The sequence below is a fragment of the Neptunomonas qingdaonensis genome, assembly GCF_900113275.1.
GTDB lineage: Bacteria > Pseudomonadota > Gammaproteobacteria > Pseudomonadales > Balneatricaceae > Neptunomonas > Neptunomonas qingdaonensis.
In genome coordinates, this window is record NZ_FOOU01000004.1 from 57,672 (window position 1) to 288,357 (window position 230,686).

Below are 230,686 nucleotides of genomic sequence, written 5' to 3' on the forward strand. Positions count from 1 at the left end.
GAGAAGTTGATTGAGAAGTTGATTGAGAAGCTGATTGAGAGATCGGTTCAAATACCCCCGGATCCTGTTTTACCTGTATACGAGTCAACAGTTCCTTGCTTTTCTCAAACCCGGCAGCAACACCTGATTCCGACAACTCCTGCGCTTTACGATAATTCTGCGGAACTCCCATTCCATAGTAATATAACTCTGCAAGACGATGATTTGCATAAAGATTTCCTCCGTCAGCGGCACGTTTAAACAGAACAGCACTGCGGGCGGCATCGGTATCCACCAGCAAAATACCCAAGGCTAACTCAGCATCATGACTGCCATTATTTGCGGCGCGATTTAACCATGCCAGGCCAGCTGATATATTTCTCTGATTACCTTTACCTTCTAATAAAAATAAAGCTATTTTAAGCTGCGCTTCAGGGCTATTTTGCATAGCTGCATTACAATACCACTCAAAAGCCTGGCCATTATCCTGGCTGACACCTTCACCAAACTCATAATTTTGACCTAAACGCATGCTAGCAACCGAACCAACAGACGCGATAATGCTCATGCTGTTATCAGCACGACAACTCAATGGTTTGGTTTGATCAGAAGCCGTTGATAAATTACTGGAGCACGCCATCAGCGCGCTGAACAAGAGAACACTCGTTTTGAATGATGACTGCACTGCGTTCTATTCCATTTCCACTCGAATACTCGGAGAAAAACTTATATGCGCCAATCCTACAGCGAGACGATTTACAAGGCTACAACCGTTAGAGCAAAAGCGCATAAGTAATTCCTTATATTAACAGTTAAGGACAGAATAGGCTGAAACACAATGTCACACAGCGCCTTAGCCTTAAAAAAACTCTCCGGCCATACTCAAAAACGGCTGAATAAATAACTGATTTTGCGTAGAATAGTGTCAGATTTTTTTACTATAGAGTACGAGCTGAGATTTATGGAAAAGCGCATTGCTATTATCGGAACTTCATTTAGGTTTCCTGGCTCGCCGGACAACACCTTATGGGAGAACCTTTTAGACAACAAGGATTTGGTCACCCATGTAGAAGATGGCCGCTGGTCTTTTGATGCGTATCAGCACCCTGACAAGAAACACCCAGGCACCAGTTACACATTTGCAGCAGGATCTATCGGTGATGTCTCCGGCTTTGATGCAGGTTTTTTTGGTATTTCTCCGCGTGAAGCAGCCCTTATCGACCCTCAACAAAGAATCCTGCTTGAACTTGCGTGGGAAGCAATCGAAAGCACAGGAAAGGCTCCCTCAAGCTTAAGAGGCAGTGACTGCGGCGTTTTTATCGGCATTTCCGGATCAGACTACGCCTATCGTTTCGCTGAAGATCTGACAATTGGCGATTCCTCTATCTCGACGGGTAACACTTCCAGTATTGCCGCCAACCGTATTTCATATCAATTTGACCTGCATGGCCCAAGTTTAGCTATAGATACCGCATGTTCTTCATCGATGGTTGCGTTTCATCAGGCATGCCAGGCTATTCGCACCGGTGAAATACAACAAGCACTGACCGGCGGCATATGTCTGCATCTTCACCCATATGGTTTCATCGCTTTTGCCAAGGCGACGATGTTGTCACCTACAGGCAGATGTCAGGTTTTTGATGAAGCCGGTGATGGTTATGTTCGATCAGAAGGCGGCGGCCTTTTCTTTATTAAAGATTATGACGCAGCTATCCGCGATGGTGACACAGTACTGGCGATCGTAGCCGCTTCAGCGGTTAACACGGATGGCTACAAATCAGGACTAACCCTACCAAATCCTGATGCTCAGGCAAGCCTACTGGAAGCTACTTATAGAAAAGCTGGCGTTTCCGCCGATCAGATTGATTATCTTGAAGCACACGGTACCGGCACGGCTGTTGGCGACCCAATCGAAACCCGCGCCATCAGCAACGCGCTAGGCAAACACCGCAGTACACCACTGCCTATTGGTTCTGTAAAAAGTAATGTGGGACACATGGAAACGGCCTCAGGGGTGGCGGGCCTGGCCAAAGCGCTATATTCATTACAGCATCGTATGGTTCCGGCGACTATCAGCATGAAAAACCCCAACCCTAATATCCATTTTGATGAATGGAATATCCGGGTTGTCACGCAGAACATGCCATTACCGCAAACCGGCACACTGACGATTGGTGTCAATTCATTTGGTTTTGGTGGTGCTAACGCACACGTTATTTTACAGACGCCGCCACCATTAGCGGTAAGCAAACCTGATGAGTCTTTACTTGAAAACGATCGTTCATTGCCATTAATTATAAGCGGCCGTGATATCCAGGCACTGCACAGTAGCGTTAAACAGACGATTTTACTGTTGGAATCAACAGACACCACATTTTATGATCTGGCCTATCACTACTTTTTCCGCAAAGAGCGCCACCCTATTGCACATGCCATCTGGGCAGATAGTAAAGAAACCGCACTGGCTAAGTTACAATCATTGCTAACAGAAGAAACGCCCGCTATCCATCTGGACAAACCGAAATCTGATATCTCATTTGTCTATTCAGGTAATGGCTGCCAATGGGAAACCATGGGACGTACATTACTGGACTCTTCAGCTGTTTTCCGCGATACCATTAAAACAATCGATGCCATTTTCGAACCACTGGCTGGTTTTTCACTACACGACGAACTGGCTGGAAAGAATGGAAGCAACCGTTTCTCGCAAACAGAAATTGCACAACCTGCCTTATTCGCTCTTCAGGTAGGCTTAACAGAGATATTCAAAGCCCAGCATATTTTACCCAAAGTAGTCACGGGCCATAGTGTCGGCGAAGTCGCTGCTGCCTGGGCGTGTGGCGCACTGACACTCACTGATGCCATTCATGTTATTTACTATCGCAGTAAATATCAGGGGCTGACAGCGGGACGCGGGCAAATGACCGCCGTTGGTTTAGATGCTGACACCACGTTAGCTTTGATAAATGAGCATCAACTTGACCGTATAGAACTGGCCGGCATCAATAGTTATCGGGGCGTCACGGTTGCTGGCGATCCCGAACAACTATCACTGTTAGAAGCAGCACTCAAAGCACAAGGTGCTTTTGTCCGTCGCTTGCCGCTCAACTATGCCTTTCATAGCTCTGCTATGGATAGCATTGAAAGCCAAGTAACGGACAGCCTCGCCTCTATTCAGGCGGGTAACAGCACCCTTCCCTTCTTTTCAACGGTAACCGGCGCTGAGCTTTCAGGCACAGAATTAAATGCACGCTACTGGTGGGACAACATCAGAAAACCCGTACAGTTCCAGCCCGCTATCGATGCACTTATCTCACAAGGCATCACAACTTTTATCGAAATCGCGGCGCACCCGGTCCTTAAAAGTTATCTGAATGATGAGTTGAAAAATACCGGACATGAAGGTTTAGTACTCGCAACCGTCACTAAAAATAACGACTCTCTTAAAAATATAGAGAGAACATCAGCCAACGTTATTCTGGCAGCATCGCCGAATCAGGCGACTGAAATAGCACAACTGTTTCCTGTCACCGGAACCCCGGTGAGTCTTCCTGCTTACCCCTGGCAGAGAGAACGCTTCTGGCATAAGACAACGGCTGAAGCCAGCGGCATGCTAACCCGCGATTTACAACACCCATTGCTCGGGTATCCCGTAAAACAGATCGACAACACCTGGGAAAACACACTCGATACCGGTGCTCATCCCTGGCTGACAGATCATGCGGTAGGCGATAACATTGTGTTTCCCGGTGCAGGATTCGCCGAAGTCATGTTTGCTGCTATTCATTTAACCACCAGCAAATCAAACACGCCAAAAACGGTTATCGAGCTTGAAGAGTTTGAGATTAAAACCCCGCTATTACTGGATGATAATAGCTGTAAAAAAATCCGAACCACGTTAAACCCTGAGACGGGACAAATAACCATAAAGAGCCGCGAATATGTGACAGGCGAAACCTGGACACCCAATGCAAGCGGCCGCTACCTTAAAGCCCCAACTGAATTACATCTGTCAGAACAGGCGCCGACTTTACCGGATAGCGATGCAGACTTCACTCTGGACACACATCTTGCGTTAAACAAGGCAGCAGGCCTGAATTACGGCCCGGCTTTTCAGAGCATAAGCCATGGTTGGGTCAGCCCCTCTGAAGTACTGGCCGTGTTCGTGCCACAGCAACACCCTGAATACACCCTGCACCCGGGACAACTCGACTGTGCGTTCCAGCTGATCATCCACTTCCTTAAAGATCAGTTGGCAACCCATCAGGGGATTGCCTATGTGCCAACCAAAATTGGCCGTATATTTGTACGCAGTGGCAAATATAAATTACATACCGCCAAAGCCTGTTTGCAAAAGCGTTCTCCGCATTCAATTACCGCTTCTTTTTCTTTGTTTGATGAAAATGGCTTACAGATTGCGGCTCTTGAGGAAGCACGCTTTCGAGCAGTGCGTGTTAACAAAAGCGCAGCTCAGCGTGTCGACTTTCTTGATTATCAGCTTACAGCAGTGCCTGATCGGGCATCCAATCCTGTTATACAGGCGGATATAACAACGCTGTTTAGCAAAACACTGAGTGAAGCGTCATCGGCCAAATCGCAACAATACATGCAGGAAATAGAGCCTCTGTTTGAAGCATTGATCAGCGCTTTTGTCTATGAGACGCTCAGCAAGCTTGAACAAGAAAACAACTTAACATCGGCCTATAAAGAACAGCTAAGCCTTTCACACCCTGAAGCCGCCCACCTGTTTGCTTATATCATCCATTACGCGCTTGAGCGCGACATGATCACAGCCACAGATAACGCCTGGCAAGTGATAACGCAAAACGATGACGACATCATACCCTCTGATGTTATCTGGCAAATGATGGCACGTGATTACCCTGATTATTTTTTCATCACCCAGACACTGGGTCGTTTTGGCTTGCACCTTGAGTCATTACTGAATGCGCAGCAGACAACAGAACAGTTAGGCTTTGGCATCGAAACCTATAGTCAGTTATTAGAAGCACGCCATAACTCATTGATTACAAATCATATTAGCGAACAGTTATCCTCACTGATTGAAGCACAAACCAATCAGCATCCAGGCCAACGCATTCGTATTCTTGAAGCGGCTATTGATGCGCCCGAGTTTGCGCGACAAATCTGCAGTAAACTGAACTTTACGCGCAATGACTATACCTTTTGCAGCCTGAACCAGGATGCTATTGAAAAAGCAGAACACCTGCAGGAAGATTATCCCCTGCTCAACACTCAACAGCTATTGGATTTAGAGGCCGACACCTGCCTGCAGCATCAAATCGTTATTATTAACCTGAATGGTGCCTGCCAAAATAATCTTGGAATCTTCATGCGACACCTCGACATGGTGATGGCCGATAACGCTTTAGTATTGCTGATCGCGCCGACGCCGGCAGACTGGATTAATGTGCTTATGTCGGGCACTGCACACTGGTGGCCTGAACAAAATCGTCCGCAACACAGCGCGACAGAATGGACTGAAATCTTTTCCGAATTCGGCTTACAAAACCTGCAGGTAATTGAAAGTTATAATGATACGCCCGTCAGTGTCATGGCGGGTCAGGCGCCAAGTAAAGCAAAAGCCACAACCACAGCAGCAGCGCAGTCATGGCTAATTATGCATGACGAAGCGACGCCAGAGTGGCTGAACAGCACAGAAGCACACTTTGCTGAAGAAAAAATATCAGCTCAGCGCTACAGCAGCTCAACAAGTTCACTGCTGACAACAGACGAGTCTGATCTACAGTCCTTATGGGATGAAAAGCAACATGACAACATTCTGTTTCTGTCAGGACTGCAGCCACAAAGCTGTTTCGAAGAACTGACGGCCAGATGCAAAGCATTAAATAAGCTATTCAATGCCGCCGAAAGAAGTAGCAACCCCGTAACACTATGGGTGGTGACTTACGGCGTAGCCAATACGTATCTTTGCGACGATCCCAATGCGCAATTTGATGAGCGCCTAACCGCTGACGATGCAGCCTTATGGGGCTTCGCCCGCACTCTGATGAATGAAGCAACACACGTTGAAATCCGCCTGATTGATATTGCTTCACTCGCCGGGTCAGAGGCTATTCTAAAAACGCTTCAGGCGGAGCTCCTTAGCCCTAGCGTCGAAGCAGAGCTGTTTATTGATCAACTGGGGCGTCGTTATGCACCACGACTGAGAAAAGGCAAACTGATTAGTGATGACGACAACCGCTTAGCGGACACGTCAAAACACGACTTTTATCTGGGATTTGAATTACCGGGTCAGTTAAAAAATCTGCACTGGTTCACAAAACCCACACCACAGTTATCCGCTGCGGACATTCGGGTTGATGTGAAAGCCACCGGACTTAACTTCCGCGATATTATGTATACGCTCGGGTTACTCTCCGATGAAGCTATCGAAAATGGCTTCGCAGGACCAACACTTGGCTTTGAGTTTGCTGGCAGAGTCACGGAAGTCGGCAATGACGTACAAGATTACGCCATAGGTGACTTAGTCGTTGGTTTCGGGCCGGCCAGTTTCAGTAATTCGGTTATTACCCAAAGCAGTGCTATTGCGCATATACCGCAAGGGATAAGCTTTGAAGCCGCGGCAACTATCCCGAGTACGTTCTTTACCGTTTACTATGCGATGCACCATCTGGCACGTGTGGAGCCAGGAGAAAAAGTTCTGATCCACGGTGCTGCCGGAGGTGTGGGGATCGCCGCTATTCAGATCGCCCAATGGCTGGGTGCCGAGATCTATGCAACCGTTGGCTCTGATAGCAAGCGCGACTTCCTACGGATGATGGGCGTCAAGCATATCTACGATTCACGTTCTCTGACCTTCGCCGAAGAGATCTTGCTGGTAACCGAAGAGCGCGGCGTTGATGTCGTGCTCAACTCACTGGCAGGCGAAGCGATCAATCAGAACTTTCGGGTACTGAAACCTTTTGGCCGCTTTCTGGAGCTGGGTAAACGTGATTTCTATGAAAATACACACATAGGTTTACGTCCTTTCCGTAACAACATTAGCTATTTCGGTATTGATGCCGATCAGCTGATGCAGGAAAAACCGGTTCTCACCCACCGCTTATTCCAGGAGATGATGCAGCTCTTTAAGGATGGAACACTGTTTCCGCTACCTTACACCCGCTTTGATGCTAACCAAATTGTTGATGCATTCCGTTTCATGCAACAAGCAAAACAAATTGGTAAAATCGTCGTCTCATACGAACAAGAAGTGGTAAGCAAAACACTGAATAAGTCGAAGCCGAATAAACAGCAGCTTTCTTTATCCGGGCAGAGCGCATCAAAACAGGGCTCATCAAAACTGGACTCATCTAACCAAGCCAGCTATCTGGTGACCGGCGGGTTAGGCGGTTTTGGCTTAAAAACAGCGCAATGGTTAGTATCCCGGGGTGCCACACACCTGATACTTATCAGCCGCAGCGGTCCTCACTCCGATGAAGCAAAACAAGCACTGGCCGCCTTTAAAGAGCAAGGTGTAACGGTAATGGCACAAGCCTGTGATGTCAGCAACCGTGATGCATTATCCAGCTTGCTCGCACTCGCCAGCGAACAGATGCCACCGATCAAAGGCGTGGTACATGCCGCTGCTGTGATAGAAGACAGCATCGCAAGCAACTTGAGCGCCGAACAGATTGATCGTGTTCTGACACCTAAAATAGCCGGTGCAAAATGGTTGGATGAACTGACAGATGATCTCGATCTGGAGTTTTTTGTGCTTTACTCCTCCGCCACAACCTTGCTGGGTAACCCTGGACAAAGTAGCTATGTTGCCGCCAACCATTGGCTTGAGGCATTAACAGCTAACCGCAGAAAACGAGGAAAAGTAGCCACCTGCCCTCGTTGGGGCGCGATAGACGATGTCGGTTTCCTTGCCCGTAATGAAAAAATCAAAGATGCGCTGCAAAGTCGTATCGGTGGACATGCCCTTGCATCTGATCTGGCACTGGAAGCACTGGAACAAATGATCATCAACGATGTAGGTAATATGGGTGTGCTTGAGTTTGACTGGGCACCCTTGAAGCGCTTCCTGCCAAGCTCTGACCAGGCAAAATTCCGCGAAATCGCTTTAAGCAGCCATGATAGCGATCACGAAGACGACAACCGCTTAGAGATAACCGAACTGCTGGCCATGAGTGATGCCGAGCTAACTGACACCATTTTAGATCTGCTAAGATCAAAACTAAGCCAGATCCTGATGATTTCAGAAGAAAAGCTGGATATTAACCGCTCGATGTACGACATGGGTCTGGATTCTTTAATGGGTGTCGAGCTGATGTCTGCCATTGAGTCACTCTTAGGTGTCACTATCTCCGTCATGGCGCTGAGTGAAACCCCGACACTGTCAAAATTAAGTGAGCGCCTGGTTGCACAGCTGCGCGGGGAACATCAAGAGAGTGATGATATGACCAAACACATCACCAGCCAACACACGGCTAAGGAAGACCTGCCCGCATGACATCTTTAAATTTGGCAAAAAGCCTTAAGCAAAAACTCATTCAGCAAACGCTGGAGAAAAAGCTAAAGAAAGCTGAGTCTGAAGGCTGGAAGCCTACACCACAACAAACCAGTAGCAGTGCTTTTAATAAGCACTGCCAATTTGATCAGCACCCTGGTTACAAGCAGCTGCAGATAATAAAAAATGGAGCAAAATCATTAGGTGTTCCCAGCCCTTTCTTTAAGATTCATCAAGGCGTTGCGGGAGCCACCAGCATCATTGATGACCAAGAGGTCATCAACTTTGCCAGTTATAACTACCTGAACCTGTCCGGACATCCTGAAGTTAATCAGGCCGCTATCGATGCTATTCATCAATACGGTACGTCGGTCTCCGCCAGCCGAATTGTTTCTGGAGAGCGCCCGATCCATCAGGAATTGGAAGCGGCAATTGCCGCCACCTATGAGGTCGAAGATGCCCTGGTCTACGTTAGCGGGCATGCTACCAACGTTTCAACCATCGGTTATCTTTTCGGCCCTAAAGACCTGATCATTCACGATGAATACATTCATAACAGTTCAGTTGTCGGCTCACAGTTATCAGGTGCGAAACGTATACCCTTTGCTCATAATGATCTGGATGCGCTGGAAAAAATACTGACAGAAAACAGGCATCAATTCGAACAAGTACTGATTGTTGTAGAAGGACTCTACAGTATGGATGGAGACTACCCCGACTTAGCCCGGTTAGTCGACATTAAGCAACAACATCATGCTTTCCTGATGGTCGATGAAGCACACTCATTTGGTGTTCTCGGGGCCAGCGGCAAAGGCCTGCGTGAAGAAGCTCATGTTGCAGGGCAAGATGTCGATATTTGGATGGGCACTTTAAGCAAAACATTATCAGGCTGCGGCGGATATATTGCCGGCAGTTCCGCTCTGATTGAAAATCTGCGCTACCTGTCACCGGGTTTTCTCTATAGCGTTGGTTTACCGGCGCCAACAGCCGCCGCCGCGCTGGCATCACTGCAGATCATTCAGAAAGAACCACAACGAATTCAAAAGCTTAAAAGCATCTCTCAAAGCTTTATCAGACAAGCGAAAGCGATGGGGTTTAACACCGGCGACAGCGTCGGCATGGCGGTTATTCCGATTATCCTGGGCAGCTCGGTAAAAGCAGCCAACGCCTCTGCCGCATTACTGGAAAAAGGCATTAATGTGCAGCCGATACTCTATCCGGCGGTTCCGGAAAGAAGTGCCAGGCTGCGCTTTTTCCTGTCCTCTGAACATACAGAAGAACAGATCAAATTGACGCTAAACACACTCAAAACGCTTCTTTAATACTTTTTGACCAGGCTGAATTCTGCATTGAAACAACGGACCTTCCTCTTTCTTCAAGGCCCGACGAGTCCTTTTTTCTCTCGTCTTGCTGATAAAATCATCTCACAGGATGGCAAGGTCCTGCGGATAAATTTCAATGCCGGAGATTATGTCTACTGGACAAACAAACCTGCCTGGAACTTTCGTGCAGATGCTGCGCAGTTTCCGGAATACCTGGAAGATAAACTCAGCACTCATGCCATTACCGATATCATTATGCTGGGCGATACCCGACCGGTAAACGCACCCGCCATTGCGCTGTCAAAACAATATGGTATCCGTCTGCATATCTTTGAAGAGGGATACTTTCGGCCAAACTGGCTGACAATGGAAGAATATGGCATCAATGGGCACTCGCGTCTGCCAAAAGACCCAGGCTGGTATAGCGAAGTAGGCAAAAACATTCCTGCTTATCAGGATGGCCAAAACGTCAACAATCCAACCTTTATGCTGGCGGCTCATGAGATAGGCTACCATCTGCCCAACCTACTCAATCCCATTTTCTATTCAGGCTATCGTACACACCGTCCGCACATTTCGGGTATTGAGCTGGCAGGCTGGGGATATCGATTTGCCAAGATGCCCTTTTACGAACACAAAGATAAAAAACATATCAACAGGCTGCTTTGCAGCGAGCAGCGCTTCTACATTCTGCCCTTGCAGCTAGACAGCGATAGTCAGATCCAACGCCATTCAGCTTACGGCAATATGGCAGCCGTTATAGAAGAGGTGATGCGCTCATTTGCGCACTTTGCACCGCAAGAGTCGATATTGCTGATAAAAAACCATCCATTGGATACCGGATTTACCGATTTCAGAAAAATCATCTCAGACTTAGAAAAGGAGCTGGGCATTCAGGGAAGGACGATATATCTGGAAAGTGGTCACCTGCCCACGCTGCTGAATCATTGTGAAGGGCTTATCACTGTCAACAGTACCGTCGGTAGCTCTGCATTAATCCACAGTTGCAGAACCCTGACTCTGTCAGATCCTATTTTCAATCTCCCCGGGCTAACGGCACAATGTCCACTGGACCAGTTTTGGCTGGATACAGAAAAACCAGATGGGAAACTGTTCCGGCTATTTCGTAATACCGTGATTCATACGACCCAGATCAATGGTGGATTTTACAGCGCTGCGGGTATAAAAATAGGCATTGATGAAGCCATGAAGCGGCTGAAAATGCCCGTCTGCCCACTGACACAACTATTACAGCAGCATACGCCGGATGCATTACAAAGAAGCCAAACGGCTTAACTGCTGCGTAACTAATGGCACCAGACCTGAAACCTTGATAGCGATGTTCTCTGCAAGTGGTTTCTGCTGATTCTCCGATGTCGTCGTCCAGACAAAGTAATCGGTCAGGCCACTCGGTTCACCTAAGCGGCGATAAACATCAGCCATAATAGGCACATGATCGCCATACCAACACAACACCCCTTCTCGTAAATCAGCTTGCAACTGCTGGCGCAACATCGACGCCATCTGATCAGCATTACTCAGATGTCGCGTATACACCGTCAGATCATCACAGCCCTCAGGTTGCTTTTTATCTTTATAGAATAACTGCTGATCAACAGAATCGGGCTTTTCTAAATGCAGTGGGCCGTGATTCTCCATCGTAATCACGAATATAAACAAGGGCTGTTGGCTTTCCCCAAGCAACTCGCCAACCTTTTCTGCCACCGCGATATCGCCGATATACTGGCCTTGCTTCTGTGAATCAGAAAACGCGTTAATATCAATAAAATGATCAAAACCTAACCGCGGATACAACATATCCCGCATATAAAAACTCGCCTGATACGGATGAATACACACAGTACGGTAGCCCTTCTCTTTTAGCAGATGCGCTAGGGTGTACTGTTCATTTTTCATAAAATAACGATACGGACTAAACTGATGAACACCAAAATGGCTGGCTTCAAGGCCGGTCAAAAAAGCACTTTCAGTTCTGATCGTATTGGCCCCCCATGCCGGCACCGATAAACGGCCGAATTGGGCAGACTCAGAGCAAATATCATCATACTGCGACAGCACATCTGCATTCAGCAGATCGTAGTCCTTACGGGCGTCAAAAAAAGATTCACTCTGCACAACCACCACATTGGCGAGGCGATGCGGCTCTGCTTCACTCTTAAAATTATCTTCCCAGTTAACCGAACGATGTATCGGTTGATGCCTGATGTGCTCGATCCCATAGAGCCACAAAAACGAAACAAGCCCGACCTTCACAAAATCATCTTCAGGCTGTAACGTCATCGGCGTTCGGTTAAGACGGACTCCTATCCACAGCAATGCAGACGCAATAATCATTAACCCTGTAACCATAGTGAGCCAATGGAAAGCGCCAGCTGAATTCAATAAGGAAGGCTCAATAATCATCGCCAACACGATCACAGCGACAAATCCGATAGCCGCCAGAATAGCTTTATAGATACCAAAAAACGGCAGATACAAACGCGGGTGCTTAATAGCATCCGTGAAGTACTCAAAATCATAAATAAGAAACGGCTCGCGCATTGAATGATATTTAGCATTGTTAACCAACACTAATAAAAGCTGAAATGACAACACAATCGATAACGCAAACCAGGGACGCCAGCACAACAACAGCGCTGCACAATAAAGCAGAAGAAAACTACCCAGATGCAAACAAAAGGTATTAAACGGGCGCCGCCAAAAGCAAACGACGGTAGGTTGCAACAGAAACTCCATCGCGAACGTAACGATCAGCCCTGTTAAAATAGGGAAAAGTAATAAAGGCCATAGCAATTCTGCCACCAGGTTCTCAACCGGCATTTACTTACCCACCATTAACTTATAAACCATTAACTTATAAACCATTAACTTATAAACCATGTATTTATCCGCCATGTCCTTATCCAGCATATTCTTAGCCGCCATGCCCTTATCCACCATAGTCTAACCATTTAACAATGCGCTGCGAGATCGCCGCCGGTAAAACCGCCAGCCACCAACAACCGAAATTAAGAGGAAAAGGGAAACTGATACGGGCGCGGTTTTTAGCCACCCCCTGTTTGATGATCCGCGCCGCCTTCTCGGGTGGCCACATAAACGGTTTAGGGCCAGGCATCTCATGGCACATCTGCGATGAGACATAACCCGGCATCACCACCGTCACACCAACGTTATGCGGCGCTAACCACCCCCGAATACCTTCTGCATAGGCTTTAAGTGCGGCCTTACTGGCACTGTAAGTGGGTGTGACCGGCAAGCCATAATAAGCAGCCAGTGAGCTCATTATCACCAGTTGCCCTGAACCTTGATTTTTCATGGCCAGAGCCATGTGATGTACCAGCAGCAAGGTCGATTTAACATTCAAATCCAGTAGCGCATCCATCTGTTGCCATTGCTCGCCCGATTGATCGGCACCGGTATTAATATTCATCCCCGCATTGGCAAATACCAGATCGGGAGCGCCATCAAGCAGCAGTTCATCACACCAGCGGCGTGTCTGTTCAAGATCAGCCAGATCAAAACTTGCCAGCGACACCGTACCACCCAGTGACGTGCACTCATTGCTTAACGCAGAGAGTTGATCGGCTTTACGCCCCTGTAAAATCAAAGAGTGCCCGTCTTTTGCATAAGCGCGCGCCAACGCCCCGCCGATAGAACCCGTTGCACCGGTGATCACAATTCTCATACGGTTCCTATTAATCCTATGCTAATTAATACAGTGCCTATCAATGCCGTTCTTATAAAACAGGTGATTGCGCAAACCCATTTCATAAAATGAGATAAAGATAACGTGTAAGACGCTTACAGCGTGACCACATGCTCACACCCGCGAAGTAAGGTAAGCACTGTTTACGTAACTGAGTCGCTGTTTCAACATCAATAATATTGCCACTTTCCGGATCGATATAAATAGAGTCGACATTTACCTGACCGGGCATCCTCTCATGGATCTCAATTGATAATGGATATAACAAACCACTCCCCAGCCCTTTCAATTGAAGCGAGCCTTGTTGTACCGTTAGCTCTGTTTTATTATCACTGGCGGCCAATACAACTTCATTAACTTTTAAATCGGTAGAAGCGATATTTTTAAGAATATAACCTCGCTCGACCTGGCTGTCTGGCGATGAATCATCTGATAGATTTTGAGCTCGCTTTCTGAATTCAAGCGTTGCGCCAAAACCCAACACGCGTTTCAACATTTTACGCTCAGAAGCGCCTATATTAAGGGCAACCCAATGCCCGCGATACTTTTCCAAATGACGTTTTTGCAGAGCCAACAGCTCAATCGTATCTTCCAACTGACAAGGCTGCCCTGTGTAAGGATTTAGATAGCGGCAATATTGAACATAAACAGCATAAAATACTTGTTCCAATGAACGCGGCTGGCTGCGCCTTTCACAGGTTTGATAGTCTTGTGTTAACCCCCACCCTGCATAATAGGGCATGCCAAAACAATGTACTTTTTTGCCCGCCACGAGTGCCTCAAACCCCATATGACTGGTCACGACATACACATCAGAAACCGCATCAAAAAAAGCCCAGGGATTAACATCCTCAGCAATAAGCGTGCAGTTCATCCGCTGCGCGCACTCTAAAAGATAACCTTTCTTCTTTCCTGCGAGCACATCCGGATGGACTTTAACTAATATCTCTGCATCCGGATGATTATCAACGGCCGTTTCCAGCATTTTTACAAAGGTTTCAGGTGAGCCCTGGCCAAGCTGAACAGAAATATCGCCGTAGGTTTGATCCACCACCAATACAGCAGCACCCGTCTGCAGGCGCGACACGGGATAATCTGGTGCGGCATTATATTTACTCAAACGATGCTGACCTAATCGCTGAATAGCCTGTCGTGATTGCTCTAAGGCAATAGCATCGAGTTGAGATGAAGCCAGGATTAATTCTTCTAAAGCTGAAGGCCGCGAAGCGTCATAATAAATCCCGACAGAGTCGGCAATAAAGCTGTGTTCAAGATGCCCATGTACGCCCAATCCCAGCGAACGTAAAAAACCATCTTCAAGCGCGATATAGGGCAAATCATGTTTTTTAGCAAACTGCCGGGCAGCCGCCGCCGAAGGCTTCATCCCCCAACCTGCGATCGCATCACACTTAACACGCTTACGCATTGCTGGCGGCAAATAGACCAGCTCAGCATCGAGAACTTTATCAAGATGTAAGATACTGGCAATACCGATAGAAAAAGCGCCCACACGTTTCATTCAGGCTAGCCTTGTTTCATACGCAAAGCTCGTTTAAAAAAACGACCTGACTGAGTTAACCAACTGGGGCCGACGGGCTGATCAATATTACTGGCGATCCACTCAAGCGCCTCCTCACAGCTGATCGGCTTTCTTGTCAGTGGGTCGATATAAACAGGATAAAGTAGCAGCGTGCCAGCAACTAAGGCCTCAATACTCAGTTGCCGTGTGCGCCGTTCACACAATAAGCGGTCCTTGGTTACCCCCCAGCCCGCATAAAAAGGTAGCCCATAGGTGACGACATCAACCCCTCGTAATAGCGCTTCAAAACCAGCCAAGGATGTCATGGTATGCAACTCATCTATCTGATCGAATAAATTAGCAATGGAAGAGTCGATCACTTCAAGATCATATAAAGGTTGCGACGTATACAAGCTAGAATCATCCCGACCACCCGCGACAATATCAGGATGAGGTTTATAAATAATAAAAGCGTCTGGATTACTCTGCCGCACAGCCGCTAACAAAGCCGCATTAGTTTGAATATCAGGAGAACCTTTTAAGATAGAGGCATCTGTCTCAATTTGCCCGGGTACCAGTAGGATGCGTTTATCTGTTGGCAGATCTAAAACAGAAGTATTGCCAACGTTATATTTTGAAATCTTTCCGGCAATTAACATCTGCATGACAGTTTCAGCCCTTTCAATGTAGGCTGAGTCAAATTCATGCGTATTCAATATCGTTTCTAAATCAGAGGGTTTAGACGCATCATAATAAATACCTGTAGCATCAAGAACCAAAGATATCGGACGAACCAAATCGACACCCAAACCAACCGAACGCACGAACCCATCCTCCATTTGCCACAATGGCAAATTAAGCTCTGCACAAAAACTTTCAAGCTCAGGAGTAAGACGACTGGACCAGACAATGACGTTTTCTGAAGACAAGCGTTTTCTAGCGGCGAACAATCGTTTGGCAGACAAAAATTTTATCTGAGCATCAGCACCTAAAAAATCCGGAATGAACTTCTTCTTCCAGGAGGAAAAGCCAATAGCGATCCAGTTATCACACTTATTCCCCAAGTCACGCTGACTTCCCAAACCGGACTTGTTTTTCAAAGCACGTTTATTTTCCAAACCAGATTTATTTTCCAAAAGAGTCTTTACCCTTCATTGAATCAAGAATCTCATCACGCCAGTGATGACTCAGCGCAGCACAAGCTACAAAATCAGGGTTGATCAATGTTTCCGGGCGGGTATTGTAGGTAAGTGCTTTTAAAGATGGCAACGCTAAAACTTCTCCTCCGGCAGCGACTAAAACAGCCTGTCCTGCAGCAATATCCCACTCACTGGTTGGCGAAAAGCGAGGATAAAGATCAGCAGCGCCTTCTGCAATTAAACATAACTTGAGCGAGCTACCCACGGGCATGATCTCGGCTTCGGGCAGACATTGCATAAACTGCGCAAAGCGTTCTGTCTGATGTGAGCGGCTACCGACAACACGCCAGCCCTTTTCTGTTACTGGCAGCGTAGCAACCTGAATAGAAACAGGCAGTGCAGAGCCAGTTTGCTTCATAGCACCTTCGCCCACTTCGCCCCAATATATCACATCGGTTACGGGCGCATACACCACACCAAAAACAGGAGCGCCATCACGAATCAATGCGATGTTGACCGTAAACTCACCATTTTTTTTGATGAACTCTTTCGTACCATCTAACGGATCAACCAGCCAGTACTCACTCCAATTCAAGCGTTGTGATTGAACGGCATAATCTGATTCTTCAGATAATACGGGAATATCAGGCGTCAATGAGCCAAGTCCATCAACAATAATATGATGGGCGGCCAAGTCGGCTTCGGTTATTGGGCTAGCATCCGATTTTGCATAAACAGCAAAATCCTTCTTATATATTGCCATTACTGCCTTGCCTGCTTGACGCGTCAATAGCAAAACTTCATCAATAATATGCTGCATAGATAGCCCATTAAAGAATTAAAAATACCTACCTGAACGATACAAAAAAAATATCTCACTCTGAATAAGTGAAGAAAACATACCTTGTTTTCAACGCCATTTGGAACCGTGACAGGCCAGTGTTAAAACTATTAATTTTAATTAATCAGGGAAATTCATTTTTGTATTTAAAAACCAAGAATTTATTTCCCCTAAATCAATGTGGCAATTATCGAAAATCACCTATTTTAACAGGAGTCGCGAATGTAATATCTGCTGTCGCTACCTTCCCAATTACGTTACATAGCTCTTTAGGCGGCAGCCCGAAGCCAGGACGTACACTTTTCACATGCTCAGGTGTGATGGTCTCACCTTTTTTGATATCTTTTACAAAATACAAAGAGCGTCTAAATTGAGCATTACCCACTTCACTCGATTTACGTCCATAGTTCACTTCACCCAACGCCTGCCATGCCGTTTTTGCACCTTTGCACAACTCTTCTAAACCATCGGCTTCAAGCGAAAAGCTATCGTCAGCCCCACCACCCTTGCGGTCTAACGTTACATGCTTTTCGATAATGGATGCGCCCAATACCACTGAGGCAATCGCCGTTGTGTTATCAAGCGTGTGGTCTGAAAGGCCTGTTACTAAACCAAAACGTTCCTGCATATCTATAATGGTTTTAAGATTGTAGTCTTTAGCGGGTGCGGGATAACCGCTCACACAATGCAATATAGCCAGTTCCTTACAACCACCATCCCGCGCGGCCTGTATCGCATCAGCGATCTCTTCAGCATCCGCCATACCGGTTGAGATAATCATGGGTTTGCCCGTAGCCGCCACATATTTAATCAGCGGCAAATCGATCGCTTCAAACGATGCAATCTTGTAGGCAGGCGCACCTAACTCTTCAAGCAGATCGACAGCGGTAAAATCAAAAGGCGAACTAAATATGGTAATACCTACTTCACGCGCGTACTCAAACAGCGGTTTGTGCCACTCCCATGGCATATAGGCACTTTCATACAGTTCATACAATGATTGGCCATCCCATAAACCACCCTTGATCATAAAGTCGGGATTGTTACTCTTCAGGGTTATGGTGTCAGGGCGATATGTTTGCAACTTAACCGCATCAGCACCGCGCTCTTTGGCCATTTTGATGATTTTATAGGCGTTTTCTATATCGCCATTATGGTTCGCGGACATTTCAGCAATGACATAAGGCGCATGGCCAAGGCCTATTTTCCTATTTGCAATTTCAAAAACCATTTCTAACCCTTTTTCCAATGCTGCTTCGTTAAGCCGTAGCAGTAGACATCATAATAATCATTGAGCAAAAAATGATGACGTTTTAATAAGCCTTCTTGCTCAAAACCTAATTTCTCATGAACATGCCGTGAGGCCAGATTATAGGACAGCACTTTACCAATGACCTTATTAGCATTGAGTTCGACAAATGCTTTCTGCAGTGCCAGTTTGAGTAATAATGTGCCACTACCCGCTGGAGAATCAGGTGCACGGTAAAAACCCCACTCTATGTTCGGATTTTCTGGGTCACCGCTTAGATCAAACTGAATGAAGCCACAAATGTCTTTTCCCGTATCTAAAACGTACAGTTTTTTGGCCGGATTATCCTGACACGATATAAACCAACGTTTATGATTTTCTAACGTAATGTTGTCTAGTGAAAACATCCATTTTTTAACATCGCTATGATTTCGCCACGACAACACTAATTCTAAGTCTTTTTCGGATAATGACCGCAGTTTCATGACAAGGCCTTTTCTATCTGACTGATAACGCGCGCCACACCAGATCCATCCGAAATCAGGGCGGCGTTACGACTTAAAGAGATCAGTTTCTCGGGCGTTAGCAATGCCATCAGCGCTTTTATACTAAACGATTCATCCGGCGGATTGGCTAAAATAACCGCTTTACTCTTCACTAACTGTTCAGCGATAAATAACTGGTTACTGGCTAAAACAAACATGAGGGTAGGTACACCTAAAGTACAACGCTCCCAGGTAGAAGCACCAGCAGCGCCCAACGCCACATCACAGTTAGTCAACAAATGTGCCATATTCGAGACATTCGCTAATACTTGTATATTCAAACGTGATTGTGCAACACAACGACTAATATCATCATGCCAGGGTGAAGAAGCGCCCAATACGACGGTGATAGCGAAGTGTTGACTCCCCTCCACATCAGACAACTGCTGGATAATCTCGCGCGTAAAATTATTTTTATCCACGCCGCCCATGCTGATTAAAATATTTTTAAGGGTGGGAGTTTGTCTGCGTAATAAACTGGTTGGGCGCATCGCAGCAAATTCAGGACGAAGTAACCCATAGTCTGTCCCCAACAGTAGCAGCGTTTCTGCAGGCACCTTATTAAGGTATGACTCGGGCTGTCGCATAAAGGACTGATCAAGCAACATATCGCAATCATGTTGTCGGTCAGCGAGGTCATCAATTACTAAGCTCTTTGCACAGAGCGTTTTAACTTTTTTTTCCCACTCCTGATCTAGCGCATAGTGATCAACCACCAGTAAATCAACTTTGTCTGCTTGCTTAACCGCTAACCAGTCTTCAATCACTTGCATAGATTGACGGGCATCGTCAGACTGTGAAACGCCCAACCAGGCAGCATGCGCCAGGCGCCCAACATTAGCGATACCGGTGGCGCTTCCACCTAAACCAGCCACTTCAAAGCCTTGTGACATGATATCGCTTATCAAATTACCGGGGTGATTACGGCATAAAAAAAGAATTTCATAATTTTGTGACTGCAAGGCTTTTGCTACTGTGATACAGCGCATCACGTGACCCGTACCTATCTCGAATGATGCATCCGCACGAAACACAGCTAGCATTTATTCTCAGCCTTTAACACTTTATGCATGAATTCAGCACGTATCCAGTCATCCGGAGTATCAATATCCTGGACCAAGTAATGAGGCAACACATAAGGCGTCGCATGTTCTGAAAAGAGAGGCACATTACTCAAGAAGGCCGATGCTTTACCCCAATAAAACTGACCTGCATCATGATAAGCAGGCTCAAGATCCTGTGACCGCATGGTAAACTTATCGGGCTCAAACATAGCCAAACGGTTTTGAGGCGTGATAGAAACAGCCCGCTGAATTGGAAAAACGTATTCGGTCACACTAAAGCAATACTCAGACCCTGCTGAACACAGTAATTCATAGGCATCCGCCAAACGTTTGCCCGTCACAAACGGTGCTGTTGCATACACACAACACACATCAGTGACACGGATACCTTGTTCTTCGCACCAGTTGATCGCGTGACAGATAACCGGAATGGTCCCGGCATGATCATTTGATAAATCCGCTGGGCGAATAAAAGGAACATCGGCACCGTATTGCCGTGCTACATCGGCTATTTCATGATCATCCGTCGATACCATTACTTTATCAAAGCAGCCCGATTGAAGCGCCGCTTCAATCGAGTAAGCAATAATGGGTTTACCATCAAAGTGCTTTATATTTTTACGGGGTATTCGTTTACTTCCTCCGCGCGCCGGGATGATACACACTTTCATTGCAGCACCAGCCTCAATGCCTCGACGACTTCATCCTGTTGCTCAAATGTCATATCAAAGTAAATCGGAATACTAATCGCTTCATCATAATAGGCTTCAGATAAAGGAAAATCGCCCGATGTAAAGCCAAGCTCTGCGTAATAAGGCTGCCGATGAACAGGAATATAATGCAAATTAACACCAATACCTTTATCTCTTAACGCTGAAAAAACACCTTCATGAGTTTTCCCCAACGCCGTAAAATCGATTTGTATCGGATAAAGGTGCAGCGCGGAATAACTATCAGGTGACTGATAAGGTACGGTTAACGGCAGCGACGCTAACAGCTCGTGATAGCGTTTGGCTAATACTTGGCGTTTAGCTACAAATTCATCCAAGCGGGTCATTTGACTCACACCGAGCGCTGCCTGCATTTCGGTCATGCGATAATTAAAACCGAGACAAATTTGCTCGTAATACCAACCACTGGCCGCCGCCTGTTTCATGAGCTCAGGATTACGGGTAATACCGTGCGACCGGTACAAATCCATTTTGCTGGCCAACTCTGCAGAGTTAGTGGTTGCTACGCCCCCTTCAGCCGTGGTAATAATTTTAACGGGATGAAAACTAAAAACGGTGATATCTGAGTACTGGCAGCCACCCACAGGCTGACCAAGATACTTAGCACCAATGGCATGTGACGCATCTTCAATGATAAAGAAGCCATATTCTACGCTAAGCGCATGAATACGCTGCATGTCACAACACTGGCCCGCTAAATGTACAGGAATAACAACTTTGGGAAGAGTGCCGTCTTTTTTAGCGTTGACTAATTTTGCTTCGAGCTTTACAGGACATAAATTATAGGTAGCAGTGTCGATATCTACAAAATCTACCTGCGCGCCGCAATAGAGCCCACAGTTAGCTGAAGCAACAAAAGTGATAGGAGATGTCCACAAGACATCGCCTTTACCTAACCCCAGTGCCAAACAGGCAATATGCAATGCAGACGTTGCACTATTGACTGCCAACGCGTGTTCAACCTGGCAATAGTCCATTAAGCTTTTTTCAAACAACGGAACCTTCGGCCCTTGTGTTAGAAAATCTGACTGAAGTACTTCAACAACAGCATCAATGTCTGCTTGCGATATATTCTGTTTACCATACGGAATCATTTTTTATACTCACACCGGATCTTGTTCAACAGTCATTTCAAGTAATTCGCTATGTGTTAACCAGTGCGTATTATTACCAGAGTGATACTCAAAGCCTTGAGGCACATCTTTACCTTTTTCGCCCAACCTATTCGTTGTGAAATCCGACTGATGTGCAAATTGGATCGTCGGACAAATCACGTAGTGATCATCAAACTCTAATGTTAAATGGCTATCATCTGCCGGGCACATGATTTCATGTAATTTTTCACCGGGACGAATCCCAACTATTTTCTGAGCAACACCGGGTGCAACAGCACTGGCTAATTCAGTCATATACATGGAAGGAATCTTAGGCACAAAGATTTCGCCACCGTGCATACGTTCAAAGTTTTTCAGGACGAAATTAACACCTTCGCGCAAGGTAATCATGAAGCGGGTCATATCTGCGTGCGTAATCGGTAATTCAGTTGCGCCGTCGGCTAGCAGCTTATTGAAAAAGGGAATAACAGAACCACGCGAACCGACAACATTACCGTAACGCACAACAGAAAAACGTGTGTCTCTTGTGCCAACCTGGTTATTTGCAGCAACAAATAATTTATCGCTTGCCAACTTTGTTGCGCCGTAAAGGTTAATAGGGTTGGCTGCTTTATCCGTCGAGAGCGCAATAACTTTTTTGACGTTGTTAGCGATAGCCGCTTTAATTACGTTCTCTGCACCATGGATGTTAGTCTTGATGCACTCCATAGGATTGTATTCAGCCGCAGGCACTTGCTTCATAGCCGCCGCGTGAATAACGTAATCTACGCCTTCCATCGCCTCGCGTAAGCGCGATTCGTCACGTACATCACCGATAAAGTAACGCATACACGGGTCATTCAGTTTCTGTTGCATATCAAATTGTTTGAGCTCGTCACGTGAAAAAATAATAATCTTTTTTGGTTTATATTTTTCAAGAATAATCTGCGTGTACTTTTTACCGAATGAGCCTGTGCCGCCAGTAATTAAAATTGTTTGATCATTAAACACTTTTTTCTCCATTAAAAAATAATTCTATTAAAATATTTATCGATGACATTCGAATTTTTCTACTATACGAGACGCAATCAATTCCATTTTAGGATCACCATTGACAAGAAAATCAGAAACCTTATCCTCCTGCCATTTAGGTATTCCTATTTTGTCGTTAGTTAATTGCCTTAAAGAGTATTGATTAAGGATTGATATTTCGTCTGTGCCCAAATAAGAAAGCATAAAGGCAGCTTTTTTACGTATTTCCTGATCTGGCAACGGATAATTTGTTGACAATATAAATTCTTTATACTCTGATCTACTTTTTGGGTATATCAAATTGATAGGATAGTCATACTGCCCAAAATAAGAAGTCATTATGACAGGGATACCTTGCGCAGTAAGTTCCAATGCACTTGATCCATTATATAAAATTGCAAGATCCAAATAAGGGGCTAGTGCATGCCCATTAATATCTTTATGCCCTAATAGCAGAACATTTTTCTCTGGTCTGCAATCGATAAGGTCATGAAAACTTTCAACCAGATCAAGGGCAATTTCGGGGCGTAATTCATGGGGGTGCGGCTTGACCAATAGTAAAATATTATCTTGTCCGTTACATATATCAACGGTATGGCTAATCCAATCAGCCATATTACTGTGTGCAGGCCCACCATCAAAAGGAACACAGAGATCTACAGGCACTTTACCAAAAGCACAAACAATTTTAACTCCCCTAGCCTTTTGATCCTTTAAGTATTCAACCAAAGCCAACTCTTTCTCGTTTGAAGAATGACCAACTCTATTTACCTGTATTAAGTCATCAGCTTTTTTTACAAAATCTGCATTATCAAGGTTTTTATCATACCAGGCATCAAATTGATCTTTTCTAGGAAGAAATGGTGCGCGTGTTAGTGGATACAACGTCATATCAGTTACGCACATGGTGTTTGCAAATTTACTGCCCACGTTTGAAAAATATGATTCATATGCAACATTGCAATTAATAAAACCAAGTAGTGGATGATTTTTTGATCTTGAAAAATCTCTGAATACTGAATAAGGAGTTACATGGCTATTGCCTGTAACAAATGTCACAGGCATTTTTTTAGAAATCACAATTTCAGAGAAAATATTCTTACAAACACTAAGACATGTATCAGCACGAAGGATACTATTATTGAATTTCTGAAAAACATCCTTTACTGTAATATCAACATGGTATCGACGAGTAGATGCAGACAACCCCTCATAGAAACCTTGATAATAATTAACCTCATCCACTATAAGCCTTTTATTTTGCCAGTCGACTTCCCATTGATTAGATAGATCTAAAATAGTCCCTTTATCAGTAAGGTTTAGTGGAATCACACCATGGAATTTATCGATAAACTCTAGGCCAGTTCCACTATACTCAGTCATGCCTTGCATTAAATTAACTACTGCATAACCTTTTTTCTTAAGCTCAACCAAGCTTGGTATCATCATAGCTAAAGTATTAAAGCATGATTGTGATGCCAAAAAAACAATACCTTTTGGCATCTTAGGTTGATCAATGGAATTTAGAATTTTGCTACTCGACAGACAAAAATCTAACTTATCCAACTCTAGCTTTAGACTATTTTTTCTTGCTAAAGTGATTGATTTATTATTTAGTCTTATATATTCATCTTTAGAAGCCCTCAGGAGGCCTTCTTCTCTAAGTACTCTCGCATGAAGGCCTGCTATTTTATCAGAACTTCTAATTTCAGGATCTAGACCCAGCAGTAGATCATAATATAACTTTTTATTGAGTGATTCCTTATAGTAAGATAATAAAGTAAATGTCATCATCTCAGACTCATCATCACTTTTGATCCAAGAAAGAATTAAATCTGCAGTTTTGAATCTTTTCTTCTTTATCATAGCATTACAAATTATCAACCAATCCTTTAGCCTACTCTTAAAACCATATAACTCTTTAGATTTATCAGTTGTTTCATCAATACTGATTTTTTCAAAAAACTTACTAACCTCCTTTTCAGCTTCTATAACTTCATCTTGAACTAAGTAATATAATATTTTATTGAACGATGTATCTAAAACATCGGGAAAACGGTTATTCATGCCCTCTAAAAACTTATTAGCAAAAGACAATCTAAGCTGTGTCCGCTCGGGCATATTTCGCTCAGCGCGTGACGGTTTACTTACCATAATTTGAGTAAACGACTTATACAGCCCAACACTAGGCTTCAATAGCGAAACTTTTTTTGCTATATCAGCAATTGACTGATGTACTTCGAAAGGTTCAATATAATCATTTGAAGGTAAGCTTTTTAGTAAATTATTAATTTGCTGATATTGCAAGTTCATGGCGCAGCATGCTACGTAATTATTCAATAACGGAACTATGTTTTTTTCAGTTGCATTAGTAGCTATTATAAAAGAGCTTATACAAGGTATGGGATTTATAACCCTTCCATTTGAGTTCCTTAAAGTTAAGGATAAGCTATAGAAAAATGAATTAAGGAGAGTTGTTTTTTCAGAAATATTTTTTATATTACTTTCAACAAACTTCAAACAATAATTTGTATATTCAATCAGTGCATCATAATTTGCTGTTTTCCCCAACAAAAAACTAATCTGTGGATAATCAACTAATTTAAAATCTATACTAATCAAATCCATTATATCAGACGTTATGGCCTCTGCCGGAAAGTTGGTATTACCAATATAGTGCATTACCTTCAATGGTGTTGATAATACATCTAGAAACTCGATACAAGGACTGAACAACTTATTATTAGTTACTTCCAATATGTTTGTATGCTTCAATACTTCAAAAATAAAATAACTTGCAGTCTCCTCAAATGTACTTTCTTCATCACTCAAAACATGCATATATTTTGGGTATAACAAATACGCACCGGCAAACATCTCTTCTAGAGACAATTGACGATTTCTTCTTTTGATAATCACCTTATCATCTGTGAGCCCCCAATTTGAATAAAAAGGTGCACCTAGAGTTGTCACTTTTTTACCTTTAAACAGTGACTCTAAACCAGCTAAAGATGTAATCGTATAAACATGATCCACTTTATTTATGAGTTCTCTCAGAGTCGTTTTTTCAGGAACGACAACACAGATCTTACTCAATTTGTCGACGTTAGATAAAGATTTCCTATTATTAGCAATGTAGTCAGGATGGGGCTTAAAGTAGATATCAGCTTCGGGAAAATCTTCTCGTGCCTTTTTTACAAGATCTGTATTAAGACGAATTGAAGTTTTTCCATGTTTAATTGAGGCATCCCCTTCTACCTGCCCTATTACCAAAATTGAATACTTATTTGTACGCGAAAACGTATCATTTATATTTTCTGAGTCCACATTATAGTATTTGGTCAGCTCTGCGGCCCGCATTAGAGATAGGCCATGACGTGCTCTTTTCATCAGAGTTTGGTCTGATCTAAAATCATATGTAAGGAGTATATTTTCAAGGTCTGAAGGCTGATTAGCATCGAAATATATCCCTTTTTTATCAATGCATATAGAAGCAGGCTTTGTATGAAGCAATCCTGCGCCTAAAGAACGTAAAAAACCATCTTCAACGGACAGGACCTTGATATTATTTTTTACGAACACGTTCTGTTTATATAACCAAATACGTAGTCCAACGGGTAACTTTCTTGCACCCCACTTAACAAATACCACTTCTTCATCTTTATCGAGCTTTAACAAGAACTCATTAACAACTCTTTCCCAAGAAGCATTACCTAATACATATGCAACTTTATAACCGTCAAAATATTTATGAAAAATATCTCTTTTCCAAGGATTAAAACCTATAAATATAGCAACGGGTTTTTTATCTTCGTTTATCCACTCGTCCCCTTTCAGCTCGACCGGAAAAGTATGCTTTTTCTCAACATTTAAATTTTTAAATATTTTTTTCAATTCTGTAAATTTAAAATTCATTATTTCGCCTTAAAAAACTCACAAACCTATTGATCGATACTTTAATCACGATGATCTTTTATTATTAACATTATCATTTGGACAATGAGTGATAAGAATATTGCAATCAGACCAAAAGTCACCGAGTTATAGATGCGCCTTGGTTCTACTGGATATTCTGGAAATGTAGGGCTTTGCAATACAGAGATCTGCTTTAACTTTCGTGCTGCTTCAATTCTTGTATTCTCTAACGCTGCCAAGGCGCCTGAGTAACTTTCTTTTGCAAACTGCATCTTCAGCTCTAATGATTGATAATCTGCCGATTTAACATTAAGTGCATCGCCCGATTGCTGCGCCATTCTAGCTCTTTCTATTGCAATTTGAGTTTTTATAGCTGCAATTTGGCTATCCATTTTAACTACATCAGGCGATTTACGGCTCTGATAACTCACTAGCGCAGTTCGGTTTGATTGCAGGTTTGATAATTGCCCCTCAAGCCCAGCAACCACAGCACTCAGACTTTCAACTGTGTCGGTCGGTGATATCAAACCATACTTATTTTGATAGTCCAGCAATGCTTGTCTTGCCTTCTCGAAATTTTCGCTTAAAGCCACCACTTGAGCCTCAAGAAAATTAACTTGCTCTGCTGCCAGGCGTTGTCCCATAGCGTTCATATGGCGCTCGCCTTCGCTGAGCAAAAAGTTAGCAATGCCATTCGCTACCATAGGGGTAAAAGCGTTCACTTTTATACGCAGAACATTTGCGTATTCATCTAGCTCAACACTAATTTGCTTCAAATAATATTGGTGCAATTCTTCTAAAGATACATTTTGATCAGCCAGTCTTGATAAAAAATCTATTTTTTTATTAGAAAAATGCTCCCTGAAATCATTGTTTACTTGCACTTTTTTTAACATGTCTACTGATAATAAATAATCACGCAACAACAGCATGTCACCATGACCACCACTTCCGGACAAAATATTACGTACATTCAGCGTTGGTGCACTTATCTGTGGGCTCTCTAAAACAATATTTGTTTGCGAAATATAGCGGTCACTCGCAAACAACATCCAATAACAAGTAACTACAAAAACTGTAATCGTGCAGATAAGCCATACTGGATTTTTTGACATTAACTTTTTCATATACGCCTTAGCTTCTATTTTGTTTTCGATGTACTGCTGTGATAAGCATGGATCGCATCATGAATATCATCAAACCAATAAGTTTTACCTTCATGCAGCCAAAGGCCTGATTGGCATAACTGCTTTAGAATACCTTCTGAGTGAGATACCATGATAAGGCTAGCTTTACCCACTTTATCCTCAAAGGCTTTTTTAGCTTTTTCCTTAAATGCTTTATCACCCACAGCCGTTGCTTCATCCGATAAATACACATCAAAATCAAAAGCGAGTGATAGCCCAAATGCTAAACGACTTCGCATGCCGCTTGAATAAGTTTTGATAGGCTCATCAAAGGCTTTGCCTATTTCCGCGAACTCTTCCACATATTGGGTAATACGAGGAATATCCTTTCCTGCCCCATGGATTCTTGAAACAAATTTGACGTTTTGCCGGCCAGTCATTGATGGCTGAAAACCACCCTTCAAGCCTATAGGCCATGACATAGAACAATTACGTTTTATAGTCCCTTTATCAGGCTCATCCATGCCTCCTAATAACTGTAGCAGTGTCGATTTACCTGCACCATTTCGTCCAACTAAACCTACACTAACACCATGAGGAATATGGAAATTCACATTTTTCAATACCCAGTCACTTCCGTGGTGGTTATGGTAACGCTTATACACATTCTTGACTTCTATCATTGAGCTTTCAACTTCTGGGCGTACCGTAAATGTAATAAAAGCCCTAAACTCATCGATCCTAGAATCCATAAACACAAATAAGCTATGCTAACGCCATGTATTGACTGATAAAGTGGAAAAAAACTTGTTCTTAACAGCTCGATTCCATGCACAATAGGATTCCAAAGCATATAACTTTGTGCTTTATACGATAAAAAATTCAGAGGTAAAATAACTCCTGATACTAACATCAAGGGCATTGATATCATTCGGACAATTCGTCCAACTTCTGGCACCAATGCGGATACAGCAGATAAAACAAGCCCTATGCCTAAACCAAGACACCATAACAAAACCCAATAAAAAATCGCCTTAAGAGCATCTCTAGGTAATAAATCAAGATCTACAAGTAAACCAGTAAAGATAAATAATGAAAAAATAAATGTTTTCAAAATACCTTCGAGATAACATCGAACTAAGACCGGATCTATCGGCTTTACTTGCCTATATGCAAACAGCCCTTTATTAGCATCTATTGCGCCAATAGATCGCATCATATTTTCGCGAAACAAGAAAAACCCAAATAAACCAACAATCATCCAAGGCACAAACTCTGCGCCGAAAATTGTTTTGGTTTTATTGAGTAATACAGTCCTTATTGAAATCATAATAATGATGTAACCAACGGGTTCTGCGATCATCCAAAACCATGCAAAACGGTCAGCTGTAGTACGCGCCAATGCTTCTCGCATGAATAATGCGTACCAAACACTTGTCGTGACTTGCCAAGGAGAGCGGTTTGATAACACTGTAAACGCCCCCTTTATATTAGTTGCGAAATAAACATATGCTAAAAGTCCATGTCATTAACAAACGGACATCTACAAATCTATCGCGACTTTTGCAGCAATAGCCAACTGGTAAATAATCTGCGTCAGGCTGGTAGCCAATTGTAGGTTTTTGGTTGGTACTATTGGCAACACTAGAATCTCATCACCAGGCTGCAGATCCACGTCTGTTGCTTTACGTACTTCGCCATTCAAGCGTACTACCAAGATGTTCTTTTGATCGGCATGCTGAGTAAAGCCACCCGAGCGCTCGATATAATCCATTACATCGTGGCGGCCTTGGAAGACGGTTGCTTGCGGTACTAACACTTCACCACTGATCAGCAGTGAGTCGGACGTTTCCGGAATGGTAATAATGTCGCCATCCTGCAAACGGATATCTGCAACCCTGCCATTGTTGGCAACCACCATCCTGCCGTTCGGCTGAATCAAGGCAGCGCGTTTTACGAAGTTGGATATCAGCTCTGCTTCTTTTACACGAATGGAGGCTTCATCGGGTGTCGATGAGGGAGCGCCCAGATAAGTGGTTTCGAGGCGACGCAGGCTTTCTTGCAGGGAAGCTTTTTGTCGATCAGCAACACTAACGCGCCTGAGAGACACACTGCCCGTGTCTGTTAATGCCTGAGGCACCTGAATGTTATTTAATAGCTCTGTGAGCGATGCATCGTTTGGCAGCGCGTATCGGGAAGGACCGTAGTAGCTACCTTCTACCTGAACAACGATGGTGTCATCTTGCTGGTCGGCGCTAAACAGGACTTCATCCCCATTTTTTAAACGGGCTTTTCCAAAGTCGGACAAGGAATAATATTTTGCCAATAGGCCTGATTCGCGCACACCACGCACCAGCACGTGAGTAATACCCGGTTTAATTCGTGCGTACTGCAGCAGGCTTTTTCCGCTATTCTCATTACTGGTTAGTTCATATTGCAGTTCACGCTCAACATCACCTGCCACGGTGACTGCTGACTGACGTCGCCCGACGACAACGGTATCACCATCGCGAAACTGCACATCAGGTAACTGCCCTTCTTTGAGGAAACGGTACAGGTCGGCGTTGTTCAGGGTTTTGTTATTACGAATGACACGGATGGATCGAAAGCTACCTAATTGGGGATCGATACCACCGGCTTGATCGAGAAAGTATAAAACTGAGTCGTTCGGTGTACCCGCATAACGGCCCGGATTTTTCACTTCTCCGGTAACAAACACAGCGACGGGCTGCACACCTTGCAAGTTGGTATATACATTCACGTTTTCAGGATAAATAGACTGTATCGCCGACTTTACGCGAGCATTCAGGTTTTGCTGAGAAGCCCCCTGTACTTTGACCGGCCCAACCGAAGGAATAAAAATATAGCCTTGAGCATCAACGGGTAAGACACGCTCGATTTCAACAGCCCCCCACAAACGCAGTGTTATCAGGTCGCCCGGTGCAATTTTGTAGTCCGGGTTTAAACCATCGGCACGTACACCACGAAAACCACCTGAGAAAAGATGGCCTCCATAAGGCAGTATTCCAAGCTCTTCTCTGGTTTTAATATGTGGGCCGTAAGTACCGGTTTTCCAGTTGGTGTTGGGCGTATCTACTGCTGTTTCAGGTAGCGGTGCTGCCTGTTCCTGCATGTCCAGCCCACCGGTTCCGGTGTTGATGGAGATAGCCTGCGCCGTTTTAACAGGCAGCGAGCAGAAAATTAATGCCCCTAAGAGACCGAGAACTGAACTCTTTTTTACACTCTGCTTTGTAAAAAAACGAGACGTAGAAATTTTTATTGACCGAGCCGTCGAGTACATAGATTTTCACTTTTCTGATGACATTGAAATCTGATCTAAACAGACCGGATTACTGTGTATTTCCCGCTACCAGCGCGCGCACTTTATACCAACGCTGTTTATCTTGTGTGCAGGCAAGCCCAGTGCGCTTATCAAGCGTACTTTCCACGATGAGCTGGCGGCATTGTGCACCACTGGCAGAATAATAAGGCGCTTTCGCAAACAGGATAATATTGTCACCCCAAGGGCTTTGTGCAAACGAGGAACTAGTATCTGTGACAGAATGATTGAGAAAATCGGCAATCTCTGCTGGGATTAGCTGATCAACTGAAAATGAGGCTGAAGAAGTTTGCGGCTGATTAAGCGAAGAACACGCTGAAACAACGATACTGGCAAATACAATAGCGGCGACTCTAACAGTAACCCTAACGACGCTACACACCTTATTTGATTTCATTAATCGTACTCTTTTTTGCACTCGTTATAGCACTGTATAATTGCACTGAGTGACACTCTAAAATTCATTACCCTAAGACGCGTGCGTATTCTATTACATCAAGTGTAAAAAAACATCCGTTGACTCGGTTCACGAACTAACGTTTGTATGACACAAGCCCACAAAACAGCCAATTTCAGCCATCCGGCTTAGCACCGCTAGATAAAGACAGCATAGACAAGTCACTATTAGGCAAGCGTAAGATAGCATTTTTGGCGCCTTTGAGTTAAACAATAGTTTGAAACGAACGAGTTCATCCCTATTCGTGACTATATGTCATGACTTTCTGAGTAATCTCACTTGACAGCTAACCACGTGAAAGGCAAATTCCCCCTCACGATTATGCGAGTAAGATCCTAATGCCAAAAGTTGGAATGCCTGAAATAAGAAAGCCACAGCTAATTAATGCCACAATGGAAGCTATCAACTCTGTCGGGTTGCATAAAGCCAGTGTCGCGATGATCAGCAGTTATGCGGGCGTGTCTCCGGCGATTATTAATCATTACTTCGGCGGCAAGAATGGTTTGCTGGAAGCGACGATGCGCTCGGTATTACAGCAGCTGTCTCACGGCGTTAAGATCCGCCTACAAGAGATCCCGCAAGATGATGTTGTTGGTCGTATTAAGGCCATTGTTGGCGGGAACTTTGACCCGCGGCAGCTAGAATCCAAAGTCGTTAAAACCTGGCTGGCGTTCTGGTCTTTAGCGATGCATGATCCCGCGCTCTACCGTTTACAGCGGGTCAATGAAAAAAGGCTCCTATCGCACCTGGTGCTCGAACTAAAACAGGTATTACCCCCAGACAGAGCCCTGTTTGTAGCGCAGAGTATCGCCGCGCTTATTGATGGCATCTGGCTTAGAGGTGCATTAACACCCACAGGCATTGATAGCAATTTGGCGCAACGCCTGATTATCGATTACCTGGAGCAACAACTTCCTGCCGACGTTGTTGCCAAGCACAAATCCAGCAAAAATAGATCTGTCAGCAAAAGCCCATAGAATAAGAACCAGGCTAACACCCAGCTCTACTCTGACCTTTTTAATTAAAAATTCGACTGATTCTCAAAAGAAACATCAATTTTTAGTTTACGCCGCATCAAGCGTAAAATGCTTGCCTAGTAACGCATGATAAAAATCTTTGTCTGACAGGATTCCAACCAAGCGCCCGTCTTCTTCAAGCAGTAATGGCAAGCCTGTTTTATATCGAATTTCGATCGCAGATCGCATTGGCACATCCGGCGAAGCGATCACCAGCAAGCCCTCTGCCATCCTTTCTATATCCTCGCCCTCACTCCAATGATGCAGTGGCAGCGCCTCCCCCTGACGACTGGCAGTGGTAATCACACCTTCTGCATTCACATTAACGACTGTGTTGTCATGTGGGTTTAGCACGCATTCGCCATTAACTATCGGCAAGTCACTTACAAGCGTCATCAGTGAACGTCCGCACAAAACATTCAAAGGATTAGTGTGTGCAACAAAATCAGCAACATAAGGGGTCTTTGGATTAAGAACAATATCTTCTGGTTTGCCGTGCTGAATGATTTTGGCGGATTCCATAATCGCTATATGGGTGCCAATTTTGAGCGCTTCGTCCAAGTCATGACTGACGAACAAAATGGTTTTATTCAGGCGCTGCTGAAGCTCAATTAACTCATCCTGCAACTGACTGCGAATCAACGGATCAAGCGCAGAAAAAGGCTCATCCATCAGCAATATATCACTGTCCATGGCGAACGCGCGCGCAAGACCGACACGCTGCTGCATACCTCCCGACAGTTCGTGCGGGAACTTATCCTTCCATTCAGACAAGCCAACCATCTCCAGCTTTTCCATCGCTTTGGCACGGCGCTTCTGCTTACTCATGCCCTTCATGTCCAGACCAAATGCCACGTTATCAACCACGCTCATCCACGGCATCAAGGCAAATTTCTGAAATACCATGGAGATCTTGCTGGTACGCATATGCAACAAAGTGCTGGCATCACAGGTAGCGATATCCACCATTTGGTCGCCATCCTGTACTAATAACTCTCCCCGGCTCACTGCGTTTAAGCCGTTAACCGCACGTAACAGGCTTGACTTGCCCGAGCCAGACAGTCCCATTAATACGCATATTTCACCTTCCTGCACTTCAATTGATGCATTAGCCACACCCACTACATCGCCGGTAGTTTCGATGATTTCCTGCCGACTACTACCCTGATCAAGTAGCGCCAGACTCTGCTCAATATTCTCACCAAACACGACATCTACATTACGAATACTAATTGCCGCCATGATTAACCTTCCTCTTTAGCGCCAGGCGCTTTGCAAATTCGATCCAGAATAATAGCCACCAGAACGATGGCCAGCCCCGCCTCAAAACCCTGAGAAATATTGACCGTATTCAATGCGCGAATAACCGGCTTACCTAAACCGTCTGCACCCACTAGCGCCGCTATGACGACCATGGAAAGAGATAACATGATGCATTGAGTCACACCGGCCATAATATTTGGCATCGCAGCAGGCAACTCAACTTTATATAGCAGTTTGAACGGTGTAGCCCCAAATGCTCTGCCGGCCTCTATAAGATCCTCAGGTACACGGCTAATACCGAGATAGGTCAAACGGATGGGAGCCGCTACCGCAAATATGATCGTTGATATTAAGCCAGGAACGACGCCCAGGCCAAACAAGACAAGTGTCGGAATAAGGTAGACAAAGGTAGGAATTGTCTGCATCAGATCAAGAATCGGCCGCAAAATAGTGTATACCCAAGGCTTATGCGCCGCCAAAATTCCAATAGGAATACCCATAGCAACCGACAGTGTCGTGGCTGCTATAACCAGCACAAAAGTCTCCAGCATCTCCTGCCAATAGCCAAGATTAAGAATCAATAGCAACGCTGTAACCACAAAGATCACCAACGGAATACTGCGATGCAACCACCAGGCAATTGCAGCCGTCATAGCCATTGGTACAAAGGGGGGAAACCACTGGAAAATATCTACCATAGAGATAATCATCCATTCCAAAGAAATGGAAATGGCATCGAAAAAACCCGCTGCATTAAACGTCAGCCAGTCAACAAACGCCTCCATCCAGCTCCCTAGCGGAATTTTGTTTTCAGTAATCCAATTCATGAGTTTGCCTTTTTATAAATAAACGATGTCATCACCACTAAGTTGAGCGAAGCGGTACTTCATAAAACAGAGGAAGATCTGTTGTCGGGCGCTTAATGTGCTGCGCCGACAACAGAAAAACACGAGATCAGAAATCTAAACGTTTACGAACAGCGGCCAAGCCATCACCACCATCTTTGGTTGTCACGCCGTCTAACCAGACATTTAACGTTTCAGGGTTAGACTTCAGCCATGCTGTGGCAGCCGCCTGAGGACTTTTGCCATCATCAAGAATGGCACCCATCACTTCGTTTTCCATTTTGAGCGTAAAAGACAAGTTCTCTAACAAACGCCCTACATTCGGACATTCCTGAGTGTAGTTTTTACGTACATTGGTATAGACATTGGCACCACCGTAGTTAGGACCAAAGAAGTCATCACCTCCTTGTAGGTATTCCATCTCGATATTGGCATTCATCGGATGCGGTGCCCAACCCAGAAAGACAATCCATTGCTCACGTTTGGCAAACCGTGAAACCTGTGAAACCATACCAGCCTCACTCGATTCCACCAGCTTAAAACCCTTCAGGCCAAAAGCATCTTTGTCGATCATATCCTGCATCAGGCGGTTGCCATCATTGCCTGGCTCAATACCGTAAAGGCGACCTTTAAACTTATCTTTGAATTTAGCGATATCAGCAAAGCTTTTTACACCCGCATCATACACATATTTAGGAACTGCCAAGGTGTATTTGGCGCCTTCAAGGTTAGCGCGCACTGTTTCAACGCTGCCTTCTTCACGGTATTTAGCAATATCCGCTTCCATCGTAGGCATCCAGTTACCCAGAAATACGTCGATATCGGCATTGGCGAGAGAGGTGTAAGTCACCGGCACAGATAACAACTGAGTCGTTGCTTTATAGCCCAGCGCTTCCACTACTTCACTGGTTACTGCCGTGGTAGCCGTGATATCAGTCCAACCCACATCGGAGAAACGCACCGTGTCACATTGGCCAGCAAACGCCAGCGATGCGGACAAGCCCATCGCTACAGCTACGCCACGCATTAGATTATGTTTACGGCCAGTTCTGTTGTTTCGAGTTGTCATGAGTATTCACCTTATTTTAGTTTTAAATTCTTTTACGTTTACAGCTTTTACAATTTCTTATTTACTTAATTTCTTGACCTAGCACACGCTTAGCGGCACTTATTTAACCGAACGCTTAGGGCTATTTAACCACACGCTTAGGGCTATTTAATTAACATCACGCTTAGGGCTACCTAAACGCTGTCGCTGCTGCCAATCCGGATCAATCCAGACCTCAACGCCAGCATCGGGCAGGGGCTGTTTACCCAGAATCATATCCGCCGCTTTTTCTGCCACCATAATAGTGGGGGCATTCAAGTTGCCGTTTGGAATAGTCGGAAAAATGGAAGAGTCGACGACGCGTAACGCTTCGATTCCTCTTACCCGACACTGCGTATCTAATACGGCCATAGAGTCCTCATCCGCACCTATTTTGCAGGTACACGAAGGGTGGTATGCACTTTCAACATTTTCTCGCACCCAGCGATCAACCTCTTTATCGTTGACCACCTGCTCTCCTGGCTGAATTTCATCGCCGCGAAAAGGATCCAAAGCAGGCTGCTTCATAATTTCACGCGTTAATCGGATACAGTCACGCCAGTCTTGTTTATCCTGATCAGTGCTAATGTAGTTGAACAGAATACTGGGCTTAGCTTTGGGGTCGGCTGATGTAATCCACACCCGACCACGGCTCTGCGGTTTATTCGGCCCCACATGCACCTGAAATCCATGCCCGTCGATTGCCTTACCACCATCATAGCGCATCGCGGCCGGTAAAAAATGATACTGTATATTGGGCCACTTCAAGCCCTCACGGGATCTGATAAAACCGCAGGATTCAAAATGATTAGTTGCGCCCAAACCATCTTTCAACAACATCCAGCGGGCACCTATCAAGCCTTTGCTTACAAGATTTAACTTGCCATTCAAAGTGATAGGTTGCTTACAGTGATATTGAAAGTAAACCTCTAAATGGTCCTGCAGGTTCTCACCCACTCCCGGCAAATCATGTACAAGCTTAACACCCGCCTCTTCCAGGACTTTGGCAGGTCCCACGCCGGATAGCTGCAACAAATGCGGCGAACCGATAGAGCCTGCCGCTAAAATAACCTCTTTATTCGCGGTCGCATGAATGACACGTCCGCTTTTCTCAGAGCCCATTTTTTCATACTCGATACCCACCGCGCGTTTGCCATCCATGATGACTTTACGTGTAAGCACACCACTAATCAGTGTCAGGTTAGGCCGTTTCATCGCCTCCCGCAGATACGCATTTGACGTGGATGCACGCACCCCTGCTTTCACTGTCATATGCATTGCGCCAAAACCTTCCTGACGGTAACCATTGTAATCATCGGTGGTCGGATAACCCGCATCTTCACCCGCATCAATAAATGCCTGATAAAGCGGATTCAGCTTCATGTCGTTACCATTACAGGTAAACAATGGACCACTACCGCCTCGATAGTCATCACTGCCGTTAACCCATGTTTCTGCTTTCTTGAAGTAAGGCAAACACTGCTGATATCCCCATCCAACGGCACCCTTTTCGCTCCACTCATCAAAGTCGCACGCATGCCCACGAACATACACCATACCATTGATCGAAGAACTACCGCCCAGCACTTTTCCGCGTGGACAATGCATCGAGCGACCATCCAGGTAAGGCTCTCCTTCAGTATGAAATTGCCATGCATACCTGGCGGTATTCATCGGATAAGACAACGCCGTCGGCATCTGAATAAAGATACTTTTATCTGTGCCTCCGGCTTCCAACAATAGCACATTGTGCTGTCCATCTTCTGTCAGTCGGTTAGCCAATACGCAACCGGCGGAGCCTGCGCCAACAATGATGTAGTCATATCGTGTATCAGTGGTCATACTAAATTTCATCTCTCAGGTCGCTGGTTTTCTGGATAACTGATTTTGTGGATAACTGGTTTTGTGGATAAAAAGTGCCGTTCAAACAGGCTAGTTACCAGGGTTTTACTTATAGGGGCAATCGACATCACCCAACTCAACATAAACACTTTTAATCTGTGTATAGTGATTGAGTGTTTCAATACCGTTTTCACGGCCAATACCTGACTGTTTATAACCACCCACCGGCATTTCTGCAGGCGATGCGCCCCAGGTATTAATCCAGCAGATACCCGCTTGAAGCCGGGCAATAACACGATGCGCCCGGGCAAAGTTTGTTGAGAACACACCGGCAGCTAAACCATATTCGGTATCATTAGCGCGACGGATGACTTCCTCTTCATCACTGAAGCACAAGATGGACATCACAGGCCCGAATATTTCCTCTTTAACGTTAGGCATGTCATCCGTACAGTCTGCAAACACGGTAGGTTTAACGAAGTAGCCCTTACCTAAACCACCTTCTACCACTCGCTCACCGCCACATGCCAAACGCGCGCCAGCCGCTTTAGCTGCATCAATAAAACCGAGTACCTTATGCATATGCTCTTCAGAGATCAGTGCGCCAACTTGCGTGTTCAGGTCGGTCGGATCACCAATGATCATGCGCTCAGTGCGCTCAACAACTTTGCTGACAAACTCGTCATAGATGCTGTCATGTACAAACACCCGCGTGCCATTGGTACAGACTTCGCCCTGCGTATAAAAATTGGCTAATAATGCACCGGATACTGCGTTGTCTAATTCTGCATCACCAAACACCAGCAATGGTGATTTACCACCCAGCTCCATCGTGACTTCTTTCAGCGAGCCTGCCGCATCAGCCATTACTTTCTTACCCGTACCGCATTCACCGGTAAAGGAAACCTTGGCTATTTGAGGATGGCGAGAAAGCGCCTGTCCTACGCGATAATCACCTTGCACAACATTAAATACACCATCAGGCAGCCCTGCTTCGGTAAAGATCTCTGCCAGCTTTAAAACACTTAACGGGGTTTCTTCGGAAGGTTTAAAGATCATGCAATTACCCGCGGCCAGCGCAGGACCAGACTTCCACATGGCAATTTGAATCGGGTAGTTCCACGCGCCTATACCGGCACAAATACCCAATGGTTCACGACGGCTGTAGAAAAAATTATTACCGCCTAAGTCCTGCTGCTGGCCATGAAGTGTGGCTGCAAGGCCCGCATAATATTCGATAACGTCAGCGCCGGTGGCAATATCAACACAGTTCGCTTCCTGCAAAGGCTTACCCGTATCCAAAACTTCTAACATAGCGAGCTCATCATTACGCTCACGTAAAATCGCCACAGCACGCAGTAGAATACGCCCTCGCTCAACACCACTCATCGCCGACCAAACAAGAAAACCTGCCTGCGCCGCCTCTACTGCTTTATCAACATCTGCCAGCGACGCTTGCTGAACATCAGCCAACACTTCACCCGTCGCTGGGTTACGTGTAACAAAGCTTTCACCGGAGGTGGCATCCTGATATCGACCATTTATATAAAGAGTGTGCTGCATCTAACTGTACCTGCTGATTTCGTTTCATGACTACCCGGTTGCAACTGCCTGACCGAATATTTAACTGTTTATATCTGATGTGCTGTTCTATTCGCGTATTTCGATCCAGACAGAACACAGTATACGTTGTTATCAGATTTTTTATTGATTGAACGTTTAATTAAAAACAACTTTGACTAAATTTCATTCAGATGTCAAAAAATCACACCTGTCGCAAACAGGAAAATACAAGAAATAAAAACTATTGAAAATAGTGACAAATGAGGAAATTTAGTTAATTTTTGATGCTAAATGCAGATTTTAACAGATTATAAAAAACGATTCTTACTACGAAATGTCGCTTTAAGTTAATATTTATAATGTGAATGCAGGGTGTTTTGACGAGAATAAGAAAAAAATTGTCGTTTTCGGCTAATAAATAACCGCTTCGATATCACTGTCAGTAGACAAAACGCAGGCATATCGATCCTCTACTAGCCTAAAATCCGTTACATCTAGCGGATAACGCTAACAAGCACTCCGGTTTTTAACGCTGGTTATTTTCAAAATACTAACCGGAGCACTTGCTCATTACTACTTTTAAAAACCTCCTCCTGTGCTGAACCCGCCACCACCGCCACTGCGTTTGCTGCTTCGGCCACTGCCTGGAATACGGAAACCACCGCTACCACTGCGTGTACTTGGCCAGCGGAATGTACTGTTACTGTTGGATGTATTTCTTCCCGGCGATCGGCCGCTGATGCCACCACTGCCAAAATCAGGTTGCGCGCCGCCCGCGTCATAACGCTGATTGCGTTTGATCACCCGCCACACATCAGCACCAGCAACGGCACCCTGAACGAACTGAGCCAGGACTGATTTGATCAAGTCTTCATTTCCAAAGCCGGAACGGACATCATCAAAACGGTTATTTTTAAAGTTATGCCGGACGCTTTCCAACTCTTTGAGCTTGGCTATTTTGGCAGAATGTGCCCTGCGTAAATCAACAAGATCATCCTCATTATCTTCGTAATTATCCTGAAACTGCTTTAGCTCCCTGACCAGCTCATCATCGACTGGCGACAACGTGGCCCGCGCAAAGCGCTCAATCTGGTACACATCTTTATGCGCCATTGCGTCACTTAAGCACTGAATACTGCGTTTCATATACTCATCGGCACCGGCAGCAAACACCGCACGCTTTTCGATAGTCTCATTCAGGGCATATTCTATCGCTTCAATCTGGTCATCCTGCGCATCCAGCTTATGCCGCGCCTCATCTAATCGCTCTTCAATAGCAGGTACACCGGCATCGGCCAGCGCTTGTTTCTCCAGGGTTTGTAATTTAACAAATTCGTCTTCGGCTTCTGACTGCACTCTGGCTGCATGTGCCACTAACCTTTTAGGAATCTCCTGCAAATTCCAGTAATTGAGACGGTTGCGCTCATATTTAATCAAACCGGCCACCCACTTATCGAGTGCCCGCGTCAATATACCGCCTTCATAGTCGGGGGTTGCGTAATGCCGACCCCATAAATACATAAACAGCTTATCTTTTTGATAAGGCTCATCCTTGATATCCATATCCGTCTGAGCCCGCTGACTTTTCTGTAGCGCTTCTTCTGCAATGGATTCTGCTTTGCTGGCACGTTCAAATTGTGCCAGATAGGCAGTATCTTGACGCAGCTCAGCTTGAATGCTGGTTTCGTTGTCGGTTAACTCTTGAGAGATAGCATTGGCGATCCGCAATAATGCTGCGCGCTCTTTTTCACAAGACTCAAGCTGCTGCTTCAGGTCAGAGATCTCTACTTCAATCTGCTGAATGTACTGCGCCCTTTGCTGCAAAATATTTTTTGCATCATGATCCGCCGCCGTCAACGCATCCCGCAACTGCCCCGTATCGATCTCTTGCAAACGAACCCGGGCAATCTCATTAATCACTTTTCCCTGCTGACGCAGATTATCGGTCAGATTCTCGGTCAGCCGCGTCAAGTCCTGATCAAGACGATCAATATCATCGCGTACCGTTCTCAAGGCACCGTCGATACTGCTTAAGGCCGTTGAACCACTCCACATCCTACATCCCTCTTTTAATATTTGGCGAATAACAGCGATGCTGATCTTCCACTGGCCATGCTTACCATTGCGTAATGGTGCCGCCATCTTTGATAGCAATGTTATAGCGAGGCAACAGATAACCCGCGGGTTTTTCGCCCACTATATTGCCCTGAATAATGCCATCATCACGTTTATCAGCAGCTACCGCGTTAAAAGTTCGCATATCCACGCGTATACCCCACTTATCCACGTTGCTGCGTTTGCCAGACTCTTCGCTCATCACCGGCAAGGTCAACACCTTGTTACGGGCGTCTATCGCTTCGACAATCAGATAATAGTTACGGGCATTGGTGTTCACATCCGGAATACGCCAAACACCTGACTGTTCGCCCGGACGAGAGACGATACGGATTTTATAATTCACCCGCAGCTGAGCCAGCATGCCTTCCATCTGATCCAATAAGGATTGAGCAACCACAGGCTTATTATTCTGCAAAGCGGCCGCGGCAGAGCTTTGTAACTCCTGGGCTTGCTCCGCTATAACAGGCTGCTTGGCCAGTGCTTTAATTTCCGTATAGGTTTGTTGCAAAGACGTGGGTAACGCCGCAATAGCAAGCTGCTGCGGCCTCTCGTTCAGAAAGTAGTTACCACCATAAAGTACAGAAATCGCCAGCAGCACAACGGCCAGTGGAATTCCCCATTTTTTGCGGCTGACGTAGATGTGCGCCAGTAGCGTAGAAAAGTTTTTCTTGGTTGGATAATACTTAAAACGGTCTTCATCCAGTGCCTTGATGCCCTCTTCCAGAATATGATCCGGAACATCCAGGCCCTGCTCGGTATACATGTCGCGTAAGCGTTGCAAAAGACGTTCGCGTCTACTGTCAGCATCCAGCTCTCGTTCAACCATGCCTTCACGGTGACGCAGTGTATCCACCACATCCATTGCCGCCATGATATCTTCAAGCTTAGCTCTGGGGGCTTTGGTCTCTGGCTGGCTAGCTGTCGTGTCAGCCGAATAAGTATTTTCCATTTTATAACTCACTACTTTTTTTCAACTATTCTTACGAAATAGTCTTAGACGCTGCTTTTATTCACTACTGGCTACACCTATCTCAGTGCAGCTTTAATAGATCTGCTGCTCTTACTTAGCGCGTGTTAACCCTTAGCACGTGATAAATCAGGTAATGGTAAAGATCCACCGCGCTGAATAATCCGGGCTAAACGCTGTTTTCCATCTTCTACTGAGTCACGAATTTCTTCGGCGTTTTTAGTAGAAAGGACACGCATCTCTTCGATAATTTCACGTGAGCGCTCCTGAAAATTCACGACAGAATCAACCAGCTTTTTGACAGACTCGGCACGAATTGTCGGACCATAACCGGCCTTGATAGCGGCCTCCTGCACTTTTCCGCCGATAGAAGCCAGGTCTTCCAGACTTTTGGAGACGCCGTCTTTCATGGCATTGAGTGTTTCAGTACTTTCGTGCAAACCAAACATGCCCGTATAAGAAGCGGTTAAGGCGGTAAATACAGACTCATTGGTGCCAAAAAAGGTGATGGATTGCTTATAAACACGATCTTTAGCGCTATTGGTTTGCATTAAACGCATCATAATAACTTCAGAGGTGTTGTAGCTAACCGTCAGGTTATCCGACAAGTCTTTCGCCACCTGATAACGGTCTTCAGCAAACTGCAGGTTGCGCATACTCTCATCTCGCGCCAACTCAAGTACAGCACGCGCTGAGAGATCATCACCGCTAAATTGTTCAACCGCTTTACCCGCCTGTTCCAGCGCCTGTTTGGCTGTATTCCACAGCGCTTCTGTTTGCTTCAATAGATCAAGCGCATAAATTTCGGACTCTTTGATCGCGCCACGAAAATCCTGGTAGGCATTCAAAATCACTTGTTCGCGTTCAATCTGGTCTTTTGAATCACGCGCGACTTCCAGATAGGTATCTTTAATCTTGTCAAAACGGCTGGCGATATCACCACGCGTTACTTTCATCCACATATTGCTGGCACGCTCAAAGGTATCGACCTTGCCATCTTCAACCTGCTCAACCATTTTTTTCGCATCATCACGAATGCTGTTAAAGGCTTCGGTGATCTCGGCATAGCGTTCGCCAATTTTCATCTGAGACACTTGTTCACGCACAATCTCATTAAAAACAGACGCTTGCGTCAACGTCCTGGCAATCGCCAATGTTTTGGATTCATCAATATCAGAGAGGCGCTCAATCAAAGCGACCACGGGAGCCTCATCAACTTTTTCAGGCATCAGGCCCAAGTCACGAACCTGAGATAATGCTTTATCAAGGTACTTAAAGGTATTATTTGACATGACGACTCCCTATGAAGTTTAAACGAGCTCTTAATTTTAGATGACACTATAGATAAGAAAGATGTAGCGGAGATTAACACGACAGGATTATGTGCATTTAATTTGATGCTGTACGCAGCAAAAACATTAATAGCGAGTGAAAATTCAAACCACCGGGCCTGCTCTACAACATACAGCCCGGTGGTGGCTATTCACTCTCTTTTTCAGGTCTCTTTTTCGTAGTAGGTATAGCCTTGCAGGCTGGTATTGAAGGTATTGATCATTTGCTGACGCTCACGGGCAGTAATCCGCCCTTCACGCACAGCACGCTCGGCGTTGTTACGGTAGCGTAGCTGAATATCCTTAGGATTGAATTCAACGTAGCTCAACACATCGGCGATGGTATCACCGTGAATCTCTTTGACGAACTCAAACCCACCGTCATTATCCAGCCTGACACTGACAACGTTGGTATCACCAAACAGGTTATGCAGGTCGCCCAGCGTTTCCTGATAAGCCCCCACCAAAAACACGCCCAGATAATACTCCTCGCCTTCATTCAGCTTGTGCAAAGGCAAAGTGCTGGTTGGCTCGGGGTCACCAATGAAGCGGTCGATCTTACCATCGCAATCACAGGTAATATCAGCAATAACCGCCTGACGAGTCGGACGTTCATCAAGCCGGTGAATCGGCATAATAGGGAACATCTGGTTGATCGCCCAAACGTCTGGTAACGACTGGAATAAACTAAAGTTTCCGTAATAGATATCTGCTAATGATTCTTTCAGGTTAGCCAGCTCAGCAGGAACACGCTCCATGTCTTCCACCAGCGCAAGAATGCGATGCAGGATATCCAGAAACAGGTTTTCTGCTACCGAACGTGTACGTAAATCAACCGCGCCGCGCTTAAACAACTCGCGTATCTCATGACGGTAAAAGTGCGCATCGTTATAGCATTCCTGAACACGGGCAGGCTTTAAGTAGTCAATAATGCCACGCAATTGGGTTAACTGATTTGGCTCATTGGCGCCCACCGTGCCTAGATTAACCGGCTCAAAATGCGTCGTATCAAGAATATTGAAAAGCAGAATGGAAGAATAAGCGACAGTGGCTCGTCCTGATTCAGTCACGATCGTCGGGTGTGCTATGTTTTGTTCATCTAAGGTTTGCTTCAGTGTTTCAACGACATCTTCACAGTACTCATCCAGCGTATAGTTGCGGCTTTGCTCTCCGGCACAACGCGAACCGGTATAATCCACCGCCAAACCCCCACCCAAGTCGATATGCGTCAGGGCCGCGCCTTCTTTCAATAGATCCGTATAGTAACGGCACGCTTCAATCACGCCGCTACGGATCTCCTGAATACTTGGAATCTGCGAGCCCAAATGGCAATGTAATAACTGTAAGCAATCCAGCATTTTCTCTTGCTTGAGGAGATCAACGACTTCAATTAATTGCGTCGCCGTCAGGCCAAAGACGCTGCGATCACCACTGGTGGAGTTCCAATGACCACTCACCTGAGTATTCATTTTAGCGCGCACACCGATGAGCGGCTTGATGCCCAGCGCACGACTGCGTTCTATAATGATAGGCAGTTCAGTTGTAGTTTCTATAACAAAGTAACACTCAAAGCCCATTTTGACGGCTTGCAAACCAAGATCGACAAACTCCTGATCTTTATAACCATTACATATAATCAGACTGCCCGGCTCTTCCAGCATCGCCAACGCGGCAATAATTTCTGGCTTACTACCCACTTCAAGGCCATGCTGAAAGCGCGCACCAAAACTGGCTATCTCTTCTACAACCTGTGCTTGCTGATTAACCTTGATAGGGTATACACCGCGATACCTACCCTGATAACCCACCTTTTCAATCGCTTCGGAAAAGGCGGTGTTGAGACGGTGAATCTGTGCATCCAGAATATTTTCAATACGAACCAGCGCTGGCATTTTGAGATCGCGCTCATTCATGCCCTCAACGATATCCATCAGTGCTACAGAGCTCTGCTGCGTTTTAGCTGTCACCATGCCTTCAGCAGACAGGCCAAAATAACCATTACCCCAACGCTCAAGGCCGTATAGCTCGACCGATTGTTCCAGATCCCAATCAGCTTGATGAGTCTGATTCAAAGCAATTCTCCAAGATTATCGATAGCCTGTTAAGGCAAAAAATGAGTCAAAATCAAAAAACGCGTCTTAATACCGACTAACGATACATTGACGCGCTGTTGAATCGAAGAATAAACACAATCTCTGTAGAAATCCACTGAGTCAATCTTACTGTCAGATAATAAGTAGCTAAATTAACCAGCCATCAGGATAACAACTCATCAAACTGTGATTTTAATGCCGCCAATTGATTTTCTAATTCAGATACACGCTGCTCCAGCACTTCAATTCGTGAATCACTGTGAACCTCTCGGTCTTGAGGTAATGTGTCCTGAGATGGGATGTTATGTGCCGAATACTCGGCCATATCAATCTCACCACTAAACAGATGCGCATAACGAGATTCGCGTTTACCGGGCTCGCGAGGCAAGCGCACTACATAAGGGCCATTATCAGGTTCACTTAATTGCTGCAGCTGGTTTTCGACCTCATGGACATCGCTAAACGTACACAATCGATTCGTACGGCTACGTAGTTCACCCGGCGTTTGCGGCCCTCGCAACAATAAAGTACAGATAATACCTAACGCCTGCTCACTGAGTTGAAGCTCACTAAATTCAGTATTGCAAAAGCGATGTTTATACTTGACCACCCGGCTGCCAAAGCCGACTTCCTCTTTTATCAAACGTTTTTTAGCTAACTCGTCTAATACGTCCTGCACCTGTGTTTCACTCAGAGCCAGCACCGGGTCCCGGTTGCTTTTTTGATTACAGGCATTGGTAAGAGAGTTGAGAGACAGCGGGTATTGGTCAGGCGTCGTAATCTCTTTTTCGATCAAACAACCAATGACACGGGTTTGGTTCAGGCTTAAGTCCATATCCACAATATTTATCCTCTGCGCACTTAACAATGATGATGTCACGACTAAAGCTTGCGGCAAGCGGGGTGACAAAAGTTTGATATCAAGCACTTGTAATCAATAAACAGTTAATGACTGTCGTCTGAAAATTATCATTTACTTCAGCCCCCTAACAACATTTATATCGGCGTTATTAGCACAAGGCTGTTTCGCACCGCTATGCAGCATTGGGTGGCTCACGCACTATTCAGGGGCTTCATAATTTTGTTCTGATTTTTAAACAGTCATTATTAAATGAATTAAAACATTATTTTTCAGCAACTTAATAATTTAATTTCATTATTGGAATATTTTATGCAGCCCTATGAATACGTTAGAAGAATGCCCGCGCAGGGCAATCTTCCCTGTGGCGATGTGCAGTTGCGTACTATCTATAGAGAGAGGAAGTATTATGGCTTACCTAGTTCCGTCTGAATTTGTAACAAAAATGGTGGATGCCGGCGAATCCAAAGTCCACATGTCGACCCAGGACACGTTGATCAGATCCTATATGGCCGGCGCAATTCTGGCACTTGCCGCCGTCTTTGCAATCACGATTGCCGTTCAAACAGGTGTCTTTTTAATTGGTGCAATGCTCTTCCCTGTAGGTTTTTGTATGTTGTACCTGATGGGATTCGACCTGCTTACCGGCGTATTCGTACTCACCCCTCTGGCTTGGATTGATAAGCGCCCGGGGGTCACCATCAAAGGGATCCTAAGAAACTGGGGGTTAGTGTTTGTCGGCAACTTTGCCGGTGCGTTAACCGTTGCCGTCATGATGGCATTCGTTTTCACCTACGGCTTTAACATTGAACCCGGTGCTGTCGGACAAAAAATTGCCAGCGTCGGTGAAGCGCGTACATTAGGTTATGCGGAGTACGGCATAGCGGGCTGGTTCACTATTTTCATACGCGGCATGCTGTGTAACTGGATGGTGTCGATGGGCGTCGTCGGTGCAATGATTTCTACGTCAGTAAGCGGAAAAGTCATCGCCATGTGGATGCCGATCATGCTCTTCTTCTTTATGGGTTTTGAGCACTCTGTCGTCAATATGTTCCTCTTTCCATCCGGTATCATTATGGGGGGTGACTTCTCAGTAATGGACTACTTCATCTGGAATGAGATCCCAACGGCACTCGGCAACCTGGTAGGTGGTTTGGCATTTACTGGCCTGACGCTATACACAACGCATATTAAAACAGTAAAAAAACGTGTCAGCGCACACGAACTTAATTCACGTCTTGCTTAATTTTCCCTATTAAAGCTTCAGCCAGGTAAATTGGCTGAAGCTTTAGGCAGAAGATATGACACAGCAATTAAAAGTATCCGTTGGCCAGTACTCTGATAAAGGTCGCAAAGAGATCAATCAGGATTTTTACGGATTTTATAAGCCGCCTGAACCACAGCTCAGCACAAAAGGTATCGCTTTTGCGATGGCAGACGGTATTAGTAGTAGCGACGTCAGCCAGATTGCCAGTGAAACCGCCGTTAAATGCTTCCTGGACGATTACTTCTGCACTTCAGATGCCTGGTCTGTCAGACATTCAGCGCACCGCGTCTTAGCAGCGACCAACTCCTGGTTACACACTCAGTCAAACAACAGTCAATTCCGCTTTGATAAAGACAAAGGCTATGTATGCACGCTAAGTGCCATGGTTTTTAAATCGACAACCGCGCATATCTTTCATGTCGGTGATACCCGCATTTACCGCTTACAGAATAACGCATTAGAGCAGCTGACCAAAGATCACCGCTTATGGGTTTCACAGGACAAAAGCTATCTAAGCCGCGCCTTGGGTACAGGTACGGAGCTTGAACTCGACTATCAGTTGATGCCACTCAACTGTGGTGATATTTTTATTCTGGCAACTGATGGTGTTTATGAACATACCGATGCGCGCTGCATTATCAGCGCCATTAAACAAAACTCTAATAACCTTAATGACGCTGCTAAAATCATCGTCAAAACAGCGTTCGATCAAGGCAGTCCGGACAATCTGACCCTGCAAATTATTCGTGTTGATAGCTTACCTCAACTCAATACTAATGAATTACATCAGCAGATTGATGAACTACCGTTTCCGCACATTTTAGAAGCCAGAGAGCAGTTTGACGGCTATACGATTCTACGCGAAGTGCACGCCACCAGCCGCAGTCATGTGTATTTGGCACAAGACTCAGAAACAAACGCCCAGGTCATCATTAAAACGCCCTCTATCGACCTACGCAATGACCCCAAATATTTAGAACGCTTCCTGATGGAAGAATGGATTGCCCGGCGCATCAACAACGCACATGTTTTAAAAGCAGGGTTACAAACGCGCAAGCGTAACTTCATTTACACCGTCACTGAGTTCATTGAAGGACAAACCCTGACTCAATGGCTGATTGATAACCCGCAACCCGACCTTGAGACTATACGCGGGATTGTAGAACAGATCGCAAGAGGTCTGCGTGCCCTGCACCGTATGGAAATACTCCATCAGGACCTGAAGCCGGATAACATCATGATCGACAGCAGCGGCACGGTAAAGATCATAGATTTTGGATCAGCCAGAGTCGCTGGCATAGTTGAAGCCAGCGTAGACGGCGAATACAACGATATACTCGGTACCGCATTATACACAGCACCTGAGTATTTTCTGGGAGAAGGCGGATCACAACGCTCAGATCTTTACTCATTGGCCGTCATCACCTACCACATGATCTCACGAGAATTCCCTTACGGAACCCAGGTAGCAAAAGCAAGAACCGCTGCTTCACAGCGTCGCTTAAGCTATCACTCAGTACTGGATGACGAGCGTGAAACACCGGCCTGGGTAGATGAAACACTCAGGAAAGCCCTTCACCCAAACCCTTACAAACGCTATGAGGAACTATCAGAGTTTTTGTATGATCTGCGCCAGCCCAACAAAGCATTTTTATCAAAAACCCGTCCACCATTGATAGAACGAAGTCCGGTTGCGTTTTGGCAAAGTACCTCACTGATCCTGAGCATCATCATTGTAATTTTACTGATCAAATAAAACAGAATTTTAACACTGCGTAGCTATTGCGTAACGCTACGCCAAGCAAAAAGGTAATTGATATGATAAGCAGTCGTGAAGAAGTAACCCGCATGATTTTATCTGCCAAGGTACTCAAAGATATCAAATGGAGTGACGCGGCAAAAGCGATCAACCTATCGAAAGAGTGGACAACCGCTGCCTGTCTGGGACAGATGACATTTAATAAACCACAAGCCGAAACAGTAGGAGAACTATTTGGATTATCAGATGAAGCGATCGCCTGGTTGCAGGTAGCGCCCTATAAAGGTTCATTACCCACAGCAGTGCCTACGGACCCTTTGATTTATCGCTGGTATGAAGTTGTCAATGTGTATGGCAGCTCGATTAAAGAGTTGATTCATGAAGAATTTGGCGACGGGATTATGAGCGCTATTGATTTTTCGATGGATATACAACGTGAAGAAGATCCAAACGGCGACCGTGTTAACGTGGTTTTATCGGGGAAATTCCTGCCGTATAAAAGCTATTAGTTTTTATGTCAGTGTTAAAAAGTGATCTTAAATCACTTCGTTTGCGTACTTGTTCATTTGTATCCATATAAATTTTTTAAAGCGGATTCCAATGAGTAGCAACAAACACATAGCAATTATTGGCGCCGGACTAGCCGGCGCAACACTGGCGAACAAACTCATGAGCGCTGGCTGCGCCGTAACACTTTATGAAAAAAGCCGAGGCACCGGCGGGCGCATCGCCAGTTGCCGGCTGCAAGATACTTGTACAGATAAGGGGGCAAACAAGGGTGCAAACAAGAGTGCAGATTTAGGTGCGCCGTTTCTCTCCCCTGCTTCTGATGAGTTCCGCCATTGGTTAGCCCAGCAGCCTTGCGTTCGCCAATGGTCTCCCTGCATCTATGATTTTAATGGCGTTGCCTGCGAATCAAATGAAGCAAACAGGCAAAACCACTCACACTTTATTGCCACGCCCCGGCAAAGCGCCCTCACTCGCGAACTGACACAAGGCGCAGATCTTCGTACCTCGGTCCGGGTAGGTCAGCTTTTGCCGGCACGTGATCAAGAGTCAGAAAGTAAACGCCATGAAGCGCAGCAGCAAAACAAACACAGCCAAGTATTACTGTACGATGAACACGGCAAACGCCTGGGTTGTTATGACGCAGCTATAGTCGCAGCACCCGCAAAACAAGCGGCCCCGCTACTGGAAACCGTCCCGCGTTTTATGCGCCAGGCAGAAACCGCAACACCCTCCATCAGCTGGGTGCTGGTATTACATATCAACAGCACACTACCTATAACGGCAGAGCTAATCGAAGGCCAGCATCCAGTATTGTTTCGCTGTATCAAAGACAGCGCTAAACCTGCTAGAGCCAGTACTTCTGGTAACGGTAATAACAGCAATGCAAGCTGCGAAGTATGGGTCCTGGAAGCAACTCCTGAATGGAGTGCGCTTCATCGCGACAGCCAACCCGAGTACGTTGCAGAACAACTCAAACTCGCCTTTTTATCCTTATTGAGCCGCGAATTTAACGCTAACCCCACCATCATGGCTGAACGCGTACATCGATGGCTATATTCGCGCCATACGAATCAAGATTCTGATCAGCAGGTAAGCCCGGGATACCTCTGGGATGCAGATACTCACATAGGCGCGTGTGGTGATTGGCTTGAATCTGGCGATATCGAAGGCGCCTGGTTAAGTGCGAATAAACTAGCCGATCAGGTGATTTCTCAGCTAAATCTCAAATAAATGATAACTACATATCAAGTAGGCCTCATCTATACATCAAAGAGAAATCAGAGCCTCGCTAATCTAAAAGTGCGTTTATTACGTACCAGAGAAATGAGCAAACGATAGCAGCGCAACATTTTACCGGCCTAGAAGGATAAAATTATGATATCTCCTGAAGCAACCGCAGTACGCGACCAACTCATCGAGAAAGGCCTGGAGACACCCACGATTGACACTAATATGTCTCAGCAACAACGCTACGAGCGGATTAAAGGGCTAATGACCGAAGTCCTCAGCACTCTGGGACTTAACTTAGAAGACGATAGCCTGCAAGAAACACCGCACCGGATTGCGAAGATGTACGTTTATGAAGTGTTTTCTGGCCTGGATTACGAAAACTTCCCTGATATTGCCATGATCGACAATAAAATGGGGGTAGAAGAGATGATCAAAGTGCGCGACATCAGCGTGCTCAGCTCGTGCGAACACCACTTTGTCACCATCGACGGTTCTGCAAAAGTGGCTTATATTCCCAATAAAAAGATCATCGGGCTATCAAAGATCAATCGACTAGTACGCTTCTTTAGCCAGCGCCCCCAGGTACAAGAAAGACTCACTCAACAAATTCTAATCGCTCTTCAAATACTTCTGGAGACTGACAATGTCGCTATCTCGATTAATGCGACGCACTACTGTGTGAAGTCCCGTGGTGTGATGGATGTTAATTCACAAACAGAAACAACGGCACTGGGCGGTATTTTTAAAAGTAATGAGCGTACCCGTGCCGAATTCCTCAACTAAGAAAGCAGAGAATTACTCATGACTTTACTGCAGCCAGCAAAACCGATTGTTTTTTATGATGGTAGCTGCCCACTCTGTCGAAAGGAGATTAACCACTACCGACGTATCGACGCCAGGCAAAAAATAGAGTGGCTGGATATCAGCAAAAACGCTGAGCGCTTAAAGGCATATGATATCCAGTATAAATCCGCTATGGCACGCCTGCACAGCATCGATGCAAGCGGTAAGAAGGTAACGGGAGTAGCTGCTTTTCTATTAATCTGGGATAACCTTGACTACTACCGCTATCTTGCCAAAACAGTCCGCATACTGAAGCTACAAAAACCACTCGATTTTGCTTATCAGCGGTTTGCCAAATGGCGAGTTAAGCGCCAATGTGCAGGTCATTGTAAGGGACAAGGCAAAGAAAGCTGCCAAATTCCTCCATCCCGATAAACGTTTTTTTAATCTTAACGCCAACCAACCAACTAACCTTTCACAGCCTTATTATCAATTTTTTTTTGAAAGTAATTAAATAACTACCCTGTTTTCACTTACCTGGGATTGCCGCATAATCACTGCATAACATTCCTGGAGATACACAATGAAAGCAATTGGCTACCTAAAATCATTAGAGATCACTCAAGCAGACTCACTGGTAGATTTTGAACAACCAACCCCCACGCCAACTGGCCGTGATTTGTTGGTAAAGATTGAAGCCATCTCTGTTAATCCGGTGGATACAAAAATCAGAATGAGAGTAGCGCCTGAAAATGGCGAGCACAAAATTCTTGGTTGGGATGCGGTAGGCGAAGTTGTTGACGTAGGCGATGCCGTTTCAATCTATAAAAAAGGCGACAAAGTCTGGTATGCCGGTGACCTAACCCGCCCGGGCACTAACGCTGAATATCATATAGTCGATGAACGCATTGTTGGTCATAAACCAACATCAGTCACTAATGCACAAGCCGCTGCGTTCCCACTTACGGCAATTACTGCATGGGAGCTGTTGTTTGATCGTTTGCAGATTCCACAAAACACAGCAGAAGATACACGTCATCAGCAGCAAATTCTGGTTATTGGTGCAGCCGGTGGCGTCGGTTCTATTTTAGTTCAGCTTGCATCCAAGCTCACTAACGCACTTGTTATTGGTACCGCATCTCGCCCACAAAGCCAACAATGGGTCACAGAGCTAGGCGCTGACCATGTGATCGATCATCGCCAGCCTTTGAGCGAAGAATTAGCGCGCATTGGTGTGTCAAACGTTTCTCATGTCATTGGCCTGAATGCCACTGAGCAACACTTCCCGGAGATTGCCAAAGTCATTGCACCTCAAGGTAAGTTTGCCTTGATTGACGACCCAAGCACGCCACTGGATATCTCTTTATTAAAAATGAAATCCGTGTCGCTACATTGGGAATTTATGTATACCCGCTCTATGTTCGGTACTGATGATATGGGTAAACAAGGTGAACTACTCAACAAGGTCGCTGACTTAATTGATGCGGGTGAAATCAAAACGACCATGGGCCAGCATTATGGCGTCATCAGTGCAGACAACCTGAAACGTGCTCACGCTGATCTGGAAAGCGGCAAAACTATCGGCAAAATTGTCTTAGAAGGCTTTTAAGACTGGCACTGACACTCATACTGACAATGGCCTTGTCCCTCTGATAATTATTGATGGTGAACTTTTTGATGAACACAACTCTGACTATAATCGCTAAAATTGAAGCCAACCCTGATCAGGTTGAACGTGTTAAAGCTGAGCTGGTCAAGCTGATAGAACCTACACGCAAAGAAGCAGGCTGTATCCAGTACGATCTGCATCAGGATAACGAGAACCCTGCTGTTTTCTTGTTTTATGAAAATTGGGAAACTCGTGATCTTTGGTTAGCGCATATGGAAAATGAACACTTAAAAGCATATATGGCAGCCACAGAAGGTGCGGTAGCAAGTTTCGTTTTAAATGAAATGAGCCGTATATAAGCTGACGTTAATCATCAGTTATCTTATTTTATAACTGCGATTATTGGTCGTAATGATGAATAGAAAAGGCCTTCTTTAGAAGGAGGCCTTTATTTCCACCCTTGTGTCCAGCGGTCCGCGTCTTTTAGCTCTTTCCAATCAATCTGAAAAGCCTGCTTATTGATAACGGCTTCTAACACACAACCAATCACTTTTTCCTCTAACTCATCTTCGGTTAGTTCAGTAACTAACTCAGTCACAATAAAGTGCTTCTGCTTATCAATTGGCGCTGTTGCCGTCCATTTAGAAAGCAATAATTTGTTCGCATTAAACCTGTTGATATGACCAGACTGATTCAACTCGCACCCCTTAATAACTTTTTAACCGCTGCTATTTTTGTATTCATCAATACTGCGATTGCGCTCTAATGAATAATCGATGACAGGGGCAGGACGACCACTGTTCTGAGCAAATAAGGGGCCGTCCTGTGATTGCGGCAGCCACCGGGAAATATACTCAGCTTTAGGATCAAACCGATCAGTTTGGCGCATTGGACTAAAAATCCGAAAATATGGCGCAGCATCCGCACCAACAGAAGCACTCCACTGCCAACCTCCCAGATTAGAGGCGAAATCGCCATCAATCAGGTGTTGCATAAAAAAGCGTGCGCCTAAGCGCCAATCCTGACGCAGTAATTTTGTCAGAAAAGAGGCGCTGATCATTCTCACCCGATTATGCATCCAGCCGGTTTCGTGCAGTTGTTTCATGCCGGCATCCACAATATCGAAACCTGTTTCACCGTCACACCAGGCACGAAAACGTTTTTCATCATACTGCCAGCTGATTTTCGCTTCTATCTCCGGTTTAAACGGCTGCCAACGATTCATCCCGGGAAAAGCGACTAACAAATGACGATAGAAATCCCGCCAGATGAGTTCAGTGACCCATTGGCTGTAAAACCAGTCGGGATCTTCTGAGTAGGCCTGCATAGCAGCGATACACTGGCGCGTACTTAGCACACCAACGCTCAGATAAGGTGACAGTGACGACGTTCCGGGTTTTGCTGGAAAGTCGCGTAATTGCTTATAATTATGTGATCGTTCATGCACAAACTGTTGCAAAAGCCGATGCGCATCGTCAGCCCCTGCAGGCCAGAATGCACTGTTCCAGTTGGCACCCATCTGATTTTTATAACCAATATCAACAGGGACTTTGTCACAGTAATTCTCACTGCCATTCTCGGTATAGCTGGCACTCTTAATCACTACATCATCCTGGCGCTTAGGCAGTGCAGCAGGAGAAGGCAACGGCGTAGAGGGTTGCTGAAGATATAACTGACGCCAGGCTTTGCCGAAAGGGGTAAATACTTTATATGCAAAGCCCTGCTGATTGAGCACTGAGCCTGGAGGCAACACCACGTCGCTGTCATAAGTATGACAGCGAATTCCCTGCTGCCTGAACAGATGTTCTACTTGCTGATCACGTTTTTGTTCGTACTCGGGATATTCGCAATTAAAATAAAGGCTACGAACATTAAATTGCTGTGCAAGATTCAACAGCTGCTCTGGCAACTCTTGATTAGTTTCAGCATGAATTATTCTAAGCGGAATATTAAGCGCTGCCAGATCCTGCTTTAACTTTTCCAGATTGGCAAGCCAAAACTGAACTCTGCATTTTGCCTCATCCTGCATTTGCCATTGCGTAGGTGTAATGGCAGCAACGGCAATAACGCCGTGCTCAGCACTATTCTGACAGGCGTGATATAGGGCATGATTGTCTCCGGTACGTAGGTCATTACGAAACCAGACAAGCTTATGAGGCTGCATTGTAAAATATGCTCCGTTTGAGGTTTAAGCTTTTAATCTTAAACCCTGAGTTTAAACGAGACCTTTGCCCGAGCCGAAATTTTGTTTTCTGGCAAGGCAAAAACGCACGGAATAAGGGAGTTTATGTTTATAAATGACCGAATGAGTACGTTTTTAACACCGCCAAAAGACAAAGGAGCAATCGTGCAAAGGTATCTATATGTAGTTTCTTAAACCAAGCTGATGCGGATAAGGATCAAGATACACCTGTGATTGAATATACTCAGAGCCATGGCGTTTCAGGTAGTGCTTAAGTAAGGTCAGTGGGGTAACCAGATTCACTTTATCGGTCCGATAATCTTCAATCGCTTCGACTAAATCCTGTTTGGTTTGTGCGTCAATATCCTGTTTCAGATAGCCCATAATATGCATCAGCACGTTGGTATGGCTTTTACGAGTGGCACGCTTGGTTAAATGCGTCATCAAATCCAGAATATACTTTTCCAGCACGTCTTCCAGCGGCTGCTTTGACGCTTCACCCGCCAGATACTTACCTAACTGCTTGTAACCTTCATAACTGTGCGCCATCAACTGATATTTGTGGCGGCTATGAAACTGAATAACTTTGTGCAGCGTAGGCGCTGGCATCACTTCCTGACGCCAGTTGTAATAGGTAAATACACGGATGATAAAGTTCTCACGCAATACCGCGTCATTCAGGCGAGCTTCCTCTTCTACTGGTAACGCCGGATTATTTTTCATAAACCGAGCGGCATATACGCCGCTGCCAGCGACATTTGGCATCCCATTCTTATGGTAAATTTTAACCCTTTCCATGCCACAGCTAGGTGAGCCTTTCATCAGGATATAACCGCAAAGATCAGTATGCGTGCGGCTAACTTCATCGGCATATTCTTTTAGCTTATCGGTTACATCCAATGTTGGATCTTTCACACCCACCACACGCGGGTCTTCAGCACTACCCACCAAGCGGATAGGCTCGCGCGGTATACTTAAACCAACAGACACTTCAGGACACAGAGGCGTAAACTGAAAACATTCACTCAACACATCCAAACAATATTTTGAGCGCTTATGTCCACCGTCGTAACGAACTTTTTCTCCTAACAAACAAGCACTGATGCCTACAGGGATAGACGGTTTAGTTACAGTATTTTCCATGTAAACTTTCTCCATAAAAGTGCAATTGGCATGATTAAAAACCGGTCATTGGCTGGACAATTTTACCCAGCAAGGTGGAGAACTTAAGTGGTGCATCGGTAGCAATAAGGCAGATACAATCTTCAGAACTGTCCACCAGCGGCTGATGCTGTATTTCGTTATCCAGATCGGCAATATCACCTGCTGTAAAACGCCCTATTTCATCAGTATACGAGCCACGTAAAATTAAAGTAAGTTCATTACCATCATGCGAATGCGGCAACATCGCTTTTCCTGGTGCGATACGTAATAAACGTGATGCACCTCTGCGTTCAGTTTTACATGGCAGGTCATGGTAGTAGACGCCAGGCACTATCCTTTTCCACTCAACGTTTTCCAATGAGTCACCGATATAGTCATCCAGAGGTCGGGGAATATCGCTGTGTGTTGCTAGCCATTGTTTGTTTTTCGCAATTGAAGTTTCTACACGCTTCGCTTCCAGCTGCGTATTCAGGTCGGGCTCCTCATCTAAACAGGCCAGTATTTGCGCTAATGAATCATCACTTACCGGTGCTGGATTGAGACTTTCTAATAGCATGCCACCAATCGCTTCTGAGTCATGAACTCTATCACGACAGACAGGACACATAGAGATATGACAGGCAACAACTAACGCCATTGCCTGAGACATCGAACCAGCGGTGTAGCTCACTAACGTTGCTTCATCCAGGTGATGTTTAATATTCATACATCATCCCTCCACATCATTTTAATTTTTTCCGATGCCAATCGAATTCTTGATTTAACGCTGCCCAACGGTACCCCCAGTCGTTCTGATATGTCGGAATGAGAGCGCCCTTCGTAAAAAGACATATATATCACCTGTGCCTGGTCTTCGGGTAATTGTGAAATCACTTTGGCCATTCGATCAGATGTCACGGCTTGCTCACACACGTCTTGCTCTTCTCCAGGTCCCTCATGTTGCTCTTCATGCCCCCCTTCTTGCCACGCCTCCAATGAATATTCCGGATATTTCTGTTTACGCATCCGGTCAATACTTTGATTTCGGGCCAGGGTGAAAATCCAGGTGCTGGCTGCCGCCTTAGAAGCATTGTACAGATGGGCTTTACGCCAAACAGACAACATAGTTTCTTGCATCAACTCTTCTGCGGTCGTTTCAACCAGTCCCAGGCGAATAATGTAAGCTTTAACTTTCGGTGCAAAATGCCGAAACAGCTTAACGTACAATGCCTTATCTTTTGTTTCAGCCAGGTCTGAAAGCATGCTATTCCAAACCTGTGGACCCTCTGGCTGCTGCATCACCGCTACATTATCCATATCGTCACCTGGTGGTTTGTTTTCCATAATACCCCTTACGATGCATCGCCCTGATTGGATCACTAAAGACACTATTAATTCTGAGATCAAAAATACTATTACCACTAATATAAAGGTAAAAATAAAAATACCCTGCTAAAAAAGTGATCTTTTTTCTATATAGCTACGTAACAATATGTAAATACTTCTCTTATATTATGGATAAACTGATGAACATAGCTGCTATCCGTCCGAAAAAAATTGCTGTCGTCGGTTCTGGAATTTCCGGTCTGAGCTGTGCATGGTTACTCAACAAGACCCACCAGGTGACCTTGTATGAAAAGGATGACCGTTTGGGCGGGCACTCAAATACAGTGTCTTTTGATCTGGAAAAAAATAATGTTGATGTTGATACGGGTTTTATTGTTTTTAACCCAGTGAACTATCCCAATTTGGTTAAATTCTTTGAAACTCTGGACGTGAATACCTGTGAAACTGATATGTCGTTCGCGATCTCGATTAACCAGGGCCAGCTTGAATATTCAGGTACCGGGCTACCCGGCTTATTGGCGCAAAAGCGTAACCTTGTCCGCCCTTCGTTCTGGCGTATGGTTCAGGAGCTGATGCGCTTCTACCGCGAGTCTGAACAGATGATGCAGCAACAGGATCTTGATCAGATAACACTCGGCGACCTTTTACAGCAAAAGGGTTACGGCAAAGAGTTTATTTATAACCATCTGTTACCGATGGGCGCTGCTATCTGGTCAACACCGGTAGACAAGATGCTGAATTACCCTGCCAGCAGTTTTCTGCGCTTTTGTCGCAACCATGGCCTGGTGCAACTAAATGACCGCCCGCAATGGAGTACTGTGATTGGCGGTAGCAAGCAATACGTTAATAAAATTGCGGCACAGCTGGAAGGAAAGATACGCCTTAATAGCCGTATTCATAAAATTATCCGCGACAATAATCAGGTAATCATTGAAGACCTTCACGGTAATCGTGAATACTATGATGATGTGGTACTGGCTTGTCATTCGGATCAGGCGATTGCGTTATTGGATCAACCAAGCGAAGAAGAACAGCGCCTGCTGGGCAATTTTCCTTATCAACGCAACAAAGCCTATCTTCATCTGGACGCCTCTTTAATGCCGAAACGCAAAGCGGTGTGGTCAAGCTGGAACTACATGTCCGAAGGAAAACGCGATCAGTCACAAGAAGTCTCGGTAACCTATTGGATGAACCAACTACAACCCCTGAATACTGACACGCCCGTTTTCGTTTCATTGAACCCGCTTCGCGAACCCAAAGATGGCAGCATTATTCGTAGTTTCTTTTACGATCATCCTGAATTTGGCCGCAAAGCGTTAGACTCCCAAAAGCAACTCTGGGCACTCCAGGGCAAACAAAATACCTGGTTTTGTGGTGCTTACTTCGGTTACGGATTTCATGAAGATGGCCTGCAGTCCGGCCTTGCGGTTGCAGAACAGCTGGGCGGTGTACCCCGTCCCTGGCAGCTTGAGGATAAAAACAGCCGCATTTTTGTAAAAGAGCTTCCTTCACGATCCAGGCCTGGCGGCTCTGTTAAAAGCTCTGACAAGAACAAGGATAAAGCACATGCCTGAGCTCAATTCCTGCCTGTACAAAGGGGTGGTAATGCATCATCGCTTTCGTCCCAGCAAAAACCGCTTCATCTATCGGGTGTTTTGTGTATGTCTTGATCTGGATGAGCTCGCCCAATTAAATAAACAACGTTTCTTTTCGATCAATAGTTTTAATCTGTTTTCATTTCACGAAAAGGATCACGGCTCAGGTAAAAATGACCTGGCTGCCAATATTCGTGCCTTACTCACTGACCGCGGTTTCGCCAGCGCCACGCATAATATACGTCTGCTCTGCTATCCCCGCATTTTGGGTTATACCTTCAACCCGTTAAGTACCTACTTCTGTTACAACAGTGACGCAGAGTTAGAAGTCATACTCTACGAGGTCAGTAATACCTTTGGCTCCCGTCATACTTACCTGCTTGAAGCGAAGCCTGATACTGATCAGGTGCGCCAGCGTTGCGACAAACTGATGTATGTGAGCCCTTTTATGCCGATGCAGACCTCCTATAGTTTTCGTATCCAGCCTCCCAATAAACGAGTAGCCGTGTGTATTCGCCAAACAGAACGGGTGGATAGCGAAGCAGAAACACAACCGATTCTGCATGCCACCTTTACCGGAGAATACTCTGTCCTGAATGATCAATCATTACTCAGCGTGTTCTTTCAATACCCCTTAATGACCTTAAAAGTCATGGCTGGAATCCATTGGGAAGCGCTTAAATTATGGCGTAAAAAATTAACATTACAGCCCCGTGATAGCGGTAAGAGTCATAGCATTAGCTGGCAGGATAAGAGTGGAGTATCCCATTATGAAAGTTTATGAGCCGTCAACAACCTATCTGAATGCAAGCAGTTCTGAGCCTACCTGGTTGGAAAAAAAGTTACTGACAAAACTCCGGATGATGTTGAATCTGGACTGCGGAACATTACACCTGACACTCCCCAGCGGCTTTACCTGCAAGCTCGGTAGCAACCACCCGGAAGCGCATATACGCCTGAACAACTTTCGCCCGCTGCTGCGTCTCTATTTTGGCGGCACCAACGGCTGGTCCGAAAGCTATCTGGCCGGCGAGTGGGACAGTATTGACTTAACAACACTGGTGAAATGGGCTTTAGCCTATGAAGAGGCGCTTACTGATTTATCTAAAGCGAGCTTCTTTACTCAAATACTGCACAATATTTATCACTGGCAAAGAGATAACAGTCGCAAAGGCAGCCGCAAAAATATTGCCGCTCACTATGACCTGGGCAATGACTTCTACAAACACTGGCTGGATCAAAGCATGACGTATTCCGCCGCCTTGTATAATCATCCCGATGAATCATTAGAGCAGGCACAACACAACAAGTATGCCCGTATTCTGGAATTACTCGATGCCAAAGCAGGACAACATGTTGTTGAAATCGGCTGCGGCTGGGGCGGCTTTGCACTGCAAGCCGGACGTGATCACGACCTCAGAGTACATGGCATTACCCTGTCACAAGAACAACTGAAATGGGCGAAAGAGTGTATTGAAAATGAATCGCTTAGTGAGCAGGTTAACCTTAGCCTGACTGACTATCGGGACCTTAATCAGCAATACGATGCGGTCGTCTCTATCGAGATGTTTGAGGCGGTAGGCGAAGCACATTGGGATACCTATTTTCAAACGCTTAAACGTGTACTCAAACCAGGTGGAAACGCCGTTTTACAAGTCATCACCATTGAAGATGAGCGTTTTGATCTGTACCGTAAGCAAGCTGATTTTATACAACGACATGTATTTCCAGGCGGTATGCTGCCTAGCGTTTCCATACTCAAAGATAAAATCAGTGAACACGGCTTTGTTCTGAAAAAACACCAGTTGTTCGGTAAGGATTACGCTCGTACGCTGCGCGAATGGTACAGAGACTTTGAACACAACTGGGAAGATATTCGTCATCAAGGTTTTGATGAAAACTTCTACCGCTTATGGCGCTATTACCTCGCCTACTGTGAGGGGGGGTTTGAACACGGCTCCATTGATGTTGGTTTATATGTACTCTGTCACGCTGATGAAACGCAGCAAAGGTAAGACGCTCTGGGCTTTGCACAGAAGTAGTAGCAAAAAATAGGAGCGGTTTTCACCGCCCCTCTGCTGTTTCTTTCTAGTAGCTCAGGCTTAATCAGGCACTTAGGTATATTAGTGCTAGGTTAAACTTGGCAGCTGTCGACCCAGGCCGTGTGAAAACAGGTATCGCTTTGCATTTCGGCTAATTTTCCGCTGTCACAGCGATCAGGATGACCTTTTAATGACCTATCACGCTCGTCTTTATTTTCTTTCCTAGAATGACTGAATATTTATATCGTTCTATTGAACGCCTAATAAGCGATGGTAAAAAGATTTTTCGGAAGAAAAGAGCACATCACGCTCTCATTGTGTTTATGAATGGAACAATCCCCATGATTTTAATCATGCGTTTCAAGTTACAGGCCAAGACATGCAGACTCATCTCCGTGCTGACATGCTTGAGCGTTTTCATTTGAAAGTGTGTCGATCCCATCCAGGATTTAATGGTGCCAAACGGATGTTCTACTGTAGATCGACGGACGACCATTCGTTCGGGTTCGCGGTCTATTCTGGCTTCGACTTCATCCAATACATCCTCATGTTCCCAGCGCGTGACTCGTCGATACGTGCCCGTTGTGCATTGTTTTTTCATTGAGCAGTTTGGGCAACGTGAAGACGCGTATCTATTAATCGTCTTTCCATGTTCCTGCGTGGTAAAACGCCAGATTAAACGTTCACCTGCCGGACATTCATATTCACCCGCGCTGGCTATCTGTCCCAGATAACGAGCGATGCTTTCATCGATTTGTTCGAGTCGACGCTTTATCTTCGCTTTAGTGAAATTCTTATCCCGCGTATTAACCCCTTTAAACTTACTTCCATCAATAGCCACATACGCGTCGGTAAAGAGATTGAGCTTACGACAGATCTGCACAAACTCACCGCAGACTTTACGAATGCCTTTGCCATTATTTTTTCTGAAGTCGGCGATGGTTTTAAAGTCTGGCGCTAAACGACCCAGCAACCACATTAATTCAACGTTACGGCCCGCTTCTCGCTCAAGACGCCGCGATGATTGGATGCGGTTGAGATAGCCGTAGATAAATAGCTTAAGCATGGTTGAAGGGTGGTAGGAAGGTCTGCCGGTAGCCGCGGGGATGGTTTTAAAACCAAGAACAGGAAGGTCAATTGAATCAACAAATACATCAACGACCCGGACAGGGTTTTCTTCATCAATGTAATCGTCGATACGCTCAGGAAATAAAGTCGCTTGAGAGCGTGCTTCGCCTGTAATGAATCTATTCATGCTGTTACTCTCAGCAAAAATGCCGAATGTCTTATTACTAGTTTAATCGGTCTAATCGAGTTTTCACACAATCTGGACCCCAAGAAGACATACAGGAAAAATGACTGCTACACTCCAAGAAGGGACGAATAGAAGGCTGAAAAGGTTAATTCTGTGTAAGGGGTAGAATTATAAATAATTTTAACCACCTTTCTTTTTTAGGGTGCAATATTAAGATTAATCACAAACTAAACTAAGTGGTAAGTTTTACATGCTGATACCTCAGAATTTTTCAACGCTGATTAAAAGACCAGCACCATTTTTTGCAACAGAATCTTCTATCCGATTCATTGATTAGGAAGACCTTAGCTTGCGTCTGAGGGCGAAAGCCAGGCCGATCATGATATGTGTATCGCGGCAAGGTACGATAGCACCCGCTCCACTTCAACCTTTATCAAAACGGTTAGTGGCTACGTTACAAATATCTTGAGGAAATTGTAGTTTTGACCGTCAACTATCGGCACGCCGGCTCGCCCACCCAGCAATCCACTGGAAGACGTAACCCCGCGGCGCCTCCTCGCCCGCTATCAGATAGTGCAACGTGTAGGGATTGTTCAGTGATGCACGCAGCAATCTTTCGCTGTGTTCGGTGCCACAAAAGAGGATTCCGTCCCCAGGCAGAACGGCCTCTGTGTCTTCCGGCAACATGAGAAGCTCACCGCCACGCCGTATGACCAGTGGAACGCAGGACAAGGTGCCGTCAAGGTCGTTGGGATCGCGTATCAGATCACCGAGCACCAGATCCTGTCCTGCATCGAGAAGTTCCATAGCTGCCGACGCCTCTTCGTGCGCTATGCCGAGCCTCCAGAGATGAGGAGTCCGCTCACCCACCTTGGCTCGCAGTCGACTGACAAGCGCTTCGGTGCGTTGATCCTTGTCGTGCAGAAATTCGATCATCACCTGAATCAGCGGCGAGATCAGGGATTTCAGAATTCGTCTTGCCGTCGTGAGGCTGGACTGGAGAATCAGATCGGCTCGCGCGGCATCGAAGGCAATCTGGTTTTCATGCTGATTTTGACGAGCAACCGTGAATGCGCTCGGGTTCAGATGATTCACACACACGAGGATGCCAAGGTTGTCGGAATCGTTGTCCGTGCCCGCGACGATACCGGCCGCCTGCTCGACACCCGCCTCTCTGAGAGTGTCGTAATCGGCATACCCGCGAATGATACGTCCGGGCGCTACAGATTCCTCGACATCCGGATCAATGATGACCACCTGAATGCCATGACGCACTAGCTGGTGGTGTACTTCCTGTCCCATCCGGCCATAGCCGCACAGTACCCAGACCCCGCAGGGTACCTTCAGTGGATGACCCAAGCGAATGCGGGGTACGCCTACCAGCCAGCTGTTCAGGTTATGCAGCTGTGGAGCCACGATCGCCATGTTGAGCAATTCGGCGAACACGACGAACGGATTCACCACGAGCACGTCGTGCAGGGAATTCAGGTGTTTGCAGTGCCGCTCCGACGTCGAGCGAGAAATGACTTTCACTGCAGGGTTCAAGAGCTTCGCTACAATGGCGATCTGCCGGTTGGTGTCCTCCTCGTTGGTGAGCGCCACCACCGCTTTGCAATCTGGCTGTGTTACCCCGGCGTCGATCAGGTGTCTGGGCACATCCGGGTGGGCGCACAAGCCGAGCATCCTGACCCGGTAGTCGCGCACGGCAAACGCCTTGATGCGTTCGGGGTCGCGATCCAGCAAGGTCGCGCGCAGATGGTGATCGCTGAGCCCACGGGCCAGCAGGCTACCGGTATCGCCGAATCCGCAGATGATGACAAAGGGGTCTGTCAGGTGGCGCACACTTCGGGCGAAGCCTTGCTCGTTCACCGCGCGGGTGAAATGCGGATTCTGCACCAGACGGATGATCGAGCCGATGGCGTACAACCAGGCGATAGCACCTATGTACAGACAGAAGATCGCCCACAACCGTTGCACGTCGTTGAAAGCGTGGGGGATCTCGCCGAAACCGGTCGTGGTCGCCGTATAGGTGAAGAAATAGAACGCGTGGAACAGACTCATGTACTCGGGTTCGCCATCGGCTCCTGTTCCCGGGATCAGTGCCATACCAAGGACGCCGATGGCATAGACGACGATCAGGGCAAACACCGGTTTGCGCATATGGCGCAGGACCACCATGGTGACCCGATCCAGATCCGAGGTTGATGGCACGAGAGTTCGCCTAACGCCGCGACATCAGCGCATCACCGATCAGGATGACTGCCGACACGACGTTCGCCGCCAGCGCGCCGGCGGCCAGCGACACGACGGTCACTGTCGAATCCGCACCCGGTCCGGTTGCCGAGTCGCTATCGGCCACAATCCAGAAGATGCGTGCCGTGATCAGCAACAGGTCGGCCACCAGGCTGGCAGCCAGCAGCAGTGCCCCGATCTGCGAGCGATCGCCAAGTTTCAGTCCCGTCGCAATCAGATTGACGAGTATCGCGATGGTGAGGATCCAGACGTCGTGGTGACTCGGATTGTCGATTTGGCCCACGACAAAGACCAGATTTAAGGTCAGTGCCAGGATGGTGAAAAAACCGAAAACTACCCGTTCGAGATTCATGCCTGGTCCTCGCGGATTGGGTCAAGTCATATTCGCCGTGTGCGAATGTCGGGACTTACAGATCGTATTGTACACTCGGAGTATAAGATGAACAAACGCCCTTTTCCTCACAACTTTACCCTAAATAATCGAAGTACGGCAAGCTGGGTGGCGATGGAGTGAGGAGAGTTGTGCGACTTATTATGCAAGCATTTGTGCGATGAAGTCACAGCTTGCGCAGGCAGTACGGTCGCCATAAACAGTATTGCAATGGCACCGGGTATGTTCACAGATCGATTGTGTAGTTTCATGCTATGTCCTGGCTTTGAGTGGGGCGTGGGTTTCGGTGTCCCGTGCGCTGCAAATCTTACCCAGGCAGAAGCGGTGCTATCCCTGGCTCCTACCTGCTATTCCTTGGTATTTGTTTATCCACATCATCCACATCACCCACATCACCCACATCACCCACATCACCCACATCGTGAGTTGCTATGACTTCATAGTCGGCATCCAGAATGTCGCCCTTACGGTTGCCGGCACCAATCCCGGCCTGGCGCTGCAACCACCAAATTTTAGCACCTATAACGGCTACGAAGGCGACCGCTACCGCCAAGACCACCGCACCGAAAACAAGTATGGCGACGAGCAACACCGCGCTTAGTAACACCGAAACGATGCGGCCGAACCAGCCGATGCGAAATACCTCTGACGAAAATTTATTGCGTGTGTTGTTCATAAAATTGAGTGTCTCCTGTGGCCACTTAACTGACAGCCAAGTCTAACTAAATTCTTCTAGCCGAGACTGTCGGTTTGCCTTGGTAAAAACACCAGTGCAGTTTATTAATTATGTGATAATTTTCTACGTACTTTACGGATAACGGCACCTAACAAAGGCACTTTTTCCATCAATTCTGAACCATCCCAAAAATCATGATGCAAGATTACCTTGCCGCTATCGCTTGCTTCAATCCTACTGACACCCTCAAAGCTAAACGCACCAGTAAAACGGCTGTGTCCATAAAAAGTCCAGTAAATAAAAGCGTCATGATTGTGTTGAACACTACGGTGCACCTGAAAGCGCACAGTAGAAAGCCGCTGGAACATGTCCTGCATAATAGCGACGAAGTCTGCCTGGGTATGAGTGTGATTGAACGGGTCCCTGAAACTAAAAGCTTGTGAGGTAATACTGCGAAGGCTGTCCAGGTTATCACTGCTGAGGTTTTCCAGTACCTCAACATAGTCGGCTAACCAATTATCCATATTCATGCACCTTGTTTAAGGTCCTGTTTAATCGACCTTGTTTAATACGCGCTATTATCGTTCGTTATGTTTTGACGGTTTTCCCTATCAACTTGAAGTACCAACTATAAGGAAGAATACGCAGTAATTTCAAAAAACAGACAAAGCGGCCAGGAAACGCTATTTCAAAACGCTTGCTCAACAGGCCCTTAATAATACTCTCGGCCGCCTCTTCAGGCTCCTGTAGTGCAGGCATTTTAAAATCATTTTTATCGGTCAGCGGAGTACGAACAAAGCCCGGGTTGATGACTTGCAATGTAATATTACTGTCTTTCAGATCCAGCCGAAGTGCTTCACAAAGGTGAATCAACGCCGCCTTACTGGCACCATAAGCCGCTGCTGTCGGCAAACCACGATATCCCGCGACTGAAGCCATCACGGCAACCTGTCCTGAATCATTTTTCAGCATGCGCTTTAGCACCGGATCAAGGCAATTAATGGTTCCCTGAAGGTTGATATCAAACACCCGTTGGCAGCGCTGTGCACTGAATGCCTGAGCTGGAAAAGGATCATGCGTGCCAGCATTCAAAATCACCAGCTCGGGTAAGCCAGCCCCCTTATCCCAGCTTTGCATCACTTCCTCAATTTGTCGTGGATCTGTTATATCCAAAGGCGTTGGCACTATGCTTCCTGGGTAACGCTGGCAGCTATCTTTTAAACGCTCAAGCTCTGAGGTGGTTCGTGACGAGGCATAAACAGTTAATCCATGCTGTACACATAAAATGGCCAGCGCTTCACCAATACCCCGGCCGGCACCCGTAATCCAGACGCTACGCCAGGGTAAATTCCTATTCATACTCATCCGTACCCTCCCACTCAACTCTTTGAGTCTTAACTCTTAGTTTAAACTCTCTCTAAACTCTCTCTAAACTCTCTCTAAACTCTCACTTCAAACTCTCTCTTTAATCTAACTCTAATCTCTTAATCTAAGTTCGGCAGCCCTGAGTTAACGGACGATGAGCTTGCGAAGAAACTTTACGGATATACAGTGTTATTTGCCCTACTTCCAAGCCGAACTTACTCATTTTCGCCCGATTGATCAGATTATTTTCATCCACTAAATACATCCAATCATTCAGGTTAATATTCCAGTACTTACCCTCGACAGGAACCGATAAAACGTAAGACCAATTCAAAGCGTTACCTGCCACTTTCCCTTTCGCTTCACCTACCACATCACCTGCCGTACCTGTGTACTCTTGTCCTGATTTGTTAAGATGCCAGCAGCGGTGTTGCTCTTCACCATCGGCGAAAACAAATTGCTCATCGAGTACCCCTTTATCGCCCTCCCACTGACCAAGAATATCAGCCGTAAAGCGCCGACTGACCTTTCCTTTGAAATCCTGAACAATACCGTAAGCCTCAAGGTGACCATTAAAGAACTCGCTAAGATCCAGCTCGGGCTTAACCTCACTGTACTCATCAATATTGACGGCACAAGCCGATATAAAAGGAATAGAAACCATAAGAGCCACCTTTGCCAGATTTTTAAAATTCAGATCTTTTAATGCTAATAGCTTCATTACTTAACACTCCCTCTGAGTTTCTTTGCCAAATCGGGATAGTTGCTGTTGTCCGAAAGCCAGATCTGAATAAAGGCGTTACTGAATGCCGGGTCTTGAAATGAACCCACCCAGTCCTCGTTATAAAAGAAATGTCCGGTATTTTCATGATCAATCCAAAAGGCAAGCTGGTCTCCTTTGTAAATGTCTGGCCAGACCTGTGACAGCCTGGCCACCCAACGATCCGCTTGATCTGTACGAGCAAATTTTTTAATCTGCTTTTGCGTTTCCTCCAACAAATCACGCTGGCTTATATTACGACGGTAATTAAGCTTAAGGACCAGAGGGCTATTAACACCCGAATAACGACCATCAGGAGAGAGAAGCTCGGCGTCATAAACATCAAACCAAAGAATACTTAGCTCAGCTTCGCCTATACGCTTCCAGTTTTCTGGCAATGTTTGCCCTAAAACCTCAACAGAACAGAGTAATAAAACGAAGAAGATTGATTTTATAAACATAAGCGCTTACTCATTACTTTACTTAACTCAAAAGATATCCAAAGCAACGCCGGGAATAAAAAAGCCCAGACGCTTGCCAGAACAGCAACACTAACAACGGGGGAAAGTGGCAACTCAACCGCACCAAAATGTGCGGCTGACAAGTATGTGATGCTTCCTGCAATGGCCCCGGCTACCGAAGCCACAAGATATTTTTCAGAAAAGAAGCTCAGGCTATGTCTGAGAGTGGAGCAAAAGCCGATCCACAAAAGGATCAACCAGACAGGTGTAATACCCTGGACCTGCTCAAACCTGAACACCCCCGAGAGCGTTAATAAGCAATCGACGCTATACCCTATCAAAGCGGTCGCCAACACGACTGACAGCTCGACAAAAGGTTTGCTAATAACCAGAAAATGCAGCAGTAGAAGCAACAATACCCAAAGTACCGACTCATTACCGCTGAAAATACTCAAAACCCAAATCAGATTGAAACCGATAAAATTGATCCAGATTTTCCACGATAAGCCAAACAACATATTCACCTCAATCTATTACATTGCATACGGATTAACGGTTAAATCAGATCAGTTGAGGTAGATCAGATAAGTCGGATCCATTAATTTGAGTCAGTGAAAATGAATCTATTAGATTAGAACCGCTTAATCAGTTGGGCGCAGAAAGGAAATACATAGACGGGTATGACAGACCAACCGGTATTGGCCTGCCATTTCAGTTAGCTGAATTAATGCTCTGGAGCAGTTTTGTCCTGAGGCTGTTTTACTTTCTTCTGGCTGGCAGAAGAATGTATCAGGTAGTGTATATAGCGCAGCTTTTTCTCAATCACCTCGTTGAAAACAAACGGGTAAGCATCAGGCAGCCCCATACTACGATTAAGTGAATTGAGAATGACTGAGAAACGTACCCACGTCTCAATCATATCCAGCAGTGATGATTTTTTATCAAAGTAGTTGATAGCTTGCGGCAAGCTCAACTCTGTCATATCGGTGCTGTCATCCGAATGGTTATTCGTAGTGATTTGCAAACCAAATGTTTGAGCCGTTTCCAGTGTATCAATCATGTGCATATAGTGTGACCAGGTTTCAGCAAAATCCTCCCAGGGGTGCATACTCGCATATTGAGAAATGAAGTTATCCTGCCAGTTTTCAGGAGCTCCATGCTCATAATGGTGATCCAGCGCGTCCTGATAACTTTCACGCTCATCTCCGAAAAGGGCTCTGAAGCGTTTACATTCTGCAGACTGTCGCGAGACTAGCAACTCCCAATAATAATGGCCTATTTCATGGCGAAAATGCCCAAGGAGAGTGCGGTACCGCTCTCCCATTGCAAGACGCGTCGATGCTCGCGCTACGTCATCGGCCTCTGCAATATTTATAGTGATGTGACCATTATTATGCCCTGTAAAGACCGGCTCATGCCCATCCAAGGGGGTAGCGAAGTGATCATTAACCTGCTTATCGGCCAAAAAATCAAAACTAAGCCCCATTTCCGGATCTTCTTGCTTATCCAGTAACGGCAGATTTAAAGCATCTAATGTCAGGAGTGTGCGCCGCTTAGCCATTTCCAGTTTACGCCAGAGGTTTATATGCCCCGGCACGGATAAGTTCGGTATGTTGTCATTGAAATGACAACTAAAACATAACATTTGATTGGGGAGAACATCTGCCTCAATGCTATCAGTCGGCACCATACCATTACATGCTTGATGAAGACTGTAATTATCACACTGGCGATAGCTTTTGCCGTTAACAGTGGATGTATATATGCCATCAAGCTCTGTCTTATCAAAGCCGATGACTGCTTTTATATCCTGGCAGTATCCCGTCAAACGCCCGCACGTTGTACATTGAGTACTTTCAAAAAATAAAGAACTGGTTACGCCACAAATGCAGCTGAAAAGCTTCATAATTCTTAGATACCCTTTACATTAGCTAATATAGGTTGAGACCTTTGCACGCTTGCTCGGTTGACTTCTGGCGGTGCTAAAAGCGTACTCATTCGATCATTTAAAAACAGTCTTTTATAAATACAAAGCCCCTTATTCCGTGCGTTTTTGCCTTAGCCGAAAACAGAATATCGGCTCGTGCAAAGCTCTCAGGTTAGTTGTTCGTAGATAGTCATATTGGAAATGCCCAACGCTACAAAGCCGCATGCTAAGCACATGAGTGAGGACATCTTAATAAATTACGAGAAGACCACAGTATAAAGAGAAAAGCTGACAATAAGCCAATGCTATTCACTTACGCATTCAGGTTAAAACCTGCTGATCAAAATGTAAGCTCGTCAGTGCATCATTCATGATCTCTTCTCTAAAGAAGGTGCTATTCATTTTCTCTTTTAATCATAGGTTAACTTTTATTTGTACTGTCACTCTGATGGATTTCACACTAAGCTAGCTACGATTTTAATTTTCTAATAGTGGAAGCGTTATGTGGTTCAAAAATTTCATCTTTTATCGGTTTACTGAGCAACGAGACTACACCCAGGAACAACTGGAAACAGCCTTCTCTGAACATCTGTTTGAACCGTGCCGCAGTCAGGAACTGAGCCGCTACGGCTGGGTTGCTCCTCACCCAGCATTGGATCAGCAAACAGTGTTCTCCTCTTCTGGTGCTTTTTTAATCACCGCACAAAAAGAAGAAAAGATAATACCCGCCAACGTTATTAAGAAAAACCTGAATGATAAGGTCGCTCAGATTGAGCACGAACAGGGGCGCAAGGTCTATCGCAAAGAACAACTGCAAATGAAGGATGAGATTATTCTTGATCTGCTTCCTCGCGCTTTCAGTCGCTTTCAACAAACCAGTGCACTGATTTTACCGCGTGCGGGTTTTATTGTTATCGACAGCTCCAGTCATAAAAGTGCAGAAGAGCTACTCAACCTGCTCCGTAACAGCCTGACTACACTACCCGTCGCGCTACCTGAAACGGTGCAATCCCCCGGTGTCGTTATGTCTGAATGGTTACAGCAGACCAGCGCTTTTCCAGCCTTTACCTGCCTGGATGAGTGTGAATTAAAAGATCAGACAGAAGAAGCCGGCGTTATCCGCATTAAAGGGCATGATCTGCATAGCAGCGAAGTGATAGCTCACCTGGAAACCGGTAAGAAAGTCACAAAACTGGCTTTGCAGTGGGATGAAACACTTAGCTTCATCCTACAGGATGATTTGTCGGTTAAGCGTGTAAAACCAACGGATGAGCTGACACAAACGCTAAATGAAGAATCTTCAGAAGACCCATTGGTAAGATTGGACAGTGATATGGCCCGTCTGGCTCTGGAATGCCAGCGCCTTTATCCGCAACTACTGGAAGCTTTTGGCGGTCAGATACAGCGCTGATTCCAAGCGTTAATTTTTAACTGGCATAGATAAAAAAAGAGGGCTTTTTCAATAAAATGCCCTCTTTTTCGTTACTTTAATTAGATAGCTTTGTTAAATAGGTTCGTTAACTAACTACTCTACGGTAGCCGCGTCGCCTACTACGGTTAGCCCTAAACTCGTCCAGGCTTGCATACCGCCACGGTAATATTTGATCTTATCTTCAGGATACCCCACTTCCAGCATTGCTCTGACCATTGCCGGTGTCTGACCACACCAGTATCCATTACAGAACATAGCCAATGTCTTTGCACCACTGAAATCATAAACGCCATCAGACTGCTTGATCACGCCGAAATCATCCAGTGCCCAGTCTCTGTCCTCCGGAACATCCATCATAGTGTAGGGGTAACTTACAGCGCCGGGGATAGTCAGTCGCTCATGCCAACCAATCGTACGAGTATCAACAATCATAATATTTTTATCGTTCTGTGCTTGCATCATATACAGCACAAATTCACGTTCACCAATCGTCTCTACATCGTATGGCTCAAACGGGTGCATCGGTTGTGGCATACCACGATATGTTGTAGCGTATAGTTCCGTAATACGATTTTCCGGATCCTGATTGCGCTTAACTTCCATAGGCTCGCCGTCATGCATCACTTCGAAAGAGAACAGATCCGGCGCAATCATTACTCTGGGCTTCTCATCTGCCGTGACGATAGCAGAAGTCATCAATAATCCTGCAAACACTACCGATGAAATTGTTTTAATAAACATAGTTAACCTGCTTTTTTATTATAAGAATTTATTAATTTAGAATTAGTTAATTTATACACCAGTCAAGTTTGATCTTCCAGAAACAATTGATACGACTTAGGGCGAACAAAATCGCATATAATTGCTTGATAAGATTTCTGGCGTCTGTAGACTCTGGCCATTGCAAAATATTGCTCTTCGTTATGTAAAGTGTATCAATATAAATAGTGTGAAAATATGTACAGTGTAAAAGAGATGTTCTACACATTGCAGGGGGAAGGCGCCCATGCGGGACGGCCAGCTGTCTTTTGTCGTTTTACCGGCTGCAATTTATGGTCTGGACGCGAGCAAGACAGAGCCAGTGCCATCTGTAATTTTTGCGACACTGATTTTATAGGTACAGACGGTCAAAATGGCGGGAAGTTTGCTACGGCTGAATCTCTTGCCAACAAAATCAAAAGTTTCTGGGCAACGCCTGAAGGCACTCCTTATGTTGTCTTTACCGGCGGCGAACCTGCCCTGCAACTCGACAAGGCTTTAGTCATGGCAATGCATGCCGTAGGTTTTGAAATAGCAATAGAAACCAACGGAACCAAACCTCTACCGCGCAATATAGACTGGATTTGTGTTAGCCCAAAATCCACAACAGAGGTCATCATACAAAAAGGCAACGAGCTAAAGCTGGTGTATCCACAAACAGATGCCATGCCTGAAAAATTCAATGCTCTGCAGTTTGACCACTTTTACTTACAACCCATGGATGATCTCATAGATAAACCCGGGCAAACAAACAACACCCAAGATACCATCGCCTACTGCTTGCGCCACCCACAATGGAAACTGAGCCTACAGACGCATAAAATTATCGGCATTGATTAGCTTTCTAATACGACTGCAGCCTGCCTCCAGGACCAATGCCGGTAGGCAATTAATACTAATGCCGGAATCTGCATAAGAACGCCGTACAATAACACCACACCCGACATCTCAGGGTTATGCAATACAGCGCCGGTAATAACCAACGCCAGCCCGGCATTTTGTATACCTGTTTCAATCGCTACCGTCATACACTGCTGTGATGAGAAACTGCAACGCTTAGCAACCCAAGCTCCAGCCAGCATGGCGGTTATCGACAGTAACATGACAGCGGGCCCAACCTGCATCAGCATAGGCGATAACTTATCTTTATTGGCAACAACAATCCCTGTAACAACCACTAGCATAAACAGCAATGAGCTCCATTTAATCAACGGCTGCAACTTGCTGGCAATGCGAGGCATCTTTTTATGCATCCACATACCGAGCAAAACAGGCACGAGTGCGATCGCCAACAATTTCAGCATGGTTTGCACAACAGGAAACGGCATAGGTGACACAGCAGAAAGCCAGTGAGTAAGCGCCCAATAAGAAAGCAGAGGTAATGTAAAAGGAGTCAGAACACTGGCGACCACCGTTAAACTGACCGATAAAGCCGTGTCTGCTTTACACAGGTAGCTAATCATATTGGAGGTTGCCCCACCTGGCGCAAACGTCAGAATCATCAAACCGACGGCATACACGGGTGGTAAGTTCATTAAAGTCACTACCGCATATCCCACTATGGGCAAGCCAACTAATTGCATCAAACTTCCCACAACGACTGCACGAGGTTGTGCCTTTAATACTAAGAAGTCATTCACAGATAATGACAGGCCAATTCCCAACATAATCAGAAACAGTGCAAGCGGTAAAATAATCTGTATATACCCCGTACTTTCCATTAGGAAATCCCTTTTATCGCACACAGAAAAAGCAGTCTAGATTTTTCTGTTACGTCAAACAACCATTTAAAATCTATACCCAATCCTACGCCATATATGGGCTAGAGCAAGGTACACACACATCTTGTGGATAACCCTGTGGATTCCGTAAGAAAAACGTCTTACAGAGCCCATTTAACAAGACTCTACTCATATTGGTTACTTTTTAACCAGCTGTATTTCTGTATATTTTTCAATTAGTTATATAATCATTTCGGGAAAAAATCATTGTTGATCAATATTCACTCTAAAGAAAAAGCAGAAGTTGATATTTTTTTATGTCAAGCCAAGATTGATGAAAAAAATAACTTTTTTCAGGCCTTTTAACTGGCTCGATTCCTTACATCAGGTTACTATGCCGCTGGTTTAAATGATCGGCTTATAACATGTCTATTTCCCCAAACAGAAACAAAGAAGCCCAAAAGGTCACTATCATCGGGGCTATCCTCGATACGCTACTGGGTTTTGCTAAAATCATTATTGGTACAGCAGCAAACTCTAATGCGCTGATTGCTGACGGAATACACTCTTTTTCCGACCTTCTTACCGACTTTATGGTTGTTATCATCTTTCACTTCTCGCACGATGAGCCTGATGATGAACACCCATGGGGACATGCTCGCTTTGAAACCATCGGGACCGTATTTTTAGGTTGTGTACTTATCGCCGTGGCGGGCGCGATGGCGTTTGAAAGCATTCGTGAATTCTGGACCTCTTCTACTATCCCAACGCCGGGATGGCCAGCCTTACTGGTTGCCCTGCTTTCCATACTCAGCAAAGAGTGGATCTTCCGTTACACTCTTGCTGCAGGAAAAAGACTTAAGTCTGACCTGTTGATCGCCAATGCCTGGCACAGCAGAACTGACGCTTTTTCTTCGATTGTTGTGCTGTTCGGTATTCTTGGCGCGATGGCTGGCTATCCGTGGTTAGACATATTAGCCGCGGTTATAGTCGCCGCCTTCGTAGGAAAAATAGGCTGGGATCTGACATGGAACAGCATAAAAGAGTTAGTCGATACTGCATTACCGGAAGAACGTGTTAAAGAACTACAGGAAGTAGTAGAAGAAGTTAACGGTATTATTAATGTGCATCACTTTAAAAGCCGGAATATGGGCAGCAAAAGTCTACTTGAGATGCATATTCAGGTAGCGCCATACTGCAGCGCATCAGAAGGACACTGGATAGGTGATGCCGCTGTCATTAAATTACTGCAGCGCTTCGATGACATTGGCCATGTTATTTTCCACATTGATACATATGATGATGCTGAAGAAAGCTATTGTCGGGTGCTGCCTTTAAGAGAAGAGATAGAAGAAGCGATCGCAGAACACTTGCATCGGTATGCGCCTGATATCAAAGATTACCATGTCACCTTGCATTACCTGCATGACCTGATTGAGATCGAGCTTAAATTTGATCCCAAGAATATAGAGTCTCTGGGAGAGTATTCGGCATCTGCATTAAGTGAGCAGATGAATGAATCAATGCAGTCTCTGCCCTGGTTTTCAAAGCTCACTATCTGGTGTCGATAACAGTTTAGCGGCTGCATCAAGTGCAGCCGTCCTATCTGGGAAATGATAGTTATCAGGTATTAACGTCGCGACCCGCATTCGCTGTAAGATTCTCTCCACCTCAGGCTTGGCACCTACAATCATTACATTCTGTGCGGCCAAATGTGAATCAATAATAACCTCCTCCAATGCCATCGCCGTAGACACATCGATATGCGGCACATTACTAAAGTCCAGCAGTAAGGTCTCATGGCTGGTACAGGCCATCAACTTGTTAGAAATCCCTTTCGCCGCTGCGTAGCTGAGAGGACCATTCAACTGATAGAGTAGAATTCGGCCTGCTGCCGACATGAGTATTTCGCTTTCATGCTCACTTAAAAAGTAATGATCTTTTTTGTCATCCTGTACGATGCGTACAGAATCGAGCTGTGTTTCTGTCAAACGCCGAACTGTGTATATATTAGCGAGAAAAACCCCCACGGCCACCGCCGTAATCAAATCAACGAACACCGTTAACAGCCATACAGAAACCATCAGGAACATGACAAACAATGGCGCATTATGAACCCGTTTTAAAAAACGCCAATCGATAATATCGATACCCACTTTCATCAGAATCCCGGCAAGCACTGCCAGAGGGATATGTGCCGCGAACGAGCCCGCTCCCAATACAATAATCAGTAAAATAATAGCATGCACCATACCTGAGATAGGCGTTTGACCACCCGCCCGTATATTCACTACCGTTCGCATAGTAGCCCCCGCCCCTGGAAGCCCACCAAAAAAACCAGCGACCATATTACCGATCCCCTGACCGATCAGCTCGCGATCCGACTTGTGCTGCTTTTTTGTCATATTATCAGCAACGATAGAGGTCAATAACGAATCAATTGAGCCCAGTGTGGCGAGCATCAGGGATGAAATGACCATTTCTTTCATCAGCCCGATATCGAACTCAGGCCAATGCACGGACGGGAAACCGCTAGGTATCTCGCCAATCACATCCACACCGGCCAATGTAAAAGAAAGAAAAGTACCCAGCAGCATCGCTAAAAGCGCAGGAGGAAAGTATCTGGCAACCGATTTCGGGCAGAAAAAAACAATGACCAAGGTAATGACACCTAACATCAATGCCTTTGGATTAGTTGATTGAATCATATCAGGCAAGTGCTCAATCACAGCTAATACAGTAGGGACACTGGCCGCGCCCAGTAACGGGGCCAATTGCAGCAAGATAATGATGGTTCCTATTCCCGTCATAAAGCCGGATATAACAGGAAAAGGCATCAGGGTGATGAACTGCCCCAAACGGAAAACACCAAATAGAATCTGGAATGCGCCACCGAGCATAACGACCGTAAAAGCCATCGCCGGCCCACTGACGGGATCCAATGCGACAAAATGGGTGAAAATTCCCGCCATTACGACGGTCATAGGCCCGGTTGGCCCTGATACCTGCGAGGGAGTACCACCAAACAAAGCGGCAAATAAACCGACGAAAATAGCGCCATACATGCCCGCAACCGGCCCCGCACCTGAAGAGACACCAAAGGCTAAGGCGAGAGGCAAAGCAACAATAGCCGCTGTTATACCACCGAAAAGATCTCCTTTCAGATTGTTGAAATGTAATCCGTGTGCCCATTGCATATGTGCAATTCCATACAAGAATGGAAACAAAAATTTGTACGGATTATGTCCCATCGTCAAGTATCTTTTAGTAGAGATTCAAGCTCTTACACTGTTCGAACAAAATAACCACGACTCTACTTTCAAACACTTAAAATGAACTATACTCATATCAATATAAAGTTTACTGACTTTTTGCCGAAAAATTTATTCGGTAATAACAACAAAGGCAGCTTAACCAATCGTTTTTATTTCGGCCAAAGCCCGCTATATTAGCGAGCTTTTTAAAATGAATTGCCCGAGAGCATGCTGACGGGCTGGTGCCAGAAAAATTATGTTGAGCAAAGGGAAAGTATGAAATTTTCTGACAATACTACACAATCGGCCGAGTATTTACGCCAAGCTATACCGCTGATGGTTAAGTATAATATTCCACCCAATCCGCTTAATTATGCACTCTGGTATACCTATGTATCTAAAAAAGTACCCAGCCTGAACTATAAAATTGATCAGACATTAGATACTTACGGTACTTGCCCCTCACTGCTGGGTGAACAGTTATTTCGCGAACATGTTATCAGTGATGACCTCACAGACTCTGAAGATACAAAAAAGCAATTATTAGCCTTAACCAATACACTCACCGAGCAAGTTGACCACGCAGCTGAGCACACTTCATATTATGGTTCCGTACTTGAGGACAGCCTTGTCGAATTAAATAATTCCGAAGGTAGCCCTCAACTCTCCAACATCATTAGCCGATTAGCTGAAAATACCGCCTCTATCACTGAATCCACCCACCTTTTTCAACAACAGATCATGGAAGCCCAGGCTGAAATAATCGCACTGAAAGAAGAACTAAAAAGAACCCGGTTAGATGCACGCATGGATCCTTTAACAGGCCTTTTCAATCGACGTGTATTTGATACTGAACTGGAACAGGTGACCGGCTCCAACAATCATGCGAAAGCAACTCTCATCATGATCGATATTGATCATTTCAAAGATTTTAATGATGAATATGGTCATTTAATGGGTGATAAAGTGCTGCAGTATTTCGGTAAACTTCTTAAAGCTGAATGTCAGGAACCCATTCTTCCGGTACGCTTTGGGGGAGAAGAGTTTGCCATCTTATTGATCGGAAAAGAGAAAGAAGAAGCCGCCGTGCTGGCCGAAAACTTACGTAAAAAAATACAAGCGATTCGCATTAAACAGAAAAAATCCGGCAAAGTAATCAGTTCAATTACTGCCTCTTTTGGTATTAGTCAGTGGGTTCAGGCTGAAACGGCGGAACAGATGATTGAGAGAGCGGATCAAGCGCTTTACTTAGCAAAAGAAAGTGGCCGAAATCAGGTTCAAACGGCGGCCTGACAGCCTGACAGGAAAGCAACATCAGAACAGGCCCCGCCGTCAGCCAAGCGTGTTCTGATGAAGAAAATCACGTCTTAATTAAATTTCTGCTATCCGGTACAACACTGAATCATGATATCCGGTAATGACGGCTATCACTCCCGCTAACGACTTATCTACCTCTGGATCGCCTGAATCGACAATCAACGGACGTCCTTGCAAGGCTTCTAATTTTGTTTTTGTCGCAATGACGATGATATTTTCTTTGCCGATCTGCTTAATCAGCTCAGGACTTAATTGCTGATTTCCGCGCCCCAGAATGTGCCCCTGCCCGCCAATAATGGTAATCACCAGTTTGGTCTTGCGCCCTAATGTTTCTTCCAACAGCTGTTGCGCTGTGCAATCACTGCTGATAAGCATGTGATCTTCAATCAAGTCGACACCTAAAAGCGTGTTTTGCAGCCCGAGCTCATCCATAACGGCGTTAACCGTGGATCCCGACCCCATAATATAGCGCGTTAGCGGCTCCATTCGTTCAATCAGATCAGCGGCAATATCAGCTAACACCAGCTCTTCTACCTCTTTACCTCCACTCTTCACATTCTGCAGATAGCGATGCTCTTGCGGAACCAGTAACTCACCATAATACTTAGCACGCACACGCCCTTGCCGAAATGCCTCCTCATCGATATCACGCACTTCTTGCTCACCGAGCGTCACCAGCTCGCCGCGAATCAGCATGGCGACTATTTCGCCGGCCGCCTTAGGCGTGACCGCATAAACACCTGAATGAATTTTAACGCCGGCGGGAATACCTAAAACGGGAAACTGTTCCGGCAGCGCATGGCAAATATTGCGCGCGGTACCATCGCCTCCGGCAAACAAGATCAGATCGACACCTGCGCTATAAAGCGCCTGAGCCGCGCGTTCGGTGTCTTCGGCGGTGGTTTTTCCGCTGGCTATCTCACCCAGCACGGTTGGTTTAAAACCCGCAAAACACGCTGCATCTTCGCCCATTTCAGCCGGGTAGGTGACAATATCGACGGCCAAATCCTTAAGAACTGATAAGGCGGCCAGTGTGCGTAATTGAGCTTTTGGTTCTGCGCCTAAGGCCAGAGCTTTAGACGCTGTGTCGGCACCATCACTTCCCTTTAATGCCACACTGCCGCCCAAACCCGCCAACGGATTGATAAGTAATCCCAGCTTAAAATTACGTGGTTTATTCATCTTCAAGATAGCCCAGTTCTGACAAATACTGCTGATAAACAAAAGCGGTGATTAATAATTGAGTCTCCTCTTCCAACGACTCAAACTCCAAGCCATGCAGCATAACACCGGGCTCAACATTCTCAATAGTACGCAATACCGCCGGCAACAAAATCACCTGATCCATCGCGTTAACCTGAAAGCGTAACGTCAGAAAATATTTATCGCCCACCTGGCCGAGTGCGGATGAGGCATCCACAGAAATACCGCTTAAGCTAATATCCTGAGTATGCAGGATCCTCGGCATCCCCAACTTGGCGGCTTGTACTTCATCCTGATGATCGATTGACACCGCAAGGTTGACAGGGATACGCGGATGCGTCCTGACGCGGTGGTATTCTACCGTCTCAGGATAAGCTAAATGCCAATGAGGGTAAGGGGATGGATTCGCCTTAAGCAGCCGGCTGACAAATGCACAACGCCGATTTCCAGCCATTAACGTTGCCGTTAACCGCGCACCTTCAAGATTCAGCGTATTCACGCTACCTTTGGGTGCAGACAGAATGACACTGCCATTTTCTTTAAAGCCTAATAATTTAAGTGTGAAACGTTTTCTGGGTACCTGAAACTGAACAGACACCGTCTCACCTACCGCCGGCATCAGCGCCTTGAGTGACTTCTCATTTTGCCGGGCACTTAACTTTTTAATCATTAAAACCTCATTACATTTGCACGTCAGCTTACGCTAATTCGACTGTAAATCCGAGATTTTTCAACATATTAGCCTTATCAGTATCACTAATTCCTGACACCGTCATCGATGCAAATTCACGCCTGACCGGGTAGTTTTTTCTTAGCAAATCAAATTGTTGAGGCTGGTCATGACAACTCAGTGTTTTTCGTAGCGCCCTGTCATCCCGAAAAGGGTCATAAACCAGATTCATCAGATCATGAATGGCGACATCATTCGTCACCGCGACGCGATGAATCAATGCTTGCGGAAGGTAATCAGCCAACGGCTTCGGCTGAGCCAGACCGAAAACCTCTGCAAAGCGGCAACGCAACATATGTGTTCCGCGTAATTTACCGTCATAACTATAACCCGCAATATGTGGCGTAGCGATCAGGGTTCTTTCGACTAAGGCCGGCTCTAATCGCGGTTCATTCTCCCATACATCAAGCACCACAGTCAGATCATCGCGCTGCTGAAGACACGCCAGCAGTGCCTGGTTATCTATCACCGGACCACGCCCTGCATTGATCAGCACAGCCCCCGGTTTCAGAGCCATCAACTCTTCTTCTCTAACAAGATGTTGTGTTGGCCATAAACCCTCTTTAACCAACGGCGTGTGCATACAAATAATGTCTGACTGCTGCAATACCGTCTGAAGATCAACGAAACTTTTTTTACCAGACTGCTCTTTAGACTGCTCTTTAGGCTCCCCTGCGCATGGTGCTTCTGAGTGTTGACGCGGAGGATCGTTAATTAACAACTTCACACCCAGCAAACGAAGACGTTCGTAAAGACGCCCGCCGACATTGCCTACACCAATAATGCCGACGGTTAGATCCTTCAATACAGCTTTTCTGTCATGCAGGATGTTATGGATCACCGTCAGTACATACTCAACCACTGCATCAGCATTGCAGCCAGGCGCGTTGAAGAAAGGTATGCCTCTGTCGAGCAGATAGGCCTGATCAACATGATCCGTACCAATCGTCGCAGTCCCGACCATTTTTATTCGTCGTGCATTGTTTAACAGCGCCTGATTCACTTGGGTAATCGAACGCACCAACAGCACATCGGCATCTTCCAGCTGAGCAGCGCTCATCTCCCGACCGGCTACCCGCTGTATCTGGATATGGCTGGCTGATCCCGCCCCAAACATAGACTCCAGTGCAGGAATATTCTCATCTGCGACTATTTTTAGAGGGTTCTTTAACAAGTTATGCTCCCACGCTTTACAAATGCCGAATATTAAGGCTCAATTCGCGCGTTTATAATACATTGAATGGTACTCCATCGTTGATCGTACACTGGCGTAAACATAAAAAATATACGGTGATACGACTCTACCAGGACCTGGTAGGCGACTGGGTCGTTTCACAATGTCGCGGCTGCCTGCAAACCACCCATCGACAAGAATATAGCCAAACCATCCTGGCCTCCTATGCTGAAGCCCGCAGCTTAGTCCTTCTGCTGAACAAACAGCATCGCCAGCAAGGCTATAAAACCTCTGGGGTTACCGAAACCCAGTTAGACTTTCAATTCGATTAAAATTCGACATTCACCTCCCTTTTTACAGGGATTATTGACGCATGACGTAGATTCGCGGCCCACTCTCTTTTATAGTCTTCGCATATGATACAAAAATCCGGAATTTTTTAAGAGAGATGTAATATGAGCAGTTTTGATTTTGGCCCGATGCCTGATAAAGAAGGCTTTTTTGGACAATATGGCGGCCAGATAATTCCTCCTGAACTAAAAGTCATTATGGACGAGATCAACACGGCGTATGAAGAGATTCGTCAGAAGCCTGATTTCCAACAAGAACTACAGATGCTACTGACCGATTTTGTTGGCCGTCCCAGCCCTGTGTATTTTGCACGCCGCCTTTCAGACAAGATTGGCGGCGCCCGAATTTTTCTTAAAAGAGAAGACCTCAACCATACCGGTGCACATAAAATAAATCACTGCTTAGGTGAAGCGCTGCTGGCTAAATTTATGGGTAAAACCAAAGTCATCGCGGAAACCGGTGCAGGTCAGCACGGTGTAGCGTTAGCAACCGCCTGCGCGCTGGTAGGCATACCTTGTGAAATTCATATGGGTCAGGTTGATATCGAGAAAGAACACCCCAATGTCACCAAGATGAAAATTCTGGGATGTACGCTGATACCTGTGACACGCGGAACCGCCACATTAAAAGATGCGGTTGACAGCGCTTTCGAAGAATATCTCAAAGATCCGGTTAACTATATCTATGCTATCGGTTCAGTTGTAGGTCCACACCCCTTCCCTAAAATGGTACGTGACTTTCAAAGCGTAATTGGCCGTGAAGCACGCCAGCAGTTTATGGATAAAGAAGGAAAACTACCCGATTACATCACCGCCTGTGTCGGCGGAGGTTCAAATGCCATGGGGCTGTTTACCGAGTTCCTCAATGATGAAAGCGTCACTATCGTCGGAGTAGAACCTTCCGGAAAAGGCCTGGATACACCCGACCATTCGGCAACGATGGCCAAAGGCACACCGGGTGCGATTCACGGTTTCAAATGCTACGTGCTGCAAGACAGTAACGGAGAACCCTTGCCCGTTCATTCCATCGCATCCGGCCTTGATTACCCTGGTGTTGGCCCACAACACTGCCACCTGAAAGACCTGAACCGTGTTCAATATGAGGTCGCCAGCGATGAAGAATGCCTCGACGCCTTTATGACGTTATCGCGTGTTGAAGGGATTATTCCCGCGCTGGAAAGCGCTCATGCTGTCGCCTGGGCTATGCGCAAAGCGGCGACGCTAACGCCTGATAAAACCATTCTGGTTAATCTATCAGGACGCGGTGATAAGGATGCTGATTACGTTGCGAATAAGTTAGGCTTGTAATCTCAGAACAGAAAATCGCCTCTATCCATATCTGATACCTGTCTGTGAATGTTCCTGTAAATGTTCCTGTGAATGGTCACTGAAAACACAAAAGGCAGTCGAAACTGCCTTTTGTAAACCCAGACCTGATTACCTGTAATCGATATAGGTTTCGTTTTCATGAATAATAGTGGCTATCACTGCACCAACGGTAACAACAACAGACAGCCCCAGGATAATTGCCATCGCTGTTGGGTTATCCGCAAATGTAAAATAAGCTTCTGCCCCTTCCCACGATGTAATTGGACTTGCGTTCATATTATTCTCCTTATGCGGTTACTGTAGAAGTTCTAATGGGAGTTTCAGTAGCAGGAACTGATTCCGGATATGCCTCCAGCGGCACTTCAACAAGATCAAGACCGGCAATTTCAGCTTTAGGAGGAACCCGTAGGAAACCCACTTTAGCCATCACATAAGACAAACCAAATCCAGGCACAAAACCTAACAGAGCCATAACACCAGCGCTCATTAATTGGCCGCTGAATGAAATATCGGGAGCACCCGCAACCACATTCGGGAAGCCACTGAAGATACCCAGAGCGATAAGGCCGATCATGCCACTCACACCATGGACAGCGAATGCGCCCACAGCATCATCAATTTTGAATTTATCCGTGATAATTTTATCAGCCAGAGGCGCGACAACACCGCCGGTAATACCCAGCAAGAAAGCCAATGGTGGATAATATATGTCAAGGCCCGGCGCTGCAGAAACGATTCCCGCCAATCCACCAGACATCATCCAGAAAGGCTGACGAGTGATAAAGTAAGCACCGATAATGCCACCAGAAAAGGCCATCAAGGTGTTAAAGCTCACGGCAGATAAAGTCACCGGTGTACCAAAAATAGTCGTCCACTGAGCACCGCCAGCATAAATGATACAGCCCCCGAGGAAGCCAAAGAAACCTACAATAATAAGCATCAGACCGATAATGGTCATCGGCATACTATGGCCTTTGATCAGAATAGGTGTGCCATCAGGCGCGAATCGACCAATACGTGCACCCAGATTAATGGTGACCCCCAGAGCAAAGAACCCGGCAATCATATGTACACAACCCGCCGCACCGAAGTCATGGAAGCCCCATTCCTTCGTCAGCCAACCATCTGGATGCCAGCCCCACGATGCGCCGAGAATCCAGACACCTGATCCGAGCACAATCGCAAGAATCAGAAATGAACTCATACGGATACGCTCAATAACGGCACCCGAGAAAATAGAGGCGGTGGTGGCAGCAAACAGGACAAATGCCCCCCAGAAGATGCCGGTCGCATTATCAGTTAAATTCGGCCCCATGGAGGTAGACCAGGGCAAACCCGCCACCGCTGCTTCAAAATCAGGCGTGAACCCATTGTACATTGCCAAATAGATCCACCAGCCAAAAAAGAAAAAGGTGGGCACGATAAAGGCAAACGCCAGAATATTTTTAACGCCGGATGCCAGTGCATTTTTTAAACGAGATGCTCCCATCTCATACGCAAGGAAGCCTGCATGAATAATGACCATCAGGCCGGTACACCACCAATAAAACACCTCCATATTGATGGTACCCGTCATCTCAATCAGAGTTTGTAACTCTGCAAGTGTTGGGGCAGTTTGTTCCATAATAGAACCCTCTCAGTTATTAAATTAAAATTTTAAGAAAATACAAAAAACCACTTAATATTTACCTTTAGTAATTTTTATTTCCTATAAGGAAAGCACATCTTGTACCAAAAAAAATAATCTCTTTAATATCAATTGATTACGTTTTGCTAAAAATAACCAGATAAAAAATATGCACTACAGTTGCTCATTGTTCAGAGCGCAGTGTTCATTTACCCCGCACATTAGCCACGTACTCTTATGCGTTCAGGGTCATAAAAAGGAAGCGAGGTGACTGCTGCACCCAATCGTTTTTTATAACCATCCAGTTGGCCTACTTCTAAACGGGTGCCCGGTGCTGCAAAGTCCGGCGCAACCCGACACATCGCAATCGTTTTTTTCATAACAGGGGATACTGTCGCACTGGTAACGACACCCACCGGAAAACGCCCGTTAAACACCTGATCTCCGTGTGCTACAGGTTCATCGCTATCCATAAAAAGCCCGACTAGCTTATGGCGACTTTCCATTGACTGCCTTGCCATTGCCGCACGCCCCATGAAATCTTCTTCTTTGCTTTTCATCGGCACTGTAAAACCGATACCCGCTTCATACGGATTGGTCTCAGGACAAAACTCATGTTCGGCAAAAATAAGTCCTGCTTCGATACGTAACATATCCAACGCGTCAAACCCCAGTGGGGCGATCTCGTAGGGTTGTCCGGCTTCCCATATCGCATCCCATACCATTTCTGCTGTATCAGGATGACACCAGACCTCAAAACCCAGCTCTCCGGTATAGCCTGTGCGCGAGATCATTACAGGGACTCCATCCGGGCCGCCGATACGCCCAATGGTGAAATGAAACCAACGTAATTTTTCCACCTCAGGATGCCATTCAGGTGTCCATATAATGGAAGCGAGTAGTGCCCGGCTGTCTGGCCCCTGCACAGCAAGGTTATGTAACTGATCGCTGGAGTCCCTGACGCTTACCCGATAGTTATGTTTCACGGCCAGGTCACGTAACCATATGCCCGTGTAAGGATCACCGCAGACCCAGCGAAATGCCTGTTCACTCATACGAAACAGAGTGCCGTCGTCAATCATGCCGCCGGTTTCATGGCAAATGGCCGAATAAACAATCTCTCCGACAGACACGCGGCGAACATTTCGTGTAATGGCGAATTGCATGAAAGCTTCAGCATCCGGACCCACCACTTCAAACTTTCGCAAAGGCGTCAGATCCAACATCGCAACACGCTCCCGGCATGCCAGATATTCTGCTCGCGGCCCCCAACCTTCGTATTGAGTGGCTACCCAATAGCCGCGATACTCGGAAAAACGCTGAGTTAATGCAGAAGTACGGCTATGAAATCCTGTTTGTTTTGTCATACGGGAAACCTCCTCAGGTGTGGTGCGATAAGCAATTGAGCGTGGGAACATCTCTTCAGAGGAATAAATGCGAATATGGATATCTGTTGGATTCCATCCATTAGCTGAATCAATATCATCCGGGCAAGCAGACGATACGCAAATCAGATCCCGAGAGGCCCGCAACAGGACATAATCACCCGCCTGAGACCAGGGTTCATCTGCCGCAATAGCGCCACATTCTTCACTGGATGTATTAAAAAAGAAGTTAATCGCAGGCCAACTCCGGCGGGGTGAAACATTATATTTCTGCAATGCCAGATTAAAATTTTCTGTGCAGCTGATATGACCGAAATAGCCATTATCTTCATAATACTTAACATTGCAGGCCAGCAGAAAGCTGTCGTGACAACCTACCGTATCCTGATACACCTCGAGCATAGTTCTCAGGTTTTGATCACTAAAGCGTGAATGTAATCCCGGTTGCGGTAAGCTGTGACCCATTATTGTCCGCGTTGCCGCTGCATCCAGAGTCACCTCCTGCCCGTTGTCCAGTCCGGCTTTATCAAAGGCAATAAAGTCTGAGCACTGCTTACCCTGTACATCAATAATCTGAATCCACTCACCGGCTTTTACTTCATACGTTGTTGCCGTGCTATGCGCAATACGAATATCTTTAACAGGAACAGCAAGGGCTTCAGGTACATCCTCCCAGGCTTTTTTTACACAGAAATGCTCGACACTTAACTCACTGGCCAGTGAGTGCTGTTCAACCCCCATATTCTCACCAGCCGCCACCAAAATGAGCACCATTGGTTGCTTCACCGTCATCGCGGGCAAATCCAATGGAGTGAAATAAACCACTTCCTGTAAGGCATGATCGGGTACTTTCCAATGCTCCAATAACGTTTCTAATCGCTTCCCTGCGACACTGCATTCAGCTATCTGCGCTTTAATAGACACAGATGCTACGGGTACTCCCTCCTCTAATAGTTCAGGAGCACTATTACCCGCCTCATTCAGAACAATAACTTCACACCCCTGTTCACCATCAACAGATTTCACGACCAACTGCTCGCCTGGCTGAAGCTCAAGACGCAACGCACCTTGTCCTGCTATACGATATTGTCTGAGGATAAGATCGTCTTCACCTGCCTTGTTCGCATATCTAACTGTCTTCATGCTCTGTTACCCGATTACTGTTTCTGATTTAAGTACTGCTCAATCAACAGCCATTTTTCGATACAAAAAATAAAACAGCCCGTTTAATTAACATCAATAAGCTTCGAATATTTGGCCTTTTCAAAGTGCACCTCACACATAAAAGCCCATCTTTGGTGCATCAATAGCCGCTGCAATCAGAAAAATAATGCAACCACCAAATATTCCTGATGGTTAATAATATTTACTCGTAGTACTTTTTCAGACAATACACCGATATAGGTATTCCAAAGGAGGTAAAGGTATAAAAACAATATAAGTGGCATACAAAATGCTTTGTTAAGGAGATAAGGGTTGAGAAGCATAAGTGCTAATCAAGCCAGTGAATCAGTCGTAAAAGAAGGAGAGTCCAGTGATAGACAAGTTGAGGTTATGGGGAGGGTTTCTTCCACTACTTTTTTCAAGTAGGCGTAATCATCACGTCTCTTATAAGCCGCCCTCTTCAGATTACTCAGAGATGGCGCTCGACATCGCCATGAGCCCTGATCTTGGCCAAACGCTGCCGGTATTGATCAATTCAATACAAAATGACTTTAAGCGCGCACTTGGTTGTGACCTTTTTTTGCTTTTGCCTGGCACCAGCAATAATGAATTAACGGTTTACCATGCCACATCCGTATCCCCCTTACCGGGCCAGACTAACCAGCTCCGTTATCATTGCAAAGCAAATACTGGTTTTGGGAACAACCCATCAGGTTTGAAGATAACGGCATTTGAAGGCACTATTCATGCTGAACAAATTGCCTTAAGTACGGGCAATCAGCCGGGCTGGCTGATGCTGACATTTCCAAACTCACTGCCCGGCGCTGAGTTTATTCAGCGAAATACCTCTCCCTTAAATAAGTCCCTTAGCCGTGGGCTCATTGCCTGGCAGCAGCAACAGACCCGCATCGAAAAAGCGATTAGCTCAGAGAGACAGGCGCATGCGGCAGAGCTTCACGACTCGATGGCGCAAGTACTTGGGTATATGCGTATGAGAACGGCTAAATTAGCAACCCTTTGCGAAGAGCGCCGTTATGAACCACTCAAGGGATTAGCAGATGATCTCTCTACTCAAGCACATAGCGCCTACCGCCAAACCCGTGAGTTAATCGTTAATTCGCGTCTGTCGATGCAGGGCTGCACCCTTAAAGAAGCTATTTATAAATCCGTACAAGAGTTCGAAGAGCGCTCAGGGATTGTCTTTGAAGTGGATAACCGCACGCTGAACGCGACCCATATCACGTCACCTGATGACTTACAGATTCTATATATCGTTCGGGAAGCACTGAGTAACATCGTTCGCCATTCTCGTGCCAGCCATGCCAGAGTTATTCTGTTACCAGATAAAAATCGATGCTTACTGATTAAAATCCAGGATAACGGAACCGGAATCGCAATCAAACAAGGCCGTCATGATAGTTTTGGCCTGAAAATAATGCAGGAAAGAGCGGATCGTATTAAAGCCCGATTAGCAATATTACCCAGACTGGGAAACGGCACATCAGTCGAGCTTACAGTCCCCTGGAGAGAGTTGAAATGAGCAAGAGCGGTTTACCACGTGTAGTCATTGTCGATGATCACCCACTATTCAGACGGGGGGTTGTAGAGCTATTAAATGAGAGCGATTGTTTTGACGTACTGGCTGACTTTGATACTGCGCAAGCACTGATAGATAACATGCCCGGGTTGCAACCATCACTCGCGCTGATTGATCTTCACATGCCTGACATATCCGGACTTGAACTGCTAAAGACGCTAAAATCAATCGACCAACACTTACCCGTAGTGATTCTTACTGCCTCAGATGACAGCGAAGATCTGCTGGAAGCATTATCCGCTGGTGCTGATGGCTACCTTCGAAAAGATACCCATCCCGATGAAATCATCGACCGACTCCATCAGGTGCAATCGGGACAAGTCGCGATTAATGACTCAGGCGTTACCTTATTAGCCCAACACCTTCGCAACCCCATCGCCAGGCCAGAAAAAGATGAAGCCGATCACAATGACACATTTAATGAGCTCACCGAACGCGAACAACAAACGCTGGAACTGATATCCAAAGGTATGAGCAACAAACTGATCGCCCGGGAACTGGGCATCAGTGATGGCACCGTCAAAGTCTATGTGAAAAATGTTCTGAGAAAACTCAACCTGCACTCTCGTCTTGAACTGGCCGCATGGGCGCACACACAGCATAAGGACAACACTTCGCTGGAGAATGAATAGACATGTTCTTCAAATACTTAAAGATGCTGCGTAACCCAGTAACCAAACCATTTAATTATCTTGAGTTTTTAGATACCCTCAATGATGTAGTGCTACTCATCAATAAAACACAGCAGATAGAATACGTAAATCAATGCTGGAAACAGATCAGCGGCTGCTCAAAACAGCAGACTCAAGGCCGCTATCTGGCGGATTTCATCCACCCTGAAGACAAAACGCTGTGGCAACAGACCATCAGAAAAATAGACCAGCAAAACACCAGCCAGCATATATGGATACGTTTCATTGGCAAAGATAACGAAATACGCTGGTGTGAAATGCGCATTCAATCCATGCACCCTAACCAGTTATTCCCCTTATCAGCCACCCTGTGTGACATTACTCCGCTGGTTCGCAAAGACCAGTTAAAAAATGCCAGCTACAGAAGCCTGTCAGGGTTGGTAAACCGCATACCTGCGATGATTTACCGCTCACGAAACGATAAAAACTGGACGATGGAATATGTCAGTGATGGCTGCCTGGAGCTGAGTGGCTACAGCGCAGAACAACTACTGAACCAGTCACAACTCTCCTTCGGATCGCTGATTCACCCTGAAGATGCGAGTGATGTATGGGCTGAAGTTCAAATAGCCTTAGAAAACATGACTGACTTCGAGCTGACCTATCGCCTCTTCCATGAATCCGGAGATTGTCAGTACGTGCTCGACAAAGGCAAAGGTATTTATTCGGATACCGGCTCAATATTAGGCGTAGAAGGCGTCATTATCGCCGTTCAACCTTTCACCGAGCGTCCACAACTACCCCACTAACCCTTTTGGCTTACCCTTTCCTGGGAATTTATCGAAGCAGCATTGCCCCTTACTGTAGATCAACAGCATTTAATTTTTTCACTGTTTACATCTTCAGTTTAAGGAGAGTCTTATGACACAACGAGTAGCTATCATTGGTGCAGGTCCTAGCGGCCTGGCACAATTACGCGCTTTTCAGTCTGCACAATCTAAAGGCGATGATATACCTGAACTTGTCTGTTTTGAAAAGCAGGATGACTGGGGAGGACTCTGGAACTACACTTGGCGTACCGGGTTAGATGAGCACGGTGAACCCGTGCACGGCAGCATGTACCGCTACTTATGGTCAAACGGCCCCAAAGAATGTCTGGAGTTTGCTGACTACAGTTTTGATGAACACTTTGGAAAACCCATTGCATCTTACCCACCCCGTGAAGTGCTATGGGATTACATCAAAGGACGTGTAGAAAAAGCAGGCGTACGAGATTACATTCGTTTCAGCACACCCGTACGTAATGTCAGTTACGATGACACGACTAAAAAGTTTACCGTAACAGTACACGATCACATTAACGACAGGATTTACAGCGAAGAGTTTGATTACGTCATTACCGCCTCCGGCCACTTCTCCACACCCAGAGTGCCTACGTTTGAAGGCTTCAGCACCTTTGGAGGGCGTATATTACATGCCCATGATTTTCGTGATGCACTGGAATTCAAAGACAAAGATATATTACTGGTGGGCAGCAGTTACTCAGCAGAAGATATCGGGTCACAGTGTTATAAATACGGCGCTCGTAGCCTGACCAGTTGCTACCGGACCGCCCCAATGGGCTTTAAATGGCCAGAGAACTGGGAAGAGAAACCACTACTGCAAAGAGTTGATAGCAACACCGCCTATTTCGCCGACGGCAGCAGCAAAAAAATCGACGCTATTATTCTCTGTACCGGTTATCTTCACCATTTCCCGTTCCTGCCTGAATCACTTTGTCTGAAAACCGATAACCGCTTATGGCCGCTGGACCTTTATAAAGGCGTTGTATGGGAAGACAACCCACAAATGTTTTATCTGGGTATGCAGGATCAGTGGTACACCTTTAACATGTTTGATGCACAGGCATGGTATGTCCGTGACATCATAATGGGTAAAATCAAACTGCCGGCCAGTAAAGAAACGATGACCCAAAATACGCTTGAGTGGCGCGAAAAAGAACTCAAACTTAAAACAGCGGAAGAGATGTTTACCTTCCAGGGTGATTACATTCTGGAACTGATAGAAGCCACCGATTACCCTACGTTTGATATCGAAGGCGTACGAAAGACATTCCTCGAATGGAAACATCATAAAAAAGAAAACATCATGACCTTCCGTGATTACTCTTATCGCTCCTTAATGACTGGCACCATGTCCCCTCCTCACCATACACCGTGGATTGACGCTTTAGACGACTCCCTTGACGCATATCTTGCCGATGAACCCATTCAAAAAGCAGGTTAAAAACAACTAAGGCATCAGCCCCAACACAGAGTTGGGGCCTTTACATGCAGAACCGACAAGCCACTAACCCACAGAAAGTCTTTAAACACTTCGTCATCCGGCTGTAACAGCGATCATATAATTTTTATGTTGAAAATAATAATTCAGACTAAAAAGCAGCCAGCCATTTTGAATTGCACAAAGAAAACTGATCACTACGAATAATATTAAACCTGTTATTTTTTTAAATACTATTATTTTATTAAATAAAACAATGGCTTAAATTCTATCTTATTAGTGGTCGAAGCAATGCCTGAAAAAAATCTGATTTATTTTAAATAAAAATCAAAATGAAAACTAAAGTACATGTTAATTAAATTAACATTGACTGATACCTATATTATAACTGTATAATCTTTTATGTTAATTTAAAATCATGTTTTAAATGTGCTAAATCTCTTTGGAATAATGATAAAGGGGAAGTATGAAAACTATCGACTTAGAACTTTATGGGATCATGAATACAAGTGAAGTTATTCATAACCCCTCCTATGATTTTCTATATGAAGAAGAAACAAAGGCTGATTTAAGCGGCTTTGAAAAGGGATATATTACGCAATTAGGTGCCGTCTCCGTCGACACCGGTACTTTTACGGGAAGGTCTCCAAAAGACAAATACATCGTTAAAGATAAATTAACGACTGATACCGTCTGGTGGTCAGATCAAGGCAAAAATGATAATAAACCTATTTCTAAAAAGGTGTGGAAAGAACTCAAAGAAGTCGCCGCTAAGCAATTATCAGAAAAGCGCCTATTTGTTGTTGACTGCTTTTGTGGAGCAAACATAAACAGCCGGTTGAAAGTTCGTTTTATTACAGAAGTTGCGTGGCAAGCTCATTTCGTAAAAAATATGTTTATTCGACCCAGTGAGGCCGAGCTCATAGGCTTTAATCCTGATTTTGTCGTTTTAAATGCCTCAAAAGGGGTAAATGAGCACTGGAAAGAGCAAGGCCTGAATTCTGAGAACGTCGTTGCATTTAATGTATCCGAAGGTATGCAGATTATTGCTGGTACCTGGTACGGCGGGGAGATGAAAAAAGGCCTGTTCTCTGCCATGAATTACTTATTACCCATCAAGGGAATAGCGTCTATGCACTGCTCGGCTAATGCGGGGGCAGAAGGCGATGTCGCTATATTCTTCGGTTTATCCGGCACCGGAAAAACCACATTATCGACAGACCCCAAAAGATCCCTAATTGGAGATGATGAACATGGATGGGATGACGAGGGCATTTTTAATTTAGAAGGGGGTTGTTACGCTAAAGTAATTGGTTTGGATAAAGACAAAGAACCTGATATTTATGCCGCCATACGAAAAGATGCGTTGCTAGAAAATGTCGTCATCAATGAAGAAGGCGTCATTGATTTCAGTAGTCGCGAGAAAACAGAAAATACACGCGTTTCATATCCTATTTATCATATTGATAACATAGTAAAACCTATATCAAAAGCAGGACATGCGACGAAGGTTATTTTCCTCACAGCGGATGCTTATGGCGTCTTGCCTCCAGTATCGAAGTTAACCCTTGAGCAAGCGATGTATTACTTTTTATCTGGCTACACATCAAAAGTAGCCGGAACAGAGCTGGGTATCCTCGAGCCTGAGCCTACCTTTTCAGCGTGTTTTGGTGCGGCGTTTCTACCATTACACCCTACAAAATATTCTCACGTTCTTGCAGAAAGAATGAAAGCATCAGGTGCAACCGCCTACTTAGTTAATACCGGATGGAATTTAAAAGGAGAGCGTATATCATTAAAAAATACGCGCGCCATTATTGATTCCATTCTAAATAATGAAATAGATACCGCTCCTTGCGAGACTATTCGCCATTTTAACCTATCGGTTCCAACAGAAATAACGGGGGTTCCTGGTCATATTTTGCTCCCACAAAACTCAGCACCCTGTTTTGATAAGTGGGACTCCAGAGCCCGTATTTTAGCTAATCAGTTTATTGATAACTTCAGTCGGTTCTCGGGTACCCGGGAAGGCAGTCTGTTAGCTCAGGCAGGTCCTGTCATATAAGACGTTTGCAGTTGGCTTTTGTCGTGCTTGCCCAGGTTTCCCTGGGCTTTTTTTTACTTGAAGACAACCTCTGCTGAAGAAAAGCCAATTTTTTTCAATGTATCGAAAATACTTTCAAGGTCTGTACTAGTAATGATGGAGTCATCACCGTCGGCAATAATAAATGATAAGTTGTCGTTATCTATAAGCATGATGAACCACTCATTAAGGTTATTCGGACTTCTCCTTACTGTTGCAGAACTAAAAATGCCTTCCTTATATCGCTGAGTTGCCAGATCGATCTTCAATGATTACCCTCCCCCTTTTTTAAGTTTTCCAACGCTGCCGCCAGGGTTGGAAAAGTTATCACACTATTTTTTGCAGGTAAGCCAGCCCTGCTTAGTGTCTTTAATGGCTGCCTTTGCAAGTCGGCCAAGTATATTTGTGTATTATTATTCTCGGATACTTCTATAAATTTACTCAACGCAGCAACGCCGCCAGAATCAAGAATAGAGACGCCGTCAAGATATAGAACCATGCCTTTCTTGCTTTCACACAATAAGGATAATTCACCAAAAACCTTATCAGCAGCAGCGAAAAAAAGAGGCCCTGTTATTTTAAATACACTCCATCCAGCAGGTATGTCGATATCTATCAGTTTACTGCTGTGTGTTATATCACGCACCGTGGTCATTTCGGCTATCTCTTTCATGAAGAGCAAAGACGCTAATATGATTCCTGCTGTTATAGCGAGTACCATGTCAAACAATACTGTCAGAGAAAAGCAGACCAGGAAGACCATTACATCACTTCTTGGGGCTGTTTTAATCAGATGAAAAGCTTTGGGTGCTTCGCTCATATTCCACGCAACAATGATTAATAAAGCAGCCATACTCGCCATGGGTAAAAATGAAAGAACTTTTGAGAGAAATAGGAGAGCAACTAGAACAACCAAGGCATGAATAATAGATGCTATAGGGGTTTTTGCCCCCGATTTCAAATTGGCAGCAGATCTTGCGATAGCCGCGGTAGCTGTAATGCCCCCGAAGAAAGGCGTAATTACATTGCCAATGCCTTGCCCCAACAGTTCGCTATTTGCACTATGCTTTTTCCCTGTCATTCCATCTAATATAACTGCACATAATAACGACTCAATGGCACCCAGCATTGCAATTGCAAACGCGGCGGGCAGCAAGTCTTGCAATAGCTGCCAACTAAAAACTAAAGCAGACTCCCCGGGTTGAACTCTATCCCAAGGCCATTGCAGATCCGGTAGCATCGACGGTATTCCAAAACCTTGCACTCCATTGGGTAAAGTGAAGCTAAATGTAGAGCCTATGGTGGCTACTTCTATACTTGATTGATTGGCCACTAAAGCCATGACACTCCCTATCACTACTGCCGGGAGGTGTGGAGGCACGGGTGTTTTTAAATAGGGCCAGGTTAGCATGACAAGTAACGTGACCGCGCCAACGGATAAGCTCCAAAGGTTATAGTCGGGCAACAGATGAAAAAGCAGATTAACTTTTTCAGTAAAATGTTCCGGCATATCGGCGATATGTAAGCCTAAGAAATCTTTTATTTGCAATGTTGCTATAACAACAGCAATTCCACCCGTAAAGCCCAGAGTCACGGACTCGGGGATATATTCTATGTATCGTCCTAATCTTAGAAAAGCCATTAAGATTAGGATAAATCCAGCAAGAATACTGGCTAGTAGTAATCCGGATAATCCATATTGCTGCACTATTGGGTAGAGTATCACTACAAAAGCAGCCGTAGGCCCTGAAACGCTATATCTGGATCCTCCTGTCAGCGGGATAATAATGCCAGCAATAATGGCGGTATATAAACCATATTCCGGCGCAACTCCGCTCGCAATCGCCAAAGCCATCGCTAAAGGGATTGCAATAATCCCAACAGTAATCCCGGCGAGTAAATCCTGTGAAAATATCTTTAGGCCGTAGGGAGTTTCCGTTAAGGACTCACGCAGAGCATGAAATATGCGTAATGTGAAGAGATGGGATCTATGCGCCATAGTGCTTTCACTCGCTATCTAACATTGTATAATATGTGTATTATCCTCTCATTATAAGTTAATTCAATGTTAATGTGATTAACATAAAATCATTTAGGAGCATCGCTATGGAAAATCGTACCGCAAGGTTGACTCTGCTGATTGATCCCCAAAAAAAGAAGGCTTTTGAAAAGCTGTGTAGTCGTGAAGATGTGACCCCATCACAGAAAGTGAGACAGTTCATTCGTGAGTATATAGAAGAGAACCTTGGGCCTGACTGGAAGGATGATGTTTTCAAAAAAGGTGAGTGAATTCTATGATTTCGACTCACCCCGACGGCAAGTTAGATAATAGAGGGGCCGACAATGGATATTGACTTCTCTACACCATTAAGCAAACAGCTTCAGCCCCGCTACGCCGAAAACAATTAAGGCTATACACGCGATTCTTAGCATGCTGCCCGATTCATCCAGGAACAAAATACCATATGAAGCGAGAACTGCAGTGCCAATGCCGGTCCAGATGGCATAAGCCGTTCCCATCGGTATGGTACGCATAGCCAGGGATAACAAGCCCAGGCTGATGATAATTAAAAGCACACTGATTATTGACGGCCACAACCGAGTGAAGCCATCACTGTATTTAAGCCCTACAGCCCAACAGCATTCAAGTACACCGGCAATACATAGATAAACCCACCCCATGTTCTACTCCCCTTGCATCACCGCAATAACCAAATGAAAACTATCAACCCCATAACAAAAGAAAAGCGATTTGACGACTCAACCGCCAAATCGCATGAAACAGCATCCGTACAAAATCTATAACTTAGCTTTGCAAAAACACCTCTATTGTTAATTCACCGGATCAAATTGTGATAAGTATTCAACAACCATTGGATGAAAACGTGTTAACCCTTTGTATTCCACCAGCGGTGCCGGAAGGGTTTTCATGGCGCGGTGCATTCGCTTTGCCCATTGCGGATTTGTCACCAGATCCTCCAGGCTTATCAGATAAGTGCGAATACTGAACATCAGTGCATTGCTGCGGGGCATACGGTCAAGTACCTGCACCTCCACCCGCAGGTGTACTTTTTCTGCCACATTTTCAGGGGTCACGCTGGTACGCTCATTCCCCCAGGATGGGTAGGTTTCCGGGGAGGTGTCCATTCTTGCATTAATCGTCAGTGTCCAATTTAAACGACGAACCGGACGGCCTACCTGAATCGCGGTTAAATACTTTAATGCCCGCTCAAATATCCCTTCTTCACGCGCCATCGGTACAGGCCCATGCCATTCAGAAAAACTCATACCGGCATCAAATGCTAACGACCAGTCAGCCGGACAAGTGACAATTCCTGCATCCATAAACAGATCAGCGTTTCGTTGATCGAGGATAGCAAAGTCGCCCTGTACCTGACGTCCTATGTATTCCAATGGTGACATCGGTAAAGTACTGCTATCACCAAAAACAAAGTCCTCCTGTATATCGAGTAGCTTGTTGTGCCAATGCCAGTTATCCCCTTGTTTAGTCAGGCTGAAATGCTCTGGATAATCCGCAGATAAAGCGCTCATAACACGCTCTATCATGTCCCAGCAGGCCAGATCCATATGCTTCATACTTAAGCATCGGGCAGGATTTTCTTTAAGAACAATGGCGCGCTCCGCCATTTCTGATAAATAGTGCTCATCGATATCCAGAAACTTCTCAAATACTGAGCCATCTGGCCCTGACATAGCATGCGGTTCTATATTGACCGAATAGCGATATTCGTCTTCGACAAACGGAAACGGAAAACGTGAAATGGCTTCTCTGCTATTGGTATAGGTAAAATCGTCCCGGAAACTTTGTACCGGCTTTGGTGAGATACGCATAAATCATTACTCCTAAATATCTAAGACCAGTCGGTCACTGTGAGCGCGGGAGACACAAGGCATAACACAATCCTGACGGGCTTTTTCATCTACCGATAAGTAGTTATCGCGGTGTTCGATTTCACCCTCGGCTACCGGCGTGGCACATTGCCCACAAACACCACCGCGACATAAATTAGGGACGGCGACTTCAGCCTCTTCCAATGCTTCCAGCAGGCTTTCAGACTCGCCGACCTGCACGGTTTTACCTGTGGACTTCAGCTCTACCGTAAAAGGTTTACCCGGCTTAGGCGCGGCAAATTCTTCAAAATGAATAACGCTGTCCGGCCATCCCAGTTGTTCTGCAACCGATTGAACATCCTTTATCAGGCCTTCTGGGCCACAAATATAAATATGTGTACCTAATGGCCGATCAGCTAAGAGTTCAGAGATATTGCAACGTTGTGCCTGATCAGAATCGTAACTAAAAAATCGCTGCCCCAGTTGCTCGGCCAGCTCCAATTGGTACGCACCCGTTTGTTTACTTCTGAATAGGTAATGTAATTCGAAGTCTGCCTGACGGCGCTGCATCTCTGGCAGGTATGACATAAAAGGGGTAATCCCTACACCCGCCGCTAACAGAATATGTTTTTGGGCATTCCACTGAGGTATAAATAAATTAGCCGGCGGCGAAATCAATAACTCATCGCCCTCTTTTACCTGCTGGTGCATAAAGACAGAACCGCCACGGGAATTATCCTGCAAGCGAACGGCGATACGATAGGCAGACGCATCATGAGAATCACTTAACAGTGAATACGCATTACGATAGATTTTCTGTTCGCCGGGCATCTCAACAACCACATGCGAGCCTGGCGAGAATGGATAGAGGCTGCCTGTCACAGCCGTTAAGGTAAATTCGCGGATCATAGGAGCAACCTGAGCCACCGCTGCCACCCTGACTTTGATTTGATCAGTACTCATTAGATTAGCTCCTGTGGTAATGGCAGATCGTCAGGATCTTCGGCATCTATCTGCACACCCACATAAGCGGCATGCAACCGGGAAAAGTGATCACGCACAAGCAGATTACGCTGACAACCACTACACACAGCGGGAGAATGCGTCACGTCTTCCGTGATGTGGTAACAATGTGTACAAAATAACCGACGCTGACCGGAGACAGGCGCAAACATTTTGATCTGTTCGGCGACCATGCCCGCCTGAGTTGCCACAGAATGCACGTCCCAGATAAACGCTTCAGAACCTAAAACGTATATCGTAGTACTCAGAGGCATCTCTCCCAGCAACTGCGTTAATTTTGCCGTTAACTCTGAATGCGTTACCAGAATGCTGTCGTGATCAATCGTGGAATCGCTTTCTGATACAAGCAGCAGAGTTTTTTTCGAATCATCGACAGATGAATAAAAAATCTGAAACTCTCTTGACGGGTAGCCTTCGCAGATAAACAGATGATGAGCAGATTTATTATTGACAATAACAGGCGAATAAATCGGCCGGTTAGTGGGTGCTTCCAGAGACTCGGGTTGCATAAAAAACGCCTCCTGAAATAAAATTACGCTATGTTAAATAACAGCGATCAGAGCCTTTTATCAGCCCCAAATAAGGATCAAAAAAGAACTAAAAAGGAGCCATAAATATTCCTATTTGTTAATAAATTTTACTACTGATAAATCTCATCACAATACTCTGGAAGACATACACAAAAGTGGGTAACCCACCGGAACAAAGCACAAAAAAAAAACCAATCATCACATCTGATTGGTTTTTAGCTTGTTACCCGGACGGATGTGACCCGATAAACAGACTATTCGATTAACTTATTTAATCCGTAAACCTGCCCTTCATATTCTGCCATTGCATCTAGCAATGCGCCCCACAGATAGGTAGCTGAAGCGCTATCACTCATAATCGAGAAGACTTGTTCACTACCGATGACATGATGAATAATAATCGCATTGACTCGTGCTACGGATGTTTGAGCAATAGCGCCTGGCGGGAAGCACGCTGCACGCAGATCGACACCACACACTTTGGCAAGAATATCCGGGCAATGCTTACCGGTCATCGCAAACCAGGTATGGCTATCCTGACAATAAAGTGGATAACAGCCGTTCTCGGGCAATGCATACCCCTCTACCCGATCACAGACATTCTGTTGAGGATGACTTAACAACCAAAACTCTTTCTGACTCAGGCGTAACACGCATTCACCTTGCGACGTCATAGCAGCCTGATTAGGTGAAGCCGGCACAGGAAAACCCATGCTGTTCACATACTGCTCTGCATTAACGCCTCTGAAACCCGCGCGGGGGACTAGCGAGAGATCAATCAGACCCGGAGCATCCGAATCCTTACCGGTAGATAATGCCAGGACACCACCAGCCACTTGCATAAAGGTGTTATCAACGGATTTTTCACCGCTAAACTGCCGATAAATAAAACTGCGTTGTGAGTAAGACTCAGGTTGAATCGTATGCATCGTTTACATCTCCTGACGACTGTTATCGGGGTCATAAAAAGGTAATGCCACCACTTCAGCCATGACCATTTCACCGTTGTTGACACGAATGGGAAGCTGAAATCCGATATCGGATTGGTTAATACCCGCATATGCCATGCCGATAATGGCATTCGTGGCGGGTGAAAACTCACACGATGTTACGTTGCCACTGATATTTTCACCTTCCAACACAAGATGACCTTCTTCAGGCTTTGTACTGGTCACGGGTAATTTAAAACCCACTAATTTACGCGTTTGTTTCTGAGCCATCACGATATCGACTGAGCGACAACCAATAAAAAATGACTTTTTACGGTTAACCGCCCAGTTAAGCGAAAGTTCTCCGGGATGACTCATCCCATCCGTATCCTGACTGACGATAATATGGCCTTTTTCCAACCTCAACAGGCGCTGGGTCTCAACACCGAAGGGCTTGATATCCAGCGATTTTCCAGCCTCCATCAGAGCGTCCCACAGCGCTTCACCGAAACGCGCTGGCACATGGATTTCGTAACCCAGTTCGCCGACAAATCCAACCCGTAATAGACGCGAAGGGATACCTGCCACAGTGCCTTCCCGATAAGCCAGATAGGGAAATCCTTCGCAGCTTAAATCGATATCGCTGGTCAGTTTTTCAAGCACTTTGCGGGCATCGGGCCCGGCCAGGTTGACAGCGGAAAACGCAGACGTGACATTGGCTATATCAATATCTAAACGCCATTGCGCGTTCCATTTCATCATGTCACGATAAACACGATCGACACCGCCGGTGGTGGCTGTCACATAAAAGTGTTCTTCGTTAATACGACATGCCACACCATCATCTATGACCACACCTTGTTCACTGGTCAATACGGCGTAACGTGTTTTGCCGACCGGCTGCTTAAGAAAGGCAAATGTATAGATACGATTCATAAATTCTGCTGCGTCTGGCCCGCGTATATCGATTCCGCCCAGGGTACTGACATCAATCAATCCCACTTTATTACGCACATGGGTGGCTTCAGCGTGAATGCATTGATCTCTCTCGTCCGGCTTTCCATAAAATGCCGGACGTTGCCAGTTGCCTGCCGGTATCATTTTTGCGCCCAGTTCTAGGTGACGATAATGCATGGCAGTCTGGCGTGAAGGATCAAAAATTCGTCCGGCCACATGTGCCAGTTTCTCAGGGCAATAAGGTGGCCTGGCGGTGGTCACTCCGGTTTCAGTCACAGTTCTGTGTGTCGCTTTAGCCACCAAACGTGCCGTTGGTAAAGCCGAGTGCCGTCCTTGAGAAGGCCCCATTCCTACGGTAGAAAAACGCTTAACCAGCTGCACATCGCGATAGCCTAAACGGGTTGCATTGATAATATCTTTCGCCTGAAGATCTTCATCAAAATCAACAAAGTCTTTGCCTTTTGGATGGCTGAAGATAGGCCATTGATAATTCAGTGTACGCGTGCACTTTACCGGCAGTGCTGTTTCTTCAGTTAAGCCCAGCTGCTGCAGTGCCTTTAATGCCGCAAACCGGCCATCAGCCACAACGGCATCCAGTGAGTTAATGCCATTCACTGAGCCGGCAATATAGAGATGATCCGGTAAGTTGGACAAACTGAATAGCGCTGCGTCATCATCATATTTTAGCTGTCCACCTGCCTGGCAAAGCAACTGATAAGAAGGCATGTATCCGGCCGACATACACAGCAGATCACATTCAATAAGAGTAGATGCCTTATCTACTTCACCCCGTGCAATGATTTTACGAATATCGACTGCACGTATGTGTTTATTTCCCTTGGTAGGCAGGGCCTCATAAACGGTAAAACCAGACTTAACCTGAATGCCCTTTTTTTGCACCGCACTGACCAGTTCCGGGTTATCTGCCCGCTCGCGCATATCAATCACCGCAGCGACCAATACACCCTGCTGATGCAGTTCTATGGCGGTCAGATATCCATCATCATTACCCGTTAATACAACCGCTTGTTCAGCGGGTTTAATAGCATAGAGCTTCATCAGGCGCATTGCTGCACTGCTCATCATGACACCGGGCAAATCGTTATTACGAAATACCACATGCTGCTCAAAAGCGCCGGAGGCCACAATGCACTCTTTTGCGCGCACTTTAAACATCCGCTTGCCTTGTATTATCGGCAAGTAGTTATCCGTAAACCAGGCATTACAGGTTGCATTGAGTAACACGTCAATCCTGCTGTGAGCCTCTACCCTGGCGACCAGGTCAGTGCGCAGTTTATCGGCGACAACACCCTCTTCATCAAAACGGCTATAAGTGAGCGCACCGCCAAGAATAGGTTGCTCCTCCACCAATAAAACACTGGCTCCCGCATCAGCCGCTTCCAGTGCAGCCGCTAAACCGGCGGGACCAGCGCCGACCACCAGCACGTCATGAAACAGATATTTTTTATCGTAATATTCTGGTTGAAAGGTTAAATCCAACTTACCCAAACCCGCTTTTTTGCGGATAAAACCTTCCCATTTATCCCACACGCCCATCGGTTTAAAAAACGACCGGTAATAAAAACCAACCGGCATGAAACGTCCGAAATTACCAAGAATCGCATCACGGTCGTTTTCTAACGTACCGTTATAATTCTGCCCTTCAACCATCATCGCTGAGGTGATTGTTTGTCTGTCGGCAAGAACGTTAGGCTCCCCACCCAACTGAACCAGGGTATTTGCATCCTGGCCTGCCATTGTTAAAGGGCCGCGAGGGCGATGATATTTAAAGGAGCGTGACATCAGCCAATGTTTGTTGGCCAATAAAGCACTGGCTATCGAATCGCCTTCAAAACCTGTAAAGGTTTTCCCTTCAAAGGTAAAACTCACCGGTTTTTCACGGTTGATCAGCAGTCCCATTGGGGCATCTAAGCGCATAAGATAATTCACTTTAACAGCTTCGTTCATACCACAGCCTCCTCTGCTTTTATCGGAAACTCATAGCGTTGATTGAAAATTTCCGATGCATCAAAAGTACGAATGATTTCATCACTGGCGGTATGCCGCTCTGCGATAAACCAATATCCGGAGGGCGCATGCAACCACCACTCCGTGACAATACCGATAGCGTTGTCCGAATAGAAAACATAGTCGGCCCATTCCATATCGCTGCAGGAATTAGGGTCTGGCATCTGACTTACTTCACCACCGTGGACAAACTCACTGATGTTACGTGGCCCGTTTAGCGGGCAATTCATGATTTTCATAACGTTTACCTCGCTTAATGGCTGGCTGCCGTTGCACCCATTTCATTTACCTGACGAAACACATTGAAACGATCCATCGCAAATGGCTTGATCAGCTCAGGAACCTTTCCGCCACTGGCAACTAACTCAGCCATTGTCTTGCCGCAGATAGGTGTCGCTTTAAAGCCCCATGTGCCCCACCCCGCATCCAGGTAGTAATTGTCCACCGGACTCAGCCCCATGATCGGACTGTAATCCGATGTCATATCGGTAATACCTGTCCATTGCCGCATCAGGCGCAGATTGGCCATAAACGGGAACATCTCAATAGCATGGGCTAATAAGCCTTCTTTCAGATCAAGCGTAGAGCGGGTGTTGTACAGTGGATAAGGGTCGGAACCGCCACCAAATACAATTTCTCCACGTCCGGTTTGTTGCACGTAGCAATGCAAGGCTGATGAACTCACCATCTGGTCTAAGAAGGGTTTAACCGGTTGAGTGACCATGGCCTGCAGAGGATAAGTGGTAATCGGCATGCGAAAACCCGCTTTGGCAGCCACTAACGAACTATGCCCGGCTACCGCTTGCACAGCGCATCCACATTGAATGGTACCGCGATTGGTTTTCACGCCCGTGACTTTGCCATTTTCGACAATCACATCGGTCACTTCGGTTAACTGGTGCAATTCAACACCGCGTTGAGTCGCTCCTTTTGCATACCCCCACGCGACTGCATCATGACGTGCCGTTGCGCCATCCATGTGCCACAGCCCTGCTAATACAGGCATGTGCGCAGGGTTCATATTGAGTGTAGGCACCAGTTCTTTTATTTCCGCAGGCCCTATTAATTCGGTGCGACCACCAAAGTGTTTATTCACTTCTGTACGCTGACGAAAGGATCTGACCGTGGCGTCAGTATGGGCAAGCGTAAGCTGACCGCGCTCTGAATACATAATATTGAAATCGAACTCATTTGAGAGCTCTTTAAACAGCTTTACTGATTCACTGTAAAACTTAACCCCTTCAGAAGTAAGATAATTGGACCGGATAACCGCTGTATTTCGTGCGGTATTGCCGCCACCCAGATAGCCTTTTTCTAAAATAGCGACATTGGTAATACCGTGGTATTTGGCCAGGTAATATGCCGTAGCAACGCCATGTCCACCTCCCCCGATAATGACGACGTCATAGCTGGATTTCAGCTCAGATGGCACAGGCAGATCTGCATTTTTTTCAAATGGGTAGTCTTTATTCAGACCATATTTCAATAATGAGAAAGGCATTAACATTTTCTCCTTAACACAGACACCAGCAACCATCTGATGCCGAATTCGCTATTAAAAGTCAGCTTAACCGGCTTCACGTTCCAACTCTCTGGCCAGAACTTGTGAACGCGCTGCTGTCAGGGTATTTTTCATAAGACAGGCAATAGTCATGGGGCCTACACCACCAGGTACGGGTGTAATGGCAGCGGCAATTGGCTCAACCGACGTAAAGTCCACATCGCCTACCAGCCTGCGACGGCCATCGCGCTCAATCGCATTGATACCCACATCAATGACGGTTGCGCCAGGTTTGATCCAACCAGCAGACACAAACTCGGGGCGCCCGATCGCCGCCACCACAATATCGGCTTGTGAACACACGGCTTCGATATTTTTAGTGCGCGAATGCACCATGGTGACGGTACAATTTTCCTGCAGTAGTAGTGCGGCCATGGGTTTACCCACAATGTTTGAACGACCGATCACCACTGCATTTTTGCCACTGAGATCTTCATATACGGTTTTCAGCATGATGATGCAGCCCAGAGGTGTACAAGGCACCAGAGACGCTTCTCCGCAGGCGAGCGCACCCACATTGAGAGGATGAAAACCATCAACATCTTTCTCCGGGCTGATAGCCGAAATAATTTCAGCCTCATTTAAATGAGCCGGCAAAGGAAGCTGCACCAAAATACCGTGAACCATGGGATCTGTGTTCAGCTCATCCACCAGCTTATTTAAGGCTTGCTGACTGCACGTCGCCGCTAAGCGATGCTCAATTGAATTCAGCCCAACTTCTTCAGCACGTTTCACCTTATTTCGCACATAAACCTGACTGGCAGGATCTTCACCTACCAGCACAACGGCCAGACCCGGTTTAATGCCATATGTGATTTGAAATTCAGCAACCTCAGCAGCAGTGTCTTCAATAACCTGCTGAGATATCTGTTTGCCATCAATTAAAAAAGCCATTCTTGTTGTCTCCTATTTGAAAACAACGGTCTTGTTACCATCGAGAAAAACCCGATGATCAACATGCAATTTAACGGCTTTGGCAAGCGCTACAGTTTCCGTGTCACGGCCTACAGCGACTAAAGCATCGGCGTTATAGGTATGATCCACAGGCTGTACTGACTGTTCAATAATCGGACCTTCATCCAGATCAGAGGTGACATAATGCGCGGTTGCACCAATTAGCTTCACACCACGGGTATGTGCCTGATGGTAAGGTTTGGCACCTTTGAAACCCGGAAGGAAAGAGTGATGGATATTAATCGCACGACCACTGAGGGCCTTACACAGTCCATCTGACAAAATTTGCATATAACGCGCCAGCACAATCAGCTCTGTGCCGGTTTCTTTAATAATATCCAGGAGCTCTTTTTCCTGTTCCAGCTTATTCTCTTTGGTCACTGGCAGATAAATAAAGCGAATACCTTCACGCTCAGCCATTGGACGTAAATCTTTGTGGTTTGAAACAATGGCGGTTATTTCCATGTTGAGTTCGCCTTTGTGCAGGCGATACATCAAATTATCCAGGCAGTGATCAAACTTACTCACCATGATCAGCGTTTTGGTGGGCGCTGTGGCCGACACCATTCTCCACTCCATATCAAATAATTCAGAGATGCTGGAAAACTCGCCGCGAAGATCAGAAAGACCATGGCCTCCGGATTCAACATGAAAACGCGCACGCATGAAAAATCGACCGCTTTCGTTATCATCAAATTGCGATAGCTCGCTGATATAACAGCCGCGCTCAGAAAGGAAAGTAGTAACCGCTGCGATAATTCCGCTACCTGCTTCACAACTGGCTTTGAGTATAAATTCTTGTTTATCTGCCGGTATATTCATAGTCGTAGCCCTTAAGGCCTCCTTACAATGGTTTAAAAACACTTACATTTTCGATTTTTAAGTGCAGGAATCCACACGGAGCAAAAACTGCTCCGTGATACGTCTGTTACACTCAGATAGAATTAAATCGTTAGAACTTTTGTCCTGGAACCCAGTTAGTACCGGCCAGAGGAACACGTGCCATCGCCGCTGATTCCACCGTCAGTGCCACAAGATCTTCCGGCTCTAAATTGCGTAAATCATTTTTACCGCAGGCACGCGCCAATGTCTGAGCTTCGAGTGTCAGTACATTCAGGTAGTTAGCTAATTTTCGACCCGCCACTACCGGATCAAGGCGTTTAGACAACTCAGGATCCTGAGTGGATATACCCGCGGGGTCTTTGCCTTCATGATAATCGTCATAGAAACCGGCAGCAGAGCCTATTTTCTTAAACTCTTCATCATACTTAGGGTGATTACAGCCCAGTGCCACCAGTGCGGCGGTACCAATAGCGACCGCATCAGCCCCTAGCGCCATACATTTAGCAACGTCTGCCCCGTTACGGATACCACCAGAAACAATCAGTTGTACCTTACGGTGCATACCCATTTCCTGAAGCGCCTGTACTGCCTGAGGAATAGCCGCTAAGGTTGGAATACCAACGTGTTCAATAAAAACATCCTGTGTCGCCGCTGTACCGCCTTGCATACCATCAACCACAATGACGTCTGCCCCCGCTTTTACAGCAAGTTTCACATCATAATAGGTACGTGTTGCGCCCACTTTAATGTAGATAGGTACCTGCCAATCGGTAATTTCACGTAACTCCTGAATCTTAATCGCCAGATCATCCGGGCCGGTCCAGTCCGGGTGACGACACGCCGAACGCTGATCAACCCCCATGGGCAAGGTACGCATTTTAGCAACACGATCCGTGATTTTCTGGCCGAGTAACATACCCCCTCCGCCAGGTTTAGCGCCCTGCCCCAATACCACTTCAATGGCATCCGCTTTGCGCAAATCATCCGGATTCATTCCGTAACGCGACGGTAAATACTGGTACACAAGCTTAGTAGACTGTCCGCGCTCTTCCGGTGTCATACCTCCGTCGCCCGTTGTCGTGGATGTCCCCATGATCGAGGCACCACGCCCAAGGGCTTCTTTTGCATTGGCTGACAGTGCACCAAAACTCATTCCGGCAATGGTGACCGGGATATCCAGTACAATCGGTTTTTTTGCGTAGCGAGTACCCAGAGTAACCGAGGTATTGCATTTCTCACGGTAACCTTCCAGCGGATAACGCGACATACTCGCGCCTAAAAACAGAAGGTCATCAAAATGTGGTAATTTCCGTTTAGCACCGAAACCGCGAATATCATAAATACCGGTATCAGCAGCGCGACGGATTTCATTCATAGTGGTTCGGTCAAACGTGGCTGACTCGCGCAGGCCGTCTGTTACTTTAATATCTTCACTCATCGTTCGTTCCTCTGTAGATTCGGCCTAGTAAGCAGATGCGTTATCAACTTTAAAGTTATATAACTGGCGTGCAGAACCGTAACGTGTAAAGGCGCTAGGATCTTCATCCACCCCTGCGCGGTTTAACAACGCTGTCAGCTCATCAATATGCTCATCACGCATCTCTTTGGCGATACAATCTGCGCCTAACGATTTCACCGTGCCTTTGACATAAATATGTGTTTCATACAGGGAGTCACCTAATGCATCACCGGCATTACCACAGACCACCAAAGCACCTGCCTGACCCATAAAACAACTCATGTGACCAATATCACCTTTAACGACGATATCTGCACCTTTCATGGAAATACCGCAACGCGCACCGGCATTTCCTTCAATCACTAATAAACCACCATGTGCTGTTGCACCCGCTGCCTGAGAAGCATCACCTTTAACTCTGACCATGCCTGACATCATGTTTTCAGCCACACCCTGGCCAACATTGCCGTGTACAGTGATATGCGCTTTTTTGTTCATTCCTGCGCAGTAATAACCAGCATGACCTTTAATATCTACCGAGATGTTCTGGTCCAGGCCACACGCAATATTGTGCTGCCCTTTAGGGTCTAGAACTTCCCACTCTCGTTCAGTACATTCAATAGCCTGATCATGCAGCGCCTGGTTCAATTCACGTACTGTCTGTCTTTCTAAGTTAATTGTTTTCATAATCCACTCCATTAACCGCGCTTATCGTCGCTACTGCGTTCCCAGATATAAATCGTAGAAGGTTCAGGCTCCCAGACCCTGGCATTCTCAATGCCGGGCAAGGTAGTTAATGCCTGATATTCAGACGCCATGGCAACATAATCATCTGTTTCTGCCATCACCGCCGGTTTACAGGCAATCGGATCACGTACGACTGCAAATCCGTCGCGTGTTCCGATCGTAAACGTGAAGAACCCATCCAGATCTTTTAACGCATATTCCAAAGCTTCGGTTAACGTGTCTCCTTGCTGCAAACGATAGGTCAGATAACCTGCAGCCACTTCGGAATCATTGTCAGTTTCAAATTTTACCCCTTCGCGTTTTAGCTCTTCTCGCAAGCGGTTGTGATTAGACAAGGAGCCGTTATGCACCAAACATAAATCCATTCCCGTTGAGAAAGGATGGCTCCCTTCCATCGTTACGGCCGATTCAGTTGCCATACGCGTATGGCCGATGATGTGACTACCTTTCATACCACGCAGGTTAAATGTCTCGGCGATTTGCGCAGGCAAACCCACTTCCTTTAGAATTTCAATCGACTGGCCAGCACTCAGAATAAGCACATCGCAGGCATTTTCAGCCAGATACGCTTCTGCTATTGCATCTGTCGTGTGCAATTTAAAGACGGCTACTTTAGCGTTCTGAAACCATTCAACACCGATATCCAATTCATCCTGGATTTTCTCGGCCAATGCCTTCCAGTCATAATTTTTTTCAGGATGACGTAATGTCAATTTAATCCAGTCGTCAGCGACTTCGTCACCATAAATTGCAAATCCAGCGCTATCCGGGCCACGGTCAGTCATTGCAATCAGCATGGGCGTAAATAATTCTCCGATCTGACTTTCCAATGCTGGGTTTTTCAAATACAAACCAACAATTCCACACATAAATAACGTCCTCTATACTCTTTTAACGTAAGCCAACGGGCATCAGAAAAATTCTGCGTATTGTTTTAATTCCCAGTCAGATACGTGACGGCTGTAATCGACCCACTCATTGCGTTTAACTTTTATAAACTCACTCACAATCTCTTCGCCTAATAACTCAACAAAAATCTTGTCAGCCTCAAGCGCATCCAATGCTTCATTTAGGTTCTGAGGCAAAATATCGATACCCTGCTCGCTAAGCTCGTCGTCCGTAAGAGCATAAAGATTGACGTTTTTCGGCTCACCGGGATCAAGTTCACGTTCGATTCCATCCAGCCCTGCAGCAATCAATGCGGCATGCACCAGATAGGGGTTACAGCTGGAGTCCGGTAAACGGAATTCAAGCCGTCCATAAGGAATTCGTACCATCGCAGAACGATTATTATCACCATAAGCAATGAAAGCAGGTGCCCAGGTGGCACCGGAAGCAGAACCTCCCACAACAAGGCGTTTATAGGAGTTCACGGTAGGCGCAGCAAAAGCACAGAGAGCTTTGGCGTGATGCAGCAACCCTGCCGTAAAGTGATAAGCCATTTTTGACAGCCCCATGCCATTCACATCGCTGTCATCATTGAAAAGATTTTTTCCAGCTGAATCGGTAATGGAAAGATGAAAATGCATGCCGTTACCCGCAGCCTTGGCCGATGGCTTTGGCATAAAGGAGCACACCATATCCATATCGTTGGCAATTTCACCCGCCGCCATACGAACAAATGTAAAACGGTCTGCCGACTCTAATGCTTCACCGTAGGTATAGTTAATTTCAAACTGACCGTTGGCATCTTCGTGGTCTATCTGATAAACATCGAAGTCAACTTTTTGAAGCGATTCAACTAATGTTTCCAGAAACTCACGTGAACGAGACAAGCCTTTATAGTCATAGCAAGGTTTGGCCAGCACATCACTATCATCCACTGGCGTTAACTCACCTTCGGAAGTACGTTTAAACAAAGAAAATTCAGGTTCCAATCCCGTGTTTAATGTCCAGCCTTTATCAGCCAACAATTTGAGCTGGCGCTTAAGAACTACACGGCTATCGTAAGGATGCGGTGCTCCGTTGACATAACCATCACACACAACACGCGCATATCCGGGCTGCCACGGAACAATAGAAAGTGTTTCCAGATCCCCACGCGCTAAAAAGTCGGGGCCATGAGGTTCCATACCCAATCCACAGACAGCAAACCCGGCAAAGCCTGCTCCTTTTTCTACGACATCCATCAGACAATTCACAGGGACAGACTTGGTTTTTGCAACGCCATGAATATCTACGAATTGCGCGAGAATGTACTTGATATTGTTATCACTGAGAAATGCGGCTATTTCTGGTGGCATTTGTTGCTCTCCTTAAAGTTCATCGAATCAGTGCCAAATTCAAAAAGCACTCATCAATATTTCTTTTCAGTAAAATTATTTACTTTAGGAGAAAGCAAACCGTGTGCCACTTTATTTCCTAGCAGGAATATAATTTTCTTTGAAGTGTAAGTTATTGATATTTATACGACTGGTAAATAATATTTCTTTGTGGGAATATTTAATCATTAGAATATATAAATCAGATCCGACGATCCTTTGCATATAATTGGTGCATACGCCCAAGAAGGGAGCAAAAAAATGACAGATGGAAAGAATGAGAAGTTCAATCTCGATCAATACATAGGTATGAAAGTTAAGAAAGCACGCACACAGGAAGGACTTAAAATTACAGATGTTGCCCGGATTTCAGGGATTAGTCAGGGCATGGTCAGCAAAATTGAAAACGCACAGGTCTCCACCAGTCTTGATACTCTCAGTCGCTTGTGTGTCGCCATTGGCTTACCCATATCACGACTCTTCAGCGATTACGATGTGCCTGATGGTGGCGCTCAATTCACAAAGTCCGGTGAAGGCTTAGAAGTCGTGCGTCGAGGAACAGAAAAGGGGCATACCTATCAACTGCTGACGTATCAACGTGGTGGAAAAAAGAGCTTCGAACCCTTTTTAGTGACAATGGATGATGTCTCAGAAGTATTCCCTACCTTTTCCCATCCGGGTGAAGAGTTTATTCATTTACTCTCTGGAAAATTAACCTACCGGCATGGAAATCATACCTACCAGATGGAAGCGGGAGACAGTTTGACTTTCGATGCTCAGATACCCCATGGGCCAGAAACACTGGAAGAGGTACCCATAAAATTGCTTTCTATTATTAACTACAGTGATGGCGAATAACCCAGATCACCTTAACGCAGACAAAGTTACGCTATCTCTTGCTTGGTAATCTCTGGCTTACAAGAGATAGCGATATATCAACTTTTATATCAACCTTTTGCGGTGCGCTTTTTCTTTTCAGGATCATCGAACGGTAATGAATGCGCAATAGCCGCTACCTGGATACTCCCTTTAACTTCAAGCCGCGCCCCCTGTTCAGCATAGCCAGTATCAAAACGAGCAATTGCCATCGATTTCTGCGTTAGCCTTGAGAACATACCACAGGTAATGACGCCAACCTGTTTTCCATCCGCCCATAAGGTGTCGCCTTCAGCGGCAGCCTCTGCGCCTTCAAGTAATACACCGAAAATTTTGAATCGTTCCTGTCCCTGCATTCGAAAATGCTCATTGGCGCCGCGAAACTCTGTTTTATCTTTAGAGACGGTAAAATCCAATCCGAGCTCCCACAATGTATCACCGGCGGCTTCATTTTCGAACGGGTACATTTCAGAGTTATCGTAGGGGTAGAACAATAGATAACTTTCTACCCTCAACATATCCAATGCTGTAAAGGCACAGGGAATAATACCCATTGATTTGCCTTTTTCCAGAATACTATCCCAGATAAACACCACATCAGCGGCCTTACAGAAAATCTCATATCCCCGCTCGCCGGTATAACCGGTTCGTGAAATCATCACAGGTCGATCAAACAGACGCGTTTGCATATGGTGAAAATAAGGTAGGTCACGAATACCCGGCACATGCTCAGCAAGAAAATCAACCGCAACAGGCCCCTGTAAAGAAATGTCATGCAGGTCATCATCAAACTGAATAACGACTTGGCGTCCTTGTATCGAACGAGTCAGCATTTCATAGCCATTGCCTGCACCAAGCACAACCATAAACGCATTAGGCCCGGTACGGTAAATGACACAGTCATCCACGAATTTACCCATTTCGTTCAAAATTGTTGCGTACACTGACTTTCCCGGATACAACTTCGAGATGTCGCGCGTGGTCGCATATTCCAATAGGCTTTCCGCATGAGGGCCAACGAAATGCACTTTCTTTAAACCCGATACATCCATTAAGCCTGCTTTTGTCCGGATTGCTTCGTGAGCCAGCGACAGATCACTGTCATAGCTCCATGCTGTCCCCATCCCATTCCAGTCTTCTAACTTTGAACCTAATGCCCGATGCCTCTCTGCTAATGCAGAATAACGCCATAAAGTTGCCATATTCAGCTCCTGTATCCTACTTAAAAAAATTACCGATAAGAAATTAATTTTCCTTAAGGGAAAGCAAGTAGTATGCCACTGATACCTGTCATACTTGAGTATGGCGCTTTACTATCTCGTTTGGACCCGATCAAACGCTCCGTTATGGCATAGAGAAGGATGGAAAATGCCCTGCAATCAGGGCTCTGCTGAAAACAAAGTCATTTTCTAATAAACCCATTATTGTCAGAAATAATGGGGACGTCCCAACAGTGTTAATATCTAAGGATTCCCCTCAGCATCATATTGACGCACTTAAATGTACTAACAGCGGCAACAACACTTGAAGCTTGCACCAAATAGACGCACAGCCCCTTTTCTCCCTGACAGTATCAGGCAACCGCTTTCCAATGGCTGGTGACTAGTATTAATCAGCAAAAATAATGTGAGGATTTCTGATATTATTTCTTTCTTTTAATTTCATAGGATTGCGACGCAATGACGACCTCGCCTATAAAAATAATTGCAGGCTATGCGCAGATTGATCAGGACGAAAGTGCTTTACTGCATCGACACCGCGCACAATATCAAACTCGTTTAGACGCTATCCAGCAACTAAAAATAACGCCAACGTTATTAACCATCGATCCTTTATCTACCGATTGGCATAGCGATCAACAACCGAATCACTTTCGCAGTGGCTGCGCGCCTATCATGGCGCTGAAGCAGGCTCAGCTATTAATTGAACAAGGCCATGAAGCGGTTATTATTAGTGGCGACGACCCGGTAAAGAGCGGCTATGGCCGTGAAGAACGCCACCAACTGATGTCTGTTTACGCTGATGATTATTCGATCGCACAGTTATATAACGATCTGGCTAACGAGTTTATTAAGGAGAACCATAGTAACGAACAACAGTTTTTAGCACTTGCAGATGCCCTCTTTACTAACCACAGCCGTAGTCACAAGATCGCTGAGCAAGAGGGGCGTGCGCATTTTCCCGCGCCTGGATCAAAATGGTTTTCTCATGTGACGCCACTCTTTCGTGGCGTTGATTGCGCTAATCCTTTGGTAGATTTTTCAGGTCGCTTGTTATTATGCAGCGAAGCATTAGCGCAAAAAATCAATTGCCATGATGATAACATCGTCAATGTTACGGGCATTGGCTTAGGGCTACTCGATATTGATGAAGTTAAGCAATTATCACTGATTGCCCGATACGAACATTTAACACAGGCTTACCAAACGGCGTGCAAACAAGCCAATCTAGACTTAACGCCCTTGATCACTGACGACAAAGTTTTAATGGAAATTTACACTTGTTACCCTGTGGTACCGCTCGCCTTCCTGATCAGTAGCGGTATAGTCACCTCACTCGATGAAGTGCCCGCATTTTTAGACAAGCACTTACTGACCATTACCGGTGGTATGAATCTGGCGCGCGCGCCGTGGAACAACCCTGCGCTGAATGGCTTAATTGAGATGTACCAGCAACTCATCTCTAGTTCACATCAATACGGGCTAGTACATGGGAACGGCGGCATCGGTTATCGACAGGGTATTGCCATCCTGGAAGCGAACCACCGCTAAGCTTACATATCAGCCAAATATCAACTATTGGCGCTCCTATAACTCCCGTATCACTCCCCTATTGCGGCTCTTATTTTCCGTCTGACTTATCAAGCAGACGGATTACAGACGGATAGCCCCTGTAGAGATTGTAATCATTGTCCTACTGCAGACGATCTTCTGCAGAATAACCTACGGAATCGCTCTTTGATAACGCTTAAGTAAAATGCTCACCCTTTCTACATAGGCTTTGGTTTCAGCAAACGGGGGGATGCCATTATATTTTCTTACCGCACCCGGGCCGGCATTATAGGCAGCGGTTGCTCGTGTTATATCTCCCCGATACATTCCCAGTAGCTCAGCAAGATATTTGGCCCCGCCTTTTATGTTTTCAGCCGCATCTAAGGCATCATTAACCCCCAGCTCTTTGGCGGTTGCAGGCATCAATTGCATCAAACCCTGCGCCCCCTGGCTCGACACTGCTGCCGCATTAAAAGCAGATTCGGCATGCATTACGGCACGAATCAAAGCGGGATCCACAGCATGTTGCTTCGCGCTCTGGCTGACATAAGTTTCAAATGAGGTTAAATTTAAAGGCGTGTTGTGCCAGTTAACCGTCGATCCAGGATTACAGGCAAAGCAGGCAAACTTAAGCGTCGAAAACTGAATACCTTTGCGCGGCTTTTGGTCGGAAAAAGTAAGTACACCGTTCGCTTCCCGGTATTTATAAATGGATTCTGTACTATTCTTTTTACCTGAATAGCGGACTGTCTTGCCTTGTGAGCCAGCACTTACATTGGTGTACTCAACTACGCCATCAGCACGCACGATTTTACGAATACCTTCCGCTGCCCATACACTATCCGACAAACATAAAAGTCCGATGATGAAAGCGACACAATGAGCTTTCTGAGGCACTTTCTTAGCGATACGTTTCAAGAGCCAACCCTTTTCAAACCCAACCAAAGCAAAATAGGAATCACAATTAATTAAACTTAATAAGTGCACCTGATATGGACACCTGATACGTTCACTTAATACCTGATACCTTCTCTTAAGTAGAGTTTAGCCGATAATTTACAATTACCCAGAAATCACTTACACCTTAAGTGCTGTTTCACATTTAATCTCGCGTAAGGCGAAATTTGAATGCACCTGGGAAATACCTTCCAATGGAAATACCTTGTCATTCAGAAAACGGTCATAGGCTTTAATATCGGACACCATCACGCGTAGCACAAAATCAGCATTGCCGGTCACGGCATAACACTGTAATACCTCTTCGCAGACCTTCATTGCCGCTTCAAATGCTTTGGTTTCATCCACTGAATGCCGCAACAATGACACCATCACCAGAACACACAACCCTTGCTCCACCGCATCAGAATCGACAAGCGCCGCATATTTACGGATCACTTTTTTATTCTCTAATGCATTCACCCGCCGCCAGCAGGCTGCCGCTGACAAACCCACCTCATCGGCCAACTGCTGATTACTCATTCGTCCATCCTGCTGGAGGATACGCAAAATATGCCGATCAAAAGCATCCATTAATATAATCCACTATTTGTAATTTATTTTTAATAAGTTAACTATTTACGAAAGAATATTCCATTTTGTTGCATTTTTACACATTAAATAGAAAGCACCTTTCTCCAAAAAACACCTAAACTGATTAAATAACAAACAATAAAAGTAGCCTCCTTATGACTAAGCCAGAACTCCCATCAGAGAAGCCGACCAATAACGCGCCTGCACTAGATAACTACGCACTTAACGACCGCTACACGCGTACGCAGGGACGTGTATTTTTAACCGGTACCCAAGCACTGGTGCGCATTCCACTCGTACAAGCCCAGTTGGACAAAGAGAATGGCCTGAATACCGGTGGTTTTATTAGTGGTTATCGCGGCTCTCCTTTGGGAGGCTATGACCAGGCACTGTGGAGTGCTAAAGCATTATTAGCACAGCATCATATCGAATTTATTCCAGCGATAAATGAAGACCTCGCCGCCACACTGGTACTGGGTTCTCAACAAGTAGAAACCGACCCCGATAAAACCGTCGACGGTGTATTCTCAATCTGGTACGGAAAAGGCCCTGGTGTTGACAGAGCCGGCGATGCGCTAAAGCATGGTAATACCTATGGTAGTTCTCCTCACGGTGGCGTGTTAGTCGTTGCAGGCGATGATCACGGTTGTGTTTCTTCCTCTATGCCACATCAGTCCGACGTTGCTTTTATGGCCTGGTTTATGCCGACCATTAACCCGGCAAGCATTGCAGAGTATGAAGAGTTTGGCTTATGGGGATATGCGTTATCTCGCTTTTCAGGGATGTGGGTAGGCTTTAAAGCGATCTCTGAAACGGTCGAAAGCGCCTCTAGTGTTGAACTCAAACCCTTACCCACATTCAAAATACCGGACGACTTCACAGCTCCCGCCGAAGGTCTGCATTATCGCTGGCCTGACCTCCCTGGCCCACAGCTTGAAACACGAATTGAGCATAAACTCGCTGCCGTACAGGCGTTCGCCAGAGCCAACCCTATTGATAAGAAAATCGTCACGGCTGCTGGTGCTAAACTGGGTATTGTCAGCACCGGCAAGGCACACCTGGACTTAATGGAAGCACTTGAGCTGCTCGGCCTACCTGAACAAAGATTACAAGCGCTGGACATAGAAATTTATAAAATAGGTCTGGTCTGGCCGCTTGAGCGCAAAGGGATTCTCGACTTTGTGCATGGCAAGCAAGAGATTCTGGTTATCGAAGAAAAGCGCGGCATTATCGAGAGTCAGATAAAGGAGGCGATGTCAGAGCCCGACCGCCCTGGCGAGGTACTGATCACCGGCAAGCAAGATGAAAACGGCCAGCCACTCATCCCATATGTAGGGGAGCTGAGCCCTTCTTTACTCGCCTCTTTTCTGGCGGCGCGTTTACAGCGTCTCTTCGATCTCAGTTTTACCAATGAGTTACAGCAGATCAAGGAGTCCGGAGTTACGGTTAAAGATCCTGGTGGCGTGCGTCGTATGCCCTATTTTTGTTCCGGTTGCCCACACAACCGCTCAACCAAAGTGCCTGAAGGCAGTAAAGCACTCGCCGGCATCGGCTGTCACTTTATGGCCTCATGGATGGGACGCAACACCGAGTCGCTGATTCAGATGGGTGGTGAAGGCGTAAACTGGGCGAGTAAATCTCGCTTTACCGGCAACGGGCATATCTTCCAGAATCTGGGCGAAGGCACCTACTTCCACTCCGGCTCGATGGCCATTCGCCAATCGATTGCCGCAGGCTCTAACATCACCTACAAAATTCTCTTTAACGATGCGGTCGCCATGACCGGAGGCCAGCCTGTAGACGGACAAATATCGGTTCCGGCTATCGCACAACAAGTACACTCAGAAGGCGCGAATCGCATTGCCGTGCTTAGCGATCAACCCGAGAAATATAAGGGTCATGAGGGTGAATTCCCCAAAGGTACAAGCTTCTATCACCGCGATGAACTTGATAGCGTGCAGCGTGAGTTACGTGAAATAAAAGGCGTGACGGTTCTCATCTATGATCAAACCTGCGCGGCAGAAAAACGCCGCCTGCGTAAACGAGGCCAATTTCCTGATCCGGCCAAACGCGTCATGATCAATCATCATGTGTGTGAAAGCTGTGGCGACTGTTCCGCACAGTCCAACTGCTTATCCATTGTACCTCGCGTGACTGAAATGGGTGTTAAACGTCAGATCGACCAGTCTTCCTGTAACAAGGACTTCAGTTGTGTTAACGGTTTCTGTCCTAGTTTTGTGACCATCGAAGGCGGCCAACTGCGCAAACCCAAAGGCCTCAGCCCGGATGCTGTCACCGAGCAGCTTGCCAAGATACCCAGCCCGTTAATTCCACCACTGAGCGGGACCTATGACCTGCTGGTCAGTGGTGTCGGGGGCACAGGTGTTGTCACTGTCGGCGCGTTAATCACCATGGCCGCGCATCTTGAAGGCAAGGGCTCCAGCGTGCTCGACTTTATGGGGTTCGCGCAAAAAGGGGGGGCGGTACTCAGCTATGTGCGCGTAGCACCGTCACCGCAGGATATTCATCAGGTACGTACCGATCACGGTCGTGCGGATGCATTAATCGCCTGTGACATGGTGGTCGCCACCTCCGCTAAAGCGCTGGATGTACTCCGTCACAATCACACCAAAGCTGTGGTTAACCTTGCCGAAATGGCGACCGCTGACCACGTCCTTTATCGGGATGCCGATATCGAAAGTAATAAACGTGTAAACCTACTGGCTGATGCTGTAGGTGACAGCCAGTTCTCGACACTGGACGCCAACACGCTTGCGCTTCATTTGTTGGGCGATACGGTTTTCTCAAACGTGATGATGCTGGGTTACGCCTGGCAGAAAGGCCTGATTCCCATCTCTGAAACGGCACTGACTCGCGCTATCGAACTTAACGCGGTAGCGGTCGATAAAAATAAAACCGCCTTCAGTTGGGGACGCTTAGCGGCCAGCATGCCAGACTATGTTACGCAAGCGGCACATCCACAACCCAGTAAAGCCACTGAGACACTTGAGCAGAAAATTCAGCGCTTCGCAGACACACTAAAGGGTTACCAAAGCCAAAAACTCGCGGATCAGTACTTACAGCACATCAATAGTATTCGTCAGTTGGACAAACAACTGAGCGAGCAACGCGGCAACTCGACAAAGAACCTTAACGGTAACAACCACGAACAACTGACCGAGGTTGTCGCAACTCAGCTGTATCGATTGATGGCGACCAAAGATGAGTATGAAGTGGCACGTTTGTACACGGATACTGATTTCCTGCAAGAGGTAGAAAATACCTTTGAAGGTGACTATAAAGTCCACTTTAACTTCGCTCCCCCCATTTTAGGCGGCAAAGTTGTCAATGGGCGACCTGTTAAACGACAATTTGGCCCGTGGATGTTGAAATCCTTGCGAATGCTCGCCAAAATGCGCGGTATACGTCATACAATGCTGGATCCTTTCCGTTTTTCTGCCGATCGAAAACTGGATAGACAACTGCTAGCCAGTTACAAACACCTCATAGCCATGTTGCAAAGCCAGACAACACAACACAACTATGATCTGGCGCTGCAGCTTGCCAACCTTCCAAAAGAGATTCGTGGCTACGGTCCTGTTCGGGAAACAGCAGCAGAGAAAGCGGCACAGCAACACTCTGCATTATTGGCACAGTACCAACAAGCCACTCAAGGCGCAGGAGAATAGTCATGTTCGAACATCTGCACGCATTACCCGCAGACCCCATCCTAAACCTGATGGTTCAGTACCGTAAGGATAACAACCCGCTAAAAGTTGATTTAGGCGTAGGTGTCTATAAAGACGAGCAAGGCCATACTGCTATCATGCAGGCTGTCACCGCAGCGGAAACACACCTGTTGGCAACAGAAACAACCAAAACCTACATCGGCCCTGCCGGTGCAGAAGGTTTTAATTACCATATCAGCCGTTTGCTGCTGGGTAATGATCATAGCGCAATCAAAGATCAGCGCATCACCGTTGCACAAACGCCTGGCGGCTGCGGTGCACTGCGCATGGCCGCAGAGTTCACGGCTAAATGCTCGCCGGAGACAACCGTCTGGGTGAGTGATCCAACATGGGCAAACCATATCCCACTGCTAAAAGGTGCCCGATTAAATATTACGGAATATCCTTATTACGATGGTGAGACAAAAGGTATCCGGTTCGATGACATGTGCAGCGCGTTGGAATCGGCCAAGGCTGGCGATGTCGTATTGTTACACGGCTGCTGCCACAACCCGAGTGGTGCTGACCTTTCAACAGCACAATGGGATGTTATAGCCGAGTTGCTGATGCGTAAAAACCTGATTCCGTTTGTCGATATCGCTTATCAGGGCTTAGGAGATGGCTTGGCTGAAGACGCTTATGGGGTTCGCTTGTTGGCAGACAAAGCCCCCGAAATGCTGATCGCCAGCTCCTGCTCTAAAAACTTTGGCCTGTATCGTGAAAGAACCGGTTCAGTGATTATCATTTCACCTAACCAGCAGCAGGCTGCCGTATCTGCGAGCAATCTTTTCAGTCTCATCCGTGGCCACTACTCGATGCCGCCCGCACATGGGGCTGCCATTGTTGAAACTATTCTGGGTAATGCAGAGCTGACTAAAAGCTGGGATAACGAACTCACAGTGATGCGTAACCGTATCCTGCAATTACGTCATCAACTGGCTCAGGAGATTGCGGCAACAGGCTGCTCGCAAGACTTTAGCTTCATACCCCGGCAAAAAGGGATGTTCTCTTTCTTAGGGATAAACAAAGATCAGGTGGCTCGGCTGCGTGATGAGCATGCCATCTATATGGTGGACTCCAGCCGGATCAATATTGCCGGCTTATCCTCTACGAATCTAGGTTATGTAGCACAATCGTTAAGTAAGGTCCTGAAAGGCTAAGTCCCACAATACTGCCATAGCACAAGCATTGATCAGCCAATAGAAAGGTGAGCAATGCTTGTGCTTGCGACACAATTATTGAATTGCGATTGACCCATAACTAGGTTCGGTTTGCGCTTGAAATAACGCCGTTGCCGAGCGGACAGCGGGGATGACAACCTCTTGATCGATAAGGGGCTGACGAAGCCGATTATTGCGTGTGGTATCCGTCCAGGTACCTTTACGCTCATCCCGTGGCGAAATACCAATATGTTTACGATAGCAACGGCTAAAATGCGGCGTAGAGACAAAGCCACATGCCGTTGATATTTCAACAATCGACAAGTTCGACTGTTTCAGCAACTGCCTGGCACGGTCTAAACGTAACTTTAAATAATAACGCGATGGCGAGCAGTCCAGATGTTTTAAAAACATCCTTTCAAGCTGTCGACGGGAAACCGCCACAAAATTTGCCAACTCATCTAATTCAAATGGTTCTTCAAGATTGGCTTCCATTAATTCAATAATATCGACCAACTTCTGCATCGGCTGACCATTCGTATGCAACTGGCGCAACGAAACACGCTGCTGGTCAAACTCCCCCCGTACCCGGTCACAAATAAACATATCAGACACCGCACCGGATAACTTGCCACCATACTTTAATGCAATGTAGTTGAGAAACATGTCCATGGCGGTTGTCCCGCCAGAAGATGTCATGCGGTTCTTATCGATACTATATAAACGATTATTACAACGTACTTTAGGGTAACGCTCCTGCATAGACGCCAAACATTCCCAATGGATACTGCTTTCATAATTATCGAGTAAACCTGCATGCGCTAAAACATAAGCGCCCGTACAGATCCCCCCCAGCGTATAATTTTTTCGCCCCAACGCGCGTAACCAGCTAACCTGTCGCTGGCTGAAGCTGCGTGTAATATCAACACCGCCAACCACAATGATCATGTCCAAAACCGGAGCGTTAAGAATGGAAAAGTCAGGGGTAAATGAGAGTCCGTCGCTGGCCTTCACCAAGCAACCATCTTCTGAAATCAGCTGCCAACTAAATAGTTCCTCGCCGGATAACTGATTGGCCATTCGTAGCGTCTCAATGGCCGATGCCAACGCAATCATCGTGAAGTTATCGAGTAACAAGAAACCAACACGTGTTAGCGTTTTGCTTTTGATCGCTGGGTTAGATGTCATACCTGAAGCCATTGTAGTGCCCTCATCGAGCTCTTCTGATGCACAGAAAGAGGTCAGTTCTAAATTATAATTATTACCGAAATAACTGTCAGTCCAGTTTTTAAAAGCACCAGAAATAGCCAATTTTCTGAGCACATCCCGCACGGGAGTTACTGCCAATAATATCTCTCAAATGAAATTTAATGCGTCCAAAAACGACGCATATCAGGCATAGATTATCTAAAAGCGACGAATTATTTTTTATTTCATGATGTATATCAAGTTTCCCAGACAAATGATCTGTTTTCTCATCAATCAAAGCCTGAAAAAAAAGGATTCACATCGACTGAATGTCTTAAATAGACACGTATCGGGTTATTAGAGTCATGTAGTAAAACCCCGGGCAGCATAGAGTGAGCAACTGAGGCATTACTCAGCCATAAAAATAACAGGAGTGTATACATGACAAGCCACTTTGATAACCGTGGGGTAGTTTATAAAGGCCCCGGTGAAGTTGCCGTAGAATCCATCGCATTTCCAGAGCTCGCCATTGGCAAAAGAAAGTGTAATCACGGCGTTATTTTACGAGTATTAACAACTAACATCTGTGGTTCTGATCAGCATATGGTACGCGGCAGGACCACTGCTGAAGCCGGCTTAGTCCTGGGCCATGAAATAACCGGACAAATTATTGAGTGCGGCTCAGATGTCGAGTTTCTTCATCCGGGCGATGTCGTTTCTGTTCCTTTCAATATCGCCTGTGGCCGCTGCCGTAACTGCAAAGAAGGCAACACGGGTATCTGCCTTAATGTTAACCCTGCCCGCCCGGGTGCTGCCTATGGTTATGTCGATATGGGTGGCTGGGTCGGAGGCCAGGCAGAATATGTCATGGTCCCCTATGCCGATTTCAATCTACTGAAGTTTCCTGATCCTGAACAAGCCATGGAAAAGATCAAAGACTTAACATTACTCTCTGACATCTTTCCAACAGGCTTCCACGGTTGTGTTACCGCAGGCGTTGGCCCGGGTTCAACCGTTTACATCGCGGGTGCCGGCCCTGTCGGTCTCGCTGCGGCAGCTGCCGCACACTTACTGGGTGCCGCCTGCGTTATTGTTGGCGACATGGTAACAGACCGTCTGAAGCAAGCAGAAAGCTTTGGCTGCGAAACTATCGACCTACGTGAAGAAGGCGATATGGCTGATAAGCTGGAAGTTATTCTGGGTGAACGCGAAGTCGATGCCTTTGTCGACTGCGTTGGTTTTGAAGCACACGCATGTGGATGTAACCACGGCCAGGAAGCCCCCGCAACCGTACTCAACTCCGCTATGCAGATTACCCGTGCAGGCGGGCAAATCGGTATTCCAGGGCTTTATGTGACAGAAGATCCGGGTGCGATGGATGATGCCGCTAAAATTGGCGCACTGAGCATGCGCTTTGGTTTGGGCTGGGCTAAATCTCATTCTTTTCATACCGGCCAATGCCCGGTTATGAAGTATCATCGCCCGTTAATGCAGGCCATTCTTTTTGACAAAGTTAAAATTGCTGATGCCGTTAACGTCCAGATGATTACACTGGATCAGGCACCCGAAGGCTATGCTGACTTTGATGGTGGCGCGGCGAAGAAGTATGTTATTGATCCACATAATAGCGTTAAATCCTAACAGGGCTGCAAAGAGAGAGAGAGAGCAAAACCCCGACAAGATTAGCGGCTGTAGAATCTAAAGCTAGCTAGATTAAACGCATCTTCAAGGGATGCGTTTTTTGTTTGATAAAAAGAAAAAAACTCACGTTAACCAACAAGCTTTACGCAGCAAACTTATCTCAGCTATATCTCAGTTATATCTCAGTTATCGCCACAACTCAGCAATCCGTGTATCCGGGGAATAGTGGTAGGCGACCTGCGCTTGTAGCAATTCCGCTGTGGCAACCGCATCCGTTAGTGCTTCATGCTGTTTGTAAAAGGGTAAATTGTATCGGGCACGGCTGTCGGAAAGGCGGATGGATAGCGGCTTACGCCCGAAGAAACGACAGACAAATGCTTTAACCCCCTTACGATGTAAACGGGCTTCCAGGTCCATCGTATCCACCACCGGAAAACAGATCCCCTCTCCCAGCCTGACTTTGAGCGCGGCATGAAGAAACTCCCGCTCGATGTAACGATAATGGGCAACCACGACACGTCCTGCAAGCGCTGCCAATAACGGCTCCAATACGCGCATCAAATCCGGTGCATTGTTAATAGCCGAGTGAGTAATACCATGAATAACGACTGACTCTGTTGCCAGATGCTGGCGAGGATTCAAAATCCATTGCTTAGCGTCTTTACAGTAAATTCGCTGCAGCGTAAAAGGTACCAAACCGATACTCACAATATCGTCTTCATTTGCATTCAGACCCGTAGTTTCAAAGTCCAACGCGACAAAAGTCACCTCTTTTAATGGCGTATCCGCAGCCACCGCGCCCTGCTCATAAAATGCCCGTATTCGAGTATCTTTGGCCGTTAGCGCTTGCTCCTTAACCCTCTGTGACCAGTCGATAGTGTGCTTTTCTCTGCTTTTGAGACGCGTCATTCTCAACCGCCTCAATAGGGGTAACGAAATTTAAGAAAGCGCTGGCTATTACTCAGCACCTGAAAAGCATCTTTGAGGTTTCGCCGTTCAAATTCAGACAAGTGCTCTGGTTCAATATTATTATCCGCCGTGCGCCCTGCTTCGATATCAATAGCCTGATGGCGGATTCTGACCATCGATATAAACTCCAGCGCATCTTTCAAATCGGAAATACGCCCTTCAGGAAGAATTTTGCTTTTAATAATATCGTCCAGCCTTTCAAAAGAGTTCCTGGCTCTGGAGCCTACTGCCAGTGCATGTACCCGGATAAGGTCGGCTAAGGGTGCTGTGCCACGGCGTTTCAAATTAATGGATTTACGGTGCTGACCATCCTGCTCCATCACAAAGTTTTTAAAGAAACCCAACGGAGGTGTCCGGCTCAATGCATTGCGTGCCAGACTGGCTAAGAAACGTGGCTCATGAGACGCTTTTTGAGCAACAAAAATGTTCAGCTGCTCAGCCCAGTGAGTTTGTCCCCAGACGCCCTCTAAATCAAAAAAGATCGAGCAGTTCAACAAGGCTTCAGGAAGCGGATTATCAATCCAGTCAGCAAAACACGCTTCCCATTCATGTCGGGTTTTTCGCCAACGAGGATTTGTCGCCATAATCCCACCGCTACAGTAACTGAAACCACAGGCCGCCAATCCATCACAGACGAAATGTGCCAACGCTTCAAAATACTCAGCATGCAGCTGCGGATCATACTGATTATCCAAAATCAGTGCGTTATCCTGATCAGTGATGATCAACTGTTCATCCCGCGCCATTGAGCCTAACGCCAGAAAGCAGTAAGGCAAAGGCGGCGGACCGAGATGCTCTTCAGCCAATTCCAATAATCGCTGCTTAACACTACGCCCTATCACTGACATCGCACTACCAATCATATGCGAGTTAGCATCTTCATTAACCAGGCGCACAAAGCAGGAGGAGATCTCTTCAGAGATAAGCTTAAGCTCTTCGACACTGTTCTGACGAAATACCGTACCCACCATATACAAACTGCTTTGCGATTCATAACGGACAATGTCAGAGATAGCAATAACACCCACCGGACGACCCTTATCCAGTATCGGCAGATGGTGCAAATTATAGCGAAGCATACTCAGCATCGCCTCAAACGCATAAGCATCTACATCGAGCGTTACCAGATCGGTCGACATCACCTGATCGATAGTCGCGTCTAAGGGGTATCCTGTTGATACCACCCGCGTTCGTAAATCCCTATCCGTAATAATACCAACCATCTGCTGCTCCTCTCCCTCCTGACTTTCAGCAGTCATGGAAGAGAGGGGTGAAGAGAGCGGTGAAGAAAGGGTTGTAGAAAGTGCTGGCGAAGCGGCATTAACGATCAACAAAGAAGATACACCCTCTTCTGTCATCTTCTCTGCGGCTTGACGAATCGTTGCAGTATTCAAAATACTAACCGGCTCACGAGAGATCAACATAGTCGCCTTCGAGACCATTAAGCTATTCGCGTTTTTATCCGAAGCGGCATGCTGCAAGTTTGAGTGATCATCCATTTCGACAAAATAAGCAAAGGCTTCAAACTCGTCACATAACCTAATAAATACTGATTCAGGAATGAAGTAGATCAGTGAGTCTTCCAGCGCTTTAACCGGCAAACGGATAAGGTTATTCATCAGCAAGCCCATCTGTCCGAACAACCCACCCGCACTGAGTCGATTATACAGATCACCGTTACGCCGATAGATTTCAACCGAACCACTACGAATCATGCACAAATCGTGAACTTCATCACCAAAATTAAAGATATTGCTGTCAGCCCGGTAGTAAGCTATTTCAACCTGCTGAGCAATACTATTAAGCGTCTCTTGCGGTAACCCGCTAAAGGGCTGAAACTGGTTCAGAAATCCAGCAACTTCTATATGCTCTGCTTCCATTATGTTCTCTATAAACGCAGCCGGTTGGGTAGAGTCTTTTTATAATCACCTGGCCAGAACCACATAACTATGAACGACTAAAAAGCATCATTAAAAATCCACTACTACATCACCTTTTGGCACACTACAGCATGACAAGACATACCCAGCGATAACATCCTCATCCGTAATGCCGCCGTTATGCTCCATGGTCACCTCACCGGTTTTCACTAACACTTTACACGTCCCGCAAATCCCCATACCGCACGCTTTAGGAATATGCAGATCCAGCTTAGCCGCTGCTGCATGTACCGTTTCTCCTGGCGCAATTTGTATACTTTTACCCGTAGATGCGAATTCAACACGCACCATATCCGCCTGCACCAGTGCGTCTGTCTCTTCCTGCGCAATCTCGGCCTGCTCTATGGCATCCTCTTTAACATCAACGGGAGTCGCCCCGAACGACTCTTCATGATAACGGCTCATATCGAAGCCATTGCTCTCCAGCAATGCCTTTATCGCTTTCATGTAGGGTGTTGGGCCACAACAAAAAATTTCTCGCTGCATAAAATCCGGAGCGATCATGTTTAATTTTGCCTGATCCAGATAACCCCGATAACCACTCCACGCCTGGCCACGTTCGACCTTTTCACAAATGACATGCAGCGTGAAATTTACAATTCTGGAAGCCATGTGCTCTAGCTCACGCTGAAACACAATATCTTTAGCCGTGCGGGCGCTGTGCACAAATGCCATATCCACATCAGCGTTGGTATCGAAATACCAGCGTGCCATCGACATAACCGGTGTAATACCTACGCCGCCCGAAAGAAACAGCACTTTATTTGCCGGAAAGTCGATGCAGTTAAACTGCCCAACCGGCCCATGCACCGCTAATTCATGCCCTTCCTCCAGATTGTCATGTAACCAATTCGATACCAGTCCACCCGGCGCACGTTTAACGCTGATAGAAAAACTGTAAGGGACAGACGGTGCACTGGAAATCGTATAGGAACGCATCACCTGGCGACCTTCGACTTCCAGTTCAAGCGTGACAAACTGCCCGGGCTTAAAAAAGAACATGACCGGCCGTTCTGCCATAAAACAGAATGTTCTTACATCCCAGGTTTCATCGATCACCTTGACACAACGCACATTGTGACGACCATTCACCCATGTTTGTGTATTAACCGGTATGAATGCATCGGTATTCACCGCTACCGCTGCTGGATTTACCATCGCTTTTCTCACTATTATTCTTCGCATGAATGGAACTCGATCTGTGCATTCTCATGCTTCCTTCCAATACTCATTTAGCCAATAGCGACAAAAACTTGCTTATAGCGACATATATCGTATTTCACTGCTGCCTGAGGTCGATTTATAGATGCTTTCATGTCGTAAATGGTCAAACTACGCGTCCGCCAATATAAGACGATTAACACATCACCAATGCCGCTACGAATGGCAGGGATACTGTGCCAACCGGGCTAACAATTTACGCACACTCTGGTGCTATCGAGGATAAGAACAAATGAACCAGAACGATCTGCTTAATATCACCAGCGCCACTTACGCTGATGCACGGCAGGAAATGGAACAACTGCTGGAAGCGCGCGCGCCTAACTACTCACTTCCACAGCCGTTGTACAATGACCCACAGATGTTCCGCGTAGATATGGAGGAGGTTTTTCAAAAAGAGTGGCTGTTTGTAGGCATGAGCAGTGAAGTGCCTTCAAAAGGCGACTACATAACGCTAGAAATCGGCCAGAATCCGGTACTGATCGTGCGTGACGCAGAAGGTAACATCAACGCATTCCACAATACCTGCCGCCACCGCGGTTCACGAATTTGTACCAAGGAGCGTGGCAAAGCCGCTAATCTGGTGTGCCCCTACCATACATGGACCTACGATCTGAAAGGCAACCTGCTCTTCGCCGGCTCAGATATGGGTGAAAGCTTTGACATGAAGCAGAACGGCTTGAAAAAAGCCCTGTGTAAAACGGCAGGCGGCTTCATTTTTATCAGCCTTGCCGCACAAGCGCCTCAAGGCGATTTTGACGAGTTCCTCGCCACGCTGGATGAGTACATGGAACCGTACGATGTTGAAAACACCAAGTTAGCGGTGGAGTCCAACATGTATGAAAAAGCCAACTGGAAGCTCGTGATAGAAAACAACCGCGAATGCTACCATTGCGCCGCTAACCATCCGGAACTGCTCAACAGCTTACTGGAATGGGATGACACCAACGATCCACGTGCACCGCAAGACTTCGTAGATCACTACAACACGCAAGCGGCAGAGTGGGATGCCGAAGGGATTCCGCATGAGCACCGCAGCTTCGGCCCCGGCAAACGTAACCGTATCGTCCGCATGCCGCTAAAAAAAGGCACCCAGGCCATGACAATGGATGGCTCTGAAGGCTCTAAAAAACTGCTTGGCCGCATCAAAAATCCTCAGCTCGGTTCCATGCGTATTCTGCACCTGCCAAACTCCTGGAATCACATGCAAAGCGACCACTTTGTTGTGTTTCGTGTGCTGCCCATCTCTGCCCAGGAGTCACTGGTAACGACAAAATGGTTTGTCCACAAAGATGCGGTCGAGGGGGTAGACTACGATGTTAAAAAACTACGCCATGTGTGGGATGCAACCAATGATCAGGACCGTGTACTTGGCGAAGAAAATCAACGCGGCATAAACTCCATCGGTTATCAGCCAGGCCCGTACTCAGAAACGTATGAGTTTGCTGTGATCAACTTTCTGGAATGGTACAGCGACACCGTAAGAAAAAATTTGCAGCATAGATAAACTGTTCTGATCTATTAAAGTTGAAAACTAATCAGACAGTTTTCAACTATAAGTGCGAAGCATAAAGTCTGTCAGGACCTTTAATTCCGTCGACGGTAGTTAAAGGTTCTGTTAAAGAGATAATCATTTCATTTAATAAGACAGTCCAAAAAAGGCGATTTGAGCTGCGTGCTCATTGAACCTAAGCAAGCCTTGATCAGGACCTTTATCGCTCAATGACCCTTTTCGGATATTTGCCGCGTACGATTTCTTCTTTCCTAGCGGACATTAAATAGAAATTGGTGAGGCATTTCGATTGAAGATTTGTCGCAATCATAGATTAAGTGTCAAATATCAGTGCTAGATTCAACCTGACAGCTGTCGACCCGAAGCGGTCTTTTTTGCCTAAGCTAGAAGGCAGATAAGGGGTAGATCACAGCCCCTTTATGGTGCTGTGATTTGCAGGTTGAGGATAGTAAGTCGGTTACTGTGGAACGGCCGCATAAACAACAACTTCACATAGCATCTCTTCACGAGCAAGCCCCGCTACAATCATGGCAGCACGATTTGGGTACGGTGCTGTGAAGTATTCGGCATACACTTTATTAAAAATAGGTAGCTGTTCACGAGCCGTGACATAAATTAATACCTGTGTGACATCATCCATCGTCAGTTTAGCGGCTTCAATGGTGTGTTTCAGGTTATCCATGGTTTGGCGAGCCTGAGCCTCGATTCCACCGTCAACTACCTTGCCTTCTGTATTGATGGGGATCTGTGCAGTATAAAACTGATTGTTAGCAATAATGGCCCACTCTAGTGGTGCGGTTGAAGCAAATAGGTCGGTTTTTACGGCTGTTTTCATATTGAGTCACCATGTTTGAATAGTGTGAAAGAGAAGTTATCAAGATCAAAAAAATGCAAAAGAGCCGCCGCTGGGCGGCTCTTGGATTTGGAGTTCTTACAATCCCTGCTCGTCAGCCATTTTTATAGCGATCTGCGGTGCAGTCCACAATGAAGGTAGCAATATCAGGGATACCGGTACGGCCGTAACTACAATGAATGACTGTAGTGCTGAAATACCACCTGATCCTATGGATATGAGTAGCGCAGCAACGACACCCATCATGATGCCCCAGAAGACGCGAACAGAACCTTGCGGATGATCCGTTCCTGTCATTACCATGGAAACGGCATATGTCATGGAGTCTCCTGTTGTGGCAACGAAGATCGTTGTCAGAATCAGGAACAGCACAGATATAAAGAAACCCATTGGCAGTTGTTCAGTAATTGCCAGCAAGGCTGCTGGTAAATTGAAACCGGTGAAGGGTTCAGAAATAACACCAGGGTTTGCTAGTTCAAATGCTAAACCGCTACCACCCACAATGGTGAACCAGAAGCACGTGATAACCGGTGCCACGATAGAGATCAGCAGAATCATTTGACGGATAGTACGGCCACGGGAAATGCGTGCAACGAACATTGCCATCAGCGGGCCATAACCCAGGAACCAGCCCCAAAAGAACACGGTCCACCAATCTAACCAGCCTGGGCTTGCTCGAAAGGTTGCCATTGGGATGAATTTATCTAGATAGATGCCAAAAGAGTGCAGATAGCTATCAATGATGAAGGCCGTTGGGCCAAAAAACAGGATAAATGCCATCAGAGCAACAGCGAGAATCACATTAGCTTTACTGAGTATTTGAATACCACGGGTTACACCACTGACGGCAGACAGTGTGTAGATGGCGATAAGCCCAAGTAGAATGATGATCTGAGTCGTATAGGTATCTGGTATGCCGAAAAGCTTTTCCAGTCCAAAGCTGACTTGCAGTCCAAGAAAACCGATGGGGCCGACGGTACCGGCTACGACGGCGATTACACAGCAAGAGTCGACGATTGCACCAAAAGCTCCTTTCATAACGCGATCACCAAATACCGGGTACAGCAAGGTGCGGGGCTTTAGTGGCAGGCCTTTTTCATAATGCAGGTACATATAAACAATACCTGTCAAGCTGCCGAGAATAGCCCAGGCAAGAAAGCCCCAGTGCATAAAGCTTTGAGCCAGTGCATTGTAGGCGGCTTCTGTCGTGCCTGTTTCACCACCAAATAACGGTGGAGGGGAGGTGAAATGAGCCATTGGCTCAGCGGCTGCCCAGAATACCCCACCACCGGCGAGTAGTGTGCACATGATGATGGAGATCCACTGGAATGTCGACATTTCAGGGGCTTTTAAGCCGCCAAGAACAACCGCACCGGTACGTCCAATAGTCAGGAAAATACCAATGATAAAGGTCAGTAGTAGTAATATCTGCCAAAAGGCACCGAAGTATTTTGTGGATGTGGCAAATGCACTGTTGACCCAGTTCGACATCATATCGATGTCATAGAGTGCTAATACTACAAACAGTACGAGTACACCGCCGCTGATAAGGAATACAGGCATATCAACGCCCGATAGCCATGAGTTTTGGCTGGTTTTTGGCGAATTATTTGCCAAAGAAGCCTGAGTTGTATTACTCATATGAGTCTCCTGATGGATCTCTTATATTTATTGGTTTATCAGGTTATTGATTGATAAAAGGAGTTTGTGCTCTCTTTATTATCAAAGGCCTACATTAATTGGCTTAAGTGCATCATCCAGAAAATTCAGCCAGTTTCGCCCCATAACTTTGGCCACGTCTTCATGGCTAAAACCACGTGCTAACAGTCCATTGGTAATATTTGGGAAGTCTCTGCTGTCTTTGAACCAGGATAATGGTCGAGGCCAGTTGGCATTAGCCTTAGAGCCTTCGCCATAATCCATATCTTTTGACCAGCGGCCGTTTCGCATCCATTCCAAAATCGATAACGGTTGCTCCTGACAAAGATCAGTCCCAATACCGATATGGTCAATCCCCATGAGTTCTGCCGTGCTGGTTACCATGTCGCAAAACTCATTGAGCGTGCAGTCTGGGCCATTTTTCAGGTGAAACGGGTACAAGCTGAAGCCCAATAAGCCACCCGATTCGCCAAGTGCTTTAAGTACCGTATCGGACTTATTGCGTTTGGCTTCATGGAAACTGGTTGGGTTTGCATGTGAGATCACAATCGGACGTTGTGAGATCTCAATAGCTTCCAATGTGCTACGTTCGGCGCTGTGACTCATATCGATAACCATACCGACACGATTCATCTCTTTGATCGCTTGGCGGCCAAAGCGCGTTACGCCGCTATCTTCGGCTTCATAGCAACCGCAGGCCAATAAGCTTTGGTTGTTATAAGTGAGCTGCATAATCATCAGGTTCAGCTCGCGCATTACCTCAATCATGCCAATATCATCTTCGATCGGAGAGCAGTTCTGCGCACCGAACATGATGCCTACTTTGCCCAGTTTTTTAGCGAGGAGGATATCTGCCGCGCTTTTGACCGGCATAATCAGGTCACTGTTCTGTTCGAAGTGGCGATTCCATTCAGCAATACGCAGCAGTGTTTCGCGAATTTGCTCATGGTAAACGATGGTGGCGTGCACCATCGTGACACCACCCTGGTGCAACTGTTCGAAGATTTTACGGCTCCAGTTTGAATACTGAAGACCGTCGATCACAATCAGATCGTTATGCAGTGCATTATTCATGGATCTGCTCCTGGTTAGGCGCGGATGTAAGTTGTTTTTACAACGGTGTAAAATTCTTTCGCATAAGTACCCTGCTCACGCGGGCCAAAGCTTGAGTCTTTACGTCCACCGAATGGCACGTGGTAATCAGTACCTGCGGTTGGCAGGTTGACCATGACACAGCCCGTTTTTGCATTACGTTTGAAGTCAGTTGCGTATTTCAGAGATTCTGTACAGATCCCACCGGTCAAGCCAAAGTTGGTATCGTTCAGCGTGGCTAATGCTTCGGCGTAATCTTTTACTTTGATGACACAAGCGATCGGTGCGAAAGCTTCTTCACGGTTGATCGTCATGGCATTAGTGGTGTTGGTGAACAGCGCCGGCTGCATGTAGTAGCCTTCAGTTTCTTCTGTCAGTACTTCACCGCCATAAACCAAGGTGCCGCCTTCGTTTTTAGCGATCTCTAGATAGCGCAAGTTCTGTTCCATCTGGCGAACATCGGCGACAGCACCAATATTGACACCGGCTTTAAGTGGGTGACCTACCACCAGTTTTTTCATGCGTTCAATCACGGCTGCCACAAAACGATCATGGATACCTTCCGTCACGATTAAGCGTGAAGACGCTGTACACTTCTGACCTGTACCACCGTAAGCACCACCGACAGCGCATTCAACGGCATTATCAAGATCGGCATCATCTAAAACGACCAGTGCGTTTTTGCTGCCCATCTCAAGTTGGCATTTCACTAGGTTTGCCGCTGTCGCTGCTGCCACTTTACGGCCTGTTTCAAGAGAACCAGTGAAAGTGAGGGCGTTGATACCACGAGAGTTGATCATTACATCGCCGACTTCTGCACCAGGGCCCATGACTAGGTTAAATGTACCTGCTGGCAATCCTTGGCGAGCGATGATTTCAGTTAACGCCCATGCGCTTGCCGGAACCTGGTTAGCGGGTTTGAAAACAACCGCATTACCAAACGCTAAGGCTGGAGCAATTTTCCAGGCGCCGGTTGCTGTTGGGAAGTTCCATGGTGTGATAATGCCGACCACACCGACTGGCTCACGACGCGTTTCGATTTCAACACCCGGGCGTACCGAGTCAGCGGTCTCACCCATTTGACGGAGCACTTCGGCGGCATAGTAATGGAAAAACTGACCTGAACGGTACGTTTCGCCCACACCTTCTGCCAGCGTTTTTCCTTCTTCACGTGCGAGCAATTCGCCGAGTTCATCTTTACGTGCAATCAGTTCGTCGCCAATCGCCATCAGAACAGAATAACGTTGTTCTAAACCGCTCTTGGCCCATTCGGCCTGGCCAACAGCAGCGGCTGCAATAGCTGCTTCAGTCTGGGCTTTATCTGCTTGAGCATAGTGACCGATCAGATCGCTAATATCGGCAGGGCTGATGTTTGCCACGTTACCTTTATTACCTTCTACCCATTCACCTGCGATGTAATTTTTAAATACTGAATCAGACATGTTGACCTCCGTTATGTAGTTGGAATGATCATAAAACTTGTGCTGTAATAATAAAAATTAATAAATAATATCTAACAATAAGGTTTTCTTATCATGCTTCCAGAATTAAAAGTGGCGCAGTTACGACACTTCGTTTGGGTAGCCGAGCTAAAAGGGTTTCATGCCGCCGCAGAGAAAGCTCATCGGACTCAACCCGCTATTTCGCTATCTATCCGTGATCTTGAAAACAAGCTGGGTGAAGGGCTGTTTGAAAAGCGTAATGCCAAAACGGCTAAGACTGAATTAACCCCCTTTGGAAAATATTTCCTGCCTAAAGCAAAAGAGTTGATCGCCCATCATGACCGTGTTGCTGAGGATATGATGCTTTTGTCAGAGCATAAAGCAGGACACTTGCGGCTCGCTTCCGTGCCCTCGATTGCCAGTCGGGTGCTGCCCGATATCTTGTTGAAGTTTGTTGCAGATTTGCCCTCTCTACATGTCAGTTTCTTTGATGATAATTCTGATGCAGTATTGAAGATGGTAGAGAATCAACAAGTAGATTTTGGTATTTGTCATCTTTTTCATGAAGAAGATCATAGTGACAAGGTGTTTACGCCTATCTGGGAAGACCGGATTGGTATGGTGTGCCCGAAAGATCACCCGTTGGCTGGAAAGGAAGGTGTCCACTGGAAAGAGCTGAGAAAGCACCGCCTGATTAGTAATGGCACCTCACGGTTATTGGGCGATACCGAGGCACGTCCATTGTTAGGACATTCTCAGTTTTATGTCTCTAATATGATTTCATTAATCGCGATGCTGGAGGCAGGGTTTGGTATAACAACGCTGCCTTGGTACGCGTTTCCTCAGGAAAGTACCACATTACAATTTATACCTTTGATAACGCCTGAAGTAACGCGGCGCATTGGCATTGTTAAATTGAGTAATAAATCTTTGACTCCTCCGGCCCAGGCGCTCGTTGATTTTATCCTTGAGCAGAGTAAAAGTTGATTGTAGTCAGTATTGGTGAATTATTTGATCGATAAGAGTGAGTGAAAAAACAGCCTCTACTACAGGAAAAATAATGCTTTATGCTTGTTTGATAAGTATTGCTTATCAGGTGATATATCCTTTTGATTTGAGTGGTCATGCCTGTTTGGCAGAAGATAAGCTTCTCTTGTGGTAAATCACACACAGATTTATTCCTCAAGGGAGGCTTCCTCTGTCAATAATGATGAAAGACAAAGCCAGCAGAGGGTGACAAGTGTCATGGTTTTGAACACATCTATATTGTCGTTGATTGATACCGGCCTTATGGATAACAGGTGTGAGCACATAAACGAGGATAACAATAATGACAACGCCAGCCGCCATCAACGCTGCCCTTAAGGGTGATAACGCACTGCCCTTACGGCCTATCAATCAGGTGATGAACCTTGAACGATTGGGAGCAATGCATCAGAGCCGATTGAGTTTTATGCGCACATTAGTGCGACGCATTATGCGTGAACGCTGGCAAATTGAACCTGCCCGCTTTGAGCTTGATGCACAGGGTTACGGTACTGTGATATACGAAATTAAAGCACCACATGGTTTATTCAGTTTCGTTTTATTTTCCAGTTATCTGGCCTCGGAAGATCGTAATGATCGTGTTATTGCGACTCAGTGGGACCTTACCATGGCCTTGGTTGATGGCCAGGTCGACGAGATTTATCTTGAAAAACTACGTCAGAATGTGCCTAAACAGGAAGCAGGACGTGTTGACTCTCGAGTGTTCGTTTTGTCGCGTGCCAACCGCAGTGCGCGAAACTTTGATTACGTGGTGAATCAGTTAGCTAAAGGTGAGCAGCCGGATGTCGCCAAAATCGCACAAGTAGGTTATCTGTATCGCACTACCGCTGTTTATGGCAGTGGAAAACTGGGGATGGCGGATTGGGAAAAGGTTTCTACTCGTTACCCCGACTTTGCACGCCCTTTTGCTGCGGAGATGTTTGTTTGCTTAATGTTGCGTAACTTTAGCCTGTTACAGGTAGAGCATATTGCAAAACACAAGTCGCCCGATTCTTTTTTACCGATGCAGCCAAAGGTTAAACGTTTTTTTGGTATCGGTAATTCAACCGGCTTGGGCATGGCACCCTATTTGATCAACCATCCGATCTTGATTAATCAATGGGTTGAGATGCGCGAACTGGCACTGGCGCGTATTCGGGTATTGGGCGGTATCGATCAACATATCTGCGAGCAATTTAAAGAGTTAATGGGTCGCTGCTACGTGCATACAGCAGAAACAGTAACGGAAGATGAGTGGCAGACAGGCAATAACCAGCAAGTTCTTCTAGATATGGATGCCCTTAAAGCGCGCGTCGCTGTTCCCTTCAATAGTTGGGATGAGCTATTGCGCTGGAGTGAGGAGCACTGCTCGTTACAGGGACAGGAGATGATCATCTCTATGATGCTAGAGCTTTATCCTGAACTAGTAGATGACTTAGAGGATTATCATACGGCGGAAGAGTTTTTGGATCTTGATCCACTGATGCCGGTACAGCAGTTAAAAGAGATTATAGAACAGCGTTATAACTGGGCGCTCGCTATCGATTTTAATGCTGATGGCGCCCGCGAAACATTCTGGTATCGCTCAGAAGAGAAAATGGAACCGCGTTTAGGAGGGACTGAACTGGAAGAAGGTAGGAAGAAGCAGATGGCGCTGGGCGTTGGTTATGCTGTGCGTAAATGTTATGACCAGCTATGTGAATATATAGCCGCTTATCCAGAGCATACGACTGCTCGCTTTATGGTAGCTAGACCCAAACTTCGCGGCATAGTACGCAGGATTCAAACTATGAATAAATGTGTATATGGCGATATTCAGGCCAACCTTCTGGATAGAAATGTACTTCCTATGCACTTGTTACGTGCCAAATTAGCCTTTTTCGGGGTGGGCAAGTTTGATCCGAGATCTCGTTTATGGGTACGTAATACGATGTTTCAGGGTGCGCCCTTATTGGAAGATATCGGTAAACCATTTAATGACGACTGGTTTATGCCGTTAGCCCCGACATTAGATGAGCCATCATTAAACGCTTCAAAATCAGAAGCCCCAGCACAGTAGGAGAACGCAATGCATGTATCAATGATAGAGCTAAAAGCGGCTCTGCGACGCTGTTTCGAAGCCAGTGGTTATTTTGTCGGTAATTATGAAGATGCGGCGAATATGATTTTGTGGTTGGAAAAGCACGGACTTAATGGCTTGGGTGAGTTAGAGCGCGCTATTTCGTTCATTCAGCAAGATGCAGATAAGTCGTTAAGTACGGTCATCTATGAAGATAATACATCGGCGATTATCGACAGTCATGGTCGCAGTGCCCTGAACTGTATCGCCGCCTCAGTTGATTTGGCTCACGCAAAAGCCTTGGAATGCGGCATAGCAACGGTGACTGTGCATAACTGTCATAATCGAATGTTTGTACTCAAAGCACTCACAGATTGCGGACGACGCGGTATTAGTGCGGCGGCTTATTGGCAAAATGGTAGCAAGGTGGTCAGTGAGCATACGGTTGCTATCAAAGCGGGTGATCGCTACCCGAGTTATAGCGAGGCAATCACTAACTTAGCGGCTACGGCAGGTGAAAAGCAAGCGCTGACGATTATCTGTAGCTCCCGTGTTGATCTGACAACCTCTTTGCAGCAATCTAAGGGCAACTTTAATAGCCGTTATATAAGCGCATTGCAGGTTGCGATAAATAAAGAGTATAGCGTTGACCATGGTATCGACATCGATGAAACGCTGTGGGCACAGATTAACAAAATTGGTGAAGGTATCTTAGTGGAAAATACTGAGCGCTCCCGTATGGGTGCCGGTGGCAGTTGAGGTTGGCTTTAACAAATTTTTGGCCGGTCAGGTTTATTAATCTGTTATGAGCTACTCCGCATTTGAACTGTTGGCATTGCTGATAGTCATGAGCGGGATCATTCTACAAACGTGGGTAGGTATTGGTTTTGGCTTATTGGCTGCACCGTTACTCTACCTGATTGATCCTGCTTATGTTCCCGTCCCTGCATTAATTTTAGGTTTTAGTCTCTCGCTGTTGTTGGTAGTAAATCAGCGTAAGCTATTATGTTGGCGGCGGGTGCTTCCCGCAATTATTGCGCGCTTTCCCGGTTGTTGGTGTGGTGCGCTTTTGTTAGTGGCTGCGCCAGCATACCTACTCAGTATATTGTTCGGCTGTGTGCTGTTGATGGCCGTAATTCTCTCGTTATATACCTGTAAGATTTCATTAAATCCGGTGAATTTAAGTATAGGTGGTTTTTTTTCGGGGCTTATCGGAACAGTAACCTCAGTGGGTGGGCCTCCTATCGCCTTGGTTTATCAAAGCGTAGATAGAGTCACTGCACGTAATGAACTGGCCGCTTTTTTTCTTATCGGTACGCCGGTCTCAATCCTGTTTTTAGTGTTACAAGGCCGGGTTGATATGAGCAGCTTATTATTGAGTGTAAAAATGTTACCTGGGGTGCTGCTAGGCTTCGGCATTGCGCGTTTTTGTGATGACCGTATCAACCTCTCATCGACTAAGCCGCTACTACTTTTCATCTCAAGTGCGTCAGCTATCATTATTTTATATAAAGGTATCAGTGGTTGGTGGGAAGGTTAGGATGGTTAGGATGGTTAGGAAGGTGACAGTCAACTATAAATGCCGATGGCTAGCAATTTGTCAGCTTGATAGCTGTAGGAGGTAATAATGATTGTTCGTAATAAACCGAATGCATTTCAGCTTTTTTTCATCCTGCGTGGCTCTGTTGTGCCGCTTATTTTCCCACAAATTCTTTTTGTCACTTTGCTGGGCGCAGGGGTTGCGGCCACACAATATTTTTATCCCTCTATATTCCCAAGCTTTACTCTGGCGCCATTCGCACTTCTGGGGGTGGCATTATCTCTCTTTCTTGGATTTCGAAATAACGCCTGCTATGACCGTTGGTGGGAAGCGCGTAAACAATGGGGACAACTTATTGTCGATTCTCGCAGCTTATCACGGCAGGTAGTTTCATATTTTGATGTGCAGTCTGAAGGCGGGGCTGAAGCACAAAAACGCATGATATATCTTACAATTGCGTTTAATCATGCGCTACGCCACCAACTACGACGGTCAGATCCCTGGACAGATATCGAAAAATACCTTGAGCCGGATGATATCGATAAATTGCGCCAATCCAAAAACTTGCCTGATGCCTTATTGCGCTTGATGGGACAAAAGTTAGGAACCTGTCGCCATAAAATTCTTCTTTCCGATTATTTGATACAAAGTATCGATAACCATATAACCTCAATGGCAGGGGTTCAGGCTGCATGTGAGCGTATCCAGAACACTCCTCTGCCGTTTGCCTATATGTTGCTTGTTCAGCGTACAGTCTACCTCTACTGCTTTATTTTACCCTTCGGCATTGTCGCGTCGCTGGGATTATTGACGCCGTTATTTTGCGCTATTGTTGCTTATACATTTTTTGGCCTAGATGCATTGAGTGAAGGACTGGAGGAGCCGTTTGGCCTTTCGGCTAACGATTTAGCATTAACTGCCATGGCGCGTTCTGTTGAGATAAATTTGCTAGAGATCCTCGGCGAATTAGAGTTGCCCGAACCTATCAAACCGACAAACCACCGTCTTGAATAATCCTTTATAAAGATAATGAAAATGGAAAAAAATTAATATTTTCGACCCTTAGTTGGATAGCGATTATGTTCACTGTTGGATCGATATGGGCCTCTTTTCAGGATGACCATATATGACTCCTTTTGGCACAATTAGGTCACTTTCGACCCGAAGTAGGCTGAGTTAAGTAAACTGTCCCCGGAACCCCTGAGTTAAGTAAACTGTCCCCGGAATCCCTGAATTACAGGCATTTTTTCGTGTAGTTAATTAACGCATTGAGAACAACACCTCCTGGAACATTCGGCAAAATACTTAGATAAATAGCCAGAAAAACATCCAGGGTTCAGCTAGAAAAATCTGCAGCTATTCAACCTCAAACAAGCTCATTGAGATAACAGTGGCGGAGCGGCAACGGCTAATGAACCAATGAAGGCACCGAGCTCCTGTTGGTACTGCGGTTGACTCAGCAGAAAGCCACCATTATGGTCACCACGGATTTCAACAAATTGCTTCGGTTCCCTGGCGGCCCTGAATACTTTTTGTCCAAGCCGAAACGGAATGATCTCGTCGTCGGCACTGTGAATGACCAGCACCGGGATCTGAACTTGCCGCAGCCGGGTTGCAGTATCAAACGTGTATCTGGGATAAATGACCCAGTGTAAAATCGGGTACAGCACAGCCGCCATGTCGGCTGCTGAACTAAAGGTCGATTCCAGAATGAGGCCGGCAGGTTTAACCTCGGCGGCGAGTGACGTTGCTACGGCACCACCCAGTGAGCGTCCAAACAGGATAATATCCTGCTGTTCGATTTTCCTCTCCACCGTCAAATAGCGCCAGGCAGAACGAGCATCATTGTAGAGCCCCTTTTCATCAGGTTTACCCTCGCTGGCACCATAGCCCCGATAACTGAGAATAAAAACATTCAGATTGAGTCGATGAAAAATTTCTATGGACTCACGCCGGTGGGAAATATTCCCGGCATTACCGTGGAAAAAGAGTACGGTTTGGCGGGCACCCTGGCGCGGAATATACCAGCCATGCAGGCGCAGACCATCCTCGCTGTTAATCCATACGTCTTCATAATCGAGCTTCCAGTCGGTCGGGGTCTGTTGTAGTTCACGTAGTGGGAAAAAGATCATCGACGCTTGCAGGAAAAACAGGAAAACATTTAACAGGATCACACCGAACAACAGCGGCCATATCAGGCTCAACAGGCGCTGTATCATGCGTTAGAGTCGTCATCTGCGGTAATAAGAGATCGTGACATGGTTTACCCTCCGTTTTGTTACTGTGCACTCCACATGATGGCCTGCAAGTCTCGGCCTTTACGATGGTTTTAATACGTGTGGGGCCTCTCGCTCCAGATCGGGTTCACCCAGATACTGCAATATATTAGTACGAGCGGCATTACGTAACTTCACTGCTGCGTCCCAGTCTGTTCCTGTCGGCATAATTGGCAAGCTGACAGTAATACTCACCGCACCGCGGCGCGGAAACCAGGAACCAGAACGCAGGATGGAACGTGTTCCTCGGATTGTCACTGGCACCACCGGCATAGCGGTTTCGGCAGCGGCGACAAAGGCTCCCATATGAAACGGTAACAAGCCCGGCATACGATCAAGGGTTCCCTCAGGAAAAAACATCAGGGACCTGCCAGAGCGGATTGTATTCACGGTACGCTGGGCATCAGCAACCCCTTGCTGTTTGTCAAACCGCTCCACAAACACGGCACCTATGCGCCGTAGAAACCGGCGCGGAAAAAACTGTTTATCCAGTTCTGCTTTAGCTACAAAGGCAAACTCGGTGGGTAAGGCAGCCGCCAGCACCACCCCGTCCAGATAGCTGGAATGATTGGCGACAATCACACAGGCCTGACCATCTGGCCATTTCTCCAGACCCTCCACTCGTAATGGCACACGCGTCAAGCGAAACAGCAATCGCGCACTTCGGCGCATCACTGTCCAACGAAAGCTAGCACTCGGTAATAGCACGACTAGCAACCATGTGATTGGTGTAAGCAGCCAGAAAATTATTTTCGCGTAGCCCGCATACGCCATATCTCCCAGCCATCGCCTCGCGCTGCGCATGCGCGGCTTCCATGAGCTCAGCGCAAGACGAATAACCTGCCACCATACAGCACGTGGCCGCTCTCCGATCCTACCCTGTTCATAAAGCTCGCGCACTGCGGCACGGCGGATTTTCCCGCTGGACGTTTTCAACACGGTATGCGGTGGTGCCAGCATAGCCTCATCAGGAGGCATATTCAGCAGGTCGGTAGTAACGCTATATACCTGTGCCTGTAAGGATTCCAGCGTATCGGGTTCTTCCTCGCGGGTCTCGGCGATGACGATCAACCGTTCAGTGCCAGAATTGGGATCGGGGGTGCCAAATATAGCCACAGAGCCTTTACGGATGCCGGGAATATCTCCCACTGCCTCTTCCACCTCATAGGGATAGATATTGCGCCCGCCACGGATAATGAGATCCTTAATGCGGCTGGTTAGATAAACATCACCCTCCGCAATATAAGCCAGATCACCGGAGTCCAGCCATTCCCCATCGAAAAGACTCTGGGTTGCATCAGCATTACGTAGATAACCACTGGTAGCGGATGGCCCCCGGAACTCCAGCCGCCCTTCCTGGCGATCCGGAAGCTCACGACCAGCCATATCGACAATACGTATTTGATAACCTGGCAGGGGCTGGCCACAGGCAACAAACTCTAGCGGGTTCGAATCCGATGCAAGCGCCGGGATCGCCTTACCCGAGGAAACAAATGGCTCACGTTGAATACAGTCAATTAACGGCCCGCGATCAAGGGGCGGAAAGGCAAGCCCCACCGCGGCTTCGGCCAGGCCGTACACTGGCGCGAGAGCCCGGGCCCGGAAACCGTAAGGAGCAAAATGTTCAGTAAAACGCCGCAAGGTGTTAGGACTGACCGGCTCGGCACCATTGAAGGCTCGCCGCAGACTGCTTAAATCCAGCCCTTTAAGGTCACTCTCTTCAATCTTGTGCAGACACAATTCATAGGCGAAATTAGGGGCGGCAGTCAAAGTGCCACGGTGCTTGTGGATCGTCCATAACCAGCGCGGCGGATGAATCAGAAATGCTAACGGTGACATCAGCACCAGCGGCATACCGTAATACAGACTTCCTAGCCAACCGCCAATCAGTCCCATATCGTGATAAAGAGGCAGCCAGCTGACGAAGACATCGGTGGAATCTACTTGTACTTCTTCACCCATGGCGCGGATGTTCGCAAGCAGGTTTGCATGGGTCAGTATTACCCCCTTGGGCTGGCCAGTGCTGCCTGAAGTGTATTGCAGAAAAGCAATGTCTTGTGATTGAGGTGTTAGCTCACTATATATGCCGGAGGATGACATCAACTCCTCTGGGGTAACCACCGCGCGCATGGTATCGACCTGTGCCTTGAGCAAACGCGCTACCTTCCTGGCCTCCGCCACAGTGATCAGCAACACCGCCTCTGCATTGGCAAGAATACCCGCATGTCGGCGCAGATGATCCTCAATTTGAGAAGGCCGCAACGGCGGATAGATCGGGACAGGAATACCGCCTGCTAGCAGAATACCGAAAAAGCTAAACAGATAGTCGCGACTCGTTGGTAGCATGATGGCCACGGTTTGCCCGGGCATCAGCCCCCGCGACTGCAAACCAGTGGCCAAAGTGCGCGCACCATCTGCCAGCATCGCGTATGTAATCACCTCCGGCTCATCTTCGTCGCCGTACAGGTAAACATGTGGTCGCTGTGGATGACTAAGAACGTGCCAATCAAGCATCTCCAACAAGGTTTCTGCCGCATGAGGCGTGCCCTCCATCTCCTCCAGTTCAACTGTCGGCTTGGCCGGGCTCGATACTCCCCGTCGTCCTGTTGCTCCTGCAGAAACTAGTGATCGCCACAAGTCGCGAGGAGTCTCGGCGCTCGCCAGCATCTGCTCCGGCAACCTGACGCCAAAGGCACGCTCAAGGCGTTGGAATAATTCGACCCTGGACAAGCTATCAAAGCCCAAGTCACGATCCAGTGCGCTATCCAACGTTATATGCTGGAAATTCTTACGCCGGGAATGTAGCTCAGAAGCCAGTTGGCGTACCTGCTCCAATACGGCTTCGGTGCTCAGTTCAATAGTACAATCCAAGGGTTGTTTAGTCTTTTCTGCCACGTTTACTCCTCTGACACAAATCCTGATGATAGCAACGCCTACCCTATAAGCTTGCCACGCCGTGAATTTGATCCGGAAATACACACGATCAGATTGGATCGTAATAGTGTACTGGTCAAGTCCAACCGTACACTTTTAAAAGAGAGTTTTCATAACGGTATTGCAAACAAAGACGTCCCCGTTACAGAATTTACCGGAAACTTCTCTTCAATTCCTTTTATTGCGCCGCCACCATTTGGTAGAGAAATAGCAGGAATTAGATTATTACTTGGTAATCCTCCCGCAGGAAAACTGATCAGGCGAATATCAGTTTTCAACTTTTATAGATAAGATCAGCACTGTCCAGCGAGCACTACCTAGCTAAATACACGCGCTTATACTTTCTTAGCTAAACACCCCTGCAAAAATAAGTATGCATGCTTTACAGTACTGCGCGCGATGCACCGGCGTAACCTCTTTATCTTTAAAAAAGGTCAATCTCACGGTTTTTCAGCAGGTTTATGGTCTACCGCGTTAATCCATTCTCCTTCTGTGGATTCATCACCCTGACTAATCGCATTAACAACCTCAGAGGCTGATTCCGGGAGTGCTTCTACTACCGCAACGGCCACATTCATAGCATTTTCTGGTGACACCTCTGATAAACGCTGTACCAGCTCTACCGCATCTTCATATTCCAGCGTTTTACCATCGTGCTCTTCATCAAGCTCAATGTCAGCTGTATGTGTATCGTCAGATTTATGCTCATAAATGCTGCTAACTACCTCAGAAGCCACTTCAGCGGCACTACCCGGCACAGCTTCTACCACCGCCACCGCCATATCCAGGGCTTGCTCTGGGGCCGCTTCTGCTAGCCTTGCCACCAATTCAACTGTGTGGTTGTAATCATCTGCTGACTCTTGTGCCCACTCTTGACTGCGCACCTCTTTGCGGGCTTGATACTCTACTCCTGTCAGGCTCCGTTCTGGTGTATCCGATTTTTCTGCAGCGCTGGCTTCTTCATCAGTTTCACCTATATTACTGGCCAGATATTCTTCGGCCACCAGCACAGCAGATTCTGGTATCGCGTCAACCATCGTCACAGCAACATCCAATGCCTGCTCCGGTGCGGCCTGCCACAACTCAGCAGCAATACTGGCAGCGTCTTCTTCACTCGTGTCATTTTCCCGGTCTGCCGGACGAACGGCTTCATGCTCTTCTGCCAATACCTGCGCATAATATTCTGCAACTTCCGCTACCGATTCAGGCGCATATTTAACAGCCACTCGCGCCATCTCTATACGATGATCGGGTAAAGCGCGACCAATTTCTGCCGCGACAGAAACCACTTGCTCTGGATACCACTCAGCTAATTTAGAGACTAATTCATAGGCCAGTTCAGGATGCACGGTAACCACGGCACGGGTAACAGCGAGTATTTGATCGGGTACCGCTTCTTTCATCACTTCGTATAAACGCAGCACGTTTATACCAGGAACTGTCGCCACAGCAGCAGCCACCTCAACGCCGAGCATCGGATTTGCCATCGCTATGGCACGCGCCATTTTAACAGCAGTGGCGGGATCGGTTTCTGCAATGGTTGCTGCTGTTTCTGCTTCTGAACTCAATGCATGCTGATGTTCGACATATTCAGTACGCGGATCAAGTTCAACGGACGCTGTAATAGAAGCACCTTGCATGACAAAGTGCTCCTGTTCATCTACCGGTAGTGCATCACGCACAGCCATGCGATACATAACAAAGCCGCCGAGCAGCAGTTGGATAAATGCCACAAAATAAAAGAGCGACGCATTGCCAAATTTATCCATAGCGATGGAAGCCGTATAGGGGCCAAGGATACCGCCAATCGAGAAGGCCAGAATCATGCTTCCCATAGCCGCAACCATCTGGTTTTGGCGTAACTTGTCAAACGCTTCAGAGATACTCAAAGGATAGGTACAAGCGATAATGCCGCTGGTGATCGCAGTGCCTAAGAATACCGCCCAGAATATCTCCTGAGAGGCGAGTACCGGCACGGCAAAGTCAGCCACTGCCGAGATAAACAGTAGAACCGCTAATACTGAACGACGGTCAAATTTATCCGAGAGATAACCAACAGGAAACTGCAGTAAAAAAGCCCCTAAAATCGCCGTCCCCATATAGAGCGATAACTGAAAAGTAACGATGCCGTAATCTTTCGCGAACACCGGCAACAAGTTAAAAATGGCGGAATAGATCACACCGGAAGCTAAACAGCTAACGACCCCAAGCGGAGAAATTTTATACAATGCAAACAGTGACATTGAGCCAACTTCTGAAATCACTGGACCATTATTGCGACTTAACACCATTGGAATCACCGCAGCACAGAGGAGTATGCCACCAAAAACGAACAGCGCTGAGCCTTCCGGGCTCGCAAAATTCATAAAAAACTGACCAAAAAACAAACCACTTAAAACAACTGCGTTATAAGTCGCTAACACTTTACCGCGTGTTTCTTTTGTCGAACTGTCACTCAACCAGCTTTCCATGGCAGTAAACGCGCAGGCATTACAAAAGCCCAATACAATTCGCATTGCCCCCCACAAAAGCGGGTCTGAATAAAGACTACAAATCAGAATACTCACTGCTCCTAATGCAACACATCCGGCAAACACACGAATATGCGCCGCCCGTCTAATCAGGTTTTTACTATAGATAGCACCCAGTAGCATGCCCACAAAATAGAGCGACAATACCGTACCAATAGTGTTCGTATTGACACCATCTAAGCCCATTCTTACGGGCAATAGGACATTGATCAGGCCATTTCCTAAAAATAGAATAAAGCAACTGATAAAGAGGGAAATAAGTGGTACTAAGGTTGTTCGCACGCGTAAATGCTCTCTAATACACTAAAAAAAGCTATCTGCTATTGTGTAATAAAAGCATATTCAACGCTGCTTTCACTTCGGGTAACAATAGAGATTCTTTCTGTTTAAGTTCATTGATAATCTGATTCAGTTTAGCGGCCGCATCAGGATTAGCGTTAATACAGCGCCAGTCTATAGCCGCCTGCGCACATTGCTCTGATGTCCAATCGCTTTCAACACAAATTCCAATCGATTCTAGTAATCTACAAAAATCTTCCTGATCTACCAGGTCAGCGATCATCATAAAATTGTCTCCTCTGGCAGACCTATCTGGCTTATCACTGATCTGCTGTATGACTAAAAAAACACCTCGTAATACATAAAAAGCCGGCAAAAATGCCGGCTTTATTATCAGGTGTGTGACCTTACCAATTACGGGCTAATTAGTACACTTCACTTTTCAAACCTTTATACAAACTCACACACATAAACAGCAGTATCAGCGTAAACGGTAAGCCCACTGTAATGGCGCCAGCCTGCAATGCAGTGAGTGCTTCAGCACCACCGCCGTATAGCAACACCGCCGCAATCAAGCCCTGTAGTACTGCCCAAAAGACACGCTGTGGCACAGGAGAATCAACCTTACCACCGGCGGTAATAGTATCTATTACCAGCGAACCGGAGTCCGATGAAGTGATAAAGAAGACCAGCACGAGAACAATTGCCAAGAGTGAAGATATTTCAGACAATGGCAGATTTTCCAACATCTGGAACATCGCCAGCGAAACATCACCGACACCTTTTGTTAACTCCCCTACATTGTTCTGAATCTGATCTAACGCACTGCCACCAAAAGCAGCCATCCATACAGCAGATACCAATGTCGGGATAAGCAGTACTGCCGTCAGGAATTCACGCACCGTCCGGCCTTTTGAGATACGCGCAATAAACATTCCTACAAATGGCGACCAGGAGATCCACCAAGCCCAGTAAAACACTGTCCAGCCGTGGTACCAGGTTTCATCTTCGCGCCCTACCCAATTACTCAGTGGAATAATGTTTTCTGCATAGCTGCTTAAAATACCGAAGAAATTACCCAGAAATCCGCTAACAGATCCCGCAACAATGACGAAAAACAACAGACATGCTGCAACCATCATATTGATATTACTGAGAATTTTAACGCCTCCGTCAAGGCCACGCATAACCGAAAATATCGCTATTGCAGATACCAGCACAATGATAATTATCTGCGTAGTAATATTATTCTCTACACCAAACAGAAAGCTTAAGCCCCCAGCTGCCTGGGACGCACCTAAGCCAAGGGATGTAGCCAGACCAAAGATAGTAGCCAGTACCGCTACAATATCAATCACATGACCAATCGGTCCCCATACTCGTTCGCCTAAAAGCGGATAGAATGCAGAACGAATCGTCAAAGGCAAACCTTTGTTATATGCAAAGAACGCTAATGCCAGCGCCACTACACCGTAGATTGCCCATGGATGAAGCCCCCAATGGAACATGGTTGCTCCCATCGCTACGGACGCACCTTCTGGCGTATTCGGTGCTGCATTCAATGGAGTACCGTACCAGTTGGTATAATAAGCGACCGGTTCTGCAACACTCCAGAACATCAGTCCTATCCCCATCCCCGCTGCAAACAGCATGGAGAACCAGGACATCCGGTTAAAATCAGGTGTTGCCGTTTTTCCACCCAGCCTGATTTTGCCGACCGGCAATACAATCAAGGCCAGACAAAATAATACAAAGACATTTCCGCCAATCATAAACAGCCAGTCAAAAGTTTCAATTGACCAGGTACGCGCCCCAACCAACATCTCCTTTGCATTAGCCGGGAAGGCTAAGGCGAGAACAATGAATAACAAAATGATAAATGCACTGGTACCAAATACCGGATTATGGATATCCATACCCATAACTTTTACATTATCTTGTCCCGCCTTGTAATCAGAGGTGTATGCCGCACCTGTCTCCACGTAGGCCGTCGCACTTCGTGCAATTTCGTTCATAGTACTACTCCGCTTTTTTTATTATGTATCATTCAGTGATGACTTTTATTTGAGTTGAGTTGAGCTGAGTTGAGTTGAGTTGAGTTGAGTCCACCGATATCTTACGAAGAGTTATGCTGCGCAGTGTTGCCATTTGCGACAGATCTCATCATTGAGTTGACGTTTTCGATAAAAAAATAAAGGCGTGATACAGACGCTAAAATTTGCATCAGATAAAGGCATTAACAACAGATAAAGGGAATAGGAACAGAAAAAGAGATTAGCGACCTGTAAATGGTCGCTAATAGAAAAGAAGGCATTATAAACGCCTCTTTAACGCAACACGCCCTCTTCCAGTAACAGATCAAAGATAGCCTGTGCCTGTTCAGCAGCAGATTGTTCTTTCATCACTTTGCCTCCCGCTCCCTGGGGCTTAGCCGTGGCGGCTTTCAAGCGAGCGGCGCCTGTTTTTGCTTTAACGACTTTCAAGCGTTTTGGCCGCTTTCGCGCCGGCAACTCACTCCACGCATTACGCACCCCATCCACATCACTCTGCGATACCTTCTGATCCATGAGCGCTCTGCTAGCAGGGCCAAACGCGCTCTGACGTGGTGCTGGTGCAGCATTATCCACACTGGCAATAAACGGCAGGCGTACCGCCAAAGCCCGCCGCTGGCCTCGCGGTAATGCTTGCAGTATTTCGGCAACGCCATTCTTAATCGATACGATATTGGCAATACGCGGCACTACCGGCCACCCCAGTGCTTCACCCAATAGATAAGGCACCATGCCAGAAGACTCACCACTTTCTGCATGTACACCCGTCAAAATAATGTCCGGTGCATGTTTATAAAGGTATTCGCTCAACGGGTTTATCGCATCAGCACTGTCACGCATTTGCAGCACCCGCACCGCCCCCAAACCCATGCCTGCATAGCTACGCAGTGCCGCTTGCTGGGCCTCTAGCTGGGAGTCTCCGGCATGTATAACGGTTAAGTTTTGCTTATCGCCGGTGGCTTCCGCCAGCACCATACCCAACTCAACAGCCCGGCCATCCTGCTCGGCCCGGCGGGCACGCCCGGAAGTCGGGTGTTTACCGATCGAAATCAACGAGACTATTTTCAGGTCCAGTTCCGTTAAGTCCAGGCCTTTGTCATCCAATGCTGTACTCGAATCAGGCTGCATTTTCAGCTTCCTCATTTGTGTCTTTTTTTACGCCGGTTTTTTCACTAATTTTGACGTTATTCTGACCTTGATGTGATTGCTGGCGAAACACCTTGACCAGCTTCAGTAACTCCTGCAGCACCGCCTCACTGTCACCGATCAGACTCAGATCAGCACGTTTCACCATATCGCAGCCAGCGTCCGTATTGATCGTGATGACTTTCTCGCATTGACCTATACCCTGCATATGCTGAATCGCACCGGAGATACCTACCGCCAGATAGACACGTGCCGTCACCCAGGTACCGGAAGCGCCGACTTGACGAAAACGTGGCATATATCCATCATCAACCACCACTCGGCTTGCTCCTTCAGTGGCACCCAATGCTTGCGCCGCCGTATGGAACTGGTCCCAATTTTTAATACCGTTGCCTGCCGATAAGATAAACTCTGCTTCTGCCAGTGGGATCGCATTCGGATCGACCGACACCTGCCCCTTATCTTCTAACAGCAACGAGATAATTGGGGTTGATTTCAACACCACAGGAAGTACTTCATGGCGACTCTCATCAATAGGATTGGCGCACTCTTGCGATAACATCAGCAAGCGTGGGGTTGCCCGTGTTATATCGGTTGAACCACCCGCACCACGGCAAATCGTGGTATCCGTATTTACTTGCCAGACATGCACGGCAGGGCGTATACCCAGACGCGCCGCCAGGCGTGAGCCCAGATCAGAACCGCCATGTACACTGTCAGGAAACAACCAGTATTGCGGTGCAAAACGTGCTTCAACCTGCAGCAGTGCAGCCATCTGTTGCTCGGGGCAGTAGCCCTGATATTCGACACTATCGAGCAACAACAAACGGTCTACCCCTGCCTTATCAAAGTTCTCTTCTTTACATACACCAAAGGCGACCAGCATTACTGCACCTTTTGCACCGATATCGGCCTCAATGGCTCGCGCGAGTTGATGCGCCTGCCCCAACACATCTTTATCATGCGCCGTTAATCGACCACCCACCATATCCGGCACAACAACCAGAGTGAAAGCAGCTTCCGCCACCTGATGCAAAGGTAACAGCGTCACCTGAGTGTTGGTTGTACCGCGACGGCTATTAGTCGCGATCGCATTACCCTTAAGCCGGTCAATTCGCTTGATACCGTTAGGGCCGATAAAACCAAGCGTGTGCGGATTCTTACGTAACAGCCCCGAAGGCCCACGTATCTCTGCCACCTGCCCACCGCTACTAGCAGTCGTATGCAACGGATGTAAGCGGTTACGCGCAATCCTTTCTGCACGCGGATCACGACGAAGCACGTCTGAATAATGAGTATCTGACATTAGTGTCGCTCCTGAACTAATGGCTCAACAAGAGACTCAACCAGAATTTCAGCGATATCTTTCACCTGCGGACGAGGTTCAACGACCCCTTCAAGCATCGCTGTGCATTGCTGACACCCTACCGCTATCAGCTCAGCTCCCGTTGTTTGTACATCGTCCATGCGCATATCGGCAATACGACGTTCTCCCGGAATATCCGTAATCGGCGCACCGCCACCGCCACCACAACATCGTGAACGAAAACCAGAGCGTTCCATCTCAGCAATTTTAATGCCCAGTGAACGCAGTAATTCGCGTGGCGCTTCGTATTCGCCGTTATAACGTCCCAGATAACAAGGGTCGTGGTAGGTTACCGTGCCGCCCTTATAGCTATTCAATTTAAGCTTGCCTGCCTGCACCAACTCATTCAGATAAGTGGTGTGATGCAAGACCTCAATCGTATCGAATAAGCCGTCAGCAAAATCTGCATACTCATTTCGCAGACAGTGATAAGCGTGAGGGTCGGTCGTGACGATACGTTTGAATTTATACTGCCTCAGCGTTGCAATATTTCGCTTTGCCAAACTTTGGAAGGTCGCATCATCACCTAAACGGCGGGCGACATCACCACTGTCCAGCTCTTCATCACCTAATACGGCAAAATCTACATTAGCCGCTTTTAGCAACTTAACAAAGGCGCGCAAAATGCGCTGGCTACGCATATCAAAGGCGCCATCGGATACCCAGAAAACCACATCGGTTTCTTTTACATCACTTAGTAAAGGTAAATTCTGGTCAGCCGCCCAGTTCATGCGGCTGGTTGGTGCATGACCATTAGGATTATCGGTGGCAATCAGGTTATCCAGAACTTCAGCACCTTTATTCGGAGTGCTGCCCTTTTCCATTGTCAGAAAACGACGCATATCGACAATCGCATCAACATGTTCGATCATCATCGGACACTCTTCCACGCACGCACGACACGTAGTGCAAGACCACAGTGTTTCTGGATCAATCAACCCTTCTGTCATCGTCAGCAGTGGGCCACCATTCGCCTGGCCCACATCTTTACCCGGATAAGGACTACCCGCGTATTGAGCATCACTGCCACCGGCCATGCCCACCACCATATCCTGAATTAACTTTTTAGGATTTAACGGCTGCCCGGCAGCAAAAGCAGGACACACGGCCTCACACTTGCCACACTGTACACAGGCATCAAAGCCTAATAACTGATTCCATTTAAAATCTTCAGGCTTTTGTACACCCAGTACTCGCTGATCCAGAGCCACGGGCTTCAGTCCGGTGGAGCGCCCGCCACCAAAACGCTCAGGGCGACGATGAAATGCCAGATGCAGAGCGCCGGCAAAGGCGTGCTTCATCGGCCCACCCCACGTCATACCCAGCAGCATTTCAGACAATCCCATCGCAATAAAAATGCTCAGAACAATCGTCAGAAGCGCCCCCCCGGCACCCTCAGGTAAAACACCCGCAACGGGCAGCGTAAGAATAAAAAAAGCGCCTGAAAATGCCAGTAAGCTTTTTGGCAAACGCATCCACGGGCCTTTCGATAGGCGACTCGGCGGATTCAGTCGACGCTTAAAAACAAACACAGCACCGACAAACATCAACGCCAGCGAAGCCAGCAATGCCCAGCCAAGTACCTGATTATTAATACCCAGCAGGTGTACCAGAATAATCATCAGCAGCGACAACACAAAACCACCACCGGTAGCCGCATGTGTTTTCGACATATATTTGTCACGTTCGACAATATCGTGCAGATCATGCAGATAACGACCCGGCATCGCTATTAAGCCAGCGACAAAATCCACTGATTCAGGCTGACCAGCCCGCCACAGGTTAACTCGGCGTACTGCACCCACGACGGCGAGCAGCAACGCTGTCGCGATAAGTAAGGGGTTTAACCACTCAAAAGCCATAATTCACCCTCATCAGGCAGGTGGATGGGCAGTGAAATCTGCCCTGTTATTATTAGCTTCAACCAGGAGGCTGACCAAGAACAGACTGATCTACTGCGAAATCCGCATTTCGGCCAGGTTTCCCACTCATTTTTGGCAAATAGAACCACTATTATTCGCAAATGACCGGAAAATATGACTCAAAATGAGCATCTCTCGCTACGATCGCTATTCTCGGTCAACCTCCTGGGAAACTATCCATTTCATTAGTGCAATATCAAGTGCAATAGCTCTGATCAGAGGTCCTTGCAGAGACGTAACGCATCATAAATCGCCGCATGTACATTACGTTGTGAAACACAGTCGCCCAGTCGCCACAAGATCATATTGCCCTGTCTCTCTTCAGCTGAGAGGGCTAACACAGGCTGAGACGTGGCAGCAAACAACGCCTCGTTATCTAACTGTCCCTTATTGCAAGATTCCTGCTTGAGTGCGTAATACAGCTCTTCGTTAGGACGGGTGCCGTTTTCAACGACAACCTGATCAACCACCCGCTCCTCTTTCTGGCCGGTATATTCGTTCTCTAGTACAACAACCAGGTTGTCACCTTCGCGATAAACGTTCATCAGCAGCATGTCGGAGGTCATGATCACCTCTTTTTCATACAAATTACGGTAGTAAGTCGGGAAGGTTGTACCACCGATGCCAACACCCGGCTTGATATCATCAGTCACCAGCTCGACTAACGAGCCTTTTGATGCCAGATAGTCTGCTGCCGACATACCGGAGAATTCACAAATGGTGTCGTAGATCAGTACATTTTTACCAGGCTCCACTTTTCCCATAAGAATATCCCAGCTGGAAACACACAGGCCTTCAGCTGCGCCCCATGCCGCTTCCTGATCAATAAACGGACGACCTCCTGTCGCCAGAATACAGACATCGGGTTTAAGCTCATGAATCAGATCCGTATCGGCACTTGTGCCTAACCGAACATCAACACCCAGACGTTCCACTTCCATTGCCAGCCAGCGGGTGATACCTGCCATCTGGTCACGCTGCGGCGCTTTAGCCGCAATCACAATCTGGCCACCCAGCTCTTCTTCTTTTTCAATAAGCGTCACATCATGCCCACGCTCTGCGGCTACACGTGCGGCTTCCAGACCGCCCGGGCCACCCCCGACCACCACGACTTTGCGCTTAATACCAGTTGTTTTTTCAATAACGTGCGGCATTCCCATATGTTCACGAGAGGTTGCAGCGTTCTGAATACAGAGTACATCTAACCCCATATATTGACGGTCAATACAATAGTTAGCGCCGACACACTGACGAATCTGATCAACCTGATCATTCTTTATTTTGGCAATGATATGCGGATCGGCAATGTGCGCCCGTGTCATACCCACAAAATCAACATAACCGGCTTCCAGGATACGTTTCGCCTGATTGGGATCTTTGATGTTCTGCGCATGAATAACCGGTACATTCACTACTTCTTTGATACCGGCCGCCAGATGCAGGAATGGCTCGGGGGGATAGCTCATATTCGGAATAACGTTTGCCAGCGTATTGTGCGTATCGCAACCCGAACCCACCACGCCGAAGAAATCCAGTAAACCGGTATCGTTATAGTACTTAGCGATTTGTTTAAGGTCTTCGTGGCTGAGGCCGTCCGGATGAAATTCATCGCCACACATACGCATACCGACGACAAAGTCACGACCAACTTCTGCACGTACCGCTTTAAGTACTTCGATACCAAAGCGCATACGGTTTTCCAGACTACCGCCCCATTGGTCAGTACGCTTATTGACCCGCGGCGACCAAAACTGATCGATCATATGCTGATGTACTGCAGACAGTTCTACGCCGTCTAAGCCGCCCTCTTTGGCACGACGCGCGGCCTGGGCAAAATCACCAATAATACGCCAGATGTCCTCCTCTTCTATCGTCTTACAGGTAGCACGGTGAACGGGCTCACGAATACCAGAAGGAGACATCAAATTAGGCCAGTCACCACCATCCCAACGCGAACGACGTCCCATATGGGTAATCTGAATCATGATTTTTCCGCCGTGCTTGTGCACCGCGTCAGCCAAGTTCTGAAAATGAGGAATAATACGATCTGTCGATAAGTTAACTGAGCTCCACCAACTCTGCGGGCTGTCGATAGATACCACACTGGAACCACCACAGATTGACAGGCCGCAACCACCCTTGGCTTTTTCTTCGTAGTACTTTACATAGCGTTCAGTCGTCATACCGCCGTCGGTTGCATAAACCTCAGCGTGAGCGGTACTGACGATACGATTACGGATAGTCAGCTTATTAATTTTAAGCGGTTCAAACAGGATATCAAACTGGGACATGATCGGACCCCACCTTTAGATTATTAACCAGTTATCCAATGCTGTTATATCAGCCCGATAAGCGGTTTCGATTTTATGGTTGGTTATAATGGAGTGACTTCAAAGTAGCCGACATCACAGCCATCTTCTGCGGCGCACTGAGTCTGTACCGCTTTAGTGCGTACGGCATAGCCGAGGCTTTCGGCGATCTGATCCATCGCCCCGGCAAACCAGCCCGTGAACATGTAATCAACCTTGCGATTAACTTTGCCGTACTGATAAACGAAGGCAGAGTTTTCCAGGCGAACTGTGGCAGTACCCTTTTCAAGATCCAGTTCTTCAGTAATAAAGAAACCCCAACCGCGTTGAGATAGGCGTTTCATGTAATGCTCGAATACATCCGCACCTGATATACCGTGTTCAGCCGCTTCTTTCTCACACCAGTAATGTGCCGACTTATACCCTGCTTTATAAAGAATATCTGCGTACTTTCCGGCACCAATCTCTTCTTCAATCCCCATGTGATTGTTAACGAAGAAGTGGCGCGGCACATACAACATTGGCAGCGCATCGGTGGTCCATACTCCGGTTTCATCATCGACTAGGATCGGCATTTCTGGTGCATGTACACTCATTCTTTCTAACCTCAAAAATTCTTTTGTTTTAATTATTTTTTATCAAGACACATCGCCAATTTCGGCAACGCCACTCTCATAAACATCACTTTCATAAACAATACTTTCATCAACGTCACTCGGTATTTGAAATCAGGCGCCCCAGACATCTTTAAGCAGCGTCACCCAGTTTTCGCCCATAATCTTGCGCACTTGTGTTTCAGAAAAACCACGACGCAGCAATGCTTCAGTCAGGTTAGGGAACTCGCCAACCGTGCGAATGCCTTCAGGGTTGATAATCTTGCCAAAGCGCGTCAAACGGCGCGCATAGCCTTTATCGTGAGTCAGGTATTCGAAGAAGTTCTGATCCTGACCCTGGGTAAAGTCGGTACCGATACCGATGCTATCTTCACCCACGATGTTGTAGATATACTCAATCGCTTCAACATAATCTTCGATGGTCGAATCAATACCGTTTTTCAGGAAAGGCGCGAACATAGTGACACCGACAAATCCACCGTGATCTGCTATAAACTTCAGCTCGGCGTCCGACTTGTTACGCGGATGATCTTTTAAACCACTGGGCAGACAGTGTGAATACGCCACCCGCTGTTTAGATTCGAGGATAACTTCTTCAGACGTTTTAGCACCCACGTGAGACAAGTCACACAACACGCCCACGCGATTCATTTCAGCAACAATTTCACGACCGAAGCCGGATAAACCGCCATCGCGCTCGTAACAGCCCGTGCCAACTAAATTCTGGGTGTTGTAACACATCTGCACAATTCCAACGCCCAGGTCCTTGAATATCTGCACATAGCCAATTTGGTCTTCAAACGCATTAGCGTTCTGAAATCCCATCATGACGCCGGTTTTACCTTCCTGCTTAGCACGCTTAATATCTGCAGTGGTATGTACTTTGATGAGCAGATCACTGCTGGCTTCAATAAGCTGATTCATCTCGACTACATTGTTTACCGTATTCTGAAAATTTTCCCAGAAAGAGACCGTACAGTTGGCGGCAGTCAGCCCACCTTTTGACATGTCTTCAAAAAGCTCCCGATTCCATTTCGCGCAGATCAGGCCATCAATAATGATGGCATCCCGGTGCAGTTCAGCGGCGTTCATTGTTATTATCCTTTCTATCACGGGTTGGTCGCGTATTTCGCAACCCCCTGATTAATAATCACTCCAACGAAAAATGGGTCAGAGCGAGAGGAGGTTAAAGAACTTACTCTCCCCAACGTTCAGGCCAGTGTAAAATTTAGTGAGGATCGTCAAGACGCTGGAAGCGACTCTCTTGATACCAAAAGCGTCACATCCGCTATGTCGGGGATAGATAAAAGGCAATTGCTGCTGCACCAGGGCCGAATACGCGACTCTGCTACATCAAAGAGTGGAAGGATATAATTTGAAGCGAAATGGAGCCGTTATTTCTTAATTCGCACACTGCCAAAAGTAGACTCTGAACGGGCTTCCAGCAACGCATCATTAGCGATTGAGTCGCGCTTTTTGGCCTTCGATGCTTGCTTGAGGGGTTCTTTCTGTATTCCCTGATCAGGCTGAGCCGACACGTTTTGTATCATCGACTGCTTTTCATTGAGCTTATCGCCAGCCTCCCCGGATATGACAGGCAGGGATATTCCACTTTGCACCTTTTGCTGCGCGCTTTTACGCTTATTACCAGAGCGCTCTTCACTGGGAGGTACACCCATCTGTTCCCGATAACACTTGCTGAAATGCGGCGTAGAGACAAAGCCACACGCCGTCGATATTTCAATAATAGGTAGGTCACTTTGCTTTAGTAACTGGCGTGCACGCAGCAAACGTAATTTCAAATAATACTTAGAGGGTGGACATTGCAGGTATTTTATAAATAAGCGCTCTAACTGGCGTCGTGAAAGACCTGCATAATGTGCCAGTTCATCCATATCAATCAGCTCTTCTATGTTAGCCGCCATCAAACCGACAACTTCGGCCAATTTAGGCTGCATAGCCGCCGAAACATACTGCAGTGGCACTTTTTGCTGGTCTGTTTCACTGCGAATACGATCACAGATAAACATTTCTGAAATTGCAGTAGACAGTAACGCACTATGCTCCTGCTTGATCAGATGCAACATCATATCAAGCGGTGCGTTGCCTCCCGTGGACGTCATACGATCCCGATCAAAGCTAAAAAGACGGTTAGAGCAACAGACTCTGGGAAAAGCTTCCTGTAGTCCTGCTATATATTCCCAGTGCGTACTGCAATCATAACCGTCGAGCAAGCCCGCCTCAGCCAGCACATAAGCGCCGGTGCAAATTGCACCTAAGGTGCAGCCTTTGCGGGCCTGGGACTTGAGCCAGGTAAGCTGAGTTTTGCTGTAAGCACGCGTAACATTAAGCCCCCCGGCGACAATAACGATATCCAGCAAGGCTGCATTTTGCATACTGGAATCAGGGGTTATCTTAATGCCGTCGCTGGCGCTCACCGCCCCGCCATCTTCCGTGAGGGTAACCCACTCATAAAGGGGTTCCCCGCTCAGTTGGTTCGCCATGCGCAAAGGCTCAACAGCCGACGCTAACGATATCATCGTAAAATTATTGAGTAGTAAAAACCCAATTTTTTTAGTTATGAATTCGCTATCACCCTGATTATCACTACTCGAATTATTCATCAACAAATCCAAGCTACAGCGTTAATATGACATTTATCATATCTCGCCAGATTTTTAACAAATCAGCACTCAATCGCATTGACGGCTAACCCACCGCGTGAAGTTTCCTTGTACTTATCCTGCATATCACGGCCGGTATCGCGCATCGTTCGAATCACTTTATCCAATGAGATAAAGTGTTCTCCATCACCGCGTAAGGCCATTTGTGTGGCATTAATTGCTTTCATGGCACCAATCGCATTTCGCTCGATACACGGGACTTGTACCAAGCCTCCCACAGGATCGCAGGTCAATCCCAGATTGTGCTCCAAACCTATTTCAGCGGCATTCTCTACTTGTTCAGGAGTCCCCCCTAATATTTCACACAGGCCTGCTGCGGCCATAGCACAGGCCGAACCAACTTCTCCCTGGCAACCCACTTCGGCGCCGGAAATAGAGGCATTTTTCTTACACAAGGCGCCGATAGCGGCAGCCGCCAGCATAAAATCAACCACCGCATCTTCGCTGGGGTCTTCTGTGAACTCCATGTAATACATCAATACTGCCGGAATAATGCCCGCGGCACCATTGGTTGGAGCGGTCACCATACGGCCACCCGCTGCATTCTCCTCATTCACTGCCAGCGCATAGAGGTTTATCCAATCCATAGCGCTTAAAGTGCTACTTATTACGTTAGGCTGTGTCCCGCGCTGTAACGATTTATGCCAGCTCGCCGCACGACGTCTGACATTTAAACCGCCAGGCAAAACACCCTCGTTGACTAAACCACTGTGGACACAATCCTGCATGGCCTGCCAGATGACTTTTAACCCGGCACGTGTTTCAGCTTCAGTTCGCCAAACTTTTTCATTTTCCATCATCAACTGGCTGATGCTCAGCTTGTTCTGTTTACATAGCGCCAGTAGTTGTACTGCATTATTGAACTCATAGGGCAGCGCAACTTGCGGGACTAAATGCGCATCGGCGGTTGCATCGCTTTCATCAATAACAAAACCACCCCCGACCGAATAGTAAGTGTTTGCATAGAGCAGCGTGCCATCCACCGCTGTCGCAAGCAGTCGCATAGCATTAGGATGATAAGGAAGATTCTCTTCAAGCAGTCTCATATCTCTGGACCAGATAAATTCCACATCATACTGACCCAGCAGGCTTAATCTGTTGGTCTGCTGAAGCGTCGCGACAACAGGGTCGATAATCTTAGGGTCAATAGTAGCGGGACGCTCTCCCATCAATCCAACAATGACCGACTTATCGGTGCCATGACCTATACCCGTTGCGCTGAGTGAGCCGAACAGATCGACACGGATATTATGCACCTTCTCAGCCATACCATGCTGTTGAAGATGATGTGCAAATTCAGCAGCGGCTAGCATCGGGCCAACGGTATGAGAGCTGGAAGGACCTATTCCAATTTTAAAAAGATCAAAAACACTGATAGACATGATGCCTCCGCACAATGTGCGTAATTATTATTCTGATAGACAAGAGATTATATTCTCACTAAAAAATGCCATATGCCAATTTACGACCTGTAGTTTTCTTTGAGCGTTAAAAGAATCATGAAATCAGGTTTTTTATATAGATGGCACTTCGGCTTTACTCAGGCGGGTTATCGTCGCCTGAGTAAAATCATTGTAAACTCGCCATGATATTTTCGTTGGCGAACATTATGCGTGTGAATAAGATGTTAAGTGCTTAGGATAATTGTATCTAATGATGAATATACACAACCGCACAGGCGCAAGCCCCGCTGAAAACCTAAAGAAATAGAAGCTGACAGGGATCAGAATTACCGCCCGGTAACATTATCATCGAGTGGTTAACTTAATCGTATGTTCCTTAGTAACCATGAGTAAAAGAAAAAGCATAACGAATAGGTATGATTTATGACCGGCCATAAAGAGAAACGCAACTTTAGCGCAAAAATGCGAGATGCTAACAGTGCTTTTTTACCTGCGGGCAGCACTCAATCTGAACCCACGCATGTCGGTTTCATTCTGCAAAAGCATTTCTCTATGATGGCTTTCACGGCGGCAGTTGACGCTTTAGTCACAGCCAACCTGGTCAATACCAGCCCACTCTTTAGCTATGAAACACTTGCTGTAGATAGCTCGCCTGTTATCAGTGATCTGGGTATAGAAATTTCTGCCGACTCCATCATTAATGATGCAAGCTCACACAAAAACCTCCCTAAAATACTTATCATTTGTGGCGGCTTTCGTTGTTCAACTGACGCACACCCGGCCCTTAGCATGCTGCTTAAAGAGGCGGCCAAACAAGGCGTTATCATGGGTGGGATATGGAATGGTGCGATCCCGTTAGCTCACGCAGGTCTGCTAGACAATCTAAGCTGTGCCGTCCATCCAGATAACCACGCATTTATGCGCGAGCGGTTTCCTCACGTAACCACCTCCAATCAAGTGTTTGTTCGCGACAACAACCGTCTCAGTTGTGCAGGCCCGGTTAGCGCTTTAGAGATGATGCTTTACCTGATTGGGCAAATACACGGAAAAGCTATCATCAGAGCCATTCGGGAGATTCTAAGCTGCGATCAGATATCAGAAAGCAGTGACATACGTCTCAACCAAGTGATTGACGACCCCTGCCTACCCGAAAAACTGCGTGATCTGATGTCACTCATGGCCGCAAATATTGAAGAACCTATCAGTGCCGATGAATTAAGTGGGCTTGTTGGTATTTCAAGACGTCAAACCGAGCGCTTATTTCAGCATCATCTGGAAACATCACCTAGCCGCTATTATTTGGAGCTTAGAATTACGCATGCTCGCCGTTTGCTGTTACAAACGAATGACTCAATTACCAACATTGCTCTGGCGAGTGGTTTTGTCAGTACCAGCCACTTCAGTAATTGTTACAAAGACTATTTTGGCGTCTCCCCCACGCTTGCCCGCGAAAACCGGTGAGCATTGAAGGCCGCGCAAAATAAAAAGACCAGAAGCCTATACCTCTCGACGAGGTGCTCTGAGCATCGCATCTCAGATCAACAATAGCGCAGGCTTCTGGTATAAAGTGAACAACTCCGGATAAACAACCACTACACCAACAGTGCTTTATAAATAATTCTTTATAAACAGTACCTTATAAGCAGTTCTTTACATTAGTTACTAAGCCCTTAATTACTAAGCCCTTAGTTACTAAAAACGACAGTCCGGCTACCATTGATAAACACACGCTTTTCAATATGATGACGAACCGCATTAAACAGGGTGACACGTTCTATATCCTGCCCCTTGGAGATCAAATCTTCGGGATATTGGGCATGTCCCACCGGTTGAATGCCTTGAGCAATGATAGGGCCTTCATCCAGATCGTTATTTACATAATGCGCCGTGGCACCCACCATTTTCACGCCTTTTTCCCACGCTTGGTGATAAGGACGTGCACCTTTAAACCCCGGTAACAAAGAGTGATGAATATTGATGGCCCAACCATCAAGATGTTCACACAACTTAGGAGATAGCACTTGCATATAGCGAGCCAGCACGACGAGTTCGATATCGTACTCTGACAATAATTTAACTATTTCAGCTTCCTGCTCAGGCTTGGTTTCATTACTGATCGGTAAATGGTGATAGGGAATTCCATGCCATTCAGCCAGTGGTTTAAGGTCTGGATGATTGGAAATAATCAGCGGAATCTCAATATTCAACTGTCCGGTACGGTAGCGATACAACAGATCGTTTAAACAATGATCATATTTTGATACTAAAATGGCGACACGCTGACGATGCTCCGGGCGGGTCAGTTGCCACTGCATATCAAACTCGGCTGCACTGGCGGTAAAATCTGCTTCGAACATCGCCTCAGTGAAGTCACTATTACCCGGCTGAAACTCTACCCGGATAAAAAAACGCTGCGATACTTTGTCATCAAACGAATGTATTTCATCGATATAGTTTTTAGCATTTGCCATATAGCGGGTAACCGCATCAACAGTGCCGACAATACTTGGACAGCTGGCGGTAAATATCCACGGTTTTTGTTTGTTGTTCATAACAATACCTTACTTATATAACCGGCAGTACTTAAATAAAGAACGTAAATAACCGGCATAAAAAAAGTGAAACTGAAGAACTATCCGGGCCTTTCAGCCCGGTCTATTTCAGATCTCAGGCTTTTACTACCAGACCAAATTCACGGCTGACTTCCTGAAGCCAAAGCCAGATGTAGTCAGAAAAGCTGCGTCGAATCACCAGTTCAAAACGCTGCTCTCCCGTGCGGCGGATGATGGCTGAGCTCTTAGCAAACACCGTTGAAACGACTTTACCCACCGGAAACACCGTCGGGTGCAGATCAATCGGTGTGCATCTTTTCAACAGCTCCACCACATCAGCACCGGACAACTCCAACACAGTCGAACCACCACTGCTGTTAACCAGTGAATAGTGACCGCCCATCTCATCGCGGAATCTGGATTCCACATCAAATGCTTCAAGGCCCGGCACTAAGATCAACCATTCATCGGGTGACATCCAGCGCACCGAATAGCTCCCTTTCTCGACGGAGGTGAGTGGCTGCAGTGGCAAAGCCACGCCCAACACGCGTTCTGCCGCGGCTAGCTGATCGGTATTTTCCGGATTAAGACGCAGCGTCAGGTGCCCCAGAAGCTTATGTTCACGCAGTTGAATACCCCCGGCGGCCGCGCCTAACACAGTACCGGCCTTGGCCAAAGATGCCAGGTCCGCATGGTGCAACGGCGATTGCCCCTGTACTTCAGGACCAGGCACCTGATCCATTACGGCCGCTTTCGTCGCTGCCATTTCTGCTGGTGTCATCACATTCATATCAGACATTTTGACGCTCCCCTTTCGGATCCAGGAAGATTGGGCTACAGATTTCAGCTTCAATCACCGTACCGTCAGCTAGCGGGTAATACACCGTCTCACCCATTTTAGTTAAACCGCCTTTGATAAAGCCCATTGCGATAGAGTGACCTAAATGAGCACTCCAATAGCTGGACGTAACATGACCGACCATCGGCATAGGAATCGGGGCTTTAGGATCCAGTACCGCTTGTGCGCCTTCAGGAATCACCACTTTAGGATCTTTGGTCTTGATGCCCACTAACTGCTTACGATTTTCACGGATACAGTCCTGGCGGTTCATACCGCGCTTACCCACATAACTGAACGGCTTTTGATTCGACACACACCAGCCCATTCCCAAATCAAACGGGTGAACCGAACCATCGGTATCCTGACCGGCAATAATGAAGCCTTTTTCAGCGCGCAAAATATGCATGGTTTCCGTGCCGTAGGGTGTCAAATTGTACTGCGCACCCGCTTTGAATAACTGCTTCCATACATGCATTCCGTAGTTAGCCTGTACGTTGATTTCAAACGTCAGCTCACCGGTGAACGAGATCCGAAAGACACGCGCAGGCACCCCTGCTACTGTTATCTGTTTCCAGTCCATGAAGGAGAAGTTTTCGTTCGTCACATCCGCGTCGGTCAGTTCTGATAGCAGCTTACGGCTGTTAGGGCCAGAAATAGTCAGGGTCGACCAGTGATCGGTCACGGTATTGAAATACACTTCCAACTCAGGCCATTCGGTCTGGTGATACAACTCAAGCCATTCCAGCACCCGTGCGGCGCCGCCCGTGGTGGTAGTCATCAAGAAGTGGTTTTCGCCTAAACAAGCCGACACCCCATCATCGAACACCATGCCGTCTTCACCGCACATCAAGCCGTAACGACACTTACCGACGGCTAATTTAGCCCAAGCATTGCTGTAGATACGACCAAGGAATTCACGTGCATCTTTGCCCTGAATATCGATCTTACCCAACGTAGAGGCATCCAGGATACCGACACTCTGACGCACGGCCAGGCATTCACGATCCAGAGACTGCTGCATGTTTTCGCCCGCTTGAGGGAAATACCATGGACGTTTCCATTGGCCGACATCCTCAAACTTAGCGCCGCGCTCTACGTGCCACATGTGCATCGCCGAATAGCGTTTAGGATCAAATAACGCACCGCAATTACGGCCCGCGATGGCACCAAACGAGATCGGCGTATAGTTCGGACGAAAGATCGTCGTGCCGGTTTCCGGAATGGTTTTATTCAGCGCCTTCGCCGCCACCGCCATGCCATTGATATTACCCAGCTTCCCCTGGTCGGTACCAAAGCCCATCGCCGTATAACGCTTCACATGTTCGATCGACTCGAAGCCTTCACGACAGGCCAGCTCAATGCCGGCCGCGGTGACATCGGTCTGATAATCGACAAATTGCTTCGGCGCCTGCGACGTGGGTTTCAAATGCGGGATATGAAACAAGGTCATCGGGGCCCCCTCTTTCACGTCCTCGGCGGTGGGTAATACCACTTCAGCCGCATTCAGGCCGACGTTAGCCACCGCTTCCAGACCGGCGTTCAGACCTTCAAGCAACACCGCACCGGTGTGGTAGCAGCCGTTAATCCCCCCCGCCGTCAGCTGTTTCTGCACCGTCTTTCCGGGTACGAAGCCAACAATCTCATCATTCCAGATGGGACGACTGCCGGTATGGCTGGACAAGTGGATAACCGGACTCCAGCCACCCGATGTTGCCACTGTATCGGCGCCCAGCTTCGTCACAGAACCGGTGACTTTATTGCCATCGGCGCTGATGGTTGCCACCGACACACCGGAGACACGTTTTGAGCCTTGTACCTCAATCACGGCAGAGCCTGTGATAATCTTGATACCGCGTTGACGCGCCGCCTCAATACGCTCACCCACAGGATTCGCACGGGTGTCGACGACGGCCACCACTTTACGCCCGGCATCATGCCAGTCTAACGCGGACTGATAGCCATAATCGTTCGTCGTCGTGACCACCAACGCATTACCCGGCACGACGCCATAACGATTGATGTAGGTAGACACAGCACCGCTGACCATACAACCCGGTACATCGTTGTTTGAGTACACTAATGGACGTTCATGCGCCCCGGTCGCCAGGACAACCCATTTAGCGCGTACGCGGTGCAAACGCTGACGGGCCTGATTAACCGGCGCTATATCGCTGAGGTGATCCGTGCAACGTTCATGGATCGTCACGAAGTTATGGTCGTGGTAACCGTTGACGGTAGAACGCGGTAATAACATGACGTCGTCATAACTACGCAACTCTTTTGTCACCGCATTAACCCAGGCAGACGCCGGCTGACCATCCAGCGTTTCTTTCGTGCTGAGCAGGTTGCCACCAAACTCGTTTTGCTCGTCCGCTAAAATGACACGTGCGCCACTGCGGGCCACCGTCAGTGCCGCGGCTAAACCGGCAGGACCCGCACCGACAATTAAGACGTCACAGTGCTGATTAACGTTGTCATAAAAATCCGGGTCATTTTCCAGAGGCGAACGCCCCATACCCGCCGCTTTACGAATCAAAGACTCATAGGTGTTCCACAGAGACTCGGGGAACATAAACGTCTTGTAGTAAAACCCCGGCGGCATCATTTTGCCACCGACCTTACCGATGATGGACATCACATCCGTATCAACGTTCGGCCAGCCGTTCGTCGCCTGGCTGACGAGTCCATTGAACAGCTCTTGCTGCGTCGCACGTACGTTAGGCACCTGCGTGGCTTCGCTAGCGCCCAGCTGCAAGATGGCATTGGGCTCTTCAGCACCGGCGGCGACAATACCGCGGGGACGGCTGTATTTAAAACTACGGCTAACGACATCGATGCCGTTGGCCAATATAGCAGAGGCCAGAGTATCGCCCTGATAACCTTTATATTGTTTACCGTTGTAGGTAAAGGTTAATGGCTTGGAGCGGTCGATGCGACCCCCACTCTGGAGGCGGTTTGGCTGTGTCATAATTCCGCTCCTGTTACTCAGCGACTACAGATGGCTTTTCGCCAATCTTGTAGACTTCTTTAATGTCGTAGTTCTGGGTATCGCGCGTTATATTGAAAAACTTGCGACAACCGGCGGCATGAACCCACAACTCATGATGAATACCACGTGGGTTTTTACGGAAAAACATATACTCGCCCCACTCTTTATCAGAGCACGCGTCTGGATCTGCGGGTCTGGCGATATGCGCCTGACCGACGGCGTGAAACTCTTCTTCTTCACGATATTCCGCACAATGCGGGCAATAAATATGAAACATGTTAATCAGCCCCTGTTAGTGTGCTACGCCTGCCGCACCGTGCTCATCGATCAGCGCGCCGTCATGGAAGCGGAACATAGAGAATGGTTCAGCCATGGGATGCATCTCGCCGCTGGCCAGGGATGCGGCAAACACGTTGCCTGAACCCGGCGTGGCTTTAAAGCCACCGGTACCCCAACCGCAGTTGAAGAACAGATTCTTGACCGGTGTTTTACTGATAATCGGACAGGCGTCCGGGCATGTATCAACAATACCGCCCCACTGACGGTTCATACGCACGCGGCTAAAAATCGGGAACAACTCCACAATGGCCTGCACGGTATGTTCGATGGTCGGATAAGAACCCCGCTGGCCATAGCCTGTATAGCTATCAATACCGGCACCGATGACTAAGTCACCTTTGTCTGACTGGCTGACATAACCGTGTACGTGGTTAGACATCACCACCGTATCCAGAATCGGCTTGATCGGTTCAGAGACTAACGCCTGCAAAGGGTGCGATTCGAGCGGCAAGTCAAAACCCGCCATCTTCGCGACAACACTGGAGTTACCCGCGACCACAGAACCGACACGGCCGGCTTTAATATCACCGTAACGGTTGGTTTTAACCCCAACAATCGTGCCATCTTCAATAATCAGACCCGTTACTTCGGTTTCCTGAATCAAATCCACACCGTAGGAATCTGCACCACGTGCGAAGCCCCAGGCCACCGCATCATGACGCGCCACACCACCACGCGGCTGCCAGGAGGCGCCCATAATCGGGTAGCGGGTATTATCGGAGCAATCCATGTGCGGCACGATCTCTTTGATCTGCTGTGGATCCAGTACTTCACCGTCAATACCGTTCAGACGGTTAGCATTAACGCGTCGCTCGATATCACGCATGTCTTGTAACGTATGGCCCAGGTTTAACACACCGCGTTGAGAGAACATCACGTTGTAGTTCAGATCCTGAGAGAGACCTTCCCACAATTTCATGGCGTGCTCATATAAGTGAGCCGACTCATCCCACAAGTAATTAGAACGCACAATCGTGGTATTACGCGCCGTATTACCGCCGCCCAAATACCCTTTTTCGATCACGGCCACATTTGTAATGCCGTGCTCTTTGGCGAGATAGTAGGCCGTCGCTAAACCGTGACCACCGCCACCAATAATCACCACATCATATTCTTTCTTTGGCGTAGGGTTACGCCACGTACGCTGCCAGTTCTCATGGTGCGTGAGACTGTGCTTGAGCAGTCCAAAACCTGAATAACGCTGCATATGATCAGCTCCTGTTATTAATCGACAGCCGGTCTATGTTCAACAGCCGGCTGCCTGTATATTCAGTAAAAATTAGCGATATAAACTGGCTTATTTATAAACCGGGTAGTCAGCACACAGCGCTTTCACTTGCTCTTTCACTTCTGCAATCTTGGCGTCCAGGGCTTCAGGCTCGTTCAATACATCCAACAGGTCAGCAATCCAACCGGCCAGCGTACGACACTGCACTTCTTTAAAGCCGCGCGTTGTCACGACAGGGGAGCCGATACGCAGACCCGATGTGACGAACGGAGATTGTGGATCGCCGGGCACGGCGTTTTTGTTGACGGTAATGTTAGCGCGACCCAGCGCGGCATCCGCCGCTTTGCCGGTCAGACCCTGCTTAATCAGGCTGAGTAGAAACAGGTGGTTTTTAGTACCCCCAGAAACGATATCAAAACCACGTTCGATCAGCACTTCAGCCATCGCATTGGCATTTTTAATCACCTGCGCCTGATACGCTTTGAAATCAGGCTCCAAAGCTTCCTTAAACGCGACCGCTTTAGCCGCAATAACATGCATCAGCGGGCCCCCCTGGCCACCCGGGAATACCGCAGAATTCAGTTTTTTCTCCAGTTCGTTATCACGCGAGATAATCAAACCACCGCGAGGGCCACGTAACGTCTTGTGTGTCGTCGTTGTCACGACATCGGCAAAAGGTACCGGGTTTGGATAGAGGCCTGCAGCCACCAGACCGGCCACGTGCGCCATATCAACAAACAGGTAAGCGCCTACTTTGTCAGCGATCTGGCGAAAACGCGCCCAATCCACAATCTGCGAATAAGCCGAGAAACCGGCAACGATCATCTTCGGTTTATGCTCTATCGCCAGACGCTCGACTTCGTCGTAATCGATCTCGCCCGTCGCTTCATGTAAACCGTACTGAACGGCGTTATACATTTTGCCGGAGAAATTGACATGAGAACCATGCGTCAGGTGACCACCGTGAGCCAAGCTCATGCCAAGAATAGTATCGCCCGGCGCGCACAGTGCCATGTAAACGGCAGCGTTTGCCTGTGAACCGGAGTGTGGCTGAACGTTAGCATACGTTGCACCGAACAGCTCTTTAGCACGATCCAGCGCCAGTTGCTCTACCAGGTCAACGTATTCACAGCCGCCGTAGTAACGCTTTTCAGGGTAACCTTCTGCATATTTGTTCGTCAGTACAGAACCTTGCATCTGCATGACACGCGGGCTCGTATAGTTCTCAGAGGCTATCAGTTCGATATGCTCTTCCTGACGTACTTCTTCTTTAACGACCGCCGCCCACAGGACATCGTCGTATCCCTGAACCTGGTCACCTTTACTAAACATCAATACCTCCTACTAAGCCAAACAGCCAAGTCACAAATTGGGTTTTATAATTATTGTTTCCTGCCCGTTATCCGGTTTCAGCAAACGCGGGAGAACATATGACGCTTCGATAACCTGCCGCACAATTCCCAGTACAGCGATAATAGCTGGCGCACAGACGCACACCATGCCCCACTACGCCTTGGGGATGTCTATTTACGACACATAGAATTGAGACTGAACCGAGAACAAATTGACATGAAAGATAAAAAGCAAACGTAAGCTCAGTTGCGTATAATCGACACCAGCCTTTTTAATAAAACAGTTTGATAAAGCAATCTGCTTCAGGACATCGATTTTTAATGAGCGATCAGCCAAAAGATAACCAACAAAAAAACAACCCGCTGCACGGGCTTTCTCTTGAGCAAATAGTCACAGCACTGGAAGAGCACTATGGATGGGAACAACTCGGACAACTGATCAACATTCGCTGCTTTCAGAGTGACCCGAGCATTAAATCAAGCCTGAAGTTTCTGCGTAAAACCCCTTGGGCACGCACCAAGGTTGAAGAGTTATATCTCAAAACACGCTTTCAGACCCTGTAAATAACCGTGCTGTAACAACTCAGTCACTTTCACGGAAGCGGTCATGGCAGTTTTTACACTGTCGGGCAGCACTGCCATAAACAGATCTCAGATCATCTTTATCTTTCGCACCTGCCTGCGCAGCCAATTCGGCTGTAGCCGTAATCAAATCTTGCATATAGGTATCAAAGCGCTCTTTCTGGTACCACATTTCAGGCTTCAGACGTGTCGCTAATTGAGTGTCTTGTGTTTCTGGCAAAAAACCTTCTGCAGGCAATTGCGATAAAGCTGAAACCGCTTCAGCACGCCGCTTAAACTCCAGCGCATCGTATGGGGCCCGCCCCTGAATCATGGCTCCCATTTTTTTAAAGTGCCAACCCATCGCTGTAAAAGCAGCTTGTCGGTATTCGACATAGTCATCAGAGCGGCGATCCTGCGCAGCAGCAAACAGAGGCAAGAGTGTTAAAGCTATACAGGCGATTGATCTTTTCATGTGCACCGTCAATATCATCCGTTATTTTCAATGTAGCTATTAAAAAGTTAGCTAGACAATTAATTACGTCAGTAAGGCCAACGATTGAAACACATCTACCCATTATAAAAAAGCCGCTCAATTGAGCGGCTTGTATTAAAGCACTGATCTTGCTTAATAAGTCGGTATAATTACTGACTTAGCTCAAGCAGCAACTTGTTCAGACGCGTAACATACGCCGCTGGATCTGCCAGATGTCCACCCGCAGCCAGATCGGCCTGATCAAAAATAATCAAAGCAAGTTCGCCAAAGCGATCTTCGTCCGGTTCCTGATCCAGTTTCTGAATCAATGGGTGCTCTGCATTAATTTCAAAGACTGGTTTAGAATCAGGTACAGCCTGACCCGCAGCTTCCATGATCTGACGCATCTGAGCGCCCATATCATAAGCATTCAGTACCAGGCATGCCGGAGATTCCGTCAGACGGTGTGTAACACGCACATCAGAGACCTTCTCTTTTAAACGTTCTTTCAAACGCTCAACCAGACCTTCTGCTTCTTTAGCAGCCTCTTCTTGTGCTTTTTTATCTTCTTCCGTTTCCGTCTCACCCAGTTCCAGCTCACCTTTGGTGACGTTCTGAAGTGACTTACCGTCGTAGTCGAACAGATGGCTCATCATCCACTCATCAACACGCTCGGTCATCAGCAATACTTCGATACCTTTCTTACGGAAGATCTCCAAATGAGGGCTGTTTTTAGCAGTATTGTAATTTTCAGCGACCACATAATAGATCTTCGTCTGACCTTCTTTCATGCGACCGATGTAGTCATCCAGAGAAGTGGTTGGCTCGCTGCTATCCGTGTGAGTGGACGCGAAACGCAACAGCTTCATGATCTTCTCACGGTTGGTGTAATCTTCAGCCGGACCTTCTTTCATCACACTACCAAATGATTTCCAGAAAGTGACATATTTTTCTGGCTCATTTTTCGCCAGCTTAGTCAGCATATCCAGAACACGCTTGGTCAGCGCGGTACGCAGTTTGTCTACGTTCGGGTCTTTCTGCAGAATTTCACGAGAGACGTTCAGTGAGAGGTTATTTGAATCAACCACACCTTTAATAAAACGTAAATATAATGGCAGGAACTGATCAGCCTGATCCATAACAAAGACACGCTGGATGTATAGTTTCAAGCCACGAGGTGCATCACGGTTCCATAAATCGTACGGAGCGGTTTCCGGAACATACAACAAGCTGGTGTATTCCAGATTACCTTCGACACGGTTATGACCAACTGTTAGTGGGTTTCCGAAATCATGTGAAATATGCTTATAGAATTCGCTATATTCCTCTTCAGAAATATCACTTTTATTCAACGTCCACAAAGCTGTAGCGCTGTTCACCGTTTCCAATTCAGGTGCGGCGACCTCTTTGGGTTCTTTTGCAGCTTTAGCTTCTTCACCTTCAACAGGCTCTTCGCTTTCTTCTTCCATGCCCAATGGTGCTTCTTTCAGCATCATGACTGGCATCGCGATATGGTCAGAGTATTTACGAACCAAAGTGCGTAAACGTGAACCGTCGGCAAACTCTTCTTCACCTTCTTTCAGATGCAGAACGATTTGCGTACCACGCGTTTCTTTGTCAATTGTCGCGATGCTGAATTCACCTTCACCGGCAGAACTCCAATGAACACCTTCTGATACCGGTGCACCGGCTGCGCGGGAGAATACATCAACTTTCTCTGCAACAATAAATGCAGAGTAGAAACCTACACCAAACTGACCAATCAACTGATTATCTTGTGCCTGATCACCGGTCAGCTGTCCTAAGAAGCTCGCTGTACCCGATTTAGCAATAGTACCCAGATGCTCTACAACGTCATCGCGGCTCATACCTACGCCGTTATCTTCGATAGTGACGGTTTTTGCTTCCGGATCGAAGCTAACAGTGACTTTCAGATCACCGTCATTTTCATAAAGAGCACCATTTGACAGTGCTTTAAAGCGTAGTTTTTCAGCCGCGTCTGATGCATTGGAGATCAGCTCGCGCAGGAAGATCTCTTTATTAGAGTACAAAGAATGGATCATCAGATTCAGGAGTTGCTTTACTTCCGTCTGAAAACCAAGCGTTTCTTTCTGCGTTTCTGTGCTCATAGATACAGTACCTTATTCTCTTAGAAAAATGATTTTTTCACTTCCTGAGAGATGGGGGCACTGTTTGGCTTTTCAAGGGTATTTTTTAAATGAGACCATTGCAAGATTGCTCCTTTGCCTTCTGGCGGAGTTAAAACGTACTCAGATTATGTCAGCGACGCGAAAGAATCGAGCAGGAAGTGCCCACGCGCAGATGCGATCGGCTGGCTTTTTCTTTCCTGCCAGGCAATGATCGAACAATTGGCAACGCGGCGACCTTGTCGCTCAATAGTACACATGGCAAACGTGTCCCGATCTAATCCTGCCTGCATATAGTCCACCGAGAAATCGATATTTTTTGCTAGTGCAGGCTGCTTAAGTTGTAGTGTCAGCTCAAAAGCTGCCGTCAACTCCATGAAGGACGCGATTACACCACCATGAATCGCCGGAATGGTCGGATTGCCGATATTATTAGGGTTACGGGGTAACCGAAAAATCATCTCTTCGCCAAAACGCTCACATTGCACGCCGATCACACCCGCATAGGGAATCAAGTCGATTACCGGTTGATAATTACCCGAGGCATGCGCTTGATTGACGCGTTGCTGCAACAAACTCATTACACTCTCCCCGCTTCGATTTGCTCTAGACTCAGCTGCGATGCGCTCTCTCTATCGACACCATCAATCATCGCTTTAAAAGCGGCATTCGTATTACCTGCACCGGGACGCATAAAGGTCGAGATAGCATAAGCAACCGGTTTACCCGGGCTTTCCTGATAAACCGTGGCGCGCGTAAACAATACATTCCTGGTTACCCGATAGCACTCCGCATGCGCGTACAAAGGCTGGCTGATTACGGGCGTCGACATATGATCGATACGTAGATCCAGTGTCGGGCATAACTCATATTCTTTCAGCGCCGGTATGGTTGATAAGCTGGACGCGGTATCCACCAGCGTCGTCAGCACACCACCATGCATATAGGTATCGAACGCCGTACTCACGAGTTGATCCTGCACAGGCAAAACAACAGTAACGCTTTTTTCGTCTGCTTTGATTACCTGCAGCTGCAACTTGCGCATATGTGCTAAAGCGCCGATAAAGCGCCGACATCTCTCCAGTATCTGTTCGCTCATCGCTTTTTCTCGGGGTCAGACGACATCTTTAATATATGCAAAGTAGAAGACTTAAATTCACGACGATAGAGTATATATACGATAAAAGTTGCTAAGCCCATAAACAGTATCGGGTTGATAAACCAGCCTAAAACGGCCTGACTAAAATAATAAGTCCGCAAGCCGGTATTAAAATTATTGGCGGCCTTAGATGCCATCTTTGCGATTCTGTCTGCCGTGACTTGCCTCACTTGCTGAGATACCTGCTCTTCAGGTAATGGCGCACCACCGATCATGACAGAAACAAAACCGTATTGGCGTAAACTCCAGGTAAACTTAAAGAAGGCGTAGATGAACAGCACAATTAACAGCAAGATTTTCAGCTCCCACTCTTGTCTGGTAGCCATCACTACAAAAGGAATATCCGCCACCAGATCTATGGCTTTGTCCGTTGAGCCAAGCACTGTCATTAAACCGGCTAAAATCAGCATGGTAGTTGAAGCAAAAAAGGATACACTACGTTCCAGATTAGCGATGGCTGATGTATCAGCAATACGGTTTTCGCGCTCCATAACGCGCCGCATCCATTCTTGACGATACATATGCATTACGCTGACCAGACACGGCGTTGTTAAGCTCTTTCGCTTCACATAAAAAATATATCCACGAAAACAGACCAGAAACCAAGCCAGAGCGGCCAGGTTTAACCAGTTGTGGGTTAAAAATGTCGAAATATCATCCATTAACGTCGTCCAGCGGTTATTTAAGCATTCATTGTAAATGAAGTAACAGGATTCTCAATTGATCTCGACTCCGACTGAAAATATCGGCCTCGGTGCCTTCTACGCAGTATCAACGGCGCTGGTAATGAGCATAGCCGCCGCACTGATCAAATATACTTCAACGCTGGTCAGCATTGAGATCATTGTGGCAGCACAATATATTATCTGCGTCACTTTTATGCTGCCCTGGCTGATGAGCAAAGGTGTTCGCGGCATAAAAACAGATCACCTCAATTTACATATAGTGCGAGCCTTGTGCGGCTGGGCCTGCTTTTATACTTATTATCTGGCCATTGCCCATATCCCGTTGGTAGATGCTGCGTTATTACGCAATGCTGCACCGTTATGCGTACCCTTTTTGATTTTGTGGATACATAAAGTCCATATCGCCTGGGTTCGCTGGATTCCGATAGCCGTCGGTTTTATTGGCATAGGATTCATTTTAAAACCTGACGGAAGCACCTTAAGCATCTGGCACCTGATCGGTTTTGCATCAGCCATTACACTGGCTGGCTCGATTATCAGCACACGGATGCTAACCCGCTCTGAGCCGACCAATCGTGTATTGTTTTATTATTTTGGATTATCTGCCGCCGCCAGCATTCCATTGGCGATCCTTAACTGGCAACCGATCCCTGTTGAGGCATTATTACCCATGCTGTTTATCGGCTTATCGATCTGGCTAACCATGTGGCTGTATACCCAGGCATACCTGTATGCAAAAGCCTCAGTTATCTCACCACTGAGCTATTGTGGTGTAGTGTTTACCGGATTCTGGGGTTGGTTCTTCTGGGATCAGCTACCCGACTGGCTCTCTTTTGCTGGTGTCATTCTGGTGGTAAGCGGAGGAATTGGGTCTGTGATACTCGGTGCAAATACTGAAAAACGTGCAGCCCTTACTAATAAAAGAGAATAAAAAGCCCGCCCTGTTTACAGACGGGCGCTTCGACAGACTCTGTAATCAGGAGTGACTTTTCAGAAACTCTGCATCTAATTTCAGTTCATCATTACTGTTAACGGTAATACCACGTGCCTTCACATTGGCTGCGATCAGTTTCGCTTCATCCAGTGAGTGCATCTGTTCAGTGCCACACTGATATTCATTCAGCTCTGGAATATCACTCTGCGCCTGTACTTTTTCAACATCATTCATCGCCGCTAACCAGGCATCACCCACTGCTTGCTCGGTTGGCTGGCCGATCAAACTCATGTAAAAACCAGTACGACATCCCATCGGAGAGATATCAATAATTTCTACATTCTTGCCGTTCAGATGATCACGCATGAAACCGGCAAACAGATGCTCCAGTGTATGGATTCCACGCTCACTCAAAATTTCTTTATTAGGCAGACAAAAGCGCAAATCAAACACGGTGATCGTATCGCCACTGGGCGTTTGCATCGTCTTTGCGACACGCACAGCCGGAGCATGCATACGTGTATGGTCAACGGTAAAGCTATCTAGCAATGGCATGGACTTTCCTCTTAAACGCAATTAGTCACTCTTAATGAGTCAATTATCCCAATGGAGTGAACCTTTAATCAACCAATAATTAATCAACCAATAATCAACCGCTCATCGATCAAATCAATTTTAAGCAGCTGAAACGAGCTATTTGTTTATCGCTATTAGTCTCCTCAGGATGAACAGCTCAGACTGATACCGCCGGCCCACTCAGGAGGCTCGCCCGCATATCGGGCATATTCTGCTTTATCTTCAAAGGGCTGACGAACCACACTCAACAGTGTATTTACCAGCCGGTAATCGCCGTTATTCGCTTCAAGGATAGCTTCTTCAAGCATATAACTGCGTAACAGATAACAGGGATTCACACAGCGCATCTGCTGTTGTCGAATCGGAAAACTGGATGCTTCCAGTTCTGTTCGGCGCGTGTAAGCCACTAGCCAGTCAGTCACCGCAACCGGGTCCGTAAAATGTCCCAGACACTGATGCAAGCTGGCATCGTTCTCGGCCTGCAGATCACACAGGTCGCGCAAAAAACGGTTCAAATCGATACGTTGCCTGGTTGCCAGCTGGATTAACTGATCTATCAACAGATCATCGCCTTCATGATCTGTCAGCCAACCTAAGCGCGTTTTCATTTGCTGATAATACGCCTGCTGATAAAGAACCTTATACTCATCCAGTGCGGCTACCAACGCCTCACGATCAATCAGGGGTAATAACGCCTGCGCTAAACAGGATAAGTTCCACAACATAATATCGGGCTGACGCTTAAATGCGTAGCGGCCCTCGTGATCCGTATGATTACTGATAAAGTCCGGTTGATACCTATCCATGAACACATAGGGCCCATAATCAAAGGTCTCACCTAAAATAGACATATTATCGCTGTTCATCACGCCATGAACAAAACCGTACGCTTGCCATTTAGCGACCATCTCAATAGAAAGATCACGAATCTGTTTGAACATAGCAAGATAGGCCTGCTCTGCCGATTCTTTATGCGCTGTTTTGCAGGCGGGGAAATAACGATCCAGACAGTAATCGGCCAGTGTTTTAAGCGCTTCGTGTTGTCGGGTGTAATACAGATGTTCAAAGTGACCGAAGCGAATGTGACATTGAGTGACCCGCAGTACCTTGGCACACAGCTCCATCCCTTCGCGCATGGTGTACTCTTCACTACCGACCAAACATAACGCTTGCGTGGTGGGAATATCTAAACCTTGCATCGCGGCACTGATCAGATATTCACGGATGCTGGAACGTAACACTGCCCGGCCATCGCCAAAACGCGAGTAAGCTGTTTTACCTGCGCCTTTCAGGTGCAGATCCCAGCGCTCACCTTTGCTATTGACGACCTCGCCCAGCAACAACCCACGCCCATCGCCAAGATCCGGATTGTATTGGCCAAACTGATGGCCCCCATACTTCATCGCCAGCGGTTCGCTGCCGGGTAAAATATCACCACCACCAAAAAAGCGTGCTAAATCAGAAGGCAGCACCGAGCAGGGATCAAGATCCAATACGCTAGCGACATCCGGGTTAAAACTGATCAAGTGTGCATTTTTTAATCCACGCGGGTTAACCCGATGATAGAAATTAGCCGGAAAATCCAGATAGCCATTTTCCAACGTCAGCTGATTGAATGCTTTTAACATACTTACCTTTTACCCCAGACTATTACTCAGACATACCATAGCATTTTACTCAACTATTCGCATTAGAGAACTCATATCAGGCAACTCACATCAGAGAAGCTAGCTGAAGATATTTGCATCCGAAAACTCGCATCAGCACTGCCTGTGATTACCCATAAAAAAAAGGTAATACGTGTGAGTCTTTATTTTCAAAGGTTTTTACCGCAAACTGATAGAAAATCTATCAAAGTGCCTTATCGATGTTTATTGAATTCTCAGATCTACTCTGGTTCACCCTGATCTGCCTTTGCCTGTGGTATTGGTGGGCGGCACAAAAAGTAAAAGAAGTTGCTCTGACTGCCGCTCGCAAAAGCTGCAAAGAGATGTCGCTGCAATTGCTGGATGAGAGTGTCGGACTCAGAGCACTATGGTTAAAACGTGATGACAACGGCCAACTCAGACTGTGGCGACGCTTTGTGTTTGAGTTCTCATCGACCGGAGAAGACCGTTACCTGGGAAAAGTGATCATGCTGGGGCTGCGAATCACTCAGATAGAATTAGAACCGCATCGACTCAACGAGTAGATGCGGAGCACGCTCAAGGTGCAATATTAGCTATTTGCTTACATCATCCGGATCGGCTGAATCAACGTCAGCCTCTTCAAGCTGAGGATCTTCAACGTCATAAACATTCTCAGCGCCATCGTCATAATCAAATGCGCCTAAAAAAGTCATATACTGATCCTTGCCGACACCGGAAATCTTAAGGCTGTACTCGACTTCAAACAGCAAAATGATCCAACTGACCTCTTCCAGTTTTTTCTTTTTAGCTTTACTCAACAAGGTTTGGATATACGAGGTTGAAAAAGAACACTCACCGGCTGCCACTTCAATATTGACCAGCCCCTCCTCAGTGCCATTGGTTTCTAAGTTTTCTGGCCTGAAATAGTTAAGATTAAAATTTCGCGACCAGGTATTAACCGCACGGCTGTTATTTTTACTGAATGTCTCGTCAAAATAATCATCAGGCACATCAGCATAAGGATGTTGCGACGCCCACACCGACACCTTGTACTTCTTCGTAAAATCGTAACCCTTGTCGGTTTTGCTCTGACTCTTTCTCGCCTGCTTGTCTGTCACACTACCTTCCTACTACTGATTAACTAACAAAACCACTCACTCAAGCAGTCATTAACGCACTGTCGTTTCTTGTGTATCTGTTGGTAAATTATCCGTCAAGCTTACCACTCGCGCCGTTATATACATGGTTAACACCACCGCTGCCGTAAAAGCATACAGTCCAACGCGCATCTCCACACTCGCTATCGCCCCCAGCTTCACCGCTACCACGAGCACCGCCACCACAAACACATCCAACATCGACCACTTACCAAACAGGTGCATCCAGTGTAAATATCTGTCCAGATGTGCTGAAGCCTGCTGCTTAGCACTGAGTAACTGATACAACACCGCCATTTTGAGCAGTGGCAACAGCACACTAAAGCCAGTGATCACCACAAACAGGAAAAACTGCCCCTCTTTTAACAGTCCAAGTGCACCACTCAGGACTGAGAACGTATTTTCCAACAAGACAAATTTCGTCATGGTAATGATCGGCGTGATTAATCCCACGATAAAAATGCCAAAAGTGATCGCCAACAGCATCTGTAAGCGGCGAGTCTGCGTCCGAAAATGATCTGCAATATTGATGTTTACGATCCTTATTTAAAAAGGCTGTTTTTAAAAGCCTGTATTTTCAGCCTCTATCTTTTTGCCTCTACCAGTCTAACGATTGAACAACAGCTCACTGAATGTGGTTAAAACGGTTTTATTTTAACGCTTCACCTCCATGCTAACCAGCGCTGGCAGACAGCAAGCCTTGAGAATTGTTCGCATAACCGTTCTGTTTAATATAAAACAGAAGACTCATGACACATGACAGCGGAGGGAAGATCAAGCATGAGTCATCAACAGCCAATAGTTGACCTACTGGTGATCGGTGGAGGCATCAATGGTGCAGGCATTGCAGCGGATGCGGCTGGCAGGGGCTTGAGTGTAATGCTCTGCGAGATGAACGACCTGGCTTCTGCTACCTCTTCCAGCAGCAGTAAGCTGATTCATGGCGGCCTGCGCTATCTTGAACATTATGAATTTCGCTTAGTGAAGGAGGCGCTGGCCGAACGGGAAGTGTTATTAAAAAAAGCGCCGCATATTATCTGGCCGTTGCGTTTTTTACTGCCTCACCAACCGCACCTTCGTCCCGCCTGGATGATCCGGGCAGGCTTGTTTCTGTATGATCACCTGGCAACACGTACCACACTGGGCGCGTCCACGAGTGTCGATTTTGGAGCAAACAGCCCACTGTTACCTGCGATGACGCAAGGCTTTGAATATTCAGATGGATGGGTCGACGATGCCCGCTTAGTCATATTAAATGCAATGGCTGCTCAGCATGCAGGAGCCAGCATCAAAACCCGTACTCGTTGTGTACATACCTCACGCTCTGACAACCTCTGGGAAGTGACCCTGCAGGATACGTCAAAGGGTAAAAGCGAAATCATACAGGCACGCATGCTGGTCAATGCAACAGGCCCCTGGGTTAGCCGCCTTTTCTCTGATGTCATGCAATTGCCAGCCCCTAAACGGCTGCGTTTAGTCAAGGGAAGTCATATCATTGTGCCGCGACTTCATACAGGGCCGGAAGCTTTTATTCTGCAAAACAAAGATGAGCGAATCGTTTTTGTTATCCCTTTTGAAGAGAAATATTCTTTGATAGGCACGACTGATGTTGAGTATGAGGGTGATCCGGCTACCGTTACCATTAGCCAGGATGAAATTGACTACTTAATCGCAGTAACCAATGATCACTTCAAAAAGCCGTTAACTGCAGCAGATATCATTTGGAGTTATTCGGGGGTTCGCCCACTGCTGGATGACGACACCTCAGACTCTGCTCAGGCAGTAAGCCGCGATTACACATTTGAAATCGATGCACCGGTTAACGGCGCACCCTTATTGTCTGTTTTTGGCGGAAAAATAACGACTTACCGTAAATTAGCGGAAGCCGCTGTCAACCAACTGTGTGCTATCCGCATACGCAGAGACGACGGCGCAAGCTCAGGAGCCGCCTGGACCGCTGATGCAACGCTACCCGGTGGTGACTTCAAAGACCATCCAACACTGTCAAATGAACTTAGATTGCGCTATCCATGGCTACCCGACGGGCTGCGAACCCGTTATGTACGCACCTACGGCACCCTCACCTATACGCTATTAAATAAGGCATCGGCATTAGAAGATCTGGGTACTCGTTTTAGCCCTGATTTATATGCTGTCGAAGTTGATTACTTAATTAAATATGAGTGGGCCGTCACTGTTGACGATATTATCTGGCGTAGAACAAAACTGGGCTTGCGCCTGAGTCAGGCTGCTATCAAACAATTGTCTGAATATCTATCGGAAACAGTGAGCTGTTAATTCCCTATTGTTCAAAAGTTAACAGCCCAAAAGACCATTAACGAACGTTAGCGGGCGTTAACTGGGACAAATGAGACAACGCCGTAAACAACTCAGGGGTCGCCAGCACCAACGCTTGCTCCCGCTGATTCAGATAACTGACCGCCTCACTGACACTGGTCGCTTCACGTATCTTCATAGCCGCTGTCGCCTCAACAGCATCCACTTGTCCGCGAGGACGTGAGGGCATACGGTCAATCAGCGCCAAATGCACGGCATACCAACGCGGATTACTCGCCATCTCGACTAGATCAGGTGAAAAGCTGATCGCCTCTTCATATGCCACTCGGGTGTCGTCCATTGCCTGGCGGATCGCCGGCCTTTGCGCTTCATCAGGTGTGCGGAGTAAACCCCATTTTTTCACCCGGGCGCCAACGGTCCAGGAACTGGTCAACATTGACAAGGGTACTGCTAACAACATCCCGGCAATAGCCGGTGATAACCACGCCAACAGCACCAACGAGTTAAAATAAGCCGCGACGGTTAAAAAGATACCGACAGTCATGTGCCAACGATGTCTATAAATCAATGACTTGAGCGGCAAACTACCATCATCGCGTCGCTGTGGATTCCAGCCAGAGTCATGACCCAGCAGAATCGACATAACAGCACCACTGTGAATCAGCATCATAATCGGAGCAATCAGCGCCGACAGAATCACCTCGAGAATAAAGCTGAGAATCAACCGAAAAAAACCACCCGACTGTCGTCTTAGCGTGCCATTCATAAGATAGGAGATAAATCCCAGCACTTTGGGGGTAAACAAGATAATCATGGTAAAAAAGAACAAGGTTAATGCGCGGGCCGCATCCATCCGAGGCCAGGAAGGGAAGAGGGAAAACTCATCTGTAAAATATTCAGGTCGGATAAATTGTGCTTGCAAGGCCAGCACCAAACCCACCATGATCAGCATTAACCATAACGGTGAAGACAGATACGACATAATACCCGTCAGCAGATGAGTGCGGCTCACCCAGTGTAATCCTTTAGCAGTGACAACGCGGCTGTGCTGTAAATTCCCCTGACACCAGCGACGGTCACGAATAGCCAGATCAATCATCGACGGTGGGCACTCTTCATACGAACCACCCAGATCAGCCGCAATAATCACACTCCAGCCTGCACGACGAATCAATGCGGCTTCTACGAAATCATGACTGAGGATGTGACCACCAAACGGAGGAGCACCTTTAAGATCCGGTAATCCGGCTGCCGACATAAACGCAGTCGTGCGGATAATAGCGTTATGTCCCCAGAAATTACCTTCTTTATCTGTCCACCAGGCAAGACCGGTGCCGACGACCGGGCCATACACCCGGGTGGCAAACTGCTGCAGACGCGCCATTAATGTTGTGCCATTAATGAGTTGCGGAATCGTTTGAATCAAGCCCGCATCAGGATCTGCCTCCATACGACGGGCTAACTCCAGCATCGTACCGGCTTCCATCAGGCTATCGGCATCAAGTACCAGCAGGTGATCATAATGTGCGCCCCATCGCCGGCAAAAGTCAGCAACGTTACCTGCTTTTCTTGCCGTATTCTGTCTGCGACGGCGATAGTAAACATTAACCGTTTTGCCGATACGTTCACGCAGAGCATGAAAGCCCGCTTCTTCGGTTAATGCGATATCAGGATCAGTGGTATCACTAATAACAAACCAGTCAAAAGCCTTGCCCTCTCCGGTTTCGCCAACAGCGCATGCCATTGCTTCAATCGATGCGAATATTCGCTCAGGGGCTTCATTGTAGGTAGGCATCAGTACAGCGGTACGACCATTTAGCGGTATTTTTGAACGCGCCGGCGGAGAGCGACGCTGACCTAGTACATAAAAAAAACCAATGATCGATCCACTAAAGGCAACCGTAATCCAGCTAAAGGTCAAACTGAAAAGCAATAGAACCAGATACTCGACAAAGGTCATCTCACCGACAGCAAGTACCGCCCGCATCTCATTAATGCCCCACACGGACAGCAATAACGCGGACCCTAATACCAGCCAGCGCCGCCATGCATGGGAGTGACAACCATTCGGCTTTACCGGCGAGCGTCGATTCTCCGCACTAAAACTTTGCAAAGATTGGGCGGGCATCTCTCCGGGACGCTCTACTGGCATCCCGGATTCAATCGGCGGCATTGCCGCTGCATGCTGGTGAACCGTTTGGAAGCTTACTTTGTCCACTGATACATCCAGCTTTCCGCCTTCCGTCCATCCGTGAACTCAAGATCCATACGTAATTCAATCAGCTTTTCATCCATGGGATCTAGTTCAAAAGTGACACGATAGCCACCATTAAGCGTATTTTCATTCACCACAATATTTTTTATATCACCGGTAGAGTTTTTAACTTTTGCTGTAGGCTTTTGTATTTCAATGTCTTGCAATGGATTCGGAAAGCGATAATCAATCACAAATAATCGTTTTGGCGTCGGCCCGGTAATGCCTGCCCGCCCGCTACGTGTAGCATCAACTACCGCCTCACCTTGGCCTGCCACAGGTGCAGTCCCCCACACCAAACGGTATGCATAGTGATATTCGGAACCGGCAGGAATAGTATCCTTAGGAGACCAGTAAGCCACAATGTTATCGTGAATTTCTGACTCGGTTGGAATTTCAACCAAAACAACAGCACCTCTCCCCCAGTTGCCCACCGGTTCAACCCATAAGCTTGGGCGGCGCTCATATCGAGCTTCCAGATCCTGAAAGTTATTGAAGTCCCGATTTCGCTGCAACAGACCAAAGCCTAACGGTCCGTTATCCATAAAAGCACTGATCTGCAGTTTTGCCGGATTACCCAGCGGACGCCACAAACGTTCACCACGCCCATTCAGCATTAATAAGCCATCCGAATCATGAACTCGTGGACGGAAATCATCAACCTTGGCTCTTTCATAAGAGGAGAACATGAACATACTGGTGCCCGTGCCCAGCCCTACTTTGTTTAAGTCTTCACGCGGAAAAAGCGTTGCCTCGATGTCCATCACTGTATTTTTGCCCGGGCGCAGAGTAAAACGATAAGCACCTGTTGTACTTGGGCTGTCCAGTAAGGCATAGACCACGATTGAGCTACTGTCTTTAGCGGGTTTTTCAATCCAGAATGCACGAAAAGTCGGGAATTGCTCCCCTTCTGGATCCGCTGTTTTTAATGCTAAGCCGCGTGAAGAAAGGCCGTACGCCTGATTTTTTCCTAATGATCGAAAATAACTAGCGCCCTGAAAGACAGCCATTTCATCAAAATAGTCAGGACGGTTTAACGCGTTATGCAAACGAAACCCAGCAAAACCCACATCTTCAGTCGGTAACGGTTGCTGCATCACTTCACCCGTTGTAAACAGGTCAGGGCTATACTTCAGATGGCGGGATTCGCCCTCCTCAACGATAGCGATCTCAACGGTTTCTTTAAAATAGAAACCACGATGAAACAGCTGCATTTGAAACGGTAATGCCTCATCAGCCCAGATAGAGGAAGCCGGATTAAAACGAATATCCCGATATTCATCATAACTCAGTCCTTGCAGACTGGCAGGCAAAGTCACATCCGGGTCTTTATAGGGTTTTTTAGACAGTTTACGCGCCAGGTCAGCGACCGTATTACGGTTGAATTTACCACTGACAGCGTATTGCACCTCTGGGGTGGCCACAGCTTTCGCTGCAGCAGCGTTGGCTGTCAGAGGCATCATTGATACAACCGCCAGCCCCGGCAATAAAAGGCTTATTGAGGTCAGTTTTTTCCACTGCAAGGAGCTTTTAGCTTTTGATAATAAGGACATATTTAAATTCTTTAGTTATGGCTTAGAGCAAGCAAAAATGATCAATCTAATCAGAAGACAGACCAACTCTGATGAGCAGCACTGACTTTTAACTGTCATCAAATGGCGTCAATTTACACTTATGTTACGTGGATGTAATCATAAATCCACAGATATTAGTCGTATTTCATCCTACGCGAGCCTGACTCAGTAACGATTAAGCGCCGATTAGCCAGCGACTTTTTGTTGGTAATAGTGACCTGAACAAACGAGCCGTATAAAAACTACCGAAAAAGTTAATACTAAATACCAGCAATGTCATCGCCACACTAAACAAAGCACCGCCTGACACACCTCTCCAACCCAGTAGTGGAAAAATATTTGCCATCGCCATCGTAAATAGCGGATGCAGAAAAAAGATCGCAAAACTCAAATCACCGACCTCTTTTAACCAGGCATTTGTTTTTTCACGGCGGGCCAACATCTGACAAATAGCCAGCAAAATAAAGCATAAACCGATCTTTTGGATAAACTGCAGGTCAACACCACGAAATCCAAAAAATGATTTGTGATAATTACCGACCCAAACCCATACATAAGTTTGCAGATACATTGCCCCTGCCACCAGCACAACAGCGATAGTCAGAATCTGCTGATGCTTTTCTTCAAACCAGGGTCTGTGCTGCGAATACAATATCCCCATCAAATAAAAAGGTGTGTAATACAGTAACGACTGTAACACGAAGGCGTTACCATGAGGACGATGCAAAATCACCGCCAACAAGCAGAACAAGAAAAACATAAGTAATTGCCGCCAAACCGGCAGTCGTGAAAAACCAAGATAGAACGGCGATAAGATAAACACCACCATAATAAAAGGGATATACCAGTGAGGAAAAAGCACATAAAAGTTTTTTACTGTATGAAAAATGTTCAGCCCGATTTTATTCAACGGTAAGTCGTCAATCACTCCCCAGCCAAACACGCGAAATGCCAAACCAACAACAGACACAAAGAGAAAAGGCACATAGACATTTTTCAGCTTTTTCACTAGAAACGATTGCAGTTCGAAGTTTTTAGAAAACACCGCATGCAAAAAGAACCCGGAAATAAACACAAAAACAGCGGTGCCACCCCGTACCAGGTTTTCCAATAGAACAGGAAACCCTTTTTCTGAGTTATACACAGAGTGTCCAAGCACGATCAGGATAATGGCCAGCGCACGCAGATAATCAAATTCCAGCAAACGTATTTTCAACTAGATGTCCCGAACAGTATGTATATAAAAGGCAAACAGGAATTCGTGCTTTCAGTATGTGCCAAGATGAGCACCAGTCAGAGGATGACAAACTGTGTACACGATTGAAGTGTTTGTGCGCATATTATGAAACGATTTATATTTCTACGCCACTAGTTGAATAAAAAACATTAGATGCTACTCGCAAGGAACTGTTCGGTCCTCGGCCCAACGACGCAACGCATCAATATTTTCAGACATCACAATAGAGAGCGGTCTGGTTTTGCATAACTCATCCATTAACAGTGATTGTGACAATGCCAACCCTTGAGCGTGTGCGCAATAGTAAGCTGAGATGACTGCCTGCTCAATTTCTGCACCGGAGAACCCTTCACTTGCCTCTACCAAGCGGTAGAAATCATATGATTCTGGCAACTGCTTTTGCCTTTTCAGGTGAATATCAAAAATACTAAAGCGTACTTCCTCATTCGGCAGATCTACAAAAAATATCTCATCGAAACGCCCTTTACGTACTAACTCAGGCGGTAACGCGGTAATATCATTGGCTGTCGCAACAAGAAAAACAGGCGCTTTCTTCTCTGCCATCCAGGTTAACAGCGTCGCCAAAATACGTTTAGCCGGACCACTATCCGCATTGCTACTGTCGATGCCCTTTTCTATTTCATCCAACCATAAAACACAAGGCGACATTACCTCGGCTGTTTTCAACGCATCCCGGAGATTCTTCTCCGTTTCTCCATAATACTTGTTATAAAGCGAACCAAAATCTAATCGCAATAATGGAACCTGCCATGCACCAGCCACTGCTTTAGCTGCCAGACTTTTACCACAGCCTTGAACCCCAAGAAGCAGCACACCTTTGGGCGCAGGCAGATGCGCGACCCGGGCCTCCCCGGTAAAAAAATCCTGACGTTCGTTCAACCATTGCTTGAGCCGCCCAAAACCGGCAATGTCCGAAAACTTTGCAGTGTCATACTCAAAACTCAGATTACCCTGATTGCTCAGCAACTCATATTTGGCCTGAGCAACGTGAGGCATATCACTTAATGAAATAGCACCGTCATCAAAAATAGCGTTACGCGCCAATCGCCGCGCATCCATCCGGGACAACCCCGCAAGGTTGTTGACTAACATACTCAGTGTGGTGTTATCAGTTTGAACTCGTTGGCCACTCTGCTGCGTCCAGTCGCGCGCCTCTTCCCTGATAATCCGCTCCAGCTCTGCGCGCAGCGGTAAAGATATTTCAAGCTTAGCGCTAAGTTTTTTAAGCTCTATCGGGATATCAAATGCATGGCTGAGCAGAATCAAGGTGTGGCCTAAATGATTGAAACTTAGGGCGATATCTTTAAGTAAGCGTACATGCATAGGGTCATCAATAAATGGATGAAAGTCAGCAAGGATATAAACACCGGGAACCTGAACCGATTTTATATGCCCAAGAGCATCGGTGGGTTTGGAAAAAAGTTTCTGAGCTGGCATCGATTGGTCGAGCCGTTCGAACCCTTCCGTCAGACTCCATTTAAAAATCGGGCGCTGCAATACCGCACGCATACCTGCAATCATATCAAGCGTCTGATTTTCTTCATGCGTTTCAATAACGATGATCGGTATCTGTGATTTAATCAGTAGTTCAATCTGATGCTGACTCATTTAACGCTCTCTGCAACTCGCTTAATTATCGGATTTTGCCTCTTTGTTATCTTTTCCACTCTCAGCAAGTGCTGCATCCGGAGTCTGCTCCAGAATCGGTTCCTGATGCTCATTCTGACTATCCAGCGGAGCGCCCCAACACACAATATTATGATAATTGAAGCCTTTTTCAAGCATAGGCTTAATCACTTTGAAATAGGGAGAAACATCAAAATCACGTGGTGTGAATAGGCTTGAGTGGCGGATAAATAACATACGTTCTCTTTGACCAATCTCTTCACCGTATACGACTGAAGGCAATATCGGATAATGAATCGACTGAAAGGCTTCCGCAATTAACGATGAGCAAATAGCACGCGTGGGATCACCGCTGCCAAGTTGCAATAATTTACGTCGCCAGCTTGTCGGCACCGGAGGGGTGGGAAACAGATAACGCGCCAGGTCAAAAATATTTTTACGATCGTACTGATCACCTAAACGAGAAATGAGATAACCAATGACACGCTGTATTTCATTTTCAGACAAACCGACAGGTCTGCAAATACGCGTATGCTGATCATAATAGGTACTCAACGGTACCGCCCTGACCCCTTCAACAATATCCGCCTCTATTAACGTACGAGCCTCCTGGGGCTGATCCATAGAGTCGATGCTCTCGCCAATGTAAACAGCGGCATGAGACCAGGTAGACTGAGTCAGATACTTAATCGCAGTACTCACCCGACTGGTTCCCTCTACCAGCAACACATCGCCTTTTTGGATACAGGAAGCGAGCCTTTCAGGCGAACTGGTCGCAACGAAAGAATCATCATCTCTGGGAGCCGATAAGTAATCCGCAAGAAAAGACCCGATATTCTCTAACATTGGCCGCATTGATAGCTCCACTCACTTCTTCGTCGTATTTAACTTACTCATCTATAACTTGTCGTCTATAACTTGTCCTCTTAATAAAGAGTATAGACACTAGATTTATGTTCAATGACCTTTAGGTTGAACTTTCCGCTGAACTTTACGATAGGATAGATTTCTAATGGATGGAACAGTAAGAGGAATAGATTTATTAATACGATAGATAAAGTGTCTGGCATTATGCGGCATTTAACGTGGTTGATTGCGCTCCTGCTTTTAACCATGTTATTTAATAACTGGCTGGACAAACAACACAACCCCAACTCACTTCTGGTTTCTGCTGCAGGCTTGGACGCAGGCAGCCCTGTTGTGCTCCAACGAAACAGACAAGGACATTATGTTGCATCAGGACTGATAAACGATAACCCGGTGGTTTTTTTACTGGATACCGGCGCAACTGTGATCAGTGTTCCGGAGAATGTTGCGAATGAACTGGGATTAGTTAAAGGGAAAGCGGTCAGAGTTAATACCGCGAACGGGGCTATCTCTGTTTACTCAACACAAATTAACAGTGTCCAGCTTGGAAACATCAAATTGAGAAATGTTGAAGGACACATCAACCCTTACATGACCGGTGGTACCGCCTTGTTAGGCATGAGTTTTCTCAAACATCTTGAATTAAAACAAAGTGGCAATACCTTACAGCTGAAAGCGCCGGGTTAATCACGCCAATTGCAGATAAATATAAGCTCAATGCTTAACGTGTGGGGTCACTCTGTAATAACTCTTTCATGACCCACAAGCCAACCAGAGGCCCCGCCAACATTAGCCAGGCGACGTAATCGCCGATATACGCATATAAGACCGTGGTGAGTGTGATAGAGAAAACTGTCATCAGGAAGCCGATACTGTTCATCAAAGCTAAAGCACTGCCCAAATACTCTTTTGGACAAGAGGCAGCAGCCAGCGCCGAATACTGCGCTGAATCCGCAATAACCGTCATCCCCCATAGTAATAATACAATCAACACTAAGATTATCGGTCCTTGTGCGACAAAAGGCCAAATCAAACAGATAACACCTGATGACAACAACATCAGATAGGCGGTAATCGCACTCCCCCACTCTCGACTCGCCAGCCCGGCGATCAAACACGCAGGCATGCCCACAGCAACAATAATAAACGACAACCAAGGCACCAACGAAAATGACCAGGCCGCCTCTTCAAGTATAGAAAATACAATCACAGGCACGAGTGTCCAAAAAGCATAAAGCTCCCAACAGTGCCCAAAATACGCAATAGCGGCCGCACGAAACGCGGGTATTTTAAACGCCTGTAGCGCTTTACCTCGCATCATGGTTGGCGCGCGCGCGGGTAAATGCTCCCCATCTCCCAACCAATAAATCATCACCGCTGAGATTAATGCAAATACTGATGCACCCAACACAACCCACTGCCAATGAGCGCCATCACTGATACCTCTCATAGCGTGCGGCAAACTGCTGCCCAGTGTTAACATGCCGACTAACCAGCCTAACGCATGACCGGTTTTATTCGGCACCCAACTAACGACGAGCTTCATTCCCAACGGATAAATTCCGGCAAGACTCACGCCGGTCAAAAAACGCCAACACAGAGCAGAAGAAAAGCTGCTTTCTGACCAGAGAAACAATGCATTACATAACGCGCCTAACACAGCACTCGTGGCAAAAACATGACTGGCACGGTATCTGTCAGCAAATCCGCTGAAAGCGATAACAAGCGTTCCGCTGATAAACCCTAACTGAACTGCACTCGTTAAATACCCGAGTTGATCTAACGACAACCCCCAGTCAGACATTAACGCACCCGCAACACCGTTTGGCGTAAACCAAAGTGATGTACCGAGCAACTGAGCGATAACGATTATGCCTAACGGAGCAATCATGTGATAAACCTACAGCAACGAAAACAAACCTGACTAAACGCAAAAAGGCAGCCGAAGCTGCCTTTTATAACCTGAAGACTAACTTACCAGCCAGTTATTTCAGACAGTGCTTTGCCGATATCAGCCAAAGAACGTACTGTTTTAACGCCTGCGTCTTCCAGTGCAGCAAACTTCTCATCAGCAGTACCTTTACCGCCAGAGATGATTGCGCCCGCATGACCCATACGCTTACCTACAGGTGCAGTAACACCCGCAATGTAAGAAACAACAGGCTTAGTCACATTAGCTTTGATGTAAGCAGCCGCTTCTTCTTCAGCAGAACCACCGATCTCACCGATCATTACAATCGCTTCAGTCTGAGGATCGTTCTGGAACATTTCCAGAATATCGATGAAGTTAGCGCCTGGAATCGGGTCACCACCAATACCTACACAAGTAGACTGGCCGAAACCTGCATCCGTAGTCTGCTTAACAGCTTCATACGTCAATGTACCAGAGCGAGAAACGATACCCACTTTGCCTGGCAAATGGATATGACCTGGCATGATGCCGATCTTACATTCACCCGGAGTGATAACACCTGGGCAGTTAGGACCGATAAGGCGAACACCCAGCTCATCACACTTCACTTTACACTGCAGCATATCCATAACAGGAATATGTTCAGTGATACAAACGATCAGTTTGATGCCTGAATTAGCAGCTTCCAGAATAGAGTCTTTACAGAAGGGAGCAGGTACATAGATGACAGACGCGTCTGCACCTGTCACTTCTACTGCTTCTTTAACTGTATTAAATACAGGAAGACCTAAATGCTCAGTACCGCCTTTACCCGGTGTAACACCACCGACCATTTTAGTACCGTAAGCGATCGCTTGCTCAGAGTGGAAAGTACCCTGACCACCGGTGAAACCCTGACAGATAACTTTGGTATCTTTATTAATCAGAATGGACATTATTACTTACCCCCCGCAGCTTTAACTGCTTGCTGAGCAGCATCTGTCAGACTGGTAGCAGCAATGATATCCAAACCAGACTCAGCCAGGCGCTGTGCACCTAACTCAGCATTATTACCTTCTAAACGTACAACAACAGGTACGGTTACACCTACTTCCTTCACGGCACCAATGATACCTTCAGCAATCAGGTCACAACGTACGATACCACCGAAGATATTAACCAAAACGGCTTTAACTTTGTCGTCAGCCAAGATGATTTTAAATGCTTCAGTAACACGTTCTTTAGTTGCACCGCCGCCAACGTCAAGGAAGTTAGCCGGGAAGCCACCGTGTGTAGCAACGATGTCCATTGTTCCCATTGCCAAGCCAGCACCGTTAACCATGCAACCAATAGTACCATCCAGTGCAACATAGTTAAGATCCCAGGTAGCAGCGTGAGCTTCACGAGCATCTTCCTGCGAAGGATCGTGCATTTCCTGAATATCTTTGTGACGATAAACAGCGTTACCATCGATCACAATTTTAGCATCCAGGCAATGCAGGTTACCGGCATCAGTAATAACCAGAGGGTTGATCTCAAGCAAAGCAAGATCTTTCTCTTCAAACATTTTAGCAAGACCCAGGAAGATCTTAGTGAATTGTTTGATCTGATCACCGTTCAAACCTAGCTGAAAAGCCAACTCACGTGCCTGATAAGGCTGCGCACCCGTCAACGGATCAATGGTGGCTTTCAGAATTTTTTCTGGAGTCTCGTGTGCAACTTTCTCAATTTCAACGCCGCCTTCAGTTGAAGCCATGAAAACGATACGACGAGAAGAGCGATCTACAACAGCACCCAGATATAGCTCTTGAGCGATATCAGTACATGTTTCAACAAGAATTTTTGTTACAGGCTGGCCATTAGCATCCGTCTGATAAGTCACCAGATTTTTGCCTAACCAGTGAGCTGCAAATTCTTTTGCCGCTTCTGCTGTTTCAACCAGCTTAACGCCGCCCGCTTTACCGCGACCACCGGCGTGAACCTGAGCTTTAACAACCCATTTATCACCGCCAATTTTATTCACTGCTTCTACTGCAGCTTCCGGAGTGTCTACCGCGTAACCTTTGGATACTGGCAGACCATATTGAGCAAACAGTTGTTTGCCTTGGTACTCGTGAAGATTCATGCTCTAGTCCGTTTGTTGTCTCTGATAAATCTGGATAAGTAGATACCTACCCAGCCCACAGGGCTTACGACAAGCTCTCGCTAATTTGGCCGGGCGTGCACCCGGCCAAAATCATAAAACGTCTGATATGATGAACTAAATTAGCGTTTTTTGCGATTAGCCATATGTATTGCATGGTTGTCTACTGCTAATGCTGCTTCATGCACAGCTTCACTCACAGTTGGGTGAGCAAAGCACATTAACTGCAGATCTTCTGCACTTGAGCAGAATTCCATCGCGATACCACCCTGAGCGATAAGCTCAGATGCGATCGCGCCCACTATATGAACACCCAAAATGCGGTCTGTTTCTTCATCAGCAATGATTTTTACAAAACCATCAGTTGCATTAGAAGCCATTGCACGACCTGAAGCCGCAAATGGGAATTTACCGACCTTGATTTTAACGCCTTCTGCTTTGAGCTCCTGCTCAGTTTTACCCACCCATGCTAATTCAGGGAATGTGTAAATAATGTTAGGGATTACATCATAATTCATAGCCGCTTTATGACCGGCAATGATATCTGCAACCATAACACCTTCTTCTGAAGCTTTATGTGCCAACATGGGTCCACGTACTGAATCACCAATAGCGTATACACCTGGTACACCCGTACGGCAAGATTCATCAACAAAAATAAAGCCACGCTCATCCAGCTTAACGCCGCTATCACCTGCCAACAAACCCTGAGTCTGAGGACGACGACCGACAGCCACAATCAACTTATCAACGACAAGCTCTTGTTCACCAGCGGCATCAGTATATTTAACTTTAACTTCTTTGCCGTCAATGATCTCTGTACCCGTGCAACGTGCGCTCAGCTTGATATCAAGACCTTGCTTACCCAGAAGTTTTTGTGCTTCTTTTGCTACATCTTTATCGCAGAGCGTTAAAAAGCCGTCCATCGCTTCAAGCACTGTCACCTGAGAACCCAGACGCGCCCAGATAGAGCCCATTTCCAAGCCAATTACACCGGCACCGATGACACCTAAACGCTTAGGCGTTTCATCGATATTCAATGCGCCGGCATTATCAAGGATCAAACCTTCAGTCAGTGGCGCTGGTGGAATCTCAACAGGAACCGAACCAGATGCCAAAATAACATTGTCGGCATCATAAATTGTCGCAGTACCGTCAGCAGCCGTAACCTCAACCTGCTTATTAGCCAACAGTTTACCCATACCTGACAAGGTAGTTACGCCGTTCGCTTTAAACAGGCCAGTGATGCCGCCAGTTAGGTTTTTAACAATGGTATCTTTACGCGATACCATTTTTTTAACATCCATCTGTACATCAGATGTCTGAATTCCGTGCACGTCAAAATCATGTGCAGCTTCATGGAATTTATGAGTAGATTCCAATAAGGCTTTGGAAGGTATACAACCTACATTCAAGCATGTACCACCTAAGACAGTAGCACCCTTATTATCAACCCATTTCTCAACACATGCAGTTTTCAGCCCGAGCTGAGCAGCGCGTATTGCAGCAACATATCCACCAGGACCGGCACCGATTACGATTACATCAAATTTTTGTGACATGTGTCTTTCCTATTCTAAAGTTGGTTACAGGGTTGAAATTACACATCAAGTAGAATGCGGGCTGGATCTTCCAGCAAGCTCTTAACAGTAACGAGGAATTGTACCGCCTCTTTACCATCAATCATACGATGGTCGTAAGACAATGCCAGATACATCATTGGCAGAATAACAACTTCACCGTTCACCGCCATTGGACGATCCTGGATTTTATGCATTCCAAGAATAGCTGTCTGAGGCGGGTTAAGAATTGGAGTTGACATCAGGGAGCCGAAAGTACCACCGTTTGTAATAGTGAAGGTACCACCCTGCATATCAGCCATACCCAACTTACCATCACGGCCACGTTTACCGAAATCAGCAATAGTTGCTTCAATATCAGCCAGCCCCATGGCATCAGTATCACGCAATACAGGTACCATCAGACCACGGTCTGTAGATACAGCAACGCCGATATCCTGGTAACCATGATAAACCATGTCATTACCATCGATTGAAGCATTCACTGCAGGGAAACGCTTCAGCGCTTCAGTTACGGCCTTGACGAAGAAAGACATAAAGCCAAGACGCGTACCATTATGGGTTTTCTCGAACAGGTCTTTGTACTGTTTACGCAATTCCATAACGGGTTTCATATTAACTTCGTTATACGTTGTTAACATGGCAGCTGTCTGCTGCGCTTCAACCAGACGTTTAGCAATAGTGGCACGCAGACGCGTCATTGGCACACGCTTCTCAACGCGATCACCTTCAACAACATTAACAGCTACCGCAGCCGGGGCTGCTTTAGCTGGTGCAGGAGCTGAAGTACTAGCTGCTGCAGGAGCACCTGTCTTCATAAAGCCAAGGACGTCTTCCTTAGTGATGCCGCCATTCTTACCCGTACCTGGAATCTGATTTACATCAAGATTATTTTCATCAATCAGCTTACGTGCAGCAGGGCCTACTTTATCAGCGTCACCCGCTTCAGCAGATGCCGTTTCAGCGGCAGGAGCTGCGGCAGAACCAGCCGCGCCAGCTTCAAAAATCGCTATGATTTCGTCGCTAAGGACCGTATCGCCTTCACCTTTAATAATTTCTTTCAGCACACCATCTTGCGGCGCTACAACTTCAAGTACAACTTTATCTGTTTCAATATCTACAATCAGGTCATCAGCAGAACAAGCTTCGCCTGGTTGTTTATGCCAAGTTGCAACGGTACCGTCGGCAACCGATTCAGGAAATGTAGGGGCTTTAATTTCAATGGACATTTCTATTCCTTATATGCTCAAAAAGCTGCCCTTTTATTTGGGGCAGCTTTGTCATTAACCGTTGATTGCTTCGTTTACCAGAGATTCTTGCTGTTCAACATGCACAGAGATATAGCCAACTGCTGGCGCAGCAGATGCAGCACGACCTACACCCTCCAGCGCAAGAGAAGAATCATGCTTATGTAACACATGACGCATATGATGCTGTGTGCAATACCATGCGCCCTGGTTCATAGGCTCTTCCTGGCACCAAACGACAGAATCAAGATTGGTATATTCTTTAATTGTTTCAGCCAGATCTTTTTCAGGGAACGGATACAGCTGTTCTATACGCACGATCGCAACATCGGCTTTTTCAAGCTCTGCACGACGATTGTAAAGATCGTAATAAACCTTGCCGCCACACAGAACCAAACGTTTTACTTTTTTCGGTTCCAGTGTATCTACTTCGCCAATGACGGGCATGAAGGTACCTTCAGCCAGTTCTTCCAAAGTAGATGTAGCCTGTTTATGACGAAGTAAGCTTTTAGGTGACATAACCACCAATGGCTTACGCAGCGGACGTACCACCTGACGACGCAACAGATGGAAAATCTGTGCAGGCGTAGTCGGCGTACATACCTGAATATTATGCTCGGCTGATAATTGCAGGAAACGCTCAAGACGTGCTGAGGAATGCTCAGGGCCCTGACCTTCAAAACCATGCGGCAGCAACAGTGTCAAACCACACAGACGCTGCCACTTATGTTCTCCACTGGTGATGAATTGGTCGATGACAACCTGCGCTCCATTGGCAAAGTCACCAAACTGAGCTTCCCAGATAACCAGCGCATTCGGCATGGTTGTAGCGTAACCATACTCAAACGCCAACACCGCTTCTTCAGACAAATAAGAGTCATGCAAAGTAAGACGTGGCTGATCAACTGACAAATTTTCTAATGGCAGATAAGTTTCCTGCGTTTTCTGATCATGTAATACCGCATGACGATGCGAGAACGTACCGCGCCCAACATCCTGACCTGTTAGTCGAACAGGGTGCCCTTCAGCTAGAATAGTGGCATAAGCCAGTGATTCAGCCATCCCCCAATTCAACTCCATTGCGCCCGCAGCCATACGCTTACGGTCATCATAAATTTTCTGAACCTGACGCTGCACAACAAACCCTTTAGGGGTTTCACAAATCTGCGCGCCAATCTCCTGAAGCAATTTAAGATCAACCCGGGTATCGCATTCAAAAGTCCACTCATGGCCTAAATACGGACGCCAGTCTACAAACAATTCAGAATTTGGCTGATGTACTAACGACTTAACAACGTGCTCACCGTTTTCAAGTAATCGACGATATTCAACTTCTTTTTTCTTACTCTCTTCAGCAGTAATAACGCCTTCATCAATTAACTTCTGAGCATACAACTCACGCGTTGTTTTCTGTTTTTTGATCTGCGCATACATAAGAGGCTGCGTGCCAGATGGCTCATCAGCTTCGTTATGACCACGACGGCGATAGCAGAACAGATCAATAACAACGTCTTTTTTGAATTCATTACGATAATCCAAAGCAACCTGAGTAACAAAACGCACGGCTTCCGGATCATCGCCATTGACATGAAAGATAGGCGCCTGAATCATTTTAGCAACATCAGTTGCATATTCAGTTGAGCGAGAATCTTCTTTTTTGTTGGTGGTAAAACCAACCTGGTTGTTGATCACTATATGGATCGTACCACCAGTTTTGTAGGCGCGAGTCTGAGACATCTGGAATGTCTCCATCACTACACCCTGGCCTGCAAATGCCTGATCACCGTGCAAGTTCACAGGAACAACTGTCGTTCCAACCGGATCATTACGGCGGTCCTGACGAGCACGAACCGAGCCCTCAACAACAGGGGCAGAGATTTCAAGGTGAGATGGGTTAAATGCCATCGCAATATGTACTTCACCACCGCCAGTCATGATATTGGATGAAAAGCCCTGGTGGTATTTCACATCACCCGATGTTTCAAGGGTCTTCTTACCTTCAAACTCACTAAACAGCTCTGCTGGGTTTTTACCGAAAATATTGACCAGGGTATTCAAACGCCCACGGTGAGCCATACCAATAACTACTTCTTTGGCACCTTGCTTACCTGCACGTTGAATCAGCGTATTGAGTGCAACAATCAGTGACTCACCACCCTCTACACCAAAGCGTTTAGCGCCGGCATAACGTGAACCTAAATACTTTTCAAGGCCTTCTGCAGCCGTTAAACGCTCCAGAATCATCCTTTTCTTAGCAACATCAACCTGCGGATGAGAACGCACAGGCTCGATGCGTGACTGAATCCAACGCTTTTCCTGCGTATCAACGATATGCATGTACTCAGCACCTACTGTGGCACAGTAAGTCTTTTTAAGGTCCGCAATAATATCTTTCAGCGGCGCTTCTTCAGGCCCAAAGAACAATGAACCTAGCTGGAATTTAGTATCAAAGTCAGCTTCAGAAAGTTCATGATAACGCAGCTCTAAATCAGGTACGTCTTCACGCTCCATTAACCCTAACGGATCAATTTTCGCTACCTGATGACCACGAACGCGGTAAGCATTGATCATTCGCAATACGCGAATCTGCTTCTGTTCATGCTCCGAAGAAACACTGCCAACAGACGCTGGCTGACTATTACGTTTCTGGTTTTTAGCTAAATAAAGGAAGTGCTCACGCACTGGTGAATGGGGGACATCCAGAGAAATGCTTTCTCCCACTTTTGGCAAGCGGTCGAACTCTTCCCGCCATTCTTGTGGAATGGCATTGGGGTCCATAAGGTAAGTTTCATATAGTTGTTCGATGTAGGAGAGGTTACCACCATATAGGTGAGCATTCTTCCACAGCAACTCCATTACGCCTTCTTGCATTAGTTGTTCACCCTAGCTCGAGAGACTGTCCGCGCTGCCAGATCACACCATTCATCTGACAATTAAATACGCAAATGCCCCTTCTTGTGTTTCCGTTGTCTTAACCCTGCATAACCACCAATATCCTTGGAAATGCGGGCAATATTGTACGCCTTTTAAAACAGGCTTTATATATCAAACAAAGTCCGATTCTACAGAAAATTAAAGCTTTGAAGCATAAGCCTTTCGGCTAAACGGACAAAAAAACGGCACCTGAGGTGCCGTTTATTCTTCTTAGGTCGCTTGCTGGATCAGCATGTTACGAATTTTCCCGATTGCCTTAGTAGGATTCAATCCTTTCGGACAAACATTGACGCAGTTCATGATGCCATGACAGCGGAAAACACTAAACGGATCATCCAACTCCGCCAGACGCTCTCGTGTTGCTGTATCACGACTATCCGCAAGGAATCGATACGCCTGCAACAAACCAGACGGCCCGACGAACTTATCAGGATTCCACCAGAACGAAGGACAAGCCGTTGTACAACATGCACACAAGATGCACTCATACAAACCATCCAACTCTGCGCGCTCTTCAGGCGACTGAAGACGCTCCATCGTCGGCGCTGGCGTGTCGTTAATTAAGAATGGTTTTATTTTCTCGTACTGCTTATAGAACTGAGACATATCCACAACTAAGTCGCGAATAACAGGCAGCCCCGGCAGAGGACGAATAACCAGCTTATCATCTACTACCACCTGAGAAAGCGCAGTAATACAAGCCAGACCATTCTTACCGTTCATATTCATACCGTCAGAACCACACACACCTTCACGGCATGAACGACGGTAACCCAAAGATGTATCCTTCTCTTTCAAAAGATGAAGAACATCCAGCACCATGATGTCTTTACCGCCCGGGATATCAATATGGATATCCTGCATGTAAGGAGCATCATCAGTCTCAGGATTGTAACGATATACGCTTACTAACACTGTAATCTCTCCTTAATAAGTACGGACTTTAGGCGGGAACGCTGGAACAGTCTTGGGCGCAAAGTTAACGGCACGCTTACCAACAGTCTTGTCCTGCGGATAGTAAACTGAATGACACAACCAGTTTTCATCATCGCGTTCTGTAAAATCATTACGAGCATGTGCACCACGAGATTCAGTACGAACCTCTGCAGCTATCGCTGTAGCCTCAGCAACTTCCATCAGATTCTGAAGTTCAAGTGCTTCGATACGCGCCGTATTAAAAGCATTACTCTTATCATCAAGATACAGATTATCAGCTTTTTTACGAATATCAGCCAGCAACGCAAGTCCTTTCTGCATGCTTTCACCGTCACGGAAAACACCGAAGTATAGCTGCATTGTCGCCTGCAGTTCTTTGCGAACCGCAGCCACATCTGCACCCTCAGTTGATCCATTAAGACGATTCAAACGAGCCATTGCACGTTCAAGATCAGCTGCAGACGCATCCTTAACTTCATAGCCTTCACGCATCTGCTTCTCGATCTGAATACCCGCCGCACGACCGAAAACGACCAAATCAAGCAGCGAATTACCACCCAGACGGTTTGCGCCATGAACTGACACACATGCCACTTCACCACAAGCAAACAGACCTTCGATAACGGTATGGCCACCATCCTTATCGGGAGCCAAAGCCTGACCACCGATATTAGTAGCCACACCGCCCATCTGATAATGACAAGTCGGCACAACCGGAATAGGCTCTTTAACAGGATCAGCGTGAGCAAACGTTTTAGACAGCTCACAGATACCAGGCAGACGTGAATGAAGAACCTCTTCACCCAAATGATCAAGCTTCAGATATACGTGATCGCCATCAGGACCACAGCCCCGGCCATCCAGAATTTCAAGAATCATTGAACGCGCGACCACATCACGACCCGCAAGGTCTTTTGCGTTTGGCGCATAACGCTCCATGAAGCGCTCACCGTCTTTATTAATCAGGTAACCGCCTTCACCACGACAACCTTCAGTCACAAGCGTACCTGCGCCTGCGATACCCGTCGGGTGAAACTGCCACATTTCCATGTCCTGCGCAGGTACACCTGCACGCAAGGACATTCCCATACCGTCACCGGTATTGATCAATGCGTTAGTAGTAGAAGCAAAAATACGCCCCGCACCACCGGTTGCAAGAACAGTCGCTTTCGCTTTGATATAAACTGTCTCACCTGTTTCTATGCAGATAGCGATACAACCGACAACAGCACCATCTTCATTTTTAACCAGATCAACAGCATACCACTCGTTAAGAAAAGTCGTACCTGCTTTCAGGTTAGCCTGATAAAGAGTATGCAATAAAGCATGCCCTGTACGGTCAGCCGCAGCACAAGTACGTGCAGCCTGAGTCGGATTATCAGGACCCTTAGACTGGCCACCGAACGGACGCTGGTAGATACGACCCGTTTCAGTACGAGAGAAAGGCAAACCCATATGATCTAATTCAAACACAGCCTGAGGACCAACAGAGCACATATACTCAATTGCGTCCTGGTCACCGATATAATCAGATCCCTTAACTGTGTCATACATATGCCAGCGCCAATCGTCATTCGGATCAGCACTTGCGATTGCACAGGTAATACCACCCTGAGCAGATACTGTGTGTGAGCGTGTTGGAAACACTTTAGTCACACAAGCAGTATCTAACCCAGACTGTGCCAGCTGCAGCGCGGCACGCATGCCCGCACCACCACCGCCTACTACAATCGCGTCAAAAGTTAACGTGCGCAGTTCATTCATCTCTTAGACACCCCACAGAATCTGAATACCCCAAACGACGTAAATAAACGTCAACAAACCACATCCAGCCTGAACAACAAAACGAAGCCCAGTAGGTTTAATGTAATCTGTAGTTACCGACCATAAACCGATCCAGGCATGTGCAGCCATGGATAGTAAAGCCAGCAGGGTGAAGATGCGCATCGAAGTGCACTCAAATAATGATTTCCACTGCATATAATCCATATCTGAATTAAACAGCAGATAACCCATCATGAAGATCGTATAGGCCAGCAATACTACAGCTGTGACTCGCTGGACCATCCAGTCGTATAAGCCACTCCGACCAAAGCTAGTGATACTTGTTACCATACCCAGACTCCTGCCAGTAGAATTGCGACTGCACCAGCGATCAATGTAGCTTTAGCTGCCATTGTTCCACTCTCCAACTCTTCAAGATGTCCGGCATCCATTATCAGATGCTTAACTCCCGCAAGAAGGTGATACAGTAATGCGGATACTAATCCCCATGTAATTAGCCTCGCGAAGAAGCCCTCTTCTAACATGGTAGTTGCTTCGTTAAAGCCAGCTTCAGATTCGAGAGACATTCCTAATGCATATGTCATAAAGAGTGTGCCAAAAAACAACACAACACCAGTAGCACGATGCAATATGGATGTAATCGCAGGAAGTGGCTGCTTGATAGTTCTTAGGTCTAAATTTACAGGTCTTTTTTTGTTCACGGCTCTTATTCACACTTTGCTGCCCATCAAGGGGCAAGGTTGCTAGGTAGTGTTCAGAGAGTAATTCCTCAGACTAAAGTACGCTCAAACACTTAGCTTACACGTACTTCGGAAGGGGATTATAGACAGTTAAAAATCAGAATACAACGCGCCAGGCAAGGCCTTAAGCCTAACGTCTAGTGAGCGTAAATGGTTGTCGTAATTACCTTATACAACTAAAAGGGTATTCTGTCCTTGATCTATTATTGGTAAAAATTACCCTCGATTGCTGCAATGCAGAAAAAGCATTTAGTGTCCAGATTGACAATCTTGAATCAATCTTTATATTGGGCATATCCCAAGCGGACTAAGACTCTGGATATAACCTTGGATACAATCTATATATCACAGAAGTCTAATATAACGAATAAAATGATAGGAGCCTATAATGGCTGATAAAAAAGCACGTTTGACAATCGATGGCGTTGATGAAGTAATTGAACTATCTGTTTATTCCGGCACTCTAGGGCCTGATGTTATTGACGTACGCCCACTGACAGGCCGAGGTCTGTTCACATATGACCCCGGTTTTGTTTCTACTGCAGCTTGTGAGTCCAGCATTACTTATATCGACGGTGATCAAGGCATCTTGTTACATCGTGGTTATCCGATAGAACAACTTGCCAAACACTCCGATTACCTGGAAACGTGTTATTTGCTCTTAAATGGCGAGTTACCCACTGCAGAACAGAAAGAACAATTTGTAAATACCATTAAAAATCACACCATGGTTCATCAACAAATGACCCATTTTTTCAATGGTTTCCGACGTGATGCTCATCCAATGGCCATCATGGTGGCGGTTGTCGGCGCGCTATCTGCCTTTTATCATGACTCACTTGATATTGATGATCCGCACCACCGTGAGGTATGCGCATATCGTCTGATTGCAAAAATGCCTACGATTGCTGCTATGTGTTACAAGTACAGCATTGGCCAGCCATTTCAGTACCCACAAAACGATCTGAACTATGCAGACAACTTCCTGCATATGATGTTTGGCACACCTTGCGCTACTTACGTACCTAATCCAATTCTTTCCAAAGCTATGGATCGCATCTTCCTGTTGCACGCCGATCATGAGCAAAACGCATCAACCTCTACTGTACGTCTTGCTGGTTCATCAGGTGCCAACCCATTTGCCTGTATTGCATCCGGTGTTGCTGCACTTTGGGGGCCTGCTCACGGTGGTGCTAACGAAGCTGTATTACAGATGCTGGAAGAGATCGGCGATGAAGCAAACATCCCTGAGTTCATCCAGCGCGCTAAAGATCCAGATGATGACTTCCGTCTGATGGGCTTCGGACATCGTGTTTATCGCAACTTTGACCCTCGCGCCAAAGTGATGAAACAGGCTTGTGATGAAGTTCTTGCGGAACTAGGCATTGAAAACGATCCTCTACTGAAAATTGCTAAACGCCTTGAGCAGATTGCCTTGGAAGATGAGTATTTCGTACAGCGTAAACTGTATCCGAACGTCGATTTCTACTCAGGTATTATTCTCAAAGCTATTGGCATTCCAACCAACATGTTTACTGTAATCTTCGCCTTGTCTCGTACAATCGGCTGGATTTCTCATTGGAGCGAATTCCACAGCAGCCCGAATAAAATTGGTCGCCCTCGCCAGCTTTACACGGGTCAAAAACAACGCGATTATCCAGAATAATAGCCACACCTATAAAGAAACCCGCTTAAAGGCGGGTTTTTTTTACTTACTTTTTATACTTAGTTAAAGATAATTTAACTAATAATATCTAATCAGCATCTCGCCAATTTATCTCTATTGCTGTCGCCGATCCTACCACCACATACTCCAAACTTGGTGGAATAATGGCAATTGAGGGTGATATTTGCACCCGACCTCCCATAATTTCAGCTTGCAGCTGCGGCATGAGTGGTACTTTAGTCGGATCAGCGTACCCATCAGGCCACAATGGCCAACTGGTTTCAGGGTCATATTTATCATTGGCGCCCAAGGTATGCAGCAACTCATGTGCAGCAATCAAATTGTTCTGACCTTGATATTCTGCATCCGCATAACCGTTCACCAAGCCGATCAAACCTTTTTGCAACCCCAGAGAATGTCGTAACAACTGCTGGTTATTGGGAGAAAAAAATCGCATGTATATTTTGATATCCGGATCAGGCCCACCCCAGTTATCCTGGCGCCATGACCAATAGCGCATCTGCAAACTCCAGACAATATTATCAAACAAACTCGGATTATCTGGTGGTTCTGGAGGATGATTATTCAGTTGAGGAGCCAGCATCACTTCAACAGGTCTTTCAATTGCGACCTGATAACGGCGCGCCTCTTTGATAAAAAAAGACTCAATATCATCAAAATCTGTCTCTTTTAACGTATCGATATAGCCTTGCGTATCCTCCCGCCCATCGGCATTAAGCGGATAAACGACTACCCACAGCGACTTATCCCAATCCGTTGTACGGATTTTTGATAACAATGTATTGAGACTTACCACCAGCAGCAAAATAACCAACAACACCAAGCGGATTGTTTTGTACATTTCTTATACCTTTTCACGTGCCTGGTACGCTGCTGCTATTTTCTGCTACACAAACAAACCTGCGACCAGCATGTAGCGAATGGCCTTACCAAGAGCAATAAACACAATACCTGTAACGACATTTAATTTAAGCCAGCCGGCGACAAAACAAAGCGGATCACCGACGACGGGTAACCAAGACAACAACAGCACACTAGTGCCTGCCTTTTCAACCCAGCGCCTGGCTCGCTGGTGCTTTTCTTTATTCAACAAGCGCAGCGGGTAACGCATCGCCACCAGCCAGCCCAAACCGAACGTAATAACACCGCCCAGCGTATTACCCAGGGTTGCCACACCAATCAATAACCACACTGAAATTTCAGCATCAGTCACCAACCAGGCAAGATATGCCTCCGAGCCCCCTGGTAATAATGTAGAAGAGATCAGACTACTGAAAAACAAGCTGAAGAGCTCGGCCTCCACTAGCGCTCCAACCCCTGACGAACACAACTCAGCACACCAATTTCATACACACCTGCAAGCGCCTCATAGACGGGCTTCAAAGCTTGTCCAAAACGTTGCTGGCAATCAAGAATCACCTGTTGAATATGCTGTAACTCTGCGGCAGGTAACTCCACGACCTCCTCGACGCTTAATTCACCGGCACCAATACCGGCAGCCAAATGGATATAGATGACTTTTACTGAGAGCTTTTGCATTTTAGCTACCTGTTCAATAGTCATACCCGCTTTAAATAAGGCGACCGATTCCTGTCCCTGAAGGTTTTTACTCTGATCAACAGAGGGTTGCTGACAAATAACCTCTAAAAATGCTTCACCATAAAGCTCCAGCTTGCGCTCACCCACTCCGCTGATTTTATGCAGCTGATGACTGGTTGCCGGGCGGTACATCACCATTTCCATCAGTGTTGCATCATGAAAGATCACATAAGGAGGGACATCCTGCTCATCCGCCAAACGTTTACGCAACTGCTTTAATTGCTCCCAGAGCTGACGATCAACCGCATCCAACTGATTCTGAGGGGTTTTGTTCTTCTGATAACCACTACTACGCTCACGCTTATCTTCCCGGAGCAATAAGGTCTCTTCACCTTTGAGTAAAGACCGGCAGCGGTCACTCAGATGCAGCACTCCATAGCCATCAGGATCAACACTCAGATACCCCCTCGCTACCAACTGTCGAAACACAGAGCGCCATTGATTACGGTTTAGCCCAACGCCAATACCCCAGGTCGAAACCTTTTCATGATTCTCCGCTTTAACCTTATCGGTCAGATTACCCAGCAAAACATCGATGACATGATTCACGCCATAGCGTTGTCCTGTGCGGTACACAGAGGACAACGCCTTTCGTGCAGCGTCGGTACCATCCCACTGAGGCACCGGTTCAAGACAGGTATCACAGTTGCCACACGGAGGATGATCATGCTCACCAAAATACCCCAGCAACACCTGTCGACGGCAACTGGTAATTTCACAAAAGCCTAACATCGCTTCAAGCTTCTGACGCTCTATTTGCTTAAATTGCTCTGCCGCCTGCGAGCCTTCGAGCATTTGCCGTAAAAAAATCACATCCTGCAAACCATAAACCATCCAGGCATCAGCGGGCAGACCATCACGCCCTCCTCTACCGGTTTCCTGATAATAGGCTTCAATGCTTTTTGGCAGATCAAGATGTGCGACAAATCGCACATTGGGTTTATCAATCCCCATGCCAAATGCAATGGTTGCTACCACAATAATCGATTCTTCAGTCAGGAAGCGGTGTTGATTGTGGCGTCGTAAATCAGTCGACAACCCGGCATGATAAGGCAATGCGTTAAAACCACGTTCCGCCAACCACCCGGCCGTTTCCTCTACACTTTTACGTGATAGGCAATAAACAATACCAGCATCATTGGGGTGCTCTTGCTTTAAAAAAGACAATAGTTGTTCACGGGCGCGGTTTTTTTGGCTAATCCGGTAGCGGATATTAGGACGGTCAAAGCCCTGAATAAATCTACACGCATCACGTAGCCCTAACCGGTCAACAATTTCTTGCTGAGTGCGGGCATCAGCAGTGGCGGTGAGCGCGATACGCGGCACATCTGGAAAATAATCCGTCAGCGACGCTAACTTTAAATATTCAGGTCTGAAATCATGCCCCCACTGGGAGACACAGTGAGCTTCATCGATCGCAAAAAGTGAAATATTACATTGCTGCAGTAACGCCAGCGTTTTAGGTTGCACTAAGCGCTCTGGCGCAATATAAAGCAGATCCAGTTGCCCATTTAAAAGCGCCTGCTCTACTTCTGTTTGAATAACATAATCTAAGGATGAGTTAAGACAGGCGACCCTGACACCGAGCTGTGATAGCGCGGTGACCTGATCGTACATTAAAGCAATTAAGGGAGAAACAACCAGCGCAGTGCCCTGGCGCAGCAAAGCGGGTAGCTGATAACAAAGCGATTTACCGCCGCCTGTCGGCATAATAACCAGTACATCACGGTTATCCAGCACGCTCTGAATCACCTCTTCCTGAGGCTCGCGGAACTGGTCATAACCAAAGACTTCTTTTAATACATGCAGAGTTTGATTCGTCATCCTGCAATTATCCGGAAAGGCTATACCACTGTCACCCCAAATTATCACTGACTACGCTTTCTTCTCGGAGTAGAATAGCGCAAACCGCCTTTTTTCAGGAAAACCAAACATGCAAAGTAGAACCAATAGTGCTCCGTTATCCGATGATGAACTTGATCGTCTGGAAACTTTTATTTTTTCAGATGTCGTGTCAGAAGATTCTCTTGATCTTATCGGAATACATGGCTTCCTGTGTGCGCTTAATATCAGCCCTGTTCCTGCCGATGAAGAAGAGTGGATGGACGTATTGTTCGACGGTAAGCCCAATTGGATCTCCCCTGAGCAGGAAGCAGAAATAACCTCAATGCTGAATCGCTGGAAAGGTTCAATCTACAGTGACCTGAGCAATGACCGTGAACTTGGCATGCCTTGTGAGCTAACCCTTGAAACCAAAAATGAAGAATCAGAACTGGAAATTTGGGCTCAGGCATTTATGGAAGGCGTCTTCCTCAACGAAGATGAGTGGTTCTCTGAAGGCACAGACAAAGAGGAAGCCGTTGCAGAGTTGATGCTACCGATTATGGTTATTTCCAACCTGTTTGACGAAAAAGAGTTCAAAGAGATTCGTAGAAATAAGATAGCAACTGAGCAGATGGCCAATGAAATACCGGATATTCTGGTTGACCTGTTCCTGCTGTATCACGCACCCGAAAAATAAGTTAGAAAACAGCAGACTATCGGACCTAACACTGATCGAATGCTAGCGACAAAAAAAGCACCCGCGACTCAAAGCCGGGGGTGCTGATTAAAATCGAGGCCCGCTCAAATAATCTTCTCAGATAATCCGCTCAAATATAGTGTCTAGGCACCCTTTTTGTTACACCAGTAAACAAAGTATAAGGAATCGTGCCACAATGACGTGCCACTTCATTGATACTCAGCTGACGCCCCCATAATTCAACTTTTGAACCGATCCCGACTTCAGATAGCCCCGTCAGATCTACTGCACACATATCCATCGAGACACGTCCGATAATCCGTGTTCGCTGACCATTGACGATCACTGGCGTACCCGTTCCTGCAGAACGCGAATAACCATCCCCATAACCGATAGCAACCGTACCCACGCGAGTAGGCTTATCACATACATAAGACGCCGCATAACCCACTGCCTCACCTGCCTGCAGATCGTGAATAGCGATAACCTCGCTTTCCAGCGTCATAGCGGCCACCAACTGATCAGCATTAGCCTGCGCTTCTTCAAAAGGTGACGCGCCATACAGCATCAATCCGGGGCGAATCCAGTCCCGATGCAAAGCAGGCCAGGCCAGCGTTGCAGGTGAGTTAGCAATGCTATGAGGTGCAGTGATACCGTCCGCTGCCTGGTCAAAATAGGCTGCCTGCTGCATGGTATGCGGCTTATCCAGCTCATCAGCACAGGCAAGGTGACTCATCAACACCACATCAGCAACATTATCAGATGCCTGTAAACGCTCATATGCCTGACGATAATCTTTAGCATCAAAACCCAAGCGGTGCATACCGGAATCCAGCTTAAGCCACACATTAACCGGCGTGGCTATTGGCGCCTCTTCCAGCATAGCGATCTGTTCTAAGCGATGAATAGCGGTCCAGAAATTATGCTCTGCAATCAGCAACAGCTCATCTGCTGTGAAAAACCCTTCCAATAATAGAATAGGTTTTTTTACACCACCTGCGCGTAATTCCAGCGCTTCTTCAATACAGGCGACACCAAACGCCGGAACCTCGTGCTCCATGGCTAATGCAACACGTACAGCACCATGCCCATAAGCATCTGCCTTAATCACCGCCACCGCATTTGCATGGGGTGCTAATTTTTTTGCCAAACGATAATTCTGACTGATCGCTGATACATCAATGATCGCCCGTGTTGCCCGCCCCATAGAGAACCCCTTGTGCTTTTATAACGTCAAATTTATTCTGCAATAACCATGATTGATTCAACTTCAATATCGGCATCTTTTGGCAATGCTTTCACGGCAAAAGCGGCACGCGCCGGATATGGCTCATTAAAATAACGCGCCATGACTTCATTAACCTGAGGAAAATATTTCATATCAGACAGGAGAATGGTCAGTTTTACCACATCAGTAAACGAACCACCGGACGCTTCCGTGATCGCTTTCATGTTTTCAAAAACACGTACAGCCTGTGCTTCAAACGACTCTGTCACCATTTCCATGGTTTCAGGATCCAGCGGGATTTGGCCAGAGATGTAGACAGTATTACCTGCTTTAACAGCCTGCGAGTATGTACCGATAGCGGCTGGCGCTTTGTCTGTAGAAATGATGCTGCGATTCATAATAAATTCTCTTCAAAAAAATGATAAAAGGTCGTTTCACTAAATTCGTTCATGACAAGTGACATAACAATAATGGCTCAGGCACTTTTTTTAAACATATCTTTCCATGCCAAGTCCTGACGGATCAATATCCGGCTTACGTCCCGAAATAATATCGCTGACATAACGCGCTGACCCTACCGCCATTGTCCAACCTAATGTTCCGTGCCCGGTATTCAGAAACAGGTTCGGATACTTAGTAGCACCCAACACAGGCGTACCGTCTGGTGTCATAGGTCGTAGCCCTGTCCAGAATTCCGCTTTTTCCAGGTCGCCGCCGCCCGCGAAAAGGTCACCGACGACGAAATCAACATTGTTTCTGCGCTTTGCCTTAAGGCTCATGTCATAACCGGTTAGCTCAGCAGTGCCTCCCACGCGGATACGATCGTTAAAACGAGTGACCGCAATCTTGTAGGTTTCATCCATCACCGTTGAAACCGGCGCACGAGTTTCATCAATAATAGGTAAGGTCAGAGAGTACCCTTTAACAGGATAAACCGGTAATTTAATGCCGACTTTTCCCAGCATAATAGGACTATAACTACCCAGAGCCATCACATAACTATCGGCTTTAAGTACTTCTGAAGCCAACTGTACACCTTGAATTTTACCCGCCTCAAGAATCAAGCCTTTAATATCGGTGTTATACATAAAGGTAACACCTAATTTTTCACACTCTGCTACTAATCCCTGAGTAAATTTAAAACAATCACCGGTTCCGTCACCTGGCAAGCGTAAGCCACCAATAATTTTCTCTTTCACATGCGCCAATGCAGGTTCTGCATCGATGCAACCCTGACGGTCCAGTACTTCATGACGGACACCACATTCTTTAAGTATGGCAACATCGGCTTTTGAAGAAATAACCTGCTTCTCTGTCCGGAAAACCTGCAAGGTTCCACCAAAACGCTGATCATAGTCGATGGATACTTCGTCGTTGAGTTCATTCATACTGTCACGGCTATATTCAGCAATACGTAACATGCGTGATTTGTTGACGCGATAAGCAGATTCCGTGCAGTTGCTCAGCATTTTAGTCATCCATTTAAACAACACTGGGTCCAGCGCTGGCTGAATACGCAAAGGTGCAAGATCCTGCATCATCCATTTTACCGCTTTCAACGGAACACCGGGGGCCGACCAGGGAGAGGAATACCCGGGAGAGATCTGCCCGGCATTTGCGTAGCTGGTTTCTAATGCAGCTGCTGGCTGACGATCAACAACCGTTACTTCATGGCCTGCTTTTGCTAAAAAGTAGGCATTTGTAACACCGATAACACCACTACCTAACACCACTATTTTCATTTTTATTCTCAAAGTTGATACAAGACATAAGACTAGAATAAATGAAATCAACAATAAATTTTTATTGTTTTATTCTTATAAAATAGTTATTTTTACTGATAAAAAACAAATTAACAGAATTTTATAAAATGAAAAAATTAGATAGGATCGATAAAAACATTCTAAGCAGGCTGCAAAAAGACGGCCGTATCTCCTACACCGATCTTGCAGACAAAGTGGGTTTATCCACCACGCCCTGTATCGAGCGGGTAAAGCGCTTAGAAAAGGATGGGTTTATCCAAGGATATCACGCCAGGCTCAATCCGGAAGCACTAGGTTATAACATGCTGGTGTTCGTTGAAATTTCTCTTTCCTACCAATCTCCGGATGCGTTTGAACATTTTAATTTAGCCGTCAACCAGTTGCCCTATATTATGGAATGTCATCTGGTGTCAGGCGATTCAGACTACCTGTTAAAAGCTCGCATCAAAGATATGTCAGAATATCGCGCGTTACTGGGCGATATGCTACTGACGTTACCGGGTGTTAAAAACTCAAAGAGCTATATCGTTATGGAAGAGGTAAAAGAAAAGTTCAGCATTCCAGTTCCCGCATAACGTGCGGCTTAACATCATGGCTCTAACCCTTAAATAGCGTTACGCCTGTAAAAACGTTACGCCTGACATTGCTTTTGAAATTATCATCACGATACAGAATACGGATTTAACCATGAAGCTTGAGCTGTCGCACACTGTTACAGAAATCTCTGCAAATGCCTCAACCATACTAACCACGCTCAGCGGACTCCCCAGGCAACGCATTAAAGATGCCATGGCCAAAGGCGCCGTCTCGCTTAAACGCGGTAAACACACAAAACGAATTCGCCGTATAAATACCGTGGTTAAACCGGGTGACATTTTACAACTTAACTATGATGACAGTGTGCTAGCACTGAAGCCCCCTGTTATCGAGTGCCTTGAAGACCGCCGTAGCTATAGTGTTTGGTTTAAACCGGCAGGCATCATGTCTCAGGGAAACCAGTTTGGCGATCACATGTCGATTTTGCGTATTATAGAAAAGCAGAACGATAACAAACGTGAAGTATTTCCTGTACATCGCCTCGACCGGGAAACCAGCGGACTGATTATCGTGGCTCACAGCAAAAAAATGGCAGCAACCTTATCCTCTTTGTTCCAGACACAACAAATCGAAAAAAGCTATCAGGCCATTGTTTTAGGAAAAACAGAGGAAACCGGCACTATTGACCGCCTCCTGGATAAAAAGAACGCCATCACTCATTTTAAACGACTCAACTTTAACGAAGAAACGAACAATAGCCTGATCGACATTCGCCTTGAAACCGGCAGAACTCACCAAATCCGGCGTCATTGTGACAGTATAGGCCACCCAATTATGGGAGACCCCAGATACGGGACGGGTAATAAAAACCAGCAGGGACTACAACTTGTCGCTTACAAGCTAACCTTTCGCTGTCCGATCAAGCATCAGCAGGTCACCTTCGAGCTACCGGAACCCTTTGCCCAAAACACATAAAGTTACACTTTAAAACCACGTACCAACTCTTTTAACTGATGAGCCATACTCGATAGACTTTGCGCAGAGTTCGCAATCTGACCTGCCGCTGTCGCCACCTCATCGGAGCTATCATCAATCACAGTCAAGTTCTGGCTCACATCCTGAATAACAGCAGCCTGCTCTTCAGACGCTGTCGCTATCTGGCTGGACATATCCATAATGCCATTAACAGCATTGACTATCGATTCCAGAGAGTTCTCGACATTATGTGTACTCTCTACCGTTTCTCGCATCTTGCTATGATTATTTTCAACCAGCGCATAGGCTTCCTCTACCTCACCCTGAAGATCTTGAATAATCGCAGCAATCTCTGCGGTCGACTTCTGCGTGCGATGTGCCAATGTCCTTACTTCATCCGCCACCACCGCAAATCCTCTCCCCTGCTCTCCTGCACGCGCGGCCTCAATTGCCGCATTTAATGCGAGCAAACCGGTTTGATCAGATACATGGTGAATGACTTCTACAACATTGGAGATATTGGTACTACTGTCATGCAGTTTATTGATCAGCTTACTTAACAGACTGACATCATCAGCCAACTGATTTACTGACAGTACTGAAGCGCGCACCACCTCATTGCCTTCATGCGCAATCAGATTGGCTGTATTCGCCTGATCTGCCGTTCTTGCGGTATTCCCGGCAACTTCCTGAACAGCGCTAGACAGCTCTTCAACAGCAGCAGCCACTTGCGTGGTTCGTTCTCGCTGAACGTGTAGTTTCTCAACACTGTGCTCAACAACACCCGTTGTTTCATCGGCGATAGTCACCAGCGTATTGCAACTATCTGACAACTGATGAATGGCACGGGAAAAGTTCTCCAGCGTAGCATTCAAGCCTTCCGCTACTTGTCCCAATTCATCCTGGCTATAGACCTCCACCCGCAAGCGTAAATCATGTTCCTTTTGCACTTTATGCATCACTGTGGATAAAGAGGACACCTGCCGATTCAAGCCTCTGATAATATTAAGCGCGATTAAAGTCACGATCAGCAGTGATGCCACTAGTAACCCTGAGTAGAGCCACAGGGAAAACTGTGCTTGGCCCTGCACATCATTAGCTTCTGAAATAAGATCGTCAGCCAATCTATCTTCCAGCTTTTTAAGTGAATCTATTCGTTTTGTCGCCTCGGCAAACCAATACTTAGATTCGATATTAAAGCCACCACTATCAGCCTTTTCTGACGCAACACCTCTGAGCTTCTCAACCTCTTGCACAACCGCAGAGTTTGAAAAGTCAGTAAATAATGCCAAATGTTTTTCCTGAGCCAGATTCATAAAAATACGGCTATAAGTATTTTGTTCAGTCACCAGAGTAATAAATTTTTCATACATGCCCGGAGCAAACTGATCAGCCGCAAAAGTATTACTTAAAACGGCTCGCTCAATACCGGCTCTCTCTTTCGCCTGTAACAAATGGTAATACGCTAATGATGCCCGTGTCAGATGAACATTTTCGCTAAGATTAGCGGTCAGCGCACCCGCCGATAGTAATTTTACATTTAAGCCTGTGTAGTATTTTAATGCTTCTGATAACGGCATCTGTAAAGAATCAACACGTCCCCTCACATCGTTAATACCTTTTAACTGCCGTGTTACCTCTTGCATCAAGCTGTTAATCGCCGTGTTTTCTACCGCATTCCGGCTGATAAATTCAGCCCATTTCTCTTCTAGCTTTTTAGTCATTACTCTTTGCTGACGTAGCACATCAGAAAACTGCTGACCGCCTGAACCAAGAAAACCAGCAGTGGCACCTCTTTCTTTCTGCAACTCATGCACCAGCGCACTATTGACTGTTACTAATTCCGTATAAACGGATATCTCACCCGTTTGCTGATTTACCGTATAACTATTGATGACTTCTCTTACCAACAAAAGCGTACTGACAAGCACAGGAAATACTATTAATAACAATAGCTTGTATTTAAAACTCAGGTTTTTCATTCAGTTAATTCCTTGATTACTCGATCCCAAGTTCCGCCAATAGTCATCACGAAGATCTATGACCTAGGGTAGAAAAAACAAAGTTATATTATAGTTATATCGTGCTTCTCTATTGCAAAATGCCGGGAGCAACCTTCACAGATAGCAGAAGATAAATAGAAAAAGTGTAGTACATTTACAAAAAATGAATAGAAGATTACGCATATTATTCGTGATCTGAGATCCGCGATTGTGCGTACAAAGCCGTAATACTGCGGTAATAGCTATGCTAGACTTAAAAAACCTCGAACGGACAAATTTGACGTACTAAAATTAACCAAGCACGGTCAATTTAAATAGACTTGATTACGGACAACACTATGAATATCAGCGACGCCATTATTCGTATTACCAATTTAAGGCTGCGTACTTATATCGGGTTCAATCAGGATGAAATGGAAAAACAACAAGATGTGGTCATTAATATAAAAATCCACTATCCCGCCGAAAAAGCTTATCAAACCGACAATGTAAAGGACGCTCTTAACTATAAAGTGATCACTAAAAAGGTCATCAATCATGTAGAAGAGGGGCGTTTTTTGTTACTGGAAAAGCTGGTAGCAGACGTTCTCGACATTTGCACGCAACATGCATGGGTAAAATACGCATCCGTGACTGTCGATAAACCACATGCCCTGCGTTTTGCAGATTCCGTTTCTCTTACACTGGAAAAATACTGTGATTAAGGTAGCACTATGAACGCACCGATTTTGATTACAGGTGTTGGCAAACGTATCGGTTATGCATTAGCAAGGCAGTTATTGCGTTCAGATCAGCCCATAATAGGCACGTACCGTAGCGAATACGAATCTATCACCGAGTTACGCCAGTTGGGCGCAGAACTCTACCCTTGTGATTTTTACGATGATAGCCAAATCCGCTCACTGATCGATACCATTAAAGAGCGACATGCCAGCTTACGCGCTATTGTCCATAATGCCTCTGACTGGTTACCTGATGACAACGCGCTTTCGCCTGCGTCCACGTTACAAAGAATGATGCAGATCCATGTGAGCACACCCTACCAGATCAATCTTGAACTGGCTGACTTACTCAAAGCCGGTTCAGCCGAGTGTAGCGATATCATTCATCTGACCGATTACGTCGTCGAAAAAGGCAGTAAAAAGCATATCGCTTATGCTGCCAGCAAAGCGGCACTCAGCAATATGACGCTGTCTTTTTCAGCCCTGTTCGCCCCTGAAATCAAGGTCAACGCAATCGCGCCCGCGATGATACTTTTCAATCCCGACGATGATGCCGAATACCGCAGCAAAACCCTAAAAAAATCGCTCATGGGGATAGAGCCCGGTGTTCAGGAGATAGTAGACACTGTTAATTACCTGCTCAAAAGCCGCTATGTAACCGGCAGAACATTGCATGTCGATGGCGGCCGACACCTTAAATAGCCTCACCCCTGGGGGCAGCAAGGCATCTAAGAAATCGAGCTTAAACCGGCATTGAGCTTAAAGACGGTAATCCGCGTTAAGGTAAAGAAGCGGAAAGTTCTGCCAATACACAGTCGCCTTCTCTGAAGACAGGCCAGCCATCCCCCACCAATACCGCCTTTATTCCATTTATAGAGGCCAGCATTTTCACGGAAGCAAGCGCTTTAGTTTTATCCTGTAGCTTAGGATCGGGGAGCATACACAGCTTGCCACCCGCATGTGCGCGCACAAGATCGCCGGTTATCAGCGTATCGCCTTCCAGCACAAACGCTAACTCCCCATCAGTTTTTGAACCATCAAGGCTATAAACATCCAACCCTGGTAATAGGTTTTTACCTGCGCTTAACCAGTGCGAGCATTCAATTGGAAAACTATCTTTCTCGGCTTCGGGTCCCCAGATCAGGGCACCCGTTTCATCTGCCAGAGCTTGAGCATTACGCACATGGTCTGAATTAGAAATCAGAATATGGCTCACCTTTCCCAGCGACAAAAGATGTTGCTTATCATGCTCAGTCAGCGGTAACGGATCAAACACAATGCTGCCCTGCTCTGTTACCCAAACATAACTATGAAAATCGATATTTCTATCTTTATCAAAGGCACTCCAGCAATAAAAGTTACTTTTATGAAGTGTTTTCATTATCTATCTCCAGAAACGCGGTCGAATACCAGCGATGGTTGATGACGTTACTTTACTCTTGTCTAACATTTTCTGGCAATTTTCTTTCAACGCACGAAAATTGGTTGAAAAAAAGTAGGTACCATCTCAAAAAGAAAAACCTGATCAAAGCATTCGCCTTATTTACAGTTCCCTATACAATTACTTCTCTGTAATATTTGTTCTTTTTTAACACTTTAATGAGACAGCGTAATGGGCAGAGCCTACCAAAACCGTAAAGAATCCATGGCGAAAACATCGGATAACAAAGCCAAGGTCTACAGTAAATATGGTCGAGAGATTTATGTATGCGCCAAAGCGGGCGGTCTTGATCCGGACGGAAACCTCGCATTACGCGGCTTAATTGAACGCGCTAAAAAAGATCAGGTGCCCAGCCACGTTATTGACAAAGCGATCGACAAAGCGAAAGGCGGCGGCGGTGAAGACTTCTCGCCTGCCCGTTACGAAGGTTTTGGTCCTGGCAACTGCATGGTGATTATCGACTGTCTGACCGACAATCCAAACCGTACTTTTGGTGATGTACGTAATTGCTTCACCAAAACAAAATGCAAAATTGGTACCTCTGGCAGCGTCGCTCACATGTTTGACCACAGCGCTATTCTGGTTTTTAAAGGCGATGACGAAGAAGCCGCATTGGAAGCCCTGATGATGGCCGATGTAGATGTTACCGACATCGAATCAGAAGAGGGAACAATCTCGGTATTTGCACCCCATACCGATTACTTCAAAGCCAAGACCGCCTTAACCGATGCCTTTGGTGAGATCGATTTTGACGTCGCTGAAATTCAGTTCATCCCACAGAACACCGCGCCTGTTAGTGAAGAAGATCTTCCGATGTTTGAGAAGTTCATCAACATGCTGAATGATCTGGATGATGTGCAAAACATCTACCATAGCGCTGAACTGTAATCCTTCTGCCTATACGCAGTTTTGCCCACACTCAGCAAAACTGCGTTTGGGCAAAGCTGATTATGGACAAGCATCTTCAGCTTACTTTATGCCGCTTCCCGATTGACTGCTTATGACTTCTTTCCAGCAGCTTATTATGAGCCACTGAAGCATTAGTCACTGATTATTAACCAGCTACTCTTGTCACACACCCTGCCGATTTATCAGCCCTCATAATTTATTGATTAAAATTTAAGCAGCTTTAACGGCTATCGATGATGTGTATCAAAAGCCACTTACTGCATCCATGCTTATACTGGAAATAGATTTTAAGGGAGCAGACTATGTCTAATCGCATGCCTCACCATCTGCCGCACAAGGTTTCGGATCTTGATGCGCCCTCCCCATCAGCCCATAACAGTGTGTTTCATGTGAAGGGGGTGACGAAGGTGTATCAAATGGGAGAGGTTCAGGTACATGCACTACGTGGCATTGATCTTGATCTTTACGAAGGCGAATTTGCAGTATTGCTGGGAGCATCGGGTAGCGGAAAATCAACGCTGCTAAATATTCTTGGTGGGTTAGACACCCCCACTACGGGGGATGTTTTTTACGGCCAACGCAATCTAACCCGCGCGACTGAAAGCGAGCTAACCGATTACCGGCGCTACCATGTTGGTTTTGTTTTCCAATTTTATAATTTAATACCCAGTCTGACAGCGCGTGAAAATGTCGCTGTTGTGACAGAAATCGCACGCGCACCGATACAACCGGAAGAGGCATTAAAGCTGGTGGGTCTGGGGGATCGGTTAGACCACTTCCCCGCACAACTCTCAGGAGGGGAACAACAGCGCGTTGCTATTGCGCGCGCCATCGCAAAACAACCGGATGTATTGTTATGCGATGAACCGACCGGCGCACTCGACTCTCAAACCGGTATTGTGGTTCTGCAGGCACTGCAACGCGTCAATCAGGAACTGGGAACCACCACCGCTGTAATTACACATAATGCCGGTATTGCGCAGATGGCCAACCGTGTCATCAGTTTAGCCGACGGACTCATCAGCCAGGTACAGGTTAATCAGCACCGTTTAGCGCCGCATGAGCTGACATGGTAAACCACCACACGCTGGCCATATTTAAACAGATAAAAACGGAGAATCTAAACAGCCAGCAACACAGCATCTAAAGAGTTAACAGGTGAGGTTATGCAAAGATGAAAGCACTCGACAAAAAACTATGGCGCGAACTGTGGGGCATGCGTATGCAAGCACTCGCCATTGCCATGGTCATAGTCGGCGGTGTCAGCATTTTCATCATGTCACTCAGCACACTGGACTCATTGTTTGAAACTCGTGAATCCTATTATCGCAACAACCACTTTGCTCACCTGTTTGCATCACTAAAGCGCGCCCCGCTCTCACTAATAAAGAGGATAGAGGAAATACCGGGCGTTGAAAGAGTGGAGCACCGTGTCATCGCTTACGTCAATATTGATGTAGCCGGCTTTGATGATCCAGTTAGTGCTCACCTAATGTCTTTGCCAGAGAACAGCCCTGGGTTATTAAATCAGATCTATTTACGCTCGGGTCGCTTACTGGGGTCGGGTAGCGACAACGAAATACTCCTCAGCGAAGAGTTTGCCCGTGCCCATAAACTGCAATCTGGCGCAAAACTGAGCGCCACCATTAATGGTCGGCGCAAATCACTGACCGTCGTCGGGCACGCACTCTCACCTGAGTATATGTATCAGATTGCTCCCGGCGCCATGTTTCCTGACGCTATGCGCTACGGTATTGTCTGGATGGCCCGCAAACCGCTCGCCAGTGCATACGATATGGAAGGCGCTTTTAATAACGTCGCACTGACCCTGAGCAAAGACAGTAACGAACAAGATGTTATCGACCAGCTTGATGAGCTGTTAAAGCCCTACGGTGGCACCGGTGCCTTTGGCCGCAAAGACCAACTGTCACATCGATTTTTGTCCGAAGAGCTCAAACAACAAAAAACTATCGCCACGGTATTTCCTATCATCTTTTTTGGTGTTGCCGCTTTTCTTTTGAATGTTGTTACCAGTCGTTTAATAAGCCTTGAACGTGAGCAGATCGCCGTTCTCAAGGCTTTTGGCTACAGCAATTTTGCCATAGGCTGGCATTACAGCAAGCTAGTGCTGATGATCGTCAGCATCGGAATTATCGCAGGCATCGGCACAGGCATCTGGATGGGTAAAGGCATGAGCAACATCTATATGCAGCTCTACAGCCTGCCATATTTGATTTATGTGCTCAAACCACAGGTGGTTATTGCCGCCGCGCTCATCAGCATCAGCGTCGCCATTCTCGGCACATTATATGCGCTGCGCACAGCGGCCGCTTTACCGCCAGCCCAAGGTATGCGACCTGAACCACCAGCTATCTATCGCCCTCTTATGATCGAACGCTGGGGGCTGCAACACTGGTTCTCACAACCAACCCGCATGATTATCCGCCATATTGAACGCCGACCGCTTAAGTCATTTTTAACCACATTAGGCATCAGTATGGCGTGTGGCACCATGATGGTTGGCGGTTTTCAGGAAGGTGCTATCAATCACATGGTGGAGGTGCAGTTTGGCATGAGCCAACGTAGCGACCTGACGGCTATTTATACTGAGCCTACCTCTGCAAAATCACTGCATTCGTTACGCAGCTTACCCGGTGTAGAACAGGTAGAGGGCTTTAGAGCCGTACCCGCTAAGCTAACGTTTGAGCACCGCTTTTACCGGACCGGCGTGCAGGGGATTCAGCCAAACGGCGATCTGTTACGCCTGCTCGATAGCCGTTTAGAGCCCATAGATCTACCTGATCAGGGGGTTATTCTGACCGATTATCTGGCAGAACTACTGCATATCAAACCTGGCGACATGCTCAGCATGCAGGTGTTAGAAGGTAACCGCCCAACAGTACAGGCACTCGTGGTTGGCACCGCCAAAGAATATATGGGGGTTAATGTTTATATGCAACAAGACGCCCTCAACCGCCTGTTGAAAGAGGGTAATGCAATATCGGGAGCATGGTTAAAGGTCGATGCCTATTACCAAAAAGAGGTCTATATCGCACTCAAGAACATGCCCCGCATTGCAGGCGTTATCGAACAACGATCAGCTATTGAATCTTTTTATGACACCATGGCCGAGACCATCTTATTTTTTACCTTTATCTCAACGTTACTCGGTTCAAGCATCGCGTTTGGCGTGATCTACAACAGCATGCGTATTGCTTTATCTGAGCGTAACCGTGAGCTCGCCAGCTTACGGGTACTGGGTTTTCGGCGTAGTGAAGTGGCCTACATTCTTCTCGGCGAACTGGGACTATTAACCCTGCTCGCCATCCCACTCGGGTTGCTCATAGGTTATGGCTTGTGTGCTTTTCTGGCCTTTCAGTTCGACAGCGATCTGTACCGCATCCCATTAGTACTTGATCGCGATGTATTTGCCTTCGCCGCACTGGTGGTGATTGTCTCCGCGTTGATTTCTGCCGCCATGATATGGCGTAACTTAGCGCATCTGGATATGGTAGCTGTATTGAAGAGTAAGGAGTAAGCTGATGCGTCCTCTGTTACGAGAGCACCCTGTAGTTGCACTGATCGCTATTCTGGTAACCGGCTTGATCATTTGGGGATTCTGGCCAAAACCAATACTGGTTGACGTCCTCCCGGCCAGATACGCCCCCCTGACCATCACCATTGAAGAAGAAGGGCGTACCCGGGTTATTGACCGCTATGTTATTGCAGCGCCGGTTAATGGCGTAACCTGCCGGCAGCAGCTTAACGTTGGCGATAGCGTTACACAGGGACAAGTCCTCTTAGGCATTACGCCCCTGGAATCGCAAGGCTTGGATCCTCGTAGCCGCGCACAGGCAGAAGCGCGCTTAGCCTCTGCTGAGTCGGCCTTACGCGCCGCTCAGGAACAGGCTCGGGCGTCTGCAGCCACGGCACAGCTAGCCATTCTTGAACGCAACCGCTTACAACCGCTGGCCGATAAAGGCCTGATCTCCCGCGAGATAATAGACAAAGCCTACACGGCGGTACAAACCACGTCTGCGGCAAAACGCTCAGCCGACTTCACAGTAGAAGTTGCAGAATACGATCGTGAAGCAGCCCGCACCATGCTGCAATACTCGGCATCCGGCCAGGATGAATCGCTCAACACAGCAGAGAATACTAACCAAGAAAGAGTACTGGTACGCTCCCCTATCAATGGAAAAATTCTTAAAATCGCACGCCAGTGTGAAGGGCCCGTTGTGACCGGTGAGCCTCTATTGGAAATAGGTGATCCCACTGCCCTGGAAATCGAAGTCGATGTACTGTCAGCCGACGCCGTACGCATAGCACCGGGTATGAAGGTTACATTTGATCGCTGGGGAGGCGAACAGCCGCTCACTGGGGTTGTGCGTATCATTGAACCGACCGGCTCAACTAAAATCTCAGCACTGGGTGTGGAAGAACAGCGCGTATTGATCATTTCTGATTTCACTTCACCTAATGCGCTATGGCAACGCCTCGGCGACGGTTATCGTGTAGAAGCCAGTTTTATCATCTGGCAACAGCAAGAGGTGTTACAAATTCCAACAAGCAGCCTATTTCGTTATCACAACGGTTGGGCCGCGTTTGTTATGCAAGATGGTTATGCCAGACGGCGTGAAATAATCATAGGACAACGGAACGGATTAATGGCTCAGGTACTCAAAGGTATAGAGGCAGGTGAAAAAGTCATCAACCATCCGAGTGATGAGGTGGACGACGGCGTACGAGTAACACCTAGATAAAAAAATAGGTGAAACGCATAGAAACTCGGATTAAACCACCGCCTGTTACCTGTAAAGAGAGCTGTAAAGAGGCTTGTTAAGTATCCATCTCACCGAATCAGGTCTATCCTGAATAGAGTGTAATTGGCATGGGAGGCCATCTGTAACCTGATGCCCCCACAGCCGGTGGGAATAGTGATGTCACATAACAAACTGATAGTATTGATACTATCATTATCATGTCTAGTCTGGCCTTACAGCGTTAAGGCAAAATCATTTGCGGACATCAGCGCTGCAATGGATTTTTATCACACTCTGGAGAGCGCTGGCGAATGGCCTCAGATCCCCCCGGGCCCCTCGCTTCGCGTAAATGATATCCATCCACACATACCTCTGATACGTCAGCAACTCAAATTACTTGGAGACATAGAAGCCAATAGCTTACTGATAGAAAACCCAGAACTGTTAGGAAATCCAGAGCTATTTGATCATGCGCTTTTTCAGGCGCTCTCAGATTTTCAATCCCGCCATGGGGCTGAAGCCGATGGTATTCTTGGTCGTCACTCGCGTCGCTTACTCAACATATCGCCTGCGGAAAGAGCGCAACAAATTATAGTCAATATGGCGCGCCAGCAACGCTTTGGTACCCCTGCTGCGCCACACTATATCCGGGTAAACATTCCAGAGTTCAAACTCAGGTTATATCAGCAGGGCCTCGTCACGCTTGATATGAAAACCATCATAGGCCGTAAAAAACGCCAAACACCCGTGTTTGATACCCTTATCAATACGCTGGTTGTAAATCCCTCCTGGAATGTCCCTAAAAGCATCGCTTTCAAAGATATATTGCCCAAGTGGGCGCTAGACACTAGCTACCTGAGTAAGCACAACTTACAGATTCGCGCTGGCTGGGGGCCAAACAGTCGTGTTATTCCTGCCGATCAAGTGGATCCTGCCAGCCTGTATCAAGGCGCAAATTATCTGCGCTTATATGAACCCCCCAGCGAAAGAAACACACTGGGACAATTCAAATTTTTATCACAAAGCCAATATGCTATCTACCTGCATGACACACCCGCCAAGCAGCTATTCAGCCATACACGACGCGATTTTAGTTCAGGCTGCATCCGTTTAGAAAAGGCACAAGATCTGGCTGATGCGTTATTAACGCTGGCTAACCGACCCGAGCAGGGGCAATTAGACAGGCTAATTCAAACCGATGACACCCTTAATATTCCACTCCGTGAGCCCATTCCGCTGTATGTTGTCTATTGGACAGCCTGGTTAGATGATAACGGCAAGATAAACTTTCGGGATGACATCTATCAGCGTGACATGAGCGATCTGGCAAAGTTTAAAAGTGAAGAAAATCAATTAAGTGCAGTCGATTAAGGCAAAGCAAAGCAAAACATATGGTTAATTAATATACAGACCGGCCGATATTAGGCATAATTGCAGGCTTTAATCCAACATCCATTATTGAGCAGCTGAAGCGAAAAATGCCGAACAAACACAACCGTTCCCATCACCTGTCACGCCGATCTTTCTTACGCCATATCGGTTTATTCACCGCCGGCCTGGCCGTTTCTTCAACGGCGCGAGCGAATATCCAAACACCATCATTTGATAAAACATTGATGTTCCAGAACCTGCATACCGGCGAAGCGCTCAAAACCACCTTCTATTCTGGCGGGGACTATGTAAGCGAAAGCCTGGATAATATTAACTATCTGTTACGTGATCACCGTAATAACCAGATAGGCCAGATGGATCCTCAGCTATTAACACTGCTGCATGACCTGAAAAACGTACTGGATACCACCAATCCTTTCCACGTTATCTCCGGCTATCGCTCACCAGAAACAAACGCCATGCTCAGCCAACGTAGTAATAAAGTGGCTAAAAAAAGCCTGCATATGCAAGGTAAAGCGATTGACATTCGCCTGCCCGGTGTCGATATAAAACACCTACATCAAGCTGCTTTAGAGTTACAAGGGGGTGGCGTTGGCCTCTATACCCGTAGCGACTTTGTACACCTTGATGTAGGACGCGTCAGACAATGGGGAAAGTGATTATAACAATCGTCCACTAACACCCAGTAGCTGCGTCAATACATACCGACACTTCACTCCCCCGGTTTGGGGACGTCCGCCCGGCTAACATTCTTTGATTTAACAATAGCGTTAGCCCAGCAAGAGTCACTGTTGTCAGCTTCTAAACCTTGTTGATCTTCGCCCTGCTGTGGCGTGAAAGATAGCTCAGTCAGCAGTGCAAAGTGATCCGAGCCGATCGGAGGTAAACGCTGAATGGATCGCAAGGTAAAATGTTCACTATGAAAAAGATGGTCTAGCGGCCAACGAACGAACGGCAGGCCGGCATGGAATGTATTGAACATTCCACGCCCCACGCGCGGATCCAACAAACCACTGAGTTTACGAAAAAGCCGCGTGGTCGCAGACCAGGCAACATCATTCAGATCACCCGTGACAATAATCGGTTGGTTGCTGTTTTCAATACTGTGAGCAACCATCACCAACTCAGCATCGCGTTCAGCAGATTCCGGGTTTTCTGTAGGGCTTGGTGGCGCCGGATGCAAAAAATGAACTCGTACGCCATCTCCGCTTTTTAATCGCAATAATGCATGTATTGAGGGGACGTCATCCTCAACTAAAAACTGAATCTCTGCCTCCTCAAGCGGCAATCGGGAATACACATGCATTCCGTAAAGGTTATCCAACGGGCACTTTATACTGTAAGGCATTTCAGACTGCAGCGTATCGAGCTGGTCCTGCCACCATTGATCAGATTCCAGGGTCACCAACACATCGGGAGTGTGCTTTCTGACCAGCGCAATCAGCGCCTTCGCGTTACGATTAGGCGTCAGTACGTTAGATGTAATTATACTAAGATGGCAATCGGCTTTACATTCGTTTGCCGTCAACACCTCCACAGTCCATAACGAGGTGTAAGGCAGAATCCACCATAACTGCCAGGCAAGACAAGACATTGTCAGAGCCAAAAGCACCCATGTTGTTTGATGTCCAGAATCCAGAAATATTAATTCAGCCAGTAACAGTATGATTGCCAGCACCGCGAATTGCATACGCGGAAAGTCCATACCACGAACGAGCCAATGTGGGTGCCGCCATACAGGCAACAAGGTAACCAGAACGAGCAGAAACGTAGCAAAACCTAACGATAACAGCATCTATATCCCTTTCGATTTATGTCACTCAGCCTTAGCATCTGCACCGTGTTCAGATAGTTGCGCACCAAACCAGCGATGTATAGCGGTTAACAAGCGCAGACTGGTTGTTTCAAATGTAATCTGTCCGCCAAGCGGCACATCTGCATATGAAATATTAATATCTGCCCCTGCCGTCTGAAGCTCCTTCAATCCGGGCATCGCCTGCCCATGCAATGCTGCCGGGTCAGAATAATCACCACGTTTAAATTTCTCAGCTTCACGTTTCAGATGCTGCTGAATGAGCGTAATCTGATGAACCGCATCATCATTTCTGCTAATCACTCGCTGTATACCACCCGCTTCGGTCATGTTAAAAATATGAATAGTCTCTGACATATCAAAGGGCATAACAGAATGCGACATGTGATGAACATGCTCTTGCTGAGTTTGTGCAAAACTCAGTGGAATATCCAGAAGAAACATAACCACGACTATTTTTATAAAGTAATTCATAAATCGACCCTGCTCAGATACACCTTAATCAAACTCATGTCGCCAATAACAGCATGAAATCTGGCGCGATAACTGGTGTTAATTGATGTACCGGGAAATAAAAAAAGAGATCAAGATGCCACCGACATGATCTCTCAATCTAAATTCATCAATCTGAATATATTCAGCCATGTTATAGCCCAACATTCAATATGGATCATTTGCACTCATAACGATAGTAAGAACTATCCGTTAAGAAGCGTGCTAGCGACGTGCTTTGAATTATTATCTAGCCAATTAATGATCAGGATCAAACTGTATCGCTTAGCAAAGCCCCCTATCTGCTATAGATAGCCCGCCCAACGGCTGTCATAATTTTTTGCTGAATACTCCCCAGAATTATGCTATTGCTTAACACACTAAAACGTACGTCCCAACCCATGAAACTTCATTAAAAAGGAAACTAAAATGGAATTATTGGAAACGTTGTTTGGTTATATTGGTGATGTGACCTGGGGATGGTCACTGATTCCCTTTCTCGTCATATTAGGCATCTTCTTCACGCTTATTTCCGGACTGGTTCAATTCCAGTTCTTCGGTCGCATGTTTCGTGTGCTGTCATCAGGAGGGCAACCCGAATCAGCTGGTCACATCAGCTCCCGTGAAGCGCTTCTCGTCAGTGTCGGTGGTCGAGTCGGCGGCGGCAACATTGCGGGTGTAGCAGTGGCCATCACATTGGGAGGGCCCGGTGCTGTTTTCTGGATGTGGGCAATCGCTCTGGTGGGCATGGCAACCAGTCTATTTGAGTGCTCACTGGCACAGCTTTTTAAAGAATCACAGAAGGACGGAACGTATCGAGGAGGACCTGCCCGATATATCACTCACGGCTTGGGTCAACAGTTTCGCTGGCTGGCTGTCCTGTACTCTGTCTGTCTGATTGCATCTTTTGCCCTTGGCTTTAACGCCTTTCAGGGCAACACGGTAGCTGCTGCAGCTCAGGATAGCCTGGGTATTGATAGAATGTGGACAGGTATCGGCTTAGCTATCCTGACAGGCTTTATTGTTTTCGGCGGTATCAAACGAATTGCCAAGGTCGCTGATGTAGTCATTCCGGTTATGGCGATCGGCTACATTGGTATGGCATTGATCGTCATCGCCATCAATATTACTGAAATACCAGAAATCATTGCCATGATTGTTAAAAACGCTTTTGGTATTGAGGAAGCGGTGGGTGGTGGAATGGGAGCCGCGGTTGCGCAAGGTCTGAGGCGCGGACTGTTTTCCAATGAGGCAGGACTCGGGTCTGCACCTAACGTCGCGGCGGTAGCCTATGTAAGACATCCTATCAGCCAAGGGATCGTGCAATCATTGTCGGTATTCATTGATACCATCATTATCTGCTCCTGTACGGCGTTTATCATCTTACTGGGAGATGTCTATGTGCCAGGCGCAGAAGACGTTAACGGTGTTGTCCTGACCCAACAGTCCCTCGTATCGCATGTAGGTGAGTGGGCCCAGTATTTTCTCACTTTCGCGATTCTGTTGTTCTCCTTCAGCTCGATAATTTACAATTATTATCTGGGTGAAAATGCCCTCTCCTTCCTGACTAGCAAACCTGTCGCAATTAACGTTCTGCGGGTATGCGTGATGGGACTTGTACTCATCGGAGCAACGGCACCGGCGGCAACTTCCGTGTTCTTTTTCTCCGATCCCATGATGGGGATTCTCGCAATAGTCAACCTGATTGCGCTAACTATGTTGTTCCCCATAGGAATGAGATTACTCAATGATTACAGGAAACAGCTCAAGTCCGGCGTAGAACATCCGGTATTAGATGTAGAGCAATACAGCGACCTTAATATTGATCGGGAATCCTGGAAAGACGTCAAGTAGCATTTAACAGAAACCTTCGGGGGGAGTAACGCAGAGCGAGACCATCCCCCGAAGTTTTCCCGGCAGGGATTACACCCCGGCCTCAGAGCTTCCATTCAGTTAATAACACGCCATAACACGCAGATATCATGACCTGCGCTTACCCAAAAGTAGCAATCTACTTAAATATACCGATACAAGCAGAAACAGATCGTTGCTTTACGCCCGGCTTACAACAATAATCTATATCTGACTACTGTCATAAAGAGAAGTAAGGCATGTCTCCTGAACAACTGCAAAGTCTAATTACCAGTTACGGCCAGCAAATACTAAACGTGCTGGATAAACAAGAAACCTATATCCAGCTCGGTATGATTTTAGCGGTTTACGCTGTCGCCTATATTATCAATAACCAGCTGCGTCGGTATTTCTCTTTTTTAGGTAAAGCCCCGGATCCAGCAAGCACCCCTCCCCACCGTACCCTCTTATTCAAATTAGGGCACTTGCTGTTTCCTCTGTTAGCTATTTTATTACTCCGTATGTCTGTAGATCTGGGGCAAACGGCTTTGCGTGAAGGCTGGCTTCTGGAAACAGCCCTGACGATAGCCCTGCTATTACTCTTTAACTCAGTCATCACGAACTTTGTAAAAAACAGAATTGCAGCACGATTACTCAGGTTCGTCGGTTTTCCTATACTTTTTCTACATCTCACGGGGTTATTAGATCATGTCATTTTGGTGCTTGAGTCCATCTCAATTACCGTAGGCAATATTAACGTTACGGCCTACGGTGTGCTCAGAGTCACATTATTCGGAACGCTACTCTTTTGGATGGGCCGTGCCTCCAACAGCACAGGTAAAGACCTCATTCGCCGACAGGAACAATTAGATTTTCGTACCCGTGAGCTTGCAGCAAAAATATTCGAAGTTGCCGTCTATGTAGTAGTTTTCCTGCTCTTATTACAAGTAATGGGTATTAACCTGACAGCCTTAGCTGTATTGGGCGGCGCAATAGGTGTCGGCTTAGGGTTCGGCTTACAGTCTATTGCCTCTAATTTCATTTCAGGCGTAATCATTCTACTAGACAACTCGCTATCACTCGGCGACTACATTGAAATGGAAGATGGTAAAACCGGTACCGTTCGCGAGCTCAACTTGCGTTCAACCACATTGGAGACCTACGATGGCAAAGACATCATGGTGCCTAATGAAAAATTCATCTCCTCGACGTTTATTAACTGGACAC

190 protein-coding genes (2 of these 190 only partly in view) are annotated in these 230,686 nt (G+C 46.6%); 58 read left to right on the forward strand and 132 right to left on the reverse strand.

From position 1 onward, the window contains the following. Window positions 1-664: the start of an SEL1-like repeat protein gene (locus tag BM099_RS07320; RefSeq protein ID WP_090726279.1), read on the reverse strand. Its footprint begins 923 nt before the window's first position; the window shows 664 of its 1,587 coding nt (coding positions 1-664); it begins with the start codon at window positions 662-664; its stop codon lies off the left edge, out of view. 276 nt (window positions 665-940) lie between these two features. Here BM099_RS07320 and BM099_RS07325 point away from each other — a divergent pair, with 276 nt between their 5' ends. The 3 genes from BM099_RS07325 to BM099_RS07335 are packed head-to-tail and all read left to right on the forward strand — an operon-like array spanning window position 941 to window position 11,076. Then, window positions 941-8,461 carry a type I polyketide synthase gene (locus BM099_RS07325; RefSeq protein WP_090726281.1) on the forward strand — a complete coding sequence of 2,507 codons (7,521 nt, stop codon included), beginning with the start codon at window positions 941-943 and terminating at the stop codon, window positions 8,459-8,461. Then, window positions 8,458-9,780, forward strand: coding sequence for an aminotransferase class I/II-fold pyridoxal phosphate-dependent enzyme (locus BM099_RS07330; protein WP_090726283.1), 1,323 nt, complete (start codon window positions 8,458-8,460; stop codon window positions 9,778-9,780). Before BM099_RS07325 ends, BM099_RS07330 begins: the two co-directional genes overlap by 4 nt. Before the next feature lie 27 nt (window positions 9,781-9,807). Beyond that, window positions 9,808-11,076: a capsule biosynthesis protein gene (locus BM099_RS07335; RefSeq protein WP_090726285.1), complete on the forward strand. Its 1,269-nt coding sequence runs from the start codon at window positions 9,808-9,810 to the stop codon at window positions 11,074-11,076. Here BM099_RS07335 and BM099_RS07340 read toward each other — a convergent pair. The 17 genes from BM099_RS07340 to BM099_RS07420 form a co-directional block, all read right to left on the reverse strand. Further along, window positions 11,053-12,621: an LTA synthase family protein gene (locus BM099_RS07340; protein WP_090726287.1), complete on the reverse strand. Its 1,569-nt coding sequence runs from the start codon at window positions 12,619-12,621 to the stop codon at window positions 11,053-11,055. The two genes, BM099_RS07335 and BM099_RS07340, sit on opposite strands and share 24 nt — an antisense overlap. Before the next feature lie 109 nt (window positions 12,622-12,730). Further along, on the reverse strand, window positions 12,731-13,486 hold the full coding sequence (locus tag BM099_RS07345; RefSeq protein WP_090726288.1) for an SDR family NAD(P)-dependent oxidoreductase: 756 nt from the start codon (window positions 13,484-13,486) through the stop codon (window positions 12,731-12,733). A gap of 82 nt (window positions 13,487-13,568) precedes the next feature. After that, window positions 13,569-15,026, reverse strand: a complete 1,458-nt coding sequence (locus tag BM099_RS07350) for a capsular polysaccharide export protein, LipB/KpsS family (protein WP_090726290.1) — start codon at window positions 15,024-15,026, stop codon at window positions 13,569-13,571. A 5-nt stretch (window positions 15,027-15,031) separates the two neighbouring features. Then, the gene (locus BM099_RS07355; protein WP_090726292.1) at window positions 15,032-16,162 is read right to left on the reverse strand and encodes a capsular polysaccharide export protein, LipB/KpsS family; all 1,131 of its coding nucleotides are present in this window, start codon (window positions 16,160-16,162) and stop codon (window positions 15,032-15,034) included. Then, window positions 16,152-16,985, reverse strand: coding sequence for a 3'(2'),5'-bisphosphate nucleotidase CysQ (cysQ, locus tag BM099_RS07360; protein WP_090726296.1), 834 nt, complete (start codon window positions 16,983-16,985; stop codon window positions 16,152-16,154). The genes BM099_RS07355 and cysQ overlap by 11 nt, the downstream gene beginning before the upstream one ends. A 208-nt stretch (window positions 16,986-17,193) precedes the next feature. Beyond that, window positions 17,194-18,237 (reverse strand): pseudaminic acid synthase, encoded by a 1,044-nt coding sequence (gene pseI / locus BM099_RS07365; protein WP_090726298.1) that lies wholly within the window; start codon window positions 18,235-18,237, stop codon window positions 17,194-17,196. 2 nt (window positions 18,238-18,239) lie between these two features. Further along, window positions 18,240-18,740 (reverse strand): UDP-4-amino-4,6-dideoxy-N-acetyl-beta-L-altrosamine N-acetyltransferase, encoded by a 501-nt coding sequence (pseH, locus tag BM099_RS07370; RefSeq protein WP_090726300.1) that lies wholly within the window; start codon window positions 18,738-18,740, stop codon window positions 18,240-18,242. After that, entirely contained in the window at window positions 18,737-19,843 is a 1,107-nt protein-coding gene (gene pseG / locus BM099_RS07375) for a UDP-2,4-diacetamido-2,4,6-trideoxy-beta-L-altropyranose hydrolase (RefSeq protein ID WP_090726302.1), read from the reverse strand. The genes pseH and pseG overlap by 4 nt, the downstream gene beginning before the upstream one ends. Then, window positions 19,837-20,535 (reverse strand): pseudaminic acid cytidylyltransferase, encoded by a 699-nt coding sequence (gene pseF, locus BM099_RS07380; protein WP_090726304.1) that lies wholly within the window; start codon window positions 20,533-20,535, stop codon window positions 19,837-19,839. The genes pseG and pseF overlap by 7 nt, the downstream gene beginning before the upstream one ends. Further along, a complete protein-coding gene (gene pseC, locus BM099_RS07385) occupies window positions 20,532-21,689 on the reverse strand; it encodes a UDP-4-amino-4,6-dideoxy-N-acetyl-beta-L-altrosamine transaminase (protein ID WP_090726306.1) in 1,158 nt (385 codons plus the stop codon). The genes pseF and pseC overlap by 4 nt, the downstream gene beginning before the upstream one ends. 9 nt (window positions 21,690-21,698) lie before the next feature. After that, window positions 21,699-22,700 carry a UDP-N-acetylglucosamine 4,6-dehydratase (inverting) gene (gene pseB, locus BM099_RS07390; RefSeq protein ID WP_090726797.1) on the reverse strand — a complete coding sequence of 334 codons (1,002 nt, stop codon included), beginning with the start codon at window positions 22,698-22,700 and terminating at the stop codon, window positions 21,699-21,701. 36 nt (window positions 22,701-22,736) lie between these two features. Beyond that, the gene (locus tag BM099_RS07395) at window positions 22,737-26,636 is read right to left on the reverse strand and encodes a capsular polysaccharide export protein, LipB/KpsS family (RefSeq protein WP_090726307.1); all 3,900 of its coding nucleotides are present in this window, start codon (window positions 26,634-26,636) and stop codon (window positions 22,737-22,739) included. A 41-nt stretch (window positions 26,637-26,677) separates the two neighbouring features. Beyond that, complete coding sequence (locus BM099_RS07400; protein ID WP_090726308.1) at window positions 26,678-27,763, reverse strand: KpsE/RkpR family capsule polysaccharide export protein; 1,086 nt, start codon at window positions 27,761-27,763, stop codon at window positions 26,678-26,680. Window positions 27,764-27,777: 14 nt separating this feature from the next. Continuing rightward, window positions 27,778-28,446: an ABC transporter ATP-binding protein gene (locus BM099_RS07405; RefSeq protein WP_090726310.1), complete on the reverse strand. Its 669-nt coding sequence runs from the start codon at window positions 28,444-28,446 to the stop codon at window positions 27,778-27,780. Then, window positions 28,443-29,234 carry an ABC transporter permease gene (locus BM099_RS07410; protein ID WP_244889927.1) on the reverse strand — a complete coding sequence of 264 codons (792 nt, stop codon included), beginning with the start codon at window positions 29,232-29,234 and terminating at the stop codon, window positions 28,443-28,445. The genes BM099_RS07405 and BM099_RS07410 overlap by 4 nt, the downstream gene beginning before the upstream one ends. Window positions 29,235-29,306: 72 nt before the next feature. Then, entirely contained in the window at window positions 29,307-31,064 is a 1,758-nt protein-coding gene (locus tag BM099_RS07415; protein WP_232349058.1) for a polysaccharide biosynthesis/export family protein, read from the reverse strand. Between the two features lie 49 nt (window positions 31,065-31,113). Continuing rightward, window positions 31,114-31,500, reverse strand: a complete 387-nt coding sequence (locus BM099_RS07420; protein WP_090726312.1) for a DVU3141 family protein — start codon at window positions 31,498-31,500, stop codon at window positions 31,114-31,116. A 398-nt stretch (window positions 31,501-31,898) separates the two neighbouring features. Between BM099_RS07420 and betI the strand changes: the two genes are divergently transcribed. After that, a complete protein-coding gene (gene betI, locus BM099_RS07425) occupies window positions 31,899-32,537 on the forward strand; it encodes a transcriptional regulator BetI (RefSeq protein ID WP_090726313.1) in 639 nt (212 codons plus the stop codon). Between the two features lie 87 nt (window positions 32,538-32,624). Here the strand turns inward: betI and choV are convergent, their stop codons facing one another. From choV to BM099_RS07475, 10 genes are all read right to left on the reverse strand, one after another. Then, window positions 32,625-33,818 (reverse strand): choline ABC transporter ATP-binding protein, encoded by a 1,194-nt coding sequence (gene choV / locus BM099_RS07430; protein ID WP_090726315.1) that lies wholly within the window; start codon window positions 33,816-33,818, stop codon window positions 32,625-32,627. Window positions 33,819-33,820: 2 nt separating this feature from the next. After that, on the reverse strand, window positions 33,821-34,666 hold the full coding sequence (gene choW, locus BM099_RS07435; protein ID WP_090726316.1) for a choline ABC transporter permease subunit: 846 nt from the start codon (window positions 34,664-34,666) through the stop codon (window positions 33,821-33,823). Between the two features lie 127 nt (window positions 34,667-34,793). Beyond that, window positions 34,794-35,753, reverse strand: a complete 960-nt coding sequence (locus BM099_RS07440) for a choline ABC transporter substrate-binding protein (RefSeq protein ID WP_090726318.1) — start codon at window positions 35,751-35,753, stop codon at window positions 34,794-34,796. 147 nt (window positions 35,754-35,900) lie between these two features. Beyond that, window positions 35,901-37,613 carry a choline dehydrogenase gene (gene betA, locus BM099_RS07445; RefSeq protein ID WP_090726320.1) on the reverse strand — a complete coding sequence of 571 codons (1,713 nt, stop codon included), beginning with the start codon at window positions 37,611-37,613 and terminating at the stop codon, window positions 35,901-35,903. Between the two features lie 105 nt (window positions 37,614-37,718). Beyond that, window positions 37,719-39,176: a betaine-aldehyde dehydrogenase gene (gene betB, locus BM099_RS07450; protein WP_090726321.1), complete on the reverse strand. Its 1,458-nt coding sequence runs from the start codon at window positions 39,174-39,176 to the stop codon at window positions 37,719-37,721. Between the two features lie 579 nt (window positions 39,177-39,755). Then, window positions 39,756-41,318: a hypothetical protein gene (locus BM099_RS07455; protein WP_143083744.1), complete on the reverse strand. Its 1,563-nt coding sequence runs from the start codon at window positions 41,316-41,318 to the stop codon at window positions 39,756-39,758. Beyond that, the gene (locus tag BM099_RS07460; RefSeq protein ID WP_090726325.1) at window positions 41,293-42,243 is read right to left on the reverse strand and encodes a DUF6384 family protein; all 951 of its coding nucleotides are present in this window, start codon (window positions 42,241-42,243) and stop codon (window positions 41,293-41,295) included. Before BM099_RS07460 ends, BM099_RS07455 begins: the two co-directional genes overlap by 26 nt. 125 nt (window positions 42,244-42,368) lie before the next feature. Then, a complete protein-coding gene (locus BM099_RS07465; protein ID WP_090726327.1) occupies window positions 42,369-43,553 on the reverse strand; it encodes a cell surface protein in 1,185 nt (394 codons plus the stop codon). Between the two features lie 203 nt (window positions 43,554-43,756). Beyond that, window positions 43,757-45,664, reverse strand: coding sequence for a biosynthetic arginine decarboxylase (gene speA, locus BM099_RS07470; RefSeq protein ID WP_090726329.1), 1,908 nt, complete (start codon window positions 45,662-45,664; stop codon window positions 43,757-43,759). Between the two features lie 184 nt (window positions 45,665-45,848). After that, entirely contained in the window at window positions 45,849-46,526 is a 678-nt protein-coding gene (locus tag BM099_RS07475; RefSeq protein WP_177201108.1) for a YceH family protein, read from the reverse strand. Window positions 46,527-46,953: 427 nt separating this feature from the next. On the opposite strand from BM099_RS07475, the gene BM099_RS07480 reads away from it, so the two are divergent. The 8 genes from BM099_RS07480 to BM099_RS07515 all read left to right on the forward strand — a co-directional run bounded on the left by BM099_RS07480 (window position 46,954) and on the right by BM099_RS07515 (window position 54,061). After that, the gene (locus tag BM099_RS07480; protein ID WP_090726331.1) at window positions 46,954-47,790 is read left to right on the forward strand and encodes a formate/nitrite transporter family protein; all 837 of its coding nucleotides are present in this window, start codon (window positions 46,954-46,956) and stop codon (window positions 47,788-47,790) included. Between the two features lie 55 nt (window positions 47,791-47,845). Continuing rightward, complete coding sequence (locus BM099_RS07485; RefSeq protein ID WP_090726333.1) at window positions 47,846-49,567, forward strand: bifunctional protein-serine/threonine kinase/phosphatase; 1,722 nt, start codon at window positions 47,846-47,848, stop codon at window positions 49,565-49,567. A 62-nt stretch (window positions 49,568-49,629) separates the two neighbouring features. Beyond that, window positions 49,630-50,079, forward strand: a complete 450-nt coding sequence (cynS, locus tag BM099_RS07490) for a cyanase (protein ID WP_090726335.1) — start codon at window positions 49,630-49,632, stop codon at window positions 50,077-50,079. Window positions 50,080-50,170: 91 nt separating this feature from the next. Further along, window positions 50,171-51,310: an NAD(P)/FAD-dependent oxidoreductase gene (locus tag BM099_RS07495; protein ID WP_090726337.1), complete on the forward strand. Its 1,140-nt coding sequence runs from the start codon at window positions 50,171-50,173 to the stop codon at window positions 51,308-51,310. A 144-nt stretch (window positions 51,311-51,454) separates the two neighbouring features. After that, entirely contained in the window at window positions 51,455-52,093 is a 639-nt protein-coding gene (gene folE, locus BM099_RS07500; RefSeq protein WP_090726340.1) for a GTP cyclohydrolase I FolE, read from the forward strand. Window positions 52,094-52,111: 18 nt separating this feature from the next. Next, entirely contained in the window at window positions 52,112-52,528 is a 417-nt protein-coding gene (locus BM099_RS07505) for a thiol-disulfide oxidoreductase DCC family protein (protein WP_090726343.1), read from the forward strand. A 148-nt stretch (window positions 52,529-52,676) separates the two neighbouring features. After that, window positions 52,677-53,702, forward strand: coding sequence for a zinc-binding alcohol dehydrogenase family protein (locus BM099_RS07510; protein WP_090726345.1), 1,026 nt, complete (start codon window positions 52,677-52,679; stop codon window positions 53,700-53,702). A gap of 68 nt (window positions 53,703-53,770) precedes the next feature. Further along, window positions 53,771-54,061, forward strand: coding sequence for a putative quinol monooxygenase (locus tag BM099_RS07515; RefSeq protein ID WP_090726347.1), 291 nt, complete (start codon window positions 53,771-53,773; stop codon window positions 54,059-54,061). Window positions 54,062-54,150: 89 nt separating this feature from the next. Here the strand turns inward: BM099_RS07515 and BM099_RS07520 are convergent, their stop codons facing one another. The 5 genes from BM099_RS07520 to BM099_RS07540 all read right to left on the reverse strand — a co-directional run bounded on the left by BM099_RS07520 (window position 54,151) and on the right by BM099_RS07540 (window position 58,371). Continuing rightward, entirely contained in the window at window positions 54,151-54,399 is a 249-nt protein-coding gene (locus BM099_RS07520) for a TIGR02450 family Trp-rich protein (protein ID WP_232349060.1), read from the reverse strand. 21 nt (window positions 54,400-54,420) lie between these two features. Continuing rightward, window positions 54,421-55,866, reverse strand: a complete 1,446-nt coding sequence (locus tag BM099_RS07525) for a cryptochrome/photolyase family protein (RefSeq protein WP_090726349.1) — start codon at window positions 55,864-55,866, stop codon at window positions 54,421-54,423. A 195-nt stretch (window positions 55,867-56,061) separates the two neighbouring features. Next, complete coding sequence (locus BM099_RS07530) at window positions 56,062-57,027, reverse strand: YbgA family protein (protein WP_090726351.1); 966 nt, start codon at window positions 57,025-57,027, stop codon at window positions 56,062-56,064. 34 nt (window positions 57,028-57,061) lie between these two features. Next, on the reverse strand, window positions 57,062-57,754 hold the full coding sequence (locus tag BM099_RS07535) for a ChrR family anti-sigma-E factor (protein ID WP_090726353.1): 693 nt from the start codon (window positions 57,752-57,754) through the stop codon (window positions 57,062-57,064). Then, window positions 57,751-58,371: a sigma-70 family RNA polymerase sigma factor gene (locus BM099_RS07540; RefSeq protein ID WP_090726355.1), complete on the reverse strand. Its 621-nt coding sequence runs from the start codon at window positions 58,369-58,371 to the stop codon at window positions 57,751-57,753. The genes BM099_RS07535 and BM099_RS07540 overlap by 4 nt, the downstream gene beginning before the upstream one ends. Window positions 58,372-58,553: 182 nt before the next feature. Between BM099_RS07540 and BM099_RS07545 the strand changes: the two genes are divergently transcribed. The 3 genes from BM099_RS07545 to BM099_RS07555 are packed head-to-tail and all read left to right on the forward strand — an operon-like array spanning window position 58,554 to window position 61,984. Further along, a complete protein-coding gene (locus BM099_RS07545; RefSeq protein ID WP_177201109.1) occupies window positions 58,554-59,948 on the forward strand; it encodes an NAD(P)/FAD-dependent oxidoreductase in 1,395 nt (464 codons plus the stop codon). Beyond that, entirely contained in the window at window positions 59,941-60,753 is an 813-nt protein-coding gene (locus BM099_RS07550; protein ID WP_090726358.1) for a DUF1365 domain-containing protein, read from the forward strand. The genes BM099_RS07545 and BM099_RS07550 overlap by 8 nt, the downstream gene beginning before the upstream one ends. Next, the gene (locus BM099_RS07555) at window positions 60,740-61,984 is read left to right on the forward strand and encodes an SAM-dependent methyltransferase (protein WP_090726359.1); all 1,245 of its coding nucleotides are present in this window, start codon (window positions 60,740-60,742) and stop codon (window positions 61,982-61,984) included. Before BM099_RS07550 ends, BM099_RS07555 begins: the two co-directional genes overlap by 14 nt. A 331-nt stretch (window positions 61,985-62,315) precedes the next feature. Here the strand turns inward: BM099_RS07555 and BM099_RS07560 are convergent, their stop codons facing one another. The 10 genes from BM099_RS07560 to BM099_RS07605 all read right to left on the reverse strand — a co-directional run bounded on the left by BM099_RS07560 (window position 62,316) and on the right by BM099_RS07605 (window position 71,078). Then, window positions 62,316-63,266 carry a transposase gene (locus BM099_RS07560; protein WP_090726361.1) on the reverse strand — a complete coding sequence of 317 codons (951 nt, stop codon included), beginning with the start codon at window positions 63,264-63,266 and terminating at the stop codon, window positions 62,316-62,318. A 489-nt stretch (window positions 63,267-63,755) separates the two neighbouring features. Beyond that, window positions 63,756-65,477 carry a potassium channel family protein gene (locus tag BM099_RS07565; protein ID WP_090726363.1) on the reverse strand — a complete coding sequence of 574 codons (1,722 nt, stop codon included), beginning with the start codon at window positions 65,475-65,477 and terminating at the stop codon, window positions 63,756-63,758. A 10-nt stretch (window positions 65,478-65,487) separates the two neighbouring features. Beyond that, window positions 65,488-65,871: a DUF6394 family protein gene (locus BM099_RS07570; protein WP_090726364.1), complete on the reverse strand. Its 384-nt coding sequence runs from the start codon at window positions 65,869-65,871 to the stop codon at window positions 65,488-65,490. Between the two features lie 379 nt (window positions 65,872-66,250). Further along, window positions 66,251-66,586, reverse strand: coding sequence for a hypothetical protein (locus BM099_RS20280; RefSeq protein ID WP_143083745.1), 336 nt, complete (start codon window positions 66,584-66,586; stop codon window positions 66,251-66,253). Window positions 66,587-66,690: 104 nt separating this feature from the next. Next, window positions 66,691-67,110 (reverse strand): nuclear transport factor 2 family protein, encoded by a 420-nt coding sequence (locus tag BM099_RS07580; RefSeq protein WP_177201110.1) that lies wholly within the window; start codon window positions 67,108-67,110, stop codon window positions 66,691-66,693. A 64-nt stretch (window positions 67,111-67,174) separates the two neighbouring features. Then, window positions 67,175-67,951 carry an SDR family NAD(P)-dependent oxidoreductase gene (locus tag BM099_RS07585; protein WP_232349061.1) on the reverse strand — a complete coding sequence of 259 codons (777 nt, stop codon included), beginning with the start codon at window positions 67,949-67,951 and terminating at the stop codon, window positions 67,175-67,177. 124 nt (window positions 67,952-68,075) lie between these two features. After that, window positions 68,076-68,672, reverse strand: a complete 597-nt coding sequence (locus tag BM099_RS07590; protein ID WP_177201111.1) for a DUF3833 domain-containing protein — start codon at window positions 68,670-68,672, stop codon at window positions 68,076-68,078. Further along, complete coding sequence (locus BM099_RS07595) at window positions 68,672-69,172, reverse strand: chalcone isomerase family protein (RefSeq protein ID WP_090726370.1); 501 nt, start codon at window positions 69,170-69,172, stop codon at window positions 68,672-68,674. Before BM099_RS07595 ends, BM099_RS07590 begins: the two co-directional genes overlap by 1 nt. After that, window positions 69,163-69,690, reverse strand: coding sequence for a DUF2878 domain-containing protein (locus tag BM099_RS07600; protein ID WP_090726372.1), 528 nt, complete (start codon window positions 69,688-69,690; stop codon window positions 69,163-69,165). Before BM099_RS07600 ends, BM099_RS07595 begins: the two co-directional genes overlap by 10 nt. Before the next feature lie 206 nt (window positions 69,691-69,896). After that, window positions 69,897-71,078 (reverse strand): zinc-binding metallopeptidase family protein, encoded by a 1,182-nt coding sequence (locus BM099_RS07605; RefSeq protein WP_090726374.1) that lies wholly within the window; start codon window positions 71,076-71,078, stop codon window positions 69,897-69,899. Between the two features lie 523 nt (window positions 71,079-71,601). On the opposite strand from BM099_RS07605, the gene rdgC reads away from it, so the two are divergent. Then, window positions 71,602-72,510, forward strand: a complete 909-nt coding sequence (rdgC, locus tag BM099_RS07610) for a recombination-associated protein RdgC (protein WP_090726376.1) — start codon at window positions 71,602-71,604, stop codon at window positions 72,508-72,510. A gap of 114 nt (window positions 72,511-72,624) precedes the next feature. On the opposite strand, the gene BM099_RS07615 is transcribed toward rdgC, so the two are convergent. Beyond that, window positions 72,625-73,272 (reverse strand): rhodanese-like domain-containing protein, encoded by a 648-nt coding sequence (locus BM099_RS07615; RefSeq protein WP_090726378.1) that lies wholly within the window; start codon window positions 73,270-73,272, stop codon window positions 72,625-72,627. Between the two features lie 216 nt (window positions 73,273-73,488). Here BM099_RS07615 and queE point away from each other — a divergent pair, with 216 nt between their 5' ends. Beyond that, window positions 73,489-74,130, forward strand: a complete 642-nt coding sequence (queE, locus tag BM099_RS07620; RefSeq protein WP_090726380.1) for a 7-carboxy-7-deazaguanine synthase — start codon at window positions 73,489-73,491, stop codon at window positions 74,128-74,130. Here the strand turns inward: queE and BM099_RS07625 are convergent. Next, window positions 74,127-75,011, reverse strand: a complete 885-nt coding sequence (locus BM099_RS07625; protein ID WP_090726383.1) for a bile acid:sodium symporter family protein — start codon at window positions 75,009-75,011, stop codon at window positions 74,127-74,129. The two genes, queE and BM099_RS07625, sit on opposite strands and share 4 nt — an antisense overlap. Before the next feature lie 425 nt (window positions 75,012-75,436). Here BM099_RS07625 and BM099_RS07630 point away from each other — a divergent pair, with 425 nt between their 5' ends. Beyond that, entirely contained in the window at window positions 75,437-76,582 is a 1,146-nt protein-coding gene (locus BM099_RS07630; RefSeq protein ID WP_090726385.1) for a cation diffusion facilitator family transporter, read from the forward strand. Here the strand turns inward: BM099_RS07630 and BM099_RS07635 are convergent. Further along, window positions 76,556-78,208, reverse strand: coding sequence for a SulP family inorganic anion transporter (locus tag BM099_RS07635; protein WP_177201112.1), 1,653 nt, complete (start codon window positions 78,206-78,208; stop codon window positions 76,556-76,558). The two genes, BM099_RS07630 and BM099_RS07635, sit on opposite strands and share 27 nt — an antisense overlap. Before the next feature lie 333 nt (window positions 78,209-78,541). On the opposite strand from BM099_RS07635, the gene BM099_RS07640 reads away from it, so the two are divergent. Further along, on the forward strand, window positions 78,542-79,558 hold the full coding sequence (locus BM099_RS07640) for a GGDEF domain-containing protein (RefSeq protein ID WP_090726811.1): 1,017 nt from the start codon (window positions 78,542-78,544) through the stop codon (window positions 79,556-79,558). 78 nt (window positions 79,559-79,636) lie between these two features. On the opposite strand, the gene BM099_RS07645 is transcribed toward BM099_RS07640, so the two are convergent. From BM099_RS07645 to BM099_RS07655, 3 genes are read right to left on the reverse strand one after another with little or no spacing between them, the layout of a single operon-like run. Continuing rightward, window positions 79,637-80,764, reverse strand: a complete 1,128-nt coding sequence (locus tag BM099_RS07645) for an ATP-NAD kinase family protein (RefSeq protein WP_090726389.1) — start codon at window positions 80,762-80,764, stop codon at window positions 79,637-79,639. Next, entirely contained in the window at window positions 80,757-81,455 is a 699-nt protein-coding gene (locus BM099_RS07650) for a flagellar brake protein (RefSeq protein WP_090726390.1), read from the reverse strand. The genes BM099_RS07645 and BM099_RS07650 overlap by 8 nt, the downstream gene beginning before the upstream one ends. 28 nt (window positions 81,456-81,483) lie before the next feature. After that, window positions 81,484-82,689, reverse strand: coding sequence for a 4-phosphoerythronate dehydrogenase (locus tag BM099_RS07655; RefSeq protein WP_232349062.1), 1,206 nt, complete (start codon window positions 82,687-82,689; stop codon window positions 81,484-81,486). Between the two features lie 80 nt (window positions 82,690-82,769). Between BM099_RS07655 and BM099_RS07660 the strand changes: the two genes are divergently transcribed. Continuing rightward, a complete protein-coding gene (locus BM099_RS07660; RefSeq protein WP_090726393.1) occupies window positions 82,770-83,021 on the forward strand; it encodes a hypothetical protein in 252 nt (83 codons plus the stop codon). Window positions 83,022-83,144: 123 nt separating this feature from the next. After that, window positions 83,145-84,347 carry a tryptophan synthase subunit beta gene (gene trpB, locus BM099_RS07665; RefSeq protein WP_090726395.1) on the forward strand — a complete coding sequence of 401 codons (1,203 nt, stop codon included), beginning with the start codon at window positions 83,145-83,147 and terminating at the stop codon, window positions 84,345-84,347. Between the two features lie 129 nt (window positions 84,348-84,476). On the opposite strand, the gene BM099_RS20410 is transcribed toward trpB, so the two are convergent. The 3 genes from BM099_RS20410 to BM099_RS07675 all read right to left on the reverse strand — a co-directional run bounded on the left by BM099_RS20410 (window position 84,477) and on the right by BM099_RS07675 (window position 88,523). Next, window positions 84,477-84,644: a hypothetical protein gene (locus tag BM099_RS20410; protein ID WP_177201113.1), complete on the reverse strand. Its 168-nt coding sequence runs from the start codon at window positions 84,642-84,644 to the stop codon at window positions 84,477-84,479. A 10-nt stretch (window positions 84,645-84,654) separates the two neighbouring features. After that, entirely contained in the window at window positions 84,655-85,992 is a 1,338-nt protein-coding gene (locus BM099_RS07670; RefSeq protein WP_177201114.1) for an ammonium transporter, read from the reverse strand. Window positions 85,993-86,216: 224 nt separating this feature from the next. Beyond that, on the reverse strand, window positions 86,217-88,523 hold the full coding sequence (locus BM099_RS07675; protein ID WP_090726398.1) for a DUF1989 domain-containing protein: 2,307 nt from the start codon (window positions 88,521-88,523) through the stop codon (window positions 86,217-86,219). 391 nt (window positions 88,524-88,914) lie between these two features. On the opposite strand from BM099_RS07675, the gene BM099_RS07680 reads away from it, so the two are divergent. The 5 genes from BM099_RS07680 (at window position 88,915) to pckA (ending at window position 95,121) form a co-directional block, all read left to right on the forward strand. Then, the gene (locus tag BM099_RS07680; protein ID WP_143083746.1) at window positions 88,915-90,084 is read left to right on the forward strand and encodes a sensor histidine kinase; all 1,170 of its coding nucleotides are present in this window, start codon (window positions 88,915-88,917) and stop codon (window positions 90,082-90,084) included. Beyond that, complete coding sequence (locus BM099_RS07685; protein WP_090726402.1) at window positions 90,081-90,773, forward strand: response regulator; 693 nt, start codon at window positions 90,081-90,083, stop codon at window positions 90,771-90,773. The genes BM099_RS07680 and BM099_RS07685 overlap by 4 nt, the downstream gene beginning before the upstream one ends. Before the next feature lie 2 nt (window positions 90,774-90,775). Continuing rightward, a complete protein-coding gene (locus BM099_RS07690) occupies window positions 90,776-91,582 on the forward strand; it encodes a PAS domain-containing protein (protein ID WP_090726405.1) in 807 nt (268 codons plus the stop codon). A gap of 112 nt (window positions 91,583-91,694) precedes the next feature. Then, complete coding sequence (locus BM099_RS07695) at window positions 91,695-93,059, forward strand: NAD(P)-binding domain-containing protein (RefSeq protein ID WP_090726407.1); 1,365 nt, start codon at window positions 91,695-91,697, stop codon at window positions 93,057-93,059. A gap of 463 nt (window positions 93,060-93,522) precedes the next feature. Then, the gene (pckA, locus tag BM099_RS07700; protein WP_090726408.1) at window positions 93,523-95,121 is read left to right on the forward strand and encodes a phosphoenolpyruvate carboxykinase (ATP); all 1,599 of its coding nucleotides are present in this window, start codon (window positions 93,523-93,525) and stop codon (window positions 95,119-95,121) included. A gap of 53 nt (window positions 95,122-95,174) precedes the next feature. Here pckA and BM099_RS07705 read toward each other — a convergent pair whose 3' ends face one another. Next, window positions 95,175-95,408: a hypothetical protein gene (locus BM099_RS07705; RefSeq protein WP_090726410.1), complete on the reverse strand. Its 234-nt coding sequence runs from the start codon at window positions 95,406-95,408 to the stop codon at window positions 95,175-95,177. Then, window positions 95,405-97,138 (reverse strand): C4-dicarboxylic acid transporter DauA, encoded by a 1,734-nt coding sequence (gene dauA / locus BM099_RS07710; RefSeq protein ID WP_090726412.1) that lies wholly within the window; start codon window positions 97,136-97,138, stop codon window positions 95,405-95,407. Before dauA ends, BM099_RS07705 begins: the two co-directional genes overlap by 4 nt. A 107-nt stretch (window positions 97,139-97,245) precedes the next feature. Here dauA and BM099_RS07715 point away from each other — a divergent pair, with 107 nt between their 5' ends. Further along, window positions 97,246-97,428 carry a CopG family transcriptional regulator gene (locus BM099_RS07715; RefSeq protein WP_090726413.1) on the forward strand — a complete coding sequence of 61 codons (183 nt, stop codon included), beginning with the start codon at window positions 97,246-97,248 and terminating at the stop codon, window positions 97,426-97,428. A 78-nt stretch (window positions 97,429-97,506) separates the two neighbouring features. Here BM099_RS07715 and BM099_RS07720 read toward each other — a convergent pair whose 3' ends face one another. The 14 genes from BM099_RS07720 to glnT form a co-directional block, all read right to left on the reverse strand. Then, window positions 97,507-97,821: a DMT family transporter gene (locus BM099_RS07720; protein WP_090726415.1), complete on the reverse strand. Its 315-nt coding sequence runs from the start codon at window positions 97,819-97,821 to the stop codon at window positions 97,507-97,509. Between the two features lie 150 nt (window positions 97,822-97,971). After that, the gene (locus tag BM099_RS07725) at window positions 97,972-98,991 is read right to left on the reverse strand and encodes a heme-dependent oxidative N-demethylase family protein (RefSeq protein ID WP_090726416.1); all 1,020 of its coding nucleotides are present in this window, start codon (window positions 98,989-98,991) and stop codon (window positions 97,972-97,974) included. A gap of 12 nt (window positions 98,992-99,003) precedes the next feature. Next, window positions 99,004-99,954, reverse strand: coding sequence for a PDR/VanB family oxidoreductase (locus BM099_RS07730; RefSeq protein ID WP_090726418.1), 951 nt, complete (start codon window positions 99,952-99,954; stop codon window positions 99,004-99,006). Continuing rightward, the gene (locus BM099_RS20790; RefSeq protein WP_090726420.1) at window positions 99,954-100,523 is read right to left on the reverse strand and encodes a dimethylamine monooxygenase subunit DmmA family protein; all 570 of its coding nucleotides are present in this window, start codon (window positions 100,521-100,523) and stop codon (window positions 99,954-99,956) included. The genes BM099_RS07730 and BM099_RS20790 overlap by 1 nt, the downstream gene beginning before the upstream one ends. A gap of 275 nt (window positions 100,524-100,798) precedes the next feature. After that, complete coding sequence (locus BM099_RS07740; RefSeq protein ID WP_090726423.1) at window positions 100,799-101,473, reverse strand: sarcosine oxidase subunit gamma; 675 nt, start codon at window positions 101,471-101,473, stop codon at window positions 100,799-100,801. 3 nt (window positions 101,474-101,476) lie between these two features. After that, a complete protein-coding gene (locus tag BM099_RS20795) occupies window positions 101,477-104,398 on the reverse strand; it encodes an FAD-dependent oxidoreductase (protein WP_090726424.1) in 2,922 nt (973 codons plus the stop codon). Beyond that, window positions 104,395-104,697 carry a sarcosine oxidase subunit delta gene (locus tag BM099_RS07750; RefSeq protein WP_090726425.1) on the reverse strand — a complete coding sequence of 101 codons (303 nt, stop codon included), beginning with the start codon at window positions 104,695-104,697 and terminating at the stop codon, window positions 104,395-104,397. Before BM099_RS07750 ends, BM099_RS20795 begins: the two co-directional genes overlap by 4 nt. 14 nt (window positions 104,698-104,711) lie before the next feature. Next, window positions 104,712-105,959: an FAD-dependent oxidoreductase gene (locus tag BM099_RS07755; RefSeq protein ID WP_090726427.1), complete on the reverse strand. Its 1,248-nt coding sequence runs from the start codon at window positions 105,957-105,959 to the stop codon at window positions 104,712-104,714. Window positions 105,960-106,025: 66 nt separating this feature from the next. After that, window positions 106,026-106,913 carry a bifunctional methylenetetrahydrofolate dehydrogenase/methenyltetrahydrofolate cyclohydrolase FolD gene (gene folD / locus BM099_RS07760; RefSeq protein ID WP_090726429.1) on the reverse strand — a complete coding sequence of 296 codons (888 nt, stop codon included), beginning with the start codon at window positions 106,911-106,913 and terminating at the stop codon, window positions 106,026-106,028. 12 nt (window positions 106,914-106,925) lie between these two features. Then, on the reverse strand, window positions 106,926-107,795 hold the full coding sequence (purU, locus tag BM099_RS07765; protein WP_090726431.1) for a formyltetrahydrofolate deformylase: 870 nt from the start codon (window positions 107,793-107,795) through the stop codon (window positions 106,926-106,928). Between the two features lie 130 nt (window positions 107,796-107,925). Then, window positions 107,926-109,254, reverse strand: a complete 1,329-nt coding sequence (locus BM099_RS07770) for an FMN-binding glutamate synthase family protein (protein WP_090726433.1) — start codon at window positions 109,252-109,254, stop codon at window positions 107,926-107,928. A 24-nt stretch (window positions 109,255-109,278) separates the two neighbouring features. Then, window positions 109,279-109,962, reverse strand: a complete 684-nt coding sequence (locus BM099_RS07775; protein WP_090726434.1) for a GltB/FmdC/FwdC-like GXGXG domain-containing protein — start codon at window positions 109,960-109,962, stop codon at window positions 109,279-109,281. 11 nt (window positions 109,963-109,973) lie between these two features. Then, on the reverse strand, window positions 109,974-110,891 hold the full coding sequence (locus BM099_RS07780) for a class II glutamine amidotransferase (protein ID WP_090726436.1): 918 nt from the start codon (window positions 110,889-110,891) through the stop codon (window positions 109,974-109,976). 42 nt (window positions 110,892-110,933) lie between these two features. Beyond that, window positions 110,934-112,265: a type III glutamate--ammonia ligase gene (gene glnT / locus BM099_RS07785; protein WP_090726439.1), complete on the reverse strand. Its 1,332-nt coding sequence runs from the start codon at window positions 112,263-112,265 to the stop codon at window positions 110,934-110,936. A gap of 279 nt (window positions 112,266-112,544) precedes the next feature. Here glnT and BM099_RS07790 point away from each other — a divergent pair, with 279 nt between their 5' ends. Further along, entirely contained in the window at window positions 112,545-113,141 is a 597-nt protein-coding gene (locus BM099_RS07790; RefSeq protein WP_090726441.1) for a helix-turn-helix domain-containing protein, read from the forward strand. An 89-nt stretch (window positions 113,142-113,230) separates the two neighbouring features. On the opposite strand, the gene BM099_RS07795 is transcribed toward BM099_RS07790, so the two are convergent. Continuing rightward, on the reverse strand, window positions 113,231-114,361 hold the full coding sequence (locus BM099_RS07795; RefSeq protein ID WP_090726443.1) for an aminomethyl transferase family protein: 1,131 nt from the start codon (window positions 114,359-114,361) through the stop codon (window positions 113,231-113,233). A gap of 477 nt (window positions 114,362-114,838) precedes the next feature. Between BM099_RS07795 and BM099_RS07800 the strand changes: the two genes are divergently transcribed. Next, the gene (locus tag BM099_RS07800; RefSeq protein ID WP_090726445.1) at window positions 114,839-115,930 is read left to right on the forward strand and encodes a hypothetical protein; all 1,092 of its coding nucleotides are present in this window, start codon (window positions 114,839-114,841) and stop codon (window positions 115,928-115,930) included. Between the two features lie 171 nt (window positions 115,931-116,101). On the opposite strand, the gene BM099_RS07805 is transcribed toward BM099_RS07800, so the two are convergent. Together BM099_RS07805 and BM099_RS07810 are read right to left on the reverse strand one after the other, a co-directional pair. Then, window positions 116,102-116,848, reverse strand: coding sequence for a lytic transglycosylase domain-containing protein (locus BM099_RS07805; RefSeq protein ID WP_232349063.1), 747 nt, complete (start codon window positions 116,846-116,848; stop codon window positions 116,102-116,104). Between the two features lie 159 nt (window positions 116,849-117,007). Beyond that, a complete protein-coding gene (locus tag BM099_RS07810; protein ID WP_090726448.1) occupies window positions 117,008-117,460 on the reverse strand; it encodes an Lrp/AsnC family transcriptional regulator in 453 nt (150 codons plus the stop codon). Window positions 117,461-117,615: 155 nt separating this feature from the next. On the opposite strand from BM099_RS07810, the gene BM099_RS07815 reads away from it, so the two are divergent. Together BM099_RS07815 and BM099_RS07820 are read left to right on the forward strand one after the other, a co-directional pair. Then, a complete protein-coding gene (locus BM099_RS07815) occupies window positions 117,616-121,149 on the forward strand; it encodes an indolepyruvate ferredoxin oxidoreductase family protein (RefSeq protein WP_090726450.1) in 3,534 nt (1,177 codons plus the stop codon). A gap of 2 nt (window positions 121,150-121,151) precedes the next feature. After that, window positions 121,152-122,348: an amino acid aminotransferase gene (locus tag BM099_RS07820; protein WP_090726452.1), complete on the forward strand. Its 1,197-nt coding sequence runs from the start codon at window positions 121,152-121,154 to the stop codon at window positions 122,346-122,348. A gap of 75 nt (window positions 122,349-122,423) precedes the next feature. On the opposite strand, the gene gbdR (BM099_RS07825) is transcribed toward BM099_RS07820, so the two are convergent. After that, window positions 122,424-123,548 (reverse strand): choline metabolism transcriptional regulator GbdR, encoded by a 1,125-nt coding sequence (gene gbdR, locus BM099_RS07825; protein ID WP_090726815.1) that lies wholly within the window; start codon window positions 123,546-123,548, stop codon window positions 122,424-122,426. Window positions 123,549-123,977: 429 nt separating this feature from the next. Between gbdR (BM099_RS07825) and fdhA the strand changes: the two genes are divergently transcribed. Continuing rightward, window positions 123,978-125,177: a formaldehyde dehydrogenase, glutathione-independent gene (gene fdhA, locus BM099_RS07830; RefSeq protein WP_090726453.1), complete on the forward strand. Its 1,200-nt coding sequence runs from the start codon at window positions 123,978-123,980 to the stop codon at window positions 125,175-125,177. Between the two features lie 186 nt (window positions 125,178-125,363). Here fdhA and BM099_RS07835 read toward each other — a convergent pair whose 3' ends face one another. From BM099_RS07835 to BM099_RS07845, 3 genes are all read right to left on the reverse strand, one after another. After that, window positions 125,364-126,086 carry a 3'-5' exonuclease gene (locus BM099_RS07835; protein ID WP_090726454.1) on the reverse strand — a complete coding sequence of 241 codons (723 nt, stop codon included), beginning with the start codon at window positions 126,084-126,086 and terminating at the stop codon, window positions 125,364-125,366. An 11-nt stretch (window positions 126,087-126,097) separates the two neighbouring features. Further along, the gene (locus BM099_RS07840; RefSeq protein WP_090726456.1) at window positions 126,098-128,026 is read right to left on the reverse strand and encodes a putative nucleotidyltransferase substrate binding domain-containing protein; all 1,929 of its coding nucleotides are present in this window, start codon (window positions 128,024-128,026) and stop codon (window positions 126,098-126,100) included. Window positions 128,027-128,116: 90 nt separating this feature from the next. Further along, window positions 128,117-129,220: an FAD-binding oxidoreductase gene (locus BM099_RS07845; protein WP_090726817.1), complete on the reverse strand. Its 1,104-nt coding sequence runs from the start codon at window positions 129,218-129,220 to the stop codon at window positions 128,117-128,119. Between the two features lie 319 nt (window positions 129,221-129,539). Between BM099_RS07845 and BM099_RS07850 the strand changes: the two genes are divergently transcribed. After that, window positions 129,540-130,814: an aromatic ring-hydroxylating oxygenase subunit alpha gene (locus tag BM099_RS07850; protein ID WP_090726458.1), complete on the forward strand. Its 1,275-nt coding sequence runs from the start codon at window positions 129,540-129,542 to the stop codon at window positions 130,812-130,814. A 463-nt stretch (window positions 130,815-131,277) separates the two neighbouring features. Here BM099_RS07850 and BM099_RS07855 read toward each other — a convergent pair whose 3' ends face one another. From BM099_RS07855 to BM099_RS07870, 4 genes are all read right to left on the reverse strand, one after another. Further along, complete coding sequence (locus BM099_RS07855; RefSeq protein WP_090726460.1) at window positions 131,278-131,655, reverse strand: RidA family protein; 378 nt, start codon at window positions 131,653-131,655, stop codon at window positions 131,278-131,280. A gap of 96 nt (window positions 131,656-131,751) precedes the next feature. Further along, a complete protein-coding gene (locus BM099_RS07860; protein ID WP_090726462.1) occupies window positions 131,752-133,314 on the reverse strand; it encodes a BCCT family transporter in 1,563 nt (520 codons plus the stop codon). A gap of 81 nt (window positions 133,315-133,395) precedes the next feature. Next, a complete protein-coding gene (locus BM099_RS07865; protein ID WP_177201115.1) occupies window positions 133,396-134,406 on the reverse strand; it encodes a dipeptidase in 1,011 nt (336 codons plus the stop codon). Window positions 134,407-134,420: 14 nt separating this feature from the next. Beyond that, on the reverse strand, window positions 134,421-135,866 hold the full coding sequence (locus BM099_RS07870) for an aldehyde dehydrogenase family protein (RefSeq protein WP_090726464.1): 1,446 nt from the start codon (window positions 135,864-135,866) through the stop codon (window positions 134,421-134,423). A 93-nt stretch (window positions 135,867-135,959) separates the two neighbouring features. Here BM099_RS07870 and BM099_RS07875 point away from each other — a divergent pair, with 93 nt between their 5' ends. From BM099_RS07875 to BM099_RS07895, 5 genes are all read left to right on the forward strand, one after another. Further along, on the forward strand, window positions 135,960-136,853 hold the full coding sequence (locus tag BM099_RS07875; RefSeq protein WP_090726466.1) for a LysR family transcriptional regulator: 894 nt from the start codon (window positions 135,960-135,962) through the stop codon (window positions 136,851-136,853). Window positions 136,854-137,196: 343 nt separating this feature from the next. Then, complete coding sequence (locus BM099_RS07880; RefSeq protein ID WP_090726468.1) at window positions 137,197-138,951, forward strand: hypothetical protein; 1,755 nt, start codon at window positions 137,197-137,199, stop codon at window positions 138,949-138,951. Between the two features lie 9 nt (window positions 138,952-138,960). Further along, complete coding sequence (locus BM099_RS07885; RefSeq protein ID WP_090726470.1) at window positions 138,961-139,710, forward strand: DUF3726 domain-containing protein; 750 nt, start codon at window positions 138,961-138,963, stop codon at window positions 139,708-139,710. Window positions 139,711-139,756: 46 nt separating this feature from the next. Then, window positions 139,757-140,491 (forward strand): sulfite exporter TauE/SafE family protein, encoded by a 735-nt coding sequence (locus BM099_RS07890; RefSeq protein WP_090726473.1) that lies wholly within the window; start codon window positions 139,757-139,759, stop codon window positions 140,489-140,491. A gap of 87 nt (window positions 140,492-140,578) precedes the next feature. Next, window positions 140,579-141,505 (forward strand): bestrophin family protein, encoded by a 927-nt coding sequence (locus BM099_RS07895; RefSeq protein WP_090726475.1) that lies wholly within the window; start codon window positions 140,579-140,581, stop codon window positions 141,503-141,505. 362 nt (window positions 141,506-141,867) lie between these two features. Here the strand turns inward: BM099_RS07895 and BM099_RS07900 are convergent, their stop codons facing one another. The 13 genes from BM099_RS07900 to BM099_RS07960 all read right to left on the reverse strand — a co-directional run bounded on the left by BM099_RS07900 (window position 141,868) and on the right by BM099_RS07960 (window position 161,985). Continuing rightward, window positions 141,868-142,710, reverse strand: coding sequence for an alpha/beta hydrolase (locus tag BM099_RS07900; RefSeq protein WP_090726476.1), 843 nt, complete (start codon window positions 142,708-142,710; stop codon window positions 141,868-141,870). Window positions 142,711-142,809: 99 nt separating this feature from the next. Beyond that, the gene (locus BM099_RS07905; protein ID WP_090726478.1) at window positions 142,810-145,662 is read right to left on the reverse strand and encodes an AMP-binding protein; all 2,853 of its coding nucleotides are present in this window, start codon (window positions 145,660-145,662) and stop codon (window positions 142,810-142,812) included. A gap of 479 nt (window positions 145,663-146,141) precedes the next feature. Next, window positions 146,142-148,514, reverse strand: a complete 2,373-nt coding sequence (locus BM099_RS07910) for an MFS transporter (protein ID WP_090726479.1) — start codon at window positions 148,512-148,514, stop codon at window positions 146,142-146,144. Between the two features lie 31 nt (window positions 148,515-148,545). After that, window positions 148,546-148,797, reverse strand: coding sequence for a hypothetical protein (locus tag BM099_RS07915; protein WP_090726481.1), 252 nt, complete (start codon window positions 148,795-148,797; stop codon window positions 148,546-148,548). A 139-nt stretch (window positions 148,798-148,936) separates the two neighbouring features. After that, window positions 148,937-150,526 carry a BCCT family transporter gene (locus BM099_RS07920; protein ID WP_090726483.1) on the reverse strand — a complete coding sequence of 530 codons (1,590 nt, stop codon included), beginning with the start codon at window positions 150,524-150,526 and terminating at the stop codon, window positions 148,937-148,939. A gap of 312 nt (window positions 150,527-150,838) precedes the next feature. Next, window positions 150,839-151,690, reverse strand: a complete 852-nt coding sequence (gene etfB / locus BM099_RS07925; RefSeq protein ID WP_090726484.1) for an electron transfer flavoprotein subunit beta — start codon at window positions 151,688-151,690, stop codon at window positions 150,839-150,841. Then, window positions 151,680-153,014 (reverse strand): electron transfer flavoprotein subunit alpha, encoded by a 1,335-nt coding sequence (etfA, locus tag BM099_RS07930; protein ID WP_090726485.1) that lies wholly within the window; start codon window positions 153,012-153,014, stop codon window positions 151,680-151,682. Before etfA ends, etfB begins: the two co-directional genes overlap by 11 nt. After that, window positions 153,014-154,936, reverse strand: a complete 1,923-nt coding sequence (locus tag BM099_RS07935) for a (Fe-S)-binding protein (protein ID WP_090726487.1) — start codon at window positions 154,934-154,936, stop codon at window positions 153,014-153,016. The genes etfA and BM099_RS07935 overlap by 1 nt, the downstream gene beginning before the upstream one ends. Before the next feature lie 275 nt (window positions 154,937-155,211). Beyond that, a complete protein-coding gene (gene dgcA / locus BM099_RS07940) occupies window positions 155,212-157,287 on the reverse strand; it encodes a dimethylglycine demethylation protein DgcA (RefSeq protein WP_090726489.1) in 2,076 nt (691 codons plus the stop codon). 83 nt (window positions 157,288-157,370) lie between these two features. Then, window positions 157,371-157,901: a 4-vinyl reductase gene (locus BM099_RS07945; RefSeq protein WP_090726491.1), complete on the reverse strand. Its 531-nt coding sequence runs from the start codon at window positions 157,899-157,901 to the stop codon at window positions 157,371-157,373. 132 nt (window positions 157,902-158,033) lie between these two features. Then, on the reverse strand, window positions 158,034-159,011 hold the full coding sequence (locus BM099_RS07950) for a dipeptidase (RefSeq protein ID WP_090726493.1): 978 nt from the start codon (window positions 159,009-159,011) through the stop codon (window positions 158,034-158,036). 302 nt (window positions 159,012-159,313) lie between these two features. Further along, a complete protein-coding gene (gbdR, locus tag BM099_RS07955) occupies window positions 159,314-160,543 on the reverse strand; it encodes a choline metabolism transcriptional regulator GbdR (protein WP_090726495.1) in 1,230 nt (409 codons plus the stop codon). 62 nt (window positions 160,544-160,605) lie between these two features. Further along, window positions 160,606-161,985 carry an L-serine ammonia-lyase gene (locus tag BM099_RS07960; protein WP_090726497.1) on the reverse strand — a complete coding sequence of 460 codons (1,380 nt, stop codon included), beginning with the start codon at window positions 161,983-161,985 and terminating at the stop codon, window positions 160,606-160,608. A 444-nt stretch (window positions 161,986-162,429) separates the two neighbouring features. Between BM099_RS07960 and BM099_RS07965 the strand changes: the two genes are divergently transcribed. Next, window positions 162,430-163,467, forward strand: a complete 1,038-nt coding sequence (locus BM099_RS07965) for a GlxA family transcriptional regulator (RefSeq protein ID WP_090726500.1) — start codon at window positions 162,430-162,432, stop codon at window positions 163,465-163,467. Window positions 163,468-163,691: 224 nt separating this feature from the next. On the opposite strand, the gene purU (BM099_RS07970) is transcribed toward BM099_RS07965, so the two are convergent. The 6 genes from purU (BM099_RS07970) to glyA form a co-directional block, all read right to left on the reverse strand. After that, window positions 163,692-164,558 (reverse strand): formyltetrahydrofolate deformylase, encoded by an 867-nt coding sequence (gene purU, locus BM099_RS07970; RefSeq protein WP_090726503.1) that lies wholly within the window; start codon window positions 164,556-164,558, stop codon window positions 163,692-163,694. 115 nt (window positions 164,559-164,673) lie between these two features. Continuing rightward, window positions 164,674-165,357 (reverse strand): sarcosine oxidase subunit gamma, encoded by a 684-nt coding sequence (locus tag BM099_RS07975; RefSeq protein WP_090726505.1) that lies wholly within the window; start codon window positions 165,355-165,357, stop codon window positions 164,674-164,676. Continuing rightward, the gene (locus BM099_RS07980; protein ID WP_090726507.1) at window positions 165,350-168,367 is read right to left on the reverse strand and encodes a sarcosine oxidase subunit alpha; all 3,018 of its coding nucleotides are present in this window, start codon (window positions 168,365-168,367) and stop codon (window positions 165,350-165,352) included. The genes BM099_RS07975 and BM099_RS07980 overlap by 8 nt, the downstream gene beginning before the upstream one ends. A 13-nt stretch (window positions 168,368-168,380) precedes the next feature. After that, window positions 168,381-168,665 carry a sarcosine oxidase subunit delta gene (locus tag BM099_RS07985; RefSeq protein ID WP_090726509.1) on the reverse strand — a complete coding sequence of 95 codons (285 nt, stop codon included), beginning with the start codon at window positions 168,663-168,665 and terminating at the stop codon, window positions 168,381-168,383. A 15-nt stretch (window positions 168,666-168,680) separates the two neighbouring features. Then, on the reverse strand, window positions 168,681-169,934 hold the full coding sequence (locus tag BM099_RS07990) for a sarcosine oxidase subunit beta family protein (RefSeq protein WP_090726511.1): 1,254 nt from the start codon (window positions 169,932-169,934) through the stop codon (window positions 168,681-168,683). A 90-nt stretch (window positions 169,935-170,024) separates the two neighbouring features. Further along, entirely contained in the window at window positions 170,025-171,287 is a 1,263-nt protein-coding gene (glyA, locus tag BM099_RS07995) for a serine hydroxymethyltransferase (RefSeq protein ID WP_090726514.1), read from the reverse strand. A gap of 341 nt (window positions 171,288-171,628) precedes the next feature. Between glyA and BM099_RS08000 the strand changes: the two genes are divergently transcribed. After that, the gene (locus BM099_RS08000) at window positions 171,629-171,871 is read left to right on the forward strand and encodes a VF530 family protein (RefSeq protein ID WP_090726516.1); all 243 of its coding nucleotides are present in this window, start codon (window positions 171,629-171,631) and stop codon (window positions 171,869-171,871) included. 19 nt (window positions 171,872-171,890) lie between these two features. Here the strand turns inward: BM099_RS08000 and BM099_RS08005 are convergent, their stop codons facing one another. The 5 genes from BM099_RS08005 to BM099_RS08025 all read right to left on the reverse strand — a co-directional run bounded on the left by BM099_RS08005 (window position 171,891) and on the right by BM099_RS08025 (window position 176,311). Beyond that, window positions 171,891-172,343, reverse strand: coding sequence for a c-type cytochrome (locus BM099_RS08005; protein WP_177201116.1), 453 nt, complete (start codon window positions 172,341-172,343; stop codon window positions 171,891-171,893). Between the two features lie 170 nt (window positions 172,344-172,513). Then, window positions 172,514-174,472 (reverse strand): molecular chaperone HtpG, encoded by a 1,959-nt coding sequence (gene htpG / locus BM099_RS08010; RefSeq protein WP_090726519.1) that lies wholly within the window; start codon window positions 174,470-174,472, stop codon window positions 172,514-172,516. A gap of 146 nt (window positions 174,473-174,618) precedes the next feature. Then, window positions 174,619-175,071, reverse strand: a complete 453-nt coding sequence (locus BM099_RS08015) for a PaaI family thioesterase (RefSeq protein ID WP_090726521.1) — start codon at window positions 175,069-175,071, stop codon at window positions 174,619-174,621. After that, the gene (locus tag BM099_RS08020; protein WP_090726523.1) at window positions 175,071-175,589 is read right to left on the reverse strand and encodes a PaaI family thioesterase; all 519 of its coding nucleotides are present in this window, start codon (window positions 175,587-175,589) and stop codon (window positions 175,071-175,073) included. The genes BM099_RS08015 and BM099_RS08020 overlap by 1 nt, the downstream gene beginning before the upstream one ends. Next, entirely contained in the window at window positions 175,586-176,311 is a 726-nt protein-coding gene (locus BM099_RS08025) for a DUF599 domain-containing protein (RefSeq protein ID WP_090726525.1), read from the reverse strand. The genes BM099_RS08020 and BM099_RS08025 overlap by 4 nt, the downstream gene beginning before the upstream one ends. Window positions 176,312-176,369: 58 nt before the next feature. Here BM099_RS08025 and BM099_RS08030 point away from each other — a divergent pair, with 58 nt between their 5' ends. Next, on the forward strand, window positions 176,370-177,266 hold the full coding sequence (locus BM099_RS08030) for a DMT family transporter (RefSeq protein WP_232349065.1): 897 nt from the start codon (window positions 176,370-176,372) through the stop codon (window positions 177,264-177,266). A gap of 45 nt (window positions 177,267-177,311) precedes the next feature. On the opposite strand, the gene luxS is transcribed toward BM099_RS08030, so the two are convergent. Then, window positions 177,312-177,824 (reverse strand): S-ribosylhomocysteine lyase, encoded by a 513-nt coding sequence (luxS, locus tag BM099_RS08035; protein ID WP_090726527.1) that lies wholly within the window; start codon window positions 177,822-177,824, stop codon window positions 177,312-177,314. A gap of 164 nt (window positions 177,825-177,988) precedes the next feature. Continuing rightward, a complete protein-coding gene (locus tag BM099_RS08040; RefSeq protein WP_090726531.1) occupies window positions 177,989-179,473 on the reverse strand; it encodes a protein adenylyltransferase SelO in 1,485 nt (494 codons plus the stop codon). A gap of 239 nt (window positions 179,474-179,712) precedes the next feature. On the opposite strand from BM099_RS08040, the gene BM099_RS08045 reads away from it, so the two are divergent. After that, window positions 179,713-180,036: a DUF3301 domain-containing protein gene (locus BM099_RS08045; RefSeq protein ID WP_090726533.1), complete on the forward strand. Its 324-nt coding sequence runs from the start codon at window positions 179,713-179,715 to the stop codon at window positions 180,034-180,036. 30 nt (window positions 180,037-180,066) lie between these two features. On the opposite strand, the gene BM099_RS08050 is transcribed toward BM099_RS08045, so the two are convergent. Together BM099_RS08050 and BM099_RS08055 are read right to left on the reverse strand one after the other, a co-directional pair. Beyond that, window positions 180,067-180,591, reverse strand: a complete 525-nt coding sequence (locus BM099_RS08050; RefSeq protein WP_090726535.1) for an immunity 22 family protein — start codon at window positions 180,589-180,591, stop codon at window positions 180,067-180,069. 51 nt (window positions 180,592-180,642) lie between these two features. Continuing rightward, on the reverse strand, window positions 180,643-181,116 hold the full coding sequence (locus BM099_RS08055; RefSeq protein ID WP_090726537.1) for a paraquat-inducible protein A: 474 nt from the start codon (window positions 181,114-181,116) through the stop codon (window positions 180,643-180,645). A gap of 294 nt (window positions 181,117-181,410) precedes the next feature. On the opposite strand from BM099_RS08055, the gene glpD reads away from it, so the two are divergent. Beyond that, a complete protein-coding gene (gene glpD / locus BM099_RS08060; protein ID WP_090726540.1) occupies window positions 181,411-182,928 on the forward strand; it encodes a glycerol-3-phosphate dehydrogenase in 1,518 nt (505 codons plus the stop codon). Between the two features lie 37 nt (window positions 182,929-182,965). On the opposite strand, the gene mdoH is transcribed toward glpD, so the two are convergent. The 5 genes from mdoH to BM099_RS08085 form a co-directional block, all read right to left on the reverse strand. After that, window positions 182,966-185,146: a glucans biosynthesis glucosyltransferase MdoH gene (gene mdoH, locus BM099_RS08065; RefSeq protein WP_198064178.1), complete on the reverse strand. Its 2,181-nt coding sequence runs from the start codon at window positions 185,144-185,146 to the stop codon at window positions 182,966-182,968. Further along, a complete protein-coding gene (locus BM099_RS08070) occupies window positions 185,134-186,735 on the reverse strand; it encodes a glucan biosynthesis protein G (RefSeq protein WP_090726542.1) in 1,602 nt (533 codons plus the stop codon). The genes mdoH and BM099_RS08070 overlap by 13 nt, the downstream gene beginning before the upstream one ends. Before the next feature lie 196 nt (window positions 186,736-186,931). Then, entirely contained in the window at window positions 186,932-187,972 is a 1,041-nt protein-coding gene (locus BM099_RS08075; protein WP_090726544.1) for an acyltransferase family protein, read from the reverse strand. A 177-nt stretch (window positions 187,973-188,149) separates the two neighbouring features. Beyond that, window positions 188,150-189,622: an AAA family ATPase gene (locus BM099_RS08080; protein WP_090726546.1), complete on the reverse strand. Its 1,473-nt coding sequence runs from the start codon at window positions 189,620-189,622 to the stop codon at window positions 188,150-188,152. A gap of 21 nt (window positions 189,623-189,643) precedes the next feature. Next, window positions 189,644-190,495, reverse strand: a complete 852-nt coding sequence (locus tag BM099_RS08085; protein WP_090726548.1) for a YiiX/YebB-like N1pC/P60 family cysteine hydrolase — start codon at window positions 190,493-190,495, stop codon at window positions 189,644-189,646. A gap of 216 nt (window positions 190,496-190,711) precedes the next feature. Between BM099_RS08085 and BM099_RS08090 the strand changes: the two genes are divergently transcribed. Then, a complete protein-coding gene (locus BM099_RS08090; protein WP_090726551.1) occupies window positions 190,712-191,194 on the forward strand; it encodes a retropepsin-like aspartic protease family protein in 483 nt (160 codons plus the stop codon). A gap of 34 nt (window positions 191,195-191,228) precedes the next feature. Here BM099_RS08090 and BM099_RS08095 read toward each other — a convergent pair whose 3' ends face one another. The 10 genes from BM099_RS08095 to sdhC form a co-directional block, all read right to left on the reverse strand. Then, window positions 191,229-192,398: an MFS transporter gene (locus BM099_RS08095; protein WP_090726553.1), complete on the reverse strand. Its 1,170-nt coding sequence runs from the start codon at window positions 192,396-192,398 to the stop codon at window positions 191,229-191,231. An 83-nt stretch (window positions 192,399-192,481) separates the two neighbouring features. Then, entirely contained in the window at window positions 192,482-193,354 is an 873-nt protein-coding gene (gene sucD, locus BM099_RS08100; protein WP_090726555.1) for a succinate--CoA ligase subunit alpha, read from the reverse strand. A 2-nt stretch (window positions 193,355-193,356) separates the two neighbouring features. After that, window positions 193,357-194,523, reverse strand: a complete 1,167-nt coding sequence (gene sucC / locus BM099_RS08105; protein ID WP_090726557.1) for an ADP-forming succinate--CoA ligase subunit beta — start codon at window positions 194,521-194,523, stop codon at window positions 193,357-193,359. 140 nt (window positions 194,524-194,663) lie between these two features. After that, window positions 194,664-196,103: a dihydrolipoyl dehydrogenase gene (lpdA, locus tag BM099_RS08110; protein WP_090726560.1), complete on the reverse strand. Its 1,440-nt coding sequence runs from the start codon at window positions 196,101-196,103 to the stop codon at window positions 194,664-194,666. 38 nt (window positions 196,104-196,141) lie between these two features. Beyond that, on the reverse strand, window positions 196,142-197,350 hold the full coding sequence (gene odhB, locus BM099_RS08115) for a 2-oxoglutarate dehydrogenase complex dihydrolipoyllysine-residue succinyltransferase (protein ID WP_090726562.1): 1,209 nt from the start codon (window positions 197,348-197,350) through the stop codon (window positions 196,142-196,144). Window positions 197,351-197,404: 54 nt separating this feature from the next. Then, window positions 197,405-200,239, reverse strand: coding sequence for a 2-oxoglutarate dehydrogenase E1 component (locus tag BM099_RS08120; protein WP_090726564.1), 2,835 nt, complete (start codon window positions 200,237-200,239; stop codon window positions 197,405-197,407). Between the two features lie 273 nt (window positions 200,240-200,512). Continuing rightward, window positions 200,513-201,217: a succinate dehydrogenase iron-sulfur subunit gene (locus BM099_RS08125; RefSeq protein ID WP_090726566.1), complete on the reverse strand. Its 705-nt coding sequence runs from the start codon at window positions 201,215-201,217 to the stop codon at window positions 200,513-200,515. A 12-nt stretch (window positions 201,218-201,229) separates the two neighbouring features. Further along, complete coding sequence (gene sdhA, locus BM099_RS08130) at window positions 201,230-203,002, reverse strand: succinate dehydrogenase flavoprotein subunit (protein ID WP_090726568.1); 1,773 nt, start codon at window positions 203,000-203,002, stop codon at window positions 201,230-201,232. Window positions 203,003-203,005: 3 nt separating this feature from the next. Continuing rightward, complete coding sequence (sdhD, locus tag BM099_RS08135) at window positions 203,006-203,353, reverse strand: succinate dehydrogenase, hydrophobic membrane anchor protein (protein WP_090726570.1); 348 nt, start codon at window positions 203,351-203,353, stop codon at window positions 203,006-203,008. Then, entirely contained in the window at window positions 203,347-203,724 is a 378-nt protein-coding gene (gene sdhC, locus BM099_RS08140; protein WP_028469190.1) for a succinate dehydrogenase, cytochrome b556 subunit, read from the reverse strand. Before sdhC ends, sdhD begins: the two co-directional genes overlap by 7 nt. 427 nt (window positions 203,725-204,151) lie before the next feature. Between sdhC and gltA the strand changes: the two genes are divergently transcribed. Next, window positions 204,152-205,429: a citrate synthase gene (gltA, locus tag BM099_RS08145; RefSeq protein WP_090726571.1), complete on the forward strand. Its 1,278-nt coding sequence runs from the start codon at window positions 204,152-204,154 to the stop codon at window positions 205,427-205,429. A gap of 88 nt (window positions 205,430-205,517) precedes the next feature. Here the strand turns inward: gltA and BM099_RS08150 are convergent, their stop codons facing one another. The 3 genes from BM099_RS08150 to recQ are packed head-to-tail and all read right to left on the reverse strand — an operon-like array spanning window position 205,518 to window position 208,873. After that, window positions 205,518-206,291 carry a hypothetical protein gene (locus tag BM099_RS08150; protein ID WP_090726573.1) on the reverse strand — a complete coding sequence of 258 codons (774 nt, stop codon included), beginning with the start codon at window positions 206,289-206,291 and terminating at the stop codon, window positions 205,518-205,520. Window positions 206,292-206,336: 45 nt separating this feature from the next. After that, complete coding sequence (locus tag BM099_RS08155) at window positions 206,337-206,753, reverse strand: YqaA family protein (protein ID WP_090726576.1); 417 nt, start codon at window positions 206,751-206,753, stop codon at window positions 206,337-206,339. Further along, entirely contained in the window at window positions 206,753-208,873 is a 2,121-nt protein-coding gene (recQ, locus tag BM099_RS08160) for a DNA helicase RecQ (RefSeq protein ID WP_090726578.1), read from the reverse strand. Before recQ ends, BM099_RS08155 begins: the two co-directional genes overlap by 1 nt. A gap of 109 nt (window positions 208,874-208,982) precedes the next feature. On the opposite strand from recQ, the gene BM099_RS08165 reads away from it, so the two are divergent. Then, window positions 208,983-209,570, forward strand: coding sequence for a YecA/YgfB family protein (locus BM099_RS08165; RefSeq protein ID WP_090726580.1), 588 nt, complete (start codon window positions 208,983-208,985; stop codon window positions 209,568-209,570). Between the two features lie 130 nt (window positions 209,571-209,700). Here BM099_RS08165 and alr read toward each other — a convergent pair whose 3' ends face one another. From alr to BM099_RS08180, 3 genes are all read right to left on the reverse strand, one after another. Then, window positions 209,701-210,777, reverse strand: a complete 1,077-nt coding sequence (gene alr, locus BM099_RS08170) for an alanine racemase (protein ID WP_090726582.1) — start codon at window positions 210,775-210,777, stop codon at window positions 209,701-209,703. A gap of 32 nt (window positions 210,778-210,809) precedes the next feature. Continuing rightward, window positions 210,810-211,199, reverse strand: coding sequence for a RidA family protein (locus BM099_RS08175; RefSeq protein ID WP_425319908.1), 390 nt, complete (start codon window positions 211,197-211,199; stop codon window positions 210,810-210,812). Between the two features lie 87 nt (window positions 211,200-211,286). Next, complete coding sequence (locus BM099_RS08180) at window positions 211,287-212,540, reverse strand: D-amino acid dehydrogenase (RefSeq protein WP_090726587.1); 1,254 nt, start codon at window positions 212,538-212,540, stop codon at window positions 211,287-211,289. Between the two features lie 128 nt (window positions 212,541-212,668). Here BM099_RS08180 and BM099_RS08185 point away from each other — a divergent pair, with 128 nt between their 5' ends. Continuing rightward, window positions 212,669-213,136: an Lrp/AsnC ligand binding domain-containing protein gene (locus tag BM099_RS08185; protein ID WP_090726590.1), complete on the forward strand. Its 468-nt coding sequence runs from the start codon at window positions 212,669-212,671 to the stop codon at window positions 213,134-213,136. A 112-nt stretch (window positions 213,137-213,248) separates the two neighbouring features. Beyond that, complete coding sequence (locus tag BM099_RS08190; RefSeq protein WP_090726592.1) at window positions 213,249-214,073, forward strand: RluA family pseudouridine synthase; 825 nt, start codon at window positions 213,249-213,251, stop codon at window positions 214,071-214,073. Between the two features lie 2 nt (window positions 214,074-214,075). Here BM099_RS08190 and BM099_RS08195 read toward each other — a convergent pair whose 3' ends face one another. Continuing rightward, window positions 214,076-216,055, reverse strand: coding sequence for a methyl-accepting chemotaxis protein (locus BM099_RS08195; RefSeq protein WP_090726594.1), 1,980 nt, complete (start codon window positions 216,053-216,055; stop codon window positions 214,076-214,078). Window positions 216,056-216,414: 359 nt separating this feature from the next. Between BM099_RS08195 and folX the strand changes: the two genes are divergently transcribed. Then, complete coding sequence (folX, locus tag BM099_RS08200; protein ID WP_177201117.1) at window positions 216,415-216,780, forward strand: dihydroneopterin triphosphate 2'-epimerase; 366 nt, start codon at window positions 216,415-216,417, stop codon at window positions 216,778-216,780. A gap of 9 nt (window positions 216,781-216,789) precedes the next feature. Then, the gene (gene folM, locus BM099_RS08205) at window positions 216,790-217,500 is read left to right on the forward strand and encodes a dihydromonapterin reductase (RefSeq protein ID WP_090726596.1); all 711 of its coding nucleotides are present in this window, start codon (window positions 216,790-216,792) and stop codon (window positions 217,498-217,500) included. Between the two features lie 76 nt (window positions 217,501-217,576). Here folM and BM099_RS08210 read toward each other — a convergent pair whose 3' ends face one another. Then, on the reverse strand, window positions 217,577-218,179 hold the full coding sequence (locus BM099_RS08210; protein WP_090726600.1) for an MBL fold metallo-hydrolase: 603 nt from the start codon (window positions 218,177-218,179) through the stop codon (window positions 217,577-217,579). A 231-nt stretch (window positions 218,180-218,410) separates the two neighbouring features. Between BM099_RS08210 and BM099_RS08215 the strand changes: the two genes are divergently transcribed. From BM099_RS08215 to mepK, 6 genes are all read left to right on the forward strand, one after another. Then, entirely contained in the window at window positions 218,411-219,127 is a 717-nt protein-coding gene (locus BM099_RS08215; protein ID WP_090726602.1) for a YebC/PmpR family DNA-binding transcriptional regulator, read from the forward strand. A 323-nt stretch (window positions 219,128-219,450) separates the two neighbouring features. After that, window positions 219,451-220,224 carry an ABC transporter ATP-binding protein gene (locus BM099_RS08220; protein WP_232349067.1) on the forward strand — a complete coding sequence of 258 codons (774 nt, stop codon included), beginning with the start codon at window positions 219,451-219,453 and terminating at the stop codon, window positions 220,222-220,224. Between the two features lie 98 nt (window positions 220,225-220,322). Continuing rightward, window positions 220,323-222,686 carry an ABC transporter permease gene (locus BM099_RS08225; RefSeq protein WP_090726604.1) on the forward strand — a complete coding sequence of 788 codons (2,364 nt, stop codon included), beginning with the start codon at window positions 220,323-220,325 and terminating at the stop codon, window positions 222,684-222,686. Window positions 222,687-222,690: 4 nt separating this feature from the next. Beyond that, window positions 222,691-223,911: an efflux RND transporter periplasmic adaptor subunit gene (locus BM099_RS08230; protein ID WP_090726607.1), complete on the forward strand. Its 1,221-nt coding sequence runs from the start codon at window positions 222,691-222,693 to the stop codon at window positions 223,909-223,911. 177 nt (window positions 223,912-224,088) lie between these two features. After that, complete coding sequence (locus BM099_RS08235) at window positions 224,089-225,282, forward strand: L,D-transpeptidase family protein (protein ID WP_177201118.1); 1,194 nt, start codon at window positions 224,089-224,091, stop codon at window positions 225,280-225,282. Between the two features lie 107 nt (window positions 225,283-225,389). Next, window positions 225,390-225,962, forward strand: a complete 573-nt coding sequence (mepK, locus tag BM099_RS08240; RefSeq protein WP_090726612.1) for a peptidoglycan L,D-endopeptidase MepK — start codon at window positions 225,390-225,392, stop codon at window positions 225,960-225,962. Between the two features lie 53 nt (window positions 225,963-226,015). On the opposite strand, the gene BM099_RS08245 is transcribed toward mepK, so the two are convergent. Then, window positions 226,016-227,098 (reverse strand): endonuclease/exonuclease/phosphatase family protein, encoded by a 1,083-nt coding sequence (locus BM099_RS08245; RefSeq protein ID WP_090726615.1) that lies wholly within the window; start codon window positions 227,096-227,098, stop codon window positions 226,016-226,018. Window positions 227,099-227,119: 21 nt separating this feature from the next. Further along, a complete protein-coding gene (locus BM099_RS08250; protein ID WP_198064179.1) occupies window positions 227,120-227,590 on the reverse strand; it encodes a hypothetical protein in 471 nt (156 codons plus the stop codon). Between the two features lie 447 nt (window positions 227,591-228,037). Here BM099_RS08250 and BM099_RS08255 point away from each other — a divergent pair, with 447 nt between their 5' ends. Continuing rightward, window positions 228,038-229,462 carry an alanine/glycine:cation symporter family protein gene (locus BM099_RS08255; RefSeq protein WP_090726617.1) on the forward strand — a complete coding sequence of 475 codons (1,425 nt, stop codon included), beginning with the start codon at window positions 228,038-228,040 and terminating at the stop codon, window positions 229,460-229,462. Window positions 229,463-229,719: 257 nt separating this feature from the next. After that, window positions 229,720-230,686, forward strand: the 5' portion of a protein-coding gene (locus tag BM099_RS08260) for a mechanosensitive ion channel family protein (protein ID WP_090726619.1). It continues 362 nt past the right edge of the window; 967 of the gene's 1,329 nt are visible here — the first part of the coding sequence; the start codon lies at window positions 229,720-229,722; its stop codon lies off the right edge, out of view.

Coding starts and splice junctions, on each gene's coding strand:
- BM099_RS07635 (WP_177201112.1), bottom strand. CDS start 78,208: ATGCAATGGGCACACGGATTACATTTCAACAATCTGAAAGGAGATCTT.
- BM099_RS07600 (WP_090726372.1), bottom strand. CDS start 69,690: ATGTTGTTTGGCTTATCGTGGAAAATCTGGATCAATTTTATCGGTTTC.
- BM099_RS20790 (WP_090726420.1), bottom strand. CDS start 100,523: ATGCAACCCGAGTCTCTGGAAGCACCCACTAACCGGCCGATTTATTCG.
- BM099_RS07795 (WP_090726443.1), bottom strand. CDS start 114,361: ATGGCAACTTTATGGCGTTATTCTGCATTAGCAGAGAGGCATCGGGCA.
- betA (WP_090726320.1), bottom strand. CDS start 37,613: ATGACCACTGATACACGATATGACTACATCATTGTTGGCGCAGGCTCC.
- BM099_RS08215 (WP_090726602.1), top strand. CDS start 218,411: ATGGGCAGAGCCTACCAAAACCGTAAAGAATCCATGGCGAAAACATCG.
- dgcA (WP_090726489.1), bottom strand. CDS start 157,287: ATGTCCCAGTTTGATATCCTGTTTGAACCGCTTAAAATTAATAAGCTG.
- BM099_RS07855 (WP_090726460.1), bottom strand. CDS start 131,655: ATGAAAACAGCCGTAAAAACCGACCTATTTGCTTCAACCGCACCACTA.
- BM099_RS07645 (WP_090726389.1), bottom strand. CDS start 80,764: ATGAATAAACCACGTAATTTTAAGCTGGGATTACTTATCAATCCGTTG.
- BM099_RS07890 (WP_090726473.1), top strand. CDS start 139,757: ATGAGCTACTCCGCATTTGAACTGTTGGCATTGCTGATAGTCATGAGC.
- BM099_RS07810 (WP_090726448.1), bottom strand. CDS start 117,460: ATGGATGCTTTTGATCGGCATATTTTGCGTATCCTCCAGCAGGATGGA.
- BM099_RS07675 (WP_090726398.1), bottom strand. CDS start 88,523: ATGAAGACAGTTAGATATGCGAACAAGGCAGGTGAAGACGATCTTATC.
- BM099_RS07615 (WP_090726378.1), bottom strand. CDS start 73,272: ATGTTTATTAAAACAATTTCATCGGTAGTGTTTGCAGGATTATTGATG.
- gbdR (WP_090726495.1), bottom strand. CDS start 160,543: ATGAATAATTCGAGTAGTGATAATCAGGGTGATAGCGAATTCATAACT.
- BM099_RS07585 (WP_232349061.1), bottom strand. CDS start 67,951: ATGAGTATGAATAGGAATTTACCCTGGCGTAGCGTCTGGATTACGGGT.
- odhB (WP_090726562.1), bottom strand. CDS start 197,350: ATGTCCATTGAAATTAAAGCCCCTACATTTCCTGAATCGGTTGCCGAC.
- BM099_RS07440 (WP_090726318.1), bottom strand. CDS start 35,753: ATGACAACTCGAAACAACAGAACTGGCCGTAAACATAATCTAATGCGT.
- BM099_RS07330 (WP_090726283.1), top strand. CDS start 8,458: ATGACATCTTTAAATTTGGCAAAAAGCCTTAAGCAAAAACTCATTCAG.
- BM099_RS08000 (WP_090726516.1), top strand. CDS start 171,629: ATGAGCGATCAGCCAAAAGATAACCAACAAAAAAACAACCCGCTGCAC.
- BM099_RS08235 (WP_177201118.1), top strand. CDS start 224,089: ATGTCACATAACAAACTGATAGTATTGATACTATCATTATCATGTCTA.
- BM099_RS07345 (WP_090726288.1), bottom strand. CDS start 13,486: ATGAGAATTGTGATCACCGGTGCAACGGGTTCTATCGGCGGGGCGTTG.
- gbdR (WP_090726815.1), bottom strand. CDS start 123,548: ATGGCTTCAGGTATGACATCTAACCCAGCGATCAAAAGCAAAACGCTA.
- BM099_RS07595 (WP_090726370.1), bottom strand. CDS start 69,172: ATGTTTATAAAATCAATCTTCTTCGTTTTATTACTCTGTTCTGTTGAG.
- BM099_RS07750 (WP_090726425.1), bottom strand. CDS start 104,697: ATGAAAATCATGAATTGCCCGCTAAACGGGCCACGTAACATCAGTGAG.
- purU (WP_090726431.1), bottom strand. CDS start 107,795: ATGAATATACCGGCAGATAAACAAGAATTTATACTCAAAGCCAGTTGT.
- BM099_RS08045 (WP_090726533.1), top strand. CDS start 179,713: ATGTTTATTGAATTCTCAGATCTACTCTGGTTCACCCTGATCTGCCTT.
- BM099_RS07625 (WP_090726383.1), bottom strand. CDS start 75,011: ATGGAAAGTACGGGGTATATACAGATTATTTTACCGCTTGCACTGTTT.
- pseH (WP_090726300.1), bottom strand. CDS start 18,740: ATGAAACTGCGGTCATTATCCGAAAAAGACTTAGAATTAGTGTTGTCG.
- BM099_RS07570 (WP_090726364.1), bottom strand. CDS start 65,871: ATGAATCTCGAACGGGTAGTTTTCGGTTTTTTCACCATCCTGGCACTG.
- BM099_RS07695 (WP_090726407.1), top strand. CDS start 91,695: ATGACACAACGAGTAGCTATCATTGGTGCAGGTCCTAGCGGCCTGGCA.
- BM099_RS07650 (WP_090726390.1), bottom strand. CDS start 81,455: ATGATTAAAAAGTTAAGTGCCCGGCAAAATGAGAAGTCACTCAAGGCG.
- BM099_RS20795 (WP_090726424.1), bottom strand. CDS start 104,398: ATGAACGAAGCTGTTAAAGTGAATTATCTTATGCGCTTAGATGCCCCA.
- BM099_RS07755 (WP_090726427.1), bottom strand. CDS start 105,959: ATGCCTTTCTCATTATTGAAATATGGTCTGAATAAAGACTACCCATTT.
- BM099_RS07840 (WP_090726456.1), bottom strand. CDS start 128,026: ATGGAAGCAGAGCATATAGAAGTTGCTGGATTTCTGAACCAGTTTCAG.
- BM099_RS07820 (WP_090726452.1), top strand. CDS start 121,152: ATGTTCGAACATCTGCACGCATTACCCGCAGACCCCATCCTAAACCTG.
- BM099_RS07395 (WP_090726307.1), bottom strand. CDS start 26,636: ATGAATTTTAAATTTACAGAATTGAAAAAAATATTTAAAAATTTAAAT.
- BM099_RS07900 (WP_090726476.1), bottom strand. CDS start 142,710: ATGATACAGCGCCTGTTGAGCCTGATATGGCCGCTGTTGTTCGGTGTG.
- BM099_RS07835 (WP_090726454.1), bottom strand. CDS start 126,086: ATGACGCGTCTCAAAAGCAGAGAAAAGCACACTATCGACTGGTCACAG.
- BM099_RS07630 (WP_090726385.1), top strand. CDS start 75,437: ATGTCTATTTCCCCAAACAGAAACAAAGAAGCCCAAAAGGTCACTATC.
- BM099_RS07670 (WP_177201114.1), bottom strand. CDS start 85,992: ATGGAACAAACTGCCCCAACACTTGCAGAGTTACAAACTCTGATTGAG.
- rdgC (WP_090726376.1), top strand. CDS start 71,602: ATGTGGTTCAAAAATTTCATCTTTTATCGGTTTACTGAGCAACGAGAC.
- BM099_RS08220 (WP_232349067.1), top strand. CDS start 219,451: ATGTCTAATCGCATGCCTCACCATCTGCCGCACAAGGTTTCGGATCTT.
- BM099_RS07415 (WP_232349058.1), bottom strand. CDS start 31,064: ATGTACTCGACGGCTCGGTCAATAAAAATTTCTACGTCTCGTTTTTTT.
- BM099_RS08150 (WP_090726573.1), bottom strand. CDS start 206,291: ATGTACAAAACAATCCGCTTGGTGTTGTTGGTTATTTTGCTGCTGGTG.
- BM099_RS07495 (WP_090726337.1), top strand. CDS start 50,171: ATGAGTAGCAACAAACACATAGCAATTATTGGCGCCGGACTAGCCGGC.
- BM099_RS08040 (WP_090726531.1), bottom strand. CDS start 179,473: ATGTTAAAAGCATTCAATCAGCTGACGTTGGAAAATGGCTATCTGGAT.
- BM099_RS08225 (WP_090726604.1), top strand. CDS start 220,323: ATGAAAGCACTCGACAAAAAACTATGGCGCGAACTGTGGGGCATGCGT.
- BM099_RS07860 (WP_090726462.1), bottom strand. CDS start 133,314: ATGAGTAATACAACTCAGGCTTCTTTGGCAAATAATTCGCCAAAAACC.
- BM099_RS08095 (WP_090726553.1), bottom strand. CDS start 192,398: ATGATTGCTCCGTTAGGCATAATCGTTATCGCTCAGTTGCTCGGTACA.
- BM099_RS07950 (WP_090726493.1), bottom strand. CDS start 159,011: ATGAACGCCGCTGAACTGCACCGGGATGCCATCATTATTGATGGCCTG.
- recQ (WP_090726578.1), bottom strand. CDS start 208,873: ATGACGAATCAAACTCTGCATGTATTAAAAGAAGTCTTTGGTTATGAC.
- BM099_RS08250 (WP_198064179.1), bottom strand. CDS start 227,590: ATGAATTACTTTATAAAAATAGTCGTGGTTATGTTTCTTCTGGATATT.
- BM099_RS08185 (WP_090726590.1), top strand. CDS start 212,669: ATGAAAAAATTAGATAGGATCGATAAAAACATTCTAAGCAGGCTGCAA.
- BM099_RS07885 (WP_090726470.1), top strand. CDS start 138,961: ATGCATGTATCAATGATAGAGCTAAAAGCGGCTCTGCGACGCTGTTTC.
- folM (WP_090726596.1), top strand. CDS start 216,790: ATGAACGCACCGATTTTGATTACAGGTGTTGGCAAACGTATCGGTTAT.
- folE (WP_090726340.1), top strand. CDS start 51,455: ATGATATCTCCTGAAGCAACCGCAGTACGCGACCAACTCATCGAGAAA.
- BM099_RS07770 (WP_090726433.1), bottom strand. CDS start 109,254: ATGAGTGAAGATATTAAAGTAACAGACGGCCTGCGCGAGTCAGCCACG.
- BM099_RS07555 (WP_090726359.1), top strand. CDS start 60,740: ATGAAAGTTTATGAGCCGTCAACAACCTATCTGAATGCAAGCAGTTCT.
- pseG (WP_090726302.1), bottom strand. CDS start 19,843: ATGCTAGCTGTGTTTCGTGCGGATGCATCATTCGAGATAGGTACGGGT.
- gltA (WP_090726571.1), top strand. CDS start 204,152: ATGGCTGATAAAAAAGCACGTTTGACAATCGATGGCGTTGATGAAGTA.
- BM099_RS07990 (WP_090726511.1), bottom strand. CDS start 169,934: ATGCAGCGTTATTCAGGTTTTGGACTGCTCAAGCACAGTCTCACGCAC.
- BM099_RS07530 (WP_090726351.1), bottom strand. CDS start 57,027: ATGGAAAATACTGTAACTAAACCGTCTATCCCTGTAGGCATCAGTGCT.
- alr (WP_090726582.1), bottom strand. CDS start 210,777: ATGGGGCGGGCAACACGGGCGATCATTGATGTATCAGCGATCAGTCAG.
- BM099_RS08085 (WP_090726548.1), bottom strand. CDS start 190,495: ATGCGGCCAATGTTAGAGAATATCGGGTCTTTTCTTGCGGATTACTTA.
- BM099_RS07935 (WP_090726487.1), bottom strand. CDS start 154,936: ATGGCTTTTGAGTGGTTAAACCCCTTACTTATCGCGACAGCGTTGCTG.
- BM099_RS07480 (WP_090726331.1), top strand. CDS start 46,954: ATGGCTTACCTAGTTCCGTCTGAATTTGTAACAAAAATGGTGGATGCC.
- BM099_RS07945 (WP_090726491.1), bottom strand. CDS start 157,901: ATGAGTGTACATGCACCAGAAATGCCGATCCTAGTCGATGATGAAACC.
- BM099_RS08080 (WP_090726546.1), bottom strand. CDS start 189,622: ATGAGTCAGCATCAGATTGAACTACTGATTAAATCACAGATACCGATC.
- BM099_RS07465 (WP_090726327.1), bottom strand. CDS start 43,553: ATGTCAAATAATACCTTTAAGTACCTTGATAAAGCATTATCTCAGGTT.
- BM099_RS07880 (WP_090726468.1), top strand. CDS start 137,197: ATGACAACGCCAGCCGCCATCAACGCTGCCCTTAAGGGTGATAACGCA.
- cynS (WP_090726335.1), top strand. CDS start 49,630: ATGATAAGCAGTCGTGAAGAAGTAACCCGCATGATTTTATCTGCCAAG.
- BM099_RS07715 (WP_090726413.1), top strand. CDS start 97,246: ATGGAAAATCGTACCGCAAGGTTGACTCTGCTGATTGATCCCCAAAAA.
- BM099_RS07740 (WP_090726423.1), bottom strand. CDS start 101,473: ATGCATACGATTCAACCTGAGTCTTACTCACAACGCAGTTTTATTTAT.
- BM099_RS07515 (WP_090726347.1), top strand. CDS start 53,771: ATGAACACAACTCTGACTATAATCGCTAAAATTGAAGCCAACCCTGAT.
- BM099_RS07580 (WP_177201110.1), bottom strand. CDS start 67,110: ATGGATAATTGGTTAGCCGACTATGTTGAGGTACTGGAAAACCTCAGC.
- BM099_RS07815 (WP_090726450.1), top strand. CDS start 117,616: ATGACTAAGCCAGAACTCCCATCAGAGAAGCCGACCAATAACGCGCCT.
- glpD (WP_090726540.1), top strand. CDS start 181,411: ATGAGTCATCAACAGCCAATAGTTGACCTACTGGTGATCGGTGGAGGC.
- pseC (WP_090726306.1), bottom strand. CDS start 21,689: ATGATTCCGTATGGTAAACAGAATATATCGCAAGCAGACATTGATGCT.
- BM099_RS07920 (WP_090726483.1), bottom strand. CDS start 150,526: ATGAACGAAATTGCACGAAGTGCGACGGCCTACGTGGAGACAGGTGCG.
- BM099_RS08195 (WP_090726594.1), bottom strand. CDS start 216,055: ATGAAAAACCTGAGTTTTAAATACAAGCTATTGTTATTAATAGTATTT.
- choW (WP_090726316.1), bottom strand. CDS start 34,666: ATGAATTGGATTACTGAAAACAAAATTCCGCTAGGGAGCTGGATGGAG.
- BM099_RS20280 (WP_143083745.1), bottom strand. CDS start 66,586: ATGAACAACACACGCAATAAATTTTCGTCAGAGGTATTTCGCATCGGC.
- BM099_RS07775 (WP_090726434.1), bottom strand. CDS start 109,962: ATGAAAACAATTAACTTAGAAAGACAGACAGTACGTGAATTGAACCAG.
- BM099_RS07915 (WP_090726481.1), bottom strand. CDS start 148,797: ATGATGATCGCTGACCTGGTAGATCAGGAAGATTTTTGTAGATTACTA.
- BM099_RS07550 (WP_090726358.1), top strand. CDS start 59,941: ATGCCTGAGCTCAATTCCTGCCTGTACAAAGGGGTGGTAATGCATCAT.
- BM099_RS07605 (WP_090726374.1), bottom strand. CDS start 71,078: ATGAAGCTTTTCAGCTGCATTTGTGGCGTAACCAGTTCTTTATTTTTT.
- betI (WP_090726313.1), top strand. CDS start 31,899: ATGCCAAAAGTTGGAATGCCTGAAATAAGAAAGCCACAGCTAATTAAT.
- BM099_RS08090 (WP_090726551.1), top strand. CDS start 190,712: ATGCGGCATTTAACGTGGTTGATTGCGCTCCTGCTTTTAACCATGTTA.
- BM099_RS07720 (WP_090726415.1), bottom strand. CDS start 97,821: ATGGGGTGGGTTTATCTATGTATTGCCGGTGTACTTGAATGCTGTTGG.
- BM099_RS07400 (WP_090726308.1), bottom strand. CDS start 27,763: ATGAAAAAGTTAATGTCAAAAAATCCAGTATGGCTTATCTGCACGATT.
- BM099_RS07545 (WP_177201109.1), top strand. CDS start 58,554: ATGAACATAGCTGCTATCCGTCCGAAAAAAATTGCTGTCGTCGGTTCT.
- BM099_RS07340 (WP_090726287.1), bottom strand. CDS start 12,621: ATGCCGGTTGAGAACCTGGTGGCAGAATTGCTATGGCCTTTATTACTT.
- BM099_RS07875 (WP_090726466.1), top strand. CDS start 135,960: ATGCTTCCAGAATTAAAAGTGGCGCAGTTACGACACTTCGTTTGGGTA.
- BM099_RS07980 (WP_090726507.1), bottom strand. CDS start 168,367: ATGACACAGCCAAACCGCCTCCAGAGTGGGGGTCGCATCGACCGCTCC.
- BM099_RS08025 (WP_090726525.1), bottom strand. CDS start 176,311: ATGGATGATATTTCGACATTTTTAACCCACAACTGGTTAAACCTGGCC.
- etfA (WP_090726485.1), bottom strand. CDS start 153,014: ATGTCAGATACTCATTATTCAGACGTGCTTCGTCGTGATCCGCGTGCA.
- purU (WP_090726503.1), bottom strand. CDS start 164,558: ATGAACAACAAACAAAAACCGTGGATATTTACCGCCAGCTGTCCAAGT.
- BM099_RS07535 (WP_090726353.1), bottom strand. CDS start 57,754: ATGAATATTAAACATCACCTGGATGAAGCAACGTTAGTGAGCTACACC.
- luxS (WP_090726527.1), bottom strand. CDS start 177,824: ATGCCATTGCTAGATAGCTTTACCGTTGACCATACACGTATGCATGCT.
- BM099_RS07690 (WP_090726405.1), top strand. CDS start 90,776: ATGTTCTTCAAATACTTAAAGATGCTGCGTAACCCAGTAACCAAACCA.
- BM099_RS07540 (WP_090726355.1), bottom strand. CDS start 58,371: ATGGAAAACAAACCACCAGGTGACGATATGGATAATGTAGCGGTGATG.
- BM099_RS07725 (WP_090726416.1), bottom strand. CDS start 98,991: ATGCGTATCTCACCAAAGCCGGTACAAAGTTTCCGGGACGATTTTACC.
- BM099_RS07455 (WP_143083744.1), bottom strand. CDS start 41,318: ATGGCGGCACCATTACGCAATGGTAAGCATGGCCAGTGGAAGATCAGC.
- BM099_RS08070 (WP_090726542.1), bottom strand. CDS start 186,735: ATGTCCTTATTATCAAAAGCTAAAAGCTCCTTGCAGTGGAAAAAACTG.
- BM099_RS07730 (WP_090726418.1), bottom strand. CDS start 99,954: ATGAGTACTGATCAAATCAAAGTCAGGGTGGCAGCGGTGGCTCAGGTT.
- BM099_RS07485 (WP_090726333.1), top strand. CDS start 47,846: ATGACACAGCAATTAAAAGTATCCGTTGGCCAGTACTCTGATAAAGGT.
- sucD (WP_090726555.1), bottom strand. CDS start 193,354: ATGTCCATTCTGATTAATAAAGATACCAAAGTTATCTGTCAGGGTTTC.
- cysQ (WP_090726296.1), bottom strand. CDS start 16,985: ATGCAGCATATTATTGATGAAGTTTTGCTATTGACGCGTCAAGCAGGC.
- BM099_RS07780 (WP_090726436.1), bottom strand. CDS start 110,891: ATGTGTGGAATTGTTGGTTTGTATTTGAAAAACCCAGCATTGGAAAGT.
- BM099_RS08165 (WP_090726580.1), top strand. CDS start 208,983: ATGCAAAGTAGAACCAATAGTGCTCCGTTATCCGATGATGAACTTGAT.
- BM099_RS07505 (WP_090726343.1), top strand. CDS start 52,112: ATGACTTTACTGCAGCCAGCAAAACCGATTGTTTTTTATGATGGTAGC.
- BM099_RS08020 (WP_090726523.1), bottom strand. CDS start 175,589: ATGAGCGAACAGATACTGGAGAGATGTCGGCGCTTTATCGGCGCTTTA.
- BM099_RS08120 (WP_090726564.1), bottom strand. CDS start 200,239: ATGCAAGAAGGCGTAATGGAGTTGCTGTGGAAGAATGCTCACCTATAT.
- htpG (WP_090726519.1), bottom strand. CDS start 174,472: ATGAGCACAGAAACGCAGAAAGAAACGCTTGGTTTTCAGACGGAAGTA.
- BM099_RS08015 (WP_090726521.1), bottom strand. CDS start 175,071: ATGAGTTTGTTGCAGCAACGCGTCAATCAAGCGCATGCCTCGGGTAAT.
- sdhD (WP_090726570.1), bottom strand. CDS start 203,353: ATGGTAACAAGTATCACTAGCTTTGGTCGGAGTGGCTTATACGACTGG.
- BM099_RS08245 (WP_090726615.1), bottom strand. CDS start 227,098: ATGCTGTTATCGTTAGGTTTTGCTACGTTTCTGCTCGTTCTGGTTACC.
- folX (WP_177201117.1), top strand. CDS start 216,415: ATGAATATCAGCGACGCCATTATTCGTATTACCAATTTAAGGCTGCGT.
- BM099_RS08190 (WP_090726592.1), top strand. CDS start 213,249: ATGAAGCTTGAGCTGTCGCACACTGTTACAGAAATCTCTGCAAATGCC.
- BM099_RS07850 (WP_090726458.1), top strand. CDS start 129,540: ATGAACCAGAACGATCTGCTTAATATCACCAGCGCCACTTACGCTGAT.
- BM099_RS08180 (WP_090726587.1), bottom strand. CDS start 212,540: ATGAAAATAGTGGTGTTAGGTAGTGGTGTTATCGGTGTTACAAATGCC.
- BM099_RS08255 (WP_090726617.1), top strand. CDS start 228,038: ATGGAATTATTGGAAACGTTGTTTGGTTATATTGGTGATGTGACCTGG.
- dauA (WP_090726412.1), bottom strand. CDS start 97,138: ATGGCGCATAGATCCCATCTCTTCACATTACGCATATTTCATGCTCTG.
- BM099_RS07325 (WP_090726281.1), top strand. CDS start 941: ATGGAAAAGCGCATTGCTATTATCGGAACTTCATTTAGGTTTCCTGGC.
- BM099_RS07510 (WP_090726345.1), top strand. CDS start 52,677: ATGAAAGCAATTGGCTACCTAAAATCATTAGAGATCACTCAAGCAGAC.
- BM099_RS07590 (WP_177201111.1), bottom strand. CDS start 68,672: ATGAAGCTATTAGCATTAAAAGATCTGAATTTTAAAAATCTGGCAAAG.
- pseF (WP_090726304.1), bottom strand. CDS start 20,535: ATGAAAGTGTGTATCATCCCGGCGCGCGGAGGAAGTAAACGAATACCC.
- etfB (WP_090726484.1), bottom strand. CDS start 151,690: ATGCAGCCTGATTCGAGTACAGCATTGGATGACAAAGGCCTGGACTTA.
- folD (WP_090726429.1), bottom strand. CDS start 106,913: ATGGCTTTTTTAATTGATGGCAAACAGATATCTCAGCAGGTTATTGAA.
- pseI (WP_090726298.1), bottom strand. CDS start 18,237: ATGGTTTTTGAAATTGCAAATAGGAAAATAGGCCTTGGCCATGCGCCT.
- BM099_RS08055 (WP_090726537.1), bottom strand. CDS start 181,116: ATGCTGTTGGCGATCACTTTTGGCATTTTTATCGTGGGATTAATCACG.
- BM099_RS07460 (WP_090726325.1), bottom strand. CDS start 42,243: ATGGAAAATACTTATTCGGCTGACACGACAGCTAGCCAGCCAGAGACC.
- queE (WP_090726380.1), top strand. CDS start 73,489: ATGTACAGTGTAAAAGAGATGTTCTACACATTGCAGGGGGAAGGCGCC.
- BM099_RS07965 (WP_090726500.1), top strand. CDS start 162,430: ATGACCGGCCATAAAGAGAAACGCAACTTTAGCGCAAAAATGCGAGAT.
- BM099_RS07525 (WP_090726349.1), bottom strand. CDS start 55,866: ATGCAGCCTCATAAGCTTGTCTGGTTTCGTAATGACCTACGTACCGGA.
- BM099_RS20410 (WP_177201113.1), bottom strand. CDS start 84,644: ATGAACGCAAGTCCAATTACATCGTGGGAAGGGGCAGAAGCTTATTTT.
- BM099_RS07800 (WP_090726445.1), top strand. CDS start 114,839: ATGACGACCTCGCCTATAAAAATAATTGCAGGCTATGCGCAGATTGAT.
- fdhA (WP_090726453.1), top strand. CDS start 123,978: ATGACAAGCCACTTTGATAACCGTGGGGTAGTTTATAAAGGCCCCGGT.
- BM099_RS07405 (WP_090726310.1), bottom strand. CDS start 28,446: ATGATAGAAGTCAAGAATGTGTATAAGCGTTACCATAACCACCACGGA.
- BM099_RS07640 (WP_090726811.1), top strand. CDS start 78,542: ATGAAATTTTCTGACAATACTACACAATCGGCCGAGTATTTACGCCAA.
- sucC (WP_090726557.1), bottom strand. CDS start 194,523: ATGAATCTTCACGAGTACCAAGGCAAACAACTGTTTGCTCAATATGGT.
- sdhA (WP_090726568.1), bottom strand. CDS start 203,002: ATGAATGAACTGCGCACGTTAACTTTTGACGCGATTGTAGTAGGCGGT.
- BM099_RS07560 (WP_090726361.1), bottom strand. CDS start 63,266: ATGAATAGATTCATTACAGGCGAAGCACGCTCTCAAGCGACTTTATTT.
- mepK (WP_090726612.1), top strand. CDS start 225,390: ATGCCGAACAAACACAACCGTTCCCATCACCTGTCACGCCGATCTTTC.
- BM099_RS07350 (WP_090726290.1), bottom strand. CDS start 15,026: ATGAAACGTGTGGGCGCTTTTTCTATCGGTATTGCCAGTATCTTACAT.
- BM099_RS08230 (WP_090726607.1), top strand. CDS start 222,691: ATGCGTCCTCTGTTACGAGAGCACCCTGTAGTTGCACTGATCGCTATT.
- betB (WP_090726321.1), bottom strand. CDS start 39,176: ATGCAGCACACTCTTTATATAAATGGTCGATATCAGGATGCCACCTCC.
- BM099_RS07420 (WP_090726312.1), bottom strand. CDS start 31,500: ATGAAATCAAATAAGGTGTGTAGCGTCGTTAGGGTTACTGTTAGAGTC.
- glnT (WP_090726439.1), bottom strand. CDS start 112,265: ATGCCACCAGAAATAGCCGCATTTCTCAGTGATAACAATATCAAGTAC.
- BM099_RS07960 (WP_090726497.1), bottom strand. CDS start 161,985: ATGTCTATCAGTGTTTTTGATCTTTTTAAAATTGGAATAGGTCCTTCC.
- BM099_RS07985 (WP_090726509.1), bottom strand. CDS start 168,665: ATGTTTCATATTTATTGCCCGCATTGTGCGGAATATCGTGAAGAAGAA.
- BM099_RS07865 (WP_177201115.1), bottom strand. CDS start 134,406: ATGAATAATGCACTGCATAACGATCTGATTGTGATCGACGGTCTTCAG.
- BM099_RS07685 (WP_090726402.1), top strand. CDS start 90,081: ATGAGCAAGAGCGGTTTACCACGTGTAGTCATTGTCGATGATCACCCA.
- choV (WP_090726315.1), bottom strand. CDS start 33,818: ATGGCGGCAATTAGTATTCGTAATGTAGATGTCGTGTTTGGTGAGAAT.
- BM099_RS07895 (WP_090726475.1), top strand. CDS start 140,579: ATGATTGTTCGTAATAAACCGAATGCATTTCAGCTTTTTTTCATCCTG.
- BM099_RS08005 (WP_177201116.1), bottom strand. CDS start 172,343: ATGAAAAGATCAATCGCCTGTATAGCTTTAACACTCTTGCCTCTGTTT.
- BM099_RS07975 (WP_090726505.1), bottom strand. CDS start 165,357: ATGTCTGATATGAATGTGATGACACCAGCAGAAATGGCAGCGACGAAA.
- BM099_RS07870 (WP_090726464.1), bottom strand. CDS start 135,866: ATGTCTGATTCAGTATTTAAAAATTACATCGCAGGTGAATGGGTAGAA.
- BM099_RS07790 (WP_090726441.1), top strand. CDS start 112,545: ATGACAGATGGAAAGAATGAGAAGTTCAATCTCGATCAATACATAGGT.
- trpB (WP_090726395.1), top strand. CDS start 83,145: ATGAGCAGTTTTGATTTTGGCCCGATGCCTGATAAAGAAGGCTTTTTT.
- glyA (WP_090726514.1), bottom strand. CDS start 171,287: ATGTTTAGTAAAGGTGACCAGGTTCAGGGATACGACGATGTCCTGTGG.
- lpdA (WP_090726560.1), bottom strand. CDS start 196,103: ATGTCACAAAAATTTGATGTAATCGTAATCGGTGCCGGTCCTGGTGGA.
- pckA (WP_090726408.1), top strand. CDS start 93,523: ATGAAAACTATCGACTTAGAACTTTATGGGATCATGAATACAAGTGAA.
- BM099_RS08210 (WP_090726600.1), bottom strand. CDS start 218,179: ATGAAAACACTTCATAAAAGTAACTTTTATTGCTGGAGTGCCTTTGAT.